Source organism: Niabella aurantiaca DSM 17617, assembly GCF_000374125.1.
GTDB lineage: Bacteria > Bacteroidota > Bacteroidia > Chitinophagales > Chitinophagaceae > Niabella > Niabella aurantiaca.
Genome location: NZ_KB893626.1, coordinates 57,672 through 288,357, shown reverse-complemented (window position 1 = coordinate 288,357; position 230,686 = coordinate 57,672). Strand labels below are relative to the sequence as shown.

Here is a 230,686-nt window from a genome sequence, read left to right as displayed (position 1 = left end):
ATTGAGACCGGCGGACACGTATTCCAGCTCCATTTTTCCAATGCCACGGGAATGAATGAAAAAGCCTTTATCACCGGTACTACAGACAGCTGGGGTAGCGGGGAGATCCGCTTTGGCTTTAACCTTTCAAGAGTTTTTACCGTTGGCAAAAGAAAAAGCAAAACAATGCCCGGTTCCTGATCCGATAAATCCCTATTCTTCTTTTTAATTAACGCTTAAACCAAAAAATTATGAATCCGTATTTTTTCGCAGGTGTAGTGAAACTGCAAAAATTTTTACCGCAATGTATGATCCTGTTTGCCGCGATACTTGCCGCCGAAGGCTGCTCCAGCGACGACAGTTATACGCCCCCTGCCCCGGCAATACAGGTAAAATTGGCCACCAACGCTCAGCATGGCGATTACCTGGTGGATAAGGATGGCAGAACACTCTACTTTTTTGCCAACGACTCCGCTACCGTAAATACCTGTGTTTCTGCCGGTTGTAAAGCATTGTGGCCCACTTTTTTTGCTGGCATTACCCCCCAGACCATCGATAAGGGGCTTGATATCAACGATTTTGACACCATTGGCAGCGGCGGAGCCATGCAACTGGCTTATAAGGGGCGGCCACTGTATTATTATGCGCCAAGTGTTGGTGGTACCAATACGCCGGAAGCCGCGGGCCAGATCCAGGGCGACGGCATCGGCAACAACTGGTTCGTAGCCAAACCCGATTATACGATTATGCTGACCAACGCACAACTGGTGGGCGCCGATGGTAAAAAATATGACTCTACCCTCCAGGTGATCACCGGCAACAGCAGAACCCGCTATCTGACAGATGCGCGGGGCGTTACTTTATACGCTTTTACCAACGATAAACTGAACACCAGCAATTGTACCGGAGGGTGCGCAGGCATATGGCCGGTTTACGAAATGGAGAAAATAGTCGTTCCGTCTTATTTAGAAAAAACAAAATTTACGGTTATTACCCATCCTTCGGGCAAAAAACAGCTGGCTTATAACGGCTGGCCGCTCTACTATTATGTTCAGGATAATATGGTGATGGGCCTCAACAAAGGTGTATCCGTTGCCTACCCCAAGTGGCCGGCAGTGGTAAAAAGCAGGGCTGCAGCCACACCCTGATCCAAACATGGAGGTTCGATAGGTTTATATGAAAGCCGTCTTCTAAAAAAATTGAGGGCGGCTTTATTCATGAACAGCCCCCGGGATCGTCAGTGAATGGCGGTGGTGACCGGCAAAAAATATCCCGAAGAAGGGTCCCGTTGCCTGTTTTACGGGAACCAGACCTGTCGAGGAAACCCCTCTCCTCCCAGCAAGAGGCAGATTTACACCGGCTTAGGAAAAAATCCTGCCCGCGCCCATATGGAGCGCTTCCGGGTAATATTCGGTATGGTACGGATCGGGAAAATACCGATAAATACCAGGTCTTATATATGGTAAGAGACCTGACAGTTTATTCGCAGGGCCCAACCCGGCAACAGGGGTGCCAACCAGAACATCGTCGATACCCGTCCAAACGGTATCAGGGCCCTTTCCTCTATATCACCCCCCTCATCGCCGATAAAAAGGCCCTAAACCGCCCCAAAGACCAGACCGGCTTTATCAAACAGGAACGGATCAAAAAAATCCCCCGAAGAGCCCGGTTACCGCTGAAAAACTTTAAATACCGCCTGTAAATTCCCTTTTTTATCTGTTTCAGCCTTATCTTTGCGGCAAATTTCAGAGCAGTATGGGTTTTAAATGGTTCAAATCCTTTATGGTAGCGGCTTTAAGCCTGTTTTTGGTGTTTACGGCACAATCTGTTTTTGCGCAGCATGAAGAGCATGCAGAAGGAGCGGCCACAGAGGAGAAGTTCAACCCGGGTGAAGCCATCCTGCACCATATTGCCGATGCGCACGAGTGGCACTTTTTCTCCCTGAAAAAGAGCGACGGCTCTGAATTTCACGCCACCATTCCCCTGCCAGTGATCCTTTATTCGCCCCAGCGCGGATTGAGTACGTTCATGTCCTCCCGTTTCCACCACGGCCAGGAAGCATACAATGGCTACAAAGTGGAGCATGGCAAAATTGTAGCAGTTGACGCCGCCGGGGCTCCCGACGAATCGGTTAAGGTGTACGACTTTTCCATGACCAAGAATGTTGTTCAGCTTTTCATTGCCCTGATCGTTCTGGTATGGCTGCTCACTTCTATGGCCAAAAAATACAAAACCGGGCAGGGTGTTACATCTGCTCCCAAAGGCCTGCAAAATGCCATCGAACCGGTGATCACTTTTGTACGGGATGATGTGGCCAAACCCAACCTGGGGCCTAAATACCAAAAATTCCTTCCTTATTTATTAACCATATTCTTCTTTATACTCATCAATGCGATATTCGGAATGCTGCCGGGCGCGGCAAATGTTACCGGCAATATTGCATTTACTGCGGTTTTGGGCGTTATTGCTTTTATCGTGATCATCTTCAATACCAACGGGCACTACTGGCAGCATATTTTCTGGTTTCCGGGCGTTCCGCTTCCGGTGAAGATACTGATGATCCCGGTAGAGCTGATGGGCGTTTTTACAAAGCCATTTGCGTTAATTGTCCGTCTCTTTGCAAATATGACCGCGGGCCATATCGTAATCCTGAGCTTCATAAGCCTCATCTTTATTTTCACCGAAATGTCACAGGTTGCCGGGGTTGCCTTTACACCTGTTTCCATAGCATTCGCGGTATTCATTTATTTAATTGAAATACTGGTAGCGTTTATCCAGGCCTATATTTTTGCAAATCTGACGGCCATATTTATTGGTGAAGCCATTGGCGATCATCATTATGAAGAGGATATTGTTGCCCATCATTAATACGTTTTTTTTAAATCAACTATAAAATCAGAGTCATGAGTTTAATGAACACTTTGTTGGAAGTAAGCGGAAGCTGGTCTCACTTTGGTGGTGCCGTAGGCGCTGGCCTTGCAGCCATTGGTGCCGGTATCGGTATCGGTCAAATTGGTAAAGGCGCTACTGAAGGTATCGCTCGTCAGCCGGAAGCTGCCAACGACATTCGTGGCGCTATGATCTTATCTGCAGCCTTGATCGAGGGTGTTGCCCTGTTTGCGGTAATCGCAGGCCTGCTGGCTGTGCTGAAGTAATAGCTTCACCAACTTTTACTGCATCTAAAGCAAAGGGCGGCGGATGCAGTATTTTTAAAGCTCTTTTGTTTTGATACCGGCTGTAGTGCATGGGGCGGCAGTGTTGCGTCGCAATCACTTCATCTGCAGGATCAATAGCATCAATTTTAGTTCATGATCTGTGATCCATGAACGTATAAAATATTTTAAATTTCAATTATGGATTTGTTAACTCCCAATCTCGGATACTTTGTCTGGATATTTGTGGCCTTTGTCATCGTATTCCTGGTACTTAAAAAATTTGCCTGGAAGCCCATCATTAAAATGTTGAATGAGCGGGAACAGAACATAGCCGGCGCCATTGCTTCTGCAGAAAAAGTAAAAGCGGAAATGGCCCAGCTGCAAAGCGAAAATGAGGCGCTCCTGGCAAAAGCCCGCGAGGAAAGAGCACAACTGCTCAAGGAAGCCCGCGAAACAAAAGACAAGATCGTGAACGAAGCCAAAGAGCAGGCAAAAACAGAAGCCAGCCGGATCATTGCCGATGCACAGCAAGCCATCAATGCACAAAAGATGGCCGCACTTACTGATGTAAAGAACGAAGTGGGTAAAATGGTGATCGAAGTAAGCGAGAAAGTGCTGAAGCAGCAACTGGCCGGCCAGGACAAACAAGAAGAATATATCAATAGCCTGGTAAATTCCATCAAACTGAACTAATCGGTTTCGGAATCACTTTACATTTCACATTTTATATTCGTTATTCTACTTTTAAGATATGCCCAATCCTCGTTTAGCCTCCAGATATGCAAAAGCCCTGTTAGACCTGGCAAAAGAAAAGAACCAGGTGGCAGCAGTATTTGCCGACATTCAATGGCTGCAGGCGGTGTGCAAAGAAAGCAGGGAATTCGTAAGCCTGTTGCGCAGCCCCATTATCAAGGCCGATAAAAAAAAGAGCATTGTGGATGCCATCACCGGCAATCACATCGGGCCCCTTACCAAAGGCTTTGCCAACCTGCTGATCTCAAAAAACCGGGAAGCCATACTTCCGGAGATCCTGCCGGCTTTTATTGAGCAATACAAAGTATTGAACAACATCCATACCGTAAAGCTGACCACAGCCGTTCCGGTGAGCGATGCTGTAAAAAACAACATTGTTGACCAGGTAAAAAAAGTATCCGGCCAGCAGAACATAGAGCTGGAAGCAACGGTTAACCCCGATATCATTGGCGGTTTTGTGTTGGAAATGGGCGATAAAATGGTAGATGCCAGCGTTAGCTACGACCTGAAGGCGATCGCTAAGCAATTCAAGAATAATGACTTTATCTATAAGGTGCGGTAAAGAACCCCCTTTAAAAATAATAACGCCCCGTTCTTTTGGAATGGGGCGTTTCTTTTACAATTCAGTATGACCAATAAAAAACGTGAAAATGAAGATCCACTGCCGTTCCATATGGTCCTCCCTCCGGCCAACATCTTGATCTATGTTGCAGGAACGGGAAGTGAAGCAGCATATTTCAAGCGTTAAAAGGAACCCAACCCCGAACTTTAAACTTCAAACCGTTTCCTTACGGGAATGTAAAACCAGCCTGCCTGCTGATTATTGCAACTGCTCCAGGAACTCGATCCGCTCCTCCGGCAGCAGCAAATGCGTTTGTATGCCCAGCCCCTGTGCCGTGGGCAGGTTGGTAATGCTGTCGTCAATAAACAGCGTTTCTCCCGCCTCGATTCCCGCATCCTCCAATACAAAAGCATAGGTATCCGCATCCGGTTTGCGACGGTTGATCTCGTGCGAGTAATACGCCTTTTTAAAAAAAGACTCCAGCGACGGATAGGCTGTTTGCTCCTTTAACGTTTTTGAAAAGTGCTCATAATGGATCCGGTTGGTATTGCTCAGTAAAAACAGGTTGTAGCGGTTCGCCAGCGGTATCAGAAAATCAAGACTGGGCTTCCGGTAATCCAGCAGCATAGCGTTCCAGGCCTGCTCCAGCTGTACATCCGGAACCGGTTGCTGCAGCAGGCTGCGGAGCCCTTCATAAAATGCCGGTGCGGCAATCAACCCCTTTTCCAGGTCTTGAAAGATGGGGGCTGCCACATATTGCGAAAACCGGTCCTCAAAATCAGCAAAACCCAATGCTTCAAAAGCCGCAAAGGATCGCTTAAAATCCAGGTTCAGCAATACGCCTCCAAAATCAAAAATTACATTTTTAATCATGGCTCAAAGATAGGCTGCACCAGGCATGAATGCAGAAAATGAAGAATAATTCATAATGAATGGGAACGCCTCCCGCATCCATTATGAATTATATCCTTTAAACACTCTAAATCACCATTCATGCCTGCTTTCATTTTCAAATTATCAAATTCTCAAATCGGCACATTATCCCATTTCCATTACTTTTGCCGCTAATAAAAAACTATGGCAACAACAAAAATTACGGTGAATAATAACGGTTCGCTGCGGATCGAAGGAGATTTTGAGATCGTGGACAAAGAAGGCAATTCCTATGACCTGGGTGGAAGAGCCGTAATATCGCTGTGCCGCTGCGGCAAGTCGGCCAACAAGCCGTTTTGTGATGGCAGCCACAAAGGCCATTTCGAACATGAGGCCGTTGCCTTTGCCCTGCCGCCAAAAAAAACCGTTTAAGCCGGCAGTGCTTAATTTTACAGCATGTACACTTTAAAAAAATCATTAGGGCAGCACTTTTTAAAGGACGACGGCATCTGCAAAAAGATCGTGGCAGCAGTGGCCGCCGAAAGCCCGGAGCAACTGCTGGAAGTAGGGCCCGGCGGCGGGGCCATTACCCGTTATCTTATTGAACTGCCTGCAACCGCCTTTAAGGCCATAGAACTGGATGAAGAAAAGATACAGTATCTTGTTACCGCCTATCCCGCGCTAAAGGATAAGATCATCCACGAAAGCATCCTGGATGCGGCGGCCCCCTTTGAAGGCCCGTTTCATGTAGTGGGCAATTTTCCGTATAATATTTCCACGCAGATCCTTTTTAAATTATTAGACTGGAAAGAGCAGGTACCGGTCATTACCGGCATGTTCCAAAAGGAAGTAGCATTGCGGGTAGCGGCCCCTTCGGGGTCCAAGACCTATGGGGTCATCAGCGTGCTGATCCAGGCCTTTTACAGTGTGGAATACCTGTTTGACGTAAGCGAACAGGCATTCAATCCGCCGCCTAAAGTAAAAAGCGGGGTGATCCGGCTCCGGAGAAAAGAAGCAGTGGAACCCATGAAATCGCCCCGGGCGTTCACCGTGCTTGTCAAAACGGCCTTTAATCAAAGAAGGAAAATGCTCCGGAATGCGGTAAAACCCCTGTTCGACGAAACCGTATTAAAGGACGACATCTTTAACAAGCGCGCCGAACAGCTATCCGTCGGTGATTTTGCAGCGCTCAGCTTTAAAATGAAATAATGTTCCGCCGTTTTTATCTACACCATATCTAAAAAAAAACTGATGAAAGAAAAAGTGATCATTACAGGAAATGCACACCCCATACTACAGGAAACCCTTGCAGAAAAAGGATTTGAGGTCTCCTACCAGCCAAAGATCACCTACGAGGAGCTGATGGCGCAGGCGCAGGACATTACGGGTCTGGTACTAACCACGCGTATTACCGTTGACAAGCCGCTGATCGATGCGGCCCCTGCTCTCCGATGGATCGGACGCCTGGGCAGCGGCATGGAACTGATCGACGTACCCTATGCCCAAAGCAAAAACATACTTTGTGTCAGCAGCCCAGAGGGCAACCGCAATGCCGTTGCCGAACAAAGCCTGGGCATGCTGCTGATGCTGCTGAATAAAATGAATATCGCCGTTCCCGAAGTACAGCAGCTGATCTGGAAACGGGAAGAGAACCGGGGAACCGAGCTTACCGGAAAAACGGTGGGCATCATAGGCTACGGCAATACCGGCTGGGCCTTTGCCCGGTTGCTGCAGCCGTTTAATGTAACGGTGCTTGCCTACGACAAATTCAAAAATGATTTTGCCCATGACCATGTAAAAGAAGCTTCATTGGAACAGGTATGCCGTTACTCCGATGCCATCAGCTTCAATGTACCGCTCACCACCGATACAAAGGGAATGCTGACGCTGGAGCTGATGAAGACCATGCAGCAAAAACCCATCATCCTCAACGCCAGCAGGGGTAAGGTCATCCACCCTCCCACATTAGCAGAAGGGTTAAAGCAGGGGCTGATCTCCGGTGCCTGTCTGGATGTGCTGGAAAATGAAAAGCTGGATACTTATACTACGGAGGAAAGAGAAACACTACAATGGATTCTGAATCAATCAAATGTGATCATTACTCCCCATATTGCCGGTTACAGTCATGAGGCCTTTTTGAAAATGGCTACAGTTCTGTTAAAAAAGCTGGGGATAAAGGAATTGTAATCCTTTTTAATTATATTTGTTTATATAGGTAGTGCAACGCTTCAGTTCTGATCTGAGGCGTTGTTATTTTTTTCTGTTTATTCTAAAGGAAACACATATGAGTATACAATATGTAACAAAGGAAACATTAGAGCAAATGAAGGAAGAGTTGCAGCACATGAAAGGTGTGGAGCGTCCGGCTGCCAGCCGGGCCATTGCAGAAGCTCGTGAAAAAGGAGACCTCAAGGAAAATGCAGAGTACGATGCCGCCAAAGAAGCCCAGGGGATCCTGGAAGCAAAAATTGCAGCGCTGGAAGGCGCGCTGGCCAATGCCCGCGTGGTAGACGAATCTACGATTGATACCAGCAAAGTTTCGATCCTGACCAAAGTGAAGCTCACCAATCTCAAAACAAAAAAACAGGTGATCTATCAGCTCGTAAGCGAGCAGGAGGCCGATCTGAAAGCCGGAAAAATATCCATCACCTCTCCCATCGGAAAAGGTATCCTGGGTAAAGAGCCCGGCGATGTGGCCGATGTACAGGCGCCCGCAGGCGTGATCCAGTTTAAAATAGAAGAGATTTCGATCTGATTTTTTGCAGCCGGCCGCAGTGCATCGCCCGTCATTTCTTGCGTCGCACTCTTGTGCAGCGGTACTGCTCTCAGCTTTTTAAGCCGCTCCGGTCAACCCGGGGCGGTTTTTTTGTAGCTTTGACCAATGGCTTAAAAGCCTGTTATAAAAGCTCCCAAACAATAAATCATAGACATGACCATCTTTTCAAAAATAATCACCGGGGATATTCCCTCTTATAAAATTGCAGAGAGCGACAAATTCATTGCTTTTTTAGACATCATGCCCCTGCGCAGGGGCCATACCCTTGTTGTGCCCAAAATTGAAGTAGACAACCTGTTTGATGTGCCGGACGATTATCTGTCGGAATTGCTGGTATTTGCAAGGCCCGTTGCAAAAGCGATCGAAAAAAGCTTCGACTGCAATCGTTGCGGTGTAAGTGTCGTTGGCATTGAAGTGCCCCATGCCCACGTGCACCTCATCCCGCTTAATGATGCCAATGACGTAAATTTTCTGCAACCCAAGCTGCAATTATCTCCCGAAGAGATGAAGGCCGTACAGGAACTGATCGTAAGCAACCTGTAAGGTTTTGACAACGGCACGGGTTTAGCCAACCGGCTTCATTTTTGCCGTAAAATGCCGCAGCAGGGGCGCTTCATAAACAATTTCATACCCTCCGAGCTCCTTTCTTTTTTTAAATACGTCGATGATGATCTCTGTTACATAATCGATATGGCTTTGTGTGTACACCCGGCGGGGAATGGCCAGCCGCACCAGCTCCATTTGTGCGGGGATCAATGAACCGTCCGCTGCATATTTTCCAAACATCAGGGAACCGATCTCCACACTGCGGATGCCGCCCTCTATATACAACGCATTGCTCAGTGCCAGGCCCGGGTACTGTTGCAACGGAATCTGCGGCAGAAATGCCCTTGCATCTAAATATACCGCATGACCACCCATTGGCTTTACAAACGGGATCCCTTCTGCCGCTAATTTTTCGCCGATATACTCCATGCTGCGGATGCGGTATTTCAGATAATGCTCATCTATAATTTCTTCCAGTCCCACGGCTATCGCTTCAAGATCACGCCCGGCAAGCCCGCCATACGTAGGAAACCCTTCCGTGATCACCAGCAGGTTCCGGCATGCCTGCGTCAGTTCATCATCATTCAATGCCAGAAATCCGCCGATATTGGCAAACGCATCTTTTTTAGCACTCATGGTACAGCCATCGACATAGGAAAAAAGCTCCCCCGCTATTTCCTGTATTGATTTCGAAGCATACCCTTCTTCACGTTGCTTTATAAAGTAACAGTTTTCCGCAAACCGGCAGGCATCAATAAAAAACAGGATCCCGTATTTTTTGCAGATCCTGCCTGCGGCCCGGATATTTTCCATACTCACCGGCTGACCGCCCCCGGAATTATTCGTGATGGTGATGATGCACATCGCAATCTGCCCCGCGCCTCTTTCCCGGATTGTTGCTTCCATGGCAGCCAGGTCGATATTGCCCTTGAAAGGCGCAACGGTAGCCGGCTGCCGCCCTTCTTCCGTCAGCAGGTCGATTCCCTCTGCACCGGAAAATTCAATATTGGCGCGGGTGGTATCAAACAAGGTATTGCTTAAAAAACATTTTCCTTTTCCGCCCGTGATGGTAAACAATATTTTTTCCGACGCCCTGCCCTGGTGTGTGGGAATGATGTTTTTCATGCCGGTGATCTTCTTTACTGCTGCTTCAAAGCGATAAAAACTCCTGCTGCCGGCATAGGACTCGTCTCCCTCCATCATCGCCGCCCATTGCCGGCTGCTCATGGCCGATGTGCCGCTGTCGGTAAGCAGATCGATCAGCACATCGTCTGCACGTATTAAAAAAGGATTATAAAAGGCCTGCGCTAAGATACGGAGGCGTTGTTCTCCGGTGGTGAACCGCAGGGGTTCTACCGATTTTATACGAAAGGGTTCAATAATGGTGGTCGCCATACACTGTTTTTTGGATTTGCCAATAAAAGATAACGGTTATTATGCAGGAAAGCTCACCCAAAAGACAGGTAGCGCTTCCGCAGGGATGCGGAAGATTAAGTGGGACTTTTAATAACTTTTTGCCAAAGCGGAAGCATATACAATATTAGGAAAATCCCGGCAAAAAAAGACCTGTTAGGTTTTAAAAACCTAACAGGTCTGATCCCGTCTATCTGCTTAAAACGATTCGTCGGCACTGGGACCATAGCTACCGGGAATGGGAATATCCAGCAGGCGCAGGAACACGCCCAGTTGCGCGCGGTGGTGCACGGTCTGGTTAATGCTCATCCGTACTACATCCAGCTTGGGGTTTACACCATAGATCTTATCCCCTTCCCGGAGCGTCCAGGTATCGTCCAGTTTTTTTTCATTCCCGGGATCACTCAGGTATTTCCCTGTTTTTTCAACTTCCCTCTCAAAAATATCCAGCAGCTCCTTACGGTCTTTTACTATCGTGGGTTGATAAGGGAACGCGGCAAAATCCAGTTCCGATGTATCAAAGGCCATGGCAGGCCAGCCGGGCAGCTCGGCAATATGCGTGGTAAGCTGCATCAGGCTCATACTTTTCGGATGCGGCTTCCAATCCCATTTATCTTCGGGAACAATGCTCAGAAATTTCCGTGTGGTTGCTACTTCGTTTTCAAAATCTTTTTTCAAAATTTCCAGTCTTGTCATGATTTTATATTTGTTAAGTTAAAAAATGAATGCCAGGGTGGCTATCGCAACGGTTCTGCCTCATAGCCGTGGCGCAATATGCAGTCCCTGACCAATGCCACATCGATCATTCGCGGGGCTTCCACGCGCAGTATATGATCACAATCCTCCAGGTCAAAATTCACTTTTGCATGCAGCAAAAGCGCTTCCAGGCACATTACCAGTTTTGCCGCTACGGGCCTGTTCACTACATTGGTCTTAAAAACTTCTACGGATGTTCGCATCTTCGTAATAAAGGGCTTTCCGGCCTTTGACACAAAGTAAAACAGGGCTGGTGACAGCTGTATGTCAGGAGTTTTTTGATTGCGTGTGATAAAAAAAATTGTGCCATACCGGCAATTGCAGATTGCTGCTTTGTTGCTTTCGGGTGACGGGGAGACCGAGGAGACTGATAGTGCTGACCCGAAGGGCAATTTTGGCTTTATCCTCCCAGCGCCCGTTTTACAGTATCCTTTTTCGCCCTGGATATCGGTATCTTTTCTCCATTGGTTAGCAGCAAACAGCCGCCATCTTCCTTCAGCAGGCTTTTTATAAATGCAGGGTTTACGAGGTGCGTCTGATGGCAGCGGATAAAACCGCCCGGAGCCAGTAATTCGTCATACTCTTTAAGCGGCCGTGAAACCAGTATCTTTTCTCCATTATTTAAGTAAAAATAAACATAGGTATTCTGCGCTTCACAGCGGATGATACTGTTTACTGCCACATAGCGCGTTTCCTGGAATAAAGGAAGCGCGATCCTGGCGGGAGCCTTCCCCGTTCCTTTAAGATGATTCATTAAAAAATCGAGCTGATGGTAATTTTGCTTCCGCTTCCATTTTCCCATTGCCCGTTCAACAGCTGCCTTTAGCTCGGCTTCATCGATCGGCTTCATAATATAATCCAATGCGGCAAATTTGATCGCCTGTATCCCGTACTGGTCATAAGCCGTTACAAAGATCACTTCAAACGCTCTTCCGGGAAGTCTTTTTAAGAGATCAAAACCCGTTTCCTTTCCCATTTGAATATCGAGAAATACCAGGTCCGGGGTTTGAGAAGTGATCAGCGCAGCTGCTGCTTCGATGGTTGACGCCATACCCGATACCGTTATTTCCGGGAAACACCGGCTCAGTATCCCTCGCAGATTTTCAATATTGTGTGCCTCGTCGTCAACAATGATCGCATTCATGCCAGCCAGTCGTTTAATGTCAGTAATATAGTGGTACCATTTTCCCCGGACTGAACATCCAGGATCACAGGTGTACTGCTGTACACCTCATTCAATAAAGATATCCGGTTTTTGGATAATGCAGAACCTGTACCTAAGGAAGTAGCGGCATTGAACCCCTTTCCGTTATCCCGGATCTTAACCAGGATGTTTTTGCTTCTTCTTTCAAATGCTATCCCGATGCTCCCGTTGGCAACGACCGGCATGGCATGTTTTACCGCATTTTCTACAAAAGGCTGTAAAAGCATTGCAGGGATCTCGGTATTTGTCTGATCAATCGTTTCATCCACAAGGATGGAGTATTCAAACCCAAAACGCATTTGCTCCATCTGTAAATAATCGTTCAGCAATTTAACCTCATCTTCAATAGTGACCAGGTCTTTTTCCGCATCCTCCAATACCCGGCGGGATATCCGGGAAAACCGGGTAAGGTAATCATTAGCCCGTCTGTTATCATTTTTGTTCAAAAGGTTCTGGATACCGGCCAGTGCATTGTATACAAAATGTGGATTGAGCTGGTTCCGGACCGATTGCAGGCGTAGCTTACTGATCTGTTTTTCCATTTCTATCCCAGCAATTTTTCTTTTGTTTTTCCTGTAATACAGGTAAAACACAAAAGCAGCTACCAGGATAGCTGCTGCTGCATAGGGAACAATCTGCTTTAGTGTAAACGTTGTTTCCTTCGGAGGTGGAGGAAATACCTTTACCGGGATCCGGATCCGTTGCTTTTTTGTTCCGCTTTCATCTTCTTCCCCATGAACATTATAGATCTCAATTTCATAATTGCCCGGAGCAGCAAACACATCTTCCTGTATTGATAGATGCGGGTTGGCACTCCTGTAGGTGGCATAGCGGTACTCGCTGATGCTGTCATTGACGACCTCTTTTATAGTGGCAGAATAAAATGTTCCCGGTAAAAGGTCGAGGTAAATTCCAATCTCTCCAAAATCATTTTGCCGGAAATGGAGCTCCTCCGGGTAGTTGTATTCCGTATTAAATTTTGAAAAAAACGGGCTGTTGAGTGAATCTTTTCTAAAATTATATACGCTCTGCATCTGCACGCCTTTCTCCACGTATCTTCTAAAAGCCCACATTGCAACACGGGGAAGCTCTTTTGTGGTTAAGTTCCAGTTTAGCAGCACCCCCTCTCTTTTGTCAAAATCCCTGGAATCATAGGCCTCAACATAGATCTGTTCCGAAAGTGCTTTCCCCTTCCACAACACGGCATAGGGGCGCTCGGCCTCAAACTGCTGCTCAAAATTTTCGGGCGTTGTCCATGGGGTCAGCTCTTTTTTATCGTTCTCGATAACATGATATTTAAAAAAAATTTTATCCTTTGGTGTAATACCATAGGCAATCACCTGTATATCCGAGCTATCGGAAATGGTTACCACCCTGTATTTCTTTGATAACGATTGTATATACCCTGGTCCAAACGTTATATCGCCGCCTTTTGGCGTTACAACACCCAATAAAATCCCTTCATAATGCCTGACACTATCTTTCTGTGTCGCAACACTTCTTCGAAATATAAAATCGGCATGACTTAAATACGGTGTGCCAATAGTCGAACTGCCTGTTTTGCTGCTTACGTCAAAGTTGATTTCATATTTATAAACAGGCAACGCCTTCCCGGTAACGGGTTTTTGTGCAAAAAGCGACAATGTTATAAAGGGCAGGAGCAGTATTGTGTAGATTGCTTTCATTTCTGTTGATTTTGTTACACAAATATTGCGTATCAAAAAGGTCAAAGTCAAGGATCCATTGGTATTCGGGCAGGATCAGTTAGTAAACATTCCATCAGGGAAAGAATTACTTCCGGATCTTATCCGGGTTCTTCTTTATAAAGTCTTCCCAACCCTTAAACCCGGCGGCGGCTTTTATGGGGCTGCTGATCTGGTAATGATGGCAGAGTGCTACAGCCAACGCATCCGTGGCATCAAAATATTCCGGCGCTTCTTTTAGCAAAAGGATCTGCTGCAGCATTTTCCAAACCTGTTCTTTGGCGGCGTTTCCATTGCCGGTTACGGCCTGCTTTATTTTACGGGGGGAGTATTCTGTAATGGGAATCCCGAAATGCATGGCCGCAGCAATGGCTACCCCCTGGGCCCGGCCCAGCTTGAGCATACTCTGCACATTTTTCCCGAAAAATGGCGCTTCTATGGCAAATTCATGCGGTTTGTATGTATGGATCAGCTCCGTTACTTTTTCATGGATCTGGCTGAGCCGTTCGTAGCCGTTTAAGCGGGCGGCAAATTTTATGGCATGCATTTCGCGCATTTGTATTTTCTGACGGGTACACTCAATAACACTGTAACCCATGATGAGGGTACCAGGATCAATACCGAGTATTATTTTAGCGGCTGTTTGCAAAGGGGATGCTATTTTTACCAAGGATTCATGAAGATCAACAAAAATATCAAAATATTCTTCAATTATTTCCTGGGGCCGTTGCTGTTTCTCTGGTTGTGCTGGTCCATTTACAACCAGGTGCGCCAGCAGGAAGGACTTACCGAATCCTGGGCGCAGATCAAGGCCTCGCTTACCAGCGCAAAGATCATTTACCTGGCAGCAGTTATCGTCTTAATGGTCCTAAACTGGATGGTGGAGGCCTGTAAATGGCGCCTGGCGATCCGGAGGGTACAGCAGGTATCTTTTATTCGTGCACTTAAGGCCACTTTGTCCGGGGTATCCTTTTCTGTATCCACGCCCAATAGCATCGGGGACTATGTAGGGCGGGTCCTTTATGTAGATGAAGGCAAACGCATCAAAGCAGCAACGCTTACCGTCGTAAGCAATACCAGTCAGTTACTTGTCACCATCTGGATGGGGCTTTTTTCACTTTATTTTCTGAAAGCGCCCATTGTTGCCGCCCGGATCATTTCCCTTTTATGGCTGGATGCGCTTTTTTACATTGTGGCACTGGGTGCGGTGCTTTTGCTGATCTTCTATTTCCGGGTCTCCTGGATGGCAAAATGGATCAACCGGCTGCCTTCGGGAAAAAAAATCGCCTGGTCTATAGAAGCACTGGAGCAGTTTAATGCAACGGTACTCCTCCGTTTACTGTCTTTATCAGTAACAAGGTTTTTTATCTTTATATTGCAGTATTTTTTACTGTTTCAGTTATTTGAAGTGGATATTTCTTTTTGGCAGGCCTGGACGGGGGTGAGCGTATTGTTCCTGATCCTCGCCATCATTCCTACCATAGCGCTCTTTACAGACCTGAGCATACGGGGGAGCCTGAGCCTGACAATATTAGGATTATTTAACGCAAATCAATTGGGTATTAGCTTAACTTCGGTAAGCATTTGGTTAATCAACCTGATCATACCGGCATTGGTTGGCAGTGTTTTGGTATTGGGTATTAAAAGAATATTTAAAAGCAAAAATGAGAACGCTTAGTCTATTTCTGATTCCGTATTTTCTGTTGTTTGCCCCGGGCAACCGGGCAACGGATGCATCCGTGCCTTCGCCTCCGGCGGTTACTGCCGTAGCGGGTGGGTGCTCCATTCCGAACACGGCCTTCCAGGCTGGAGAAAAAGTGGGATTTACGGTTGGATATAGTGTGGCCGGGGCTTTTGTGCCGGCAGGAACCGGATCCTTTTTTACCACACAGGAAAAACTAAACGGCCGCTCCGTGTATCATATTACCGGAACCGGGCGTACGCTTTCTTCCTATGAGTGGGCTTATAAGGCCAATGACACTTATGAAACCTATGTAGACGTAGAGACCTTTCAGCCCCTCCGGTTCATCCGCAACATCAATGAAGGCGGTTATAAAAAGTATCAGAACGTGAGCTTTATCAAATCGGCGAACACTGCAGTCAGCAAAGAAGGTACTTTTAAAGTGCCGCCCTGTGTGCATGATGTGGTAAGCTCTGTATTCTATGCCCGCAATGTGGATTATAACAGCCTGAAGCCCGGCGATAAAGTTCCTTTTAGTGTGTTCCTGGATAACGAGATCTTTTCCATGTACATCCGCTATATGGGCAAGGAAACCATAACCACCAAATACGGAAAGTTTAAGGCCATAAAGATCAAACCGCTGACCATTAAAGGAACCATTTTTGAAGGCGGAGAAAAGATGACCGTATGGGTTACGGATGATGCCAACCGGGTACCCATCCGCGTGGAAAGCCCCATCATTGTAGGCAAGGTGAAGATCGAAATGACCAGCTTTGAAGGGTTAAAGAACCCTATGAAGGCGTTGATTAAAAAGAATTGATTTAACGGATAAAGAGCAGGTTTAAAATTCCAGGTTTTAGGTTTCACGTTGGTTCCGGTTTCCTATTCGTATGTCTATTGACTGTTGCGGGTCTCAGCCGCTGACCTGATAAGCTGATGGCTGTGGATAAGTTTGATGCCTGATGTGGTTATCAACCAGAGAACAGATCACGGAGTTGTAACGAACCTTTATTTTCACATTCCAACATCTTCAAATTTTCAAAGTGCATTCTAAAGCTCACTCAGTTTAAAGAACCGGTCCGGCCGGATGCCTTTTTCCGTTTGCCGCAGGGTACAGCACTCCTGTTGCGGGTCATGCTCAAAAAACAGGATATAATCGTTTTCCAGTGCTTCTTTTAAAAACATTTCCTTTTCGGTCATGGTCACCAGGGGGCGGGTGTCGTAGGCCATTACATAAGGCAGGGGAATATGGCCCGGAGAAGGCAACAGGTCGGCCATAAACACAATGGTCCTTCCTTTATACCGAACCTGGGGTAACATCATGGCCTCGGTATGCCCGCTGGCAAAGCGAATGGAGAATCCCTCCGGGAAGGGCGCGGTTGCAAGCCTGCCATCTCCCTCCTGTTTACCCGTAACAAATTTCAGCTGCCCGCTTTGTTGTATCGGAAGGATATTCTCTTTCAGAAAAGATGCCTTTTCCCGGGGATTGGGGTGGATGGCCCATTCCCAATGCGCCTCATTGCTCCAGTAAACGGCGTTCTGAAAGGCCGGCACCAGCTGATCGCCTTCTTGTTTTATTGCACCACCGCAATGATCAAAATGCAGGTGGGTCAAAAATACATCGGTAATATCACCCCGGTGAAACCCATGTTGCGCCAATGACCGGTCAAGATTGTCTGTCCCATGCAGGTAATAATAGCCAAAGAATTTTTCACTCTGTTTATCACCCATGCCGCAATCCACCAACACCAGCCGGTTGCCGGTTTCAATCAGCAAACTGCGGGTAGCCCAGCTGCACATATTGTTCTCATCCGCCGGGTTTAACCCGTTCCAGATGCTTTTGGGTACTACGCCAAACATAGCGCCGCCGTCTAATTTAAAATGACCGCAATTGATCGTGTAGAGGTTCATGTTTTGTATAAGTGAGAAGTGAAATATTTTTTGGTTTTCAGTCGTTCGCACCCGGATCTGAACTGAAAACGGGTGACGCATGCGAGCCCGGCTAAAAACTGACGGCTGATGGTTATCCCTTCCGTTGCTTTATCAGCGCGGAGTACAACCAGAAAAAGCCAATGGCAAAGAACAGGATCAACGATAAGACAGAATTCTTCATGCTGCCCGTTTGCTCTTCAATAAAGCCAAAAGCAAAGATACCAATTACAATGGCGAGTTTCTCTGTAAAATCATAATAGCTGAAAAACGAGGCAGTATCCTTTGTATCCGGCATTAATTTGGCGTAGGTAGACCTGCTGAGCGACTGGATGCCTCCCATTACCAGGCCCACGGCAACCGCCAGCCCATAAAACAGGTATTCGCCGTTCCCGCCATTCTCAGCCACCAAAGCGGTGAAATAGGCGGCGATGCAGATCAGTATCCAGAAAACAATTACCCCCATCAGCACTTTGATGTTCCCATACCGGGCTGATAACCGCGATATATACCAGGCCCCGGCAATGGCCACCAGCTGTATCACCACCACCGATACGATCAGCCGCTCGTCCGGAAGGCCCAGGAGCTTGCTTCCGAATAAGGTAGCGGCCAACATAACGGTTTGCACTCCCATACTGTAAAAAAAGAAGCCCCGCAGGTACCGCTTCAACACCGGCATCTGTTTTACCTGGAGGTACACTTTTTTTATTTCAAGGAACCCGTCCCGGAAAACCCGGCTCCGTACCTTATCTGCCCGCACCGATTGGGGCAGCCGGGCAAAAGTGATCTGTGCAAACCCAAACCACCAGATGCCTACCAGCAAAAAGGTGAGCCGTGTGGCCAGCCCTTTATCCGTCATCAAAATAATCAATAAAAAACCTACTACCTGCATGATCACGCTTCCTATATACCCAAAAGAAAAGCCCCGGGCACTGATCCGGTCCTGGTCTGCAGGGGCTGCGATCTCCGGCAGGTAGGCATTATAAAACACCAGACTGCCCGCATAACCCATTGCAGCCAGCATAAAGGCTGCTACGCCCAGGCCCAGCGTATCCCCCGTAAAAAAGAACAGGACCGCGGCCCCCAATGCTCCCATATAACAAAAAAAGCGCATAAAATTTTTCTTGTTTCCCCGGGTATCCGCTATGGATGTAAGAATGGGATAAAGAATGGCTACCAGCAAATACGCAACCGCTAATACATAGTCATACAGCGAGGAATTGACAAACCGCCTGCCGAGGAATTCTACTTTATGATCGTTGGAATTGCTTCCGGTGACTGCTAAAAAATAGATCGGGAAAAAAGTAGTGGTAATGACAAGATTGTACACAGAGTTGGCCCAGTCGTACATAGCCCACCCGTTGATCACTTTCTTAGAAGCCGTTTGCATGGAGTTTTGTTTGTATAAAAATAAGGGTTTTGCTGTGAGCTTTCAGAATTGAGAGTCGAGATTTCAGAATTCAGAAGGAAGACACTCGCATATTTGCCGGAGGCTGATACCGGATATTGGGTACTCAATTCTGAAAACTGACGGCCTATTGGCCCCGGAATTCCTTAAAAGCATTTTCCAGCAACCGGAGCAATTCTTCAGCGCCGGTATTTAAAAACTGCGCCGAAACGGCCACGGGTGTTTTGTAAAGCTGATACGTCAATTCCATTGCCCGTTTCTTTACGGGGTTTTGCTGCCGTTGTAAATAGGACAGGGGATCTTTTACATCCAGCATGATGATTGGCTGATCCGCTACCTGCTCCAGGCGGATACTTTTTACATCCCGCCATAAGACCCTTCCGGCGGAGATACCGCTGGAGTTATCGGTAATACCGTCCGCATCAATAAACAGGCCGTCCTTTTTATTTCGCAGCTTTTGAACAAAAACAACAATCCCGATCCCGAAGAAAGCGGTGCAGATATACCCGATGATCTTAATGACGGTGGGATCCTCACTCCTGATAAACAAAAAAGGCTTCAGCACAAACAGTGCCCCAAGTACTACAAACAATATTGCACCGATCAGGTAGCGTACAATCTTTGTTTTGTTTACCGGTATGGTTATCGCTTGCATCATATCAGGATTGTAATAACCGAACGGCGTCTTTGGCAAAATAAGTGGCGATCAGGTCTGCACCGGCCCTTTTGATCGAGGTAAGGCTTTCCAGGATGGCTTTGTCTTCATCCAGCCAGCCCCGCTCCGCAGCTGCTTTGATCATGGCATACTCGCCGCTTACATGATACGCGCTTACCGGCACCGTAACCGCATTTTTCACTTCGCGGATGATATCCAGGTAAGCCATCGCCGGTTTCACCATTACAATATCTGCTCCTTCTGCCACATCCTGCAGGGTTTCATTGATCGCCTCCGCACGGTTGGTATAGTTCATCTGGTAGGTCTTTTTATCACCAAAGCCCGGGGCACTATCCAGGGCATCGCGGAAAGGACCATAAAAACAGCTGGCATATTTTGCAGAATAGCTCATAATGCCCACTCCTGAAAACCCGGCCTCCTCCAGTGCTTTGCGGAAGGCGCCGATACGGCCATCCATCATATCACTGGGCGCAATAAAATCCGCGCCGGCAGCGGCATGGGAAAGACTCATTTTCGTAAGCGCATCCACTGTTTCGTCATTCAGGATATAGCCACTCTTTACATCCACAATACCGTCATGCCCGTATTCTGAATAAGGGTCCAGGGCCACATCGGTCATTACCACCATTTCCGGAACGGCATCCTTAATGGCTTTTACAGCGGTCTGCATCAATCCATCCGGGTTCCAGCTCTCTTTCCCCGTATTGTCTTTCAGCGCATCGTCGCATTTTACAAACAATAACACACTTTTAATACCCAGGCTCCACAGCTCTTTTACTTCTTCCACGGTTTTATCCAGAGAGCGGCGGAAGTAGCCCGGCATGGAGCTGATGGCTTCCACTACATCGGTACCCTCCGTAACAAAAACGGGCAGGATAAAATCGCTGGAACGCAATTGTGTTTCCGCAACCATGTCACGGATGGCCGCATTTCTTCTTAAGATCCGGTTTCTATGTTGTAATATCATAATTTTTCTAATGTCTGATCTATGATGTCAGATTTATGATCTTTTACGTGCTCTGTTTGGTATTTTATTTATACGACAGGGTCGTTATCATGAATCGACATAAAAATCATTTTTTAATTTTTGCCTTGTTTGTTTTATCTGTAGCCGCAAAAATTGCGGTTAATTCGTTTGCTTCTTTAACCAGTTGATCCAGTTCATTGCCGCCTTGCAGGTTTGCATCTTTAACAACTTCTATCTTATATAAGAAATCGTTTGGAGATTTTGCCCTCGCAGAAGCTCTATAATTTGCGCCTACGGATCCGGCGGCCCGTATGAGTTGTTTGGCCGTTTCAAAACCAGCCGCGTTCCTTGGAAAGTTTTCACAAAGTTTGATCACCTCCACATGAAATCTTTTGTTCTGTCTTGTAATTCTTTTCTATCCATGAGTTAACTTTTATACATCAGATATCAAAAAATCAGCCATCATACATCTCCCGCCCATTCCCTCGGATTTTTACAGGCCTGTAATAATTTATCTTCCAGGCTGCCGGGCTCCGGCTCGTAATTATAAACAAACCGCACCGTTGGGGGCAGGCTCATTAAAATACTTTCGGTGCGTCCGTTCGTTTTCAATCCGAAGATCGTTCCGCGGTCGTGGATCAGGTTAAACTCTACATAGCGGCCCCGGCGGATCTCCTGCCATTTTTTGTTTTCAACATTGTAAGACGTGTTCTTCCGCTTTTGAACCAGGGGAAGATAGGCATCCAGGAAGGCATCTCCGTTGGCCTTTTGAAAGGTCAGCAAATGTGCCGCCTCTTCTTCGTTGTTCAGATACAGATGGTCATAAAACACACCGCCCACCCCGCGCATTTCATTGTTCCGGTGCTTATTGGAAAAATATTCGTCACATTGCTTTTTATATTTCGGGTACAGGTCTTCTCCAAACGGATCCAGCGCTTGCTTCAGGCTCGTATGAAAATGTACCACATCTTCCTCAAACAGGTAATAAGGCGTTAGATCTGCACCACCCCCAAACCAACGATGCGTTACCGTGCCGTCTGCATCATGCGCTTCAAAATAGCGCCAGTTGGCATGTGTGGTCGGCACAAAGGGATTTTCCGGGTGCAGCACCAGGCTGATGCCACAGGCGAACCAGGTGCCTTCAGCCTCACCTTCAACCCCTTCCCCGATAGAAGGAGCAATGGAAAGTATTTTCTGCATTTTCTCCGTGATATGCCCGTAGACCACGGAAACATTCACGCCGGCCTTTTCAAAAACGGCGCCATTCTCCATGATCCGGGAATGACCGCCACCACCCTTTCCGTTTTCGCCCCGCTGCCAGTTGTCTTCCCTGAAAACAGCCCGGCCATCTTCCTGCTCCAGGACCTTACAGATCCGGTCCTGCAAACCATAAACGTATTCGATCCACTGCTGGCGGAAGGTGTTCGTTTCTTCTTTTTTCATCCGTATATTTTTTGTTTGGGGCTGATCAAAAGGCTGCGAACAAAAAATTAGCCGGGAAGACGGAAAGGCGGCGTCTGTCAATTGCTTAAGACTTGCTATCTCAAAACCTTACCGGCCAAAAAGTACTTTTTAATCAGCGCCATGAACGTTTCATAACAAATAGGAATTATCTTCCGGAGTGGCATCCATGAAAATACCTCCGTCAATGGTCACATGTTCTATTTTGCCGCTGCTGGGTACCGTAAAAGTAACCGTTCGCTCCTTTCTTTTCCAGATCGCCGGTGTATAATGATATTTTTTCTTCTTTCCGTTCTCCGGTTTTATGATCACATCGAAGGGAACCGCAAAGCCGCCTGCATTTTCCAGCGTGATGGTGGTATTGTTCGTGCCCGACCGCGCTTCTTTTACTTTCAGATCGATATAATGATTGCTAAAGAACCAGTTCTCCCAAAACCAGGTAAGATCCTGCTTTGCAGCGGCGTTGATCGAATTGAAATAATCCCAGGGTACCGGGTGCTTCCCGTTCCAGGTATCTATATAACGGATCAGCGCCTTTTTGAACAGCCCGTCGCCCAGCAGGTCCTTTAAAGCCAGATACGAAAGGGACGCTTTTCCATAGGAATTGCGCCCATAGCCAGCTCCTGACAACTGTGACGACATCGTGATCAGGGGCTGATCCATTTCCGTTGCCGGATTGCTGATCCAGTTCCTTATCCGGAAACTTTTATACGCGCTGTCTGCCGCATGCTTTCCGTTTTCTGAAATGCCGATCAGATATTCAAAGGTAGTGGCCCACCCTTCGTCCATAAATGCATACCGGGTTTCATTGATGCCCATATAAAAGGGAAAATACGTGTGTGCTACTTCGTGATCCACGGTAAGCCGGGAATCCATCCAATCTCTTAACGAAGCGTCGTTCACCATCATGGGATATTCCATGTCTGCGTATCCCTGAATGGCCGTCATCGTGGGATAAGGATAGGCAACCCCCGGCAGGTTATCCGAGTACCACCGGATGGCATACTTGGTCCATTCCACGTAGTTTTTGAAATCCGCAGCCGTATCTTTGTATGCCGCCTGAACGCTTACCCTTTTTAATTTGCCGTCATCGGCAAGCGCCACGCTGCCGGCATCCCATACAAAATGATTGCTGGTGGCAAAAGTAAAATCGGTTACATTCCTTGCACTGAACTTCCATTCATTCCATTCGCTGAAATCGGTTATGGCTCCCTGCTCCATGTCTTTGGCAGTAGCCACATGGATCACTTTATTGCCGGACAGCGATTCGCGGAAGCGTTTAAATGCCGCCGGCTGCAACACTTCTTTTGCATTTTCGAGGGTGCCTGTGGCCCAAACTACATAGTTGGTGGGTACTTTTACAGAAACTGTATAGTCATTAAAATCATTATAGAACTCACCACCGTCCGTATGTGGCAGCAGGTCCCACCCGTTATAATCATCATATACCGAGATCCGCGGATAAAAATAGGCACAGAAGAAGGTGTTCGGGTCTATTTGGCCCTCCCGGCCACTGAGCGTTGAAAGCGGATAAGTCCATTCGATCTCAAACTCGGTCTTTGACCGTGGCAGCAGCGGTGTGCTGAGGGTTACTTTATTTGCAGTACCCCAGTCATTACTGTTGATCGTATAGCGCTGCCCGTTAGCCGCAAACCCCAGGATGTCCAACCCGGAGGTCAAAAAATCCTTTGATACCTGACCGGCCCTCGGGGCCTCCGGTTTGTGGATGTTGTTTACAAAGCGGATCACCACCGATGCAAGCGTGTCCGGGCTGTTATTGTAATAGAGGATCTTTTCTTTACCCGAAACCGTTTTTTCTGTTGTGTTTACGGTAACGCCGATGTCGTAAACACCCCGGTTCTGCCAGTACTTTTCTCCCGGCACACCGGTTGTGGTACGGGTTCCCCTTTTTACAGCGTTCCGGATATTACGGGGCATGTATAACTCCTGTGCAGCAACAGCCGTCCAGAGGCACATAAGCATCGCTGTTAAAAAAGGTATCCTGTTCAAGGCAGAAGATTTTATAGATCAGAGAATATGTATTCCTTCACCGTATTTACAAAAGCTTTTGCGTGGTCTACCGGCACATTGGGCAGGATGCCATGCCCCAGGTTGGCAATATGCCTTCCTTTCCCGAAAGCACGCAGCATTTCTTTTGTTTCTTTTTCGATCCGGGAAATAGGCGCCAGTAACTTTGCGGGATCAAAGTTACCCTGTAATGTAATATGATCCCCGGCCCTGCTACGGGCCGTCTGTGGTTCGATGCACCAATCTATGCCCAAGCCGGCTGCCCCGGTTGCGGCCATTTCTGCCAGCGATCCCCAGGCTCCTTTTGCAAAAACGATCACAGGAACGCTTTCTTTCAATGCCGCCACGATCTGGCGGATATAGCGCAGTGAGAATTCTTCAAAATCGCTTTTGCCCAGCAATCCGCCCCAGCTGTCAAACACCTGCAGCACATCGGCGCCGGCCGCCACCTGTCCTTTTAAATAAGCAATGGTGGTATCGGTGATCATTTGCAGCAGGGCATGCGCCGTCTCCGGCTGCTGGTAACAAAATGCTTTTGCTTCGTCGAAGGTCTTGCTGCCTTTTCCCTGGACCATATAGCATAAAAGCGTCCACGGCGCTCCCGCAAATCCGATCAGCGGCACCCGTCCGTCCAGCTCCTTTTTGATCAGCCGGATGGCATCAAAAACATAATGCAGGGAATCGTTCACATCCGGAATACGGATCCGTTGCAGGTCGGCCGGACCTTTCACCGGTTGAGGCAACAGGGGACCCAGCTTTTCTACCAGCTGCACTTCCATGCCCATAGCCTGCGGCACCACCAGTATATCAGAAAAAAGGATCGCAGCATCAACCCCCACGATATCTACCGGTTGTAAGGTGATTTCACAGGCCAGTTCCGGGGTCTGGCACCTTTCAAAAAAAGAGTACTTTTCCCTTAGCTGTATGTATTCCGGCAGGTATCTTCCCGCCTGCCGCATCATCCACACCGGCGTTCGCTCCGTAGCTTCTCCGCGAAGCGCCCTTAAAATCAAGTCGTTTTTTATTTCTTGTTGCGTCATATTCAAATAGTGGGTCGATCGCGCCGGAACTTATTGCGGCCCCTTGCAATCCGGTATTAACTGTAACATTTGTCCGATGTCGGGCTGCGGTGCTTCTGCAATATTTGCAGTATAACTTCTTAGCGCTGCAGTTGTAGACGGGCCTATGGAAATTGCCGTTGTTGCGGCCGCAATATCATTAACGGAAAAAAAGCTTTCCACGCCGCTCGGGCTGTAAAAAAGTATCCCGTCATACCGCCGGTCAATGGAAGCCGGGGTTTTAATGGTTTCATACACTACTTTTTCCCTGCAGGGGATGGCGTTCTTTTTCAACCCGTCCGGGATGGTATCCAGGCGCAGGTTTCCGCAAAAAAAAACCACCTGTTCCGGTGCCTGCTCAATGATCTGTGCTACCAGTTGTGCCCCGGTGGGAGCAGATGCCCTGACCGCTGACCGGGGAAATAACTGCTGTACTTTTTTTTTGGTAGCGGCTTCTATACAAAACACGTTCCATTGCGGATCGGCGGTAAGCGCCGCAGCTACGGCCCTTACCGCATTGGCGCTGGTAAAGATCACAGATTGATCAGTAGCGGGCACATCAGACAGCAATACCCGGACCTGGTCCGGTGGTACCAGCTGTATTTCCAGAAACGAAATACAGTCCAGCTGTACCCCGTCTCCGGCCTGCCGGATGAGCGCATCATCAAGTTGTTTTGTACTTAAAATATGAAGCGATCTATTGCTCATGATTCATTTTCGCGATTAACCGTCCCGCGCCATTTTCCAGGATCTTTTCGGCGGCAACTTTTCCGGGAGCAGCTGTTTCACCAATGACATAGGTTCCGTCCACCTCCAGCTTTTCCAGCCCTTCCGGGGTTACAATGCTGCCTTCGAAGCGAATACGATCCTGATGCATGGTTGCCAACGCGCTGATGGGCGTGGCACAGCCTCCCATGAGTGTGCTTAAAAAATCTCTTTCGGCTTTTACGCAGTAGGCCGTTGCAGTATGATTGATGCGACTGCATGCGCGCAGCACTGCGCCATCGTCTTTCCGTGCTGTTACCATAATGGCGCCCTGCGCAGGAGCCGGAAGCATCCAGCCGAGGTCAATACTGCCGGCGGGCTTCAGACCGATGCGCTCAAGGCCGGCTTCCGCAAAGATGGCCCCGAACCAGTTGCTTTCGGAAAGTTTGCGCAGCCTCGTATTTACATTTCCGCGGATGTTTTCGATCGTATGCCCCGGAAACCGGTGCAGCCACTGTGCTTTGCGGCGTACGCTGCTGGTGGCGATGATCAGGTTTGAAGTTTCAGGTTTCAGGTTTAAGGTTTCAGGTTCGGCGATGGTCTTTATAAGTTCCTCCACATTGATGCCTGAGCCCGGCGCCTTCCAGTTCGGATTCAACACAAGGATATCTTTGTACGAAGCCCGCTCCAGAACTGCGGCTTCCACAATTCCCTCCGGCAGCTGGACGGGCACGTCCTTCATACTGTGTACAGCTACATCAATTTTATTGTTGAGCAAGGCAGTGTCCAGCACCCTTGTAAAAACGCCCTGTACTCCCATGGCATAAAGCGGCGTTACAAGATCCAGGTCCCCTTCGCTCTTCACCAGCTCCAGCTGTGCGGGGGTACCTAAGCTTTCTAGGAGATCTTTTACCTGTGTGGCCTGCCAAACGGCCAGCTGACTGTCTCTGGTACCAATACGGATCATAAACGGTTCCGGGTTAGGGAATTTGCAGATAATCATTGATGCTGCTGATAAACTGGCAGCCTTTGTCGTTCCGCACCTTGAGGTTTACAGCCAGCTGCTTCACCGCTTTCTGCGCACGCATTACCCGCTCTGTTTCGCTGATCAATTCCTTATCCTTATAAAATTCGCAAACGGAGGTTTGCATTAAATCAATTTCGCGCAGTTTGTTCTTCCAGGTTTTCAGATGCAGTGCATAATGATGATCCCGTAACCAGCCCAGGAATTCTTTTTCAAAATGCCCGATGATGGCAAGTGCGCGGGGCACTTCCGCTTTGCGTTTTGCCAGCGTCCGGTCCAGTATGGTATTGGAGATCTCGTCCACATCAATTACCGTTACCTGGTCCATTTTCCGGATAGCCGGGTGTACATTGACCGGTATGGAGAGATCCAGGAACAGCTTGGGTGCCCCCGGAGTAACCTGCCCGGGCATTACGGTGGGCGCGTTTGCATTGGTGCAAACAATAACAATATCGGAGGCCTCAATAGCTGCTGCCCTATCCGCATAGGGAGCAAAATGCACCTGGTGGCCGGCTGCGATCTGTTGTGCAACCGCATCCGTCCGGTTCATGATCGTAACGGATGTATGCGGCAAATAGGTGTTCAGGTTTTTGCAAACGTTGACCCCGAATTTACCGGCACCGATGATCAGCACTTTTTTTTGTCCGATCCCTTTTATGCTCTGCAACAGTTCGATGGCCGCAAAGGAAACGGAAACCGTTCCGTCGCTCAGGTTGGTCTCGGTCTTGATCTTCTTGGATGCCTGAAAGGCGAAGTTCAGCAACCGGTCCATCACTGGTCCGATCAACTGCTGGTTGCGTGCCGTATCTACAGCCCTTTTCAGCTGCCCCAGGATCTCATAATCGCCCAGTATCTGCGAATCCAGGCCTGCGGCCACATGAAACAGATGCTGCAGTGCTTCCGCTCCGTTCTTAAAATAGCCGCATTCATAAAAAGCCGCCTTATCGCCATTTGTATGGGGCACCAGCAATTCTACCAGCTGCATCACAGACTCCGCAAATCCATAGATCTCTGTACGGTTGCAGGTAGATACCACGAAGACACTTTTCAGTCCCGCAGCCCTGGCGCTTTTCCCCAATGTGGTAAATGCTTCGTTGGTAATGGAAAACAGCCCTCTGGTTGCAGCGTCGGCCTTATGATAGTTGATGCCTGCGATACAAAAACGATCTAAAACCTGCTTTGAGATATGAAACTCTTCTAACGACATGATTCAGGCGCAAATGTATAAAGGATAAGTGGTAGTATCGTCACGTTTTTGTCACCGGGCCTCAAAAAAAGTATGATTTTTATCATGATATTTGAATCTCGCGGACAGGTCCTTTGTCTTTAAGTAACCTGTATCTTTGCCGATCGTGATCCTTTTTGCCGGGGGTGCGCCCGGATCCCGGGTGTTACCTGTTGCAGGCAGAAAAACTTAATTTTATACGGCAAAAAAATGCGTAAAACGGGAGTAATTTTAATGAACCTGGGATCTCCGGATTCTACCGAAGTAAAAGACGTAAGGCGATACCTGAATGCGTTTTTGATGGATAAACGGGTGATCGACAAGCCCTGGCTGCTGCGATTTTTACTCATCAGGGGGATCATTGTACCTTTCAGGGCTCCGAAGTCGGCTGAAGCCTATAAAACGATCTGGTGGAAGGAAGGCTCCCCGCTGATCGTATTGTCCGGACAATTGCAGGAGGCCCTGCAGCAGAAAACGGAGATGCCGGTGGAGTTGTCTATGCGTTATGGCAATCCAACGCCGGAAGCCGCCTACAGTGCATTGCTGAAGCGCATGCCGGATGTGGAGGAAGTGATCCTGGTGCCTTTATATCCGCACTATGCCATGAGCAGCTTTGAAACGGCGGTTGAACATATGAAGGACGCTCATAAAAAAAACAATTACTCCTTCCGGTTAAAAGTGGTTCCTCCATTTTACAAACACCCCTCCTATATCAACGCACTGGCGGAAAGCATGCGGCCTTATTTGCAGGAAGATTTTGACCAGCTGCTGTTCAGCTATCACGGCATACCGGAGCGCCATGTGCTGAAGGCCGATCCCACCGGGAAGCATTGCATGCAGGTGGAAAACTGCTGCTTTAAATCAAGCCCCTCCCATCCGACCTGCTACCGGCACCAGGTTACCATTACCAGTGAGCTGGTGGCTAAAAAACTGGGCCTAAAAAAAGAGCAGTGGCAACAAAGCTATCAAAGCCGCCTGGGGCGCGATCCCTGGCTGCTACCCAATACCCAGGTCCGCCTGCCCCAATTACCTCAGGAAAAGGTCAAAAAACTGGTGGTCGTTTGCCCCTCATTTGTGAGCGACTGCCTGGAAACACTGGAAGAAATCGAAGTACGCGGCAAAGAAGATTTTCTGCAAAACGGAGGGGAATCTTACACCTATATCCCTTGTATGAATACCAGCGGGCTCTGGGTGGATACGGTGCTGCAACTGATTGAGGAAACGATACAATAATTTTCCGATTCAGGTTATTTGAAGTTCCTGTTCAAAAAAGAGAACTGCCCTTCCTCTTTACCGTCACCGGACCCGATGTGCAGGTCGGCAATCACAAAATTATCCGGGAGCATACATGCGAAACTTTTTAAAATCGCAGCGTTTGATTGCTTTGCATGTTCAAGCTTTAAAAACCGTCATCCTTATTCCAGCTATCCCCAACCACTTTTTCGTGGATGATGTCAAGGTTCGATTCGCTCCCATTCTTCCCGAAGTCATTCACGTGTTCAATAAACTGGGCTAAATTGTCCGAGTGCTTTACCACCACAGCAGGGTCGTGACATACATAAAACATATTTCCCCAATTTCCATTTCTCTCAACATCTAAAATCCAAAAATTTCCAAAACCATCTCCTGCAAGTTGAACTGAATTTGGAAAAAATTGCTCAAATCCAAATTTTCCCACGCCGTCAAAAGTTACTTCATCAAGCCCGCTAAACTCAAATCCACCTGAAAATTTCAACAGCTCCCTGATCACTTCCGGAATCTGTTTCATAGGAAGATCTTTTGCAAGCTTGTCAATTTGCCGGTCTGTAAGGCCCTGTTTAAGCTCAGCGCTGTACTCATCCCCGTCTTCAGTAATATATTGTTCGGTCAAAATAGCTTTAAGCTGCTCAATGGGTGTCATATCTTTTTTTTGTTGCCCTGTGTTATCCGCTACAACCCCTCCAGCTGCGGCAATACCGTCCAGTAACTGAGCACGATCCGCCGCCGTTCATCGGTGGGCTTATAATCCGTGATATGCGCCGAAGGGTATTCTTCCCCTTTGCCATAGGCCACATATCCTACTTTGAGTGTATTGTAATTTTTAAACTTCCCGGTATTGGCGTCCAGGACCGATTTCATATTGCGCACCATTTCTTTTGCCCGCAGATCCGATAATAACTGGTTCATTTCCTTTTGGGGAGGATTGTCGTTATTAAGGATCCGGGTAAGCTCTTTATAAAGTTGGCCGTTCCTCACAACGGGCGTGGAATCGGAATAGCCTACAAATACGATCCGCGCTTCGCGCGGAATGCCGGCATACTTGTTTGCAAGATGCGACAGGGAATCAACAATGGGCGTAAAATGCCGGCGGATCGTGACCTTTGCGGACTCCGGGATCCGGTACACCCCGGGATCAAAGAATGCAGCATAATGGAACATCTGGTATTTTGCAGTGCTTACTGATTCTTTCAGCATGCTGTACACCTTCTCACGCCGTCTTTGGGATGTATTGAACGAGTCGAGAATGAGCAGCTTGGCGAGGAAGTCCGAAGAGGAAATGCCTTTTCTGAAGGTCGCGCTGTTTTTGGTAGCCAGATCAACGATCAGGGCCAGCTGCTGTGCACTGTTCAGGTTACCGTTGAGCTTGTCCAGGATCTGCTGCACATCGTTGTTCAGTACACTGTCGATGGCGCGATCTCCTGCTTTCACATCCAGTATCTTTTTTATGGAATCCAGCTCAACGGATTCATCACGTACGATTTTTTTGGTTCTTTCACTGGTGTTCCTGGCGCTTGCCAGTCGTTTCTGCATGCCGCAGGAAGTAAGAGTCAGAATGGCTAAAATAAACAAATATAATTTCATAGTCAATTATTGAGGGACAGGCTTAATGGTGAAACCGTCTTGTTTGGCAGGTGGGCGGGCCCTGATCTTTTGCTCCAGCATCTGATCATAAATCTTTTTCCGGTAATCAGCAATGACCTCTTCATCTGCTGTATCCTTACTGGCCTTCTTCTGGGAGACCTCCCTAAGTTGCAAATTGATAAGCGTCGTATTGTTGCCCAGCTTCAGTTCCCTGAATGACAAAAGCATCTCATCCAGCGAAGGGTGCCTGTGGGCATTGCGTCCATGCGCCGAATGTTGCTGGCGCTGCCAGTTAATTACCAGGCAAAGGATCAGTGTAAGCGATACCACCCATAAGGCAACCAGCATCAGCAGTATGGTCTTATGCAGCCGGCTTTGCTTTAGTGTATCCTTTATGAGTTGTTTGGGTGCCATGCAGCTCCGGTCCTTTTTTATGATATAAATACAACTTTTCCTGATTGATCGATCTGGCTGATGATGCGCTCGCATTCGTCCTTCATCTCCGCTGCATTGCTGCCTGTTGCCTCCGCATGCTCTTTTAACAATTGCAGGATCGGATGGTTGGGCCCTAAGGCAGAAAAAGTGGATTTTATACGGTGCAGTACGCGGGCCATGCCGGGTGCATCTCCCGCTGCCGCTGCGGTCCTCAACGCTTCCTTATCGGACACCCACTGTTTCCGGATCTCCGCCAGCAATTCATTCATTACGGCTTCATCGCCTCCTAACAGATCCCGGAAAAAATCCAGCTCACCGGCCGGATCCGCAATTCCGGAACGTTCCTGTTCACCCGTCCGGACGGGCATCCATTTCAAAATTTTACCAATGATGTCCGGCTCTTCGATGGGCTTCGAGATGTAATCGTTAAATCCTGCTGCAAAGCAGCGTTTGATCTCATTTTCCATAACATACGCCGTCATGGCAATGGCGGGTGTGCTGATGTGCAACTCTTCGCGGATGATGGAGATCGCTTTATAGCCATTCATATGCGGCATCTGGATGTCCATCAGGATCAGGTCATAATGTTTTTGCTGTATCCTTTCGAGCGCTTCCAGGCCGTTCTCTGCCAGCTCTATTTGGAGATGGTATTTCTTCAACAGGTGCCGGAGCAGCATCCGGTTGGCCGCATTGTCTTCCACCACCAGGGCCGTGTACCCCGAAAAATCGGCAGACAGCTTGCCGGTCTTCCTGGCAACGGGCAATTCTGCTGCTTTTTCAAAGACAGCCGTAAACGTGAATTTTGAGCCGAGACCGATCTCGCTGTTCACAGAAACCGATCCGCACATGCCTTCAACGAGGCTTTTCACAATGCTCAGTCCCAAACCGGTACCGCCATGCTGACGGGTGGTCATCTGCTCCAGCTGTTCGAACCGCTCAAAAATAAGATCGATCTTTTCTTTTGGGATGCCCTCCCCGGTATCTTTTACACTAAACACCAACTTATGTGTTTCTTCTTTTTCGACGGGCAATACACCTACATGGAGGTGCACACCGCCATATGAGGTGAACTTAATGGCATTATTGATCAGGTTCACCAGGATCTGTTTCAGGCGTTCCGGGTCTCCCTTTATTACCTGTGGGGTTTGAGGGTCAATATTCCAGTGATAGCTGAGCTTTTTCTCATTTACAATGGCGGAGAACATGCGCTTCAGGTCTTCAAACAATTCCGGAAGGTTAAACGGAATGCGTTTGATCCGGAGCTTGCCGGCCTCAATTGAAGAAAAGTCCAGGATATCATTCACTATATGCAGCAGGTTGTACCCGTTGGAAATAATGGTATTCGTATATTCTTTCTGCGTATTATCGAGCGCCGTATCCGACAACAGGTTGCCAAAACCAATAAGGGAATTCAACGGTGTGCGCAACTCGTGGCTCATATTGGCCAAAAATTCATCCTTAGCGTTCTTGCTTTTGACAGCGGCCTCACGCGCCACCCGCAGTTCCTTTATGAGCACCAGCTGCTGCCATTGGCGGATGACAATGATGGTGGTAAAGATCAGTACTGCAATGACGGCAGCAATCGACAGCACACGGTTGTAGGCTGATAGCTGGCTGGCATGCGCCGAGTTGGTGATAAGCGTTTGCCGGAGTTGGTTCTCCAGGAATTTTTCCACCAGAACACCGTAGTGGTACACGTTCTCCGCGGGCTTGGACCTTGTGAGCAGACCCGTAAGACTATCCAGCAGTTTCGAATCCTTCTGCTGCCGGGCATCCAGAATTGAATAGGAGATATTGAGCTGCGCATTTACGGCATTCATCAGGCTGCCCAAATTCGGAACATCTCCTTTGCGGGCTATAGCGTCATTCAGCACATTGGCATTATACCCATACAATGTAAGCGAGTCGCCCAGCACTTCCAACGGAAATACCTCGTTCATATTCTCCATCTGGCTAAACCGGGATTGCAGGGTAAAGGAGAGATTTACCAGGTGCTGCATTTCGTTGTTGGTCTTAAAGGTCTCTACCGCCTCTACGTTTCCTTTTTGAAGTGCCTGGGTAGCTTTATCCGTAAGCGTTTGCGTAAAAATGATACTTACAACGAGTAAAAAGGCAAAGAAAATAAGCAAAAAATAGTTATAGTTTCTTTTTTGCATGCGTGCTCATATATATTTTTAATGTCCGGCACGGATTTGAGAAAAGCTACCGGAAGCACCGGATGTTTGAAGACCGTACTTTGAATGCTCCTGCTTTCGATTTTCAGGAGTTCAAAATTATATATATTCTCATTCTAATACAAAAAAAGGGCTGAAAAAGGAATGAGCCGAAGCACTCTTCTCTAAAAAATATAATATTTTGATGTTTTTAAAGCGTTCTCGGATCAAAAATACCGGTCATTTAGAACATCCTTTCCCGGGATCCGGTTTGTTCAGCATCGGAAAAGTATACAGAACCATTGCCGCCGGTCTGTTTCAAGATCAGTGATCGATATCGGTTAAGACAGGCGCTCCGGCAATGGCCCCAACCCTTCTTTTTAAAAAAACTGATCCCGGGAACAAAGAAAGCGACTATCTTAGTTGTTCTGAAAACAGGTTCTTTATTTTAAATACAACTCTTTTGGCTTATTTATATTTAAAAGCGGTCCACATTATCTTTGTTGTTACCTGGTTTGCCGGCCTGTTTTATATGCCGCGTTTGTTTATCTATAACGTAGAGGCTAACGAACAGCCGCAGCCCGCCCGGGATCTGCTGCATCACCAGTTCACAAAAATGATGAAACCTCTTTGGTATGGTATCACCTGGCCCTCTGCGATCATCACGCTTGTGATGGGGCTTTCGGTATTGCTAAAGGGAAATTGGACCGCAGTGCTTTTTAAACCTGAAGGGTTCTGGCTGCTTTTGAAGCTCGTGCTCGTTCTGCTCCTATATGCTTATCACTATTCCCTCCACCGTATTTTTAAACAGCAAATGGCCGGCAACTATAAATATACATCGGACCAGCTGCGGATGTGGAACGAGGTGGCCACTATTTTCCTGGTTGCCATTGTGATGCTGGTCGTTGTAAAAAAGGAGATCAGTGTTCTCTGGGGCCTGGTGGGTATGATCCTGCTGATCTTTATCCTGATGCTGGCGATTCGCATTTATAAACGCATCCGGAACAAAGGAAAATAATTGTCTCCCCGCTGAAACACGGCTTCTTTCGTCTCATTTTACTTTATGTTCCCGGCCGCTCCATACAAACGGACACCCCAGTGCTCAAACGGGATGTTGCCTGCAACTATTCCGGGATCGCCCTGTAAATATAACAGCCCGCCTCGCTGGGATGATCCAGAACCAGGGCTCCTTTTTCTTCATTGCGCAGCAGGTGGACGATCATAAAATCGCCGGTAGCTCCCATGATGAAAAAAATACCCCATACCAACAAATAAAAGCACCCCGTAATGACTGCTGCTATCGAGGGCAATACGCCCAAAACAATGGCCGGCATCAGCGCCCCCAACACATAATGCCGTACTTCCAGCGGCTCTTTGCAATGACAATAGGGTGTTGCATACTTCCAGAGAATCCCGTATTTTATGGACCGGTGGCCTCTGCGGGTGAACAGCGACCAGGTAAGTCCGTGGATCAGCTCGTGAAAAACAATGCCAGCAATCACCATAACCAGCGGCATCAGGACCAGCAGGTATTTGTACCGGGTTGTAAGATGCCTGAACGTTTCTTTTATATGGTCCGGGGTAAACTGACCGCTCCATATACAGTAGTAGGGAATACCAAAAATAACGAGTGCTATCAAAACGGTGAGGAGCGCAAATCCGTTTGCCCTGCGCAGGTCTATGATCCGCAGCTCTTTTTCGTATTTATCTTCTGCATGCTCAATCATACTGTGCTCTTTATCCGCAGAAAGCGGGCTATGCCGGCACTCGTTCCGGTGCTCCAAAACGGGAAAACAATGCCAACTATAAAGGACCGCCATTCAGCGGTCCTTCTGTATCTAAAGTATGTTCTTTCTTACTGCCGTTGCCCCTTCTGATTATTGTATTTGTGTGCATCAGAAGGAATGACCGGATGACCGGAAGGCGTTGTGGACTCTTTAAAATAAGGATCATATTCGTTCCGCAGCATTTTATAGGAGTGCCCGTCTGCCAGGAAGGCAATAATGAACCAGATAAACAGCATCAACGGGATCACTATGGTCATAATAAAATTCCGTATCTCATCGCCCAGGTGCATGAATACCGAAACAATATAATAGGCTTTACCCAGGGTTAAGATACAAACCACCCCTTTTATAAAAAGCAGCAACGCATGGCTGGGCTCACCTTTATGCAGCGCATAAATGGTAAATCCTAATGCCAATTCCAATACCGTCAAAACACTTAAAATCACCGTTGTACGGATTACGCGTTTTTTAAACGTACCATCGTCTGCATGATGTGTAAAGCTTACTTCAGGATAGGCAGCAGAAGGCGATATATCTTTTGTTGGATCGTAATGATTGCTCATAGCTTATATTAATATTAATTCTTTTTGAAAAATAAGGGGAGCCCCTTTTGACCCCTGTCCTTTTAGATAAGGTAAAAACACAGAAATACGAATACCCAAACCAGGTCTACAAAGTGCCAGTACAAACCAATCTTTTCGATCATGAGGTAGTGGCCCTTGCGGTCAAACACACCCATTTTTGTCTGGATCAGCATGATGAGAAGCAGGATCACCCCAACCGATACGTGAAAGCCGTGAAAACCGGTGATGCCATAGAAGAAACCGCCAAAAGCAGTGGGTCCGGGTTTGCGTACCACCATTTCGCTATTTGAAAGCAACTGGATCAGCTGGTCTTTGGGTGTTTTTAACAGCTCTGCGTGGCCGGCATGCGAAAGGTGTTGTTCGTGCACCAGCGTGGCCAGTGTTTCCGGAGAAGTCTTTGCCAGAGCCGGGGCCACATCCTGTGGCAGCACAATTTCTCCCCAGGGGTTAAAACCGTTGCGCTGGGCCATTACTTCAATATGGTCTCCAACCAGAACAGGATTTTTAGCGGTCAGCAGGTGCGTCCATTCCCAGGCCTGGCAGCTCAGGAAGATCAGCCCGCCGATGATGGTTAAGATCAGATATTTCTCAACACCCTTCCTGTCGCGGTTATGGCCGGCATGCACCGCCAGCACCATGGTTACGGAACTGATGATCAGCACAAAGGTCATTACACTTACAAAGGCAAGCGGCAGGTTTGCGTGGCCCGCAAACGGGAAGGTATTAAACACAATACTGGGCTCCGGCCAGTAGTTTAATCCAAAACGTACGGTACCCAATGAGATGAGGAAGGCTCCAAATGTAAAGGAGTCGCTCAGCAGGAAATACCACATCATTATTTTCCCATACTCTATGTTAAACGGACTTTTGCCCCCGCTCCACCACTTGGTATTATGTGTTACTGTCTGTTCCATATTTGATTCGATCAATTTTGTAAAGTTGTTTATCCCAGAATTATGAAAAATAGCATTAAATATAACCAAAGCAGGTCTACGAAATGCCAGTACATGCTCATTACTTCCACAGGAACGGCATCGTAGGATTTGGTTTTACCTGCGATCGATTTTAAAAAGATCACGAGCAAGGCCACCACACCGCCAATAACGTGTACGGCGTGCAGCCCGGCAATGGCATAAAAGAACTGACCTGCCCCGGAAGCGCCCTTGAACTGCACATTGTTATTCCATAGCTGCTCAAAACCAAGCACCTGGCAAATAACAAAGGCTGCTCCCAGCGCAAATGTAATGCCCAGCAGGGTGCGGTATTGCTGCAGCCCCCGGCTTTTAAATGCTTTTACGGCCATCAGCATGGTAAGGCTGCTTGCCAGAATGAGCACCGTAGATATCCAGAAAATATTGGGCAGCACAAAAGTACGCCAGCCGGACTGGTTGCTTTTTACAATAAAAGCACTGGTAAGCCCGGCAAACATCATAAGGATGCTCGCGATTGCCACCCACAGTGCAAATTTGTGGGGGTGTAGTCTTCTATGTTGCTGTTCGCTCACAATACTTGTGTTCATATATCATTTCTTATCGATCCTCAATCAAACATCAGGCCTTCGCCAGTAGCAGGGCCAGCAGCACCACCGGCAAATGGATATAGCTGCCAAACATCACTTTTCTTGCAGATGGTACATCCATTTTATTATAAAGGGTGGCGGCCCTTCCGATCAAAAAAATATTTGCCGCAATGATCAGCACTCCGCCAATCACTCCCTTTACCGTTCCATAGTCGCAGATCCCCACAAAAAAGGGGGCGATGGTGATCGGAAGCATCAACAGCGAATATACTACGGTTTGCAATGCGGTAAATTTTGTGGGGCCCTTGTCACTGGGCAATAATTTAAACCCGACATTGCTGTAATCCTTGTGCGCTACCCAGGCAATGGCCCAAAAATGCGGGAATTGCCACAGGAACTGGATGCCAAACAAAACGATCCCCCCCAGCCAATGGATCTGCTGCCCCGGAACAAACCCGGCCACCCATCCGATCAGACAGGGAAATGCGCCGGGAAATGCGCCCACCAATACGGCAACGGAATTGACCTTTTTTAACGGTGTATACACAAAGGCATATAAAAACAGGCTAAAAGCAGCCAGTATCCCGGCTGTCCAGTTAAAATAATACCCCAAAATGAAAATGCCCGCGGCGCCGGTAAAAATGGCAAACCCCCAACCCTGCTCCGGTGTCAGCCGTCCTGAAGCGATCGGGCGTTTTGCGGTCCTTTTCATTTGCGCATCCGTGTCCTTTTCTACAACCTGGTTGATGGTGTTGGCACTACCTGTTACCAACAACCCACCTGCAAAGAGCAAAGCGATCCTCCACCAATCATACATCACATCCGGTACCAGCAGGTAACTGATCACACTGCTGAAAACGACCATTATACTTAATGAGGGCTTCATCAACTGGAGAAAATCCTTTACTCCGCCCCCTTCAGATCTATTCAATTCTTTTTATTTAGTTAACAGTGAATGGTCAATGGTTTGTACTGTTGCCCATTCACTCTTAATGTGCACTTTCATCTTCGCCCACCGGCTCGGTCTGCGGAATAAAATCTCTTCCGTCCTTGCTGTAATCATATGCCCAACGATGTACTTCAGGGATCTCACCTTCCCAGTTCCCGTGTCCGGGGTGGATCGGTGTGGTCCATTCGAGGGTGGTTGCGCCCCAGGGGTTCTGCGACCGCACTCTTCTTCCTTTATACATGGAATAAAAATAGTTGAACACAAACATCAGTTGCACGGAAAATGCGATGATCGTTGCAACAGTGATCATGGCATCCAGGCTGTGGAACTGGCTGAAGCTTACCCAGCTGCTCTTGTCCAGATAACGTCTTGGCATACCGGCCATACCCTGGTAGTGCATGGGCCAGAAGATCAGATATGCGCATGCCAGCGTTACCCAAAAGTGGATGTAGCCCAGTGTGTTGTTCATGAACCGACCAAACAATTTGGGGAACCAGTGATAAATACCCGCAAACATTCCGAAGAAAGCCGATACCCCCATTACAATATGGAAGTGGGCAATCACAAACATGGTATCGTGCAGGTGGATATCGATCGTGGAGTTACCCAGCCAGATCCCTGTTAGCCCACCTGAAATGAAGATGCTCACAAACCCGATGGCGAAAAGCATCGCCGGGGTGAAGCGGATATTTCCCCTCCAGATGGTGGTGATCCAGTTAAATACCTTGATCGCTGACGGAATGGCGATCAGCAAGGTAAGCAATACGAATACCGATCCCAGGAACGGGTTCAAACCGGTTACAAACATATGGTGCGCCCATACGAGGAAGGCCAGTACACAGATCGCCATCAGCGACGCGATCATGGCCATATAGCCAAAGACCGGTTTTCGTGAATTGATGGCAAGTATTTCCGACGCCAGACCCATGGTGGGCAGGATGATGATATATACCTCGGGGTGCCCCAGGAACCAGAACAGGTGCTGATAAAGAATGGCGCTTCCCCCCTCATTGGGCAGGGCCTGCCCCGCAACAAAGATATCGCTGAGGTAGAAGCTGGTGCCCAGGTGGCGGTCAAACATCAACAATACCAGACCGGAAAGCAGTACCGGGAAGGACAATACACCCAGGATGGCGGTGAACAGGATGGCCCAGATGGTGAGCGGCATCCGTGTCATAGACATACCTTTGGTACGCATATTTAAGATCGTGGAAATATAGTTCAGACCACCTAATAACTGGGATGCCACAAATAAGGTCATGGCAATGATCCAGAGGTCCATACCGCTCTTCGAGCCCTGCGAAGCAAGCCCCAGTGCGCTCAGCGGGGGATATACCGTCCAACCGCCGGCAGCAGGCCCGGTTTGTGTGAACAAAGAAGACAGCATGACAATACTGGCGGCAAAGAAGAACCAGAACGACAACATATTCATGAACGGGGAAGCCATATCTCTTGCACCCACCTGTAAAGGAATCAGGAGGTTGGCAAAAGTTCCGCTCAGTCCCGCTGTCAATACGAAAAATATCAATACGGTCCCGTGCATGGTGGTCAACGCATAGTAAAACTCAGGCTTTATCTTTCCTCCCTCTGCCCACCGGCCAAAAAAAGTTTCCAGGATGGGGAACGACTGATCAGGAAAACCCAGCTGCAAACGGAACAGTACCGAGAACAGTCCACCGATGATGGCCCAGATAATACCCGTTACCAGGAATTGTTTTGCAATCATCTTATGATCCATACTGAAGATATACTTCGATATGAATGTTTCCTTGTGATGGTGCATATGCGGCTCTCCTGAATGACCATGACTCGCAACCTCATGCTGAATATGTAAAGTATCGCTCATAATTATCGTTTAAAAACTGACCTATCTTTCTTTATCAAAATTACTACTTCGCTGTTGAATCCTTTTTTGCAGCGCCTGCGGCCGTTATTGAATCGGCGGTGGCAGGTGCCGGGGCGGCAACAGAATCTTTGGCTGCAGCTGCAGGAGCAGCCGGAGCAGCCGCGGCTTCTTTCATTTGTACATATTTGGGTTTCTGGGAAGCCATCCACTGATCAAATTCTTCCTGTGTTTCCACAATGATCTCGCCCCTCATCCCTGTATGCCCGGCACCACACATCTGGTCGCAGGCTATTTCATATACAAATTTACCATTTCCGGTTTCTTTTATCATGTCCTTCGTGGTTTTTATCGGGGTAAACCACAAAGTGGTGGGTGTGCCCGGAACCGCGTCCATTTTCAAGCGGAAATGCGGCAATCCTACACTGTGTATCACATCCTTAGCACCAATGATCAGCTTTACCGGTTTGCCAACCACCAGGTGTATCTGCCCACTTTCATAAATATCGTCATGATTGGCGGCGTCTTCCCATATCTGGCCCAAAGGGTTGTCGTTGGCCTCATCAATGTTCTTATAATATTTTTTTCCAAAAACGCCATCTTTGCCCGGATAGCGGAATTCCCATTTAAACTGGCTGCCCGTTACCTCGATCTGCATGGCATTTGCCGGAGCAGCGCCGGTGATCCGGTACCAGTAAACAATACCGAAACCGATGAGTATGGTCAGCACGATGGCCGGCACTACGGTCCACAACAGCTCCAGCTTATTATTATGCGGAAAATAATATACGGTACGTTTATCCGACTCCTGGTACTTAAAGGAGTACCAGAACAACAATGTTTGTGTTCCAACAAAAACGATACCGGTAGCAATAAGGGTATATTTGATCATCCGGTCTACCAGTATTCCGTGATCGGAGGCCGAAGTGCCTAATTTCAAAATTTTATCGCCCAGCGTATGTTGGGTCCAGTACACTCCAAACATTCCAACAATCAAAAATACCAGCAGCAGTGCGGCATTTATCTTATTGGTTTGCTTCCTGGTCTTTTCTTCACCCCGGATCACAGAAACAAATTCGCTTGCCCTTGCGATCTGAAAGGTGATGATAAAACCCAATATTAAAATGGCGAATATTAAAAAGTTTTGCATACGATGTTGTTCTATTTATTCAGTTCAAAAGTTTCGAGTTCAACGTTCGGGGTCCAAGGTTCAAGGTTTACCGTTCATTAACCTTAAACTTTAAACATTAAACATTTTATGTATGATGGATTACTGCTTCTTTTACAAACGGATGATTCCTGGCCGTTAATGGATATTTGCTCAATGTTTTACCGGTCACATACATGATGATGCCGATAAAGCCCAGCCCGATACCCATATCAAACAGGATCATGGGCACTTTATCCGGTGATACTGCAGGAAATACCATCTGGAAATAATCCAGCCAGTGCCCGAAGATCACCAGCACGGAAACCACCGTAACGATCGTATAGTTCCTTTTTGAGTCCTTGCTCATAAAGATCAGGAGCGGAGCCACAAAGTTGATGATCAGCATCATCCAGAAGATCGCGCTGTAGATTCCTTCAGCCCTTGGCTTAAAATAAATGGTTTCTTCAGGGATATTGGCATACCAGATCAACATGAACTGGGCAAACCACAGGTAGGTCCAGAAGATCGAAAAAGCGAAAATGAACTTACCGAGATCATGCAGGTGCTCTTTATTTACCGATGGCAGGTAGCCATTGTTCTTCAGGAACACCACATACAGGGCAATCAGCGACAACCCGGCCACAAAGGTGCTGGCGAAGTTGTACCAGCTGAACATGGTGCTGTACCAGTGTGCATCAATGCTCATGACCCATAACCAGGGGATGGAGGACATTACCGTTAATGCAAATACCACAATATAAAGCGCAGCCATCACGGTATTGTTCCAAACGAATTTCTTTTTTCTTTCCAGTGTGCTTACGATATCGCCTTCATCTGTTTTCAGGGAGAGCTGGCGCATCTTCCATCCCAGGAATGACCACAACACAACCGTAAGAACGGTTACGATGGCAAAAAAGCCTTTGCTTAAAAACCCACTTTTATGCTCCAGAACCGGATCATGTGCCACATGCTCTGCATCTGTCCAGTGGTAGATCGTATGATGGTCTCCAAAACACAACGCCAACAGGATCGCCAGGGCAATAACGCCGATCACGGGTACACAGGAGGCAATGGCTTCCGTAACACGGGTAAAGCCGATCTGCCATCCGCCCCAGGCCAGGGTAGTTGCGCACATAAAAAACATGGCTGCATTTACCACCAGCAGGAAGTACACACTGTTCTGGAGCAAACTGGCCCAAAAACGTGCACGGTTATCGTGATTCCCCTCACCACCGGTTGTCACAAACAGGGAAATAGCTGCGATGACACCGATCACCATTAACGCGACCGCTATTGTGTTATATCTTTTTGCAGGTATGAATTTTTCCGTAGTTGACGTTGACATTCGAATCTTATATTAATAGTTCTGTGAATTAGTTATTATTTTTTTGCTGTAGCATCTGCTGCCACACCGGCCGCGCCTTCTTTGGCAGTGCTGTCTGCTGCTGCTCCGGAAGCGGCTCCTACGCCCTGCTTGGATTTAATAAATGTGATGATCTCCCACCGTTGTTTGGGGCTCAGCTGAGAGGCGTAGCTGCCCATCTGGCCTTTGCCATAGGTAACGGAGTAAAACATGGTACCGACGGGCAGCGCTTTCATATCTGCCGCCATAAAATCTTTCGGAGCTGCCGTGTAAGGGCCTTCACCTCCGTTAAACAGGGGCCCGTTCCCGTCCAGCTTGGGGCCATGACAGATGCCACAATTAACCAGGTACAGGCGTTCGGCCTCTTTCATATCGATCTTGGCTGCGCCGGCAGAATCCAGCGGGTTCTTTAATTGTGCAGACTGCGCGTAGCCCACAGAATCGTGCGTCAGATTGAACGCAAAAGCCATATCCTCCCCCCGCGCTACCGTTCCGGGTACCGGTTTCCGGTTATAAAAGACGCCTTCTTTTTCCAGATCGCCGGTAGAAGCATAGGTTTCATACGCCCTGCTATAGAACATATCCGGCATATAGGCAAGGCCCGGTTTACTGTCTGCTCCGCAACCAGCCACTACCGCGCTAAAGGCTACCGTTGCTATAACTATGTACTTATTCATGTTTCCTTTTATCAAATTTTTTTGAAGTTTGAAATTTACCGCTCGAGGTCAGGAAAACATCAAACCATAAACATCAAACTATAAATGCTTATACCGCCGCTACTTTTTTACCAAACTGAACCGTTTCCCTGTCGTACCGGCCAAACCACCATCCGGTTTCCCGGCTCTGTGCCTGCACATCCTGTGCTCCGGCATTCTTCAGGAAAGCGATCGCTTCTTCCTCGTTTGTTTTATCGGTGCACTCGATGGCCATTACAAAGGTGTCATCGGTACTGCGCGGGTTAAAGTGATCCTTCTTTACAAAAGGCGCCAGCTGGCAGAGCCAGCAAAAGGTCAGCACCATGCCTACGGCAGAGAACAGAACCGTAAGCTCAAACATAATGGGTATCCATGCGGGCAGGGAAAAGAACGGCTTTCCTCCGAAATTGATCTGCCAGTCGAGCGCAAGTGCCCATCCAATAAAGCTGATGGCGGTGGTTGTACCGGTAATACCGTATATAAAACCGGCGATGTGCAGATCCGTATCCTTCATGCCCAGTTCTTTATCCAACCCGTGGATGGGGAAAGGCGTGTACACATCATGTACCTTATAGCCGGCGCGACGTACTTTTTTTACCGCAGGAAAAAGCACTGCTTCGTCGTAAAAATTGCCTGTAATAAATTTCTTGATGGCCATATTTATTTTTTGTTTCAGGTTTGAGGTTTAACGTTTTACGTTTAAATCCCGCACCTTATTATTTCTTTCTGTTTTACTCTGTCAGGTTATGGATCAACGTTGAACATCGAACCTGAAACCTGCAATGATTATTAGTGATGCGCATTTGCATGCTCAAACGATTCCAGCGTTTCATTCTCATCCTTCTCCATGTTCTCTTTAAAGCTGTCACCACTGCGTTTCAGGATGTGCTTGATCTCCGCCATGGCGATAACCGGGAAGAATTTGGAGAACAGGAAATAACAGGTAAAGAACAATCCGAACGTACCCATGTAAAATCCAATTTCCCAAATGGTGGGCGTATAATACGTGCTCCAGGAACTGGGCAGGTAATCGCGGTAAATAGAAGTAACGATGATCACAAAGCGCTCGAACCACATACCGATATTTACCAGGATGCTCATAAAGAAGGTCACCAGCAGATTTCTGCGCATTTTGCGGAACCAGAAGATCTGGGGCGACAACACGTTACATCCCATCATTAAATAATAAGCCCATCCATAGGGGCTGTTCAGGTTCACCCGGTTTTCACGGAAAGCGAACCACTCATACTCTACATGGCTGTACCATGCAATAAACAGCTCGGTGAGGTAGGCGATCCCCACAATGGAACCGGTCAATACAATTACCTTGTTCATTACATCAATATGCTCCATGGTAATATATTCTTCCAGGTTCAGCACTTTACGGGTTATCAATAATAACGTTTGTACCATGGCAAAACCAGAGAACACCGCACCCGCCACAAAGTAAGGCGGAAAGATCGTGGTGTGCCAGCCGGGGATCACCGAGGTTGCAAAGTCGAAGGATACGATGGTATGCACGGAAAGTACCAGGGGTGTGGCCAACCCGGCCAATACCAGGGATAATGCTTCATGACGCTGCCAGTGCTTGGTGCTGCCGGTCCATCCAAAAGACGCCACCCCGTAAAAGAATTTTCTCCATTTTAATTTTGCGCGGTCTCTTAAAGAGGCAAGGTCCGGCAGCAAACCGCAGTACCAGAAGAGCAGGGAAACTGTAAAATAAGTAGAGATGGCGAACACATCCCAAAGCAGCGGAGAGTTAAAGTTTACCCACAAAGGCCCGCGGGTATTGGGATAGGGTGCCACAAAGAAGGCATTCCATACACGACCCATGTGCCAGATCGGGAACTGTCCGGCGCACATCACCGCAAAGATCGTCATCGCTTCTGCGGCGCGGTTCACCCCTGTTCTCCAACCCTGGCGGAACAGCAGCAGGATCGCAGAGATCAGCGTTCCCGCGTGACCAATACCCACCCACCACACGAAGTTGGTGATATCCCAGCCCCATCCAACGGTCTTATTCAGGTTCCACTGGCCGATACCATAGGTAACATCCATATAAATGGATACCACACCAAATATCAGCAGCCCAACGGAAATGATAAACCCAACCCACCAGAGCTTACTGGGAGTTGCCTCTACCGGACGGCATATATCTTCAGTAATTTGGTGATAATCCTTGCTTCCTTCCACCAATGGCTCCCGTACTTGCGATTCGTATCTGTTTAGTGACATAACTATTTATGGTTTAAGGTTCAATGTTTGAGGTTCGCCTCCAACATCCTTCCTTGTTCTTCTACGTTTTCTTTTATATCAGCGTTTAATGTTAAACATCAAACTCCGGACTTAAAACAACTTTTAATGATGCGCCGCTTCTTCATGCTTTTCCGCTGCCGGCTCTTTTGCTCCATGCTCTTCATCATGACCGCCTGCCGCCTCATGTTCGTTGCCACCAATGATCTCATCCGTATTCCGGATCTTGGAGAAGTAGCTTACATTGGGCAGCACGTGCAATTGCTCCAGTGAGTAGAACAACCGCTGGGGATTGTTCAGCCGCACCTGGCTGATCGCGCTGTGCTCATCCCGTGCATCCCCAAACACGATCGCGTTGGTGGAGCAGGCCTGCTGGCAGGCTGTTTTTGCTTCTCCGTCCTTCAATGGACGATTTTCTTTTTTTGCATCCAGTTTTGCATGCTGCAGACGCTGGATACAGAAGGAGCATTTTTCCATTACCCCCCTGGAACGTACAGTAACGTCCGGATTCAGCACCATGCGGCTTACGGCATCATTCATCTGATGTACTACCGGGTCCAGCACGCCCACCAGTTTCTGATCCTGGTTGTTGGGGAAGGAATCCGCACCGGTATAATCTGCCCAGTTAAAGCGACGCACTTTGAACGGGCAGTTATTGGCACAATAACGGGTTCCGATACAACGGTTGTACGCCATCTGGTTGATGCCTTCTGTGCTGTGGTTGGTAGCCGCAACCGGGCAAACGTTCTCGCAGGGCGCATTGTCGCAATGCTGGCAAAGCATCGGCTGGAACACCACCCCCTTCAGGTTATCCGGATCTTTTTCATCACTCACAAAATAGCGGTCGATGCGCAGCCAGTGCATATCGTGGTAACGCAAAACCTCGCTCTTCCCTACTACGGGTACATTATTTTCTGCATGACAGGCCACCACACAAGCGCTACAGCCGGTGCAGGCATTCATGTCGATATTCATTCCCCATTTAATGCCCGGCTTCTCGTGGTCGCCGTATAGTGTGGCTTCTTTTCTGAAATTGCCGGTGCTCTTTGCATAGGTCTCTACCAGTTTATTACGAAAATCCAGGATCTCGTTGGGTTTCTGGCGATAAGTAGCAAGGGTGGTTTCCCTTACCACTTCCACACGACCTTCATAGGAGTTGTGGATCTGTGTTTGTGCCACCTTGTCTTTTCTGCCGGTGTTGGAAACCGTTACGTTGGAAACAAAATAACGGATGCCGCTTCCGTCCCCGGGCATAGAAGCAAACGGGAAGGTATTCACCCCTACGCCTGCTGCTGTGCGGCCCAGTTTTGCACCGCGGCCATAGCCTACGGCTACTGCAATGGTGTTGGCATTCATCCCCGGTGTAACGAGGATCGGCACTTCGATGGTTGTTTTGCCATCGCTTATTTTAATTACCGGTTTGTCCGGATAGTATTCATAATCCACATCGGTTACAATACCCAGTTCTTTTGCCTTGGGTATAGAGATGAGCGCATAACTGCCCCAGTTGGCCTTGGAAACCGCATCCGGTAATTCCTGTAACCAGGGGTTCACCGCACCATAACCCGGTCCGATGGAAACTTTTTCATACAGGACCAGTTCATCTTTTCCGCCTGCGGGATGTGCCGCAATGGCTGTAGCTGCTGCCGCAACCGCTGCGCCGCTGTAAGATCCGGATCCGCTGGCCGCTTCTTCGATCACACCGTTTTCAAGTGCCTTATGATAAGCAGCTTCGCCGCCGGCTTTCTGCAGCCAGTAGTTCTTTACATACGTATCGTAGTCCTCGGCGCTGCCGCTCCATTTTAATAAAGAGGTTTGGAAAGGACGGGTTTTAAACAGCGGGAAAATAGTAGGCTGTATGAAACTATACACACCGGTTTTGGGCTCTGCATCGCCCCAGCTTTCGAGGTAATGCGGCGAAGGCAGGATGTATTTACACAGTTCCGTGGTTTCATCCATACGGTAACCAAAGGAAACGGTTGTTCTGACTTTTGCAAGGGCGCTGGCAAAGCGTTTGCCGGCGAAATGGTCATAAACCGGGTTGGCCTCGTGGATCAGCAACACATCTACCTGCCCGCTTTCCATCTGGGTCAGCAGATCGGAAAATTCACGGTCGGTTCCTTTACGGGATTGGTCGGCCCGCGACCAGTCGATAGTAGTACCGTAAGCGCCGATCGCATTGTTGATGGCGTTTACAATGATCTGAACGTTCGCATCATTGCTGCCGCTAACCACTAGGGCCTTGCCTGCAGCGGTTTTCAGTTCATTGGCTACTTTGATAATGCCGGCATTCAGTTTGGAATCCGTAATTGCAGGGGCTGCAACACCGCCGCCCACGGCCGCCAGTAATGCCAGCGCCACGGCTCCGGTTTGCGATGGACGGTGTGTAAACCGCTCGTCCGCATTGGACCCCGTCATGCTCAGGAAGGACTCAAACTGGTAGTGTTTGCTCATTACCGGGTTCTTTTCATCGATCTTTCTTCCCCTGGCATAGCCGGCTGCATTTTCTTCGCTGTTCAGCCAGGTACCCAGGAAATCAGCCCCCAGGCTTACGATCACGGACGCCTGGTCAAATTTATAGGTAGGAACCTTTCTTCCAAAGCCGGATGCTTCGTTGGCCAGGAGGATCCCGTTATAGCTTACCGCATCGTACTGTACGAGGCGGATCTTCGGATTTTTTGCAATAATGTCCAGCGTTGAGGGCGAGTTGATGGTGCTGGTAAGCAGTACAACGGAACCGGCGCCGGCAAGTTCTGCCGCAATCGCCTTATCCAATATATCGTACATGCTCTCTTCAAATTTACTTCCGGCTTTGCGCTGGGGAAACCGGAGGCGGTGCATGTCATAAAGATCCAGCACAGAAGCCTGCACCCGGGCTGAAGTACCGCCATTGCTGGCAGAAAGATAATCGTTCCCTTCTATTTTTATGGGACGCCCATCCCGTACTTTGGCAATTACCGGAACCGCATCCCCACCCTGTGTATAGGTAGTTGCATAATATTTTGCCTCACCGGGAACCAGGTTGTCGGGCTTGTTGCCATAGGGGATGGCTTCCCGGACCTGTGTTTTACAGCTTGCAGCCAGTGTGGCCGCTGCAGTACTGAACCCCAGGTATTTTAAGAAATCTCTTCTCGGAGCTTTCGCATCCAGTAAACCTTTACTGTCAAAATCTTCAAAAGGGAGTTCATCGCGAAACTCATCATCGACCCTCTTTTGAAACTTTTCGGAATCATTTAATTCGCCGAAACCCTGCCAGTATTTATTGCTCATTTATCTCTGTTTGAAAATTTGAAAATTTGAAAACCTGAAAAAGGCGCCGCTTTCTTATTGACTGTTGGCACTTTTTTCAAATCAGTACATTAATAATGACACTTCTGACATTCTAAACCGCCAATATCTTTAACGGTTACGCTGTCCATTTTACCAGATTTGATGTCATTATGGAACTTCTCGTAAATGCTGTAAAACTGGTTACCGCTGGTAGAATCCACGTTAAAGTTCACTTTGGTCTGGCGGTGACAGTTTATACACCATCCCATGCTCAGCTCGGCAAACTGGTGTACCTCATCCATACCGGTGATCTCACCATGACAGGTCTGGCACTGTACATTGCCCACCCTTACGTGCTGGCTGTGGTTAAAGTACACATGGTCCGGAAGGTTGTGGATCTTTACCCAATCGATCGGTTTAGCCTTGTTGGCATCCCATGCATCGGGGTTCTGGGGGTCAAATCCCGCATATTGATACAACTTCGCAATCTCTGCGGTACCATCTATCGGGTTGCCGTTCTTATCCTTCAGTTCGGGGCCATTGTATTTCTGAATGGTTTTATGACAGTTCATACACACATTCACCGAAGGGATCGCCGCTGTTTTGCTTTCCCATGCGTTCCCGTGGCAATACAAACAGTTGATCTGGTTGATGCCGGCGTGTACTTTATGCGAATAGAAAATAGGCTGGCGGGGTTCATAATCCTTCTGACGGTTCAAATTGATCATGGCCTTCGTGGTAAAATACCCCCCAACAAGGAACAAAAGGATAGCTGCAGTGGCCAGGTAGATCTTGTTCTGGAAGAACGGAACCGCTTCCGGCGTTTTCTTGCCCTCAGTATCGTCTGAGATCTTTTTAAGATTCTTATTTATAAAGATCAGGATCAGGGCGGCCAGTGCAAGGATCAGCGTAATGATACCATATAATAAGGGGTGCTGGCTGGAATCTCCTGCAGTTGCGGCCGCTCCAGCAGCGCCGGCGCCACCGCCTTTGGCAGCATCCAATTTACCGCTTCCCTTTTCATCAATATATTTTAAGATCGCATCTATCTGAGGATCAGTAAGATCAGGGAAGGTCTGCATGGCTGTGGGCTTCAGTTTTGAAACCTCCACGGCCTGGGGATAGCCGGAAGCAATCAGTTTCTGGTTATTCCGGATCCACTCATGCAGCTTTGCTTTGTCTTCCCACTGGCCTTCAACGCCAAACAAGGGAGGACCTGTCATATCGGTCTTCATATCGCCGGAGTGACAGCTCTGACATTTACTGATAAACAATTGTTTACCATCAGCGTCCTGTGCAGCAATTGTATTAAACCAGGAAAGAGTGAAAAGCGTTAGTATAATTAAGAAGAATCGGTTAATTATATACTTAGAAATAGTCATAAACGCATTAAATCTAAAAATGTGGATAAATGTCTCTGATCAACTGCAAAAATAAGGGTCGGGCTTAACAAAACAGCAACATTTTATAAATTTTTTAAACCCGCTACCAGACTGTGTTTCAAGCGATTTTTAGATCAAAATTTTTCAATTTAAAAAATCTTTGTCATTAAAAAGTCATTCGTTTTGTATTCGTTAGAGTTGTTCACATCCACCCTTTTAGCATCATTCTTGATTTGCATCAACTTTTTTGCATCCACATACAAACAGTCGTGAATAAATCCCGGATTTAGAGCTGTTTAGGGCTGTTTCCATGTCTGCGCATACCCGGACGTTCCCGGGCCTCCTGTTTTACAATGCATTTCCTGCCGCAACGCATTGTTTATAAAAAAGCATTCCATTCCGGATTATCCCGCCGGGGGTTCAAAAAATATCCATACCCGCCTGAATTGATACAGACAGACCTGGTCCTATTTATTTATAAAAGGATTTTTGGTGAACTCGGTAAATTGTAAAATCTTTGATTATCAAAGTATATATGAAAAAGAGGATCGCCATTTTTGCCAGCGGGGCAGGCTCAAATGCCCAGAAACTGATCGACCACTTCCGGCACCACGCCTTTGCAAGCGTTTCGCTGATCGTATGTAACAATCCGGGAGCCGGTGTTACGGAAATTGCGGCCGCGGAGAAAATTGAACTGCTCCTGGTCGACCGGACCTCGCTTCGGTCAGACGAATTTGTTCAATTATTGCAACAAAAAGGGATTGATTTTATTATTCTTGCCGGTTTTTTATTAAAAATACCCGGTTCGCTGATCGCCGCCTTTCCCGGCCATATGGTGAATATACATCCGGCCCTTTTACCAAAATACGGCGGCAAGGGCATGTACGGACAATTTGTTCATGAGGCGGTCATTAGGGCAGGGGAAAAGGAAAGCGGCATCACCATTCACTTTGTAGATGAGCACTATGACCACGGCGCCATTATTTTTCAGACCACCTGCCCGGTTTCCGGATCTGATACGCCTGAATCCCTGGCCCAAAAGATCCATTTCCTGGAGCACCAGCACTTTGCCCCCGTCGTAGAACGTTTGATCCTGAAAGAGTTATAAAATTGATGAATTTGAAAATAGATGCCCTGAACCAAGTATAAAACGGGACAACAAACCCAAATGTTAAACATTAAACTTCTCCATTGACGATTGACAATTCCCTGTTCACTGACGATACTTTATCATAGTTTTTGCAAATTCTTTTATTGCTTTGCTGTTCTGCAGAACGGGCATAACATTTTTCGCAGCGGGCGCACTCCATTTAACCAGGGAGCAAGGAGGGCGCCGGGTCTTTTGGGGAAGCAATACCGCAACTGCGTAACTCCCGGCAGCAACCATAATGCCCCATGTAAGCATTGAATATTGAGTTTATTAAAATCCATATGTATTTCTGCAGTGCTCCTGTTTTGCCTGAACGCACAGGCACAGGTCCGTATTAAAGGAAATGTTTACGACAGCCTGGGCCGGACACCCGTTCCCCTGGTTTCGGTGCTCACCAGCTCCGGGGCGGGTACTATGACCGGTGCAGACGGAAGCTACAGCATCCTGGTGCAGCCCCGGGATTCCATTTGGTTCAGTTACCTGAATAAACCGACCCGCAAATTCCCGGTAGCCACCATTACAACCCCTTACGCTTTTGATATTTCACTACGCATCAGCATCCCGGATCTTCCGGAAGTAAAGATCCGGAACCGGGATTACCGCTTCGATTCGCTGGAGAACAGGGAAACCTACAGGAAATATTTCGACTTTCAAAAGCCAGGGCTATCCACCATGTCCGCAACAGATGGTTTTGGCGCAGCCTTTGACCTCGATGAGCTCATCAATGCTTTCCGTTTCAGAAGAACGCGGAAGCTGACCCGGTTCCGGGATAAGCTGATCTCCGACGAGCAGGATGGCTATGTCCGTTACCGGTTCAGTAAGGCGCTCATCCGCCGGATCACGGGTATGACGGAGGACAGTGTCATTAACGTGTTCATCACGCTGTATCAACCCAGCTATCTCTTTACCAAGCGGGTCAATGATTATACATTCCACGAATACATCAAGCGTTCTTATGAGCGGTTCCGGCTCGGATTGCTGCCACCGCCTATGTGGAAAGAGGGGTTAACGGGAAGCGAGACAATGGAATATTGACGCCCTGCTCCGCTTTGTACCGCTCTAGAAGGCATCCTCCTTTCCTGTATGATCAAACTGTTAATAATAAATTTAAAAGCGCTGCTGCCCTTTTACCGATTATTCCTGTAAGTTTGACTCATGCTTCTGATCGATTCCTGGTACACTGATTTCAAAGCAAAGCTGCAGGCCATTGCCTGTCATTTTGGATATACGATACAGGAAGCAGAAGATACCGTACAGCAGTTTTTTCTTGACCTGTTACAAAAGAACATTTCCCAGGACATTCAAAACCCCGAAGCCTACCTGGTAACCGCTTTTAAAAGAAGGCTCATTGACCTGCACCGGAGCCAGCAGCGTAAAGGCAGTTACCGGGAGATCGAAACGTTTAACCTGCCTTCCGCACAGGAGATCATTGAAAAGCTGGAGACCGATACCGCATTGATCAACCACATTGCCGCTGCCTATAAAAAACTGCCCGCGCGGTTCCGGCGGGTGATCTACATGAAATACTACCAGGGATATTCCACCGAAAAGATCGTTGCCCTCACGGGGCTTACCCACCAAACCGTTTACAACAACCTGTCCAAAGGGATCCAGCATCTACGGCAAAACCTCAAAAAAGATGCAGTGCTGGAAAAGCTGGTAAATTTTATCCTCATACTTCTTCCCTAAAAAAAAGTTAAAAAAAGCGGTTAGATTTTGTAAGCCCTGCCGTCTGTTATAGAAACCGGCCTTACAAATATGACCTATACAGTTGAAGAGCTTGTCATTGACGACTCCTTTATTGCATACTGCACGCAGCAGCATCCCAGGGATATCGCCTTTTGGGACGACTACCTGCTGAAACACCCAGAAGAGCTGATAACCCTAGAAGAAGCCCGCAAACTGGTGCTGGGGCTGAAATACATGCTGCAGCAAAAACAAAACGAATTATCTGCCACCAGGGATTCATCGGAACACGCACTGTATGTGGCTTCCGGTGAAAACAGCAGCGCCCCGACTTATAAAACAACGCCGGCACTCCACCCGGGTACCGGCTGGAAGAAGTGGGCAGTCGTTGCCGCAGCAACGCTTATTTTAGTCATTGGCGGCCTTTTCCTGCGCAGCCGGGAAGTGGCCAAACAGCCTTTACCGGTAGCAAAAACGGGGGCCGCATCGGGCGAAACGGTTTCATCCCGGACCGGTGAGCACAAGACCATTGTGCTTCCGGACAGCACAAAAGTGATACTGAATGCCGGATCCCGGCTGCTGGTTTCAAAAACTTTTGGTTCCCGCGACCGGAACGTATACCTGACGGGCGAAGCCCTGTTTACCGTAGCGCACAATAAAGAGCTGCCCTTCATTGTTCATGTGGCAAAATATAAGATAAGGGCAGTGGGTACCCGGTTTAATGTAAAAGCCTACACCAATGACCGGTACAGCGAAACCTCGTTGCTGGAGGGCAAAGTGCAGATCCTGCTTCCCAGGGGGAACAATGATATTGTTTACAAGACATTAGAGGTGAACCAAAAATTTGTAATGGACATTCCCGGTACCGACAGCCTGGAACATACCGTTCCCGCCAAGCCCGTGATCGTTCCGCTTGCTTATCATGATTCCAGCCAGAACGTAGAAACAGCATGGGTGGATGACCTCCTGATCTTTGAAGATCAGCCGCTTTATGAGATCAGGAACATACTGGAACGGAAATACGGTGTCACCATCAACATTGCCAGTAACGAGGTTGCACATTACCGTTATACGGCGGCATTCCAGCACGAGCAGATCGAAGAAGTATTGAAAGCCTTACAGCTTTCGTACGCTTTTTCTTATAAAAAAGACGGAAACCAAATCACTATATATAAATAAAAAAAGATGGACCACTAAGAGCAAAATCAAAAAAGGGAGAAACGGATTGCGGCCATTTCCCCCATGGAAAATGGAAGGAACAATGCCTTCCACTTGTTTAATAATAAACTAAATAAAAGTATGAAAAAATGTGCTTACTCGAATGGGTGGCCCCGGCGGCTGCTCAAAAAACTGTTGTTTATGAAATTATGTCTTGCCCTGATGCTGGCAACAGCATCACAGGTTGCGGCTCATACCGGTTATAGCCAGGAATCCGTTTCTCTTCAACTGGAGAACGCCCGGCTTTCCACCATTTTAAAAACCATCCAGAAAAGAACAGATTACCGGTTCGTATTCAGCAATAAACTTGTAGATGAAACCGGCATGGTGAATATCAAAGTCCAAAACACGCCGGTACTCTCGCTGCTGCCCAGGATCCTCAGCGGCACGGGGCTGGAGTACCAGCAGATGAGCGATAACCTGATCGTGATCCGGGAAAAAGCGAACATCCTGAAGAATATCCTGGTAAAAGGGGTGGTAACCAATCAGAAAGGCGAACCGGTTGCCGGCGCTACGGTATCCTCCAATAAAGGCAAAGCCACCATTACCAACGACAAGGGCCAGTACAGTATTGAAGTGGATGAATACGATGAGCTCACTTTTAGCTATGTGGGTTATGGCACCCAGGTAATAAAAGTAAACGGTCAGCAAACCATCAACGTAGTGTTTGAAGAGGCCAACCGTGCGCTGGAAGAAGTGGTGGTAACGGCATTGGGCATTACGCGTGAAGCAAAAGCGCTGGGTTATGCGGTACAAAAAGTAAGCGGCAATGAAATCCAAACCGTAAAAGGGGTGGATGCAGCAACTTCCCTCACCGGTAAGATATCCGGCCTGGTGATCAAGAACTCGACCGAATTCAATGCTACGCCCACCATTGAGCTGCGGGGAGAAAAACCGATGCTGGTTATCGACGGTGTGCCTTATGAAAATATGACCCTGCGCGATATCCCGTCGGATAATATTGCAGATATCAGCGTGCTGAAAGGACCTACTGCTGCAGCTTTATACGGCTATAAAGGTGCTAACGGCGCCATTATGATCACTACCAAAAAAGGAAAAGGCGGTGGCTTGTCTATCGATATCAACAGCAATACGATGATCGCCTCCGGCTTCCTGGCCATACCTAAAATACAAACCTCTTACGGCCATGGTCTTGACGGAAAGATCGCTACCGACTATGTGTGGGGTCCTAAATTAGATATCGGTGACAGTGCCAAACAATGGAACCCCATTACCAAACGGGAAGAGATGATGCCGCTGGTGTCAAGCGGTAAAAACAATCTGAAAAACTTTCTGGAGACCGGCCTCATCACCAATAACAATATTACCGTTACCCAAAATGGAGAAAACGGTTTTTTCAGGGCAGGTGTCAACCATATTTACAACAAAGGACAGTTTCCCAACGAAAAGCTGAACATCATCAACTATACGATGAGCGGCGCTTTAAAAATAGGCAAGAAATTCAGTGTGGAAAGCAGCATGGGTTATACCTGGGAACAATCGCCCCAGATCTGGGGCCAGGGCTATGGCGCCCAGGGATATATTTACCAGTTACAGATGTGGACAGGGCCGGACTATGACATCCGCCAGTACCGGGACTACTGGGTAAAACCTCATGAACAGCAAAACTGGCTATATACCGAATGGTATGACAATCCCTATATGATTGCTTATGAAAAATTAGACGGTATTCAAAAAAATAAGCTCAACGCCAGCCTTACCGCTAACTATAAGTTCACCAAAGATCTGAACCTGATGTTCCGTACCGGGTACGATTTTTATAAAAATGAAGAAACCGTACAAAGTCCTGCCGGTATTAATTCTACACGGGGTGGATCCAGTAAAGGCACATTCGGCCAGGACTACCTTACATTCAGCTGGAATTATGGTGGTAAGGGTATGTATGGTATGAACCAGATGTGGGGCTTCAGCACCAACAATGACCTGATATTAACCTACGATAAAAAAGTCGGCAATTTTGATATAAACCTGCTGGGTGGCGGAAGCATCACTTATTATATTAACAGGGAGCAGGGCGCCCAAACCGTTAACGGCCTTGCCATTCCGGGATGGTACTCCCTGGCCAATGCCGTTGCATCCACCGCTGTGGGTGTCGACAAAATAAAAACAAACTTCGGCACCTGGAGAAAGCAGGTGAACAGCTTGTACGGCAAGGCTTCTATTGGCTGGAATAGAATCGTCTATCTGGATATCACCGGACGTAACGACTGGAGCTCCACACAATCCGTTGCACAACGGTCCTATTTTTACCCCTCCTTTGCAGGCAGCATCATTTTATCTCAATTTATCAGAATGCCCCAGGCCGTAGATCTATGGAAGGTACGCGGATCCTGGACACAAAGTAAGACTCCCGCAGATGTATATGCTAATAACCGCACATATAGCTCTGCTACCTCATGGGGACTGCCCAGCACCAGCTACCCTGTTAATTTACAGGCATCAGACCTTCTGCCATCCGCAACAAGAACCTGGGAAGCAGGTACCGAAGCCTATTTTCTTAAAGGTCGCCTGCACGTTGACTTAGCTTACTTCAACAAGTACTATTATCAGCAACAGATTAAACCCAAGATCTCCCAGGCTTCGGGCTTCAACGAAGCGCTAATTAATACGGCAGAAACATATGTACGAAAAGGCATTGAAGTAACCGTAGACGGATCTGTTATCAAGCGGAATAATTTTGAATGGCGCTCCCTGATCAACTATTCTTTCAACCACAATTATTATGTTGATTTAGATCCGGACTATTCAGCCGATAAACTTTGGATAAAGAAAGGGGCAAGAAAAGACGTGTATGTTTCCCAGCCTTTGCTACGAGACCCGCAGGGCAACCTCATTCTTGTTGGCGGACTGGTGGCTTCGAGCCCTTATGAGGCAAATATGGGCTATACCGATCCCAAATTCTCGTTTGGCTTTGTGAATAATTTCACCATCAACAATTTCATAGTGGGCATCAGTATCGACGGGCGCATCGGCGGCATCATGTATGATTATATCTGGAACAAGATGTTTGACAGCGGCACCAACCCCGAAACGGATACCAAGTGGCGGTACGACCAGGTAGTGAACGGGCTTACCAATTATGTGGGCGAGGGTGTAAAACTGGTTTCCGGAGAGGCTACTTACGATAAATACGGGCGCATTCTTACCGATACCCGCAAATTTGCCCCCAATGATGTAGCGGTAGGATACCAGGCCTTTATGCAGGAGCTGAATAATACGGATAGCTATGAGCATGGGTTAAAGAGCCAGTCCTTTGTTAAACTAAGAGAAATCTCCCTGGGCTATAAGATCCCATCCAGCCTTTATAGTAAATCCGGAATTAAAAACGCTTCGGTGTCTTTAACGGCGCAAAACGTATTCCTCTGGACAAAATTCACATTCTCTGATCCCGATCTTGGTACAGAAAATTTAAATGCGCCTTCACAGCGGATGCTGGGTCTGAACATTAAACTGGGATTATAACGTGAATGCGATCGTATGACTTCTAAAAATACACAAATGAAAATTATGTTGAAATATATAATGGCCGTGCTCGTTACCTCCATAGTGTGGACATCGTGCACCCAAAAATTTGATGCCATCAACGCGAACCCCGATGCATCTACCACATCCACCGCCCCGTGGCTGGCTACCAATATGCTTACATCCATTACATCCGATGATATTGCCAGCACAAAAGGGTTTTGCGGGCCTTTTATGTTATCGAAGTATGTATTGTGGACGGAACGGCAGGAAGATCTTCAATACAATAAAATAGCCCGGACCAGTTTTGGACGGCTGAGCGTTTTGCGCAATATAGCCCCAATGCTTGGTTATGCGGCCAATGAACCTGAGGGTTTAAAAAATTCCTACACAGCGCTGGCGCATTTCATACGGGCCTGGCAATTTTACCAGCTCACCATGCAGGTAGGTGACATCCCTTACTCCGATGCGCTGAAAGGCGAAAGTAACGGCGTTATAAAACCCAAATATGACAGCCAGAAAGCGGTGTTCATCGGTATCCTGAATGAACTGGACAGCGCCAATACGTTGTTTGCCACAGGTACCGATTTTTCAGGCGATTTTATCTACAAAGGAAGCGTGGATCAATGGCGCCGGCTGACCAACAGCTTTGAGCTGCAGGTGCTGATGCAGTTGTATAAAAAAACCGGCGATGCGGACCTGAATGTGGTAAACCGGTTTAAGGATATTGTGGCCAACCGGCCGCTCATGCGCAATTATGATGATAATTTCGCGGTAACGTATGTCAATTCTGCCGGGTATGCGTATCCCTGGAGCAGCACGCCTATTCAGCTTAACTCCTTTTCTGGCCAGTCCATGGTAGGCGCTACACTGATTACTCCGTTAAAAGCCCTAAAAGACAGAAGGCTGTTTTATTATGCAGAACCGGCACCGGCAAAGATCCTCGCGGGCAGTTTAGCTTCCGACTGGGATGCCTATGTAAGTATAGAGGCTTCCGATCTTTTTGCCAACACCACATCCTCAAGAAATGAAGGAAATTTCTGTGAATTCAACAAACGGTATAAAGATCTGTTTAATGCAGAGCCCGTGGGGCTTTTAAACTACTGGGATATCCAGTTCATATTGGCAGAAGCCACGGTAAGAGGCTGGATCACCGGAACCAGTGCGCAATCGTACTATGCGGCAGGAATCCAGAGTTCAATGAACTTTCTGGCAAGTCATACCCCTGCGGCATACAATCACGGTATGGAAATGGATGCGCCCTACATCACAGCCTATCCTGCAACCGCCGCTGTAGTGCTTACCGGCACTCCGGAAAATCAGATCAAACAGATCATTACACAAAAATACCTTGCCGGTTTTTTACAGGGTGTTGATTATAATGCCTGGTATGAAAACAGGCGTACCGGTTATCCTGCGTTTGTCTTAAATCAGAATACCAACCGAAATATTCCGGCTACCAAGTTTCCCGTACGATGGCTTTACCCGCAGCTGGAACTGGATAATAATGGTACCAATGTAGCCGCTGCCATTCAATCGCAATATGGCGGCACTGATGATGCAAATCAGGTAATGTGGCTGCTGCAATAACCATCCATTTTTCTCATTAGTCAATAAAAGCTATTTTGCAGGTATGTGTCGTGTAACGGCTCATACCTGTTTTTTGTTCAATGTTTAAAGTTCGTTGAAACGTTGAACGTCAAACTTTAAACTGTTACAACCATGCCGATTGATTTTTCAAGAAGAGACTTTTTAAAAAAGACGAGCTTGCTGGCCGGTAGCGCCGGGGTATTCTCCGTACTTCCCGCCTCCATTCAAAAGGCCATGGCCATCAACCCGGCCAAGGGCTCTACTTTTGAAGATGCGGAGCACATTGTGCTGCTAATGCAGGAGAACCGCTCCTTCGACCATTGTTTTGGGACGCTTAAAGGGGTGCGCGGATTTAACGATCCCCGTGTGCTGAAGCTTGCCGACGGCGGCCCTGTTTGGCTGCAGACCGACAAAAAGAAGAATGCTTATCTGCCCTTTCGCCTGGATATGCAGCAAACAAAAATTACGTGGATGGGCGGGCTCCCTCACAGCTGGGGCGACCAGGTAGATGCACGTAACAACGGACAATATGATCAATGGCTGATCGCTAAAAGGACCGGCTATAAAGGGTTTGAAGGACAACCCATGACCCTGGGCTATTATACCCGCGAAGACATTCCGTTCAACTATGCCCTTGCCGATGCATTTACCGTTTGCGATCAGCATTTCTGCTCCTCCCTTACCGGCACAACGCCCAACCGCCTGTACTTCTGGTCGGGTACACTTCGCAAAGACGGACTGGCCTCCAGCCCGGCGCTGGTACGCAACAGCGAATCAGACTACAGCGCCGAAAGCGACTGGAAGACCCTGCCGGAATTGCTGCAGGAACATAACATCCCCTGGAAGATATACCAGAATGAACTGAGCCTGCCCGCTGGTCTGGAAGGCGAAGCGGAGGCCTGGCTGAGTAATTTTACCGATAACCCGCTGGAATGGTTTACCCGGTTCCGGGTGCGCCGCTCCCGCAAGTATGAACAGTACCTGGTACAGCGGCTGGCAGCTTTTGAAAAAGAACTGCCGCAGCTGGAGCAGAAGGCCATTGAGCAACCGGATGACCAGAAAGTAAAACGGGCACTGAACAGTTTGCGCGAACGCAGGAAGCGCTATGAAGCCGAACTGGAGCGTTGCCGCAAAGAGCTGGCCGAACCCCTGGGCAAAGACCAGCAGGCCCTGCACGACAATGCCTTTACTACAAACGATTTTGATCCGGACTATCACCGTACCGAAACCATTGAGTACAACGACCAGGGTACCAAACGGAACATGCAGGTGCCCAAATCCGATGTGCTGGCCAACTTCCGGAAAGATGTGAAAGCAGGAAAGCTCCCGGCCGTTTCCTGGCTGGTGGCGCCGCAATACTTTTCCGATCATCCCTCCGCTCCCTGGTTTGGTGCCTGGTATGTTTCGGAGGTACTGGACATCCTTACCCATAATGAAGAGCTGTGGAAAAAGACCATTTTTATTCTTACCTATGACGAAAATGACGGCTATTTTGATCATGTGCCGCCCTTTACCGCACCGGATTTCCGGAATCCGGCAACGGGCGCCGTATCCGCCGGCATTACCCATATCGATAAGGAATATGTTACCCTTGATGACGAGGTCCGCCTCAAAGGCGTAACTCCTGCAAATGCGCGGGAGGGCGCCATCGGGCTGGGCTACCGCGTACCCTTCGTGGTAGCCAGTCCCTGGTCGCGCGGGGGATATGTGAATTCCCAGGTCTTTGACCACACTTCTGTGGTGCAGTTCATTGAAAAGTTTGCCTCCCGTAAGACCGGGAAAAAACTGCAGCTCCCGCATCTTTCCGATTGGCGACGTGCCGTATGCGGCGACCTTTCTTCCGTGTTCCGCCCTTATAACGGCGAAACTGTAAAACAGCCGGAGTTCCTGAAACGGGATGCCTACCTCCAGCGTATTGATGAAGCCCGGTACCGTCCCCTACCGGAAGGCGCTACTCCTTTAAAAGAAGATGCCATCCGGGCCATCCGGGCCGACTTCAAAAAAACAAGAAATTATTTTGCGCAGGAAAAAGGGTCAAAGCCTTCCAGCCCGCTCCCTTACGAGCTGTATGCCGACGCCCATTTGGATGCAGACCGTCAAAACATACAGCTGGTGCTAAAGGCAGCAACTGCCGTTTTTAAAGACCGGTCCATGGGCAGTCCGTTCTCGGTATACGCATATCTTCCCTATACTGATACCCGGGGCCAAAAGATCCTCAACCGCAACTGGTCATTTGCTGTAGCCGCGGGAGAAGAGCTGCGGTATACGGTACCTCTGAACGGTTTTGCTGACAAGGATTATCACCTGGCACTATTTGGCCCCAATGGTTTTTACCGCGAAATAAAGGGGCACAGCGATGAAGCGCGCATCTCGGTTGAATGCCGGTATGATCTTGCCCGCGGTAAACGCTATGGACAGTTGCAGCTGATCTTTCGCAATCACTCGGCTCAGCAGCAGGATATCCTGGTCAGGGATAACAGCTACGGGCAGCGGGAGCTTTTGCGCAAGCTGCCACCCCAGGGCTCACAGCGCCTGGTGCTGGTACTGGAAAAGAGTCATGGGTGGTATGATCTGTCGGTATTACTGCGCAATGACAACCGTTTTGAGCGGAGGTTTGCCGGAAGAGTAGAAACCGGTGAGGAATCCTTCAGCGATCCGTTGCTTTTGTGATGCGGGGAATGCCACAGAAGCCCCGGCGGCAATGAAGCTTTTTTTGTAACTTACCAGCTATGTTTTATAAAATACCACTACTGGCGGTCTGCATCTTCGGTTCGTTGCAGGTATGGACACAACCTTCCTGCGATGTGCTGATCCGGAACGGGAAGATCATCAACGGGACCGGCAATGGCTGGTTTTACGGCGATATTGCTGTTGCACAGGGAAAGATCCTGGCCATTGGCAAAAATATTGCTTATAATAGCAAGACCATTATTGATGCCAATGGTCTTGTAGTAGCTCCCGGCTTCATTGATGTGCATACGCATATCGAGGGCGATGAAGACAAAGATCCCCTGGCACAGAGTTTTATCTATGACGGGGTCACTACCGTGGTTGCAGGCAACTGTGGTTCTTCAAACCTGGATATCGGCCGGTATTTCCGGTGGCTGGACTCTTTAAAACTCTCGATAAACGTAGCTACCCTCATTGGTCATAATGATGTACGCAAAGCAGTAATGGGACGCGCCAACCGGGGGCCTTCTGCAGAAGAGCAGAAAAAGATGGAAGTCCTGGTTGGTCAGGCCATGAAAGATGGCGCCGTGGGCTTTTCAACCGGCCTCATCTATATTCCCGGTACCTATGCCCAATCCGGCGAGCTGGTTGCACTGGCCAAAGTAGCGGCACAATACAATGGCGTTTATGCTACGCATATGCGCAGCGAAGGCAATAAAGTAACCGATGCCATCCGTGAAGCGCTGCAAATAGGGCGCGAAGCAAAGATCCCCGTGGAGATCTCCCATTTCAAGCTCAGCGGTCAGCAAAACTGGGGCCGGAGCAAAGAGACCGTAGCCATGATCGAAAGCGCTCGCAGGGAAGGCATTGATGTTACCATTGATCAATACCCTTATACGGCCAGCAGCACCTCCATCAGTACGTTGCTGCCCAGCGAGACCCTGGCGGATGGCCAGGACAGCATCCGTGCACGCCTGCAGCGGCCGGAAGTGCGGAAATACGTGATCAGCGATATGTTGAAAAGCCTGAAACAAAGGAAACTGAAGCACTTCAGCTATGCGGTAGTGGCATATTACAGACCCGATACCAGCTATAACGGCAAAAGCATTGAGCAGATCAACCGGATGAAAGGCCGTAAGCACAAGGCACGTGAAGAAGCAAAAACGGTAATGGATATCATGATGAATGGAGGCGCCAGCGCTGTTTTTCACGGTATGGGTGAGGGGGATGTCCGGTACATCATGAAGTACCCTTACGATATGTTTGCCAGCGATGCCTCCATCCGGATCATGAACCAGGGCATGCCCCATCCGCGTGGCTATGGCACCAATGCAAGGGTGCTGGCCAAATACGTGCGGCAGGAAAAAGTGCTTTCACTCGAGGAGGCCATCCGCCGGATGACATCGCTGCCGGCACAAAAGTTCAACCTGTCCGACCGCGGCCTGCTCAAAGAAGGCATGGCTGCCGACATCGTCGTTTTTGATCCGGCAACCGTACAGGACCGGGCGACCTTTGAAAAGCCACACGCTTATTCTGCAGGGTTTGAATATGTGCTGGTGAATGGAAAGATCACAGTGCAGCACGGGCAGCATACCGGCGAGAGGGCGGGCAGGGCATTGCGGCAATGAAGCCGTCAGCCTATTGGCAGCCGCCCAGCCAACATGCTTCCAACCGGCCTCCTGAAAATGGTAATCGCTTTTTAAACCGAAAGCGTGCCGGGATTAAAAACGGACAAGCGGCGCACGCACACGGACAAATAAAAAGGGTGGCTAAAAAATCCTGCTAAACACATCACAATATGCGTTACGAACAGACTTTTCAGACACCCTCTGATATCAGGCCTTGTGTTACTTTATAAACTCGATCTCATAATCCTGCAGCCACTTTGTTCCTTCAAACCCCCAGGCGTCTTTTGTCGGGAGCCGTAACCAATAAAATATTGTATTGGCAACACCGGAGTTGGCAAGCTGCATCGACCGTTTGTTGGGGTCGTTGATAGGGGCAAAACTACAAGGCAGCGGAGAAACATTTGCCCAGCTAAAAGCATTCTTCAGGATGAAGTCTTTATTCACAGCACCCGGAGCGTGGTTTAGAAAACGGTCGCCAAAACCATCGCTGCAAGGCCAGTATCCCGTAAGATTTGCATATTTAGGATGTTGTTTCATATCCGCCAGGCAAAGATTATCCGCAATTTCCTGCCCCGTAAGTGCAACATCAAAAATACGGACATCCGCCACATTTAAACCGGTGTACCAGGCTGCATCATCCGCTCTTGCAAATCCCAATACGAGCGGAGCGGAACTTGTTATAGCCCCATAGCCTGTTATATCCCGGCCATCCTGGTAGATACCATCATTATAGAATTTAAACCATTTCTTTCCCGCACTGTCCTGCCGGAAAACGATGGAAAGCGTATGCCAGTTATTGCCATCCAGGATGGCTGTTGAGCCGCCTTCTGATTTCGGATTGCCGCTGGTGGTAACAGACTTGACCACAAAATTGGCGTCATTAGAGCCGGAGGAATAGCATACAAATCCTGCATCGGAAGACCCCAGCAAACTGGAAGTACCTTCGAAAGGTCCTTTTTTTGAAATAAATGCCGGCCAGTTACCGCTTTTCCTGCTTCCCCTCACTTTCAGCTCAATGGTCATTGGCCCGGTGCCCGGGTTATATGCATCAGGGTCGCTCATCACTGCCTTTACAGCAGTATTGCCGTTACCACTTAAAAAAGCACCAATATAAGCTCCTTCTTTAGTAAGCTCCAGCGATTTAAAATTCTCATTATAATAAATGCTAAAAGCACTGCTCTCGTCTAAAGAGCTTCCGCCGTAGCTGTTCCCGATGCCTCCATGTGTACTGTTGACAATCACCAGCCACTCCTCTTTCTTGTTATATTCGGGACGAGCTTTCAGAGCGGTCATGATTTCATTGATGTATCCGTCAACCTTTGTAGCAGCATCTTTATAGCCCGCATCGCTTGCAGAAAAGGCCCCGGCCTTGCCAGCTTTTGCCGGCGAATCAAAATTCAGTACCATCAGCTCAGGATTACCGTTCCGGATCCGGCTTAATGCCGAATCCTTCACACCCTGGTCACCCGTAGCGATCACCTGGTCCAGCGCTTCCGGCACCAGCCGGTTCACCATCGTACCCCAGGATGAAATAAACGAGGTACGCATATTCCCATTAGGGGAAGAAAGAATGTATGAGAAAAAAGACGGATAATTGGGAGGTGCTCCGCCATGAGGATCACCACCGGGAGGCGCTTCGTATATAAAACTACTGTCTTTTATATGATGCTTTACATAGGAAATACCGGTCATCAATGTTTTCCACGACGCAGCATCCGTCGTAATCGCATCTGATATTCCTTCCCAGGTAAATTTGCTGTGCGCCAGCAGTCCGCTTAACGCAGGCAACGCCATCTCTTTGTATTCTGTAGCAACAGCCCCATCGATACCGATGAGCAGCACCCTGCGGCTGGCCACACTGCCTGAATCAATATCGTCTTCAAAATAAGGTGGGGGGTCAGCATATTTTTTACACGACGTCGCCATACACAATACAGAAACAATCAGGAAGGCGCTATATAAGACTCGTTTCATTTTAAATCATTTAAGGTTTTAAAACATCTATTTCAGCTAAACAGGCATTATTCCAGTCGGGATCACCTCCTGTATAGTAAATATCATCCTTTGAGGGAACCGTAATCCTGAAGAACCGGCAGGATATCTGCGTATCAAAGGTGATCGTTTGCATGGGAAAAATACTTGCCAGGGGAAACCTTCCATTTGATCCCGGCCCATTTATTTTGGTCCAGCTTGTACCGTTCAGGCTGTATTCGATATATACATTTTTAATATGCCGGCGGGGCTGGTTCTGCCGCTGCTGTAACTTCACACCCTTAATGGGTATAGTAAGCCCCATATCTATTGTAGCAATATGCGGAGGGGCCTGGTTATACTGCGTATGCCAATAGGTGGATGCATCTCCGTCGATCAATGCCAGTTCCGCCGATATGGCTTGTCCGTCATTGTTCTTGGACGACACGGTTACAGCCCATTGGTCACGCGAATCTACATGTCCGTCCCCACCTGTCCTGGAAATAGGATTATACTCCCATATTTTCTGCGTCATTAACGGATACTGCGCCATACGGGCCTGCGAAATCGCACTCAGGTTAATGCCCCAGGCTTCAAAAAACAACCGCCAGTCCTTCCGGGTATATTCACACAATGTTTCATACACAAAATCATGCTTCTGCAGGTCGTTGGTCGAGATCCGGGGTGCACGGCGGGATTTTTTGTACAATGCGGTCATAAATCCCCAGCCATCTTCCTGCCCCGGGTAGCCCCAGTTTGCGGGTATTTTATCAAAGATCTGCAGAAAAGGAGTCAGTCTTTTAAAAGGATCGGCAATAAGCGCATCGGAACCATCAAAATTTTTATCCCCGGTCTTTGCGGCAAATGAAAGTGCATCCTTGATCTTTGGCAACAGGTCATCTGTAGGAAATGTATGCTTGGCGGGGTACACTCCCAACCGGTGGGCATTTTTGAAGATGAACAAGTTATTGGTAGTTTCTCCCAATGTGCTCCAGCTCCAGTACTGCCCCTGCTGATGGTTATGGCCTAACTCATGAAAGGTACCCCAGCTGGCAGCGTTATTGATATAATCATGATCTGTCCATTCGTCAAACCACCCATAACCGTATTGTGCCCGGAAAGGGTAGCCGGATACACCACCCGCACCGGGAGGCAGGGTAATATCCAATACCGCCCTCCAGGGAAGCAATGGCGCCTGGTCTACGGTTTCGTCTCCGGAGGTTACGGCTTTAAGCCCTATCCACTGGTAGTAATCATAATTAATGGCATCATCCCACTGTTTCATGAGCGCGTCCACATCACTGATATTCCGCGATACACAAAACTCACGGGGCACCGTAAAAATGAGGTTGTTACTGCGCAGTTCCAGCCAGGGAACGCAGGAGCTCCTGATTGCCGCTTTCCATTCTGCTTCATTGGTTTCTCCCAATATAAAGTCAGGCATCTTTACTACATTGCTGAAGGTAATGGGCACCGGAGCATCGTACGAAGTATTGGCAATGATATAAATAGGTCCGCCATAGGGGTTCCGTAAATAGTTACGCCCGGGGGCCAGACTGTTGTTTGTAAAAATGATCGGATCGCGCTGCGCGTTCTCTACTGCAGATGCATCATAGGTCCAGGCGCCAACCTGGTATCCCAGCGAACCCGCACCAGCGGGAACATCGATGATCACCAGTTCTCCGGGAGCCGCATACAATCCGGTACTGAACTGCGGTTGCGGTATGGTACTCATCCGCAGCTGGTCTTTATCTGCCGGAAAATATTTCAGATCCATATTCACCGTATAGCCCATCAATCGCGGCTCATCCGAGCAAACCAGTCCGGGAAACACCCTCGCCTTTGCATAACGGCTGACATCAATCCTTTTAATACTCGTATCTACCGTTACCGAAGCACCGTCCTTGCCCTGATCGGGAAAGCCATCCTGGTAACCAAAGTCATAGTTTCGTTTACAACTGTAAAAAGCAGTTATAACAAAACCCGTCAGCAGCAGGCTAAATAATAATCTCCGGTTCATTTTATTTCTTTTAAATAAGTTGATTATAAATTGTCAAATGAGCTCAGCCAGATCCTGCCGTCCACCTGGGGGGCCGTTACGCTATTGATGCCCATCCATCTGAGTATCTGCAATGGAATATCCCTGGTGTTCGGCACCCGCGCAAAGTAGGCGTCGTCCGGAGCAGGACAAAGATTATTGCTTGTCTGGGAGAAGGATTTCCATTGAATGTTCCCTCCGTTATTGGCATTTACAAGGGCATTGCGTCCATTACCCGTTTCATCCAGGATCATATTATCCGATCCGGATCCGACAGTTCCATCCCAGAAGCCGGCCAGGGAGCTGAAAAAAGGATGGCTAACGGGTGGTCTGCCGGGAAGGCAGCTGTATTGATAGATCACATCTGCCGGCAATGTTGCCCTCCAGATCCTGACATCGGCGATGCTCATGTCCATGTAGTTGGTGCCGCCAAATATATTATCATTATAACCCAGTGTAAGCGGTGCAGCGGAAGTGATGCCATCCGCTTCCGAAGCAAGCGTCAACTGCTGTGATCCGCTTGCAAGGCCATCTACATAGGCTTTTATGGAAACACTTGTACCCGCTTTTGAGATCGTGAAGGCCAGGGAATGCCAGGCCCCATCATTGATTGCAGTAGCCGTAGTAAACTCCGTACCTATCCTTGTACCACTTACGGCCCCGTCGCTTCTAAACCAGAGCGTGGTATTGGTCCCGTTCCTGAAAATAGACCAGCCGGAGTTCACACCGCTATAGTCTCCATTGTACCGGTACCGCGCTTTGGACAAAAAGGGCATCCCACCTGAGTTCGAATAGTTATAGGATCCATCCGGCCGGGGATTGAGCTTGATCCTTGCTTCCATAGTGTAGGGGCCCTGGCCGGGGTCTAAAGCTAACTGGTTGGTTTCGCCCGCCTTATTTTGAACAATGACATTCGTTCCTCCGCCACCAGTTGCCGTATTGGGGTTTCCGTAAAGCCGCACGGCATTACCGGTATAAGCGCCACTCCCTCTTGTGTTTGCCGGTTTTTCTACCAACCGGGTCGAAAAACGGGGATTGTAAAAAAGCACATAGGCATTCCTGAGCGGATCTCCGTAAGCCGTAACATCTGCAGGAGCGGTTGTTGTAAGGCCGCCATCACTTGAGGCTATAATGATCAACCAGCTTTCATTCGAAAAACCGGGCCGGGAAACAACCGCATCCCTTAATGCCCCAATATAACTATCCATCTGCAGGATCGCTGCCTGGTATCCCTGTACATGATTGTCGTACCCAAACTGATCGCCTGCTTGCTGAATACCATTATATTGCGCGATCAAAATATCGGCAGCCGGGTTTCCCAACTCTGCCAGAACAGCATTCTGAACAGCAGCATCATTAGCCAGCGTTTGCGATACCGTAGCATCCGCCAGCAAATTGTCCTTTAAGGATGTGGATGAAACAAAAGCAGCGGTGCGCACATCAGGGCGTAATGTTTTCAAACGGCTCACAAACGTCGGGTATTTATCAAGTGCATTGCCTGCAAAAGAAGTCCCTTTGATCAGGTGCTTGCTTTGTGTAACCCCCGTAAGCATATTGGCCCATGCATTTTCATTTGTAAAACTACTGTCCTTTCGCTCATAATCGCCCAGGCCACTCGTTGTATAAACGCCGTTCTCTTCCATGCCCCGTAAAACCGGGCGTTCGGAAGCTCCGAATGCTTCGCCACGGGCGCCATCCATAATGACGTACAGTACTTTATAGCCGGTCTTTACGGTATCGGTTCCCGTTATATTATTACTCAGGTTATCCTCAAAAGGCTTATTGCAGGAAAAAGTAACCGCTGCAACGAGTATCAGGACGATACCGGCTAACTGACCTGAGGTTTTCAAAAATTTGTGCATAGTTAACTGCTATTATTTAATGATTCACACTAATTCTGGAACCGTAGTTTTACAATATTCCCTACTTGTTTTCCATCAAACCGGGTAAAGCTGCCTACCATCATTACAAAGCGGATGGTAGGGTCCGTAGCGCTCGAATATTCAACAAATCCGTTTATATACCCATTACAAAAGCCAAGATTGTTATACCCAACAGCCAACGTTCCATCCGGGTTCAGCACCATAAAACCGGGCCGTACAACGCCGGCATATTTGTTAAATGTGCCCGATACCAGGATCTTCCCGTCATCCAGCTGTCCCACGTAGTTCGGAATCCCTTCTTCCACTTTCCGGAAGGAAAAACTATTGTCTACCATTCCATTCTGATCGATCATTACAACACCATTGGCAGGCTGACCGTTATAGGTTGTAAAATTGCCGGTCAGCAATATCTTTCCTGTATTTTTATTATAGGTAATGCGGTTAATGGCGCCATTCGCCCCACCGGCTACAAAGGAAGGGTCTCTTCTTCCCGTTGCGGTATCGATACATACAATACGGCCGGCGCTCTGGTTTTCAAACGTGGTAAAACTACCCACCAGCAGCAGCTTTCCATTGGCTGCCTGGATGGCGTCAAAAATCAGACCGTTGGCGTTGGTATACCCCTGAACGGGACGCATCGATTTATCCAGGTTAAATGAAGAATCAATAACCCCGTCTTCCTGCATGCGGGTTACCTGGCTGATCTGCACCCGGTCGATATAAGGGTTCTCTTTGGTGGAACGCTCATAAAGGATACTTGACTGGCTGTTAAAATTGCCCACTGCAATAACTCCTGAAGCCGTACTAAACAATTTCAGCACGCCCCCTCCTACGCCTCCGTGAAACGTAGGCCCGTATTTTTGAGGCAGCGCACCCTCGCCGGCAATATCAAAAAGAGCCGTATCCAGCGAGCCGTTGCTATTGAGGCGGGCCACATTGTTCAGCGGCCCCTGTTCATTCATGGTATTGAACAAACCTCCTACAAAGAGCCTTCCGTTGCCATCTTCAAATGCTGTACTTACGGAAGCTCCTCCACCCAGCCCCATGGCACCCAGCGCCAGCCGGTTTGCTGCATTTGCTGGCGCAGCACCGTTTTCATCAACTACCGCCAGTCCGTTAACCGCCAGTGTACTGGTTGATGTAGCCTGATAATCTGCAAACGATCCGTAAATCAGGAAATTCCCACCGGAACGTCTCAGGATACCGGAAATTTCGCCGCGGTTGGTACCGCCGGTTGAAATGGAAGATCCCGTATTAAAGGAAGGATCAATATTTAGTTTCCCCCGGATGTTGATCACCGGTCCGAAATAAAATTCTCCGTCGATCTCCACTGCACAGGATCCGGTACTTGCGGTGATCGGAATTTTTACACTCACCTCTTCATCCGTAACGTTCATTACCTCGGCTTCCACCTGGTTAATATAAAACCGGAACTGGCCCTTCTTCCCTCCAAGCCCTGTTAATTTTACGGTTACAATTGCGCTCTCCGCAACCAATGCCGGTGTTGGAGGGGCATCGTCAAACTTCACCCGGGTGGCAGGAGCTTTCGGATAGAGCGCTTCCTCGCTTACCTTGTATTTATTACAGGAAGAAAAGGCACCGGAAAAGGCAGCAGCTAAAATAAACCCCCAAACCCATTCTTTTTTAAATATCATTTTATTTCCAATTATTGAAGGTGAATAGTTTTAATTATCGATCCCCTTTGACAGCGCGACCTCAAGAAAATTAAAGGGATCAAATCCGAAATAATGCGCCGTGTACTGGCTTCCCTCAATACTCTCGACAGTATATTGCAACACATGTATGTATCCGTTTTTCGGATGAATATTTGTAGTAGCCACCGCGGAGGAGATCCAGGTTGCCGGATCTCTTGCGGAGGACCGCGAAGGGATATAGGAGATGGCCAGCCACCGGTAGCCTGCATAGGGAACACCACCACCGGAACCGTACACTGCGCCTATATTGATCAGCTGATCATCATATGAGCTATAGATCTGTCCCGGAAATGCTGCGATATTGGCAAAGTCCAGCTGCGGATAATCCGTTAATGACTTTGCTCCCTTGAAAAGATAACGGCTCAGCATCTGTCTCCAAACCTCGGGCTTTATCTGTTCGATCCGGTCAACATGCGGTAAGCCCACCTGGTCCAGGTAAAAGTTTGCCATTTTAAATGTACTGCGGATCGTGGAATCCGGCGGTGCGAAGAATGTGATCTGATCATTCTCAAAGACATCGTTCATACCGGCAAAGTTGATCACCTTTACCAGCGAATCAAAGTACTCCGGCCGGGACTTAAGGTATGCCAGCACAGAGCCGTCGTAATCGCCTTTGTGCACACCGGTATCTTTAAAGTAGTCTTTTTTACAGGAGGTTCCAGCCATCAGCATCACCACCACCACCATGAACCATTTAAACTTTTTATACATATACTTATGCTTTATTATTGTTCCCAATACATATTTAAGGTCATTTGCGGATTCTGTACGAGCGCACCGCGGTCGATCGGCCAGGTCCATGCCCCGCGCCGGAACTGGTCTACAGAGCAATGATAGCTGTATTTGAACCGCGGATCGGTGATCCTTCTGGTGCGAACCAGGTCAAACCAGTAATGCCCTTCACCGATAAACTCACGGGCTCTTTCCAGGAACAGCTGCTCCTTAAAGTCCTCCCCTGTTTCGGCGATCGGATCTGCCCCCGCGCGCTTCCGTATAATATTATTCACAATATCCTTTGCACTGGCTTCATCTCCCAAACCGGAGTATGCTTCTGCCTGCATTAAAAAAATATCGGCATACCGGTAGATACATTGCGTGGCATCGTTCCGGCTGTTAAAGTCAATGGAATTGGGATCCGCCGTCACCAGGAACTTCTTCATCTGGAAGGTCCGGTTGGCCGCATACGCCGTGGCAGGATTGAACCACAGGCTTAATCGCTGATCATTTCCTCCTTCCGGATAAAGCGCCCTCATAAAATCGCCGGTATAGCTCATGTAGGGGATCGATGCCGAAGTAGGCCGGAGCGGGTCGTACTTTACCTGGTCAAAAAAGTCGCTCCATCCGAATGATTCTCCATAGTTCCTGTTCTGAGGCACTCCAAAAAGATTCTCTTTGCTGCGGCCTTTGAATATTTCGATGTACCGGCCGATGGGCAACAGCTCATAAGCCCCGCCGTTTTCATTACGGATCTCGTCGGCGAGGGCAACGACCTCATTATAATAATTGACTGCATTCCCCTGGTCAAAACCTGCCAGCCAGAGATTCATCTCCATCATCAGGGCAATGGCTCCTCCGCGCATACCCCGGATCCCCACATAAAAGGGGTCGGTATAGCTCCATGCCATTCCTTTATAGGCCGATTTCATATCGGTGATGCAGTTCTTCAACACTTCCACCATCGGCATCCGCTTCATGGGATCGGAGAAATAAGGTTCTGTATAATAGGCCACATCTCCAAACTGCCGCACCATAAAGAAATAGGCCAGGCAACGGATAAAAACGGCCTCTCCCTTGTACTGTGCCTTCAGCTGATCGGTCAGGTTCGGGTCGGGTACCCCATCGATACGGTCAACCGCAATATTGGCAGCCGCAATCACCCGGTAGTAACGATCCCATTGGGTGAACCGTTTATGATTGAAGATGGCGTTCCAGTTGTTCCCGCTGTATTGAAAATCTACAAAGCGGCGGATATTGTTATTGGCGAGGTCTGCAATATAACCCCGGCCCCAGCCCAGCTCCGTATTCTCTTTTACCATTCCTCCTCTTAATTCACCTGCAAAAGGAAGATAGGGATACTCGGCATCACCGGCCCCGGCCTGCATGTTCAACCGCGTTACCGCCTCACGGAACAGCTCATAATTCCCATTGGTGAACTTTTCCACATCCTCTACCGTTTGCCAGAAGTTGTTACCGGAGAGGTCGCTGGGCGGATCCACGTTCAAAAACTTTTTACAGCCGGTAACGCCGGTTACCGCAGCAACGAACAACAGGCTATATATAATTCTTTTCATAATCATCAAATTCTGTTTTTGAATTAAAACTGAACACTTAAACCGAGGGAATAGGTGCGGGCATTGGGATATCCTTTTGATTTATCACGTCCAAAGCTGGTTACCAGTTCCGGGTCGGGTCCGGTATACCTGGAAAAAGTATATACGTTTGCCGCTGTGAGGTTCAACCGCGCACTGGTCATCCGGAACCTTCTTAAAAACTCAGGAGCAAAGTTATACGACAATGTGATCTGGCTTATCTTCCAGTAAGAGCCATCTTCCAGGAAAAGCGACTGGTTGGTGCGGAAAGGATCCAGCGTGGCCGCTCTCCTGAAATCATAAGGATTGGGATAAACAGCACCTACGGTTCCGGTGGTCTTTTCTCCCGGATCGGCTTTCCAGTAATTGTAGTTCTCAATGGGCGGCACCGCACCTCCGGCAAAAATATTGGTCGTATAGCTGGACAGCTCCGTGGCGGCTGCTTCGTTCAGAATATCTCTTACCAATGTATAGTTGACCTGTGTTACCAGCATAAAGTCCTTATACTGAACCGTGGAATAGATACCACCGGTGGCTCTTGGAAAAGGATTTCCCAGCGGAAGCAGGTCACGGTCATCGATCACATAGTCGCCGTTCACATCCACCCAGCGGGGATCGCCCCCCTGCATATAAAAGCCCTGGTTGCCCAATTGCATGCGCTTGCCCGTGGCAGGGTTTACAGGTACATCAGCGGTGCTTGCATACACACCCGTGTTATAATAGATTAAAGGCGTCAGATCTTTTCCCAGCCGGTACACCACCGGAATGTTCGACCCGCCGTCATTAACAGGAAAAACAAACTCTCTCAATCCTCCGGGCAGTCTTGTTACAACTTTCCGGTTGAGCGCGCCATTGGCACTCACGGTCCATTGCACCGGCTTTTCCGGACTAAATACCCGCAAAGTAAGCGTGAGTTCATGCCCGAATTTGGCCATACTGGTTTCATTGGTCATCTTCTTGGCAAAGCCGCTGGTATTGGGCAGGGCTATTTCCCGACCTTCATTATCCACTGTTTCGTAATAGGTATCATAGTTCACCTCCAGCCGGTTGTTAAACAAGCCGAACTCCGTTCCGAAGTTGGTTTTCGTAGTGGTCAACGGCAGGAAGGCCACGTTTGGAACCCGGTTTAAATCAATAAACACCGTGGGGTTATTATTGTACTGCTGGCCGATGATGTATTTACCATATACATCGAAGATATCACCTGTGGGAGCAATGGTACGGCCCCAGCTTCCCCTGACAGCCCCGTATGAAAGCCATTCAAGATTGGACAGGAACTTTTCCTTTTGAAAATTCCAGCGGGCACTGATGGAAGGGTTCTTTAAATATCCCGCAGACGGGCCGTTGGAGGATGTAGCATCCAGGCGATAGTTCAGATCGATCACATAACGCTTGTCATAGTTAAAGGAAAGATAACCCAGGTTACCCACGATCCGTTTGTCATACAGGTTATCCAGGATTCCACCTCTTGAACGCATGGGATTGTAACCGATAGATCCTTCGATCTGATCGCTTGGAAATCCTACCAGTACATTCCTTGAGGCTCTGAATCCTTCTGTGCTGATCTCGTTCACCGCACCCCCGGAAAGCTGGAATGCCTCCCCGATCATCTTTACAAAATCGAGTGATACGCGATTGTTGATCACATACCTTCTGTCAGAATAAGTGATCCCCTCAGAAGAGTTATTATTCAGGTAAGAAGGCGTATATGTATCTTCCGTCCCGGAGTTAAAATTATAGCTGAAATTGTTCCGGAGGGTGAGGCCCTTAACAAATTCCCATTGCAGGTTCAATGTTCCCAGTATGTTGGCAGATTTATTATTGCTGCGGATGGCATCCAGGTTGAACACTTCGCCTGTTCCGGAGTAGATCGACGCCGGCATCAAGGTAGAGCTCCGGATCGCGTTATACACTTTATCCTGGTCCATCGTGTTTGAGCTGCCCGCCTGTTTCTGGCCCAACGATCCCTGCAGCGAAATATCTGCCAGGAAGTTCTCAACCGGCCAGTACCGCGCATTCATACTTAAAGAGTAGCGTTTGAACCCAGTATTGCGGATAATGCCCGCCTCCTGGTAATAGTTTAAATTGGTTTTGTAGTTAAAAGTTTTATCGCCCCCTCTAACCTGTATGGTATGATCCTGGTTGAGCGTGGTACGGAAGAAATACTTTTGCCAATCCGTAGCATTGTTATAATAGGGGTTCAGACTGTCCGAAAGCGCAGGGTAGCGGTTGATCAGCGCCAGCGCCGATGCTGCGGAGGAATCATAATCCAGTATCGCCTGTATCCGGCTGAGCCGTTCTTCTTTACCGCCAAGGATCGGGCGCAGCTTTGGTGGTGTTTTTGTAAAAAACTGGGCCGAGTAGGATACAATGGGCACTTTGGACAACCCGCGTTTTGTTGTAATAACGATCACACCATAGGCGGCACGGGAGCCATACTGTGCAGTAGCTGCCGCATCCCGCAATACATCCACCTTCTCAATATCCTGTGGCGGTATCAGGGCGATGGGGCTGATGCCCGGACCGGAACTCTGAAACCCGTATTCATAACCACTGTTTACATCAATAGGTGTACCATCTACCACAAATAAAGGAGAAGTGGGCCGTAAATAACCATCGGAGGTCATGCTGATGCTGGATGCTCCGCGGAGGTTGATCGTTCCCATACCACCGGGAGAACCGTTATTATTCTGTACATCCAGACCCGCTACCTTACCCTGCAGCAGCTCAACCACGTTGGATACCGGTACATCCTGCAATACCTTACCGCTGATGGTAGCACTGGAACCGGTTGCCGCATCGCGGTTCTTTGTACGGTACCCTTCCACCCTTACTTCCGAAAGTGAACTGGCGCCGGACTGCTCCAGCTCTATATATAATACATCACTGGTATCTGCCGCTGTTACTTTGTAATCACGTACATTATACCCGGCATGGCTGAACAACAGGTTGGTACCAAGGCTCACCGTTACGGTAAACCCGCCGTTCTCATCTGTTTGGGTAACAGGCACGGGCGGCTTGCCCGCAGATACGGTAACCCCCGGTTTCCCCGTTCCCAGATCTTTATCAGTAACCCGCCCCTTCAGGGTAACCTTCGTTTGCCCATTGGTAGCATTCCAAAACCCAGTTATGAACAACACTCCGATTACCGAAAAAAATAACCTCATTTCAATCGATTTTGATTTTAATAATTTCATGACCACTATCTGTTACAGGTCATCCGTTGTTTTAGGCACATCATTTTTAAATGCAAAAACAATCTCCCAGTCCCCGGGATCATATATAGCGAAATTCAGTCCGAAGGAAGCATTGATCCGTGCCCCGCCAAACCCGATACGCGACCAGGTAAAAGCCGCTCTTGCGGTTCTGCCATCGGAAGTGGTGTACCTCGTAGGTACGCTCACCAGGGGGATAGGATAAGCCACATCATACTGCACGTAGGTATCGGTTTTCTTCATATTGAAGCCGTGTACCAGGTTCGCCCAATCGGTGGTGTTAAAGATCGCCGGGTTCATCGGCTGGTACAGGGTATCCAGGAACCGGAACGTCAGTGTATTCCGGGTAGAGGGATTCGCCTTCCGGATATAAACGTCCACATCGCTAAACCCTAAATTGCGACTACTGTTTTTGATGCCCGTTACATTTTCGATAAAAGAAAGTCCGAAGTTCTCACCTACCGGCTGTCCGGTCATCGCATTCAGATTGGTAGGCAACGTGGGGATCTCCTTCATGGGCATCAGCTTCAGGTTCCTGAAAAAACGACGGCCGCCGGAGTTGGATAATTCCACATCAAACAGGTACCCCGAATCCGGCTGGGCAAATATAAAATCCGATTTACCAGCGCCCCAGAAGGTAATATCGCCTGTGTGCGGGCTCATTTCCAAAATAGAATGGTATTCTTCCCGGCGTTTTGCTTCAATTTCTGCGATTGATTTTTCTTCTCCTGTATAGGCCGCTTTCCATACTTTCACCGGAAATGCATCCGTAAGCTCCGGAGCAGGCTCTCCCGTTCTCCGGCGCACATTGATAATTTTAAAATCCGCGGGATAAGTGGTGCTTCCCTGGTAAAAGTTATCTGAAAAATAGGTGGTTCTTCCCAGTATGGGCTCATAGGTATCCAGGGTAAAACCGGAATCCCCCCCGATGGTAGTTCTTTCCTTTGGAACCAGCTTCTTACAAGCGGTCATTGCTACCATAAAAAACAGTAACATATAAGCGGTATTCCTGCTGACAATGCAATACATATCTTTTCCGTTATTGTTGCGCATTCGATAATATTTTAATCTCTGTTTAATGCCTGTATTAAATCCGTTCCGAATCCAAAATTGTGACCCGGATCTAATATGTGGATCGTTGCATTACTGGTTTTAATATCTACTGTATTGGTATATACGCTCACCCAGTTTATTGCAAATTCAGATCTTCTTCTGTCGCTGAGTAAAATGGCCAGCGGACCGCCTCCTAAAAACCCCGAAGCATTGGTGGCCCGGAGCTGCAACTGCATTTTATAGCGATATTTCATGGAGGAAAGCTCCAACCCGTCTGCACGGTCGTACAGCTCCTGTGTACGTATGTTGCCCGGAATGATGTACCGGCAAAAAAAGCTGTCCAAAACGGACTCATCCATAGTACTGAAGGAAACCGGGGGGAGTGCCGGAACCGAGTCCCGTCTTGCATCGTTGATATTTTTTAATGCAATCGCATAGGCGCGGTTGCTGGTAGCAAACACCGTATAGCTGCCGGTACGAAGCGAATCTGCAACACCGGGAAGCCGGTCAATGACCAGCAGCATGGAATCATACAGGCCCGGCTGCGATTGCAGATACTCAATTGCATTACCATTAAAAGCGCCGGCAGAATTTTCATATTTCACATACGTCTGATCCGCCTTTGAACAGCCGGCGGTGAAAAAGGAGGCAGCCAGCGCCAAAACAACAAGCGGGTGGGTGCATGTTCTGATAAACTGAGAATAGATGTTCATTGTAATATCGTTATTCAAATGATGAATCTTGGTTTCTTATTGCTTCCAGTACGGGTTCTGAACAATATTGGGATTTGCATTCAACACCGCCTGGGAAACAGGCCAGTAGATGCCCCCGCGATCGATCAGGTCATTGAACGCCGGATCATTCCGTTTGATCTTATTGTACCGCACCAGGTCATACCAACGCCAGCCTTCTCCCAGGAGCTCTCTTCTTCTTTCCGCAAAAACTTCGCTGAGCACATCCATACCGGGAGTATAGATCACCCCCTCTATATTCCGGTTTGCCCGGAGCGTATTTACCCGTTGCAATGCATCTTCTCCTCTTCCCAATATGACCAGCGCCTCTGCATTCAGTAATGCGATCTCTTCCAGCCGGGTAAAGACAATCGAAGAATTATATACCGCAAACTGACCGGATCCGCTACCACCGGCCACTACCCTTATCTTTTTGAATACAGGAATAGCCGAAGAGTAATTTTCGAAATACGCTTCTGTCGGCAAGCCGTTGTCCGGATTAAAACCAAACCGGGCGTCATTACCGTTAGCCCGGGGAAACAGCACCGAGATGCTGTCCTTTGGTACATAAATATCGGGCAACTGCTTCGACATCGGGAACTTGGTGGTATTGGCCAGTGTCAGCTGCTCAATATGCCCTGAAGTGCTGGACTCTCCGCGCTCATAGATAAAATTGAAGCCAATCATCTGGTTCCAGCTCACTTCAGAGGTACTAAAAAGAAACAGATCTTCTGTAAGCTCACTTGTACTTACCGTTGTCAACCTGGCCTTGCTCGCATTGTCCAGTACAAACTGTGAATAAACCGCTACATCCACATAATTGCCCTGCAGTGCTGCGATATGCGCCAGGATGGCATAAACGGATAGTTTTCCCAGTAATGTGTTCTTCCAGTCGGCAGAGGCATTGCCATAATAAAACGGAGGAAATACCAGATCCGGGTCTGTGATGGAGTACTGGTAGGGCAACCGTTGGGATGCCTCCAGCAATTCGTTCTTTGCAAAGCTCAATACCGTGTTTTTATCGGTGCGTGGCAATGCTTTAAAATCGCCTTCGCCGGTAGACGTGATCAGCGGAACATCGCCCCAGGTCCTTACCAGCATATAATAGGCAAATGCGCGGATAGCTCGTGCCTGTGCCACATCCAGCTTGTAATAAGATTCCGTATAACGCGTATCTGCCAGGCATCCCTTCGCGCGGTCTATAAAAATATTCGCTGCATTAATGATGGCATAAAACCGGCGCCAGTCGCTTACGTCATTGATCAGTGGAAAAGAAGCATTCAGGTTGCCGCTCACCACGGCTTTCAGGTCCGGACGGCTCACTGCCTGAAAATCGCCATTACGCAACTCGCCCAGGATCCAGTATCCGTTATTATCTGCCAATGCTGCCCGGAATAACCCATACATACCGATCAGACCTGCCCGGGCATCTTCATACCGCGTCCAGTGGTTTTCTTCAGAGGCCTGCCGGGTAGAAGGCACCTCTAATTGTTTGTTACAGGCGCTCATCAGCACAGTTCCGAAAACGGCTACAATAAAAGATACCTGTATATAAAAAATCCGTTTCATAAATTATCTTTTGATAATAAGATTTTGAACATTCATTATTAGAAATCAAGCTTCAATCCAACGATCAGCGACCGGGGAAGCGGCAGTCCGTATCCATTGTAAATGCCATTGTAATTTGCCAATTCAGGATCATCGCCCTTAAAGGGGGAAAGCGTTAAAAGGTTGGTTCCCGTCAGGTATATGAGGCATTTGTCAAATGTTGTTTTAGTACCACCTTTGCTCAGGTCATATCCTACTGAAACGGAACGCAGCTTCAGGTAGGAAGCATTATCCAAGAACAGGTTCTGGTCAATCCTGTAAGGCACCACGCTGCTCCACGGATTGTAAATGGGATAGCCGGTCAGATCCTGTTTTTCTTCCCAAAACGTAATTTCCTTAACCGAATTGATGTTGTTGTTGGCCTCTGTATTGATAAAATCCAGCCGTGAAGAAGCGTACTGATTCAGCACCTTTCTGCCCAGCGCAAAGTAGCATTGGAAATCCAGCGAAAAACTGTGGTAGGTAAAGCCGCTTCCAAAGCCCCCGCTGATCTTTGGCAGGTAGTTCCCCTGCAGGGTTTTATCGTCATCATTGATGATATAATCTCCGTTAACATCCAGCCAGCGCGGATCGCCGGCTTTCAGGGCAACGCCCTTATAGGTAATGGGTTTGCTTGTAGAAGGGTTCACCGGTACTTCGGCATCCGTATTATATACCCCATTGTTTGTCAGCAGCCAGAATGCATCTACGGGTTTCCCGATCTCGAGCTTGGTGGCTCCGATCGTAACCTCGCTCAATCCATCCGGCAGGCCTGCCAGTTTATTTTTATTGTAATTCAGGTTGCCTGTAAACAGCCAGCTGAACGCATTTTCCTTTGCCGGGAATATCACCGCCGATAACGAAAGATCCAGACCTGTATTGCTTACTTCCAAACCGCTTTTATAGGCACCGGTGTATCCCCATTCGGAAGCTACGGGAACCGGCAGCAACATATCCTTATCCGATTTTTTATATACATCCAGCCCCAGCATCAGGCGGTCAGCCAGCAATCCCAGCCGCACACCGGCATTCAGCTGATCGGTATAGGCCCAGGGTATGCCGTATCCTACCCATCCGGAAGTATAAGGTCGCGACAGGCCGCCTAAACCCGCATAGGATCCGAAGGTCGGCTCATTGGTAAATCCCATATCCACGCGGTAGGCGGGGCCGGCATTAAAGCGGTCATCGCTTAGCAATTTGCCGATATGTCCCCAGGATGCCGTTACCAGGAAGGAGCTTAGCTGCCCCGCGTCTGCCAGCAGCGATCTTTTCAGATCCCATTCTACGCCTGCAGAATAGTTGGTAAACCACCGTTGGTCTGGCTGCATATTGGAGGAGCCTTCGCGACTCACAACAGCATTCAGCTTCAACTTCTCGTTATAAGAATACACCGCATTCCCAAAAAATGATACCAGCCTTGAGCGCATCTTTCCGGGAAAATAATTTACAAGGATCCCCCTGGGGGTCAGATAATCTGCTTTGTTCGGATCGCCGGTCACCACGTTGATCTTGGTAAAATCATTGGGTGTATTGTTGGCGTAAGCATAATCGTATTTATATACATCCGATACGAAATTCTGCCCTCCTTTTAAAGTAAGGGTACCTGTAGCACCCACATAAAAATCGTACGCTACGCTGTTGGTGATCGCCAGCCGTTGATTGTATCCGAAATAGTTCGATACGAAGTTATTTCCTTCCAGCAGGGTCGTGGGCCAGAACACATCACGGATACCCTCATTATAATCAAACCCGAGCCTTCCGGAGTAGGTAAGTTGCTCGGTTGGTTTAGCGGCAATAGCAATGTACCCCTGCACCAGGTTGTTGGTATTCTTATCAAACGCATCATTGAATTGCGACAGGTAGGCGCCATACAATGCGCTGTTGGGTGTAAGCGGGTTGGTAAGATCCGGAATATAGCGCTGCTCTGCCAGACGGTCCCGGATATTCCTGTTGCGGTCGCGGTCCTGCCGGGTATACCCCAGCATGCTGGACATCATCAGCCATTTTACAGGTGCCACATTGATAAAGAAAGAGCCGTTATAGCGTGTAAAGGAAGTTTTATCAGCAGGGTTTGCATTCTTAGTAAGACCACCCAGAAAACGGAAATTCGCCCGGTCAGATCCTCCGCTGATGCTGGCATCCAGGTTATAAAGCGGCACATTGTCGTAATACAGATCGGCCCAATCTGCCGGACCATAATAATCCCGGTTTGTGGAATCGCGCAGGTACGGCGGGTAGTTTAACCGGTCTTCCAGGGTACCAAACCGGTTGTAAAACGGTTGCCGGAACTGGTTTTCCCGGGCAGCATTGGTAGCAAAAACATCAGGCTGCAGCGCATAGCCAAAATAACTGTTGACGTTGATCTTCCGTTCTCCGGACCGGGCGTTCTTTGTAGTGATCCAGATCGCACCATTGGCAGCCATAGAACCCAGCGAAGACAGGGTAACCGGGTCTTTGATCACCTCAATAGATTCAATATTGTCCTGGTTCAGACTGGCCAGCAGGTTGGTAGCAGGCCCTTCCCGGTTGAAATCATACTTTTGTATCTCGTAAATGAACGGGTTGTCCTGGATAATCGGAATCCCGTTTACGAATATGGCAGGCTGCTGATCAAACAGCTCTCTTTTACTCAGCAGGGGGGAGGAAATACCACGGATAAAGATGTTCTGCTCCGTTCCCGGCTCCCCGCTTGGTTCCTGTATATATACACCCGCTGCATTTCCCTTCAGCATCTGCTGTAGCGATACATACGGTTGCCGTTCCACATACTTTAGCGGGACTTCGTTAATGGAATGTCCTTTAAAAGAGGAAGCAACCTGTAACGGCGCAAGGCCGGTGGTTGGAACTACGGGTAATGTGTCCGTAATATCTGCAACCAGGGAGTCTTGTGCAGCAGCCGGAAGGCTCAGGACGATAAAAACCCCAAAGAAACTCCAGCTTCTTAAATACTTCAAACAATTGTTCACAGCCATTGAAAAAATTAGTTGGTTTCTAAATACTTTTTCCTTGAATCATACAAAAACCTTCCCCTATCAAAATGCACATACATTTTGAAAAAAACAATCTACGCTCCTTACTAAAAACCCGACGTGTCTCTGTTCATTGAATTGCTCTCAATTATCGCAGCGCAATACTTTCACTTTCGGAACAGCTAATCATTAGTAAAAATCAATCTCTCTATTTTATTTTGTTATTGTTTTATTAAAAAACCAATAACGAGGCTAAGATATAGGGACAAATTATATAATCAAAGAAAAATGATGCGCAAACGTTTGTCCAATTAAAAAATTTACAGGAATTATTTTTATGCAACCGTTTGCGCGATGCCTTTTGGAAGTTGCTGTGCCTCAAACTGTTTTCTACGGATACCGATACCTTCACCTGCATTTCTGCAAAACTGATTTTGCAATATTTTTCCGAGTATTTAATCGATAAAGCAACCAGACCTAGAGCAGGAGCGCAGGCCTTCATTTTTGAGAAAATATCCGCAACAGCGTCGTACTGCATCCAGGGAAAAAGTTTGTACCAATCATTCGCCTTCGCACTTCCATTTACTATTTTTTTATCGGTTCCTTCAGCATTTTGCTCAGGAATTCCGGAGTGATGCCAATGTAGGAAGCGACAAATTTTTGAGGAAGGCAGGTGATCAGCGAGGGATATTGACGGCAGAAGCTGGTATAGCGTTCTTTGGCAGTAAGGCTTAATGAATCGATCAGCCGGTGCTGGTGCGTGGCAATGGACCGCTCAGAAAGGATACGGAAGAAACGGTCGAGCGATGCGACCTCCCGGTAAAGCCGCTCCAGGTCGGGAATGCTGATCAAAATGATCTCGCTTTCATCAACGGCATCAATATTCAATGAAGCGGGCGTTTGTTCCAGCATGCTGCGCATGTCGCTGATCCACCAGCCGGGCGGTGCAAACTGAAGGATATGCTCAAAACCATTTTCATCCACCGAATAGCTTCTCAAACATCCGTTTACCACAAACACCAGATAGCGCTGCACATCGCCTTCCTGAAGAAAGAACTGTTTCTTCTTCATTTGTTTTACCAGGCAAACCTCCGTCAGCCTTTCTTCTTCCGCTGCCGTCAGTGTTACGTGTTTCTTAATACGTTCCAACAGGAATTGCGTTGCCGTGATCATATTTTTTTTATTTTATTAGCAAGTAGTGAAAAGTTTTGAAGTAAAAACACCGTCCCCTCTCAACATTCTAGTCTTAACATTTCACTCCAACTTTTCACCCCTAAAATCTCCCCCTCAATATCCCATCAGCTCCTCCACCGCCTGCTCCAGCCGTTGCTTTGCCAGAAAGTTCTTTTCCAGCTCCACATTGAACGGCACGGGTGTATCTAATGAAGCGCAGCGTAAAACCGGCGCATCCAGCATGTTAAAACAATGTTCCCCGATCCATGCGGCAACCTCTGCCCCCACGCCACCGGTAAGCGTATCTTCATGCAGCACCAGCACCTTTCCGGTTCTCTTTACAGAGGTCCGGATCGCCTCATAGTCCAATGGCAGCAAGCTCCGCAGGTCCAGTATCTCCAGGGAGATCTCCGGATGCGCCGCAGCGTAATCTTCCGCCCAGATCACCCCCATCCCATACGTAATGATCGCTACATCTTCACCGCCCCGGACCCACCGGGCTTTGCCGATCTCCACGGCATACGGTTCACCGGGCACAGGGCCGCTGATACTCCGGTACAATGCCTTGTGCTCAAAAAACAATACCGGATTCGGATCTTCGATCGCTGCCATCAGCAACCCCTTTGCATCTGCAGGTGTGGACGGATACACCACTTTCAGTCCGGGTGTATGTGCAAACCAGGCTTCATTGCTCTGGCTGTGAAAAGGACCGGCCCCTACCCCGGCGCCCGTGGGCATGCGAATGACCACATTGGCCGGTTGCCCCCAGCGGTAATGGGTCTTGGCCAGGTTGTTCACGATCTGGTTAAAGCCCATGGATACAAAATCGGCAAACTGCATTTCCACCACGGCGCGCTTCCCTTCCAGACAGAGGCCCAGTGCAGCTCCCACAACAGCACTTTCGCAAATGGGAGTGTTCCGGATCCGCTCTTTCCCAAAAACAGCCGCCAGTCCCTCTGTTACTTTAAAGGCCCCGCCATATTCTGCAATATCCTGACCCATTACCACAAGGCCCTCATTCCTTTCCAGACTTTGAAACAATCCCTCCCGTATAGCCTCCACAAACCGCTGCTCCGTAGCCGGCATTCCGTTGGTATCCGTTGTCAAACCGGCAGTACCGGCTATGGCGTAAACAGATCTCAGCTCCTCCGCCGTATCGATCGTCAGCAGGCTGCCCTCTTCCGCTTTTGCCAGTTCCTCTTCGATCTGTTGCTTCAGTGCCCTCCGGATGGCTATTGCTTTATCTTCCGTAAGCAGTTCTTCTTTTAGGAGCTGCTGTTCATATTGCGCAACCGGATCTTTTTGCGCCCATAGAGTAAAGAGCTCCGGGGGCACATATTTGGTTCCGCTGGCCTCTTCATGCCCGCGCATCCGGAAGGTCATACATTCCACTAAATAGGGCTTTTGATACCGGATGCAGTATTCGCGTACACCTTTGATGGTATCATAAACAGCGAGCAGGTCATTTCCGTCGATGGTGACACCTTCCATCCCATATCCCCGGGCCTTTTCTGCAATGGAAAGGCACCGGAACTGTTCCTGAACGGGCGTGCTCAATGCATACCCGTTATTCTCTACCAGAAAGATCACCGGCAGGTCCCATACAGCCGCTACATTCAACGCTTCATGAAAATCACCCTCACTGGTACCGCCTTCACCACTGAAGGCAAGTACCGCCCTGGATTCTTTTTTTAGCCGGTAAGCCAGCGCAGCACCAGCGGCAACCGCCAGCTGGGGCCCCAGGTGGGAGATCATGCCACAGATAGAATGTTCCCGGCTTCCAAAATGAAAACTCCGTTCCCGGCCTTTTGAATACCCCTCCTGCATGCCCTGCCATTGCATAAACAACCGGCTCAGGGGCATATTGCGTGCCGTAAATACTCCCAGGTTCCTGTGCAGGGGCATGATCCACTCATCCGGCTGCATGGCCAGTGTGGCCCCAACGGCAATCGCTTCCTGGCCAACGCCGCTGAACCATTTACTGATCTTTCCCTGCCGGAGCAGGATGAGCATCTTTTCCTCGATCAGCCGCGGGTAAAGCAATTGCCGGTACATTTCCTGCAACTGATCTGTACCCAGGCCTTTCCGATCCATTGTCATACTACAAACCTAACGAATCGTTTTCATTTTTTGACCAAAGGCCACAGCGTCAACGTTGTAAATAAACCTGCACTCGTGCACACAGCAATATGCTGTAAGAAATTTAATTTACAGCTTCCTTTCCATTCGTACGTGTATGTAATTGTAAAAATCGCCGGGTCACACTCTAAAAATAAAAATGCTTTCGATGACCGCGCTAAAAGATCATTATATTCAAGGCGGTCAAGGTCTAACACTTCTTTAAGGAGTAGCATTACGGTGGATCAATAATGGCTCAGCCCCAAACGCTTCAGCCAAGAATGAGGTGGTCTTTTCAATGATCACTCTCCATAATTACTCCTTTTCACACCCGGGGGGTGGAGCGGGTGCCCAAAAGCATCGGGCAAAAATACATTTGTATTCTTTCCGGTAAGGTTTTATATACCGTTCAGATACTGCAATGCTTCAGCGGATTGTTAAACGTGATATCGGAAAAAACCAGCCCCGGTTTTCTAAATCAGGAGGATTCATTTTTGTTGTTTCCTGATGCCCTCTCAGCCGGCGTTGGCTTCCGTACCCAATTATTACTATATGGTTTAAAAACATTTTTTCTAAAAAAATCTGCGATCGAAATTTTGCGATCCATATAATCGGCAAGAACCCTGAATGTCCTTTTGTTTTCTTTTTTCAAAACCAATAAAGCAGCATTAGATCCGGCTTTTACGGCAATGGGCACCCCTCCGCCTAATTCAGCCCAGTGCCCTCCAAGTAGTACATTCTTAATGGGCGTTCGATAATGTGCCACCTTATTTTTCATATTCGCCATTCCGGGTTTGGCGCCCATCATGCTTCCATTTTTATTTCCGGTATAGCGCCAATGGGTAATGGGTGTAGCCACTTCGTAAAATAAAATATGGGAGCGCAGCCCCGGCGCTATTATGCGCTCCACATGTTGTATGATCGCTTCTGCAATTTCAGTTTTTAGCTGCCGGTATGCTTCTGTGCGGACACGGCCACCTTTTTCATCTTTTACGGTATGCCAGTACTCATTATCATCCATGTATGCGGGTGCATAAATAGTAAGTGTTCCCTTCCCCTCCGGGGCCAGCGACTGATCTCTTACCGAAGGCGCAATAATGGATATTTCCGATAGAAAAGGCGCTGATTTAGTATGATCGGTATTTTTACCGACCCCTGAAGAAAGATGCAGCAATTCTTCGCTGAATCCCAAATGACCCGGACAGCAGTCCAACCCTATAGATATAGTAATAGAGCTGCTGTAAAGTTCTGCCTGTGTAAGTTTATTTCTAAATACCGAAGAAATCGTATTAGCAGGCAACATCTTATCATAGAGTGTTTCCACATCTATAGCGCCGATAATATATCTGGCATTTACAAGATATTCAATTCCCCTATGGGTGAATTTCACACCTTTTGCCAGTCCGCTTTCTAAGACTATGTTTTGCACCGTACAGTTAAAAAACATATCGTTTTTATAGTACAGAATGATATGTTTCAGCCATTCCGGTATTACCTGCCCCCCTCCTTCCGGCGGACTCTGGAAATCTTTGTAGTAAGCCCATCCTATTGGCGTAAGACAGCCTACAAGCTCCGTGTCTGCTGCAAAGACATCCTGCATTTTTTTTTGCTTAAAAAACTTACTCAACCCCTTTTGTAACCCCTTGGGTCCGGAAAATCGCAGATAGGGAATAAAAGCGAGTCCAAACTGCGCGAAAGCCATCGTTTTTTTAAGCCGCTCCCAATAACCCATGCTTTCTTCCGTTCTGAACACCCGATAGTATTTGTTAAATGCTGCCCCTATTTTTTTTGCTGTCTTAAAAAACCGCTCAACCCCTTCCCGGTCTTCAGGAAACTCACTGACCCATTGTTGTTTCAACTCATCAGGATTACAGGTTAATAAGTAATTATGATGCTCGCCGATATATCTTCTGATTTTTTTTTGGGTGACGGCTTTGGGATAATCGCTCCCAAGGATTGAAAATATCATGTCAACAACGCCACCGGCAGCACATTGATTGAGCCAGTGAATAGCCGTATCGAAACGGAACTCATTTCTGCGAAAACCCGCCAGGTAACCGCCGGCATGCGGCTCTTTTTCCAACACACAAACCGAGAGGCCAGCTTTGCTGAGCAATGATGCAGCCGTAAGGCCACCGATGCCGGCACCAATTACAACTACATCATAATCTGATTTAAGGGGGATAGGCATTTTTTATGCTAACATTACCTTGATTTCTTAAGTATCTCCGAGGAAAAAGCCGTAACTGGTTCAAATAGTATTACAGATATACTAAGTTAACGGATTTTCTATTTATCGCGTTCATAACTGGGAATTTTGGATGCATAACATTTTTATTCCTGGGGTGGCGCGTGAAGATCCCCGGGACCGCAGCCGCCCGCCCCTGATTCGTTTCCCCACGAATCAGAAGAATGTTATCTACCCGAAATGCTGGTAAAAGCCGGGGCTTTTACTCGTGACGTAAGGACCGCATTAAACAGACTTTTTTCTTCTATGGAGCACTTTTTAAAGTGCGCTAAACGGGTATTCTGCCAAGCGTAAAACGTTGTGCTGATTGTCACCCCGGGTCTGACACGAGGTGCTTTCTGTAAGGTTGATCATACGGTCTTCTACATCAACGTAAACTTTGTATCCCGGTCAACCGGCTGACTCAGCCCTATGCGCGCAACTTTAGCCCGATTGGAAGGAACCCATAAATCATAATCCGGCATAGCAGCCCGCCACACCAAAATTGGCTTACTGTTTGTCTTACTGGTATAAAAACCTATTTTTACTTTGACAATGGCAAACACTTTGATCACCGATTAAAACCTGCCGGACCCTGTACATGAAGAAGATCATAGCCACTCTGTTTTTGCTAAGCATACAATTTCCTGTTTTTGCGCAGGAAATATCTTCCGCAAGCCCCTATGATACGGCCTATTATGAGCGCTACAACCACCGGCTGACCCTGGGACCGCTCCTGGTGAAGAAGAACAGCGTCTACGCTACCCGCTCTAAAGACGGGGCATTCCCCTTAAAATATTCTACCAACAGCCCTACCCGGCTCGGTCTGTCCATCGGGTACGACTGGCTGTCGGTAAGCGGTTCTGTAGGATTGGGCACGCTGGATCCGGACTATAAGAAAGAAAAAGGGAAAACACGATCCGCTAATTTTCAGATGTCGGTAAACGGAAGATCCGTTTTGGGCGATCTTCATTTTCAGATCAACAAAGGATTTTACTTAAGGGGGCAGCAGGACCCTTCTTTTGCCAGTGGCCCTTATTATGTACGCCCCGATATGAAGACCCAGATCTTCGGCGCTACCATCCGTAAGATCCTGAACGGTGACCGGTTTTCGATAAAAGCGCCTTTTGTGTACGACAGCTGGCAGCAACGATCGGCCGGCTCCTTCCTGATCGGGGGAGAGTTTATTTACGGCAATGCGAAAGGCGATAGTGCTTTTGTGCCGGCAAACCTGTCACCCCTGTTCCCGAACGCATCCGTAAGATATATGCGCTACATCATGTTTGGCCCCACAGCCGGGTATGCGCATACGTTCGTTGTAAAACGGCATTTTTTTGTTACCGGTGTGGCTTCGGTTAACGGCGATGCGGCACAGACCTTCGAAAGAACGGTCAACAATGAACAGCGGACGCGGTGGTATTTCAGCCCCAACCTGAGCCTGAGAGGGGCGATCGGTTATAATACGGAGAAATGGGAACTCACCGGTTCTGTGATCTCCAACAGGTTCTTCATCGGCTCCAATGAAAAAGATGCCAACTATCAAAATTATTCTGACCAGTTCCGCCTGGTATACGTGCGGCGCATCTATGCGGGAAAAACCATTCCTGCCGTGATCAACTGGGGGCGCCGTGCCATCAATACCCTGGGATTTGGATGGCTGCTGGACTGACCTTCCGGGGCAATGTTGCGTTTCAAAAAAGATACGCGTTATTATTAAAAACTAATCATTATGCGAACAAGATTATTTTCCAGCGCGACCATTGCTTTATTGCTTTTAATAACAGCAGCTTCCTGTAAAAAAGAACAACAGCAAAAAGAGGAAAACGCTCCAATCACGATTCAGAAAAAGTTGGGAGTAATGCACTTATACAGAAGCAATATCAGCCAGGGCAGCCATAAAGTCATTCAGAACCAGGCAGAACTGAATACCCTGATTTCCGGGGAAGACCTGGACCGGTACCCGGATCTGAAAAATATTGATTTTACCCGGTATACCCTACTTCTCGGCAGCGACAGCTATTCGAATCGGGTAGCAGATATACAATACGATTTAATAAAAACTACAACGGTCCAATATGAATTCCGGGTCAATTTTGGCGGCCTGGCTACACAGCCAGAAGGAAAATTTGAATACGGTGCCCTTATAACAAAAGCACCCTCTTCTGTGAATATCTCCTTTGTGGCAACACCGTTATAGCAACGTTCACCGGACCGCCGGGCCGTCAATACCGGGATTCGCGTGGTTGCCGGACCGAAGGATAAGCCTTCAGCGGTCAGCTGTCAGGAATCAGCGTCATGTGTCAGCTTTCGATCAGAACCGAATGATCATGCTGATCATTATGCGGGAATAAACAAAGGCGCAGCGCGCCGGAAATTGTTGTAACCCGGGTGCGGCATAAATGGCCCCAATTAATTGGACAGTTATGCGATCGGCCGGGCCTCAAATCTGATCGTTGATTGCTAAAGGCTGATGCTGACAGCTGATCGCTAAACCACCGTCAGCTCGTAGAATGCCTCCGGGTGCAGGTATTTATTGGCCATTTCCTGAAGGTCCGCTGCCGTAACAGTTTTAATATTCTGTATGGATCGCTCAAAAAAGTCATCATTCAGGCCGTTCAGAATGATGTTCTTCCAGCGCCCGATAATATGGAATGGTCCATCCAGATCGCCCAGGATCGACCCCATCATAAAGTTCTTGACCAGCAGCAGCTCATCCGCATCAACCGGCTCCTCCCTCAGCAGGGTCATTTCCTTGTACACCTCTTCTATTGCTGCAGCGCTCACCTCCCTGCCGGCCTCGGTGGAGATCATCCACCCATTGTCATAACGGTTATTGAGCAAATAACTGTGAATGCCATAGGTATAGCCTTTTTCTTCCCGGATATTGGTCATCAACCGGCTTCCAAAATAGCCGCCAAATACAATATTCAATACCTGGCATTTTAAAAAATCAGGGTGATGCCGGTTAAAAAAAGGCCGGGCGATCCGTACCGAGCCCTGGTTGTTCTTTTCATCGTTGATGACCGTATGTTTTTTCCGGGTTGCCGGATGAATGCCGAATTCCTGGTTTTTTACCACGTTGTTGGGCAGATCTCCAAAATGCTGGTCCAATAACTGATCGATCTGTTCCGGCAGCCTTCCGGCAATAAATATCTTCAGGCTTCCGTTGCGGTAAAATGCTTCGTAAAAGGCCAGAAGGTCGGCTCTTGTCAGCAGGTCAAAATCTTCATGCCGGCTAAAGCGGCCATAGGGATGGTCTTCGCCAAAAAGATATACGTCTATCAGCCGCCCCGCCACAAAACTGCTTTTTTTCAGGTTCACATCCAGCTTCTGTTTCATATTCTGCACAGCAATTTCCATTTCCTTTTGCGGCAGGGTGCTTTCGGCAATGATCTCTTTTACAGCAGGTAATAACTCTTTAATATGTTTGGTAAGGCAATGCAGGCTGATCGTTGCTGTTTCCGCGTAACAGTTCCGGTTCAGATAGGCTCCATAATAGTCAAAGTATTCATTGATCTCATAAGCGCTTTTGGACCCGGTTCCGTTCTTTAGCAAATGATTGGTTACTGCCGCCTGAAGGTTTTTTTGTTCCTGCCAGTTTCCGGCATCAAATACCCATTCGATCTGTAACACATCTTCTGTTCCCGCATCGATGGCATATACCGTTACCCCGTTCCTCAGGGTGTATTTCTGGTACGGCTGCAACTGTAAATGAAAATTCACGGCATCCACAAAGGGAGGCACCACGGTTCTGTCCGGCATTGTATGACTTTTTAGACCGCAAATATACGGTTGAAGCCCTGACCGGCTCCTGAAATATCAAAAACAGGACGGATTACCGGGTGGCCTTCCGGTAAAGCCCGATCAAAAGATTGGTGATAAAAACCAGCTGAACTACGATCAGCGCTGCAATACTGCAAAGAAGCACCGCATTTACATCCTGAAAACCGGGCTCTGCTGTTTCGGCCGTATATCGGCGCGGCGGAGCAACCCTGCAAACAGATGCATACCATAAAAGAAAACAAAGGATCACCAAGGTGGCCAGGATGTGAAACCAGGTCAGTTTATTTGAAAAAAGGATCCGGTGGGTGGCAATATTCATCAGCCATAACAAAAAAAGGAAAAAAGCAGCGATCCCCAAAACATATCGTTGCGTGACCACAAACATGGTATCATACAGGTGAATATCTATCCAGTCTTTATTCCTGGTAAAAAGCCCGGCGACGAATAATAAAACGGCAGTCACCAGCAATAACACGAAGGGCATCCTCTTAAGCATGTCTTGATCGTTTTATGTTGCAAAGTTAATCACTTAAAAGATGCCGGCGTCCCACATTATCCTGCCATTTAAAATAAAGGGATATGATAGCGATCACCGGGACCTGGGCCTTTTATCAATAAAGTTGATCAGACCTTTTCAACAGATCCGCCCCGATGGCGGTTAAAAACCGGGATTTTACCGGCAGACGGTCCCTATAAGCCAGCGCTGTAAGGGCCTTATACCGGTAACATGGATCAGCAAAGCAGCATAAAGTAGCGGTCCTTCAAAATAAAGACTTTTGGAGACAGCCATGGCCTGTTTGCTACCATCCGGAAAATGGAAACAACTCCAATAAATAAAACGATGATTTCCGCAAATAATGCAGAAAAATTATATGCCCCGTCGAAGAGTCACCCTAAAAAGGGATCACGCATCTGTTCCGCCCTGCTTTTTTCCTTCCGGTTGCTTATGCCGGTTGGGCTTATGCCGGGAATGCTGCGGACGTCCGCCTTCGCTCTTTTTTTGTTGCGGCTGCGGCGGCTGTTTTGCAGGCTGCTGCTGTTTGGGATGTTGCTTCTGCCCGGTAGCCTGTGAGCGTTGTTGCTGCTGTTGATTTTTCTTTTGCTGGCGCTTTTTCCTGTCGGCCCGTTCCAGGCTCCGCAAACTGATCTGGCCTACCACATCCACAAACTCCGGCTCTACCTCTACCGGCTTGGAGCTGGTCACTTCCACCGGTTCCAGTTCCTCAGGCACAATGTTCTGGCGGTTCTGCGATTTGATCTTGCGGACCCTTTCAATGGTCAGCGGGTATTGCTTATTGCTATCTGGCAGCGAATACCACATCAGGTTTTTAAAGATATCTTTTTTTATCAGGAAGGCATTCCCCTTCGCAACCTGGAGATGGTCACAATCATTCGGAAATCCCTGAAGCGCATCCAGATAGGTGTCCAGTTCATAATTCAGACAACATTTGAGGCGGCCGCATTGTCCGCTTAGCTTGGTTTGATTAATGGAGAGGTTTTGATAGCGGGCAACCGTAGTATTTACGGATTTAAAATCGGTTAACCAGGTGGAGCAACAAAGCTCCCGGCCACAGCTCCCGATCCCTCCTACTTTACCGGCTTCCTGCCGGGCACCGATCTGGCGCATTTCCACCTTTACTTTAAATTCCTGGGCATATACTTTGATCAGTTCCCTGAAATCCACACGGCCATCGGCAATATAGAAGAAAGTAGCTTTGCGGCCATCTGCCTGCATCTCTACCTGGCTGATCTTCATATTCAGGTTCAGCTGTTTGGCTATTGCCCGGCTGCGGATCACAGCTTCCGGCTCCCGGTCTTTATTGATCCGGCGCTGGTCCAGATCCCGCTCTGTGGCTATGCGCAGCACTTTTTTCATGTCGGGGTTCTCTTCTTTTACCCCGTATTTCTTCATTTGCAACCGTACAATTTCTCCTGTAAGGGAAATCTCCCCTACATCAAAACCACTGACACCTTCCACGGTCACCAGGTCTCCTTTTTCAAATAACTGTAACGTTGTATTCCGGTAAAAGTCCTTCCGGGTGCCTTTGCTAAAGCTTATTTCGACAACATTGCACTGATCTTCTGTGTTTGCCATCGGAAGATTACGCAGCCAGTCGTAGGTATTCATCCTGTTACAACCACCCGTACTGCAACCGCCATTACTTTTACATCCATTTGGTTTTCCACCAGTGGCGGTACCGCAACTTGAACAACCCATTCTAAATTTTTTATAGGGAGGGTAACCGAGCTCTGTGCACTTTTGATGTACCATTATACCAGGCCAAACAAACGTATTGGTCTTAAAAAAGCAACAATAACCGTCAGAATCGACCGGTTATAATATATCTGGCTAATAAGCGGCAAAAATCCGATTCACGGAAACGCACAAAAACATCAACACCCCATTTGTTACAAAAAAAATCAATTCCTCCTCCTACCCAACACCTCATTCACTCAAAAATACGATTTTGTCTTTAATGATATGATAAATTTTAATGGTCAGTGCCATGAACAGCATTTTGCTGTTGGCGTTCCGCTCAATATAATAGGCGGCATTGTCCAACTCTGCAATAATGGCTTCCTGCTGCTCCATCCCGGTGATCTTGTTAAAACGTGCTGCAAAATCCCGGTCTTTTTCCGGATGTCCTTCACCGGCCTGCTCCATTACCTGCATTTTGAGCGCCAGTTGCAGGAGGTGGTTAAAATACTGAAGGAACTGCTTTTGTTTTTCCCGGCCCAGCTTACTGATCTCGTCTACCCACTTCGACTGAGCCACCGGCCCGGTTTTCATGATCGCATTCAGCCAGTCGCGCAGCAGCTCCTGCCAGTCTTCATCCGCATGCTGGATCATTTGCAAGGCCATATGATAATTTCCCTGGCTTACCGCTGCAATGCGGGCGGCTGCTTCCGGGGCAGCACGGTTGAGCCCGGTGAGGGCGGTCTCTATCTCTTTATCTTCAAGCAGCGGCACTTTTATGAGCTGAACCCGGCTGAGGATGGTGGCCAGTATCTGGCTTTCATTTTCTGCCACAAACAGGAATACGGTGTTTGGTGGCGGCTCCTCGATCAGTTTCAGCAACTTATTTCCCTCATTTCCCAAATACTCCGGCAGCCACATCACCAGTACCTTATACTCACTTTCAAAGCTCTTTAAATTCAGCTTTTTTATAATATCATTGCACTCCTGCGCCGTTATATTTCCCTGTTTATTTTCTGCGCCGATAAATTGCAGCCAGTCGTAAGCATTGCCATAGGGATAACTTTTTAAAAACTCCCGCCACTCCGTAATATAATCGGTGCTGATGGGGGGAGTACCGGTTTTTTTGGTTACAACCGGATAACTGAAATGAATATCCGGGTGCGCAAAGGCGGCGGCTTTGATGCACGACGGGCAGGTACCGCAGGAGTCGTAAGAGAGCGCATCCGGCTGAGGAGCAGGAATTTCGTCTCCAAAGAGCGAGGGGCCCGCAGCCACGGCAAGTGGTCTGCTGATACGTTCGCAAACAATATATTGTGCAAATGCCAGCGCCAGCGCCAGCGCCCCACTGCCTTCTTTTCCTAAAAACAAAATTGCATGCGCCAGCCGGTTCTCCTTCATTAACTCGGGAAGCTCTTTTTTCAACACCTGCTGGCCGATAACCTCCTTGAATTGCATAGGAAACAAACCTACGTAAAATTTCCCACTCGTTTTAATGTGAGCAACACGTGTACTCTCAATTGCCGCGGTCTTATGCGGGTGCCGTTGTTTGCTCACGGAGGCCACGGAACAGCACAGGCCCGCTGCAAAAATCTGTGACTTCTGTGAGCCCCCTGCGGAAAACCTTACTCCACTTTCAAATACATTGCTGCTAATTTCCGTAAACATACACCTCAGCGATGCTCGAGAACGGCACGCGGTAGCTTTCTGTAACCACCAGCTTCAAATAACGCCCGGTGATATTGGAAGTGGAATTAATGGTAAGCTTATCGCTTGCGGTAGATGGATATACGCCGGTACCGATGAGGGTCCAGCTGGGCGATGCGGCATTACTGTCGTTCCCCAGGTACACCAGGACCGTTTTGGCATCCGTATTGCCTGGTCTCCTGTATATTTCGAGATACGCTACTTTTTTAGGCGTGCTCATATCAATGACCGCCCAGTGGGGTAATGGTGTGTTAGACGGATCCCACTGAGAATGCCAGTAGCTTCCCAGATCTCCGTCTAACAAAGTGTTTTTACCGCCGCCGTCGCTTGCTGTTTCGTCAGACACGGCCAAAACACTCCATTCATCCCGGTTATACAGATAGGTGTCGGGGAAAGGAGTCGTATGGGTTATCCATTCGGTGTAAAAAGTATCTATGGACTCTGATTCCGGAATATAGAGCGACCGGTGCTCAAATGTGGTTGCCGCTTTTACGTCGATGTTAATATTAAAGTCTCCTGCCGGCATCCGGACGATATGCTGGCTGCCGTCTTTGCCGGTATATTTTATTTCTGTAAAGATCATTCCCTGCGGGGCCGCATACCATTCTATTGCCCCTTCCACATCGGTCAGTACCAGGTCCTTTACCCGCCGGTTGAGCAGGGAGCCTGCGTAGAGGTCCCCGTAAGAAGAACCAAACTGGGTATATAACAATGACTTATTACTAAAATTATCTACAGAATAGATATCGAATGAATATGTTTTTTCAGCCATGTTGCCGAGATCGGCTTCAATGGAATCCCGCCCTTTATTAAACTGCACCGGGATCACCAAAGAATCCATATGATTATTCCACAACACCACAAGTTCTTTTACATTCACTCCATTATACATCCACAACCGCATCTTTAACCGTCCTTTTCCGGGGATGAAGGCAACCGAATCGGGCTTGGGAGCATATACGATTTCCCCTTCCTTTATATATTCCTTATGAACATCTGTGTACTTATCACAGGAATAAGTGATTGCTGCAAGCACCAGCAGGATGCAAAAGCTATATAGATTTTTCATACACATATTTTATTTTGGCTCACCATAAAAATCCACATCCGCCGGATGGGTAAATGTTGTTCCTCCCCAGGTAGACCGGATAACGATCCGTATATACCGCATCGGGGGCTGATCCAGTCCAAAAACAAACTCATGCCCGTTTTCAGCAACCCGCAGATCCTCATCGGTTACCGTACCGCCAGAGGACCCCGAGGGCTTCACAATCTCGCCGCTCATGATCTTGGTCCACTCGCTCCAGTCGCCGCTTTGCGAGGGTTTGTCCACGCGGCCATACACATCAAATTCCCTGGGATTACCCCAGTTGTAGTAAGAGCTGGAGAAGTTTCTTTGAAAGATCACGATGCGGCTGATCTTCGCCAACCCCGCAAGGTCAACGGTAAAGGGCGCCGGCAGTGAGTTGGCGGGAGAGTGTCCGAAAGTATTGTGGTCATCATCAATAATATAACCATCCATTCCTTCCCAGTTGGTAAAGTTCTGATCGTTGGCCAGCTTCATTACCGTCATCCTCGATTTATTTAGTTTTGCTTCAAACAGTGGTGTTACCTGGCCTGATGGAGGCATGAGGGAATCCGACCGGTTACCGTAATTGTCCTTGATTACCACACTGAATTTCCGGGGCACCGGCGCATAGCCCCGGATGCTTTGAATAGCAGAATCGGAATTGGACGTGATCACACGTACCAACTGCATCCTGCCCAGGGAATCCGGGGTAAAAAATTCAAAAGTAAGGGGCGACCGGAACTCATTCTTCCAGCGGTACTGGGCCCCTCCGAAATCACTGATGATGCTCACTGTTTTAATGGTCTTGCTGATCGGCGATTCCTGCGGCTGCACCTGTACTTTTACGGGATCGGACAGTTCCTGTGCCCTGTTTACCGTATATAAGCTTACTTCATGCGGCTCAAGATCATTGAAGCCCATAACATTCAGCTTGTTTTCATAAAAGGAGGAAGAGGATTCAAACTGTTTCCCGTTGGAAACGGTGTACACCGCTTTCACACCTAGTATATCTTCCTGGTTCGGGATCTTGTAGCTGATCAACGCCCCCCCGGGTAAATTCTGAACACTTATCTCCGTTACCGGCTGCGGTTTTCCCAGGCTTTCGGAAATGGGTTCATTTCCTGTTTTGGTACACGCAGCAAAGAGGCTCACAATTAAAAGCAACAAAAAGAAATGACTTTTCATGATTACAAATATTAATAAATGATCACCACCCCGGATTTTGTACCAATTGCGGATTCCGGATTATATCGTCCAGCGGAATGGGCGCAAAATAGTCGCGTACAGTAAACTTCTGTGTATAGATGGTGGTTACCGCATAATACTCTTCTGCTACAGAAGCATATACATTCCATCCCTGAATGGGCCTGTTTTGTTCCCGGACAGCCGTTTTCCACCGGCGGCTGTCCCAATAGTACGACGATTCACAGGCCAGCTCGATCTTTCTTTCCTGCTGGATGATCTCCCGCATCCCTGCCTTTGTTGTTGGCTTTTGCGGCTGATTGGAGTAGTTGCTCCAGCTTTCCAAAACACCTTGCAGACCCGCACGGATACGTATCTGGTCCACCACCTGGTACACTTCCGCATCTGGTGCCGTTTTGGATTCATTAAGTGCTTCGGCATACAGCAGCAACAGGTCCGCGAACCGCATGTCCGGATAAGGATAGGTTTCTTCCGATACGCTGTTCGCGTCTCTCCAGGTGGTATTCATGGATACCAGTTTCTTTGGCCAATAGCCGGTAGCATTGTATTCTCCCGGGTTGAATACAGAGGAGTATTCCCCAAAACGGTTCCTGGGGTAACGGGCCTCGATATCGTTTTCCGGAAGATTGTCGTAATGGTTTCCATACCAGCGGCCGCGGTCAAAGCCCAGAGTGGCATAATACCGGAGTTCCCTGTCAAAATTCAGCAAAGCCGTGGTTTCTCCTTTGGCGATCAGAACATTATGTGCATCATCTCCGATCCTTGTATTGTAGCGGGTAGCATAGGGATAGGTCTTATCTTCATTAATGGGCACTCCTTTATCAGAGTAAAATGTTTCTACTGTTGAAAGGGGTATGCTTAAGGTACCGGTGTTGGACGAAGGTGTTGAGGTTCCCTGCTCAAACCGGGTAATGGCCGCGATCTGGTAGCCCCAGTTTGCCGGGTAAGAAGAATTGCCCCAAATGATCTCCGGATTCCACTTTTGTGTTACTGCGCTCCTCAGCGTGTTGATCAGAAGTGTGGTATCTGAAGTGGTTTTGGAACTAACCGCCAGAAAATCGGATTTCTGATATAGTCTTATCCCTGCTTCCGTACAAATATCAATGGCTTCCTTACATGCTGTAGCGGCCGCTTCCCACCGGGATGCATCATAGGTCTGGTTGAAAAATGGTTCGTTGTTTTGATTTACGAAACCGCTGTAATCTCCATTCCCGTTAAACAGGGGGCTGGCCCAATAGACGGACACCAGCGCTTTTAAGAAATGAGCCACCGGCAATGTAAACCGTCCGATCTCCGTAGCACGGTTCTCAATGACCTTTGGAAGCGCATTGCTTTTGATCGCTTCGTCCAGCAGTTCCAATACATATTTAAAGCAGTCATCAATTTTTTCGCGGTACACCCGGATACCCTCGGTAGATTCATTCACCGGCGTGTTGGTCTTTAACGGACAAATAGGCCCGTAATACTTGATGAGGTAAAAATGATAATAAGCCTTTACCACTTTGATCTCGGCTTTCATGCGCTCTTTTTCATATTTGTTCAGATCCTGAACACCGTCAATGCGCTCCAGAAACGTATTGCAATCCCGGATACCGGCATACAGCGACCGGATAAATTCTCCTTTGGAGCCCCAGTAGTCGATCAGATTTTGTGTGGAGCTGTTCTCCCCCAACGCTGCCTGCATGCCCCCCTGGCTTCTCCGGTCCTTGTTCAGCGTGATCTCAAAAGCACCCAGCATGCCAGGATTCTCATTCCATCCCGCCGATTTCGGGATCCCCCAGTAACAGGTAGCCAAAAATTTTGTGGCGTTGTACCGGTCAGAAAAAGCATTATCCAGTGTTGCTACGTTGTCCGGAACCACATCAAGAAACTTGCCACAGGAGCCGGTTGCGGACGCCAGCAATACAAAAACCAGCAGCTTCATAAAAAAGTTCTTCATGATTGATCGTATTTATTAAAACCCAAGATTTAAACCAAAATTGTATACTTTCTGTATCGGATATCCAAGCCCTTCGCCCGCCATTTCGGGGTCCCATAGCTTAAAGGAGCTCCAGGACAGCAGGTTGAGCCCGCTGAAATAAACCCTCAGGTTGGCGATGCGATACCGCTGCAGAAATGATTTCGGAACAGTGTACCCCACTTCTGCAGATTTCATTCTCAGGAACCCGGCATTTTGCATGAACCAGGTGCTTGTCTGGTAGTTGTTATTGAGGGCGTAATTTGACAACCGGGGCCAGATCGCATAAGGATCGCGGTTGGATTCGGACCAGTAGCTTTCCGCAAAAACCTTCAGTACGGAATTTTGCCCGATCCTTCCGTCATTTGCATCTCCGTCCAGGAAGGGAGCCACATTTTGCATATTGAACCAGAACGATTGCCGGGCCGATCCCTGGAAGAACACGGACAGGTCAAAGCCCTTATAACCTATGGAGGTGCCAAACCCATAAATGATCTCCGGTGTGGTCGGATGGCCAATGGGTACCATATCCAGTCCATTGATCTTGCCATCCCCATTTACATCATGGTATTTGATATCGCCGGCGCTGTAGGCTCCAAAGGTTTGCAACGGTGAATTCTTTACTTCCAGTGAGTCGATAAACAAACGGTCGGCCACATAGCCCCATACCTGGCCGATGGGATGGCCCACCCGAGAGTTCCAGGGCGTGTTGGAATAGTCCGGCTCTTCCCATTTCAACACCTTATTGGTGGCATAGGTAAATGTTCCCCTTCCGCTCACCCACAAGCCATTGCTGAAGGTTTTATCATAATTCAGTTCCACATCCACGCCCTTTCCTTCCGCTTCACCCAGGTTCGCCTTCACATCCGGTATAATGCCCATCGTAGAAGGAATGATACGGCCAAGCAGGATATTCTTCCGCCGCTCCTTATACACTTCGATAATGGACGAAAACCCGTTCACCATATTTATTTCAAGCCCCAGGTTGGCCTTATAGGCCGTTTCCCACCCGATCTGGTCATTGGCGTACCGGTTCACCCGGATGCCGCCAGGGTTCTCATTCATATTGATCCCCCAGTTTACCAAATAAGGTGCATAAAGATTTACATCGGATAAATAGTAAAACCGGTCCAGGTAACTGCCAATGGCATCGTTGCCTACCATCCCGTAAGACCCCCTCAGCTTCAGCTGCTTGAATACGGAAGTAAGCGGCTCAAAGAATTTTTCATTGGAAAGCATCCATCCCCCGCTGATGGAGGGGAAGAAACCCCAGCGGTTGTTGACCGCAAACCGCTCAGATGCATTGTAGCCAAAGTTCAGCTCTGCAAAATACCGGGTATCATAGTTGTAGGCAAAGCGGCCTGCAAGGCCCACATTCCTGCTGGGCAGCGACATCTGCAGGTTCTCTGCGATGCCCTTTTTTTCCTGGCGGATCGTGAACACCAGCAGGTCGTTGATGGAATGCTTTCCAAAGCTGCCATTGTATTCAACAGCGCTTTCGGAATAGAATACATTATTGATAAACCGCTGACCGGGCATGTAATTGATGGTTTCTGTACCCGATGTAGGATTCAGTCTTCTTAATGTATAGGTATCATTGACGAGATCAAAGGACTTCAGGTTATAATAAAAAGGGAAATAGGCCCGGGTAACATTGTATTCCGAGAACCGGTCAAAATTGATCAGGGTGCGTGCCGTCAGTCCTTTTAAAATAGCTTTCAGGTTCTGCTTGAACTCAAAGGTCACAAACATGGTATTCTTGCTGTAGTCCCGGTAACCTCTCAGGACCTCCGCATAGGGGTTCAGGTAGTTTGCATTATCAACATTGCCAAAAAGGATATGCTTGGCATAAGCAAATGCGGAATCGGGTGCGTAGTATGGCTTAAACCATACCGGGTTTGTTTGCATTACTTTCCGGTACATGGAAGCTCCCCCATCGATGGGACCGGTATAATCGTCAAAGGTCGATGCGAACCGGGTGATCATTTCTGTGGTCTTTGTCAGGTTCACGTTGATATTCGTCCGGAACTGGTACTTCATCAGCTTGATGTTGGAGTTAAAATTGTTCCGCTTGTCTACGATCAGATTCCCATTATCCTTGGTTACACTGGCGCCCACATAATACCGGGCCACACTTCCCCCGCCCCGTAAACTTAAATTCACCCGGTTGTTCATGATCTGATCCCGGAACATGGCTTTATTCCAGTCCGTGGCAGGGTAAATATCCGAATGCATGCCCCGTTCGGTCATGGTGATCTTTTCTTCGGAATAAATAGCAAGACCAAGCGGATCTCTTGTTTTAACCGCTTCATTTTGCATGCGCATAAACGTAACCGGGTCGGCAATTTCCACTTTTCTTGTTGGGGAGGACAATGAGCTTTCCAGCCTTGCGCTGAGCTGCACCTTTCCTTCCCGGCCTTCTTTGGTGGTTACCAGTATCACTCCATTGGCACCTCTTGCACCATAGAGCGATGTAGCGGTGGCATCTTTCATAATGCTGAAGCTGTTAATATCATCCGTATTGAGCCGTGCCAGGTCGTCCGGTCCCAGCTCAATACCGTCGATCAGGATGAGGGGATCTTTTTTTGCATCTGCGCCAAAAGTGGTGATCCCCCGTATAAAGAAGTTGGCATTGTCATTGCCCGGCTCTCCGCTCCGCTGGTACGATATCATTCCCGCCACACGGCCGGCAAGCGCGGCTGTAAGATTGCTGCTGGGGATCTTCAGCTCTTCGGGTTTGATGGTTGTTATCGATCCCAGTACGCTCGCTTTTTTCTGCCGGGAATAAGCCACTACCGAAACCTCATTCAAGCTTCCCACTTCCCCTTCCATAATGATGGTCATCGGTTTCGTATCGGCCACGAATACCGTTTTTGACTTGTACCCAACAAAAGAAAACTCCAGGCTGTCATACAGGCTGGCCCGGATATTAAATTCGCCTTTTGTATTGGTAATGACCGCGTTGGTGCTTCCCTTGATACTTACCGATACACTGGACATAACAGATCCCGTCTTGTCCTGCACTGTACCGCGTACCAGCAGTGTTTTACCCGAAGTTTCCGTAGCAACAGCTGTTTCAGGAGCATCCGTTGCCGGTTTGAAAATAAAAACACCATTGTCCTGTTTCAGATACTGCACCTTTTGTCCGGCAAGCACTTGCCTGAGCGCCTCCTCAATGGTTGCATCCTTTAAACTCAGTTGCACGGTTTTATCATAATCTAAAAACCCTTCACCGTAAATAAACCGTGCAGCAGACTGACTTTCGATGATCTTTAAAGCTTCTTTTACCGTTTTATTGCCGTCAACAGAGATGCCTTTGTTTTGCGCCAACAACGACGATGAAAGTAGCAGCAATAGAATCGCCGGCAACAGTAAACGCTTACTCAAATAAATTCCACCCAGGCAGCGGGTGCTCTTATTTTTAAACATGAGTCAGTTTTTATTTAAAAAAAATCTATCTAACCAATCGTTTGTGAAGGGAGGATCCGTTTAATTTCTTAAACAAATCAATAAGATACCATGATGGTCCCGACGATACCAGGATCACCCGATCATAAAATACATTTCCCTGTAAGCCGGGTCACTATTTGCCAGTGACCGGCTAAATAACCTTTTATGCCCAAAAGCTATTGTCAGCAAAAAGTTGGATCAACTTTAAAATTGAAAATAGAATCCGGCAATGCAATCTGTAAATATGGCCTTAACAGATAAAGCGATACAATCGTCCTTTGGTTTAGTAATAAAAATACAATAACCAAATATAAATTACTTTTTGAAAAAACGAAAAAAATTTCGCGGATGGATAAAAAAAATTATACCCGCTATATTTTAGTGCGCCTCATATAAAAACAAAGATGCCTCTCGGGGGCAGATGGGCAAAAACAGGGATTCATGATAAATGACGATCTTTGCATCCTAAAACAGTGTGTATGAAAATAGAACAGATCTATACCGGATGCCTGGCGCAGGGAGCTTATTATATTTCATCAAAAGGAGAGGCAGCTATCATTGATCCCCTGCGGGAAGTACAGCCCTATATTGACCGGGCGGCAAAGGACGGGGTTATCATCCGGTATATATTTGAAACCCATTTTCATGCGGATTTTGTGAGTGGCCACGTGGACCTGGCGGCAAAAACCGGCGCGCAGATCGTTCTTGGCCCTACCAACGCCCACCTGGGATATGATGCATATATTGCCGAAGACGGAGCACGCTTTCACATTGGCGATGTTACCATAAAAGTGCTGCATACACCGGGCCACACCCTGGAAAGCGCCGTTTATTTATTGATGGATGAAGCGGGAAAGGAAACTGCTATCTTCACCGGAGACACCTTATTTATCGGCGATGTAGGCCGGCCCGACCTGGCACAAAAAATAGCCGGAGATCTTACAAAAGAAAAGCTGGCAGGTCTGCTGTTCGATTCCCTGCGGAATAAGATCATGCCGCTGCCGGATGACCTGATCGTTTACCCCGCTCATGGCGCAGGCAGTGCCTGTGGTAAAAATATGAGCCGTGAAACATCGGACACCCTGGGGCATCAGAAAAAAGTGAACTATGCCCTGAATCCCCAGCTGACCCGTGAAGCGTTTATTGCTACCGTTACCGACGGTCTCACAGAGCCTCCTCAATATTTTCCGGAAAATGTAAAAATGAATATTGAGGGATACGACAGTGTTGATGAAGTGCTGGAACGGGGCAATCATGCGCTGGACCCGGATGCTTTTGAAGAAGCAGCCAACCACACCGGGGCCATTATGCTGGACACCCGTGCACCGCAGGACTTTGCAAAGGCCTTTATTCCCAACTCGATCAATATTGGCATCGATGGCAGCTTTGCCGTTTGGGTAGGTACCCTGATCCCTGATCTGAGGCAGGAGATCCTGATCATTGCCGATGAAGGCCGCGAAGAAGAAGTCGTTACACGACTGGCCCGCGTTGGTTACGATCACAGCATCGGCTACCTGAAGGGCGGCATGGAAGCATGGAAGAAGGCCGGAAAAGAAACCGACCATATTGAAAGCATTCCGGCAGACGCTTTAGCAGCTGTTGAAAATCCGCATATCATAGACGTACGCAAAGAGAGCGAGTACGATGCGGAGCACGTTGCGGGCGCAGAGAATCTGCCACTGGACTATATCAACCATCACATCGCTGCCATCGACCGGAACCAGCCGGTCTATGTGCATTGCGCCGGGGGATATCGCTCCATGGTTTTCTCCTCTATTTTAAAAGCACGTGGTTTTGACAATGTGGTTGATGTGCAGGGCGGCTTTAAAGCCATTAAAGATTCGGGGAAATTTAAGATAACAGATTTTGCCTGTCCCACTTCAAAAAAATAGACTTCCCCTGTAATGCAGTACCCTTAGAAGAGGTGGAGCTGTTCAAACCATTTTTGCACCGCCCTTGCTGTTGGTTATAACGCATCAAACAACTCCGGTCCTTCCTAAGGATGCATCATTTTTAATTGAAATATTTTGCTGTGTTGAAAAACCGCTTACTCCTTAGCTCGCCCGTTTATGCTGCAACAGCATATCCATTGCATGTTCGAGGGTACCCGCCGGGATCACTTCGCCGGCATTAACGAAGAAGATCTCGTCAGCGTTTTCGATCGTATTCAGCCGGTGGGCAATGATGATCTTTGTGGTGGTCTCCGGCAGCTTCTCCAGGATCTCCTCCAGGATCTTTTCGGTTACCGTGTCAATATTAGCGGTCGCTTCATCCAGGATCACGATCGGAGGTTTGCGTAGTACGGCCCGTATAAAGGCGATCAGTTGCTTTTGCCCCAGACTGACGGCATCTGCCGTACTTACCAGCCGGGTTTGCAATCCTTCATCAAACCGGGAGAGCAGGTCATTTAATCCTGCATCACCGATCGCCTGCAGCAGCTGTGCATCATCCAGCCCATACAATGCGGTGTTTCCATAAAGGATGTTTTCCCGGAGCGTTCCTGTAAATAAGAACGGTTCCTGTAAAATAAATCCGATCTCGCGGGTACGTTCTTCTGCGGTATAGGAACGGATATCCTGCCCGTTCAAAAGCACCATTCCTTCGGAAGGGTCATATAAACGTGCGATCAGCGCAGCCGTTGTGCTCTTTCCTCCCCCTGTAGGCCCCACCAGCGCGTAGGTTTTGCCGCGCTGCATATTAAAGTTAATGCCATGCAGCACGTTCTTACCACCGGGATACCTGAAGGAAACATCCTTAAAGGTCATAACGGTATCTGATGCCGGGGCCATGGCAGCCTTTTTATCCGTTACCGGCAGATTCGATCGCCGGGAAAGGATCACAGAGATCCGATCCCAGGCCGCCAGCGCTGTTTGAAAGCTGGCCCACAATGCAGCCAGCTCGCGCAGCGGCCGGTAAAAAAGCTGCACATAGGTCATAAAGCTGATCAGCAGACCCAGTGTAAACTGCCCGTTAAGGATCAGGTAAATACCCAGTCCCAGCACCAGTAGCTGGGCCAGGTTGGAAAAAAAGCCGAACACGGGCGTAAACAGGCTGTTGGCAACACCGGAACTTACCGCTGTTTTATAACTGATTTCGTTGGCTTTTTGAAAACGTTCCCGGAAATAATCGCGCCGGTTAAAAGCAATAATGGTTTTAAAATTATGCAACCCCTCCTGTACATTGGCGCTCAGTCCGCCGTTGGCCTTTAAACTGGCCGCGTTCTTTTTCTTTACCCAGGGAGAAACCAGCAGTACAAAAAGCAGGATCAGCACAGCAGGCAACAATGCCGCCGCACCCAGCTTCCAGTGAATAGATAATACAAACACCGCTACCCCGATCATGGAAAAGATACTGTCCATAAACCGCATCAGCGACTGGGAAAAAAACTGGTTCACCGTATCTGTATCGTTATTGATCCGTGAGATCAGGTCACCGGAGCGGTTGCTGTTAAAAAAAGCAACCGGCAATTGCTGTAGCTTATTAAACACCTCGTTCCGCAGCAGATACAGCATGCGCTGCCCCACACTCCCCATCAGCTTGGCCTGCAGGTACTCGGTACCGGCCCACACAACATAGATACCCAGCAGCAATGCGCTGTATTGCATTAAAGGTCCATATTGCTTTTTAAGGATAAAATGATCCACAATATACCCGATCAGGTAGGGTGTCAGCATGGTAATACCTGCATTCAGCATCATTACAAAAAAAGCGGCCAGGAGGCTCTTTTTTTCTCCCCTCATAAACCGGAACATCTTGCGCAATGCCGCGCCTGCAGAACTCTTTTGTTCTGTGTCCAGGTTATAATCCGTTTGCTCATCCCCGTGTTGCTCCTGCATTTTATTTACGCTTCTGTTGTTTGATAATTGTTCAGGCTTTGCTGGCTCTGCAGGATCTGGTTGTATTCGGGATTGGTCTGCAGCAATTGTGCATGGGTGCCCATCGCCACCAGCTCCCCTTCCATCAGCAGGATGATTTGCTCATAGTCTTCCACCGGTTCCAGGTTCTGGGTAATGGAAACAACGGTAATGCCGGGATAATGCTCCGCTACGTTCTTCCATATCCGTTGCTCGGTGTTCCGGTCTACCCGGGCAGTAAATTCGTCCAGCAATAAAATTTTCGGATTGCCGGCCAGCGCCCGCGCCAGCATGATCCGCTGCTTCTGCCCGCCCGACAGGCTGAGACCCCGCTCAGCTACCTCGGTATCCAGCCCCCGGGGAAGGGTAGCTACAAAATCAGAGAGTTCTGCCGTGCGTACCGCTTTTTGCAAGGCTTCTTCCGAAACGCCGGCGTTGAAGGCGATGTTTTCCCGTAGGCTCATATTAAAAATAATAGCATCCTGGAATACCAGGCCAATCTGCCGGAGCAGCACTTCCTGGTTATAAGTTTCCAAAGGGATGTCGTCGTAATAGATCGCCCCCTCCTGTGCCCTGATCAATGTGGTTAATGCATAGAACAATTGTGTTTTGCCTGCAGCCGTTGGCCCGATGACGGCCGTACGGGAACCCGCCTTCACACGGAACGAAATATTGTCCAGTGCTTTTTTTTCACCAAAGAGCACGGTCAGCCCTTTTACCTCAATGTTCCCTTCCAGCTGCCGCTCAACACTACCCCCCGTTTCCGTATCGGGAGCATGAAGTACCTGATAGATGCGGCCATAGGAAGCCGACGAGCGTGCAATCAGGTTGCTCATAAATCCGATCAGCAAAATGGGGAAGATCAGGATGGCAATGTAGCTGTTAAAGGCCGCAAATTCCCCCATGGTCATAGAGCCTTCGATGGCATAATATCCGCCAACCGCTACTACCGAAAGTATCGCCAGGTTGGCCGTAAATACAATGATCGGGATCAGCGTGGCAAACAGCTTCAGGATGGAAAGTCCGAGATTTTTTGCCTCGCCGCTGGCTTCCATGAACTTGTTGTATTCCTGGAACTGCGCGTTCAGCACCCGGATCAGCGCCGCACCCAGGATGGATTCATTGATGGTTTTATTCAGCTTATCGATCACCTCCTGCGACCGCCTGAAAAGCGTTCTTATTTTCCTGAAAACAAAGATAAAGGCAAGCCCTATGATGGGGATCACGCAGAGCACGATCAACCCCAGCCGCCAGTTGATGCTGAGCAGCAGGACTGCCGTGCCCACGATCAGCACCACAGACGATATGATGTTGACAATGGCCTGCGACACGAACATCTTTACCGCATTCACATCCGAGGTAATATTGGTGAGCAGTTTATTTGGACCGGTATCCTGAATAAATGCATGTGTTTGCCTTGAGATCTTGTCAGCCAGCTGTGTTCGCAGGTCCCGGGCTACTTTTTCTGAAACATATGCCTGTACCAGGCTCTGGCAATACGTAAGCGCCAGGATCAGCACCGATGCACCTGAAAAGTAAAGCACCAGCCGCCGCATCTCAAAGCGCTGATGCGAAAAATCATCAATAGCCGATTGTATCAATTTGGGGATCACAAGATTTAACCCATTGCTGAACAATGCCAGGATCAGTAATACAAAAACAAGCCTCCTGTAGGGCTTTAGCATGGCAAACATGCTGGGCTTTACTGTTTTATGGACGTCTGCTGTTTTCTGTGTCATATACTTTTACACGCGGGGGATGATACACCGGACCCGAACTGCCTTTATTGAAAACGAACGATGCACCGTTTTACTTTAAATTTTTAAAAACAATGCAACACCCGTCTTGTTCAAAGGTACAGGCCCCGGATTGCGAAATTAGAAATAAAGCCACAGAAACAGGAATGCGCTGCCTGTAAAACCGCTGCTTGGTATGAACTCCTGCACTTTTGCGTGCAATAAAGGCACTGCAATCAGTTGCGGATTTCTCTTCGCATAAAGCGATGGTAGGCCAGCGCAAAACAAAGCAGGGTTGCTGCCAGCAGGCCGCATAGCTGAGGCCATACAATTAAAAGGCTTTCCCTGAGCGAAAGCGGAGCGGGAATGGCACCGGACATCTGTTCCATCGACAACGGCCCCAGGCTCCTTACCGAAGGCATGAGGAGGGTGGTGGTACCGTCTTCATACAGCTGACTGGGAACCAACCTCATAAAGGTCATGATGGTATGATTATAACCGGCCACCTCCTCCGGCAAAAGCAATGCCGGGTCAGGTAAAAGGGCCTTGATCACAAGACTCATGATCATCTGGTAAAAAACGGTAAAGAACAGCCAGATACCAATGGCCGTTAGTGCGGAAGTTGCGGCCTGTTTAAAAATTACAGAGAGCAGGATGGAAAGGTTCAGCCAAAATCCAATATATACAATGGTGAGTACAATGAAACAAAGAATGCGCAGGAACTCCTGTGGTTCCATACGAACGCCGGTAATAATGAGCCCGCCGCCGATCATCAGCAAACCCAGCGATAAAAAAAGCGCGCTGATGACCACGAGTGCGCCGGTGAATTTTGCCAGCAGCAGGTTATCCCGGTACACCGGCTGCGCCAGCAGGCGGATCAGTGTTCCGTTATTCTGTTCTGCATTGACCGCATCAAATCCGAGGCCAATGCCCAGCAAAGGCCCCAGGAAACCCACAAAAATGTGAAAAGGCGGCAGGGTGTTATCTGTGATCGTCAGCAGCTTCAGATACAGGAACAACCGGTCAGGATCCTCCACATTTGTGGTAGCCTTGTAAATATTGGACAGCGAAACATACATGGATCCTAAAAATGTAAGCAACACAATAGCCAGCAGTATGATAAACCGCCAGCTTCGTATATGATCTGCAATCTCTTTACGCACAATTACGGAAAACGGCCGGTCGCCGGTCTGTGCGCTCCGGCTACTTGCGTTTTCTGAAAAAAGACCTTTGAAATAAACCGCTGGATTTTTCACTGGAACTGTTTTCGTTTAAATTGGTTTCAAAATAACGTTCATAAATCTCATCCAGGCCATAAGAGCGGCGCCGGACATCCATAATGTCTACACCCTTATGAACAAGAAAGCGCACAATATCCGGTGTGATGTCTGCGCTGCCGGAGATCTGCAGAACCCGGTCATTTACCAGGACCTTTTTGATGGTTTCTATTTGTAGCAATGCCGTTTCAAGGTCTGCAGGAACCAGGTCTTTAACCGTTACTTCCACCGCAAAAGGTTCGCTGGCAAAGAGGTTCCCGGCCAGTGTATCAATATTGCCTTCGGCCAGCAACTTCCCGCCTACAAAAATGCCTACACGGTCGCAAACCTGTTGTACCTGGTGCAGATGATGTGAAGACAATAACACCGTTAGTCCCTGCTGCCGGCTCAGCTGCTTTATGAGCGCCAGAAAATCTTTTACCCCGCTCGGGTCGATCCCTAATGTTGGCTCATCCAGCACAATCACTTCCGGTTGCCGGATAAGTACATCGGCCAGGCCCAGCCGCTGTTTCATCCCCCGGGAAAAAGTAGCTGTTTTTTTATTCATAGCACCCGCCAGGCCCACATCCTCCAACATATCCCGGGCACGCTCTTTTACTTCGCCTTCCGGGATACCGTTCAGCCGGCCAATATATACCAGGTTTTCCAATGCGGTCATGTTGTTATAAAAACCAACATTATCCGGCATATATCCCACTTTCTTTTTTACGGGGATCGGGCTCTTGGTGGCATTAAACCCGCACACAACCGCCATCCCGGCACTGGGTTCGGTCAGTCCCAGCATCATCAATATCGTGGTAGATTTTCCTGCTCCATTTGGTCCCAGCAACCCAAAGATCTCTCCTTTGTAAATGGTCAGGTCCAGGTTGTCGACAGCCTTGAGCGAACGGTAACGCTTTGTTAACCCCTTCAGTTCAATGATCGGAGATTCCATGATTACCTTCTTCCATATTTACGGATCAGATAATAAATGATGCCTACTGCCAGCAATATCACCAGCAACCCGATCCAGCCGGACAAAAGAGAAGTTTCCACAGTCAGGCGAAAAGAAGCACTGGCATTCGCGTTCGGGTTCTTGACACTAAAATTGGTCACATAATCTCCCGCAATGGTCTTATTGGGAACTTTTACGGTTGCCGTCACATCAAGGGTTTTCCCCGGTTCCAGCCGGCCAATCTTTGAAGGTTCAAATGAAGCATCCCATTGTGATGGCGCCTGTGCAGAAAGCTCCAGGTTATCAAGTGCAATGGTACCACTGTTCCGTACAACGAGGTGCAGCTGCGTACTGCTGCCTTCCGTTACCTCGTCACTCAGTCTTCCCGAGGGCGTGGTCAGCTCCACGGCATATGCTCCCTTCACCACGGCTTCAATGGTCAGTGCCGCTGTGTCCATACCGGATACCGCTTTTAACGGAATGCTGTATTTACCGGGCCGGGCTGAAGGCGAAGGTACCACCTCTACGGAGATATCCTGCGTTTTGCCCGAGTCCAGCCGGAAGGATGCCACCTGGCTGCCCTCTACCTTAAATGCTACACTCCAGCCGGCAGGGGCGCCCGCCTTCAATTCATAGATCCGGGCCTGCCTGGCCCCGTTGTGCAACGTCGTGTTGTACCGGAAGGTTTCATTGACAGCGGCTTCCAGGTTCATCAGCCGCGCCGTAAATGTAGTGCCCGTCGACTGGGAAAAAGAAGATCCGGTCGAAAAAAAGATTGCTGATAAAAGCAGCAGGCAGCGGGATAGTTTTCTCTTCCCGCTTTGCGATGAAAGTAGATTCTGTTTTGCTAACATAACATTAATAAATATTAGAATTCATTAATAAAATAATAGCGCCTCAAATATGGGAATACCTTTTTGAGTGCAAACGTCTATTGATCTTGATAAAAGGTTGGCTAAAATTATAAAAAGATCGTTCTCTTAAAAAAAAAATGGATGAACGGTAGCTCAGCCCTTATGACTGGTTTTATTCCTGCTGAACTGGCTCAGGGCCAGGCCGGCCAACACCATCAATACACCGATGATGGTATAGATACCGATAGGATCATGCACCCAGAGCGCAGCAATGATGATGCCGAACACCGGACAGATGAACAGCCACATCCCCGCCTTTACCGCATCCTGCTTCAGCAGGTCCAGCCAAAGCACCACCGCACCGATGGAAACGGGTATGGCCAGCCACACCGTGCCTCCCCAAAACGCCCAGGTATAATGGTTTTGGGCCTCATTATAAGTACAAAGGGCTACCGGCAGCATGAGCAAGCCTCCAAAAAAAGTTTGCCATCCATTGATTACAAACAGGTGCATTTGATGCCAGCTCCTCGAAGAAAAATAAATGGTGCCCGCCGAATAAGAAAGCATACTGGCCAGCAGCAGCAGCAGGCCAAGGGGTGTTACCGAAGCGCCCCCCAACAGGGGCCAGGCTACCACCAGCACGCCCAGGAGGCAAATGCAGATCGCAAGAACAATACGGGGAGACAAAGGCTTCTTTAAAAAGAACACGGATATAAAGCTGATAAAAACCGGGCTTACAGCCACCGTTAAAGCCCCGATACTGGCTGTTACCTGTTGCATGGCGATCACGTACAGCCCCAGGTAAACGGTGATGTTCAACATTCCGTAAATGATCAGTGGCTTCCATTCGCCTCGTTGCGGCAGTGGCTTTCGAAGAATGAGATGCGCCATTACCAGCAGGATCAGAGATGCCACACCAAAACGCATTACCGCAATGACCAGCGGCTGGGAAACCGTTAATGCAACTTTGGTCGCCGTGGAGGCGGACGACCACAATATTGCGAACGCCAGCCCTGCCAGCACCCACTTTAATCTGGTATGTTTTTTTTGCATATGCACGAAAGAACCGGCAAAAATACGGGGTTGTCCGGAAATAATAACGGCATCTTATTTTGAGAGTCCTTATAGGTAACGGCGGCCCGATAACAAAAGGACCGTCACTAAACAAATAGCGACAGTCCTTTTTTAGTTATTTCGAAAATCTTATTTTCCCTTCTTTAAGGAGACCCCGGATCTTTTTTACAAAATCAAGAGATACTTCAGCAGCATTCATGACCTGCGCATCTGTAAAATCAAACTTGTTGATCAGGTTGACAACAACCGCCGCCTTACCTTCAGCTATTCCCTTTTCTTCTGCAGTCTTTAAGATAGCATAGGTCCATCAGTCTAATACAGGACCGTTATTTTCCTGCTGATTATACACCAGGTCGTGTACTACCTTCCAGCCTTTGAACAACTCATTAGGGAACGCGATCAACAACTCTTTTTGAGGTGCTGAACCAAATATTCTTTTAAAGCCAAAATCAGTTAGCGGGTTGATGTACCGACCTATCGGAGGCATCTCCGTGTCTTTCATAGTAACCATACCTAAAGATACAAATCTTTAAACACGATACCCTGTTCTTTTGCAGACCGGGTATGAATACTGCTCCTCCCGGTTTTGCTATATTTACGGTACACTAAAATCATCACCCAATGAGCACAGAAAAAGAAAAAATGCTTGCCGGCGTGCTTTATACGCCCGCGGATCCGGAGCTGCACGCCCTGCGCAGCCGGGCACACCGCCTTTGCCAGGAATACAGCCGGTGCGATGTGCCGGAACAGGAAGCGCGATCTTCCATCCTGAAGCAACTGATCCCCCATCAGGGAAAAGACCTATACATTGAAGCTCCTTTCTTTTGCGATTACGGGGTGAACATTACGATCGGTGATCATGTATTCTTTAACTTCAATTGCACGATCCTGGACACCATGCCGGTAGCCATCGGCCATTATTGTATGTTTGGTCCCGGCGTGCAGATCTATACGCCCCTGCACCCGATGAAGGCTGCCGACCGGAACACTGGTCAGGAGTATGCAAAAGCGGTTATCATAGGAGACAGCGTTTGGGTAGGAGGCAATGTTACCATACTGCCGGGCGTGCATATTGGTGACCATTGCGTGATCGGGGCGGGAAGCGTGGTAACACAGGATGTACCACCCAACAGCTTTGCCGCAGGCAACCCGGCGCGGGTTATCAAAACCATAACACAATGACGGTCTCCAGGAAACTTATGGCTCCGCTGCAAATACATAAGGAAAACCCTACATTTGCCGGCAAAAAATAAAGCATGGCAAACGAACAAGCAGAAAGAAGCAAGAATGGATGCGAACTTTGTGGGAGCGCCGCAGCGATAAGCGCATATGAGGTGGCGCCCAAAGCACAGAACAGTGCTTCCAATACGATCTTTATCTGTGACAAGTGCGAAGCACAGATCGAAAAAAAAGAAGCGCTGGATGCCACACACTGGCACTGCCTTTCCGAATCTATGTGGAGCGAAGTGCCTGCCGTACAGGTAACGGCCTGGAGAATGCTGAACCGGCTGCGGAACGAAAGCTGGGCAGCAGATAACCTGGACATGTTGTATCTCGATGAAGAAACACTGGCTTGGGCAAAAGCCACCGGCGATCACGAGGACGACGGCACCGTTGACCTGCATAAAGACAGCAACGGGAACGTATTGCAGAACGGGGACACCGTAGTGCTGATCAAAAGCCTGGATGTAAAAGGTTCTACACTGAATGCAAAAATGGGCACCGTTGTAAAAAACATACGGCTGGTAACAGACAACACAGAACAAATTGAAGGAAAGATCGAAGGTCAGACCATCGTGATCCTTACCAGATACCTCCGCAAACAGGGAGGATAGAAATTTGAAATATCCAATATAAGATTTTAAATGAAAAAGTAAAAAGGTACCATCGTCGTTCCATGAACTTCACGCCTAAACGAATCACCTTTTCTGCATTTCTTATTTAATATTCTACCTGCTGCATTTCCCCCGGCCGGGGCAGTTAACGGACACTTCCCGTGATGCGCACATCATCGATGCTGAAAGTACCTCCCGGAGATTCGCTGTTAAATCCATAAAAACGGATGACCACCGGATCTTTCAGGTCTAAAAATTCCGCACCCATGATCACCGCACATCCGGTATTATCCGCCGTTGAAGCATCACTCACCTGGAGCACATTGTCCGCAACGACCTGCAGGTTTTTATGCCCGGGCGCAACAGATACCGGAAGGTTCTCTCTGAACTGGTCCGCACCTGCACGTACCGCTACCTGCCGCACTCCGGTTCCGGAACGCCGCAGGGTAAAAGTGATCTTAAAAAGGCTCATTATAGTCCCTGCGGCAGGCCCGATCATTACCTCATAGTATTTACCCGCATCAACCGCGCCGTTAAATGCATCCGATCCGTTTACCGCGCCGGTAGGCCAGCTGCTGAACGAAAAACGCCCGGCGGCACCCGAATGATCGCTTACTCCAACTGCCTTAAAGGGTGAAAAAATCAAATTGCTGACCACCGGCAATGGAGAAGGATCTTCGGAACCTGTTTTGTCAGATACACCCGGAAAACGGAACAGGGCGGTAAAGAATGCCGCAGGTACAAATCCTGTAACATCACCGGTATTCCTTATATAAAACCGCTTCGCCGCATCGAACCGCCCGGCATACCCCGTCCACGACTGTGCTCCGGAGGGGATCATAGCGGAAGAGAAGAGGGCATTCTCCTGCGTGTACAACTCAATGGAACCTCCGTCATCCGCAAGCGTGTGACCGCCTGAAAAAAGACCGGGGACAGCGGTCGCCCTGGAAATGGTGATCAGTACCGACTCAAAATTCCCCGCATCGCCCGGCGGCAGCTCCAATGCTGCATTTATCTCCTGCAGGCTTTTTTCCAGGGGCTGAACAATACGTCCGGTGGCAACCGGCAGGGGCTTTTCAAAATCCACATGGGTCTTCAGCTTCAGCGACCCGTGGTCATTGATCAGAGAGTCGGCATCACCGAGATGGAGCACAACGGAATCCCCGGTATGATACGAAGCCACATCCCCCATATATACCGTCAGCCCCCTGTTGCCGCTCTGAAGCACGATCGATCCATCCGGCCCGTTACCGGACCCGGGATCGGAAATCACCGTTCCCCCCACAATATAACGGCCCAACGCCCGGTCGCCCCCCTTGTACTGTTGCCGCAGTGCGGCAATGGTTATGGGCACCCGCTCCTCCTGGCCACAGCGGGGTCGCCCAAACCGCACATCGCCCGTGTCCCGTATAAAAAGCTGCTGCGTTGCATTGAAAATGCTGTAAATGCCTGTGAGGGTACCACTTCCGGCAGGTACTTTTAACGAAGCAAAACTGGCATAACTGCTATTACGCAAAACGATGGATTGCCGCTCACAATTGCGGATGGTAAAATTCACAGCGCTCACCCCCTTCTCAGGGTCCGCATATGTTTTGGAAGTGTCCCGGTCTGCAAACTGGCAGTCTTCCAATTGCACCAGCATACTCTGTAAGGGATCTTTTATATGAGTTGAAAGTTCTGCGGGCGTTACGACCCGGGGCACAACTGTATTGCCGAATGATCCTTTAACAATAAACTGGTCGAATTGCGCAACAGGAATTCTCCCAAGGTTCAGGTATCCGCCATCACGCACAGAGTCCAGCCCCAGTTGAATGGTGCCTCCATAATCGCCCAGCATCATTCCCCTGAGCCTGACAAAAACCCGGCGGCCGACGGGATATGAAGTATACACACTGTTTCCATCCAATAAAACAGGAATGCCACCCGTTTCATCCTGTATCACGATCTGCTTATAAAAATTACCTGACCGGTCATTGGCCGTTACCACACCTGCGATAGTGATGTCATCATAGATCTTTTGAAAGATACCATATCCCTGGTAGCGTTCTTTCAATGCCGCAATGGTCATGTTCACAGGCAGATCGGGATCCGCATTTACAGGAGGTACATCAAAGGGCTTATTGCAGGCTATGATCAGCACAAATGCCCAAAGCAATAGCGTGTTTTTTTTACCAGGGGCAGCGAAATAGGTTTTCATGAAGTTGTTTTTTCTGTTAACAATACATGCATCCGATCCGGGTCACTGAAACCGCAGCATCATGCTGGCATAATAGTTCAGGCCGTACGCATAATAATATTTTGGGGGGAACCGGTCAACGTCTTTGTCTTCCGCATCAAACCGGAGTTGTTCAAAACCTCCCGACCGGGTTTTCTTCTGATCCAGCAGGTTGTTCACCCCCAGACTGAACACCAGGTACACCGGTCGCTTATGGATATTGTATTGCCGGGGAAGCCGCTTTGACCATCCGGCAAAAAGATCCAGCGTGAAGGATGCCGGAAACTTTTCCTGGGCGGTCATCCGGCTAATGAGCTCCTGGACACCGGCCGACGCAGGGTCCGCATCGCCGATCGCAGCGATCGTTCTCCGGATCGGGTTGATGCTCAGCCAGGAATGATCAACATAATTGCCGGTAAGGCTGAGAAACCAGTACCGGGGCGACCGGTAAAAAAAACCGCCACTGTACGCCTGCTGCGGGGTCGAAGGCACCCGGAAGTTTTTTAGATAAACTACCTGTTCCGTCAGTACAGAAGCATCATTATCTATGGTGATAACCGCATAGGGACGGCTATCATAATAATAGCTTCCCGCTGAGGCAGCTCCGTTAAAACTCAATCCGGCATTTAGTTTGACCTCCGCCCCGATCTCCACGCCAAAATGAACGGTATGTATGCCGCTTAAAGCGTAGTTCACAAAATTCCGGTACTGATCGTGATAAAAGCTCATGACATCATAGGCATCTTTTATTTGCGTATAATAACCGGTAAGTCCAATTTTCAGGCGCGGGCTTTTGATTTTGTAACCACCTTCCGCAGACCAGGCCGTTTCGTTTTTAAGCTTGTTGTGCTGTAAAGTGTTCCGAGTCCGCGGCGAGATGAATACATTATCAAACAGTGGCGGGTTCTGGAAAAAACCTCCGCTGATAAAAAAATAATTCCTGCCATTGCGTTTGTAGGTGCCTCCTGCTTTCAGACCGGGGCTTATAAATTGCTGGCGGGGAGATGCTCCATACGAGTTGTCCGGAAAAAGACCGTTCCGGCTAAGCCCTTCCCGGTAGAACCGCGTGTATGTAAGACCTCCGCCAAAGAACAGATCCCAATGATCCAGGGTTGCAGCCAGCTGCATCCAGGCTTTCATCCGGTTCTGGATCATCTCATAGTCGTACCCATATTGCTCGCCTTTCTTTTTTAGCTGATCCGGATGATCCAGGTCGTATTGCGCAGAACCCGGATCCCGGGGGAAATCCCTTTCTGCAAACTGATTTATATTCACCCAGAAATCGCCCCCCAGCAGATCGCTTACTTCCTGGTAATGCCGGTTGACCTGATGCTGGTAACTGATGCCGGCGGCAAGCCCCAGCCGTTCGGAGACTTTTGTACGATACACGGAACCGGCAATATACCGCCGGAGATCATTCACCCGGTTGGACAAAATATAAAGTGCCCGTTTGCCACTGACATCGTTTCGCGGTATCCCCGCTGCATCGTGGATGGTCACCACATTTCCCCTGTTCACTTCATACAGGCGGTTCCAGTTCACCTGCAGCAAATCTGGGTTTCCGGACAGAAGGTCCCGCAATGCGTCCGCCGTAGCAGGCTGCGTTTTTGCATAATACCCTGGCAGATAACGGTAATAATCGGGGCGCGGGTCCGGCGCGTTATACCAGTCGAACCCGGAGAGTTTCCGTTTACCGGAGGCGTGAGCCAGGGTGGTCATCCAGCTCGTTTTGGCATTGGGACGGTACTCGTGCACTGCCATAAAAACCGGCTGAAGCGTCGTCATTGCTGCGGCATTCCGCTTTTCCCCATTCTGGTAACCCCATGAAGGATTGTAAAAATCGGTACCGGCCAGATCCTTTGCCTCCTGCACACTTGCAGTTTGCCGGCCGCTTTCCGTAGGCGCTCCAAAAGCAATAAAGGAAAAGAGGTTCTTTTGACCTACTCTCTTATCAACGCCGGCGTAATAGCTGAGGCTACGGTAGTAGGTGCCGGGTACATACCCTTCCCGGGCATAACGGACGCTGAGCATAAAGCTGTAGGCCCAGCCCTTTTGATTAAAACCGGACCCATGCGTCAGCAAAAAGCGGTGCCGGTAGCTCCGGTTGGAAGCTGCATAGCCCACCTGTGTTTGCGCCCGTTGCGCTCCTGCCCTGATATCGACATTCGTGTTCAGGCCGATGCCGCCGAGGGCAAAGCCGGCCGCCTCCAGTCCGTATGCGTTTTGCCGGGAACGCATTATATGCGTAAGCCCCGACCACAAACCGTAGGGAACAAAGCCATTGTCCAGCCCTGTAAAATCCGCTCCATTGAGATAAACGGCATCTCCGGCATTGTAACCACGCAGGCGGAAGCGCATGGACGAAAAGCTAAAAGCAGCGGCGGAAAGAAATGGATTCCTTCCTGCAGAAAGAACAGACGAGACCGTAGCCGTACCACTTCCGTCCATATCCACTTCATCAAGCGTAATAACGGGCAATTCATCCTCCGTTTCCTTTTTGAGTTCTCCGGCCGGGGAGTCGGTTTCCGGAATGGTATCCCGGGCGGTCATAAACGGGTGTGATTGCGCTTTCCCGGACAAACAGATAAATGCAAGCATCAGGGTGATGGTGGTTTTCATTTACGATTGTTTTTGATAGGTTACTGTAAATATAAAAAAAACATAGAATATTAAATTTTTTTTATTTGAACTTTTTTCAAATTTCGTATGAATAAAAGCGGGGGCGCACGCAGATTACGCAGACCTTCATAGAAAAAGGCTTTGCGAGTCTGTACCAATCGACAAAATCTACGGATTATTCATTAAAGAGTTCTCCGCAATTAGCAAAAAAATGGCACAGGCCTTCACAGAAAAGGACGTTCCATGTCTGCGCAAATCTGTGTATTCTGTGAAAAAACCAACCTGGATCCTACGAGAAAAACAAATAATCTTTGGTATATTTACTTCTGAAAAACACGGACCTCCAAAAGGTCTCATCGTTAAACATCTAACCTGGAACTGTATGAAAAAAAATCCACTGCTGCTGATGCTGACTGTTATTAGCGGCTGCTGTATCAGTGCATCCGCACAACCCCGGTCCTACCGGTCCGCCATCATCGCGTTTTACAATCTTGAAAACTTTTACGATACCATTTTTCATGAAAAGCACGACGATGAAACGTTTACGCCGCGCGGCACAAAAGCTTATACCGGCGCGGTCTTCAATGAAAAAACAACCCGCCTGGCAACGGTCATCTCCCGGATCGGGACCAATGTCAATCCAGACGGGCCGGCACTGCTGGGCGTATCGGAAGTCGAGAACAGCACGGTGCTGAACGCCCTGGTACGGCACCCCCTGCTTGCCGGCCGCAATTATCGGTATGTGCACTACGATTCAAAGGATGCCCGTGGCGCCGATGTGGCGCTGCTCTATAATCCCCGGTATTTTCGCGTGCTCAAAAGCAGGGCGCTGTATGTGCTGCTTCCGAGGGGTGCAAAAACCTCCGTTTATACACGCGATATCCTGTGGGTAACCGGCCTGCTCGACGGCGAGCGGGTACACGTTTTCGTAAATCACTGGCCCAGCCGCTATGGGGGTGAAAAGAAATCGGAACCTGGCCGGATGGCAGCTGCGTTGACTATCCGGAGGTTTATCGACACCCTGATCAGCCGCAACCCCATGACCCGTATCATCGTGATGGGCGATCTGAATGACGACCCCGTCAACCACAGCGTAACAAAAGGATTACAGACCACGGAAAACGCTAACCTAATAAAAATGGGGGAACTCTACAATCCGTGGACAGCGCTTTATAAAAACGGAGCGGGTACGCTGGCTTACCAGGATGCCTGGAGTCTCTTTGACCAGATCCTGATCTCAGAAGCTTTTTTGGACAGGGCCCAGTCCGGCTTTTTCTTTTACAAAAATGCGATCTTCAAAAAAGACGACCTGATCGAAAACATAGGCCCCTATAAAGGCTATCCCCTGCGCAGTTATGCCGGCGATGTGTACCGGGGCGGCTACAGCGACCACTTCCCGGTTTTTGTGATCCTGCTGAAGAAGATACCCTGAACCCGAACGATTCCACACAACGCCGCGCTTCTTAAAAAAGTATCATCAAAACACCCCGTTAATTGTAAATTTTGCAATTATACCGGATATCAGCGGCAAGGAATTGGATTTAACCCGTCAGCGGGTTAAATTTGGGGCATTTATAATATTTAATCACTTTAGTTTATACATTAATCTCGCGTAATTATGAATGCAGTATCTGACATAGGCGTCATCGGCCTGGCAGTGATGGGCGAAAACCTGATCCTCAATATGGAAAGCAAGGGTTTTCATGTAACCGCATACAACCGCTCCGTTGATAAGGTAGAAAATTTCGTAAACGGAAGGGCAAAAGGAAAGAATATTTACGGCGCAAAATCGATCGAAGATCTGGTAAGCTCTTTAAAAGCGCCAAGAAAAGTAATGCTGATGGTAAAAGCGGGCAAACCGGTAGACGACTTCATCGAGCTGCTGATTCCGCATTTGGATAAGGGAGATATTATCATCGATGGAGGGAACTCTCATTTTCCGGACACCGAGCGCCGGGTAAAATACGTAGAAAGCAAGGGCCTGTACTTTATCGGAACCGGTGTATCTGGCGGAGAAGAAGGCGCGTTACTGGGCCCCTCCATTATGCCCGGCGGTTCAAAAGAGGCGTGGCCCGCAGTGAAGCCCATTTTCCAGGGCATAGCGGCTAAGGTGGCCGACGGTACTCCCTGCTGCGATTGGGTAGGTACCGGTGGCGCCGGTCATTTTGTAAAAATGGTGCACAATGGGATCGAGTACGGCGATATGCAGCTGATCAATGAGATCTACCACATCATGAAAAATGTGCTGGGTTTGTCCGCAGACGAGATGCACGAAGTATTTAAAGAATGGAACGAGGGCGAACTGGACAGCTACCTGATCGAGATCACCCGCGACATCCTGGCCTATAAAGAAGCGGATGGCACGCCCATCATCGACCGGATCCTGGACACCGCCGGACAAAAAGGTACCGGTAAGTGGACCGGAACCGTGGCGCTGGAGCTGGGTGTTCCGCTTACCCTGATCACCGAGTCCGTATTTGCCCGTTGTCTTTCTGCCTTGAAAGACGAGCGTGTAGCAGCGTCCAGGGTATTGACCGCAGGTCCCACGCCGGCTTTTGACGGCGACAAAAAAGCATTCATCGATCATTTAAGAGACGCGCTGTACGCCGCCAAAGTAATTTCCTATGCCCAGGGCTACCAGATGATGAAAGCGGCAGCAAAAGAATACAACTGGGAACTGAATTATGGCAATATCGCGCTGATGTGGAGAGGCGGATGCATCATCCGTTCCCGTTTCCTGAGCAATATTAAAGAAGCGTTTGATAAAAATCCTGATCTCGCCAACCTGCTGCTGGATCCGTACTTTGCAGAAAAGATCCAGGCCTGCCAGGGTGGATTAAGACAGGTGACGGCCACAGCCATACAAAACGGGATACCGGTACCCTGCCTGAATGCAGCGATCAGCTTCTATGATGGCTACCGCACGGAACGCCTGCCGGCAAATCTGTTACAGGCCCAGCGCGACTACTTTGGAGCCCACACTTACGAAAGAACGGACAAGCCCCGCGGACAGTTCTTTCATACCAACTGGACCGGAAGAGGTGGTGATACCGCTTCCACAACGTACGACGTATAGCAATAAGAGATAAGACCTGTTAGGTTTTTTAAACCTAACAGGTCTTATCTCTTTTCAAATACCTTCTCCCCACCGGAATAGGTTTCCCACACTGCTGTTTTTAATAGTTCTGTTTCCGGGGTTTGCATCAGGTCGCGATCCAGCACCACAAAATCAGCAAGCTTCCCGGGTTCCAGACTGCCTTTTTCCTGTTCTTCAAACGCGGCCTTCGCTGCCCAGATGGTCATGCCCCGCAATGTCTGCTCCCGTGTCAGCGCATTTTCGATCTGGAAACCCGGTGCCGGAAACCCTTTCGCGTCTTTACGTACAACAGCCGCATAAAAAGTTTTCAGCGGCGAAATATCTTCCACAGGAAAATCCGTTCCCAGCGGGATCCAGCCGTTCTCCTTCAACAGCTGCAAATAAGCATAGCCGCCCTTCAGCCGGTCTGCACCCAACCGGTCGCCGGCCCAGTACATATCCGATGTGGCATGGGTGGGCTGAACGGAGGGTATGATATTGTAATCACCAAAAAAATGAAAATCGTTTGGATCGATCACCTGGGCATGCTCGATCCGCCAGCGCAGATCATTCTTCCCCTTCAGGTGCTTTGCGTAGATCTTCAGCAGGGTACGATTAGCGCTGTCGCCAATTGCATGGGTACACATCTGCCATTTATTTTTTGCGATCAGCACTGCCATCGAATTGAAATGCTGCGGGCTGCTGAGCAAAAAGCCCTTCCAGCCCTGTTTGTCGGCATAGTCCTGCAACAGGCAGGCCCCTCTTGACCCCAGCGCCCCATCGGCATATAATTTGAATCCCCGTACCGTCAAATGATCCGTTTTAACGATCCCCCGTTTTTGCAGGTAATCGTAATTTTCAGGGGCATCGCTCAGCATTACATATAACCGCATTTTTAACGCACCGTTTTTTTGCAATGCCTCTATTTGCTCTACTACATCATGGTTCAGTCCGCAGTCATGGATCGAGGTAAGCCCCTGCGCAAAACAATTGGCCTGCGCCTGCTGCAATGCCGTTTTCCGTTCCTCCAGGGATGGCCCGGGGATCCGGGAAGCAACCTTATCCATGGCATTATCGATCAGGATGCCGGTAAGCACTCCATTCTTTGTCTGGTATTCGCCTCCGGCGATTGTATCGCCCACTTTTACTCCTGCCAGCTCCAGCGCCCTGTTATTGACAATCGCAGCATGCCCGTCTATACGGGCCAGGTACACCGGCCGGTTGGGGTACATTTTATTAAGCGCCTCATTGGAAGGAAATTCCTTAACGGGCCAATCGTTCTGATCCCAGCCCCGCCCGATGATCCAGCTGGTAGTATCGTCCGTCTTATAATTGCTGAACCGGTGCAATACCTCCTCCCAGCTCGATGTATTGACCAGGTCCATCTCGGAAAGCCCGTTTGCATACGCGATAAAATGCGCATGCGCATCAATGAAACCCGGGTAAATAAATCTTCCCTTCGCATCGAACTGCTCTTTACTTGTATATTGTTGTTCCAGCTCGCTTTGGGTGCCCAGTGCTATAATCCTGCCGTCCTTCACCACCATCGCTTCCGCCTTGCTGAAGGAGGCATCCACCGTATAAATGGTGCCATTAAATACCAACAGGTCGGCTTCCTTTTTTGAGCTGCAAGCGATCATAAATGCACTTATAAATACAGCGATGGCCAGCGTACGCATAAACTATTTTACAGCGAATATAAAAAAATAGCCCCTTTTTATAGGGGCCATTAATTGCTTGTTGCCGGAAAAATATATAGACGACTTAGTTCAGGTATCTTAAAAGCTCCTCACTCATGGGTTCTACCTTCGATGGGAACACGGTAATCAATGCGCCCTTTTCATCAATCAAAAACTTCGTAAAATTCCATTTGATCGGGTCTTTTATTCCTTTTTTCTCCGCTTCAGCAATTAAGTACTTATAGATTGGTGCCATATCCTTTCCCTGAACCGAAATCTTACCGGCCATCGGGAAACTAACACCGTAATTCTTTTGACAAAACGCAGCAATCTCTTCATTGCTGCCTGGCTCCTGGGATTTAAAGTTATTGGCCGGGAAGCCCACAATCACCAGCTTGTCCTTATACTTTTTATACAGCGCTTCCAGCCCTTCGTACTGATGGGTGTAGCCACACTTACTGGCCGTATTCACCACCAATATCTTCTTTCCCTTAAAATCATTGAAATTAATGGAGCCGCCCGTCAGACCATCTACCTTAAAATCATAAATAGAACTCGCCGCAATCCCTGCAGCCAGCATGAATGCCATTAAAAAAATTTTCATATACTCAATTTATCCGTTAAAGGTAACCGGTTTTTTTTTATTCTTCCCCGTTAAAACAATGGAGCCTGCATCCTCAGTCACTGGCAAAGCAAAGGGCCGCTATACTCAATTTCACATCGGGGATCTCTAATAGGACGCTGCCACAGGCCTCCAGCGTTGCACCCGTTGTCACCACATCATCCACCAGCAGCAGGTGGCGGCCCCTTCCTGGTGTGCCGTCCGCAATGCGAAACTTCCCCTGCATATTGTTCCAGCGGTCGATCCGGTTCTTTTTTGTTTGGGAGGCAGTCCGTTCGCTTCTGTAAACCAGCTGCTTACAAACCGGCCGGTCCATCACGGCCGCAATACCGGCACACAGGATCTCCGCCTGGTTATAGCCTCTTTCCCGCTGCCGGCTGCTGAATAACGGCATCGGCACGATCAGGTCAATGGTATTAAAGCGTTCCGATCGCTTTAACGCAGTTCCCAGGAGCACTCCCAACTGGTGTCCCAGCGCCCTGTTGCCGCTGTATTTTAGCTGATGCAGCACCTCTTGTATGGACGACTGCTTTAAAAAATAATACTGCGCACAGGCTTCCTCTATCCGAAGCCGTCCCGCAAAGATCTTTTCAACAGGATTGTCCGGATGATTTTCAAAACCGGTAACCGGAAGCCCGTGCAGGCAGGAGAGACAGAGTTCACTGCTGGCGGGCAGTGCATCGCTGCCGCAGCCGGCACAAACATGCGGATAAAAGAGATGGAAAAAAGCGCCAAAAACGCGTTGTACGGTGTTCATGAAGTTTAGCTTATTCCCAAATATAAGAAGGAACCGGAAGCAAACCGCTTTGGTTGCGGTAAATCTAAAACAGATACTGGTACACCTCCTCCACCCGGCCCATCCGGATGACCTCAATATGAAACCGGCTCGTATTTTTTAACGACTGATTGTATTTGGAAACAATGATCTTTTCGAAGCCCAGCTTCTCTGCTTCAGCAATCCGCTGATCAATTTTGTTAACCGCCCGTATTTCCCCGCTCAGGCCCACTTCCCCTGCAAAACAAATGGTCTGGGCCAGGGGTATATCCTCGTAAGACGACAACAGGGAACAAAGTACCGCCAGATCAATGGAAGGATCTTCGACCTTGATGCCCCCGGCAATATTCAGGAACACATCTTTAACGCCAAAATGAAACCCGCCCCGCTTTTCCAGTACTGCCAGCAATAACTGCAGACGCCGCAGATCAAAACCGGTAGCCGTCCGCTGAGGCGTTCCGTACACCGACTGCGTTACAAGTGATTGGATTTCGATCAGCAGCGGGCGCACCCCTTCAATGGTTGCTGCAATCGCAATACCGCTCAACTGGTCCTCTTTCTGGGTGATCAATATTTCCGAAGGATTCAGTACACCGCGCATACCTGTATCCGTCATTTCATAAATACCCAGCTCGGACGTGCTGCCAAACCGGTTTTTTAAGGTACGCAGGATCCGGTAGGCATAATGCCGGTCGCCTTCAAACTGCAATACCACATCTACCATATGTTCCAGCACCTTTGGACCAGCGATGCTTCCCTCCTTGGTAATATGCCCGATCAAAAAAACTGGCGTATGTGTCTCCTTCGCATACCGTTGAAATTCTGAAGTGCATTCCCGGATCTGCGATATGCTTCCGGGTGAGGCATCTATTACCGGCGATTGCAAGGTTTGCACAGAGTCTACAATAACAAGCTGTGGTTTCAGCTTCTTAATCTCCTGAAAAATGGTTTGGGTGGAAGTTTCGGTTAACAGAAAAAACTGTTCATTCACCTTCTTCAGTCCGCCGGCAGCCAGCCGGTCTGCGCGCATTTTGATCTGCTGCTCACTTTCCTCTCCGCTTATATATAAAACTTTTGTATTTGTAAACTGCAGGCCGCATTGCAAAAACAAGGTACTTTTTCCGATGCCCGGCTCGCCTGCAACCAAAATAATACTGCCATTAACAATGCCTCCCCCCAATACACGGTTCAGCTCTGCATCAATGGTTACCATGCGCTCTTCTTCCCTGCTGATCACATCATGAATGGATATGGTTTTATTGCTGCGTTTTGTTTCCCCGGTGTAATGATTCCAATCTGTCTTGTCTGATCCTTTATCGATCACTTCTTCAACAAATGTGTTCCATTGCGCACAGGAAGGACACTGTCCCAGCCACTTAACACTTTCATACCCGCAATGCTGACAGAAGAACGATTTTTTAACCTTAGCCATGCCGTAAAGATAACAGAATTGAGATTTGAGATTTCAGAATCGGGCCTCAGGAAAGAGACCGGCAAAATCCAAAAATAGCTTTGTGCTCAATTCCCGGATCTCGATTCTCAAAAAGTAAAAAGGCCAATCTTTCGACTGACCTTAATACTTACTAACCCATTAAATTCTGCTACTAAGGTACAAATCTGGCTTAGAAATAAAAAATCAAATTCCGGGACCGGAGGGTTAAGAAATTAAAAACTGATGAAATTTCAGGCCGTAAAAAACAAATAATATGTTGATTATTAATAATTTATTCAAAAAACATCTTTTAAAATATCCTTAAAAAAACTTATCTACATGACAAAAAGTCGGTTGCCTTCTTTATCTTGCCGGTTGGACAGAGATTTGCGGTATATAAAAAAAATCAAAAAATATGACGCCAGGAATTATGATGGTATCGCTGCTATTCATGGGTATCAGCATGGTAGTATCGATGATTTTAAAAAGCAAATTTACCCGGTACAGTAAGGTTCCGCTGTCTTCCGGCCTGAGCGGAAAGGAAGTTGCCGAAAAAATGCTCCGTGAAAACGGTATTTACGACGTACAGGTAACTTCTGTACAGGGTTTTTTGAGCGATCACTATGATCCGGCCAAAAAAACGGTCAACCTGAGCCCCGAGGTTTATGAGGGGCATACCGTAGCCGCAGCAGCCGTGGCTGCCCACGAATGTGGCCATGCCGTACAACATGCCACGCAATATGCCCCGCTCCAGATGCGCAGCAAACTGGTACCGACCGTACAGTTCAGCTCTACGATCGTAAACTGGGTGCTTTTGGCAGGTCTGGTGCTGGCAGCCTCCGGCAGCTATACGCTTTTACTGGCCGGTATAGTTTTGATGGCCATTACCGTTTTGTTCTCGCTCATTACACTGCCTGTTGAATTTGATGCCAGCAAGCGCGCCCTGGCCTGGCTCAATCACACCAATATTACTGACAACAGGGAATATCCGATGGCTAAAGATGCGTTAAAATGGGCTGCAACCACTTATGTGGTGGCCGCACTGGCTGCTGTGGTAATGTTGTTGCAGTATATTTCGATATTTATGGGCAGAAGGGACTAAACCGGCAGACGGCCGGCCAACCTTGTTCAAAGCGGCCCGGGGCTCCCGGAGCCGTTTTTTCGTTTTGATCAGTTCGTTCCCTCCTGCAGGAGCCGGTACGCGACCACTTTTTTTGCATTAAAAGTGGGAACATAAAGCATCTTTTTTATGGGATCATAACCAATATCGGCCGTATTCATCTTTTCAAGATGCGTATCCAGCAGCAGGGTCACATTACCGGAAGCCGTCACATAAAAGATATACCCGCTCCAGGCTGTAACAATAAGATTTCCATTGCCCACGGGCTCAATACCATCAATGCCCTGCGGCAGCTCTGCGACCAGCGATACTTTTTTTTGCGGATCTATTTTTTTCAGCTTTTTGCCCTCTGCAAAATAAAGATCCGGGCCAATCACTTTCAGCCCGTTCGCCCCTTTAACACTGTCGAGGTACAGGACCGGCCGTCCCTTATCCAGCTTCCATATCCTGGCCTTCCGGGAGTCAGCAACAAAAACAGCACCATGGCCATCCGTAGTGATATCATTTAAACCGGCGGCTCCTTCAATGGGGATCTTTTTCTCAATAATTCCTTTCCGGATATCGATGACCGCCACCGTAGAGATATCAGCCGCAAACAGTTTATTGCCCACCCTTCCCAGGCCTTTGGGCGCATCCAATCCTTCGATCCAGGTAGCGTCAAACTGTTTCCCGTCCGGGCTCAACCTGCCCACACCACCTTTTCCGTCCTCATCCCATCCCCCGCCATTGATCAGCGATACATAAAGCGTGTTAGCCTTTGCATCGGGCAGAACGGATTCGGGGACAGGGATGATCGTATCTGTTTCCCATACTTTTTCAAGCCGCGGTACCTGCGCCGTTGCAATACCGGAAATAAAGACCGTAAGAAGCAACCAATTTTTTTTCATGGCAATGATTTTTATCCATGAAGTTGTTTTTAACTTTTAATATTTCGTCCCCGTGGAGCTCAAAAATCGTATGACCGGTTTTTACCGGCAGAGGGCTCCTGTGGCCAGCCCTGTAAGGGCGCTATGCTGGTAACATGGATCAACGAAACTGCACAAAGCCCCATCGGAGCAGCCCGTTTGCTAGAATCCGAAAAGTTGAAACAACTCCCATCTTAAAAAAACAATACAAAGAAACCAAACTCCGGCCTAATACTGTTCCGTTTGCTTGGCAAGATGTTCCCTTATTTTAGCCGTTTTCCCCTAACCGGTTTTTTTTGAATCCATCTAAAGAAATTGCCTTAACCCGGTAAAAAACAAAAAAACAGTGCCTGAAACGGGCTTCCTGATAAAAAACTGCGATAACGATTGCGTAGTTTTTTTTCTGGTAACGTACCGAAACTTCTAATTTCATTACCTGTTTGCTTGTTGCAGTAACAATTGTTTGACGAATCCTTATAGCTATGAGACCGCAGTTACTTAAAGTAGCCAACGAACCGCAACGTTCGTTCAGTGTCCGCAGAGACCTGGTACCCCATGTGAACAATAAGTGGCACATGCATTCCGAACTGGAGCTGATTCATATCAAAAGCGGGGAAGGTACTCAGTTTATCGGAGACAATATCCGGCGTTTCCGTTCCGGGGATGTAGTCCTTGTCGGACCGAATCTTCCCCATTACTGGAAATTTGATGACTCCTTTTTTGAAGAGCATTCCATCCGCACCACGGATGTCCGCGTAGCGCATTTTGGTGAACTGTTTCTGGGCGGTCAGTTCCTGCAACTGCCCGAGAACGGCAGCATCCGGGGATTGCTGGAAAAGTCGAGAAGGGGCCTGCAGGTGATGGGTAGTGCCCGCCGTGAAATAGCAGCCATTTTAGAAAAATTACTGACGGTTGAAGGCAGTCAGCGGATCATACTCATGCTGGAAGCCCTGGCCATCCTCTCTGAAGAAAAAAAATGCGCTACACTTTCCTCCATTGGCTTTAAGCCGGATGGTGTGACAACCGATAACGAACGGATACAAGCTGTTTTTGACTATTCCATCAAAAACTTCAAGCGTAAGATAAAACTGGAGGAGATCGCAGACGTGGCCAACATCAGCCCGAATTCGTTTTGCCGCTTCTTTAAATCGCGCACACGGAAAACCTACTCCCAGTTCCTGATCGAATTAAGAGTGGGGCATGCCTGCAAACTTTTGATTGAAACCAATCAATGTCTGAAGCGGCTTTGCTTTGAAAGCGGGTTCAATAACTTCACCAGTTTTCATAAATACTTTAAGATCATTACAGGCAAAAGCCCGATGATGTATCAGAAGGAATTTACCGCCTGATCCGGGCGCATGGTGCTGCAGTTCTTCTACAGCTTCCCGGGTCAAACACATTCGACTCTGATCCGGATATTCTGACCAGCTATTCTTTAATTACCAAGCACATGAACCCAAATCCCATTTCCCGGAGAAACTGGCTCGGCCGCATGACCGCCGCTTCGCTGGGTTCCGGCCTTCTGGCGGGAATACAACCTGTTGCTGCCGGGCTGCCTGCGAACAACAACGGGCAAACCGGCGCCTCCGGTATCTATAATATAAAAGACTTTGGTGCTGCGGGCAACGGCAAAACTCCAGATACAAAAGCCCTGCAATCCGCCATTGACCCCTGTAATAAAAACGGAGGCGGCGTGGTATTTGTGCCGCCGGGTATGTACCCCCATTACCAACTGCACCATTTATGAAACCTTTGGCTGTCCTGTAAAAATGAACTGCAGTCCCGGCTCCCGGTTTGAAGACATCACGTTCTCCAATCTTATCATGAAAAATGTTACGGGCCCTATCTATATGGGTATCAGCGAGCGAAGGTCATCCGGCATTAAAGACAAGGACCTGCCTCCCGGCTCATTAAAACGTATTTCCTTCAGCAATATCCGCATTACGGTTGCCACTCCGCAACCCTTGCCCGACGCAGCTTTTCAAAGCGCCTACCGTCCCGGGGAGCTTCGCTCCTGCATTGTACTAAATGGTTTTGGAGCCAACTATATAGAAGCGATCTCATTTAGCGATGTTCAGGTTTCCTATCCGGGAGGTGGTACGGCTGTGGAAGCGGCAGCAGAGGTGCCGCGTTCCTCAGGAGAATATTTTGAGATCGGTACACCTCCTTCCTATGGCCTGTTTGCCCGGAATGTAAAGGGACTTTCCCTGCACAATATACGGCTGGAAACAACCGCCACCGATCACCGGCCGGCCGTGGTGATGGACAATACAGAAGACGTGGAGATCCTCGGATTCTCTGCCCGGGGATATCAGGAGGGCCGATCGGTTGTACGTGCCCGCAATTGCAGGGACGTTCTGATCAGCGCTGCAAGGGTATTGAAGGAAGCTGCCGTTTTTCTGGAGATCGAAGGAGAAAAGACCGGCAATATCCGGCTGGAAGGCGGCGATCTGTCCAAAGCACTCAAAACCACCAGGCTGCATACCGGCGTACTGCAGCGCTCGGTGGTCGTCCGGAATTAACCGGCAATAGCGGCAGCGCATCTTTTCAATAAATGGATCCCCGCTCATAAAAAAGCCAAAATAATTTACAGGATAGCCAAATAACCGGCACTTTTTTTATAGAGTATTTTGTCATTTGCAGCATGTTCTTTGTACCAGAAAGCTGGACTTTAATTACACTTTTACTTCTCTATATGCAACAGAATCTTAATAAACTATTTTCCCTGCTGCTGGCAGCTGTCTGTGGATTGCTCTGCATGTCCTTTATGCCTTCCGGGAAAATAAAACCCCGGCCCGGCCGGCACACGGCCCCCGCTCCGCTTAAGCTCCCGCAAGGCTTTACAGTGCATACCATTATCGACAGTTCGGCAAAAGCAAGGGATATCGTTGTAACGCCGCAAGGCCTCATCTATGTAAAATTATCCCGGCCCAAAAACGGAAAAGCCATTCTTGTTTTAAAGGAAGGCCCCGATGGGAAGGCAACCATCACCGGAGGGTTCGGAAATTACAACGGCACCGGTCTTTACTTGAAGAACGGATATTTGTATGCCTCTTCCAATGAGGCCGTCTTCCGGTATCAGTTGAATGATAAGAACGAGGTTATTCATCCGGAAAAACCGGAGACCGTGATCTCCGGATTAAAAATGGGCCGGCAACACGAAACCAAATCCATCGTTCTGGATAACGATGGCAATATTTATGTCAATATCGGTTCACCGCTAAATTCCTGCCAGGAGAAAGACCGCCAGCCCGGTTCACTGGGCATTCCGGGATGTCCCCTGCTGGATTCTGCAGGCGGTATCTGGCAATTCAGCGCCGATAAGCTGAACCAGTCCTATCCCGAAGGCACCCGGTATGCCACAGGCCTCCGGAATGTAGTGGGTATGGATTGGAACCGGCAAAACAATACCCTCTTTGTCATGCAGCACGGAAGAGACCAATTGCACGATATTTTCCCGGACCTGTACACACAAAAACAATCGGCTGAGTTGCCGGCAGAATGCATGTATATGATCAAAAAAGGCGATAATGCCGGGTTTCCGTTCACTTACTACGATCCTTTCCTGAAGAAAAATATACAGGCACCTGAATATGGGGGTGACGGTAAAAAAGAAGGCAGCCCGGAGTACATCAGCCCCGTTGTTGCATTTCCTGCGCACCTGGCGCCCAACGGGCTTTTGTTTTACACCGGTAATCAATTCCCGGAAAAATACAGGAATGGTGCATTTGTAGCATTCCATGGGTCCTGGAACCGGACACCCGAAAAACAGGAAGGTTTTATGGTGGCGTTTGTTCCGTTCAAAGATGGCAAGCCCTCCGGAGACTGGGAGGTCTTTGCCAATGGCTTTGCCGGCGTTCCGGAAGTGCTTTCTCCAAGACAGGCAAAACACCGCCCCTGCGGTCTGGCACAGGGAAGCGATGGAGCCCTGTATGTGACCGACGACGTAAAAGGAACCATTTACAAAATTGAATATAAAAAATAATCGGCTTCCCGTTTATCCACCGGAATGCATTTTACCGGTTCGGTGGGCAGGGCTACTGACAATGCTATCATTCATCCGATGAAAAAAATTCTTGTTTTTTCCTGCCTGCTTTGCTGCATCGCTCCGGTGCATGCCCAAACCAAAAAAGCTTATACAGCAAAAAAAGTGGTCCCGGCCACATCACCGGTTGAAACGCTGAAACGCGGAAAGGTCCTTTATCAGAAGTTCTGCATCTCCTGCCACCAGGTGGACGGAGGAGGCGTGCCGAATTTAAACCCGCCTATCGTCGGCACCAGCCGTATTGCGGGCAAGAAGGCTCCGCTGATCAAGGTCATCCTCAACGGAATGCAGGAGCGGGTAGAGATCGACGGGGAGTTCTATTCAAATAATATGCCCCCGTTTAAAACGCTTACCGACCAGCAGGTTGCGGATGTACTTACCTATATAAGAAAGAGTTTCGGTAATACCGGTACCGGAATTACCAAAACAGAGGTAACGATGGTGCGGTCCGGAAAAATAAAATAAGCCGGTTGGCCGGCCGGTGCAACATAGCCCCGAATTACAATTTACGCAGCACTTCCCGTGTTTTCTCCAGCATCCTTGCCCGGTCGCCATCCATTCCCCCGGCAGAATAAATATTCATTTCGATTTCTGTAAGGGTGTTGAACACCTCGTTCTGGAGCGGTTCCGGAACCTTCCGGAAGGTCATGTTTTCCTTTAGCGCTGCCTTATTGAACAATGCCGCCGCCACCTGGTACCGCTGTTCAAAAAACTGTATCATGCCCTGCTTTAACAGGCTATAGAAGGCGCTGCCCGCCTTGGAAACAGCGTCTTCGGCGGGCTGCAGCAGCTCCTGAATACTTACAGGTGCATGCTGTGCCGGCAAAACAATAGAAGACTGCGGTGTTGCCGGCTGCCGCGGGCCGGGTTGGCGGGATGCCCGCTTCTTCTTAGATCGCCTGATCAGCAACAGCACCAGCAGCAGGAGGGCCACAACGCCCGATCCAAGCAGCAATGCCCCAAAATTATCGTTCCGCTCGGCTTCCGTATTTACCCGGCCGGGAGCCTGGCGGGCAGCACCCGGTTCTCTCGAATAAAAGGTAATAGGGGGATTATTGATCGTGTTGTAGCGGTTTTGTTTTGCATCAAAATAAGAAAACCGGATGGGCATAAGGGTATAAGTACCTACTTTTCCCATGGTAAAGGGTATGGTAAATATTTTGGAGCCCGGGGCGGTCCGGCTGTTCCGGTTGTACTGTTCCTGTACATTGACCGGGTAAATCACAATTCCCCGGGGCCATTCCACATCAGGTTGTGTTATTTGACTAAAATCCCCCGCTCCTGAAATGGTGATCTGCAAGGTTCCGCGCTCCCCGGGTGTAAAATTGATCTTGGAAAGATGAACACTCATCTTAAAATCGCCCACTGCCCCGTTGTATACCAACGAAGGCGTATTGGCCGGCGGGTTATTTACGGTGATGGTAATAGGCACGGAGGAAATCGTCATCCGGTATTCACCGTTCTTTAACGGAATGTTTTCATCGATCCCGTCTAATATGGAAGAACGGTTGCCTGCCCCGTCGGTCAGCTTGATCCGGTTACTGATCACCATCGGGTCCAGTTGCAGCTTTCCCGCCTCCATCGGCGTAAGCTGTACCTTACGGATGGTATGCACATCAAAGCTTTCCCCGTTAACGGTTTCCCGGCTTACCATTCCGTCTCCGGAGCTGATCAGGTCCCTGAACTCAAATCCGTCAAAAGCCGGATCTTTTACTACTTCCGAAACCGATTCGAGCGAGGAATACAGCTTATACGTTACAATGATGGGCTCTCCTACATAACAATTCGTTTTATTTGCATATACATTCAAATAAATATTACTTCTTAACCTTGCCTCCAGTACATTCCGCTGGGCAAATACTGCTAATGAGGTCACCAGCAAAAGCGTCAGTAAACCAAACCGTTTCATGTATGCTTGTATGCGTTCCCGCTTTGCAGGACTCTTTTTTATGTTCACACCGCAGAAACAGGAAATTTATCCGGGTGCCTGTCCGGGCCCGTTCATAAATCGCCTAATTGCGGCCTTAAGATAATACTTTCTACGCAAGCGGCATCCGAAAGCCGGGTAGCTGTTTCGATCAGAGTCGCAATATCGGTTGCTTCCATAATCCGCTGCTTGCTGTTATCAAAGCCATCCCAGGAAGCCGTCATTACTGCACCGGGAAACAATGCCGCCACTTTGATCCCGTATGGTTTCAGCTCTTCCCGGAGGTTCTGACTGAAACCATTGAGGGCAAATTTACTGATACTGTAAGAACCGCCGCCCGGGTAGGCCTGCAGTCCGGCAATCGAACAGATATTAAAAATAAACCCATGTTTTTTTTCCTTCATAGCCGGTAACACCGTTCTTGTGAGATGATACGCGCTGTAAAGATTGGTCGCCATCTGACTTTCCAAAGCCCCGTCTGCTTCTTCGCTTACGTTTCCCGGCTCAAAAAGACCGGCGTTGTTCACCAGGATGTCCGGAACCCCTTGCTGCAGCGCCCATTGCCCCAACGCAACCGCCTCCGCTTTAACAGAAAGATCAAACGCTTTTGCCCGAAGATCCGTACCGGGGTATTTTGTCTGCAGGCTTTCCAGCGCATGGTAAAGCCGTACTTCATTCCTCGATGTGATCAGCACCCTGTTTTCTTCTTTTGCAAAAATCTCAGCAACAGCAAACCCGATCCCCTGTGAGGCACCGGTAACTAAAATATTCATATCCCCTGTTTTGTTTAACCCTACGAAGTACGGATAATTTTTTTTATGGTTTCGTTAAATAAGAAACCAGTTATCAGTTCAGATTCAGGGACCAGATCGTTGTATTCAGAGTTTTAGTATCCGGAGCCGTTGCAGAAACTGCATCTGTTTCAAACTAAAAACCTGTTCGTGATCAGTGAGAAGTGACGCACAGACCCAATCAAAAACTCAAACAACAAACCAGAAACAAACATAAGAGCGTCACTGAAGACAATGATTGCTGAAGACTGACCGCTAATAGCGAATGACTGATAACCAAGTTTACCTATCTTAGCGCCAAAAAAATTACATCCGTGTACATTCATCAGCAATTTTGCATCTCCCCTCAATATACGGTTGACCCGGTAAACCTGGAGGAGGTGATCGCTTCTGTGGATGGAAAGCTGATCGCGCTGGAACCCATGCTGGAAGGAGTGCCCCCGGCCATGTTGCGGAGAATGAGCAAAGCTGTGCGCATGGGCGTCGGGGCCGGACTGCCCCTGCTAAAAGATACCGTACCGGACGGCATCATTATTGGAACGGCAAACGGAGGCATGGAAGACTGTATCAAGTTCCTGAATCAGATCATCGACTATGAGGAAGGCATGCTGACACCGGGCAATTTTGTTCAAAGTACTCCCAATGCTATCGCCGGACAACTGAGCCTCATCACTAAAAACCGGAATTACAATGCCACCCATGTACACCTCGGGCTGGCTTTTGAAAATGCCCTTACGGACGCAAAAATGTTCCTGAACGACCATCCTGAGCGGGTGTACCTCGTGGGGGCCGTGGACGAAATATCAACCTACAATTATAATATCGACCGGCTTGCAGGATGGTATGATCCCACGCTGACCAACGCGCGTTTATTTGACACCGACCACCCGGCCACCATTGCCGGCGAGGGCGCCGCTCTTTTTTTATTTAGCGGAAAGACTGAAGGCGCCCTTGCAAAAATAGCAGCGATCGAAACATTGCATACTACCGACCTGCAGCAGCTAAAAGAACGGTTCCAGGCCCTACTTACGGAATACCCTGCTACTCCCAACACACTTTTCCTGTCGGGAGAAAACGGAGATAACCGGTACCGGTTCTTTTATGAAGGCCTGGAGGCTCTGCTGCCATCAACGCCTGTGCTCCGGTTTAAGCACGCAACCGGTGAATACCCGACCGCTACATCCTTTGCTACCTGGCTGGCAACCTATATCCTGCAAAACCAGGAAATACCTGCTTCCTTTCTAAAGAAGGGAACCATACAAACTGCGATCGACCAGGTGATCATTTACAACCACTACCACGGGAAACAACACAGTTTTCTTGTTGTTTCAAAAAGATAACTTCTTCTATTTTTAACTCTTAAATAAAACTCTATGAGATTCTCCTTTTTATTAGCGCTGTTAACCATTACGACCACCGCTTATTCCCAAAAGATCAAAACAACGGAAGGCGACCCTTCGGTACTGAAAGATCAGACCAGTGTGAACATCGAATTCAATTATGAAGGCTTAAGCGTCGGGAAATTTAAAAAAGAAGCCGATTATATTGCAAAGAAAACAGAGGAGTACAATAAGAAAGAAGCCGGCAAAGGCGATAAATGGGCCGAGGCCTGGCAACAGGATAGATCCCGTGCCTATGAGCCCCAGTTCCTGGAGCAGTTCCTTGAAAAATCAAAACTCAAAAACGAAAAGACGGCGAAATATACACTGATCTTCCATACCAGGTTTATTGAACCGGGGCTCAACGTCGGCGCCTGGAGGAAGAACGCGTATATAGATGCAACGGTAACCATTGTGGAAACCACCAACCGCGGCCATGTTGTTGCCGTGCTTACGGTCGACAAAGCTCCCGGCCGGGATGTAATGGGCGTTGATTTTGATACGAGCTGGAGGATCTCGGAAGCCTATGCCAAAGCGGGAAAATCGCTGTCAAAATATATCTGGTAAATACATAAATGCCCTACATTGAGTCTTCTCTTCCCGATAGTTATTGTGTCTGCGCCAGGTTAAATGCTACGACCTGCTAGCCCTGAATCTACATCCGGAGGCTGCAGCACACCCGTAACACAGCGATCTACCCGCAGACTTCCGGCAAAGATCACCGCCGCGCTGCGGCTAAGACAATGGCACCTCGCTCCCGGTTACAAAGGTGAACGGCTAGCCGCTCCTGAACAATTCAAGACTTCGGGTTTCAAATATTTGGGATTGCTTCGCTTCAGAATACGAAATGACGGATGCAGGCTTTTGATACCGACTCATCCCATCACAGCATGCGCAGCAGCTTCACCTGTATTGATCGCTCCTTCCATAAATCCCTGCCAGTCAGCCAGGTGCTCTCCTGCAAAATACGTATGCAGGAATTTCTTCTTTAGTTCCGGCATTACCCGAAACCATTGGTCGATGCCATAAAGCGCATAGGCCCCATATGAATAGGGATCATTTCCCCAGTAATAATTTGCCTGTCCTTTCAGCAAGGACCTGATACCGCTGAAATGTGGCTCCAGGCAACGAAAAACATCATTTGCCAGGAACTCGTCCGTCTGATTGGCATTGGATGCCGCCTTATCACCAACGCTATAGGCTATGAGCACTCCCTCCTTAGAGCGCTGGTTTTTGGTAGCATGATAGAAATAATGCGGCGATTGGTCCGACACCAGATCAAACGCCTCTTCCTTCCAGAAGCGTTCGGAAAAATGCAGGGCGTGTTTATTGATCCGGGCATATTGCAGTTCATTCAGTGCGGCAGAAAGCGGGGACGGCAGGCCGGGACTCCAGTTGATCCGCTGAATCGAAAATGTAGGAATGGCACAGATCAGCTTATCTGCAGTAAACTTTTTTCCATTGGTGCAGGTCACTTCCACCCGGTTCTTTTGAGAAATATGCGCAACATGATGACCACAGTGAATATGCTCCATTCCGATCTCCCCGCGCAGCTTATGTGCCAGCAAGGCATTCCCCCCCTTTATTTTAAGATCCATCTCATTTTTTTCACTGCTTTCCGCATACTCCGCCAGCGCCGCAAAGGCTGAAACATGACGGATGCTTTCTCCAAAGTCGGTACTGTCCAGCAGTTCCCGGATATCAAGGTCACGGCCGCTACAACCGTTGTTCACGAGGAAACGCCACCAGTCGTACCGGTCCAGCGTCCGCTTATCTGCTTCTTTCAAATTCGGGTAGGCTTCCAGAATGCTTTTAAACTTTGCACGCCATTCGCTGCTATAATCCCAGCTGCCGGCAGGATGGTATTGCCCTTTGTACACAAGATGGGTATTCATTTGGTTGTTCTCCAGCGGCAGACCAAACTCCTCACAAAGCTCCCGGATTCGTGTATGTGAGTTCCCCACCCATTCGCCTCCCAGCTCAATGACGAGGTCATCGCCCACAGTGTGAGAAAAAACGCGGCCACCGATGCGGTTCCTGCTTTCAATAACCGTAACCGTAATTCCTTTTCTTTTTAACCGTAATGCCGCTGCAAGACCGGCAAAACCGGCGCCTATGATGATGACCTGCGGTTTTTTTACGGAATAGCCGCTCAACGGCAACGACCCGGCAAGCAGCAGCCCACCGGCCGACAAAGTGCCTTCACGAATAAAACGGCGACGGTTCATATCCATAAATTTAGAGCTGAAGATAAGGCTCTGAAAAACGGCAGCGCATACCTGAATCTGGTGAGTATTTATTTCCGGATGCGGTCCATGATCTCCACAAGCGGCATTTCTTCCAGCACCGTCCTCCCGGGGCTTTGCCCCTTGCTTTCCCATTTTACCAGCCGGATAAAGCCATCCCTGATCTCAATACCGGTAATGTCGCCATCGGAAAAACAGCAGCAACCCGTATTAAAATAAGTGGGCAGCATTTCTTTGTAATCAAAGACCAGGTTATTGAACCGGTCCTGGTAGAGATGGGTTTCTTCCTGTATCTTTTTTATTGTTCCTGCGTCCTGAAGGCCTTTTGCAATATCCATCTGGCGATACAGGCGCTCAATATGTGTCAGCGATTCAAAAACGGGCTGGTGCGTATGCCCCGTTATCAAAAGGATCCGCTCCTGTTCCGCAGACCATTCATACATGATCTCGTTGTGCACCGTTTTCTTATAGGCATTGGTAGAGGGCTCGTTGGTATTGATCTGCAGGTACGATTGAAGCGGCCCCCAGATCCTGGATATAAAAAATTTTGTAAACCAGTTCCCGTCACTGTTAGCATCTCCCTGGTGGCCATGTGTACAAAAAATACGCAGGAGTTCCCCGTTGATCCGGGTACGCAGGACAACCCCCTCCCAGGCCTTTATCTTCTGTCCGTACACGGCTTCCAGCTCCATCCCTGCCAACGGATCGTTGTCCCAATACAGATCATGATTGCCGATCACCTTTATAAAGGCTTCCCGCTGCACAAAAGCCCGCTCTGCCGCAAAGGATGTTTCGTTATACTTTTTAACCTTTGAAAGCGTATTCTCCCAAAGCTCTTCGCAATCTCCCAGGTTTATAAAATAAAACTGCTGCTCGTTATAATACTTCAGCGCTTCCAGATAGGCCGGCGCCGCTATTGCAAAATCATCGGCCCCGTTACGGGCTCCTTTGTGCTGATCGGAAAAGATGATGAGCCTGCCCGATTGTCCGTCAAAATCGACTATGGGTCCAAGCTTCCCGGGGTTGTTTAAAATATGATTGAATAGCTTTGTAAGCGCATCGTAGATCCTGACCTTATCAGGGTTCGAATCAAACTTTCTGGCCGCCCATAAAACGGGCCTTAATAAAAGGAACCGGAGAAACCGACGCATGGTTTCAAAATTACGTTTTTGGTATGTCCGATTGGTAACATTTTCCCAGAGGGATCATTACATTCCGGGATATATAGGGCCATAACGAAGTTTCTTCGAACGGCGGCGCGGCGTACCCTTTCCGGGATAGATTATATCGTGAGCGGTTTCATAGCCTTCATTTGCGGTATCCAGCAATCGTTTCATCGCATTTCTTCTACGCGCTTCACATACCGCACCCGTAACTGCAGATGCAGCGATTCCCAAAATCACAAATCCTATTAAACGATACGTATTCTTCATCACTCTACTATTTATTCATTCATACCTGTAAGATATGAAATAAATGGTAAAAGTTGCGCCCTTTTTCTCATTTTAAAACGAATGAGTGTTAGCAACTATTCTCCATTTATCATCGTGCAAAACTATCCATGAATCATGCAAACAGGCATTAATCAATTGCTAATTCATAATAAATTAACATCGGCGGGAATCAATTGTTGGAGGTTTTGCTAAAATTATTCTTTCTTTTATGAGCAAAAAGCCACCCGAGCAATCCGGGCTCTGCAAAAGCTGCATCCCAGCTGTTATGGCCGGCCCCGGGATAAACAGTGAATTGTACCGGCACTCCATTCGCTTTCATGGCGCGTACCATTTTCCGGGAATACTCCGGCGATACCACTTCATCCTTACCACCATGAAACACCCACCACGCCGTGTTTTTCAGGTTACCGGCAATACCGGGATCCGCGCCGCCGCAGATGGGAATGGCCGCAGCAAAAGTATGGGGCATGCGGTTGACAATTTCAAAAGTACCCATTCCGCCCATGCTCAGTCCCATTACATAGACCTGATCTTTTTTTATTTTATACTGCCGGTCCAGGTTACGCATAAGCGCCATCACCAGCTGCATGCTGGGAGACGGCTCTCCACCCGCTATAAAGTAAAAACTCCGTTTACCACTGGAGTCTGCAACGGTCTGAACATTACTCCAGTAATATTTTGCTGCATTTTGCGGAAAGACAACAATTGCGGGAAATTGTTTCCGGTTCTCTTCTTTAAGGAAGATCGCAGCCCCGTGCAATAATTGTGCTTCGTTGTCGCTGCCGCTTTCGCCACGGCCATGAAGGAACAATACGAGAGGGTATTTTTTCTGCGGATCATAATGTTCCGGCAGCAGCAGCCGGTAAGGCAGTGTATCTCCGTTCTGTATGAACCTGAATTTCTGAAACAATGCATGATCCTGGGCATCTGCTGTTGTCCATAATAAAGTTGCTGCCAGTACAAACAGTATTTTTTTCATTTGTGCGTTTAAGATTGTTAACCCTTTTCCGGTCATAGCGACTCATGAGCAGCCACCCGGTTTAAAACGGAGTATTGGGTGTGTCATTTTTGAAACACCCGCACATAATCCACTTCCATTACGGCCCTGTCCAGTTTTTCATCCACCCCCATTTTGCCGCCCCAATTGCCACCCATAGCCATATTCAGCAGTAAATGAAATTTCTGATCAAAGGGCCATTCTTCAAATCCCTTTCCGGTATTCTTAAATGAAAAGAATAACCGGTCGTCTACAAAAAAATCGATCTGGTCCTTATTCCATTCAACAGCATACAGATGAAAAGCTGTTCCTGCATCCTTTAAAAAGAAACCCTTTGTTTTTTGCGTCCCGATTACATGGTTAAATGATTTGGTATGCACACTGCTGAACACCGTATCGGGATTATAGCCCACATTCTCCATAATATCCATTTCACCGCTTGCGGGCCAGCCGCCATATTTCCAATCGGTGGGCAACATCCATATTGCCGGCCATACGCCCCTGCCTGCCGGTAATTTAGCGCTTACCTCCACCCTGCCGTATAACCAGTCGCCCTTTCCTTTTGTAATCAGCCGGGCGGAAGTGTAGGTGTTTTGCTCCCGTTTTTCCTTATGTGCAATGATCCGGAGCGTTCCGTCTTTAACCAGTGCATTATTGCTATCGGCCTTTGTATAATACTGCAGCTCACGATTCCCCCAGCCGCTACCCCCCACGTCGTATCCCCATTTGTGGTCATCCGGCAACCCGTTGTTGTTAAATTCGTCGCTCCATACCAGCTTCCATCCTTTTGCAGCCGATGTTTTTTTGATGCGCTCTGTCAGCAGTTCCGGTTCATTGGTCGTAATGAACTCAAAGCCGTTTGCCAGCAGCCAGTCCATTTCTGCTGCCGTATTCACAGTCCAGGCATTCAGTGCAATATGTTGCTGCTTCGCCTGAGCGATCCATTCCGGGTGCTTTTGAAAAACGGAGTAATGATAATCCACGCCGTCCAGTCCTCCTGCTTTGACCACTTCCGGCGATTTATCGCCATTCAGGTACTGTACATGCGTTTTGGGGTCCAGCTCCTTCACTTTTTTGCAAATATCATAATCGAAACTGATGTACACTGTCATCCGAGCCGCGCCCAGCTCATGTACGAGGGCCACCGCCCGTTGTGCGATCAGCTGCCCCCTTTCCTTACTGATCACCGAAGGTTTTATTTCCAGTACCAGCCGGGTTGACCGGTTGTTCTTCATTCCTTCCAGGAGATAGGTTCTCAGCGTGGGTAATTGCTCACCGTTCGACAAAGGTGTTTTGATCAGCTCGGCATAAGGGGTCTTCTCAATCGGTAGTTTATTATAATGCGGATCATGGTTGATGACCAGTGAATCGTCTGCGGTCATTTGTACATCAAACTCAGACCCCGTACAGTTCAACGCGATCGCATGCTTCAGCGAGGCGATGGAATTTTCGGGAAGCCGGTTTTTCTTAAACGCTCCCCTGTGCGCTACGATGGGATTCGACGCAAAGGTTATCCCCTCTTTTGCACGTTGTGTCTTCGCCGGGGCGCTGCATCCGCCCAGCAGGAATGCCAGCAACGCAGCAGGAAATAAAAATTGTTTCATGTTTTGTAAAAGATATGGTATTTGATTTTACTTTAATGCCTGATACACCAGGGCTTTAAACTTATCGCCCAATTCACCATGTGAAAATGGCCACTGCTGCACAAACAGCAACGCTACCACTTCCTCTCGGGGATCGCCCCAGTAAGTGGTACCAAAGAAACCGCCCCAGGCAAAACTGCCGGCGGACTGGCCCAGCTTTAAGAAGCCTTTATCTGTGGTGATCTCAAAGCCCAAACCAAACTTATTGTTACCCAGGGAAAGGTCACCGATCTGGTTTTGGGTCATCATTTCAACAGAATGCCGGGACAGGAAGCGTTTTCCCTTAAAGACTCCCTTGTTTACGATCATCTGTAAAAAGGCCGCGTAATCTGCCGTGGTAGAAACGAGGCCGGCGCCCCCCGAGTAATACCCGTTGTTGTTTACCGGATAGTCAACCGTTATTCCGGGGAACGTGGTGTCAGACCAGGGGATGAGGGCTTTTGTTCCTTTATCCTCCGTATCGACGCTTACCAGGCGCGGTCTTTTTGCATCCGGCAAATGAAAATAGGTATCCTTCATATTCAGCGGTTCAAAAATGCGTCTGCGGAAAAATTCATCCAGGCTCATGCCCGAAACGATCTCCACCAGGCGGCCCAGCACATCGGTGTTCAGGCCGTAAGTGAACCGCTCTCCCGGCTGATGTACCAGGGGCAGCGTTCCCAGCTTGTTAATGGCATCGGCCAGCTTTTGGGGATGGGTCACAAACCCCGCGGGGATGCCGGCTTTTGCATAGATTGCTTTCATTGCCGGCGATCCGATCTGTGCATAATCCAATCCCGAAGTATGCGTCAGCAGATCCCGGATGGTGATGCCTCTTTTTGCAGGAACCGTAGTATAAGAAGAATCTGCCGCATTGAACCTGTCCAGCACTTTCGGGTCTGCAAAAGAAGGAATGAACCTGGAAATGGGATCATCCAGTAAAAATTTCCCCTCCTCAAAAAGCATCATGACTGCCACACTGGTAATGGCCTTTGTCTGAGATGCGATCCGGAAAATAGCATCGGTTCTTAAAGGCACCCGGGTTTGGGCATTGCTGTATCCAAAGGCTTTATTATAAACGATTACGCCTTTGTGTACAATCAGGGCTGTTGCGCCTTTGATCCATTTGCGGTGCACATAATCCTGAATAACATGGTCGATATACTGCAGCCGTTCGTTCGAAAAACCGTCAGGGGATCCCTTCGCGGGAACCGCTGTGATCAACTGTGCCTGGGCAGCCAACTGCAGGGCTATGCCCAGCACCAACAAGCGAATCCTTCTCTTTATCAGCATTTGGCTTCTAAGCTACAAAAATTATGACGATTTACAGTTTTCCTTGTATCTCATTTTTATTTTTAATCGAATGATTATTCGATTATATTTGCAGGATGAGGCCCCGCGATGACGCAAAAGAAGCCCGGATCCGGCAAAAAGCCATTGAGCTGATCGTGAAGCTGGGCTTTGACGGATTCAGCATGCAAAAACTGGCCCGGGCAGCCGGCCTGTCGCCTTCAACCCTCTACGTCTATTTTAAAAACCGGGAAGACCTGCTGCTGAAATTATATGCCGGTGTACAGGAAAAGTTCGAGCGGGACGCATTAACGGGATTTTCGGAGACCCTGCCTTTTGAAGAAGGGTTATGGCTTCAATGGAAAAACCGCTTTAAGAATATTTGTAAAAACCCCCTGGAATACCGCTTTTTCGAGCAGTTTCGAAATTCGCCGCTTGTCCGGCATCACGTTCCTGAGCCGGTGGCCTTCCGGACAGCGATGAACCTGTTTGTGAGAAATGCCGTTCGCAGTGGAAGCATCAGGCAGCTACCCCTGGAAATTTTCTGGTCACTGGCACATGGCCCCTTTTACATGCTGATCAAATTTCACCTGGATCAAAGCAGTATGGCAGGCCTTCCGTTTTCGCTGACAGAACAAAAGCTGAAACAGGCTTTCCTGCCGGTATTGGAGGCCCTGAAACCCTGATTTTTTTACCCAATAAACGAACAGTTATTCGATTATAAAATCTATTTAATTCATGACAATAAATCACCTTAATCTTGTTCTTTCCGATGTCGAAAATGGAGTTTCTTTTTTTGAGACCTATTTCGGTTTTTCCTGCGTGGACATCAAAGGCGACCACCAGATCGCAGTTTTAAAGAATGCAGCCGGGTGCACACTGGTATTGATGGCGCAGAAGGACGCCCCGGTCGTATATCCCAAAAGCTTTCACGTCGGCTGGATGCTTGATAGTGTAGCGGCTGTTGACCAATTGCATCTGCAATTAACTGCCGGCGGAGTGCCCGGGGTGCAATCGCCCCGAAAAATAAGAGACAGCTATGGTTTTTATTTTTACTTCGATGCCCTTTTTATTGAAATCGGATATTACCTGGATGCCGCATAGCAACTATAGTCTATTTCTTCTGCTGATCTGCTGTTACCAATGTAGTATCCGTTACAAGGGTAGGAACGTTATAGCCGCCTGAATCCAGTATCGTTTTGGGAAAGGCCCGTTTTAGCTGTACCCAGGCGTTCCTGTTTATATTGGTTTTGTAAAGATAAATGGCCCGCAGCGCCGGCATTGTTTTTAACTCCGCAACGCCTTTATCCGTAACCTTCGTTCCTACCAGGTTCAGTACCTGCAGTTGTTTCAGCGGCTTCAGGTGTTGCAGACCGGCATCGGTTATCGCGGTGTTGCTTAGGTAGAGTCTTGTAAGGCCTTCCAGCTTTGCAATCGCTGCCAGAGCGGCGTCGTCTATATCGCTGCCATCGAGCCTGAGCCACACCAATTGTTTTTTTAAGGGCTCCAGCAATTTTACCAGCTGCCGTGCCTGATTGCCGGCGGTAACAAAGTTTACCGACAGGTAATTTTTTTCATGCGCAACGGGAACCACCATAACACCGGCATCTTTCAGCTTGTTTACGGCGTCTTCGCTTGCGGCGCTTACTGCAGCATCCGGCACATCTGCGCTTTTTGCCACATTGCCGCCGCTGCCCGACTGCAGCGCAGCCAGTACGGGTTTGATCTTATCGGTTTGCGGTAATTCTTTTACTTTTTTTGTAAAGCTGTTGCCGGTACTTACCCACCAGTTCAGGACCGCCACTTCGTTGGGGGTGAGCTGGGGTTTTTCCTTGGGAGGCATATGATCATCGTCATTCAGTGGCAGCAATAACCGTTTGATCATTGCACTTTCATCTGGCTTGCCACTCTCGATCGCCTTTCCATCCTTCCCGCCCTTCAGGATATAATTTTCTTCATCCAGACGCAGCTTTCCTTTTTGTTTGCTGCTTCCATGGCAACTATAACATTTTCGCTGCAGGATCGGTTGCACCACCGCCGTGTACAGCACCGCCTCCTGGATGTTGGGGATCGGTTTCATGGTCTGGTCTGCACCGGCATCATCCATCCCTGCTGTTAAATAATCGGTACCATGTGTCAGCGAGCCGCCCAGGTGCCCGGTAACCATGATTAACGCAATCACCCCAGCCGCCATTGGATTGGCATATCTGGAAGCTAACGAAAGCCGGTGCAGCATATAAAACAGGAAAGCCGCCGCCGCTGTAATGATCCCCAACCATTGATGCCGCCTGGTAAGCACGGCATCGTAGTCGCCGCTTAACGACAGCAGATACCCGGTAATACAGGATGCAACAGCCGCCAGCATTCCCCAAAAAAGGAGTACCGGAACCGAAGGCCGCAGTAGCGGGAACCGTTTTACAAACAGCTGGAACAAACAGGCAACCAGCAATATGCCGATAGGCAGGTGTACCAATACAGGGTGAAATCTTCCTAAAACTTCCACAATAGCGAGAATGGTCATATGTTGTTATTGATACCTTTGTCTGAGTGTTTTCATCATATGCACGTTTATGGCCCATTGATCGGCCAGGGGCTGCTGGGTATAAGGCAATACCGGCATATATGTAGGCGGGCCAAACTCTGTGAGCACGGTCATTACTTCCCCCTGGTTCCGTTTCCGTTCTGCAACCACATCCCACCAGTCGAAATGTTGTTTTACCACCGCGGCCCATTCCGGTGCGCGCGGATCGTTTACCTGGGGGCCTTCCGGATGACCGATACGCGCGTGGATATGTGACGTCCGCTCCAGGGCCCGGGCAACAGTTTCCTCCTGATCGTCCAGCATGCTCTCGTGCACGTTGCACCAGTGCGAAATATCCAGGGTCAGTTTTAAGGAAGGGTTCTTTTCAATGAACTGCCGAGCCACATGCGCGGCAAATAACATGCGGGAGCGATGGGTTTCGTGACAGATGGTGACCCCTGTTTGTGCAGCAAGTGAACCGGTAAAATCGATAAAGGCTTTATTTTCCTCATAGCTGAAATGGTCTCTTCCGGAATGGCAATTGATGTACACCGGTGGCTGGGCGCTGTTTGTTGCCGCAGCCTTTGCCGCACCCTTAAAATACTCCAGGTGCTCTTTAAAACCGGGCTGGTAGCCGCCACAAAGAAACCCTACCCGGAGCTCATGTTTCTTTAATGCCTCAAACAATTCTTTTTGCTGTGCAGTTTCTGCCGGCCACCAGACTTCGACGCCGTCATACCCTTCTTTTTTTGCGGCCGCGCAAAAGGCATCCGTTGATCCTTTAAACCCCCAGTTTGTGGCCATCACGATCAGCCGGAAGCCGGGCTTTGCAGGCATGCTGAGTGCGGCGGGTTTGGTGATGGAAGCCGCTGCCGGCAAAAACATTCCTGCCATCGCCGCTGCAGACGATGTTTTTAAAAAACTTCTCCTGTTCTGATTCATATGCGTTACAATCGTTCTTATCCTTATGCAATAATTTCGCGGATCACTTTCCCACCCACATCGGTAAGACGGAACGGCCGTCCCTGGTAGGGGTAGGTGAACTGCTCGTGATCAAATCCCAGCTGGTTCAAGATGGTTGCCTGTATGTCGAAAGCATCCACTTTACCGCTTACGGCAGTGTAGCCTATTTCGTCCGTTTCTCCATGCGTATGCCCTTTTTTGATGCCCCCTCCCGCCATCCAGATCGTAAACGCTTCGGTGTGATGATCCCTTCCTTTAAAAGGGTTTTGTGCTCCGTTGCGGTTTTCCATCATCGGCGTGCGCCCAAATTCCCCCGCCCATACAACCAGGGTCTCATCCAGCAATCCGCGCTGTTTCAGATCCAGCAACAGTGCGGTTACCGGTTTATCCACGCTCCGGTATTTATTGATGATGCCGATATTGAGCGCATTGCTGGCGTTATCGCCATGCGCGTCCCACCCCCAATCAAACAGCTGTACAAAGCGGACCCCTTTTTCTACCAGCTTTCTGGCCAGCAGCACATTGTTGGCAAAGCAGGCCTTGCCGGGCTTTGTTCCGTACATTTCATGAATGTATGGAGGCTCATCGTTGATGTTCATCACATCCGGCGCCGTAATCTGCATCCGGTACGCCATTTCATATTGGGAGATGCGGGAAAGGATCTCGGGATCATTGTAATCTTTATACTCCTGCATGTTGGCCTTGTTAACCGCTTCGATGGAGGCCTTACGAAGATCGCGGCTCATACCATCGGGATCTTTTATGAACAGCACGGGATCGCCTTCGCTCCGGCACTGCACACCCTGGTACACGGAGGGCAGGAAACCGCTGCCCCACACGCTTTTGCCGGCGTCCGGAAAACTGCCTCCGCTTGTGAGCACCACAAAACCGGGCAGATTCTGGTTTTCTGTACCCAGGCCGTACGTAACCCAGCTACCGATGCTTGGTCGCCCCAGCCGGGGACTTCCGGTATGCACCAGCAGCTGTGCCGGTGCGTGATTGAACTGGTCGGTGGTTACTGCCTTGAGAAAAGAAACTTCATCTACCACCTCCGAAAAATGCGGAAGGTGCTCGCTCACCCAGGCCCCGGACTGGCCATGCCGGGCAAAAGTTGCCTGCGGGCCCAGCATTTTGGGCACACCTGTAATAAAAGCAAAATGTTTCCCCTCCAGGAAAGAAGGCGGACAGTCCTGTCCATCCATCTTTGCCAGCTCCGGCTTATAATCAAACAACTCAAACTGCGAAGGTGCGCCCGCCATGTGCAAAAAGATAACACTCTTCGCTTTTCCTATAAAAGGAGGTGCTTTGGGCAGCAACGGATGAGCCGGATCAAATACAACGGAATGGGCCGCTTTTGTTTTGCCTCCGCAGCCGCCCAGCAACGATCCCATGGCCAATGCGCCCAGTCCCATGGCACTTTCTTTTAAAAAGTGGCGCCGGGTATGGGTGCGCATTACCATTTGTTCGGCCTCCCTGACCAATCGCTGATCAATAAGATCTTTCTTTGTCATTTTAATCCGTTTTTGTGCAGTGCTTAGTTTTTCGTCACTACCTCATCGAGGTTCAGCATGGCATTGGCAACGGCCACCAGGGCCGCTGTCGCAGGCGTTGCCTTTTCGCCCTGACCGCCCGCCATAGCCCTTGTTTTCCCCGGGTTCGGTTTAAATTCTTTTAATGCCTGCTGATACAGCTCCTCAAACACTTTCAGTTTATCTTCCTTTATCGGTTTGTACAGCATCAGCTGGTATCCTTTTTTGATCTGTGCTGCCAGATCACCGGCGCCCTCCTGCATGCGAAAGGCAAAATGCCGCGCCATATCGATATAGGCAGAATCATTCAGCGTGGTGAGCGCCTGCAGCGGTGTATTCGTATTGATCCGTCTTGCCGTGCACAATACCCGCTGCACCCCGTCAAATGCGATCATTGAAGGATAAGGTGCCGTACGTTTCCAGTAGGTATAAACGGCCCGCCGGTATTGGTCTTCACCCGTGCTGTTATGCCACCTGGCTGCGTTGTACGGTGAAAGCCAGATTCCGTCCGGCTGCCAGGGCATTACGCCCTTCCCATACATTTTATTACTCATCAGGCCACTAATGCAAAGGTTTTGATCTCTCAGCTGTTCAGCGCTCAGCCGCACCCGCGGGCCTCTTGCATAAAATTTATTGGCCGGATCTTTTTCTTTTACCGGTTCCGTTAGCCTGGAATCCTGCCGGTAGGTAGCACTCATTACCATCTCTTTCAACACTTTTTTAATGCTCCACTGATAATCATGCATGAATTTCCAGGACAGGTGGTCCAGCAGCTCCCGGTGTGTGGGAAGCATTCCCTGTGTGCCCATATCTTCCAGCGTTTCCACGATCCCCGTTCCGAACAACTGCTCCCAAAGCCGATTCACCATCGTTCTGGAAACCAGCGGGTTCCGTTTGTCAGTAAGCCAGCGTGCAAGCCCCATGCGGTTCTTTGGTGCATTGGCCGGCATGGCAAATTGCAACGACTGCGGAACGGCCGGTTCTACTTCCTTGCCCAGGGTAAGGCGATTGCCGCGTTCAAACACATGGGTCTCGCGTCGCAACCAGTCCGGATTTTCCATCATAACCGGCGTGGTGGTAACCGGCGCATTCAGCAGGTCCCAGTAGGTATGTTTCCGGGCGGCATACTCGGGACTGCCTTTTGCCGGCAGCTCGGGAATGAAGCCAAACCATTCAAATACGCCCAGAATATCTTCCGATGTTGCGGGCAAGGAAGGATTTTCATAGATTACATACACATCGTGCGTACCCGTATGCGGCTGCATTTCCGCCGATACCTTCCGCCATCCATCTTTTTGCTCAATCAACACCGATGCCAGCATAGGCCCGTCGGGAGCATCGCTCCTGAAGGTAAGCCGCCCTCCTGCCTTATTGGAATAAAAGTTCCAGATCACCTGCGCGGCATCATCCAGCTTCACATGTTTCAGCCGTACATGAGAATGGTTGCGCATTCCCAAAGCCACGTTCTTGTTGATGATGATCGCATTTTTCAGGCTGTCGGCGGTAGTAGCATACACCACCGGCTGCCAGGTTCTGAGAAACTGGTAGAGCTGCCGTGCCTGCTCCGCGCTGCCGTTGGTGCGGATCCATTCCATCAGCTGGGTCATCTGCAGTTTCATAGAGTCGTTGTATTCGCGGATGAGGGGATACTCCGCCGGGATATCATTGTCTCTTGTATTATTAAAATACGCCATGAATTTATAATATTCATCATGCCGGAACGGGTCATAAGGATGGCTATGGCACTGCACGCAGGAAAAGGTAGTGCCCAGCAGCGACTCCCAGGTCGTATTTACCCGGTCCATTACAGCGGCCACTCTGAATTCTTCGTTATCCGTTCCTCCTTCATCGTTGGTCATCGTATTCCGGCTGAATGCTGTGGCAATATATTGGGCGTCTGTGGCGTTGGGCAACAGGTCCCCGGCTATCTGCTCGGTTAAAAAAACATCGTACGGTTTATCGGCGTTGAATGCGTCGATCAGCCAGTCGCGGTACCGCCAGATGCTGCGCCCGCCATCGGATTCATAGCCTTTCGTATCGGCATACCGCGACAGATCCAGCCACATGGAGGTCCATTTTTCGCCAAAATGCGGGGAAGCAAGCAGTGAATCCACCAGCCGCTCATAGCCCTTATCATCGCTGTTTTTCAGGTATTGATCTGCAACCTTTGCAGACGGGTACATCCCGATCAGATCCAGGCTTACTCTTCGCAATAAGGTGTACGGGTCGGTCTGCGCAGCCGGCTGCATATCCAGCTCATCCAGCTTTTCATAGATAAAGTGGTCCACATCATTCCGGACCCAGGAATTATCTTCATCGGGCACCGGTGTTTGCTTTACCGGCAGGTAGGCCCAGTGATCGCCCCATTTAGCGCCCTGTTTGACCCATTTCCTCAAAATGCCGATCTCATCTTCGCTCAGTGGTTCGTGCTTGTAGGGCATCCGCTCTTCCGGGTCTTTCAGGGTCAGCCTCCTGATCATTTCGCTGTTGTCCGGATCACCAGGTATGATCGCCGGTTTACCAGATTCTGTTTTCGCCAGCGCATCTTCCCGGAACAGTACACTAAAGCCTCCTTTGGCCTTAACCCCTCCGTGACAGGTGATGCATTTTTTATTGAGGATGGGCTTTACTTCTGTGCTAAAATCCACTTTTTTTGAACCACTGGTAAAGCAGGCAACCATACCGCTCACCACCAGCAATGCAAAAACCAACACTATCTTTTTATTATGAAAAATATGAAGCATCGTATTCAGCAATCAACAATTCCTGTTATTGTAAATATAAACAGATATGAACCCGCATTCCACACAGCACTTTTCGCTCTCCCAAACTTACTAAAGTTTAGTGTTTCACTAATGAATTGTTTGTGCTTTTAAATAAATCACAACAGAAAAGGTACAATTTTAGCTAAAACTGATAATATTTTACCTTCCATGACTACACCGGAACCTGCGCCCGGTCTTTTTTTTCCGTACCGGCTGTTTGGAAATGCGCCGGTCTGCAATTTTTCTATCCCCTGTTTGCAGCCAACTTTACCGGGTAACAGACCGGTATCCCTTTCTATTTTACCCAGTTCACCTGTGCCTTTTTCACATCCCTGGAATTACCGCCGATCATGATCTCAAACGCACCGGGTTCCCAGCCATATTGCAGCTGGCTGTTATAAAACTTCAAATCTCCGGGGGTTATCTGAAAAGTAACGGTCTTTGAAGTTCCCGCTTTCAACCAGATCTTCTGAAACCCCTTCAGCTCCTTTACCGGGCGGCTTACGGAACCCACCAGGTCGCGGATATAAAGTTGTACGACCTCGGCACCGTCATATTTTCCACTATTGGTCAGTGTAACGGTTGCTTTCAGCGTTTGCGCCCCTTTCAGCGATTTGCTGCTCAGCGTTATATCGCTGTAGGTAAAGGCTGCATAACCAAGCCCATAGCCAAACGGATAGAGCGGCTCATTGGAAACATCGAGATAATTGGACCGGAACTTCTGAAACCATTTTCCTTCTTCCAGCGGGCGACCGGTATTCAGATGCGCATAATACAGGGGGATCTGTCCGACGTTCTGCGGAAAGGTCATCGTTAGTTTTCCGGAGGGATTGACATCTCCGAACAATACATCTGCAATAGCAGCACCTGCCTCCGAACCGCCAAACCATACATTCAAAATAGCAGGGATGTTCTTTTGTTCCCAGTTCAACGTCAGCGGTCTGCCGGTAAACAATACCAGCACTACCGGTTTGCCTGTTTTTAACAGCTCTCTTAAGAGACGCTGCTGTGCCCGGGGAATATCCAGACTGGTGCGGCTGCTGCTTTCCCCGCTGAACTCTGCGGACTCACCCATGGCAGCAATGATCACATCCGATCTTTTAGCGATTTCCAGCGCCTCTGCTTTCATGACCTCCGGGGTTCGCGTATCCCGTTCCCGGTTCAGTGTTTTTCCAAACATGGTGACCCGCTCTTCCAATGCAGCATCTTCTGTAAGATTGCATCCTTTGGCATAAGCGACCTCCGCTTTATTCCCCAGGGCTTCTTTCAACCCTTTCAGCACAGAAACGGAACGATTCTGCACAGTGGCCACACTCCAGGTTCCGGCCATATTATTGGCCGCATCGGCCAGCGGACCGATCAGTGCGATCTTACCTCCCTTTTTCAACGGCAGCATATTGCCTTTATTTTTCAATAATACAAAACTTTCTGCGGCGATCTCCCGCGCTATTTTTCGGTGCTCCGGCGTATAGATCTCTGTTTTAGCCCGCTGCCCGTTGCAGTACTTATACGGATCTGTAAACAGGCCCAGTTTGTATTTTGCCACGAGCACATTGCGGCAGGCCGCGTTGATCTCCGCCAGCGTGATCTTTTTTTCTTCCAGCGATTGCTTCAGCGTTTTTAAAAAGCCCTCGCCCACCATATCCATGTCCACTCCCGCTTTTAAAGCCAGGGCCGACACTGCCTGCAGGTCGCCCATCCCATGATCGGTCATTTCGTTAATGCCCGTATAATCCGTTACCACGAAGCCCCTGAACCCCCATTGCTTCCGCAACACATCTGTTAACAGCCACCGGTTGCCCGTAGCCGGGATGCCATCCACCACATTAAAAGAAGCCATCACACTGCCTACGCCTGCATCCACCGCTGCTTTATAAGGAGGAAAATATTCATTGTACATACGGAGATGGCTCATGTCCACCGTATTATAATCCCGTCCTGCTTCTGCTGCACCATACAGCGCATAGTGTTTTACGCAAGCCATAATGTTGGTGTTTTGAGAATAATCGCCCTGGTATCCCTTTATCATTGCTTTTGCGATCTGTGCACCCAGGTAGGGGTCTTCACCATTTCCTTCCGAAACCCTTCCCCAGCGTGGGTCACGGGCAATGTCCACCATCGGGCTAAAAGTCCAGGAGATGCCATCTGCGCTGGCTTCGATGGCCGCGATCCTTGCGGATCGTTCAATGGCGCTCATATTCCAGGTACAGGACAGGCCCAGGGGAATGGGAAACGTGGTTTCATACCCGTGGATCACATCCATCCCAAACAGCATGGGGATCTTCATGCGGCTTTCCTCGACGGCTACTTTCTGAATCGCTTTTATTTTTTCCACCCCTTTGATATTGAACAATCCCCCAACCCGGCCTTCCTTTACATTTTTACCGATATCCGAATTGGTAGCGGTACCGGTTGTAAACTCCCCTGCGCTGGGCAGGTTCAGCTGACCTATTTTTTCCTCCAGTGTCATCTTGCTCATCAAAGTGCTGATAAATGCATGCATCCGGCTACCGGATCCCGCACGCCCCGTCTGTGCATGGATGCCTGCAATCATGATCCCTGTAAGCAGGAACAGCATGCCTGCTCTTTTACAGATCCTGTGGATTTTGTTTTTCCTTATCATGGCCTCAGACTTTTTTTCATTAAAATATCCTGCTGCGCATCTGTTCCCAACATAAACATATGGGTACCGAACGGCTCAAACCCCTGTTTCTGGTAAAAACCAAGCGCGGCGTTATTCCGTTCCCAAACGCCCAGCCACAGGTATCGCTTTCCGTATGCTTTGCCTGCCTCTGCCGCCTTTTGCAGTAACGCCTTCCCAACTCCGCGCCCTTTTTGCTCTTTGGAAACATAGATCCGTTCCAGCTCCATACCTCCGGGCCCATCTTTGTCCGCATCTATATTCAGCTTCATGTAACCTGCGATCTTTTCATCTTCCCGGGCAATGTAATATTCAGATGCCGTTCCCAGCAGGTCGTTCTCAAAGCCGGTATCCGAGAACACCACTTCATGATAGTACCGCATATTTTCCGCTGTATTATACTGCTCATAGGTATCGGCAAATGTGTGCCGGGCAAATGCCTGAAGTGCTTTCAGGTCCTTTACTTCGGCTTTTACGATCGAATATTGCATAAGGGTCATACTGCATTATTTTTTCAGGTAGGGGCGCATGATCTTCTGCCAGATCTCGTAGCCGCCGGCGTTCATATGCAGACTGTCGCTCAAGAAGATGGAAGGCATTGGACGGCCGTTTTCACCCAGCATCGCCGGGAATACATCAATGTAGCGCGTATTTTTCTGCTTTGCGATATATGCTTTTATAGTGGCATTCGCTTCCTTCATCTTGGGCAGGTACTTTATACGAACCGGGCTTGGTTTTATTGAAATAAAAGCCACCGGCACTTTTTTATTGTACCCCCGTATGAGGCTGAGCAGGTGTTTAAAACGGCTTACCGCGCTGTCTGCAGGCGTTGCATTATTAGCCAGGTCGTTCTCGCCGCAATAGATCACGATCTGCCGTGGCCGATAAACCGGCACCAGGTCATTGAAATAATAGATCAGATCCTTCAGCGTTGATCCGCCAAAACCGCGATTGATGATCGTATAACCGGGAAAATATTCGCCAACATCTTTCCATTTGGTAAAGGAAGAGCTACCGATAAACAGTATGGCCTTCTTTGGAGGCGGTTGCTGCCGGTCCAGTTCTTTAAAGTGCTGGATGTCTTTGTAAAACCGTGGCGTCTGCGCCTGAACACCCATTACTGATAGTGATAACCATACAAAAAGCAAACAAATCCGTTTCATGTTTCTATTTTATTTTTTCAAAAAATACTTTTCATAGCTGAACATCAAAGGTAACACCGCAACTCCTTTATCCCATAGCCTGTCCTTCTTTTTTGCAACCAGCTAACCTGCACGCCTGCGGTGGTATTCAGCTTGCCGCTGATTCGCTGATTTGATTTTCTTTCTACGGCATAATCTGCGCATCTGCGGCTTATTATTCAGACAAAATAATCCATCGATACGTTCTTCATTTGCCGCTGATTCGCTGATTTAATTTTCTTTCCACGGCCTAATTTCTGCATTTGCGGCTTAGGACTCGGACGATATGATCCGTTTGTATTCCAGCGACTTTTCATGAAAATTGATCAGTAGCCCCAATCGCAGCTTTGATACAGCAAGATAATTGATCACTTGCGCGTAGTGATCTTCCACAATTCCTTTTCTTGATTTCAACTCCAATATAATCTTGTTTTCAATTACAAAATCAGCACAAAACCGATGAGGCAATATGATGTTCTTATATGAAATACTATACTCTTTTTCCCGTTCATAAAAGATCCCCCGATTATTTAATTCATATTCAAACGCATCCTTGTACACAATTTCCAGAAAGCCTTTACCCAATATCCGATGAATTTCCATTGCAATACCAATCAGTACATAGCTTTCAGACTGCCAGGGATACTCCTTTTCATCAAAATTCTTTTTCATAACGATTAGCTTTAATTTTCAAAAATTGTTTTTCATAGCCGAACATCAAAGGTAGCACTGCAACTCCTTTATCCCATCGCCGATTCTTCTTTTTTGTACCCAGCTAACCTGCACGTCTGCAGCGGGTATTCAGTTTGCCGCTGATTCGCTGATTTAATTTTCTTGCTACGGCTTAATCAGTGCCTGCCCGAATAAATCAGGCGGGCATCTGCGGCTTATTATTCAGACAAAATAATCCATCGATACGTTCTTCATTTGCCGCTGATTCGCTGATCAAATCCTTTTCTATCGTTTATTTTAAATGCGGGCTTTTAAAGCCCAGCTTTTTTAATCCACGCCGTACGTCTTTATCCTTCATGAACCATTTCCACAACAAGCCGCTCCGGTAGTTCTCGATCATCAGGATGATAGGGCCCTGGTTAATGGCCAGATGGGATGTAGCGTACCATTTGCGGGTTTCATTATAGCTTTCCGAAAACCCATACCGGCCCCAGATCCTGTTTCCCAGCACCTCATAAAAATACCGCAATGCATCCAGGGATGCTTCGGGAAAATAGGGCATACTGGCAAGAGCCGCTGCACAGCAGATGGTTCCGTTGTCTTTTACCGGCGAATGCTCACGGTATCTTCTTTTATAATCACAGGCTGACAGCCCCCAGGAATTTTTTCCATAGTTTTTATACCCCCTGGGATTGTCTGCACAATACCGGTAATTAATCGTTACCTGGGCCTTATTTTGTTTCCCGTAATCCGCAAACGCATCCCTCAACCCGTTTGGGTCCAGCCCCACAAAGCTGTAATGGGCAAAAAACAAAGGGCCGCCAAGATCCGGTCCCAGAGGCAACCGGGTCTTATAAAATGATCTTCCGTTCTTCATGGCACCGTTCCGGGCCCAACCGCATTCATACACGTTTTTAGTGATCGAATGTTTAGGCGCCGCTGCTGCCAGTATATAGGTGATCAGGGCCTCATTGTAGCCTTCTATCCGTAAATTCATTGCCCAGCGATGTTTGGGGCTCCAATGCCAGTACAGGGCATCCCGGCCCCTCGTGAACCAGCTCCACTCCACCTGATGCCAGAGCCTGGTAATGGTGGCCCTGATGATCTGCTCCTCTTTATTCCGCCGGTTAAAATATTGCCTTGCCGTCAGCAAGCCCTGAAAAAGGAAGGCAGTTTCAACAAGGTCGGCACCATCATCCTTTTTTGCGAACGGAATGGTCTTTCCTGTGCGCCCGTTGAGCCAGTGGGAAAAAGCCCCGCGATGGTTCTCCGCCTTATCTAAAAAAGCAACGATCTTCAAAAGACGCATTATCGCCTGCGCCCGGCTGATCCATTTCCGCTCCACCGCCACGATAATGGTCATCACGCCAAACCCGGACCCGCCCGTTGTGATCACATCCTTGTAATGCTCGTGATCCCTTTCCCGGGGCAGCCCGCTGCCGGAGTGGGCAAAATCCCAGAAATACGAAAAGGTCTGCCGCTGCACCAGCTCCAGCAATGCGTCGTCCTCTAAATAGGGAAGGGCCGTTTGCTTTGTCATGCTTATTTCTGATAAGTACTTGTAAAACCCAGTTTTTTCAGTCCATTCTGCACTTCGGGACAGCTCATAAAAAGGTTCCAGAGCAGGCCGGTACGGTAATTTTCGATCATCACCACAATGGGGCCCTGGTCAATGGCCAGGTGACTTTTTGCATACCAGTTCTTCGTTTCGTTAAAAGCATCGGTGAACCCGTATTCCGTCCATATCCTGTCGCCCAGTGTTCCGTAAAAATACCGCAGGGCCTTCATCGATTGTTCCGGTGTATAAGGAAAGGCAGACAATGCTGCCGTAGGCGTGATGGTCCCGTTATCATTCGAAGGTTGATGCGCATCGTAGCCCCCCGGATCATCGCTGGCCGTAAGTCCCCAGCAATTTTCCCCATATCCCTTAAATGCCTTCGGATTGTCGACACAATAGGCATAATTGATCAGCGTGTGATGTTGGTTTTGCACCCAGTAATCGGCATACTGGTCCTTTAGCCCTTTTGGGCTCAGACCCAGGAAAGAATAATGCGAAAAGAACAGCGGGCCGCCGTAATCAAAACCCAATGGAAGGGTGTAGTTGTAGAACTTCCTGCCATTCTTAAAAAAGTTGCTCTGTGCCCAGCCGCGGTCATACACTTTCCGGCTCACCGGGTACCGTTCTGCTGAGCCCGCCAGTACATAAGTGATCAGGCATTCATTAAACCCTCTTAAGGGAAAGTTCATGGCCCAGCCGTTGTTCGGGCTCCAATGCCAGTACAATACGTCCTGCCCGCCGCGGGTAAACCAGTCCCACTCCACATCATTCCACAGTCCGTTGATACGGTTGCGCAGATCTCTTTCTACGGGAAGGTCCCGGTTAAAATACTGGCGCACGCACAGCAATCCCTGCAATAAGAACGAGGACTCTACAAGATCAGCGCCGTCGTCCTTGCGGCTAAAGGGAATGGTTTTGCCCGTTGCTCCGTTGTACCAGTGCGGGAACACGCCGTGGTAGGAGTCTGCCTTCGACAACCATTTCACCATTTTTAACAGGAAGCGCGCTGCCGTATCCCGCCCGATCCATCCGCGGTTCACCCCCGCAACAATGGCCATCACTCCAAAACCGGTGCCGCCGGTGGTGACCACCTCCTGCCCGTAATTGAACGACTGGTTGCTTCGCTCTCTTGCCATACCACTTACCGGGTGGGCAAAATCCCAGAAATAGCGCAGGGTCTGTTTCTGAACAAGGTCCACCAGCGCAGAGTCGGAGATACCCTTATCGATCTTTAAGGTGTAAGGAATGTCGTATTTTGATACGGATGCCGGTTTCTGTGCCACCAGGGCACTGCTGATACCGATCATCGTTGCTAAAAACAGCAATCGAAAATTTGTTATATGCATGGTTTCAAATATTCTTATAAAAATTATATTACCACACTGCCGTTATTACCGATTTCCCCGCTATGGTAACCGGCGCCCGTTTATTTTTATACCGGACGTTAAAGGTATAAGATGTACCGGCTTCATTTAAAACGATCAATGCTTTTTTACCGTCCGGCCGTAAAAAAGCCACATGATGCAAGCCCTCCGCACCCTTGCTTCCGATCCTGAGGGACCCGGCGGGAATAAATTTTGACGCATGTGCAATAATGTAATAAGAAACATTCCGGGAAACAGCTGAACCATCGATCGTCAGTGCTCCTTTACACTGGGTACAGCCCCCGGGCGTATGCGGCCCATACGACGGATCATTGGCCAGGTTCCATTCCAATGCCGTTCTGCTCCAGTTGCGCATCGTGCCGATGATGACGTTTTTGACGTGCCATTGCAGATCTCCGTCAAAGCTGCCTTTTGAACCGGTCCACTGTTCTGTAAAATAGAGATTTTTCGCCGGAAAACTATGGTGCAGGGCCCCCATTGCGTTCACATCTCCGGCATAGAGATGAAAGGCGGCCCCATCTACATATTTGGCGGCACCGGCGTCATTGTATATAACAGCAGGATAGTCCGGCCGGTCCAGGTTGTGATCATACACAATAATCTTTGTGGACAGCCCGGCTGCTTTGAACGCAGGGCCCAGGTTGTTTTTTATGAAATCCCGCTGCTGTTCGGCGGTCATATACATGCTTGGGTTGTTACCGGGATGCAGGGGCTCATTCTGTGGCGTTATGGCATTAATGGTGATCCCTTCCGCTTTCATGGCCCGGATGTATTTTACAAAATACGTGGCATAAGAATTATAATACCCGGGCTGCAGGCTGCCGCCTATACTTTTACGATTGTCTTTCATCCATACCGGCGCGCTCCAGGGTGTTGCAAGGACCTTTACGGACGGGTTGATTGCAAGGATCCTCTTCAGCAGTGGTATCAGTGCTGCCTTATCCGGTGCCAGGCTGAACGTTGCCTGGCTGATATCCGTTTTCCTTTCCGGCAGATCATTATAACTGAAAACCGATGCGTCCAGGTCGGATGCACCCATGCTGATGCGGAGATAACTGATCCCTATGGCCCGGTCGTCTTTTGCAAATAATTCATGCAGCAGCGCTGCTTTGGAAGCCGCATCCATCCGGTTGATGAGCTGTGCGCTGCCCCCGGTTAACGTATATCCGAACCCTTCTACCTGCTGGTATTTTTTGTTATCATCGATATCCAGGTCCGGGTAATCGTTGTGTTCCGTTCCAAAACGGATCATCATTCCTGCTTGTTTTTCCAGCAAAGCGGTCCGATCCGCCCTGGTGAGCCAGATGCCCGTTCCGCTTTCCGGGTACGAACTTGCGGCATTCGGGTTTCCGTTTTTATGGCCTTGCGCACCTAAACCAGTAAGTGCCAGCAGGATACAACAATAACCGGTAATCCTTTTTTTCATTTCAGTTTTTAATAAAAAAAGTACACTTTTTTGTACAAATTATTGTACCCTGTTAGTAGCAACTATTTCTGAGTTCAGGAAAAATCTTAAATCCTGTATCGACAATGTATATGATAATAATGATACACTGATCGTGACCGGCAGTGGTAAAACCGTGGTAATGATATCGCCGGACGATTTTAATAGTTATGAAGAGACGGAATACCTGACCAGCACCAAAGCAAATAAAGATCGCCTCGATGGAGCCATAAAGAGCTTTAAAAATGACCGTGGTAAAGAGCAAAAGCTGATTGAACCGGCTTTTGGAGCAGAAGAATTGACCAGGAACACCGCCTTGTATACGCTGTCAAAGATAAGCGCTTACATATTCTTCAATGCCGCTTTCATTACAGGAAATAGATCTTTCAAAGAACTCAAAACCCCGCAAATCCCAGCTTCGTCAGCCCGCTTTTTACCTCCGGCGCGCTCATGAACAGGTTCCACAACAGCTTTGTACGATAATTTTCGATCATCACGATAATGGGTCCCTGATCAATGGCCAGGAAAGCGTCATCAAACCAGGCGCCATCATTCTTTAGCACATCCAGCGAAAAAGCATCTACAAATCCATACGCCTTCCAAAGTTTATCTCCCAGCACATAATAATAAAATTTAAGCGCGGCCATCGACTCCGCAGGAGTGTAGGGCATGGATGAAATAGCTGCGGTCGGAGCAATGAACCCCCTGTCATTGGTGGGTGAGCTGGCCACATACCCATTTTTTGTATTGCTGGCGGTCAGTCCCCACACAGAATCACTGTAACCAAAATAATTTTGGGGATTGGTGCTGCAATAATGATAATTGATCAAACTGTGATTCTTTGCTTGTTCTTCATAACTGGTATACGCATCGCTTAAGCCATTGGGGTTGATCCCCATAAATGAATAATGCTCAAAGAACAGCGGGCCGCCGTAATCTGGTCCCAGCGGTAAGCGGATATTATAAAAAGACTTACCGTTTTTCATGGCACCGCTCCCGGCCCAGCCCTCATCGTAAACAGACCTGGCAACCGCATGATCTTTTGAGCCCGCCGCAAGGACATAGGTGATCAGGCATTCGTTCCATCCCCGTATCTTTAAATTCATAGCCCAGCCTTTATCTGCGCTCCAATGCCAGTACAATACCTGCTGGTTGTTTTGCCGGAACCAGTTCCACTCCACGCTGTCAGCTATTGCGTTGATCGCTGTTCTCAGCAGCGCCTCCTCCCCTGCCCCGGAAAAATACTGCCGGGCACAGATGAGCCCCTGAACAAGGAATGCCGTTTCCACAAGGTCGGCCCCGTCATCATTCGTGCTAAACGGGATCACCTCGCCGGAGCTGCCATTGAGCCAATGCGGGTAGGCTCCGTGAAAAGTTTGCGCAGTGTTCTTTAAAAAGTCCACAATCCTGGTGATCCGCTGCAGGCCTTCTGCCTTTGTGATAAATCCCCGTTCTACGCCCACCAGCAATGCCATGACCCCAAAACCTGTTCCGCCCGTGGTTACGATATCCGGTGCATGTTTTGATCCTTCACGGATCATGCCGGAAACCGGGTGTGCAAAATCACGGAAGTAGTTGAAGGTTTGCCGTTGCACTTTGGTAAGCAACTCCGCTTCAGAGAGTTTAGGGAACTTCCGAGAGGAATCAATTGTTGTTGCAAAATACTTCACCCAATCCGCCGCCGATCCCACACCAGACCTTGTCCGAAGCTGTGTTCCAACTACAAGCGTATATTTTTCCAAAGGCAGCAAGGATATGCTGGGTTCTATCATAACAACCGAATCCCCTTTCTCCATCAGGTATCTGACGGGATGCCGGGTCTTTCCTTTCATCAGCGATATTGCAGAAACGGACGCGGGATCTATCGCCTGTGTAAAACTTAAGCGAATTGTCGGCGTAAGCCGGACATTTGTTAAGTCTGTTAAAAAATGCACTCCATCCACATCCCCGCTCAGGACCTCCACAGCATCCTCCTGCCCCGGCAATCTTTCCACCGGCCTTTTGCACGACAATACAATTTGCAATATCGAGAGCGTCAGATAAAAAAATATACGGGTTCTAAACAATACCTTCACATTTTAATGCAAAAAATATCATCGCTAACAGATACAACACGGTGTTCCCTCAACCGGGTAAGACGTTGAATGTCCCTTCTCAAAAACAAGCCGGATAGTTCCCGTGTTCATTTTATTTTTTTACTTTCCCTAAATTATACAAGGCTTTAATAAAAGCATCCGGCAAAACAGTATTATACACACGCAATTCATCGATACTTCCAGTCATCGGAGCATAATCCGCATTGGCATCTACAGCCATACCTGGTATTGTATTATAGTTACCGCCGATAATGACCTCGTTGGGCTCGTGGCAGGTAAAAAGGTTATTTCCTGTTCCCCTACTTGCATAGGCTCCGGCTTTGATCCCATTTGCCCAGATATCAAAATACCCCGTTGCCCCATTATATGTTAAGACGAGATGGACCCAAACGTCTGCACCAATCTGAGGCGTAACGTATGGGAAATAGCTGGCCATCCCCGGTGCATCTCTCAGCGTATTAATATTATCCTGCGTTCCCGTTCCGTTAACAGTAACAAAATAGGGATTGATCTTTAAGTCTGTAACATTGGAAGCCGGAAAAGAGTGCGTATTCAAGCGAAAATTAAGATCTCCATTAAAAATCCCTGGCCGGGCGATCTGAAAAATCATGGTCCGCTTGGTCCCATTATTCAGTATTTGTATCCATTCACTTATCGTGAAACTTTTTAAGCTACCCTTTTTAAATGCACCAAATTGCTTTGCATAATACAAGTAGCCGGCATTTAGTTTTAACGCTTTCCCCCGCACCCCGGCATCAAAAAAAGAGTTGCCCGCAGTCTGTGCAGGCGACGTACCACTTTTAAGTTCGGTAGCGGTTCCATCAAAAGACCAGTAGGCAACAAGGTTATCCGGATATATTTCTTCCGAGCTTGAAAACCCGTCTACAAGCCCTTCATAATCTTTTGGCGAAACGGAGGGCAATTTATTGGGATTGCCATCTTTTTTACAGGCGGTCAACGTAGTCAATAAAACTAAAATTCCACCAGTAATGAGTTGTTGCACATTATAGCTTGAGTTCATTTTATTCCTATTTATAATTGTTAATACCCCGGATTCTGTGTCAGCTTGCCATTCAGATCTCTTTGCGTCTGAGGTATGGGCAATAACACGTCCCTGGCGTCGGAAAAATTTGGCTTGCCGGAAGCGTTGAGCGCTTCGGCTGCAATTCCCCATCGTACAAGGTCAAAAAAGCGGTCGTGCTCCATAGCAAGCTCAATCCTTCTCTCATGCCGGATGGCCGTTCTCAGCTCCTCCTGTGTTGTGGCAGTAACATCTGGCAATACTCCGGCTGCAGCCCCTTGCCGGGCTCTGGCCCTGACTGAGTTCAGCGCAGTTCGGGCGGCAGCGATGTTCCCCTCTCCTCCCAATTCATTGGCAGCCTCGGCAAACATAAGAACCACATCCGCATAACGCAGTATCCGTACATTCATCCACCAACATCCCCGGGAAATCGAATTTCTTAAAGAAGGGTTGCCCAATACTTTTTGATTATAGCGCTCATTAGGGACCTGTGTCGGATAAATTGGTGTTGTTTCTCCAAAAATAGACGTGTTCGTTGCCGCAGCAGTGCTCGCAAAAAATATGGTCCTGTTCTTCCGGGGATCTCCCGGCTCGTATGCATTTACCAGAAACACGCTGGGGCTATTCCATCCCCATCCTAAATTCCAGTTATTCGGCCCCCGCACTCCCTGAATACTTGCATACTGCACACCATTGGCCTCTCTAACAGTGGGAGACGCTGTAGCCTGAACTTCAAATACCGACTCTTTGCTGTTTTCCCCTTCTTCACTAAATACGGTATTGTACGATACGGACAGATCATACTGCCCGGAATTCATCACACTTTGCGCTTCCGTCATGGCCTGGGCCCATTTTTTCTGAGTAAGGTACACTTTTGCCAGCATTCCTTCTGCCGCCCCTTTTGTTATCCGACCCGGGAACTTAGACCGGTCCCATTCCGCCGGAAGGTTGTTCTTTGCAAAATTCAGATCTTCTTCAATAAATGCATAAATCTCCGCCACCGGGCTCCGGTCCTGCAATGGTGTTGATGCCACGTCTTTATATACCGTGTCAATTTTGGGAACCCCGCCAAAAAGACGTACCAGCATAAAATAGGCATATCCTCTTAAAAAACGCACTTCCGCTTTGGATTGCAATTTGATCGCATCAGATGCTACAATAGTGGCATTTGTGTCAATATTGGCGATAGCACTGTTACATTTATTGATAAGTCCGTAGTAACCTGTCCACAGGGAATTACATCTGCCATTACTTGGCGTTACCGGAAAATTATCCATCGTAATCACGTCTGTTCCTCCATCAGAAGGCGTACTCCCTTTATCTGCATCATCACTTCGGATGCTGGTTGCTACAATAAAACCATCGGCATGCACATTATAACTCCGTAAATCATTGTATGCGCCAAAGATAAATTGATCATATGGCCCTGACCCTCCCGGATAAGGGTAATCATCTGCTGTATAAGATCCCTGCCTGTCCACATCCAAAAACTTTTTACACCCTGTTAAAACAGAAAGGAATAGCACCGTCAGCAGAAGCATCCACCGCAGGTAATTATGAATAATATACTTCTTCATGATAATATATTTAACTCTGTTTTTTACTATTAAACTTTAAAAAGTAACGTTGACACCAAAAGTATAGATCGCCGGTACAGGATAAGTGCCGTTATCCGCACCACCACCTGTTATACTGCCAATAGGCGCTTCCGGCGAATATCCGGTTACCTTTGACCATGTTTTTACGTTCTGCCCGCTCAGATAAATCCGCGCCGCTTTGATAAATGTCCGTTCCAGCAGCCGGGTATTAAATGTGTACCCCAATTGCAATAACCGGAGTCTGAAAAAATCACCCGGCTCCAGATAATAAGAACTGAATAAATAGTTATTACCCCTGGAGTTATCCAGAATGGGTTCAATATTTGTGGAACCGGCAGTGGTCCACGCATTTAGACGGTTACTTTCATAATTGAGCGGTGCAAATTGAGCCACTCTTCTTTGTGTATATATTTTATTTCCAGCAACACCTTGTCCGTCTATCTGAAAATCAAACCCCTTATACCCCAGGGTAATACTGGAACCGAAGTTGTATGGGGGAAAGGGGGTCCCAAGATAAGTCCGGTCATCAGGTGTAATGACCTTATCGTTGTCCACGTCGGCATATGCTATATCGCCCGGCAAAGAATTGGACAAGGCCGGCATTCGGGTCAGATCAGCTGTGGTCTGATAAATACCAACCTGCTTATATCCATAAAAATAGCCGATAGACTTCCCGGTTTCTGTTTTGTTCACGCCTCCATTCCCCAGGATCTGAAAATTAATGTTATCCCCGATCGAATTCACTTCGTTTTTATTATAACTGAAGTTTGCATTGATCGCATAAGTAAAATCCTCGGTTATGTGATCGTTCCAACCCATTGAAACTTCAATACCCCTGTTGGTGATCTTACCCAGGTTCGTAAAGTAAAAACGGCTATCGTTCGGAATGGGCAGCTGTGTCAAAATATCGGAAGTGGTCCGGTCATATAAATTCACCTCTGCACTCAATCTGCTTTCCAATGCCCGTATATCCAATCCCAGATCGATCCCGCGCACAACTTCCCAATGTAAGTCGGGGTCCGGAATATATGCCGCCTGTATCGCAGTATAAATGTTGTCGCCAAATACTGCTGTAGAAGCATTGGAGATGCCTGGTTGCCACAAATTATTTGCAAAGCCATTTGCATTTCCTATTTTACCCCAGGCACCCCGGAGTTTCAGAAAGTCAATTCCTGTTATACCCTCAAAGAACGGTTCCTCACTCGCAACCCATCCCACACCCACACTCCCAAAATTGCCCCAGCGGTTTTCTGGTGCAAACTTAGAGCTTCCATCCCGCCGTATAGTAGCATTCACCAGGTACTTGTTTTTATACGCATAACTAACACGCCCAAATGCCCCGAGTATATTGTTTTTTCCGCCTGTTCCATTAAATGTACCAGGATTTGAATTGCCGTTGATCACATTCAAGTACCAGTAATCAGGGTCATTGGGCACAACCACCGTAGTATCCCTTCTGTTTCCGTCAATAGCAGTGTTCGACTCTGAAACGGATGTAAGACCTGCCATTGCCGTAACCCTATGCACGCCACCAAAATTTTTATCGTAGGTCAATGTGTAATCCTGTTGAAACTTCCTGTATTCTGCCTGGCTCTGTGACACGCTTGTTCTTGCGGTGTTGTCAAACGTTGTGTCCGGAGCTCCTGTTTCATTTATATTAATATATCGGTAAGGTAACGGGGAGTAGCTTCGGGTGTTGTTAAAACCCAGATCGGTATAAAAGATGGATTTAAATGTAAAGTTTTGTAAGAACTTGATCTCTGCAAAAATACTTCCCAAAAACCGATACCCCCTGTTTATTGAAGTGCCGTCTCCCCGGTTGAGCGCGGCAACCGGATTCCCTACCTGCACGCGCTGAAAAGAAGGCATACTGTAGTAAGTATCGGCATCTGCCTGTACCGGAACAATAGGTACCGCCCATATTGCATTGTTCAAACTTACTGCTGTGGGCTCCAAGTTCCAATAAGTTCCGGTTATATCACCTCCGATCTTTATGTTCTTGTTAATTCTCAATTCCTGGTTTAATCTTAATACGACTCTTTCATAGGCACTGTTCTTTACAACACCTTCCTGATTATTGTATCCCAGGCTGAAAAGCGTTGTAGATTTTTCACCACTATTGGAAACACTGACGGTATGGTTTTGCATCAGGGCCTTCCGGAGAATAAGGTTTTGCCAATCCGTATTGGCCGTAAAATTTTTAAAATCAAAAGGCTGGGCATTTAAATTAGCCAACTGAGCTGTATATAGTTTTTTAAATCCTGCGGCATCTGTAACATCGATTTTGTTCGTTACCTTCTGAATACCAACAGAACTTTGTACCTGTATCCTTGTTTGTCCGCGGGCTGCTTTTTTAGAGGTGATTGCAATGACGCCATTCGCTCCCCGCAATCCATAAATAGCAATTGAGGAAGGGTCTCTTAACACATCAATCGTTTCTATATCAGCAGGATTAAGGAAATCAATATTATCCTGTAATATACCATCTACCACATAGAGGGGCGCTGCACTGTTGGTACTGTTCACCCCCCTTATCCTGACGGTTGGAGCAGCGCCAGGCGATCCACTGTTACTAATCGTAAGTCCTGCAACCTTTCCCTGCAGTGAACTCAGGGGATTTAAATTTGGAGCTTTTGCTACTTCTTCACCACTAATAGAAGCTACAGATCCGGTCAGGTCCCGTTTCCGGGCCGTACCATAACCGATCACCACCACCTGGTCCATCAATTTTTGCGAAGCCTGCATTTGGATCTGTACCGTCTTTTGCCCGTTCAAAGGATATTCCTGCTCATCATACCCCACGGCGGTAAACACCAGGATGCTGTTGGCTTCCGGAACCGAAAGGGTAAAACTGCCTTCCGTATTCGTAGCCGTGCCGATCGTGGTCCCTTTTACCTGTACCGACACCCCCGATAAAGGCGCACCGGAACTGTCCGTAACCGTACCGCTGACCGTGACATCCTTTCTGGCAAGCGGATCTGCCTTAATAACAATGAGATTGTTCGCCATCTGCCGGTACGTTATATCCGTATAAAAAAACAGCATGGGCAATATCTCCTCAATCGTTGCAGCCTTTGCATTCAGCGTTACTTTCGATCGCAGGGCCGGCAGATCATTGTTGTACAAAAACCGGTAGGATGTCTTCTCCTCAATCGAGCGAAGCACTGCTGCCAGCTCGGTTTTCTTTACCTTTAAATGGATGCGCTGCTGCCCAAAACCGCTGGCATGAATATGAAATGTAAAGAACAGCAGAAACAGCATCGTCAATTTCATAGCAAGTAAAACTTTTTTTGTTTGTGAGGACAACGTCCTCTTTGTTAAGCATCTCATGTGATAAATATGTATTTTAATAATATCACATAAAGCATTCGTCATATAGCTTCATGTAAAGTTAACGCATCTTTATATGGGGCCCGGGCCCTCAGGCGTTCCTTCCAAACAGGCACCGCCACTTACCGGAATGAACTGATCACTACTTCGTTATGCTCGATCTTATAAGCAAACGGATTGGCAAGCTTTAACGCCTCCAGGGCCTGAACGAGGGTCTCCTTCTCAAAGGAGCCATTAAAACTCAGTGCTTTTACCGCCTCATCTGTAAACCGGATGTTGATATTATACCACTGTTCCATTTTATGGGCCAGTGTTACAAAATCATCCCCCCGAAACTCAAGCCTGTTATAGATCCAGGCCGTTTCCACACGCTGCTCTATGGCTTTTGTGCTGTCAATGGCCTCCACCTTGATGGCTTCCCGCAGCCCGCCGGTAACCGGATGTTCGGGTTCGGCAACGAGGGTATTCGGGATTACCAGCTTCTGATTGGGATAAAGCAGCACCGGCTGAAAATTCTTCTCACCATCGTGCTTGGTAACGCTGATCAGACCCCGGTACAGTATGGCAGTAGTCACCTGCTCATTGGTATATGCTTTTATATTGAATGCCGTTCCCAGCACTTTTATATCAATGTTGCCTGCATGAACAATAAACGGGCACCTGGCTCCTTCTGCCGTTTGTGCATGGATCACATCAAAAAAAGCTTCGCCCTCCAGCTTTACTTCCCGGGTAGCGCCTTTAAAATCCGTTACGTAAAACAGGCGGGATCCCCCATTGAGCCAAACCTTGCTGCCATCCGGCAGCAGCAGCTGTTTCCGGGCTCCTTTCGGGGCGGCCGACGCCAGCTTATAAATACCCGGCGATCCCGGCCTGGTGGCGGGAGTATGCAGCTGTTTAACGCCCCAATATGCCAGCGCCAGCACCGCTGCAGCCGCCGCTCCATAATAAAGCAGCCGCTGGCGGGTCTTTTTCGCGGCCGGAGGCGGGGACAAAATAGGGGATTCCGTTTTTACCAGGAGTAGCCGCACGGCTTCCGTATAGTCATCCTGCATCGTATGACTGCTGCCCGGGGTTCGCTGCAGCAACTGCTGCAGCAACTCATATTGCTGTTGCAATTCCGGATTCCTTGCGAGGTACTTCTGCAATGCCTGTTTTTCGGACGCACTGGCTTCTCCGTAGATCGTGCGCGCCATCAGATTCCATATGAAATCATCATTTCTCATGTATAAACGGCAAACAATTGCCCATATACTTAAGGACAGCGCAGCGCTGATGATCTACTAAAGAAAAAGGGATTTTTTTTACTTTTTTTTCACAAAGGGCTTTTGCCGGATATTTTTAGAGATGCCAAGCGACTCGCTGATCCGCCGGACCGCAATGGCCATCTGTGCATCGATCGTATTTACCGATATATTCAAAATTTCAGCCACTTCCTTATAACGAAGTCCATCCTCCCGTACCAGCTTAAAGATCATTTTGCAGCGGGAGGGTAGCTGTTCGATAGCATGGTTCACCCGGCTAAGCATTTCGGCGGTCATCAGCTGCGAAAGCGGGTCACTGCCAACAGCCGCAACCGACGTGGTGGTTTCATCCAATCCGGAAAAGATCCATTCCCGCGCCTTAACCGACAGCCGGTTGAGCGACTGGTTCTTTACCGCTACATATAAATATACCGAGGGGTTTGCAATAGCCGTCAGCCGGGTACGGTTGATCCAGAGCTTTGTAAAAACATCTTCTACCACCTCCTGGGCAGTATCCGGGAGCCTTACCAGCGACAGCGAAAAATGATACAGCCGTTTGTAAAACACACCGTACAAACGGGTAAACGCCATTTCATCGCCTTCCGCGATCCGCTGCTGCAGGTACGGCCACTCTTCCTCAATATGGTCCGGACTGTTAATTGTTTTTAAAAATTGGAACTACAAAAGTAGCCATTTCCTAACAATCGTTAGAAAACCGGACGCCTGCTGCTTTTTAAACAGTTTCCAATAAACCTGCCTGGCCGCCCGGTTAATTTACAAATGCTTTGTTTTTTTATTAAAAACCTGAAGAATCTTTAGTACACCCCATTATAAATCAAATATTTAATCGTTAATTTTGGGTGAAATTAGAGGAACAGGTATATTTTATTGCTATTCAAAACGATATATTTGTAATTTACGGCTCGATTTTTGAGACGCACCCTGATTTTTTTTTGATATGGCTTTAGGACAATCACTACAACAAAAGCTTTTACAGAAGCTATCGCCCCAGCAGATTCAGTTAATGAAATTGTTGCAGGTGCCTACGGCCAACCTGGAGGAGCGCATTAAGGAAGAAATGGAAGAAAACCCGGCACTGGAGCTGGATGAGGGCAAGCACAGCGACGACGGGGAATTGAAGGATGAATTTACCGACGGGTCAGACTCCCTGGACGATTCGGATCGCGGACAGGACGACTACGATACCATTGACGTGAGTGATTACGTGCATGAAGGGGATGATGACATCGCCGATTACAAGACCCGTGAAGACCATTACGGCGACGATGAAAACCGGCAGCTACCCATTAAAACGGAGACCAGCTTTTATGATACGCTGGAAAATCAGCTGGGCCTGCTTTCCCTTTCTGATAAAGAGCACCAGATCGCACAGCATATCATCGGGAGTATTGATGAAGACGGATATCTGCGCAGGGATACACCGGCGCTGGTAGATGACCTTGCGTTCCGTCAGAATATAGAGACCGCGGTAGATGAAGTCGAAAGCATCATTCAAAAGATCCAGCAATTTGATCCCGCCGGCGTAGGCGCCCGGGATCTGACGGAGTGCCTGCTGCTGCAGCTAAAACGCCAGAAACAGGAAGGCAAAGAAGTAGACAAAGCCATCCTGGCCATTGAAAAATACTTTGACGAGTTTACCAAAAAACATTACGAAAAAATACAACGCGGACTGGGTCTGACAGAGGAAGAGCTGAAGGAGGTAATGCAGCAGATCGTAAAGCTGAATCCCAAACCGGGCGGTAATATTGGTGCGGTCAACAAGGCTGAGAGCTATGTGGTACCTGACTTTTTTATTATGAACAACAACGGCAAGCTGGAACTGACCCTCAACAGCCGCAATGCACCGGAATTGCGCATCAGCGAAGGCTACCGGGATATGATGAAGGAATATGACCGTGGCTCCAAAAAGGATAAGCAGCAGAAAGAAGCGGTACTCTTCATTAAACAAAAAATTGACGCTGCCAAATGGTTCATTGACGCGATCCGCCAGCGCCAGCATACCCTGCTGGATACCATGTCGGCCATTATGGACCACCAGGAGGAATTTTTCCTGACCGGCGATGAGACCACCTTGCGCCCCATGATCCTGAAAGACATTGCGGAAAAGACCAACCTGGACATCTCTACCGTAAGCCGTGTGGCTAACAGCAAATTTGTACAGACGGAATTTGGCACTTACCGATTAAAATTCTTTTTCAGCGAATCGCTGAGCACCGATAGCGGGGAGGAGGTTTCTACCCGTGAAGTGAAAAAGATACTGACCGACCTGATCGAGAACGAAAGTAAAAAGCATCCCTACAGCGACGAAAAACTGACAGAGCTGTTACAGGAAAAGGGATACAATATTGCCCGCCGCACCGTGGCCAAATACCGGGAACAGCTGAATATTCCCGTGGCGAGGTTGCGGAAAGAGCTGGTATAGGCACTCCAGCGGTGTCTCCCCAAACCGTCCGGATCTTCTCATGGCGCCTCCGAAGGAGGGGGACGCACGGGTTCAGAACGCTTTCCCGGTCCCTTGCAGGAGACCCTGAAAGGTAACAACTCCCTCCCCTATCTTTTCCCCATTTCGTAAATCAATTTTCTGATCGCGTAAACCATCCGCAGCAAGGCAGAGTACCTTTGCCAGCTCAAATTAAAAGATATCCAGTTATGAACAGGTATTGCTGCGCGTTACTATTTTCCCTACTATTTTTATCGGCTACTCCCGCTTTTTCGCAAACCACCGGAAACATCAAAGGAAAGATCACCACATCCGACGGAAAGCCGGCCGGGTCTGTTTCCGTGTCCCTGCAAGGCACTGCAAAGGGGGCCGTTGCCAATAACAGGGGGCAATATGAGATCCGGAACGTTACACCCGGAAGCTATGTTCTGTCTGTTTCCTTTACCGGCCTGGCTACCCGGGAAGAAACGGTGGAAATAACGGCGGGCGGAACGGCTGTGGTCGACTTTGTACTGAGCGAGAATGAAAAAGAGCTGCAAACCGTTGTCATCTCTGCCCGCAGGGATAAGCAGGCCAGCGAGTATGCTGCAAAAATGCCCCTGAAAAACCTGGAGAACCCTCAGGTGTACAATACCATCTCTGCCGAGCTGCTCCGCCAGCAGACCATTACCACGTATGACGACGCGCTGAAAAATGTGCCCGGTATCTTCCGGCTCTGGGAGTCGACGGGGCGCGGTGGCGATGGCGGTTCTTATTTTACGTTGCGGGGATTTGAATCGCAGGTTACAATGGTAAACGGCCTTCCGGGGCTTACCAACGGGAACCTGGATCCGGCCAACCTCGAAAAAATTGAGGTGTTGAAAGGACCATCCGGCACACTGTTCGGCAGCCCTGTGATCAGCTATGGCGGGCTGGTGAATAATATAACCAAAAAACCATATGATACCTTTGGCGCCTCCTTTAACTATATTGCAGGAAGCTTCGGACTGAACCGCATTACAGCAGACCTTAATCTTCCGTTTACAAAAGAAAAGGGATCGGCGGTAAGGATCAACACAGCCTACCAGCATGAAAACAGCTTCCAGGACCAGGGATTCCGGAAGTCCTTTTTCTTCGCGCCCACCCTTGCCTATAAGCTCAGCGAAAAGCTGTCCTTCCTGCTGGTTACCGAGTTGATGCAGGAAGAAAAAACAAACCCGACCATGCTCTTTTTGGGGAGAGATGCCCCCTTACAGTTCAAGGATCTGAAAGACCTCAATTACAATAATAAGCTGTCTTTTACAAGTAACGACCTCTCCATAAAAAATCCGCGGTTCAACTTCCAGGGACAGATGATCTATAAGTTATCACACAACTGGATCTCACAAACAATATTGTCCCGCGGGCAATCCGAGTCTAACGGATACTATACCTACCTGTACGATAATGAAAACGGAGAAAGAAACTTTGGGCTGTTCATCTCCAAGGAAAATGCCCGTACTGCTACCACCGATATCCAGCAGAACTTTACCGGTGATTTTTACATCGGCACTATGCGGAACCGTATCGTGGTTGGCGTTGACTACTTCGGGCGCGACATGACCAGCGCAGGAACCGGCTGGGACAAAATTTTTAATGTAACCGCCCAGGGCGATACGACCTATACCGATGTTGACGCCCAGACCGGCGAAGAGACACAGTTGCCGGCCGTATACCTGACCCGGCAGTCGGTAGACCAGCTGCTGGCCGGTACCGGCTCCGGCTACTTTTCCTCAAAAGACAATGCCTACAGTACCTATGTGTCTAACGTTTTGAACATTACGCCGTCTCTTATTGCAATGGTAAGCCTGCGCGCAGACTATTTTGATGCTAAGGGAGATCCCGCCAGTCAGGATGACGATTACAATCAATGGGCCTTGTCGCCAAAGTTCGGACTGGTGTATCAGCCCTTGCCGGATAAAGTTTCCGTTTTTGGTAATTATATGAACGGCTTCCGGAATATTGCTCCATCGGGTGTATCTGACGAGGATGGCAATCCCATACCCGGTGAGGTGCGGGTTTTTAAACCGGAACATGCCAACCAGCTGGAGTTTGGTCTCAAAACCAATTTTGGCGGCGACCGGTTCACGTCCACGGTCAGCTATTACGATATCCGTGTGGACGATCAGGTATTGCCCGATCCCATAAATAACTGGAACTCCATACAGGGAGGAAGCAGCCGCAGCCGGGGGTTGGAGCTGGATATCAACGCGACGCCCTTTACCGGGCTTTCCGTTACCGCCGGTTACAGCTATAACGATAGTAAGATATTAAAGGGACGCGAAGGCGATGTCTGGCTGGAAGAAGGACGCCGTCCGTTCTGGGCCGGGCCCGAGCATCTGGTCAATTTCTGGGCAGTGTATCAACTGGGCTCCGGAGCCGCGAAGGGACTGGGGCTGGGCCTCGGAGGAAACTATGCCAGTGAGAACCTTACACTCAACAACAACGCAGTGGGTATTTTCCGGATCCCTTCCTACACCATACTGAATGCCTCCCTGTTCTATGACGCTTCTAAATTCCGCGTTGGTTTTAACGTAAACAATTTTACCAATAAGGAATACTATGGCGGCGGCTGGAGCACTGTAAACCCACAAAAGCCCAGGAATGTAGCCCTCAACCTGATGTACAGGCTTTAAGACCACAAGGGCCGGAACCGCATCCCCAAAGAACACCGGGCGCTTCTGTTGCCGGAACATCCGTATGGGGTTTTCGCAAGCAAATACTGGGACGGGCAGGAATAGAAGAACCCTGCTGAAGAAATGGGATCCAATCAGATGGTCCACTGATCATGCACGATCGCGATCAGATAGTACCGGCCGTTTTCGAGTTTGTACACCAGTCGTACGGACTTCCAATCCATTCCCCCGTACTTTTTGGTTCCGCCCAGATAGTTCTCTGTAAACTCCGCTCCCGGATATACGGACCGGAGATTGTTGACTGAATTGCCTTTTCCCAAAACGGTATTCACACCGGCCCGCTTGGGGCTCAGGAAATTGCCGTCGTATACAAACTTCCCAAAATATTCCGCGGGGGAAAGAACGATGGCATTACCGCTTCCGTCATAAGTACCCCAGTTTATTTTTTTGTTCCTGTTTGTAGTCATCAGCTCCCGGAACGCTTCGCGTGAGAACTTTTTGTCTGAGCCTGGCTCAATGGTGGCATAGGGCGAAAAGCGGATGCCTTCCAGCGGGTGGATGAATGAATCGAGCTTTGCGTATTCTTTATTCTTAAACAAGGTAAGGATCGCTTTTGTAGTGGCCGAAAGAACGCTGTCCTTGTTCGCTTCCGTTATCTGAAATGCATTCAGCGTGTCGGTTCCTATCAGCTGCATGGAATCATGTCGTTCCGAAATATCGATGCCGGAAGTATCATCATCGGCACCGGGTTTCCCATTCTTGCCTTTGCACCCATTGCAGCCGGCAATAATGCCTCCCAGCAGCAAAGCGCAACCAGTCAACCATAGCCATTGTTTCTTCATATCTTCTGTTCGTTTTTGAATCTTCAGATGCGTTCCACTTCGCGGATCACGATCTGCGTGTTTTTAAAAAGGAAGATCATCAGCCCCGTCATTCAGATCGGTATAGGTATCTGACGGGTTGTTATCTGTGTATTGATTTCCACCGCTGTTGGCCCCACCCGCCGGTTCCAGCTTCCAGGCTTTTACATCCGTGTACCAGCGGCCGTTGTACTCGCGGCTTTCCACATCAAACGAGATCGTTAATGGCTTTCCAACCTGTAGCAGGCTTTCATTGATCTTGTCGCCCCAGATGGAGATACAAACCTTTTTGGGATATTGGGCCTGTGTTTCCACGATGATATCCTGTTTTCTCCATTCCCCATTCTTTCCCATTCCTTTTTGCAAGGGCAATACCTGAACCAAAGTGCCTGTCAACTGCATCATTTCACTGTTTATTTAAATAGTAAACAAAATTTATGCTACAAATATAGCTGGCTTCCAGCAAAGCCATTGGCAGGGTGTATAACATTTTTTCATTTCAGTGCGCTGTACTGGCGCGTATATGGTGTACGCGGTCGTCGAAAACAAGATACTTACCGGTATTGGTAAAGAATTCCCCGGTCAAATGCTGCCCATTTGCACGCTTTTGCCCCGGCAGCCTTCAACCCTTTATTGGTCCAGCTGTTGCAGGTATGAAACAGGCTGTACGCTCCTTTTGCCTCATAAAAGGCGTCATCCCGGTTATACTGCGCATTGGTGGCAATAAACACCGGCCGGCCGGATGCATCCCGGTCCAGTGAAGCCTCTATATACCGGATAAGTTTCTGGTACTGGTTACTGGAAAGCAACAATTTCCGGCAATGATCATTTTCCGGCACATGCCGGTAATAGGTAACATGCAAGGCGGTTTCGCCTAGCCCTGCGGCTGCCTGAAAGGCCGTTTTCAGGGTCAGGTCTTTCCATTCCGGCGTATTCAGGTAAAAGCCCTTATCGCCCCAGCCAATGGCGATCCACTGGCAGAGGCTATCCTTACTTATCGTATTTTGATAGAGAAAGGTCTGGTTCCAGCATTTGTAAATGGTGGTAACCGGCAATACGATATCGGTATGCACCCCATTTGACCATATAAATGCCATAACCGTTTTAGGCAGGCCATCCGGCTTTTCCGCCACGGCGCTGCGGGAGAGAATCCGTTCGGTTAGTAAATACCCGGCTATAAAAAGAAAAACGGCACCGCTCACCCGGAAGACCCCTTTAAGTATCCTTCTCATCATTTTCATATTACTATAAAGATGCAGAAAAGCAACGATTTTCGCCAGCAGAATGCTTTACTTTGCAACATGGATTCCAGAATAGTTTTAGACAGCGATAACGAACTGCGGGAAACAATCGGCCGGCAGCCAAAAGCGCAGCGGATTGTGGCAACCCTACTCTCTTATATCTTCCACCCCGTTTTTGTGCCGATATATGTCATTTATTTTTTATTGTACACGGAACCGTTCTTATTTTATGGTACTACCGTAGACGGAAGACTGATGGTGCTGTTACAGGGCATTGTCAATTACACTTTTTTCCCCCTCGTGTCCGTATTGTTGTTACGGGGCCTGAAATTTATTTCTTCCATAAAGCTCAAGGAACGCAAAGACCGGATCATTCCTTTCATTATCTGTAATATCTGGTATTTCTGGATCTGGTACGTATGGCGGGGACTTGAGGGAATGCCCCTGGAAATGGTCGTTTTTGCTTTGGGCGTTTTCATGGCCTCCTCCATCGGCCTGCTGCTGAATATCTATATGAAGGTAAGTATGCATGGGATCGCTTTGGGCACTGCAGTGTCCTTTTTATGCCTTCTGGGATTTGAGTACGGCCAGGGCATGGGGCTCTATATCATCGTTTCGCTGCTGATCACCGGGCTGGTTTGCACGGCTCGGCTGCTGCTTTCGGACCACACCGCCCGGGAGGTTTATTTCGGATTGCTGACCGGTACCCTGGGCATCATTATTGCCAATATCGTGGCGGGTTAACTTGAAAATGTGGGAATTAGAATTCGGCATCAGGCACAGGGATCCTGCCTGAAACCTTAACCTGATGACAATCGCACAGGCATCAGTTTAATTTTCAGAACTCAGAAAGCCCCTGATCTTTGCCGAAAAGTCAGGAAGTCCCAGTCGTCCTTTAGTTTCCCAAATCGTTGTGATTAAAATTGAACCCGAGGGCGCGCGGGGGATCCGCAAAGACCGCAATGGAAGAAGATTGCAGCCCAATGTTTTAGCAAACCTTGCAAACCCCTTGCCCGTTCCTTTCGTTTAAAACAGCCCCTCATTTTCATTGCGATCCGTTTCAACCTCAAATACTGACTTCCAGGAAATTTTCATGACGGTAAGTCTTTTTTATCCTGACGCGCATACGATGGCAATCGGGATGGAAAACACCGGAACCTGCTGCTCCAATCCTGTTACCGCTGCCCCATCCCTGCGTTTCTGCGCTTCAGTAGTTCATTCAAAAATAAGTCCAAAAATATTAGCTTTGTATTGCTAAATTTATTAGCTTTGTATTGTTGATAAATTCATTCGAACGGACAATGGTAAATTGTAATTTTGGTTATGGCAAAAACAGATAAAACAACGGAAATAGACATGAGCAGCGAAAAGCTGAAAGCACTGCGCCTTACAATGGACAAAATTGATAAGGACTACGGAAAAGGCAGTGTAATGCTGATGAATGAGAAAGCCGAAACGACCCAGGAAGTTGTCTCTACCGGCTCTATCGGCCTGGATACGGCGCTCGGGATCGGCGGTCTGCCCCGCGGTCGTGTTGTTGAAATTTACGGCCCGGAATCATCCGGTAAAACAACCATTGCCACCCATGTGATAGCGGAAGCGCAAAAAAAAGGCGGTATGTGTGCGATCATTGATGCGGAGCACGCTTTTGACAGCAGCTATGCAAAAAAGCTGGGGGTAAATGTAGATAATTTGCTGATCTCCCAACCGGATTACGGGGAACAGGCACTGGAAATTGCCGACCGGCTGATCCTGTCCGGGGCGCTGGATGTTGTGGTTATTGACTCGGTGGCGGCACTGGTTCCCAAAAGCGAACTGGAAGGGGAAATGGGCGACAGCAAAATGGGGCTGCATGCCCGCCTGATGAGCCAGGCATTGCGAAAGCTTACGGCCACCATTTCAAAAACAAACACGATCTGTATTTTCATCAACCAGCTGCGGGAAAAGATTGGGGTCATGTTTGGTAACCCTGAAACCACCACGGGTGGTAATGCGCTGAAATTCTATGCGTCTGTACGGCTCGATATTCGTCGTTCGGCCCAGATCAAAGACGGTGACAGCGCCATCGGGAACCGGGTGAAAGTAAAAGTGGTAAAAAACAAAGTAGCGCCGCCATTCCGTGCCTCGGAATTTGACATCATCTTCGGAGAGGGTATTTCCAAAACCGGGGAGATCATTGATATGGGCGTGGAACTGGGCATTTTGCAAAAAAGCGGCTCCTGGTACAGCTATAACAACGACAAGCTGGGACAGGGACGCGATGCAGTGAAAGCCCTGCTGCTGGATAACCCGGAACTGGCAGCGGAAGTAGAAGCCCTGATCCGTGAAAAGATCAAAGAAATGCAGGGATGATTTTTTGAATATAGACAGGTTAGTAAGTGCGCCCCCGCTGTAGTGGGGGCGTTTCTTTTCCCGGAGCGGCAACCATAGTAGTGCTGGTAAAAGTGACCGGCGCGGAAAGCGCATGACGGAACACAAACTATGTGGCCTGCGCCCCGGTCGGCGTCCTCACCGACCGGACAATAACTTTATAAGTTCATTTTGATGCCGGTCCATGATCATCCGGTAATAAGGACGCGGATGACCCTTAAAACATCCGGGGAATATCTGCTTTTCTTTTTCCCGATCGCGTAACTTCTTTTCCTTTTTTCGAAACCCCAACGGGAAACGGGCCGATATTTTTGAAAAAAAAGCCCATGTGCAACTTTAAAACACTCTACTACGCCCCCCACGGCTACCTTATTGTTTGTAATGAGTGCCGGCATTTTCAGCTGGCATTTCAAACCACCCTGCTGACAATGACCGCACAGGACCTTCATATATTTCATACCCTGGTAAAAGAGAACCGGGAATACAGCCCGTTTGATGCAAGCCCCGGCCGGAAGAATATCTACATACCCACACCACTGGAAGGTTACGGAATGATCCTGAACCGGGAAGAGCTGGAAGATCTTTTTCAATTACTGGAAACCGCAGAAGTAAATTTCAAGGCGGAGTCCTTGCTGGATCTGTTCAAAACGGCGTAGGCCGCCGGCATTGTTCCGGGCCTCATGTGCTCAAAAAAACTGCCGCAGACAAAACACTGCGGCAGAAAAATCTGTAAGGCCTGCGGTTTTACTTAATCTTTGCTAAACCTCAAATTGGCAAAATAATAGGTAATATCTGTAGCCGGGGCAAACGTGAGCGATGGCTCACCGCCAATATTGATCACAATTACCCGGTTGTGTTTATCTACGCTTTTTGATAGATCCACCTTCATATCGATCCACTTTTCAAGATCCGTATCGCTGATGGGGTACGCATCCTTGCCGTAATCCCAGTATTGCTGCCCGTAGCTGCTCTCCGATCCAAAAGCCCACAGATTATTCATAAACCGGAACCAGAGGCGCTGGTAGGGGGCATAAGTGCCCGACAATACAGCTTTGGGGGGCGCATACACTTTAAATTTCAGATATTTATACTGGGCTACATCAAACTCGTATTCCTTGGGGATCTGTATCACAAGCGTACCATTCTTTTTCTTCACGGTGGCTTTTATTACATTCTGTAAATCGGCCCCGGGCGGGTAGGTTGCCGCGGGAGCGTCAACAGCCAGCTCCCAGTTTCCATCCTGAATGACTCCATTCAGCAGGAACGGCTGCAGGGGAATCAACGCCTCATCGGGTTTGCTTACGATCTCCACCACCCCGCTGCTTACATACGGTGCCAGCAGGTCATCAATTCCCATAGAATTGGCAAGATACTTCACCTTGGTCAGCTTACCCACCTCCAGCAGATCCAGCAGGAATTGCGCGCTGGTAAGCGGCATATCGCCCATACGGCGCGCAAAAGGAACGATCGGGCCGCCACCGATAACGTCGGTAACCCCATTCCGGTTATAGCTGTTCTCGGTCATTTCAAAAAGCGTGCCTCCGGTCAGGTCAATTTCTTTTAGCCCCTGAAAATAGAAGATATCCTGCAGGCTTCCCGTGCGCACCGGAAAGGTCAGCTTCTCTACCGGGGCAACGGCATCTGCGGTGAACGTAGTGATCCCGTTGGCCGACAATATGGCCGGTTCGAAGGGAGCAAACGGAGTGGAACCTGTTGGAATGCTCACCTGCGCTTTCCGCGAAACCCACACTGTATCCAATATGGAGGTGCCGTTGATCTTGGGAATGATCTTATAGTTGAGGTCGATGGAAGCAATGGCACCCGAGGCCAGGTTGGCCATAAAGATGCGGGGATCCTGCCCGCGTTGTCCTTCCTTTATGTCCCCGTTCTTATCCTTATAGGAATATTCCAGACCATAATAGCTCAACACGGCTGAAGAGATCCCTGTTGGCCAGGTCAGGATGGCTGAAGAGGGTGAGGTCAGCGCCTGGGGAGTTGGCATTGCCAGGTTCGTCACATCCGTTTCGGTATAGGGGATCAGTCCGATCTGCTGGGGCACCGACCGGTTCCCGTTCTCATCAATGGTGTACACTCTGAACCGGTATAATTTTGATACCTTAAGATCCGTTATATTGAGCCATGACGCCAGGGAATCGATGGTAAGCTGCTTATCATCATATTCCACAACCGTTTTCATGGCCTTACCCAGTCTTATCTGGCTGGCCGGGATCCTTCCGGCCTTCATCAGATCGATCTCCACGCGCTCAAATCCCACATGGCCGACGATGGTATCAAACCGTCCCGGATACACCGTTTCGCCGGCGTATTTTTCCAGGTTATCATACATTTTACTGCATGATGATACCATCGCTAAACAGAAGAGCAGGTAGATATATATTTTGTTACTCATAATGCTGAAATTTATTGCGCTTTTTTGCCATAAAGAGTGATTTCTGAAAGACAGTTGGCATCATCCAGGGTATAATTTCCGGAAAACCCCTTTACTGCTTCAAACCGGAACTTTCGGGTTGGCTTGGTATATTGGGGATTATCCGGATACATATAGGCCATATCCCCGGCCTCACCCTTCTTTACAAACTCCAGTTCCGTAAGGCCGGCCGGTACCGGTATGGTATATTGCATTACGGTATCCCATTTGCTGGTGGCATCATCCCATATATAGGTCCGGTAAATACCCACATTTTCCGTGCGGTAGTACTGTCCCCTGCTTACATTGGCCAGGCCACCGGAGTGCCGCTGTGTGGTAATGATCCGGCTGATCTGATAATAGCCTCCCAGGTCAATGATAAAGTTCCAGGGCATATTGCCATCCGAGCTTTTGCCGGTACGCCCGCGGCTTTGGGTATGCAGGAAGTTCAGATTATCGCCCCGGTCGATGATGTCATCAATTACTTTGAGCGATCTTCCTTCCAAACCGTTCCCAAACATCATAGGCACTCCGCCGATAGAATCGTTGGGGTTGGGGATCGTCCAGCTCTGTTTGGGGATCTTCATATCTTCCAGGAGCGAAAGGGTTCCCTTATCCATGAATTCGGTCATGTTGCCATAGATGTCCTCCACCTTTACTTTTACGTTCACCTTTTCATTGGGACCTAAAAACAGATCATTCACAAACTTTCTGTCCGCCGGCAGGTTGGAAGAGAATACGGTCGTTAATTTACGGTTGGTGCCGCCCTGCGGGAATTCATATTCCACATACACATTCACATTCTGTTCCAGCTCATTCTGCCAGTCGAGAAAAAAAGAGCTGAATCCTGCTTTGGCCTGCACGGTTTTGGCCACCCTCGTATAGGCCGGCTCCAGAGGTGTTACTTTTACATCCAGTGGCTCCGATTTATTGCCCGACCGGTCTACCGCATACAACTGCACGGTATATTCGTCAATGCTCCCAAAGCCATATACATCCAGCGAATCGATAAAATAGGATGCCATGAATGTGAACGACTGGTTGCTTTTGTTGGTATACACTGCTTCAATACCCAACAGGTCCTCATCCTTGGGTATCGAATAAAAAAAGCGGGCACCGCCATACAGGGGAGTATATTCTTTCAGGACCACTTTGCCCGGCGGTGTACTGTCGCCGCTTTCCGTTTCAAACCGGTCCTGTTTTTTACATGCTGCAGCCAGCATCAGTAGTAATATTGGTATAATCAGTTTATTTTTCATACTCATTTTCATTAAATGCGTTTCATTGAAACGATGTCCTACCATCCCGGGTTCTGGATCAGTTTACCATTTGTATTCATCTCATTCAGGTCGATCGGCCATAAACAATCTGTGATCGTAAACCGCCGGGGTTGTTTGTCTTCCAGCACAAAGAAAGAAGCTGCATTGGTGCCGGTGTGGGTCCAGCCACGGATGGGGGCCGAGAACACGGTGGCCGCCCTTTTATACCGGATCATATCCCAGAAATATTGTCCCTCAAAAGCCAGCTCAATGGACCGCTCCTGCAAGATGATATCCCGCAAACCTTCTTTGGTCAGGTGTTTGCCCGGGTTCCGGCAAAGACTCGGATCGGACCACACCACCTGTATGTCGGGTATCCCTGCCCGACGGCGCACTTTATTGATCTCCTCGTACACGGCCGCACTGGGTCCTGAAAATTCATTCATGGCTTCCGCCTTCATCAGGTACAGGTCTGCCATGCGGATCAGCGGGTAAGGATATTTAATGGTCCGCTGCCAGGCACCCGATTGCGACTCGGGATGCACAAATTTCTGAACGCCGATGCCCGTCGCAAAATAATCGGTTTGGTTCACCGATGAGTTGAACCCGCCGGCGGTACCCGAATACATCATGGTGCTGATCAGTTGGGTATGTGCCCTCCAGTACCCGCCGGTAATGCCCAGGTTGGCATAAAAACGGGGCTCCCGGTTCATGTAAAGCCGTATGGTTTGAGCACCCGGCTGCATGATCCCCGCAAGCGGTGCATATTCAGGATCAGCAGCCCCCGGCGTATTCAATACTTCATGCATAGTACTCTTGTCAAAGGTCTGATCTTCGTCTATCGGCAGACCGTTCCTGGTATAATAGCGCTCGGCCATCTGGTAGGATGCGCCCATCCATTGCCAGGAAAATGCGGCCGTATTGACAACGCCTTCATAGCCGGAAGGCAGCCGTATATTCGACGAATGGGCAAGCTCTCCCTGGTTATAATAATCGATGTTGGAATAACCCCATACCAGCTCTTCATTCCACGGATCGCAGATCACCATCCGGAGGTTATAGAGCGTTTTCATATTATCGCTATTTGCGGCAAACGCTGCGCGGTCGTAGTTATAAGGCTCCCGGGTATAATTGTACAGCCGGTGGCCATTGGCTTCTGCGATGGTGATGGCTTCGTCGATGGCATCAAGCGCTTCCTTCCATTTTTCCTGTTTGTACTCAACCGGGAAAAACGGCTGGCCGTCATGATCAACGAAATCACCAAAATATTCGCGGTTCCCGTTAAAGAACGGGCTGGCCCTGAACAGCAGGATCCGTGCCCGGATGGCCTTGGCTACCATCTTATCGATCTGGCCGGCATTGTTCGCATCTGCCCGCTCGGTAAGATCCGGGTACGCTTCATCGATCAGCTTCAATATGTATTGAAAACAATCTTCCACTTTGGACCGCGGCAGGAAAAGATCTTCCGGCTTTGATTCGGGTGTGGCCATTTTATCGGGAATCACAATCGGACCGTAATGCTGTACCAGCAGGAACATATAATAGGCTTTCAGCATTTTTGCCTGGGCCTTCCAGTCGTTTTTTTCCGCATCCTGCATATCCCTGACCTTGTCGATATTGGCCAGGAATACGTCTGTTTGACGAATGCCCTGGTAGAGCGGCTTTCCGCCTTCGGTGCCGGACCAGAGCCCCAGCTGCGGCGACGTCATTGACTGCAGCCCCCGCATAATGCGCATAGCCCGCAACTGGGTCGTATTGCTATTCAGATCCAGCCGGCCCAGCCATTCATCGCCCAGGGTCCAGGAGGTTAAGTGGGTATTGTCATCCCGCGGAATATAATTATACGCCTTTGCGAGGGCGCTCCAGGCATCTGTTTTTGTATCAAAGATATCTTCCAGCTTCAGGGTATTATCTGGTACCACATCCAGATATTTTTTGCAGGAGACAACAGTGATCAGCAAAAGCGCAAATACAGTAATATTAAAAAATTTCATGTTCCTTTTTTTAAAAAGTCAATTGAATCCCGACATTAATTCTTTTGTTGTTTGGATATCCCAGCCCACGATCCCGCATTTCCGGATCCCAGAGCTTGAATGAAGAGAAGGTGAACAGGTTCTGTCCGCTGACATAGATGCGGCTATCGCCCTTGATCCCCCATCTTTTGAGCTGTCTGAGGCTGTATCCCAGCTCCACCGATTGCAGCTTCAGGAAAGAACCATCCCGTACCCACCAGGAGGATTGCTGTATATTGTTATCTACCGGGAACGTAGACAACCGGGGCCAGAAAGCATGTACATTGGGGTCGGTTTCGCTCCAGTAGTCATCGGCAATAATGGCCAGGGCGTTTCTCCGGAAAGCAAAAGGTGCGATCCCGGCCCGGTCCTCCGAGCTTGCAGCTGTTGCATCAATAAAGAAGGAAGTTCGGGCGCTGCCGTTAAAGAAAAAGCCCAGGTCAAACATTTTATACATCATGGAAGCTCCAAACCCATACTGTATTTCCGGAACCGTAGGATAGCCGATGGCTACCCGGTCGTTGCCGTTTATAATGCCATCGCCGTTCACGTCCTTGTATTTGATGTCGCCAGCCAGGTAGTCTCCAAAATCCTGCTTGGGTGAGTTCTGGATCTCATACTCGTCTACAAAAAGCCGCTCGGCGATCAGGCCCCATTGCTGGTTGATATTGCTTCCCAGCCTTTTCAGGTATTGGTCCGGATAGTTCCGTTCGTCCAGCCTTACCAGCTTGTTGGTAGCATAGGTAAGGTTGGCCCTTGCAGAGAACCAGAAATCCTTCGACATGGTTTTTTCATAGCTCAGCGAGCTTTCAAATCCCTTTGACAGCACCTCCCCCACATTTCCGCTGATGGCCGCCTCCAGGCCGGCTGAGGCAGGAAAGTTCTCACGCCGCATGTATATTTTGCTTCTGCGGTCCTGGTAAAAATCGGTCTGCAGCTTTAACGCTTCATTGAAAAGGTTCAGGTCGATCCCCAGGTTCCATTTTTCGGATTCTTCCCAGGTAATATCCGGGTTGGCATAGCGGTTCACGCGGAAGCCGCCATAAGAGTTCATGAATGAAGTTCCCCAGCGGTAACCATTGTCCACAACCGTTGCACCATTAAAGAGGGTAATATCGGACAGGAAGAAAAAGCGGTCCCGGCGCGCGGCAATATTATCATTCCCCACCAGGCCCCAGGAGCCTCTCAGCTTAAGCGTGCTGACCACATCTTTTAACGGCTCCCAGAATTTTTCGTTAGACACGGACCAGCCTGCACCTACGGAAGGAAAGAAACCCCAGCGCTTGCCGCCGGTAAACTTTTCGGATCCCATATACGAATAACCAAACTCCATCATATAACGCCGGTCGTAGGTATAGTTGGCACGCCCGGAGTTCCGCACATTCTTTTCGGGAAGCGCTTCAAAGATCGAAGTGCTGCTGCCGGAGGTCAGGAGGTTCTTTTCCATTGTACCCACCGTTGTAGCGGCCAGGCTGTGCGGGCCAAACGTACGCTCCCAGTTAAACAGCAGTTCATAATAATAGCGCCCGTTGGCATCCCTTACTGGAATGATATTCCCCAGGTAGGGCTGCCCGCTGGTAGAGTTCAGGGGAAACAGCTTGTACACCCCGGTGATCTGGTTGTACGATTCCAGGTCGTAATAGTAGGGGTTATACGCACGCAGACCGGTATTTTCGCTCCAGGTGGTGGCCGATGCCTTTAGCTGGGCCCGCAGGCCTTTTACAATCATACCGAGGTCCTGCATCAGGGTTGCCTGTGCGGTGATATCGGAGGTGTTCTTATCCTGGTAGCCCCTAACCATTTCCGCATAAGGGTTCACCTTTGTAGCACCATTCACAAAGCTGCTTCCAAACAATACGTGCTGTGTAAACTGGTTGGCCGAATCCGGTTCATATACCGCCGGGAAATCCACCGGGTTGCTGAACATCACCATCCGGAATAAGTTGGACGCCGAAACATAGGGACCATTTAATCCTTCAAAACGGCCCTGGATCCGGGTATCCAGTTTTGTAGTGGGCGTTAGCTTAAAGACCACATTGGAACGGATAAAATAACGCTGAATGTCGATATTGTTGCTGTATTTATTGGTTTGATCTGTTCTGAGCCGGCCCTCTTCCTTGTCCATCCCCATCGACACATAATACGTAGCTACCTGGCCACCGCCCGAAATATTTACATTCGCTTTCATATTGGTGGCCGAAGGCTTGAACATGGTCTTGTACCAGTCGATATTGGGAAAGATCATCGGATTTTCGTTGTCGATCGTAGACTGTATCTTTTGCTGGGAATAATAGGGTCCCAGGTTGGGGTCGCGGGTGATGCGTGCTTCATTATACAGCTTCATATAAGTAGGCCCGTCCAGCATTTTGGGCGTCCGCACCGGGCTGGCTACGTTTACATCAAAACGTACATTAAAGCCCACCGGACCTTCATGGCCCGCCTTGGTGGTAACCATAATGATCCCGTTGGCGCCGCGGGCACCATACATCCCGGTGGCCAGGGCGTCCTTCATGATGGAAAAGGTTTCAATATCGTCCGGCTGCATCCGGGCCAGGTTGTCCATGGTCGACTCAAACCCGTCGATCAATACCAGGGGTGCAGCCTGGTAACCAAAGGTCGTAACCCCCCGTACAAAGAACTGGGCATTGTCCGCCCCCGGCTCGCCGGACAACTGGTAGGAGATCACACCCGGTATCCGGCCGGCAAAAGCACTGGTAAGGTTAGAGGCCGGTATGCGCAGGTCCTTGGCACTTACGGTGGTGATGGCCCCTACAACCGTGGCTTTCTTCTGCTTACCAAAAGCCACCACCGTTACTTCTTCCATGTCATTTTTGTCGTTGTACATCTGTACCTGCAGAATGCTTTTTGTACCGACCACTTCCTTTTGCTCTTTTTTGCCAACAAAAGAAAAGACCAGCGTATCTCCAACGAGCGCGTCAATTTTAAACTCACCGTTTTGATCCGTGGTTGTCTGTAACGATTTATTTGCAATGCTTACGGTTACGCCACCAAGCACGACGCCGTCTTCTGCGTTCTTTACAACTCCAGAAATACTCTTGGTTTGGGCATATCCAACAGTAGAACTGAATACAAGTAAAAATACCCATATCAATCTCATACGATAATAGTTTGATTTAATCCAATAAATTACAAATCGACAGTATTTGGAAACAGCAAAACCTATATGGCCAAACACTTTTGGTTTATTACAATCTATTGCAAATAAAATAATCGCTTTGATTCTACAATCATTTCCTTTTTGAGGCCGTAATTTCAGAAAGATGGATTTTTTCAAATCAACGTCGTCACGCCTTCATTATTTAAATAACAGTGTATTGTTTTATAAACAGATTCATAAATACACGTTCTTTTGAAAAAAAATATTAAAAGATGTTCTATATAAGGCTATTTTCTTCTTTAATCAATTAAAGTTTGAAAACGTTAATAAATTGTTAAATTTAACATACTGAAACGTTTTTGCAAAATATATTTTCACTTTTTAACATATCGTTGGCAGCAACAAGATAAATATCTCCATATTGACGTTTTCCCGGAAAATAACCCGCCGGCACCCCTTGCCTATGGCCGCCATTACGGGTGAAAACCCAGACCCGGCCGGGGTTTGGAGCTGCGCCCGGAACAGTCCGGCTGGCGGGCACATCCCCTTGATCCTCAATTGTCCCGTTCTTAATACGGATGCGCCCGTCCGGAAAGAGGGATGTGCGCTCTTTAAACCCACCGCTCGCTGCGACCGGTTATTATTTGTACCTTCCGGTCTCGTCAAAATCAACAATGAATGAATACAGTTTCCCGGCGTTTTGAAGACTTCTGCTCCGCAGCCATCCACAATGTTTATGATGAAGGGAGCCTGCACAGTCACGCCATTCCCATTTATGCCAGTTCTACCTTTGTATTTGACAGCGCCGAGCAGGGCATGAACCGCTTTTCCGGAACAGAACCGGGCTATATCTACTCCCGTTTTGCCAATCCGACCACGGCAGCGGCGGAAAAACTGATCGCCTCCCTCGAAGCGTTCGGGCTGAACGGCGGAGATGGTAACCCACTGACTTTAAAGGCATTGCTGCATGCCAGCGGCCAGGGCGCACTCTCCACACTTTGCTTTTCTTTACTGAAGAACGGGGACATGGTCCTTACCAATACCGCCCTTTACGGAGGCACCCACGAATTTTTTGCCTATTTATTATCCCGGTCCGGCATTGAAACCCGTTTTACAGACCTGGCGGATCTGAACGCCGTGGATCAGGCCCTGGACCAATACCCGCAGATCCGGCTCATTCATATAGAATCACCCACCAACCCCCTGATGGGCTGCACCGATATCGAAGCCATTTGTAAACGGGCGGCGGCAAGGGGCATTAAAGTAAGCATCGACAATACATTTGCCACACCTTACCTGCAGCAGCCTTTTGCATTTGGTGTTGATTTCGTCTATCATTCTACTACCAAATTTTTAAATGGCCACGGCACGGCCATCGGGGGAGCGCTGGTAGGGAAGGACCTGGATTTTATGCAGACAACAGCCGTAAAGACCTATAAGCTTCTGGGGGCAAACAGCAATGCCTTCGATGCTTTTCTGCTCATTAACGGTATTAAAACATTGCCCCTCCGGATGCACCAGCACAGCGCCAATGCAGCACGTGTCGCAACATGGCTGGATGCGCATCCCGCAGTTGCCAAAGTGAACTACAACGGCCTGAAAACGCACCCCGATTATGCATTAAGCATCCGCCAGATGCGGCATCCGGGCGCTGTGCTGAGCTTTGAGCTCCGGGGAGGTATTGCCGCCGGCAAACAATTCATTAACCGCCTGCGCATGTGTACCCGTGCGGTTTCCCTGGGCACAGTAGATACCCTGATCTCCCATCCTGCATCCATGTCCCACGCCATTATGAAGCCGGAGGAGCGGCTGAAGGCCGGGATTACAGACGGGCTGATCCGGATGAGCGTGGGTATTGAGGCAGCAGAAGATATTCTTGCTGACCTGGAACAGGCCCTTTCCGGCCTGGCGGACCAGGCGGCTTGATTCTGCATGCATCCGGCATTGCGCACCAACAGCCTGGATGATCGGTCAATGCCACACCCGGGCTCACGGTCAATCTGCAAAATGATCCAGGAAGGCGACAGCAAATTTTGATGCCTTCAACGTCTTGTTCAGGTTGCGCCGGAACGGGTTAAAGAATCCAAGGCCCAACCCGGGAATGGGTCTTACAATATGGTAGAACGGCCGGCTAAGGTCCTGCGAATTGGCCAACAGGATAAACGTGAGGTCTTTTTCGGGGATCTTTACAAAAAGAGCGGAGTACCCGAACCACCAGCCGGTGTGCCACAATACTTTCATGCCCCGGTATTTTTTTACAAACCATCCCAGTCCGTACTGGATCGTTTTTCCTTTGGGTGTGGTATAGGGGGTCGTCATCCGCTGCCAGCTGCTGTCCGATAAAAAACGTTGTTCATCAATCGCCACGGAATAAAATGCCAGGTCCGCCACATTGCTCATGATGCCGGCACCGGGATTAAATCCATAACGGAACGTTACCGGGTGCAGCTTTCGGTGTTTCCAGTCGTAGGGCCGGGCCACCCTTTTCAAAAAAACAGCCTTGTCATACCCCGTTAGCGCAAAAGCAATACTGTCATCTGTACTGGGCACCGTATTTTTCATATGCAGTGGTATCGTGATCTTTTCCCGCAACAATGCTCCAAAACTTTGACCGGAAGCCTTTTCGATGGCCTTTCCCAGCTGTCCGTACCAGCTGCCGTTATACCGGAATACATAACCGGGTTTGAAACCGTTAAATGTATTTCCCATAGCGGTATGCGTCATCAGGTGCTTTAATTTGATGCGCGGGTCACTGCCCCACCGCGCACCCAGGTTAATGCCGTATTTGCTGATGGGGTCGTCCAGGCTGAGCGTGCCGGCCTCTGCCTGCTGCATCAGCAGGATCGCCCCGAAGGTCTTTGTCACCGAAGCGATCTGGTAGACCGTATATTCATCCGGCCGGATCCTGTGCTCCACATCCGCATAGCCAAATCCCTTTTTCCACACCAGCTGCTTTTCATTTACAATACCGGCCGAAATGCCGGGGATATGGTACTGCTTCCGCAACTGTTCCAGCCGCTTCTCAAAAGAGGCCAGCTGCCGGGCATCCCATAACGTGCTGCCGGTTCTTTTTACGGGTCTGCTTTCTGAAACGGAACGACTGCCGCTGCAGGAAAACAGGAAAAGCGTCCATAGAGCGATCGTATAACGGAGTATGTACATTGTCTTTTTCCTGCAAAGCTCTCTGGTCCGTATCAAACAAGCTGCTTAAAATCCTGCTCAAATCCGGATATGAGTAATATTATCCCCCGGATGCCGTATGATTTTTTCTGAATTCCGAAGGCGACATGCCGGTGAGCTGCCTGAATACCCGCTGAAAGGTTGCCGGTGAGCTGAATCCGCAATCATTTGCTATTCCCGCAAAAGTGAGCTGCCCTGCCTCATCGGCCAGCAGCCGCTCTTTGAACAGTGCAATACGGTACCCGTTCACAAACTCGTTAAAATTTTTACGCAGGTGCTGGTTCAATACTGCGGAGATGGTTTTAGGCGTCAGACCCGTGTGCTGCGCCAGCTTTTGCAGGGTAAGCTCCGCATTCAGATAAAGCCGTTCCTCCTCCATGGTCTTTTTCAGCAATCCTATGGTGGCATGCACCACCGGCTCCGGCAACGGCGCAGCATACTGTCTTTTTTCCGCAGCCTGCTGCTGCCAGGAAACAATATACCCCTTAATACCCAGCCAGTAAATCAGCAGGGTAACGGGCACATACAACGGATACCAGTCCAGGTTGTCCAGCATCCAGCCGGTGTACCGCGGAATAACGTAGGGGACCAGGTAAATAAACCAGATGCCTGCAAACACGCCAAAGGCTACTGCTACCTGCTGCAGCCACCGGAAACCGGCAGGAGCTTTTTGTTTTTGCGCCGCAAGATACCGGAAGGTAAAGGCCGTATAAATGGCCAGGGATATCCACCGGGGAATATCGGAATAGACATTATAGGTATCCATGGCCGTTGTCCAGGGCCGGGAATCATCTTTGAGAAGCCCCCATTGCACCCCCAGAACAAAGATCCAGGCGATCAGCGGACTGACCAGGTCCACAATAGCCGGCAAAAACTGCAACCATTCTTTCCGGCGCATCTTAAACCCAGGCTCCAGGAAGGATCGTACATAAAAATACAACAGGGGGCCGATGGGCATCACCACGATCATGGGAAACAGGACCGACAATAAATTCAGCCACTTTGACCCAAACCAGCCAATATATGATCCATATAGACAAAAACTGGCAAGGGTGAGCAAAAAAATCAACGCTGCCAGCAACCGGTTGGGCAAACGCAGCCGGGAAGAAAAAAATAAAAGGCAGCTCACAATAAATCCCTGCACTACACCGAGCAAAATAATTGTTTGAAAAAAATGCCTCATAACAACCGATTCACCGGTAAAATTATATTTTTTCATTAAAAATCTTTATCCCCGCAGAAACGCAGAGATCTCTTGTTCCTTTATCCCTCCAGTTTTACATGGCATGCTTATTGGTGTTTATAAACGAATGTATTTCAACAGACCACAAACCCTATGTACAGCAAGTGCAGGAAAATCAGCTGTTTTATCCTTCGCTTTCTACAAGATAAAAATTAACTTTATACGCACGATTTCAGGTCTGTAATCGTTATATCAGGAATTGCTATGAAAATTTCGAAGCCCGTAGATGATTTCGTCGTGCGCATGCGCGAGTTCTTTACAGGAGAGTCCCTGCCCGAATTTCAAAAAGAAGAACCGTTCCGTCTGGAGTTGTTCAGTCACGACCAGATGCAGCAACACAGTAAAAAAGTGGCCCGCTCGCATGTGGTGGCAGCCGGCCATCCCCCGGATAAAGTGCTTCCCCGTCTTGACGATAATGAAGACGTGATCGCAAAAGTATATGACCTGCTGAACGACTCTATCAATTCCAAACAACCCATTGCACCTGCCAGCGAATGGTTCCTGGACAACTATTACCTGATCAAAGAGCAGATCGCCCTGGGAAGGACCCACCTGCCAAAAGGCTACAGCGAAACCCTGCCGATACTGGCAAAGGGCCGGTCCGCCGGATTTCCGCGGGTGTACGACATCGCCCTCGAGCTGATCGCGCACAGCGACGGACATATCAGTATTGCCACCCTTACGGCATTTATCGAATCCTATCAGACCATAACCCGCCTGACCCTGGGCGAGCTTTGGGCCATTCCGATCATGCTGCGCCTGGCCATTATTGAAAACATCCGCCGCATCGCCTCCCGCGTGGCCATCGACCGGCTGGATAAGAACGTAGCACTTTACTGGTCGGAACAGCTATTGGAAACCGCACAGCAGAACCCGCGCGACATCATCATCATCATCGCAGAAATGGCCAAATCAAAACTGCGGATGGATAGCTCTTTTGTCGCCGAATTCATCCGGCGGCTGCAGGGCAAGGGGCAGGGACTGGCGCTGCCATTAACCTGGCTGGAGGAGCGGCTGGCCGAAACCGGAAACTCTTCTGCTGAACTCGTGAATGCCGAAAACCAGAAACAGGCAACCGAGCAGGTTTCCATCCGGAATTCCATTGAAAGCATCCGGTTGATCAAAAGCACCGACTGGCGTTCTTTTGTTGAAGAGGTAAGCGTTGTTGAAAAAATACTGAACACCGATATCGATGGTGTGTACGGGCAAATGGATTTTGTTACCCGCGACCGGTACCGCCATATTGTGGAATGGGTGGGAAAAAACAGCGCCCTGGAAGAATACCAGGTTGCACAGCTGGCCATTGACATGGCCAAAGACAGCGCGGCAAAAAATGAGCCGGCAAAAACGCACCATGTAGGCTATTATCTTGTGGACGAAAAAGGCCAGCAGCTGCTCATTCACAGATCCGGGATGCGCATCACCACCAGGCACCGGCTGAAGAACCTTCTGAGAAACAACCGCCTCGTTTCCTATGCAGGCTCCGCCCTGCTTCTTACATTTCTTTTAAGTTGCTGGGCCGCCTTCTATAGTTACCGGAACGATGCGGGCGCCTACCGGTCCGTGCTGTTCGGCCTTTGCTGTTTTATTGCGCTCAGCCAGGTGATCATCATTCTCATCAACTGGGCAGCAACACTGCTGATAAAGCCCCGCCCTCTTCCAAAAATGGATTACTCGGAGGGCATCCCGGAAACCCAATGTACATTGGTAGCCGTTCCCAGTATGCTTACAAGCGAAAAAGCGGTTGAAGAGCTGGTAGACGAACTTGAAGTACGCTATCTCGCGAACCTCGAAGAGTATCTTTATTTTGCGTTGCTGACAGACTTTACCGATGCCCCGCAGGAAAAGATGCCGGGAGACGAAGCTTTGCTGGCCTATGCCCAAAAGCGCATTGAGGCATTGAACCACCTTTATGTAAAAGAGGAGAGCACCGGAAGCAAATTTTTTCTTTTTCACCGGCCCAGGAAATGGAACGCCAAGGAAAGAACCTGGATGGGGCATGAACGGAAACGGGGAAAACTGGCAGAGCTGAACAGTTTTTTAAGAGATGCCGGACAATACGATTTTATTACGATCACCGGAGACACTTCTTCCCTGAAACAGATCCGCTACGTGATCACCCTTGACGCCGACACCCAGCTGCCACGCGAAGCAGCCTGGAAGCTGGTGGCTACCATGGCGCATCCGCTAAACAAGGCCGTATTGAATGGACAGCATTCCCGTGTAGTAGACGGATACGGGATCCTGCAGCCCCGTACCGCGATCAGCATACCCCGGAGCAGCAGCAGCTTTTATGCAAAAATGCACAGCAATGATTCAGGCCTCGACCCTTATACACGGCTGGTTTCGGATGTGTACCAGGACCTTTTTTCTGAGGGCTCCTTTATCGGAAAAGGCATCTATGATATCGATGTTTTTGAACAGGTACTTGGAGATACCTTCCCTCCCAACCGGATCTTAAGTCATGACCTGCTGGAAGGATCGTATGTCCGCTCGGGCCTCGTTACCGATGTGGAGCTGTTTGAGGAATACCCGGATACCTATTGGGCCGATGTAAGCCGCCGCCATCGCTGGATAAGAGGCGACTGGCAGATCGCCAGCTGGGGAACGCCCTTTGTGCCCGGAAAAGAAAACAAGCTCCGCCGGAACTTTATTTCCAGCCTCTCGCGGTGGAAAATATGGGACAATATCCGCAGAAGCCTGGTGGCCCCGGCCATGATCGCTTTTTTGATCATGGGCTGGGCTTTTATGCCCTACCCGCAATTGTGGACCCTGTTGTTCTTTATTACCTGGCTGGTACCGCTGATAGCCGCCACTGCATGGCAGTTGTTTCATAAACCGGAAAGCATGCACTGGCGGGCACATTTTTCTGAGCTTAGAGACAATGCCATAACCAGCCTCACGCACATCCTCTTCAATATTATCTGCCTGCCATTTGAGGCGGTCAAAAACCTCGATGCTATTTTCAGGGCCAACTGGCGCATGCTGGTCTCCCACCGGCGGCTGTTGCAATGGATGCCTTCCAAACAATCCGGCAGTCAGCAAAAAAGCATCTTCTATGCATATTTATTTATGTGGCCCTCCGTGCTCCTGCCCGCCGGCATTACCGTTTTGCTGACTTTCTTCAATGCAGATGCCTTTTGGATCGCCGGTCCTGTACTGGCGGCCTGGCTGCTGGGGCCGTTCGTAGCCTGGAGCGTAAGCCGGCCCTCCACCAAAAAAACAGTGGCCCTCTCCTCAAAGAACCTGGACGTTCTGCATTTCTATGCCCGTAAAACCTGGGCCTATTTTGAGGACTTCGTAACAGAAAACGACAATTGGCTGCCGCCGGACAATTACCAGGAACATCCCATTGAATCGCTGGCGCACCGGACTTCACCCACCAACATTGGACTGACCCTGCTTTCCAATCTTGCGGCTTATGATTTTGGCTACCTGTCTGTTAACAAGCTGGCAGAACGGACCTTCAAGACCTTTGAGACCCTGTCGGCGCTGGAACGCTATAAAGGACATTTTTATAACTGGTACGATACCATATCCCTGGTTCCGCTGCAACCCAAATATGTTTCCACCGTAGACAGCGGCAACTTTATTGCAGCGCTGATCCTGCTCCGGCAGGGACTTGAAGAGGTCCGGCAGGAAAAACTGTTCAAGGCGCAGCATATCGGCGGATTGCAGGACAGTTTATCCGTGATCAAAAGCCTGCTTCAAAAACAGAACCCGCCGGAACTAACCGTGCTCATCAAAACCACCGGCAGCCTGAAAGCAGCCTTTCCCCTCCCGTTGCATGAATTGCTGCAACAATTGAACACCCTGCTTGAAGCAGCATCGGCCCTGCAAAGCAGTAACGATATTGCCGGCAAAGCCGAAGTGCTGAACTGGATCGGGCGCCTGGAAAAACAGCTGACGGATAGCATCACCTGCATCCGTACCTTCTGTCCCTGGGCAACGCTGCTTCCGGTAGCTCCCCGGTTTGTGCGGCTGCACCTGCTCCATGAAACCCCTTCGCTTAACAATATACTGGACCTGCAGCGGGTATTGCCCGACCAGATCGCCGAATACCTGGAAACCGCTGCTGATCCCGGAGAAACCAGACAACTGGACCAGCTTTTGAAAAGCCTGCAGGAGGGTGCCACTCAAGCAGAAAATTTCCTGGCCGGCATCGAAAAAATGAAGCACAGTTGTGTTGACTTTTCCACGGTAGACTATGACTTCCTGTACAATAAATCTCAAAATCTTTTCCACATCGGATACAATATAAGCGAGGATATCGCAGATAAAAGCTACTACGATATGCTGGCATCCGAGGCGCGCCTGGGTATTTTTGCCGCCATTGCACAAGGCAAGATCCCGCAAACCGCCTGGTTTACCCTGGGCCGCCTGGTAACCAACCTGGGAAACCACCCCGTACTTTTATCCTGGAGCGGATCCATGTTTGAGTACCTGATGCCCCAGCTGCTGATGCCCTCTTATGAAAATACGCTGCTGGACCGCAGCAATAAAGGCGCCGTCAGAAACCAGATCGAATACGGCGGCAAAAGCAATGCCCCCTGGGGCATCTCGGAATCCGGTTACAACCTGGTAGATACCAGCCTGCATTACCAGTACCAATCCTTCGGCATACCCGGTCTGGGTTTAAAAAGAGGACTGGCCAATGACCTGGTCATTGCACCTTATGCCACGATGATGGCATTGATGATCGACCCCCCGGAAGCGGTGGATAACCTCAGGGCATTGGCACAAAAAGGATTCGAGGGCCGCTATGGTTTTTACGAAGCCATTGATTACACTCCTTCGCGCATGCCGCGTGGCCAGACGCATGCCATCATCAAATCATTTATGGTGCACCACCTGGGGATGAGCTTTCTTTCTATGGCCCACCTGCTGCTGGGCAAAAAGATGCAGGATCGTTTTATTAAAGATCCCCAGTTCCAGTCGGCCTTGCTGCTGCTGCAGGAAAAAGCGCCACGCTCCACCAATTTTTACGAGCACACGGAAGATACCGTTAACCGGCAGACCATCTCGCACGAATCCCATATGCGGGTGCTTACCACACCAAATACCCCCATACCGGAAACGCAGTTGCTCTCCAACGGAAGGTATTCACTGATGATCAGCAACAGCGGGGGTGGCTACAGCCGGTGGAAGGGGATCGCTTTAAACCGCTGGCGGGAGGATACCACGCGCGACAACTGGGGAATCTTCTGCTACATCAAGGATCTGGGGACGGGTCATTTCTGGTCCAATACACACCAGCCGGCCTTAAGAAAAAGCAAATCCTATGAAACCGTTTTTTCACAGGGGCACGTTGTGTTCCGCCGGGTAGATGACGGTTTTGAAACAAAGACGGACGTGGTCATTTCACCTGAAGACGATGTGGAGATCCGGCGTATCCGCATCACCAACCGGTCGGCTTCCTCAAAAACCATCGAGGTAACCAGCTTTGGCGAGGCGGTGCTGGCAGACCAGGCAGCCGATGAAGCGCATCCCGCTTTTAGCAACCTGTTTGTGCAAACAGAGATCAACGAGCCCCTCAGCGCCATTCTTTGTTCCCGAAGACCCCGGGCCAAGGACGACACGCCGCCCTGGATGTTCCATACGCTCATGCTGTACGGTACAAAAAGTGAATCGGTATCTTACGAAACAGACCGGATGCGGTTTATCGGCCGCGGGCAATCCATAACAGCCCCCGCAGCCCTGCAGCAGGACGGGCCGCTATCAGGCACAAAAGGCCCCGTGCTGGATCCCATCGTTTCCATCCGGCACCGGATCATCTTAAAAGCCCGCCAGACCATAACCGTTGATCTTGTAATGGGCATTGGTGAGTCAAAAGAGATCTGTACAGGACTGCTGGCCAAATACCAGGACCGCTACATCCGGAACCGGGTATTTGAACTGGCCTGGACCCATAGCCAGGTATTGCTGCGCCAGATCAACGCCACGGAAGTGGAAGCCCAGCTTTTTAATGCTATCGCGGGTTCTATTATTTATGCCAACAACAGCTTCCGGGCCACGCCTTCCGTTATCGAAAGCAATCTCAAAGGACAACCCGGCCTTTGGAGCTATGCCATATCCGGCGACCTGCCCATTGTACTGGTGCGTGTAAAGGACAGCGCCAATATCGACCTTGTAAAGCAATTGATCAAGGCACATTCCTACTGGTCCTTAAAAGGATTACGGGTAGACCTTGTGATCTGGAACGACGACTTCGGATCTTACCGGCAGGTATTCCAGGACCAGGTGATCGGGTTCATTACGGCTACCAGCGGCGGGGTACTGGATCAGCCCGGCGGCATCTTTGTGCGGGCCGGCGATCAGATCTCAAACGAGGACCGCATCCTTTTTCAGACCGTTGCCCGCCTCATCTTTGATGACGATAAAGGAACCCTGGCCGAACAGGTGTTAAAGAAGAAACCGGCCAAAGGGCTTCCGGAGCCCTTACAGGTAACCGCAAAACCCGGCCGGGTTGCCCCGGATCAGGCCATTGCGTTGCCCGACTACCTGCAATTCAATAACGGCACCGGTGGTTTTACCCACGATGGAAAAGAATACATTCTGATCTCCGATCAACAGAAAAAATCACCCGCGCCCTGGTGCAATATCATCGCCAATAAAGAAATCGGTTCGATGCTCTCCGAAAGCGGATCGGCCTATACCTGGGTAGACAATGCCCAGGCGTTCCGGCTCACCCCCTGGCAAAACGACCCCGTTTCCGACCGGTGTGGCGAAGCCTATTATATCCGCGATGAGGCCTCCGGTATTTACTGGTCGCCCACACCACTGCCGGCGCCGGGTAAACTGCCCTACCGGACCCGTCACGGGTTTGGCTACTCTGTATATGAATCGGTGTATAATGGCATCTCCTCAGAAATGTGGATCTATGCAGACCGGGACCTCTCGGTAAAATATGTGGTACTCAGGCTCCGCAGCCTTACCGAATATGAACGGAGCCTTTCGGTAACCGGCTATACAGAGTGGGTATTGGGCGATCTTGTACACAAAAACAAAATGTTTGTAGTCGCCGATAAGGACCCGCAGACAAAAGTCCTGTTTGCCCGTAACCGGTATAATTCGGCATTTGCGGAAAAAGTTGCTTTTTTTGATACCGACGGCCATGAACAAACCTTTACCTGCGACCGGGCCGAGTTCATCGGAAGGAATGGCACGCTGCGTAATCCCGAGGCCCTGTCGAGGAAGCACCTGTCCGGAAGATCCGGTGCCGGTTTGGATCCCTGTGCCGCGCTCCAGGTGCTCGTGCAGCTTGCCCCCGGAGAAGAAAAGGAAATCATTTTCCGGTTGGGTGCCGGCAAAACCGAACAGGAAACAAGGGAACTGGTGGAACACATAAAAGGCAGCGCCTTTGCCCATGAAGCGCTATCGAAAGTGCACGACCAATGGAACCACATCCTGGGCGCTGTTGTTGTAAAAACACCGGATGAGGCTATGAACGTAATGACCAATGGCTGGTGGCTGTACCAGGCACTGGCCTGCCGGGTTTGGGGCAGAAGCGGCTTTTACCAGTCGGGCGGTGCCTTTGGGTTCCGTGATCAGCTGCAGGATGTGCTGGCCCTCATGCATACTACCCCCGAGATCACCCGGGAACAATTGCTCCTGGCAGCCTCACGTCAGTTCAGGGAAGGTGATGTACAGCATTGGTGGCATCCGCCTACCGGGCGTGGGGTGCGTACAACCTGCTCCGATGACTATCTCTGGCTCCCTTATGTGGCCACAAGGTATATCACCGCTACCGGCGACAAGGAAATACTGGACGAATATATCTCGTTCATTGACGGCCGGCCGCTGCGGCCCGATGAAGAGTCCTACTATGACCTGCCGGTATTCCTGAATCACTGGGAAACCTTGTACAACCATTGCAAGTATGCCATCCGTTACGGATTAAAATTCGGAGCCCATGGTTTGCCGCTGATCGGATCGGGCGACTGGAACGATGGCATGGACAAAGTAGGCGCGGAAGGAAAAGGCGAAAGCGTATGGCTGGCATTTTTTCTTTACGACGTGCTTACACATTTTGACGTCATCGCAGAAGACTATGGCGATGCGGATTTTGCCACCATTTGTAAAAACGAAGCACAAAAATTAAAAGAGTACATCCATCAGAATGCCTGGGATGGCGGATGGTACCGCCGTGCCTATTTTGACGATGGCACTCCGCTGGGATCGGCAACCAACGAAGAATGCAAGATCGACTCCATTTCACAGAGCTGGTCACTCCTGTCCGGCGGTGGTGAACCAGACAGAAGCTTATTGGGAATGAATGCCCTGAACGAGCACCTGGTTGACCGCAGGAATAAAATCATAAAGCTGCTGACCCCTCCGTTCGACCAGTCGGACCTCTACCCCGGTTACATTAAGGGATACGTGCCCGGCGTACGGGAAAATGGCGGGCAATACACCCATGCGGCTATCTGGAGCATCATGGCTTTTGCTGCACTGAAAGATAAAGACCGGGTATGGGAGCTGTTTTCTATGGTCAACCCCGTTAACCATGCGCGTACCGCTGCAGATGTAGAAAAATACAAGGTGGAGCCTTATGTGATGGCCGCGGACGTTTACGGGGCGCCGCCCCATGAAGGCAGGGGCGGATGGACCTGGTACACGGGTTCTGCGGGTTGGACCTATCAGCTGTCCGTTGGTTCCATTCTCGGCCTGCGCCGGGAAGGAGACCGGCTTTACCTGGACCCCTGTGTCCCCGATACATGGGAAGAATACGAGATCCGGTACCGGTTCGGGAAGACCTTTTACTTCCTTTACATAAAAAACAGGAATAAGGATGGGAAGGTCCGTTTTATTGAAAAAGGTCAGGCCTTAACCGACGCCTTCATCACGCTTCAGGATGATGGAATGGAACATCATATAGAAGTGGAATTATAACAGCCGTCAGGTTATGGTCCTGGTTCGCCACCGCGACTCCGGGACACTGAATTTTTTTGACCTGCTTGAGATAGTGGCAGAAGCACGGTCGTAATATAAAACGACCGTGTTGCGGAGCTTCAGTAGCAAACATAGGAAACACAGAAGTTTTAATGTTGCTTTTCGCTTAAGTTAACGGCCATAGTGTCCGCACTGACCGGGCAATAAATTTATAAAAATCATGTTGATACCGGTTCATTATTACCAATCATAAACGGGCGGCAGTTATTTCTTTCAATTGCCCGTTCACTTTCACTTTTACTTTCCGGGGCACCGGTGATGTAATCGTATAAGAAGTTACTTTCCCGTTCTTCCATTTGAAGCTTACAGTAAAATTGCCGCGCGCTTTGAGTCCGCTTATACTGCCGCCCGTCTTCCACAGCTCCGGTACTGCCGGCAACAGTTCAATGTAGCCGTCATGACTTTGCAGCAGCATTTCAGCAATGCCTGCGGTGGCGCCAAAATTTCCGTCGATCTGGAAAGGGGGTCCGGCGGAAAGCAGGTTCGGGTACACACCGCCTCCGGCCCCGTAGTTGATATCCGTACGCAGCCTTGGCTTCAAAAGCTCTCTGAGCAGTTTAAACGAGCGCTGGCCGTCCTGCAGTCTTGCCCAGAAAAGTAATTTATAGGCGATCGTCCAGCTGGGACCATCATCGCCTCTTACTTCCAGCGTTTTCTTTGCCGGCACCAACAGATCCGGTGTCTTTGTTTTGGTGATCAGTGTACCGGGGTACAAACCCCACAAATGGGAAATATGCCGGTGCTGCGGGTCCGTTTCCCTGTAATCCTCCATCCACTCCATAATGCGGCCATCCCTGCCGATGCGGCCGGGCGGCGGCAGCAGGGCCAGTTTTTCCTTCAACGTTTTTCTCAGGTCCGCATCCACCCCCAGCACCCGTGCAGCTTCGATCACGTTGGTGAACAGCTCCCGTACGATCTGATTATCGATGGTGGGCCCCATACAAACATTGGCCGTTTTTCCGTTGGGCAGGTAAAAAGCGTTCTCCGGAGAAACCGAAGGGGCCGTTACCATCCACCGGGTACCGGGATATTTTACCAGCGCGTCATTATAAAAAATAGCAGACCCTTTTAAAACAGGATAGATCTTTTTCAGGTAGTCCCTGTCCAGCGTGTAAGCATAATGCGTCCACAGGTTATCGCATAACCACCCGGAGCCGGAGTTCGCAGATCCCCAGGAGGCACTTTCGCCCGGTTCTGTATAACCCCATACATTGGTGATCACATGAGCGATCCATCCATCGGCATCGTAATAGGCTTTGGCCGTTTTCTCACCATTGGGAACCAGCCCCTGCACCAGGTCGGCCAGCGGCAGGTTCAGCTCGGAAAGATTTACCGCTTCCATCGGCCAGTGGTTCATCTCCACATTTACATCCAGGTGATAATCTCCATTCCAGGGGGTACGGATCTGGTGCGCCCACAGTCCCTGCAGGTTCGGAGGCAACAGCCCCACCCGTGTGCTGCTGATGGCCAGGTACCGGCCAAACTGGAAGAAGAGCACCGCAAGGCCTTTATCCTGCTCCGGATGCTGATAAAAATGATCCAGCCGCCCATTAGTGGGCAACACACTGTTGGCGCCATCTCCCAGGTCGAACCGCACCCGGCCAAATAATTTCCGGAACTGCCGCTGGTGGATCTTTTTTTCGGTATCAAAAGGGATCGCTGCTGCTTTCTCCAGGAGTGCGGACACGGTCTTCTTGTACGCCCTGTCCTTAAAATCGGTACCCGCACTGATGTACAGGGTAACAGCGGTAGCATTCTTTATTTCCAGGTAGTCATCTCCGGCGGTGAGGGCACCGCCTTCCGGTACGGCTTTTACTTCCGCACGGTACTGCATTCCTTTTCCATCAGTGCCATTATCCAGCTGCCCGTATAAAGCCAGGATATTTCGCTGAACGGCACTTGTTCCCCGTTCTTCACGCGAGAGCGAGATCCGGCAATTGAGCATTCCCGGTTTGCTTGCAGACAACCTCACAAGGGCCACATCCGTTCCAAAGCTGGTAAAATATTCGCGCCGGTAGGTAACGCCGCCAGCTTCAAAGGATGTAGTGGCAAGGGCTTCATTCAACGCCAGGGTCCTTTTATAACGGGCAGGGCTTTCCGCAACCGCTGCACCCGGATAATCATAATCGATCTGCAGCTTACCCAGGGATTGAAAACAACCCCACTGTGCGCCGCCGGAGCCCGGGCCCCTGCAAATAAAGTGTTTGTTCACCAGCGCCTGCGCTTCATCATTCTTCCCTTCATTCAGCAGCTTCAGGATCGCCGGCAGGTATTTATGGGCTTCATAATTATTGGCATCCTGCGGAGACCCGGACCAAAGCGTAATATCATTGAGTACGATGGTTTCCTTTTTTATGCCTCCGTCCGGTGTCATTCCCAACCGGCCATTGCCCAGGGGCAGGGTCTCTTCCCACATGCTGGCGGGCTGGTTGTACCACAGTTCGAGGGGGCCTGTTTTTTGAGAAAACAAACACACCGGCAAACAAAAAGATGCCATTAAGATCCAGGCCCGCTTTTTCCGGGCGCCTGCACCAGGTCGTTTAAAAAAAATCACTGCTTGTTGAACGTTTTTTATTCTTTAATCTTTTTATACCTGGTCAGTAAGGGCACTGACCGTGGCGCAGGTCATTATGGTTTATGTCTTCACAAACCATTAAAGAGAACACCCCATTTTAATAAAATGGATGCCGGTCTGTTATTATTCCCTGTTCCAGAAGGTAACCTGTGTAATATTACTGAACTTTGGATCGCCGCTGGCAACTTTCTTTATCAGGATGCGGATATAACGCACCGGCGGCGGATTTTCAGCCAGGCTTACTTTAAACGGTGCCGTCCCGTTGTCCGCCCGGTTCACGGATTTGAGCAATGTCCATCCACTGGCCTGCATCTGGGTACCCCAGCTGGCGTCATTTCCTTCCACGTTGGGAACGTTAAGCGTAGCAGACCCCCATATTTCATATTCAATGGGGTTATGACAGCAGTCCCTCCCGATCATTTCCATATAGGCAAGGCTGTTGTAGGTGACTCCCATGTCAAAGCTCAGGGGATACGGAAGCGTTTTCGCATCGTTGCTGTGAAAACAATCCTGCCAGCCCTGGGGTGCTGTGGCTCCATCCCAAAGTTGCCAAAGCGATGTCCAGTAACTGTCGTCCCATGACCGTCCATCCCCGTACAGGGACAACGGGCTGAACCGGCTTTTGTCGCATATAACAAACCGGTAGATCGCAGGAAAATCGTCGGCGGCCGCCGCTTTGAATGTGTCTATAGCCGTGCCTTCGGGTTTATAGGACGACCGGTAGGTAACCGGGGTACCGGATTTATAATTGCTGATGACGAGCTGGTCTTCCCCGGGCAACAATATTTTCTCCTCGGTGGTGTTGGACGTATTCGTGTAGCTGATAACCGTGGCAACATTACTGGTGTCCGCCTTTGCAAAATTCAGGGTCAGGGTGCCATCGTCCGCATACACATACGGATTGGCGGTATTCACATTCCGGTTTACAAGGGTGGAAGTATAGGCGTTACCGTACACCCGCACATTATTGAGCTCCTGGCCTATGGACCGGTTTCCTTTATCATCGTAGGAGCGGAGCACAAAGGTGTAAACGTATTCGCTCAGATCGGGGATCGTAACGGACACCGTATCTCCCGGGTCATGGGAGTTTGCCGGAACCACCACCGAGTCCTGCCCGTTGTTCCAGCTGATCACATACCGGATAATACTGGGATCGGGGCTGGGGTTCCAGGTGATGGCGGTCCTCAGATCGCCGGCCCTGTAAGAAAGCTTTTTCACAAGCCCGGGATATACCGACTCCCTGCCATCGAAATATTTTAAATAGTCATTGTCATATCTTTTACAACCAGGGCCAATGCTCAGGAACAATGTGTATAAAACGATCGTATGGATATATTTCATCTCAATAGTATTTAATACTTAATTACTGCGGACTCCCGTACAGGGTCATTTCCATTAAATTGGTATAACTCACGCCCCCCCAGGTCTGGTTTACTACAAACCGGATAAACCGTGTGGGGATCGCGTCGATCGGAACATTAAAATCCACCCCGTCTGCCATAAACTGCATATCCTGACTGTTGGCCTGGTTAGGCGGCAACCCGGAAGGAGGATTGGGGTAGGTAAACGTACCCATACTGGTCCAGTCGCCATGTGTTTCACCCAGCACGGCGGCATTGGGCAACGCGATATCGGCAGGGTCCGTTTTATTGGATCCCCAGATCGTAAATACCCGTGGATTCTGGTAGCCATAGCCGGCGCTGAGCCGTTCATAAAGCCGGAACCGGCTTAGCTTTGCGCTCATGCCCAGGCCCCAGGTGCCCTGTGTTACAGGGGCAATATTCGTGTGCCATCCCGGTTCTGTTGTTTTTCCGTCAAAAAGATAACGCAGCTCCCAGCCATAACCGATGGAGGCATCACTCGGCAATTTGTACTCATAGTATTTGGTATAATCCAGCGCCGTTTCAAACAAAGGGGTCAGGGTTTTAAACAGCGTGTCAGACCGGTTGCCGAACTGATCGGTCGTGTACACGCCAAATTTTGTGGGCGCCGACTCAAATCCGCGCACCGAAAAGCTGATGGCTTGTGTGGAAACAGCAACCGGATCTTTCTCTTCATACCGGTTTGCCGCTGCATCAAAATATACAATATGCATCGAAAGAGGCGCCTTAAAGCTATTGGGCCCGCTGACATTGACCCCTCCAAAATCCGGGCTTAGTTGCAGCTGGCTGTTCACCAATTCGAACTTAGGTGTCAGCGGGTTCACTTTTATCTTCACCGGATCCGATTTTACCTCCGCCCGGCTTACCACATAAAGCGTTACCTCGTATTCTTTACTCTCCGCAAAACCGTCTACTCTTAAGGTGTCGGTATAATAGCTGGCCTTTGTCTGCCGGGGTTTGTTCTCCCCGATACTGTATTCCGCCAAAACATACAACAGGTTGGGTATATTCGGCAAACTGTATATGATATTGGCACCGCCATTAAAATTCTCTACCCGCACATTTGTAATGGGATCCGGTTTGGAGGCATCCGTTGAAACAGGATCGTTATTCGATGCCGATTTCCGGCAGGCGGATATACCCAAAACCAGCAGCGCCATTGCCCAGATAAAAAGGTTCTGCATGACTATTTTCTTTTTCATATATCGGAGTATTGTAGCTGTTATTACCAATAGGGATTCTGTGTCAGATTGTTATTAACGATCGTTGCATCCGTTTTAATCGGCCATAAATAATTCTTCTGTCCGAATACCGGGATCAGCACGGTGCGCGGCTGATAATAATTCGCCGGGCTCTCGCCGTACACATTCCATCCCTGCAGCGGCCGGCTCAGCACATCCTGCAGCTCTTTCCACCGTCTCAGATCCCATCCGCTCTGTGCCTCAAAACACAGCTCAATGCGCCGCTCCTGGTGAATGATCTGCCGCAGCCCTTCTTTTGTAAGCGGCCGGGAAGGATTCTTCGAATGATCCTGCCAGGAGCTTACAACACCCTGCAGTCCGGCCCTGGTACGCACTTTATCAATATACTCGTACACCGTGGCAGACGGGCCGCTCGCTTCGTTCAGCGCTTCCGCATATAGCAGGTAAAGGGAAGCCAGCCGGATCACCGGCATCCGGTAGCTTTCGGTCTGAAAGGTTTCATCATACACGGTAAGATAGTTTGCGAGTTTCTTGGGCCAGTAGCCGGTGATGTTGGTGGAACCAACGCTTTTTGGTCCGGCCAGGGCGGTCGGTCCGCGGCCCTGTACATATTTGGGGGAATTGCCATCCGTTGTTCCGTTGCCAAACCAGATGCCGCCGTCAAAGCCAAGATTTGCGTAAAACCGGGGCTCCCGGTCAAAATTCATTTTAGCCGTTTCATACCCCAGCTTGATGTAGTTCTTATCCTGGTCATCAGCCGCCTGGGTGGCATAGCGGTTGGCATAGTCAAAATCCTTGTCTTCATTGATGGGCACGCCATTGCGCGTGTAAAACAGATCCGTAGTTGCAAACGGCACCGAGAAACTGGCAGGATTGGAGTTGGAGCTGGACACGGACTTATCCGTCATACGGGGCACTACATAATTCTGATAGTTGAACCCATAGTTCAGCGCCCAGATCACTTCAAAGTTATTCTCCCATTTTTCTGTAACCGCCGTTTGCAGGGTAAGCACCTCTTTCAATTCATCGTTCAGGTTGGTTAAGTTTCCTACCGGGATGAAGGTGTGCAGTTTGATGCCCACATCTTCTGCCTCCCCGATAGCAGCATTGCAGGCATCGGCAGCCTTTTGCCATTTTGTGGCATCGTATGCGGCAGGGAAAAGGTTTCTGCCATCCTTATCTTTAAAGTTCATATAGTCCGGGTTCCCGTTAAAGAGCGGACTTGCTGCAGTTGCAAGGACTTCGGCTTTGAACGATAGTGCAATTACCCGGGTAATACGCCCCAGCTCCTGCGCGCGGTTCTGAATGGTTGGCGGCAGATCCGGGATTGCTTCATCCAGCAGCGAAATGATATAGTCAAATGACTCGTCCAGGGTAGCTCGTTTTATCTTGGCCTCCTCTGCGGAAGTATTGATCGGCAGGTTCTGTTTGATCAAGGGGATCGGTCCGTACATCCGCAACAGGAAATAGTGATAATAGGCTTTCAGGAACCTGATCTCCCCCAGCCACCTGCTTTTTGTCTGCGCATCCAGATCGATGGGTTTATCAATATTCTCCAGCATGATGTTGCACCTCCTGATCGCCTGGAACATCGGTTCTGCGCCCCCTTCCCCATCCCAGTAATTGATCAGTGGGTTGGACGGCGTTTGTATGCCCTTGATCAGGCTGAAGCAGGCTTCATTCAATGCTCCGAACCCATTGGGATCTGTCGGGTACAATACTTCCGCCGCCAGCGTAAACCCGGGGTTGACCACAACATTGTATTGCCGCTGCATGGTGGAGTAACAGGCAAAAAGATAGTTCTCCGCTTCATTTTTATTCCGGAAAGCATAATCCAGTGTGCCCACGTTGTCCGGAACAATATCCAGGTATTTTTTGCAGGAAAAAAGCGAAAGGCAACATGCACCCAATAATATGAGCGGCAACTGTTTTCTTATATAGATTACAAAGCGCATAATTATAAATTTATATTGATCCCTACATTATATACTTTTTGAATCGGGTACGCAAAGCCGTTGCCTCCCTGTTCGGGATCCCATGTTTTAAAGGGGCTCCATACAAACAGGTTCAGCCCGTTCACATAAATACGGGCATTGGACAGCCAGGCTCTCTTCGAAATGCTTTCGGGTAATGTATAGCCGATCTCAACGGATTTTAATCTTAAAAAGCTTCCGTCGCGCAGCCACCAGGTGCTGTTCTGAACGTTGTTCTCTATAACATTCCTGCTGATCCCCAATCTTGGGTAGGTGGCATAGGTATTCTGGTTTGCCTCCGACCAGTGGTCGTTGGCAAACTCCGTCAATACCTGCGTATTGCCGTAAATATATTGATCGGGGCTTTGAATAAACGGGCTTACCCTCGACGGGTCTACAAAAAAAGATACCCTCGCCTGGCCCTGGAAAAATGCGGAAAGGTCCACGCCTTTATATCCTCCGGATAAACCAAAGCCATATACGATCTCCGGTACGGTCGGGTAGCCGATAAAGGTCTGATCCAGGTAATCGATGCGCCCGTCGCCATTCAGATCCTTGTACTTGATATCACCCCCCTGAGGAAGCCGGCCATTGGTACTGAAGCTTTGTATCGGGGCGTTGGCCGCTTCTATATCATCCACAAATAACCGTTCCGCCAGGTATCCCCAATAACGGTTAACGGGCTGCCCCACCTGGTACCTCCAGGGTTCGTTATAGCTGGGCTCCTCTTTCTTGATATACTTATTGGAAGAATAGGTAAAATTAGCGCGGGATTGCAGCCAGGCGCCGCCGGCAAAGGATTGCTTATAATCCAGCGAAAGATCCACTCCGTGGGACCGCACTTCGCCGAGGTTGGCGCTTATACCGGATTCAAGCCCCATGGTGGTGGGCACGTTGGCTCTTTGCTGCAAAATATTATACCGGTAATTAGTGTAGTATTCTGCAACCAGATTTAATTTTTTAAAAAGGGTAAGCTCTGCCGCATAATTGGTTTGCCGGGATGTTTCCCAGGTCACATCCAGGTTTTCATAGTTCCGGATAACCAGCCCTTTCCGTTCATATTGGTTATTGGTACCAAACTGTGCATAATAATTCCCCTGGTTAAATCCAACATCCGAAACATAAAAGAACCGTTGGGACCCAATGGCGTCATTCCCCACCAAACCATGACTGGCCCTTAATTTCAGCCGGGTAACAATGTCTGCAAAACCACCCTTCCAGAATGTTTCATTCGATACTACCCAGGAGGCTCCGATCGTAGGAAAGAACCCATACCGGTGATTGGCCGAAAAACGTTCAGACCCGTTGTAGCCAAAATTACCCTCTACAAAATACCTCCTCAAAAAGGAATAGGTGAGCCGCCCGGCGAGGCCGAGGTTCCGGTAAGGAAGCGCTTCCTGCAAGGTTTGTTTATTGGAATACAGGGTTTGCTGCCGTGTCGCAATGACTGTGCTGCTAACAGTATGCTCACCAAAGGTCCGGTTGTACTCCAAGGCTCCCTGCAGGTAAACAAATGTGCTGATATTGGTGCCACCAGGAGTATATGTCAGGTATTCCGTAGCTACATTATTCCCCGTTGGCTGGGGGTTTAACCAAACCAATGCGTATTGATCGGTTTCCTTGTCATAGGAGGCTATATTGTAGTAAAAGGGTGAGTACGCATTCTGGGAGGTGAAATAGGAATACCGGTTCGTATTAAAAAGCCCCCGGAACCGCAAGCCTTTTGTGATGAAATCAAAATTCTGGTTCAATTCAAACTGGGCAGAGATCCGCGACTCAGAAGCGTTTTTATGTCCCCGGAGCAAGGCCGCATAAGGATTATTATACTGAATACTGTTATTGGACAGGCCCGCATCCCCGATGCCTACATTTCCAAACAGGATATGCTGTGTATTGGCATTGGCCGCATCCGGCTCATAATAAGCAGGGAACAGCACCGGGCTGGTATGCATAGCAATATTATACAGGTCAGAAGCGAAAGACCCGTCTGTAGTTACCGGGCCATTGTACTCGCTAAAGGTACCGGAAAGACGAACGATCATTTCAGTGGTCCTGGTCAGGTTAAGATTGATATTGGACCTTAATTGATAATTTTCGAATTTTACATTGTTGTCGTTATTATTCCGGATATCCCGCTTCAATACACCATTATCAATATTATAAGATCCGGCCACATAATACTTCGCCACTTTACCGCCGCCGTTTACACTCAGATTGTTGCGTTGGGTAGTTGCCCTCTTCTTAAAAAGCAGGTCCAGCCAGTCCACCGCCGGGTACACGTAGGGATTGCTTCCGGTCACACCATTCATAACGTCCATTGTTCCCTGGATCTTATTGGGTGTAAACGGTACGGCGGCGGCAGGACCCCTTGTCAACGTGGCTTCATTGTACAGGTGCATATACTCGATGGGATCGACTAACTGCAGGGTCTTTGTAGATTGCGATGCCGAATATTCAGACCGGAAATTGATCTTTGCTTTCCCCTCTTTCCCTTCTTTTGTGCTCACGAGGATCACACCGTTTGCACCCCGGGCGCCATACAGGGCGGTGGCGCTGGCATCTTTTAAAATAGAAAAACTGGCGATGTCATCCACCTGCAAACGGGCAAGATCGTTGGCGGATAATTCCACATTGTCGATCAGGATCAGCGGGTCCTGCTTATATCCAAAGGTGGTTACCCCGCGTATAAAGAACTGGGCATTGTCCTGCCCCGGCTGGCCGCTGCGCTGATAGGAGATCATTCCTGCGATCTGGCCGGCCATCGCAGTGGTCAGATTGCTCGCGGGTATTTTAAGTTCTGTCGGCTGCACACTGGTAACCGACCCAACGACGGCCTCTTTCCGTTCTTTGCGGCCAAACGCCGTAACGATCACCTCATCGCCCGCAAGGGCAATAACCGGCTCCATCACGATATCAAACACCTGCGCATTTTCTGTAACCTTCGTTCTTTTTTCAGAAAACCCCACATAGGAAAAAAGCAACGAATCATTTACCGTCACATCCAGTACAAACTTACCGTTCTGATCCGTTGCAGTACTGGTCCGGCTCCGGCTCAGGTCCGAAACCGTAACGCCAAACATTACTTTTCCCGACGTATCGCGTACAGTACCGGTTATGGTAGTGGTTTGTGCCTCAATTTCTGAAGAAAGGAAAAGGGCAAACAGCAGCAGCAAAAACTTAAAAGGAGGACAAGTCACAAGCTCTATCAAAAAGCAAACAAATCGTCTGGTCATATTATAGCAATTAATAAAATGATTGATACAAGCACCGCATAATTGGCAATAGCTATCTATACTATCCTATACTATCCCACATCAAATATATAAAAAAATACGATCCAGGAAAAAATTTTTTTAAGTCGCCGGGATTAAAAAGCGCAAATGAAATTCCTGATGATCGGTATGGACGTTTGATTTCTTTTACAAAATTGAATCCTGCCGCTCCCAAAGTCAATGGCTATTCTTATGAAAAAACGGTACATTCTTCTGATCCGGGAAGGGAAAAATGAAGCACTGTTGTATGCAGCGCGGGCCGGTTCCCGGCTATTTCGCCAGTCCTGCCGGTGAAAAAAGAAAGAACATGCCGACCATCAAGATCAATAACACGGCATAATACCAATGTCTTCCGTTCCATGGCTGGGTATTGACCGCGGGCGAGCGTGGGATGCGAAACGGCTCACTCCTGGGATGCAAGCGGCCAATGATCAGCATCAGCAGGCTTGTAAGCAGGAAGAGGATCGCAAGTACATGCAGGTAGTGCAGGTTAAGGTCCATCAAAAACTGGGTGATCACATAGAGCGTCACAAAGAACACCAGCCCCACCTTTGCTGCAACCGGCGGAACCCTTTTTGTAAGCAGCCCGATGATCATAATGGTAAATACCGGTACACTGAAGAAGCTGGCTACCTTTTGCAGGTAATTGTAAAAACCGCCGCTGAAAAACATGATGTACGGTGAGAAAATAATGGCCGCAAGGATAACGCCCACCTGGAACAACTTACCCCTCCGCAACAGCTGCTGTTCGGTAAACTTTACATTCCTTTTTTCCAGCCAGGGTTTATAAAGGTTCATGGTAAACAAGGTGCCGGTACTGTTCAGACCGGCATTGAATGTACTGAGCGCACCGCCAAAAACAACGGCCGCCACAAAGCCTACCAGCAGCGGAGGCAGTATACCGCTGACCATTTTTGGAAATACCCCGGCGGTATTCTCCAGGCCGGGATACAACTGCAGGGCCACCAGGCCGGGCACATTCAGCAGCAGGGGCGCGATCAGCTTTCCAACACAGGCCAGGGAAATACCCTTTTGGCTTTCTGCCAGGTTTTTGGAGGCAAAGGCCTCCTGCACAATATACTGCTCCATGCCCCAGTAGTACACATTGATCAGCAGCATACCGGTAAACAGGGTACCAAAAGGCAATACGCTGCCCGGAGGTCCGATGGCATTCAGGTGCTCCCTGTTCCGGTTCAGCAGGCGATCCATCCCCGTAAGCACGTCACCGCTTCCAAGGTAACGGAGCCCGAACCAGGTGATCAGTACACCTGCGATCAACATCCCGATGCCCTGTACCACATCGGTGATCGTGATGGCTTTTAACCCTCCAAGCACCGTGTACAAGCATCCCACAACGCCAAAAAAGATCACGAGGAGGCGGATGGCCGCAAAATAGCTGATCCCCAGCTGCTCGTCGATATGGAACAACCCGTTCATGGCCACCGCACATCCATACAATACAGTAGGGATCAGGTTAACGATGTAGCTCAGCAGGAAGATAACCGATACCATCCGCTGGGTTTGCCGGTCGAACCGGAGGGCCAGGAAGTCCGGTGTGGTCACGGCTCCTATCTTCAGGTACACCGGCATTAAAAACTCCGCCACCAGGATCATGGCCAGGACCGAGCTCATGCCCCAGGCGATCACCGACATATTGGTGGTATATACAAATTCATTCTCACCAATGAACTGGTTGGCACTCATATTGGTGAGGAAAATGGAACAACCGATCATCCAGAAATTAAAGCTGCGGTTGCCCAGGTAATAGCCTACAGAGGTATTGTTCCGCTGCTTCCGGGTCTTATAAATGGAAACCGCCGCCGCCAGCAGCAGCAAGGAAAAAAAACCAATAAACGGATGGTTGCTCATAGCCGTTATTTGACCTGTTTATTTTATCATTCAATGGTGGTATGGCGTTCACAGATCATCCTTGCCCGGATATACCCGTTACCAGGGCGGGCTTATAAAGATCCCCGCCGCAACAGGACCGTCGGCAGGGTTTCCTGTATCCTGCGTCGTTTCAGCACAAACTGGGCCGACTTCTCTGCCATTGCTTCAAAGCTGGTGGAATAGGTCGTGATTCCGTCAAAAATGATCTCCTTTACGATCTCATCATTATGAGACAGGATGCCAATATCTTTTCCCAGTTTCAGCTTTTGAGACTTGGCATCCTTCAGCATCATCCACAGCTCCGCATTGTTGATCGTAAAATACACATAGCCCGGTTCAACAGAACCCGGTATATACTCCGGGCGGATCACACTTTTGATGCGGAAATCCTTTGTGAATTTTTTAAACGAAAGGAGGATCTCTTCCGGCGTATCGGCATTGGGGCGATGATAATAGATCATCTTTTTATACTTCCGGATCGCCGGCGCCAGCACTGCGAATGCTGAATAGGACGCATCAAAGAACTCTTGCGTGATGTGTGAAAATTCGCCTTTCATGGGCAGGTAGCGGTCGATCATCAGGAACTTGTCCGGTGGCAGCGTCTGCAGGATCTCCGCTGCCTTTTTATCCGGTATCGGCGCCACTACATACATACCGTATTTACCACGGATCCGGTCGATAATGCTTTCAAAGATCTCAATATTATTATGATGGAAAAAAAGATCCACATGCACATTCTTCCCCAGTTTGTTCCGGAAGGTTTTGTAAAAAACTTCCTGGAAACTGTCGAAAGCAAAGATCACCAGTGCCACACGCAGCTGGCTCCGCGTATTTTCGCGCGCCAGGAAAAAGCCGATCCGGTTTTTCGATTCCACCAGCCCCCGGCTGATCAGCTCTTTATATGCTTTGGCAATCGTTTCCCGCGCGTACCCCAACTCCTGGATCAAACTGTTCACAGAAGGCAGCATATCGCCTTTTACAATCACTTTTTCATTAACGGCATTGATAAAACCCTGTACCAGCCGTTCGTGCTTTGAAAGGCCCTGTACATGTTCCAATTCCCGGATCTGATCATAGATGCTTCGCATGGCAAAATTTATTGACGACAAATAAACAACAATATTTCCGGTTTCGCTGCGAAAATTTATACTATTCTATACCAATAGTACAGTTTTAGAAAATTTCCATAGATTTGCACAAAAGGATCCATAGAAATCTCGAAAACGGCCATTGCCGGATTGTTGCAAAGGCTGGTTTTGATGATCGATTGAATGCTTGATTAAAGGTTTGCTATTTTTCTATTATCCATTTAAAAATTCACCTATTTATGACGAAGAAAGCTCTTTTCTTTTTCCTTACGGCCGTTGCCCTGTGCCTGACGCTGCCGTCTTATGCGCAGCAAACCATCAGGGGAACAATAACAGATGCGCAAACAAAAAGTCCGGTTGCAGGAGCTACCGTCCGTGTAAAAGGCACTACTGTTGCAACTGCTGCTGACGAGCACGGTGCCTTTACGATTTCCGCACCCGCCAATGCAACGCTTCTTTTTCAATCGGTTGGGTATGCATTACAGGAATTACCTGCTGCCAATGACATGCAGGTGGCTCTTGTATTGCAGCCGGAGGACCTGGGAGAAGTGGTAGTGGTAGGCGCACGCATGCGCAAATCCGACCTCACGGGAGCCGTTACCGATGTAAATACGAAAGCGCTGATGGAGCGCCCGGTAACCAATATCAACCAGGCCCTGCAGGGAAATGCGCCGGGCGTATTCATCAGTCCCGGAACCCGTCCGGGCGATGACGCCACCATACGCATAAGAGGTACCAACACCATCAACGCCGGCTCCACTCCCATTTTTGTGGTGGACGGGGTGGTCATGGAAAATAACCAGGGTGGCTTTAATGCGATGAATCTTAACGATGTGGCTTCTGTGCAAGTACTAAAAGATGCATCGGCCACTGCCCTTTACGGTTCCCGCGGCGCCAATGGGGTGGTTGTGATAACCACTAAAAAAGGCGCACGCAGCGGCGGCGACGGACGCATCACCTATGATGCCTGGGCGGGCATTTCGAAGATCACCCAGTTGCCGGAACGGTTGAATGCCCAACAGCTTTTCGAGCTGCGCCTGGACGCTTACGCCAATGGATATTTAAAAGACAATCCCGGAGCCAACCGCCAGGATTATATCGACAACGTGCTGCTGAAAAACGAAGACAACAAATATTTTTCTGCCCAGGAAATGGCCGCTTACAACAGCGGTAAAAGTTACAATTGGCTGGATGAAGTGACCCGCAACGGTCTGCAGCAAAATCACGTACTTGGTTTTTCGGGTGGCTCTGAGCGCGGAGCCTTTTACCTGAGCGCCGGTTATGCAGGCATCAAGGGGGTGATCGAAAATACCAGGCAGGATAAATATACCGGCCGTTTTAATGCCGACTACAATATAAAAAAATGGCTGAAAGTGGGTACCAACACCGGGTTTACCCGCACCAGGGACGCCATTCCTTCAGATGATGTCTATAACAAAGCATTGAACGCGAATCCCCTGCTGGACTTTGCACCCTATCGCGACCCGGCTACAAGATACACGAGCGATTATCTTACGCTTTATTACAAAGCGCACGGTGAACAAAACAATAACGATTTCAACCCCTTCAACTCACTGCAAATCCAGCGCGACCGCTCCCGGAACCGGCTCACTTCTTCCAGTTTTATTGCCATCACCCCGGCTAAGGGATGGGAATTCCGCTCCACTTACGCATTGGATTATGGCGCACAGAACTGGTTCGAGTTTACGCCGCACAATATCCAGGAAGCGGTTCGCCACTACAACGGCGATGCCCGTGCCAAACACGAACGCTGGAGCGATACTTATTGGCAGTGGGACAATACGCTTACTTACAATACTACTTTTTCCGGCGATCACCGATTAATGGCGTTGGTGGGCACCAGTGCCAGCAAAAGAAGCGCTAATTATACCAAGGCGCAGGGCGACCGCTTTGCCAGCGATGACCTTTCTTACCACGATCTGGGAGGCGCTGCGGCCATTGAAAAATCGGTATTGGGTTCCGATTTCTACAACTACAGCCTGATGTCTTACCTGGTACGCGCCACTTATGACTATAAAAACCGGTACATGCTGACCGGTACCGCACGTTATGATGGCTCCTCCCGGTTCGCCCGCGGAAATCAATGGGGAGTGTTCCCTTCTGTCTCCGCAGCCTGGGTCATTACCAATGAAAGCTTTATGCAGCAGCAAAATATTTTTGACCAGTTAAAGTTACGGGTAGGTTACGGCGTGGTAGGCAATCAGGATATTGGCAACTATGCCTTCCAGACCCTCTATGGTTCGCTTGTCAATAATGGCAATGCACTGATCGCGAATGACGGTCGCCGGGGCAACCCTGATATTACCTGGGAAAAGCAAAAGCAAAGTAATATAGGGCTGGATATGAGCCTGCTGAAATCGCGGCTGAATATTACAGCAGACTTTTACTACATCAATAATGACAACCTGCTGTTAGACCGCTCGCTGGCCGGCACGGTGGGTTATAACCGCGAGTGGCAAAACGTGGGCCGGGTCAATAATAAAGGGATGGAGTTTTCCGCAACCGGCAAGATCGTTCAAACAAGCGACTGGAACTGGACCCTGTCCGGCAATATTTCTTTTGACCGGAATAAGGTAACCAGGCTGTATGCGGATGCTACTGAAATCTTTAATATCAATGAAAACGAAATACAGCGGGAAAGCAATATTTTCCTCGGGAAACCGGTGCGTACGATCTATACCCTGAGCGCTGCCGGTATTGCTACGGAAGCAAACCGGTCCGAATGGGAGCATTTGAACTTTAATGGAAAAACGATCAACCCGGGCGACCTGTTTGCAAGGGATATCTCAGGACCGGAGGGGAAACCCGATGGTATCGTGAGCAAGGAATACGACCGTATAGTAGTTGCCGGCACCGATCCTGAATTCTATGGAGGTTTTGGCACCAATCTCTCTTACAAAACCTTTGAATTGAACGCTAATTTTACGTACGCGCAAGGGGCAAGGAAGATCAGCAGCTATTATGAAGGCCTGATCAGCAGCATCGGCGAAAGCATGGCATCCGCCGACCTGCTGAACCGCTGGACACCGGAGCATACGGACGCAACGATCCCCCGGGTGATCGGCAATACCAGCTACAGCCGTTATTCCCCTTCGGAAACAGATTATTTCATTCAGAACGCCTCCTTCCTCCGCTTATCGGCATTAACCCTGTCTTATACACTGCCATCAACAATAACAGATGCATGGAAGTTCAACAACCTGCGCTTTTATGTAACAGGCTCCAACCTGTTTTGCATAACGCCCTACAAAGGATTTGATCCTGAAACCGGCGATTACGGCTATCCGCCGGTAAAAATGTTTGTATTTGGACTGAATGTCAGCCTTTAACCTCAAATAGTAAAATATGCAACGCAAAATAGTAGTAGCAGGACTGATCGCTTTAAGTGTATACACGTTGTCCTGTAATAAATTCCTCGATGAAAAAAGTTTAACGAAGCTGGACATCGGCCAGGTATATTCGGATCCCGACCTGGTGGAGACCAGTCTCCAGGGTATTTATGCCAACTGGAAAAATATCCGCACAGATGAACAAAGCCTGATCATGATGATGGGTACCGACGAGACCCAACAGGGTGCATTCCAGATGAAGAGCGATCCCGGGAAAGGTGGCCTGGACCGCTATGATGCAAATCTCAACTCCAGCCTGAACCACATCGCCAATCAATGGAATCTTCGCTGGCCTGCGGTGAACGAAGCGGCCCGGATCATACAGGGTTTGAGCAAAGAAAATCCGGAAGCAGGTTCCCGGGAAGCAAAACTGCTGGGAGAAGCCTCCTTTATCCGTGGTTTTCTTGATTTTCAACTGGCAATGTATTGGGGTGAAATTCCGATCCGCGATATGGACCGGGAAGCAGAACTGGGAACGCGCAGGCAACCCCTCAAAGATGTATGGGCATTTATTATTGCCGATTTTCAGCGTGCGGCCGACAGGATACCAAAGGAAAGCAATCCGACCCCTGCTCCCGGAAGGGCCAGCTATGGCGCCGCCTGGGCTATGTTGGGTAAGGCCTACATGTCTGCTCCGGTTGCCACCGGCCTGCGTGATTTTGCCAAAGCAGCGGAATGTTTTGAAAAAATGAAAGACCTTTACCAGCTGGTACCCGATTACAAAAACCTATGGGATTACAATACGCCCAATACCGCGGAATCCATTTTTGAGTTTCAGTTCAGCCCCATATACCCTAATAATAACAAGATCCAGTTCCAGATAGGTTCAAGAGCCGTTCAGGGTTATTTTGGCGATGGATGCTATTACTCCGGTTACGACAAACTGGTACCCACCAAATATGCTTATTCCATGGTGAACGATGGTGGTGTATGGGAGACCGGCGATCAGCGCAGGGAAGAAGCGATCCGTTACGACTTTACCTATTATGGTGTGACCCCGGATCTCAAATATGTACTATGGGAGGATTTAGGGACAGACTATGATGAGTTGGCGCCACATATAAAAAAGTATGAAGATTTCAGGACAGACAAACATGCGCCCGATCAAATTAACAATATGTGGAATTCGGGGAAAAACATTCCCGTGCTCCGCCTGGCCGATGTACTGCTTTCCTATGCTGAATGCCTGAACGAAACAGGAAGGACGAGCGATGCGATGGAGGAGGTGAATAAAGTACGCGCAAGGGCCTGGGGAGGCACACTTCCGGCAGACAGGAAATGGACCGGTTTATCACAGGAGGCGTTCCGAACCGCCATTATGGATGAACGCATGCGGGAATTATTTGCAGAAGATTGGCGCCGTATTGATTTGATCCGTACCGGTAAATTTGTAACATTGGTAAAAACCCGTAATAAATGGGCGGCCCAAACAGGTCTGGTAAAAGAGTCCAATATGCTGTATCCGATACCCGATGTAGAGATCAAGCTGAATCCTGATATCAGCCCGGCCGATCAAAACCCTGGTTATCAATAAGAAAAAATCATGCGCATACCATTAAAAAAAATAAAAAGCCGGCTGCTCTGCTGTTGCCTGCTCCTTTCAGGCAGCTACCCGGTCATTATTGCCCAGGATGTTCAGCAATACAGGGACAGCGCAGTGATGCATACAACCACCTGCCGGATAACCTTAAACAAGGCCAGTGGCACCATCAGCTATCGCTTTGCCAATGGTACGGCACTTCTTAATACCACGGCCCTCTTTAAAGACAAAAAAAAGGGAACGGTCTCAAGCAGCGGATTCGCTCGGCATTCGGTGTCCCTGAATGCATTCGGGGATAAAACCGGAAAAGGCCTCCGGGTTATCTTTAAACATGAAGGAGGCATAACAGGCTTAACACTGACACAGGAGCTCCGGATCTACAAAGACCGGCCGGGACTGTTGCTTACCGCTGCACTGCAATCCCTCAACGGGGCAGTGCTCGAATCCAATTACAGCAGTCCGCTTGCCGTGCTGCCGGAAACAAGCGGCTCCGTACATATCCCCGGGAATATGCCACGGGTGCTGGATGTGCCGTTCGACAATGACAACTGGGTAAAAATACTGGCGGCCGGCTGGGAACCATCACACCCGCCATCCGGAACGAGTTATGAATTCATATCCCTTTATGACCAGGAGCAGCTTTCCGGGTTTGTTATGGGGGCGGTGGATCATGACTTCTGGAAAACCGGCATTCGCTACGGCGCATCTGTATCCAAAGGATGGTTGGATTCCCTGGTAATTTTCGGTGGGGCATCCACACCGGACAATTCCACGCTTCCGGCCGAGTACGGCGGCTACGATGGCACCCACGATGTGGTGGCACACGGAGCCATGAAGGGTATGCACATTGTTGCACCGCTTGTTTTTATGGATGCCTCCCTCAGCAGAACAATGGCCTTCGAGCACTATGCCCACGCCAATGTACAGCTCAATGGCGCCCTGCAATGGAAACATCCGGCCCCCTTTTACTGGAACAGCTTTGGAGTGGAAGGCGTTCTGGGATACGAAAAAAGGATGATGCCCGCAGACGTTCCCAAAATCGTGGACTACCTGGCAGCGCTCCCCAATTTTTCCAGGCAGCGCAGCACCGTGCTGAGCATCGATTCTTACGACCAGGGCATTTATACAAAAGACGTGCTGCATTCCATCGGCAGCTATGCGGCGCAACACCGGCAACGACTGGGCTTCTATTTTATTCCTTTTGCTGTGTGGACCTGGAAAAGCTCCGTGGAAACAGGTAAGCTCCAATATACCGAAACGCCCATACGGGAAGTAACACTAAAGGACAATAGTGGGAGAACCATTGTTTATAAGAACGGGGATTTTGGCGCGTTCCCGCTGGATCCCACGCATCCCGCCACCCGCCTGCGGATCATTGGTGAACTGCAAAAAGCCAAAGCGATCAACGCTAAATTCTTAAAGATCGATTTCCTATCCGCAGGCGCGCTGGAATCCACCACCCGCTTTGATCCGAAAGTACACACCGGTATGCAGGCCTACAACAGGGGTATGAAAATGCTGAAATCGCTGATCGATTCCATCCTGGGGCCGGACATCTTTATCACCCAGGCCATCTCCCCTTTATTCCCCTATCAGTATGCACATACCCGGTTTCTTTCCACAGATATTTATTCCCACTTCAGGGATGACCTTCCGGGATTTCCGCATTACGGAAGCACGGCGTCTTCCATGATCAGCGCTTCCCACCTGGGATGGGCACAGGGTGTTTTTTGGCCCTATACCAATATGGATGTGGTGGTAATGAAAAATTTTCAGAAGAATGCAGACATTCCCGAGCAGGATGTACGCACCCGTCTTATCAGTATGATCACCATGGGAAGCATCCTGGGGGATGGTACCGATTTCAGGGACAGCATCGCCGCGGCAAGAGGCCGTACCTACCTGAACAATGCTTCCCTGTGCCGCTTCTTTTCACATCCACGGGCTTTTCATCCGTTAAAATTACCGGATGGGCTTTCGCAGGATCAGCAGCTCAGCTTTTATCTACCCGGCGACACCCTGTTGTTATCCACCCTGAACTTTAGCTTAAGCCAGGATTTTAATACCGTATTTTCGCGAAAACAGATGCGCTTGCAAAACAGGAATTATAACGTGACCGATTTTTTCACAGGCCGGACCATTGCCACCTGGAAAAAAGAGCAGGAAACCTTCCCGGTGAATACCAGCGCAAGGGACGCACAATTGTTTCAACTCATTCCAATTCACTAAACCTTTAGCATGAACGTTACAAAAAAAATATCCGGACTGATCGCAGCTGTTTTTATTCTTTTCGGATCGGCATATGCTCAAACGATCACCATCCCCGTCGAAACCAGGAATGTAGCCGTGGTGCTGCAAACAGACAAAAACAATCATTTAAAGATCATCCATACCGGAAAAAGATTACAGGCGCCGGAAGAATATCCAGCAGCAGACCGGATGTACCATCTTACCGGCGACGGCGGCAGCTCTAACAACAGTGCCTTTACAGTGGCAGGTATCGACAACAATTTCTCGGAGCCGGCCATTGCTGTGGTACACGCAGATGGGAACAACTCACTTGACCTTCGTTATGAAAACAAAACAGTCATCAATGAAGATGACGCTACACTTACAAAGATCACTTTAAAAGATGCGGTCTATCCGTTTTATGTAGATCTTTTTTTCAAGGCATGGAAGCAGGAAGACGTCATTGAGCAATGGAGCGTGATCCGGCATACGGAAAAAGGAAAAGTAACACTGAACAAATACGCCTCTGCCAATCTTTACTTTTACAATAAGGACTATTATCTCACCAGCTATAACGGCAGCTGGGCAAAAGAGATGCAGCCGGAGCACACACAGCTGAAACAGGGCATGCATACCATCCAATCTCGACTGGGCACCCGCGAAAACCTGATCGGCTCCCCCAATTTTATGCTGGCGCTGGATGCACCTGCTACAGAAACCAGTGGAACGGTAATGCTGGGTCAGATCGCCTGGAACGGCAACTACTCCATCCAGTTTGAAACCGACATCAACAAAAAAATGCACCTGGTGGCGGGCATTAACCCCTACCAGTCGGCCTACGATCTGCAGCCCGATACATCTTTTGAAACACCACGGTTCACCTATACTCTTTCATTTACCGGAACCGGCACCGGAAGCCGCAACCTGCAGGCCTGGCTGCGCAATCACCAGTTGCTGGATGGAAAAGGCCAGCGCCTTACCCTGCTGAATAACTGGGAAGCTACTTATTTTGACTTTGACCAGGAAAAACTGGTAGGGCTCTTCAAAGGAGCAAAAGACCTGGGGGTGGATCTTTTCTTACTGGATGACGGCTGGTTTGCCAATAAGTATCCCCGGAACGGAGATAAGGCCGGGCTGGGCGACTGGCAGGAAAACAAAAAGAAACTGCCGGATGGTATCCCCTACCTGGTAAATGAAGCAAGGAAGCAAGGCATCAAATTCGGCATCTGGATCGAGCCGGAAATGGTCAATCCAAAAAGTGAATTGTATGAAAAACACCTGGACTGGGTACTGCGGGAAGAAAAGCGCCCGGAGATCTATTACCGCAACCAGCTGGTACTGGATCTTACCAACCCGCGGGTACAGGATTTTGTGTTTGGTGTAGTGGATGGTTTATTTAAAAAGAACCCGGACCTGGCTTTTATCAAATGGGATTGCAACGCCCCCATTTTTAACGGGCACTCCAAATACCTGGAGCAAAGCAAGATCCCGCAATCGCATTTGTATGTAGAATACACCCGCGGACTTGAAAAGGTACTCCAACGCATCCGCGCCAAATATCCCACGGTGCCCATGATGCTGTGCTCCGGCGGCGGGGGACGTTCGGATTACGGATTATTAAAATACTTTACCGAGTTCTGGCTCAGCGATGATACCGATCCGCTGGAGCGGGTATTCATTCAATGGAACTACTCCTATTACTACCCGGCCATTACCATGTGCAACCACGTGACGGACTGGGGAAAACAACCTTTAAAATACAAGGTGGACGTAGCTTCTATGGGCAAGCTTGGGTTCGACATCCGCGCCAACGAGCTCAAGCCGGAAGACCGCTCTTTTTGCCAGCAGGCGGTTAAGAACTACAACGGATTTAAGGATATCGTCTGGCATGGTGATCTGTACCGGCTGGCCAATCCTTATGAAAAAGACCTTGCATCCCTGATGTTTGTCGACAAGGACAAAAACCGGGCGGTCATGTTCAATTATCTTACAAACGCGCGGTATATCAGCGAAGCCGCTGTAAACCCCATTCCATTACAGGGGCTCGATCCCGCAAAAAAATACCGGATAAAAGAGCTCAATCTCTACGACAAGCAAAAGACCACCCTCGATGAAAGCAAAATTTACAGCGGTGATTTTCTGATGACCATCGGATTCAATCCCAATGTAACATCCAGCCGCTCCAGCGTGGTGCTGAGCATCGAGGCGTTGTAGAAGCGAGCTGTCAGCTTTGAGTTTTGAGCCATCAGAAGTCTACCGCTAATGGCTGACAGCTTTATCGCGCTACCGTAAAAACCCTGTAAAAAACCCGTGCTTTTACGCTTTGATACGCCTGTTCATGAGGGGAACTTTATGTCTGAAACAAAACAGAAGCATATGTCCCTCAAACATGAACTCCCGTTAAAGCAAAAAAAAAGCGGATACCTGCAATTCTTAGGTGGCTTTTTTATCTGTGGCACGGTGGCAACAGTCGCGCTATTCATCTATGTGCTGCTGGATCTGCTGCGGTAGTACCTGGTGCACCGTATGCATGTAATTGATCACCGCTATTTTTATGTCACAAATACACGGCGCTGCGCCAATGGCGCAGCGTAAAAACACTTAGCACTTCCCCGCCACGGCGTGTATCCCCAGGTGGCATCTACCCCTTCAATCCACAATCCGGGTAGTGCGTCTAAATCAGTTTTTGTTCATTTGCATTCCGTGGCGATCTTTGTTCCGGCTGCCTTCCGATTGCGTATTTATTTACTCCTGCACCGCGCGAATCACTTTTGATACCCGCTGCGTGCCATCCTTATCCACCTGTACGATGCGTACAAACAGCTTACCGCTTTCGATGGTTTTGGCAATATCCCTTTTACTGCAGGAGAAGGCCAGTGCACAAAGCAGGACTGCTGCCATTATAAGCGTTTTCTTTTTTTTGCGACTGGAAACCACTAGTCCCAGCAATAAGAACCCGGCGCTTACACCCAATGCCGTTAACGGAATGGAACTGCTGTACTCCAGCGAGGTGTTGCTGTTACCATCTGCGGCCTTGCTTTGTACCGTTTGAACGGTTCGCCAGTTCGTGCCGTCTGCAGAAAGCTGTATTAAAAAATGATCATTATTGGTTTCTGTTTCCGTGCTCCAGTTTACCAGCAGCCGGCCATCTTTTATAACCGCGGTAAAGACGCCAAACGATACCGGCAGCACACTCTGACTTTCATAAGCGCCCATATCGATATTGCTGCCCGACAGGCGTATGTTGTCGGCCAGGTCGCGGTCGTTGCTGATGGTGCCGCCAGCGCTGGTATACAATGCATTGCTGCCGCTGTTTTGCGCCGGGCTGCCTGGCTGCAGTGTATACTGCCCGTTGGCCGCATTTGTAAAAAGCGGGTCAATACCGGTTAAGTTATTATCCGCACCATTACCGGTGTTAAAAATCTGTGTAATGCTGTTTTTTACAACGATGGAGGCATTGGGGGCGTTTTCAACATCGGCCCCGGCTGCGGCAGCATCCCCGTTCTTTTGGTTGCCCCATATAATACTGTTGTATACCGCGGGCGCCGCAAACACCCGGTTATTGAACCCGCCGCCGGTAGCAGCACTGTTGCCGGTAATCGTAGCATTGGCAAAAACAGGCGCGGCATTGGCATTGTACACACCACCACCCTCGTTTGCGCTATTGCCGCTGATGGCCAGGTTCCTGAAAACAGGGGAGCCGGTGTTCTGGTTGCCGATGCCGCCCCCCTTACCCGCTTTATTGCCGCTGATGCGGCTGTTGGTAAATACCGGCTGGGCACCATCGCAAATAAAGATACCACCGCCTCTAGCAGCAGCCGTATTGCTTTGAATGATAAGTTTGGTAAGCTGGGGCGATGCTTCGCCGCTGTACATGCCACCCCCATCGCCCCGCACAATGTTCTTTGCATTTACCGCTATTGTTGAAGCAGGGTTTGCACTGTTGGTATGACCGCCGCTGATGGTAAACCCATCCATACCGGCGCTGCCGGCATTACCGGAGGCCACCACCACGTGATAGGCATTTTCATTGTTACCGGTAATAATTAAAGAGGCGCCACTGCCGCTTACCACATCATTATTATTAAAATCGCCGCTTAAAATGCTGCCGCCTGCATCAAAAATACGGGCCTGCCACGGCTCCGTAATGCCGCCTTCCGGGTCAAAGCCGCCATAAAGCTTTACATTGGGTACCAGCAAAAAGGCCCTGTCCCGGCTGTCGGCCGGGTTGGCCGGGTCCGTATGGTTATCCTCCGGTGTGTACCCCGGCAGGTACCGGCCTTTGGCTACATAGATCTTTAACGGGGCGTTTGTTGTCCAGCTGCTTTTGTGCGCAGCGGCCCATTGCAGCGCATCTGCCAGATCGGGAACGGCATTTTCCCAGGAAGATCCGTTGCCGGTATACCCCGCGGCCATTTGGTCCACCGCCTGGTTTACATACAGGATATTGGCGGCATTGGGTGCATAGCTGCCGGCATTGAGCCATACCCAAAGATGCATGGCATTGATATCTGAATTTGTGGCCAGGTCCTGCTTGCCATCGCCGTTAAAATCGGCCATAGCAACCGAGTATAGATTGCTCATAAGCCCCGCAGAATACCCCGTGCGAAAGGTGCCGTTGCCGTTACCGGTTAAAATAGACAGGTTGCTTGAGGATACGTTTGCCACGGCAATATCGGCATTACCATCCCCATCCAGGTCGCCCACTGCTACCGCTGACGGGCTCTGCCCCGCCCTGTAAACGGCCTGCGGACCAAAGGCTCCGCTGCCGTCATTGCGTAATACAGATATGGAGCCATCGGCGCGATTGGATACCACCAGGTCCTTATACCCGTTGCCGTCCACATCCGCAATGGTAACGTAATGCGCATACCGCCCCACGGGGTAGCGGACAGGAGAGCCAAAGGTTCCATTGCCGGTATTGAATATTACCGAAACCGCGTTACCCGCTCCGCTGGCGGCTGCTATGTCCGGGCGGCCGTCATTATTAAGATCGGCCACCGCCAGCTGCCGGGTGCCACCGGCATCAACAGCTACCGGGGCGGCCAGGGTACCGTTGCCGGTATTCAGATAAACGGATACGATGTCCCCATCTTTTTCTACCACCACATCGGCCCTTCCATCACCGTTAAAATCGCCGGCGGCTACGGCTAAAATATTATTGTCGATCGGGTAATGCGCTGCTGCGGCAAAAACGCCACTGCCATTATTGCGCAACAGCACCAGTTGCCCGCCCGGAAAGGCGCCCTGGGCGTTTACGGTATCGATTACTGCAACGATATCCTGGTGGCCATCATTATCCAGGTCGCCAACAGCCAGGTCGTTTGTTTCACTGCCCGGCAGGTATACCACCGCTGCGTTAAAGGCTCCGTTGCCCTTATTGAGCAATACGTTTACGCCATTATCTGCCGCCGGGTTCCAGAAACCATTTGCAATGGCCAGGTCCGGCTTACCATCGCCGTTAAAATCGGCAGCAATTACCTTTTTGCCCACCAGGCCGGCCTGGTAACCGGCTTTTGAAAATACCACCTGCGCTGCCGAAGGCAGGCACAGGCACAGGACGATCATGCACACGAAGGGTTTCATAAGCTTTTTGGCCGGGGGCATCATGTTTATCATTGCATTGTTGTTTAACGGTATGCCTGGTTAAACCCAATTAATGGAGGCTGTGTGATTCCATAAATAGCGCGGTTTATAACGAGGCTTGGGTCGTAGTTTTTAAATAGATAGCCGTAAAAATAAAGAAAATAACCCAATAAGCCGGCAGGGCAGGGCTACCCTTGCAACATAGGGTGCCGGCTACGTTCACCGGATAAGTGGTTTTCTCAAAGGGAGTCCGCCTTTAAGATGCTCCGTGTACCGCCGGCAACAATGTTGATTACGATTATGGGCATTAACGATTCAGCAGCTTTATCGTTCTTTGATATATCAGATAGCGCCCCCGGATGAACCCATGTATTTTATGCGATGCCATTACGCCAGCTTATAAATAAACTCTTCTATCTCTTGCTGCCGTGCATTGGCAAAGCCTTTATCCTTGCCGGTTCTTACAAAACCACACTTTTCCAAAACCTTTTGAGAACCGATATTATCAAAAGCAACCCGTCCAAAAATGGGCCGGGCATTTTCAATGACCAGAAAGTTCTTAAGCGCCGCGGTGCCGATCCCTTTGCCCCAGAAATCCCGGCCGATCCAGTAGGTGATCTCTGCATTGCCCTCCATTTCAAATTTTGAGATACTGCCGGCAATAGCATTGCCTACCACGATGGTACGCATATGCACTGTAGGTTCGCTCAATAATTTTGTGTACTTATTTAAATACGCCGTTTTGTTTGCCGGATCTTTAGCAGTAAAAGCCGCCAGGTAATTGGCTTCTTTGTCCAGCTGAAAGATAAAGAATTGCTCCAGATCAGCAACCACTGTCGGCTGCAATAGTATTTTGTTTTCCATTATCATTTGTTAGGATAAAGGCTATCTACAAATATGCCGATAACACATTACGCTCTTAATATTTTTCGAAATCACGCAAATCTATACAGCAATCCTGCTTTTCTTCCAGTTGGTATCCGAATGATTACGACAACTGTTCTTTTACACGCCAGCATTCCCCGTCTTCACCGCCCCCGCCCGTTTGTAATTAGCAAAAATCACGCCGCCCGGGCTAATGGTGCTCTCCGTTAATGTAAATGCTGCAGGAATAGGACCGTCTTCAAACAGCTTTTTACCCGTACCAAGCGTCACCGGAAAAATCTTGAGCC

The 230,686-nt window shown here is 48.9% G+C and carries 168 protein-coding genes (2 of these 168 only partly in view); 53 read left to right on the top strand and 115 right to left on the bottom strand.

What is annotated here, in order from left to right; all coding sequences use genetic code 11:
- The 6 genes from B160_RS0106210 to atpH form a co-directional block, all read left to right on the top strand.
- On the top strand, positions 1 to 180 hold the 3' end of the coding sequence (locus tag B160_RS0106210) for a DUF5777 family beta-barrel protein (protein WP_018627027.1). Its footprint begins 729 nt before the window's first position; only the last 180 of its 909 coding nucleotides appear in the window; its start codon lies beyond the left edge, outside the window; the stop codon is at positions 178 to 180.
- Between the two features lie 50 nt (positions 181 to 230).
- Entirely contained in the window at positions 231 to 1,127 is an 897-nt protein-coding gene (locus B160_RS0106205; protein WP_018627026.1) for a COG4315 family predicted lipoprotein, read from the top strand.
- A 634-nt stretch (positions 1,128 to 1,761) separates the two neighbouring features.
- Positions 1,762 to 2,847 carry a F0F1 ATP synthase subunit A gene (atpB, locus tag B160_RS0106190; protein ID WP_157557931.1) on the top strand — a complete coding sequence of 362 codons (1,086 nt, stop codon included), beginning with the start codon at positions 1,762 to 1,764 and terminating at the stop codon, positions 2,845 to 2,847.
- A gap of 35 nt (positions 2,848 to 2,882) precedes the next feature.
- Positions 2,883 to 3,134 (top strand): ATP synthase F0 subunit C, encoded by a 252-nt coding sequence (gene atpE, locus B160_RS0106185; RefSeq protein WP_008586479.1) that lies wholly within the window; start codon positions 2,883 to 2,885, stop codon positions 3,132 to 3,134.
- A 198-nt stretch (positions 3,135 to 3,332) separates the two neighbouring features.
- The gene (gene atpF / locus B160_RS0106180) at positions 3,333 to 3,827 is read left to right on the top strand and encodes a F0F1 ATP synthase subunit B (protein WP_018627022.1); all 495 of its coding nucleotides are present in this window, start codon (positions 3,333 to 3,335) and stop codon (positions 3,825 to 3,827) included.
- A gap of 58 nt (positions 3,828 to 3,885) precedes the next feature.
- Complete coding sequence (gene atpH / locus B160_RS0106175) at positions 3,886 to 4,449, top strand: ATP synthase F1 subunit delta (RefSeq protein ID WP_018627021.1); 564 nt, start codon at positions 3,886 to 3,888, stop codon at positions 4,447 to 4,449.
- A 258-nt stretch (positions 4,450 to 4,707) separates the two neighbouring features.
- Here atpH and B160_RS0106165 read toward each other — a convergent pair whose 3' ends face one another.
- On the bottom strand, positions 4,708 to 5,322 hold the full coding sequence (locus B160_RS0106165) for an HAD family hydrolase (protein WP_018627019.1): 615 nt from the start codon (positions 5,320 to 5,322) through the stop codon (positions 4,708 to 4,710).
- 204 nt (positions 5,323 to 5,526) lie between these two features.
- Here B160_RS0106165 and B160_RS0106160 point away from each other — a divergent pair, with 204 nt between their 5' ends.
- From B160_RS0106160 to B160_RS0106140, 5 genes are all read left to right on the top strand, one after another.
- A complete protein-coding gene (locus B160_RS0106160; RefSeq protein WP_018627018.1) occupies positions 5,527 to 5,754 on the top strand; it encodes a CDGSH iron-sulfur domain-containing protein in 228 nt (75 codons plus the stop codon).
- 24 nt (positions 5,755 to 5,778) lie between these two features.
- Positions 5,779 to 6,531, top strand: coding sequence for a 16S rRNA (adenine(1518)-N(6)/adenine(1519)-N(6))-dimethyltransferase RsmA (gene rsmA, locus B160_RS0106155; protein ID WP_018627017.1), 753 nt, complete (start codon positions 5,779 to 5,781; stop codon positions 6,529 to 6,531).
- 42 nt (positions 6,532 to 6,573) lie between these two features.
- Positions 6,574 to 7,509, top strand: coding sequence for an NAD(P)-dependent oxidoreductase (locus B160_RS0106150; protein ID WP_018627016.1), 936 nt, complete (start codon positions 6,574 to 6,576; stop codon positions 7,507 to 7,509).
- A gap of 97 nt (positions 7,510 to 7,606) precedes the next feature.
- Positions 7,607 to 8,077: a transcription elongation factor GreA gene (gene greA / locus B160_RS0106145; RefSeq protein ID WP_026309580.1), complete on the top strand. Its 471-nt coding sequence runs from the start codon at positions 7,607 to 7,609 to the stop codon at positions 8,075 to 8,077.
- A gap of 174 nt (positions 8,078 to 8,251) precedes the next feature.
- Positions 8,252 to 8,641, top strand: a complete 390-nt coding sequence (locus B160_RS0106140) for an HIT family protein (RefSeq protein WP_018627014.1) — start codon at positions 8,252 to 8,254, stop codon at positions 8,639 to 8,641.
- A 21-nt stretch (positions 8,642 to 8,662) separates the two neighbouring features.
- On the opposite strand, the gene B160_RS0106135 is transcribed toward B160_RS0106140, so the two are convergent.
- The 6 genes from B160_RS0106135 to ruvC form a co-directional block, all read right to left on the bottom strand.
- On the bottom strand, positions 8,663 to 10,039 hold the full coding sequence (locus tag B160_RS0106135) for a tryptophanase (protein ID WP_018627013.1): 1,377 nt from the start codon (positions 10,037 to 10,039) through the stop codon (positions 8,663 to 8,665).
- A 216-nt stretch (positions 10,040 to 10,255) separates the two neighbouring features.
- The gene (locus tag B160_RS0106130) at positions 10,256 to 10,753 is read right to left on the bottom strand and encodes a DinB family protein (protein ID WP_018627012.1); all 498 of its coding nucleotides are present in this window, start codon (positions 10,751 to 10,753) and stop codon (positions 10,256 to 10,258) included.
- A 41-nt stretch (positions 10,754 to 10,794) separates the two neighbouring features.
- Positions 10,795 to 11,016: a hypothetical protein gene (locus B160_RS0106125; RefSeq protein WP_018627011.1), complete on the bottom strand. Its 222-nt coding sequence runs from the start codon at positions 11,014 to 11,016 to the stop codon at positions 10,795 to 10,797.
- 197 nt (positions 11,017 to 11,213) lie between these two features.
- Positions 11,214 to 11,957 (bottom strand): LytR/AlgR family response regulator transcription factor, encoded by a 744-nt coding sequence (locus tag B160_RS0106120; RefSeq protein WP_018627010.1) that lies wholly within the window; start codon positions 11,955 to 11,957, stop codon positions 11,214 to 11,216.
- A complete protein-coding gene (locus B160_RS30465; RefSeq protein ID WP_018627009.1) occupies positions 11,954 to 13,702 on the bottom strand; it encodes a sensor histidine kinase in 1,749 nt (582 codons plus the stop codon). Before B160_RS30465 ends, B160_RS0106120 begins: the two co-directional genes overlap by 4 nt.
- A 106-nt stretch (positions 13,703 to 13,808) precedes the next feature.
- The gene (ruvC, locus tag B160_RS0106110; protein WP_026309579.1) at positions 13,809 to 14,369 is read right to left on the bottom strand and encodes a crossover junction endodeoxyribonuclease RuvC; all 561 of its coding nucleotides are present in this window, start codon (positions 14,367 to 14,369) and stop codon (positions 13,809 to 13,811) included.
- Positions 14,370 to 14,396: 27 nt separating this feature from the next.
- Here ruvC and B160_RS0106105 point away from each other — a divergent pair, with 27 nt between their 5' ends.
- Both B160_RS0106105 and B160_RS0106100 read left to right on the top strand, forming a co-directional pair.
- Positions 14,397 to 15,398, top strand: coding sequence for a lysylphosphatidylglycerol synthase domain-containing protein (locus B160_RS0106105; protein WP_157557930.1), 1,002 nt, complete (start codon positions 14,397 to 14,399; stop codon positions 15,396 to 15,398).
- Positions 15,385 to 16,221, top strand: a complete 837-nt coding sequence (locus B160_RS0106100; protein WP_018627006.1) for a DUF3108 domain-containing protein — start codon at positions 15,385 to 15,387, stop codon at positions 16,219 to 16,221. The genes B160_RS0106105 and B160_RS0106100 overlap by 14 nt, the downstream gene beginning before the upstream one ends.
- 230 nt (positions 16,222 to 16,451) lie before the next feature.
- On the opposite strand, the gene B160_RS0106095 is transcribed toward B160_RS0106100, so the two are convergent.
- The 11 genes from B160_RS0106095 to hemA all read right to left on the bottom strand — a co-directional run bounded on the left by B160_RS0106095 (position 16,452) and on the right by hemA (position 27,864).
- A complete protein-coding gene (locus B160_RS0106095) occupies positions 16,452 to 17,312 on the bottom strand; it encodes an MBL fold metallo-hydrolase (protein WP_026309577.1) in 861 nt (286 codons plus the stop codon).
- A 112-nt stretch (positions 17,313 to 17,424) separates the two neighbouring features.
- Positions 17,425 to 18,720: an MFS transporter gene (locus B160_RS0106090; protein WP_018627004.1), complete on the bottom strand. Its 1,296-nt coding sequence runs from the start codon at positions 18,718 to 18,720 to the stop codon at positions 17,425 to 17,427.
- A 145-nt stretch (positions 18,721 to 18,865) separates the two neighbouring features.
- Positions 18,866 to 19,396 carry an STM3941 family protein gene (locus B160_RS0106085; protein WP_157557929.1) on the bottom strand — a complete coding sequence of 177 codons (531 nt, stop codon included), beginning with the start codon at positions 19,394 to 19,396 and terminating at the stop codon, positions 18,866 to 18,868.
- A 1-nt stretch (position 19,397) separates the two neighbouring features.
- A complete protein-coding gene (gene hemB / locus B160_RS0106080; RefSeq protein WP_018627002.1) occupies positions 19,398 to 20,381 on the bottom strand; it encodes a porphobilinogen synthase in 984 nt (327 codons plus the stop codon).
- A gap of 106 nt (positions 20,382 to 20,487) precedes the next feature.
- On the bottom strand, positions 20,488 to 20,763 hold the full coding sequence (locus tag B160_RS0106075; RefSeq protein WP_018627001.1) for a four helix bundle protein: 276 nt from the start codon (positions 20,761 to 20,763) through the stop codon (positions 20,488 to 20,490).
- Positions 20,764 to 20,843: 80 nt separating this feature from the next.
- Positions 20,844 to 21,824 carry an oxygen-dependent coproporphyrinogen oxidase gene (hemF, locus tag B160_RS0106070; protein ID WP_018627000.1) on the bottom strand — a complete coding sequence of 327 codons (981 nt, stop codon included), beginning with the start codon at positions 21,822 to 21,824 and terminating at the stop codon, positions 20,844 to 20,846.
- Between the two features lie 150 nt (positions 21,825 to 21,974).
- Positions 21,975 to 23,852: a M1 family metallopeptidase gene (locus B160_RS0106065; protein WP_026309575.1), complete on the bottom strand. Its 1,878-nt coding sequence runs from the start codon at positions 23,850 to 23,852 to the stop codon at positions 21,975 to 21,977.
- Positions 23,853 to 23,863: 11 nt separating this feature from the next.
- Complete coding sequence (hemE, locus tag B160_RS0106060; RefSeq protein WP_018626998.1) at positions 23,864 to 24,910, bottom strand: uroporphyrinogen decarboxylase; 1,047 nt, start codon at positions 24,908 to 24,910, stop codon at positions 23,864 to 23,866.
- A 30-nt stretch (positions 24,911 to 24,940) separates the two neighbouring features.
- Complete coding sequence (locus B160_RS0106055; RefSeq protein ID WP_018626997.1) at positions 24,941 to 25,636, bottom strand: uroporphyrinogen-III synthase; 696 nt, start codon at positions 25,634 to 25,636, stop codon at positions 24,941 to 24,943.
- Positions 25,626 to 26,600, bottom strand: coding sequence for a hydroxymethylbilane synthase (hemC, locus tag B160_RS0106050; protein WP_040679574.1), 975 nt, complete (start codon positions 26,598 to 26,600; stop codon positions 25,626 to 25,628). Before hemC ends, B160_RS0106055 begins: the two co-directional genes overlap by 11 nt.
- Before the next feature lie 13 nt (positions 26,601 to 26,613).
- On the bottom strand, positions 26,614 to 27,864 hold the full coding sequence (hemA, locus tag B160_RS0106045; protein WP_018626995.1) for a glutamyl-tRNA reductase: 1,251 nt from the start codon (positions 27,862 to 27,864) through the stop codon (positions 26,614 to 26,616).
- A gap of 228 nt (positions 27,865 to 28,092) precedes the next feature.
- Between hemA and hemH the strand changes: the two genes are divergently transcribed.
- Positions 28,093 to 29,115 carry a ferrochelatase gene (gene hemH / locus B160_RS0106040; protein ID WP_040679526.1) on the top strand — a complete coding sequence of 341 codons (1,023 nt, stop codon included), beginning with the start codon at positions 28,093 to 28,095 and terminating at the stop codon, positions 29,113 to 29,115.
- A 166-nt stretch (positions 29,116 to 29,281) separates the two neighbouring features.
- On the opposite strand, the gene B160_RS28525 is transcribed toward hemH, so the two are convergent.
- The 4 genes from B160_RS28525 to B160_RS30460 are packed head-to-tail and all read right to left on the bottom strand — an operon-like array spanning position 29,282 to position 33,314.
- On the bottom strand, positions 29,282 to 29,782 hold the full coding sequence (locus B160_RS28525) for an SMI1/KNR4 family protein (RefSeq protein WP_018626992.1): 501 nt from the start codon (positions 29,780 to 29,782) through the stop codon (positions 29,282 to 29,284).
- Between the two features lie 29 nt (positions 29,783 to 29,811).
- The gene (locus B160_RS0106025; RefSeq protein WP_018626991.1) at positions 29,812 to 30,723 is read right to left on the bottom strand and encodes a hypothetical protein; all 912 of its coding nucleotides are present in this window, start codon (positions 30,721 to 30,723) and stop codon (positions 29,812 to 29,814) included.
- Positions 30,724 to 30,729: 6 nt separating this feature from the next.
- The gene (locus B160_RS0106020; protein ID WP_018626990.1) at positions 30,730 to 31,137 is read right to left on the bottom strand and encodes a hypothetical protein; all 408 of its coding nucleotides are present in this window, start codon (positions 31,135 to 31,137) and stop codon (positions 30,730 to 30,732) included.
- 17 nt (positions 31,138 to 31,154) lie between these two features.
- Positions 31,155 to 33,314, bottom strand: a complete 2,160-nt coding sequence (locus B160_RS30460; RefSeq protein WP_018626989.1) for a response regulator — start codon at positions 33,312 to 33,314, stop codon at positions 31,155 to 31,157.
- Between the two features lie 460 nt (positions 33,315 to 33,774).
- On the opposite strand from B160_RS30460, the gene B160_RS0106000 reads away from it, so the two are divergent.
- Positions 33,775 to 34,329 carry a CopD family protein gene (locus B160_RS0106000; protein WP_018626986.1) on the top strand — a complete coding sequence of 185 codons (555 nt, stop codon included), beginning with the start codon at positions 33,775 to 33,777 and terminating at the stop codon, positions 34,327 to 34,329.
- 106 nt (positions 34,330 to 34,435) lie between these two features.
- On the opposite strand, the gene B160_RS0105995 is transcribed toward B160_RS0106000, so the two are convergent.
- From B160_RS0105995 to B160_RS0105935, 13 genes are all read right to left on the bottom strand, one after another.
- Positions 34,436 to 35,038 carry a DUF3267 domain-containing protein gene (locus B160_RS0105995; protein WP_018626985.1) on the bottom strand — a complete coding sequence of 201 codons (603 nt, stop codon included), beginning with the start codon at positions 35,036 to 35,038 and terminating at the stop codon, positions 34,436 to 34,438.
- 128 nt (positions 35,039 to 35,166) lie between these two features.
- The gene (locus tag B160_RS0105990; protein WP_018626984.1) at positions 35,167 to 35,661 is read right to left on the bottom strand and encodes a cytochrome C oxidase subunit IV family protein; all 495 of its coding nucleotides are present in this window, start codon (positions 35,659 to 35,661) and stop codon (positions 35,167 to 35,169) included.
- 62 nt (positions 35,662 to 35,723) lie between these two features.
- Positions 35,724 to 36,596 (bottom strand): cytochrome c oxidase subunit 3, encoded by an 873-nt coding sequence (locus B160_RS0105985; RefSeq protein ID WP_018626983.1) that lies wholly within the window; start codon positions 36,594 to 36,596, stop codon positions 35,724 to 35,726.
- Between the two features lie 29 nt (positions 36,597 to 36,625).
- A complete protein-coding gene (locus B160_RS0105980) occupies positions 36,626 to 37,201 on the bottom strand; it encodes a cytochrome c oxidase subunit 3 (RefSeq protein ID WP_026309571.1) in 576 nt (191 codons plus the stop codon).
- 31 nt (positions 37,202 to 37,232) lie between these two features.
- Complete coding sequence (cyoE, locus tag B160_RS0105975; protein ID WP_026309570.1) at positions 37,233 to 38,132, bottom strand: heme o synthase; 900 nt, start codon at positions 38,130 to 38,132, stop codon at positions 37,233 to 37,235.
- Positions 38,133 to 38,190: 58 nt separating this feature from the next.
- Positions 38,191 to 39,996, bottom strand: coding sequence for a cytochrome c oxidase subunit I (locus tag B160_RS0105970; RefSeq protein WP_018626980.1), 1,806 nt, complete (start codon positions 39,994 to 39,996; stop codon positions 38,191 to 38,193).
- 43 nt (positions 39,997 to 40,039) lie between these two features.
- Positions 40,040 to 41,143, bottom strand: a complete 1,104-nt coding sequence (locus tag B160_RS0105965) for a cytochrome c oxidase subunit II (RefSeq protein ID WP_018626979.1) — start codon at positions 41,141 to 41,143, stop codon at positions 40,040 to 40,042.
- 106 nt (positions 41,144 to 41,249) lie between these two features.
- Positions 41,250 to 42,488 (bottom strand): hypothetical protein, encoded by a 1,239-nt coding sequence (locus tag B160_RS0105960; RefSeq protein WP_040679525.1) that lies wholly within the window; start codon positions 42,486 to 42,488, stop codon positions 41,250 to 41,252.
- A 35-nt stretch (positions 42,489 to 42,523) separates the two neighbouring features.
- Positions 42,524 to 43,183 (bottom strand): c-type cytochrome, encoded by a 660-nt coding sequence (locus tag B160_RS0105955; RefSeq protein ID WP_157557928.1) that lies wholly within the window; start codon positions 43,181 to 43,183, stop codon positions 42,524 to 42,526.
- Between the two features lie 88 nt (positions 43,184 to 43,271).
- Entirely contained in the window at positions 43,272 to 43,859 is a 588-nt protein-coding gene (locus tag B160_RS0105950; RefSeq protein WP_018626976.1) for a DUF3341 domain-containing protein, read from the bottom strand.
- Between the two features lie 131 nt (positions 43,860 to 43,990).
- Positions 43,991 to 45,436: an NrfD/PsrC family molybdoenzyme membrane anchor subunit gene (gene nrfD, locus B160_RS0105945; protein ID WP_018626975.1), complete on the bottom strand. Its 1,446-nt coding sequence runs from the start codon at positions 45,434 to 45,436 to the stop codon at positions 43,991 to 43,993.
- 123 nt (positions 45,437 to 45,559) lie between these two features.
- Positions 45,560 to 48,724: a TAT-variant-translocated molybdopterin oxidoreductase gene (locus tag B160_RS0105940; protein ID WP_018626974.1), complete on the bottom strand. Its 3,165-nt coding sequence runs from the start codon at positions 48,722 to 48,724 to the stop codon at positions 45,560 to 45,562.
- An 89-nt stretch (positions 48,725 to 48,813) separates the two neighbouring features.
- The gene (locus B160_RS0105935; RefSeq protein ID WP_051107124.1) at positions 48,814 to 50,106 is read right to left on the bottom strand and encodes a c-type cytochrome; all 1,293 of its coding nucleotides are present in this window, start codon (positions 50,104 to 50,106) and stop codon (positions 48,814 to 48,816) included.
- Positions 50,107 to 50,641: 535 nt separating this feature from the next.
- Between B160_RS0105935 and purN the strand changes: the two genes are divergently transcribed.
- The 8 genes from purN to B160_RS0105880 all read left to right on the top strand — a co-directional run bounded on the left by purN (position 50,642) and on the right by B160_RS0105880 (position 63,531).
- Positions 50,642 to 51,214 (top strand): phosphoribosylglycinamide formyltransferase, encoded by a 573-nt coding sequence (gene purN / locus B160_RS0105920; RefSeq protein WP_040679570.1) that lies wholly within the window; start codon positions 50,642 to 50,644, stop codon positions 51,212 to 51,214.
- A gap of 303 nt (positions 51,215 to 51,517) precedes the next feature.
- A complete protein-coding gene (locus B160_RS0105910) occupies positions 51,518 to 52,291 on the top strand; it encodes a peptidase associated/transthyretin-like domain-containing protein (RefSeq protein ID WP_211218053.1) in 774 nt (257 codons plus the stop codon).
- A gap of 120 nt (positions 52,292 to 52,411) precedes the next feature.
- Complete coding sequence (locus tag B160_RS0105905) at positions 52,412 to 52,945, top strand: RNA polymerase sigma factor (protein WP_018626966.1); 534 nt, start codon at positions 52,412 to 52,414, stop codon at positions 52,943 to 52,945.
- Between the two features lie 69 nt (positions 52,946 to 53,014).
- Complete coding sequence (locus B160_RS0105900; RefSeq protein ID WP_018626965.1) at positions 53,015 to 54,121, top strand: FecR family protein; 1,107 nt, start codon at positions 53,015 to 53,017, stop codon at positions 54,119 to 54,121.
- A 180-nt stretch (positions 54,122 to 54,301) separates the two neighbouring features.
- Positions 54,302 to 57,643, top strand: coding sequence for a SusC/RagA family TonB-linked outer membrane protein (locus tag B160_RS0105895; protein WP_026309568.1), 3,342 nt, complete (start codon positions 54,302 to 54,304; stop codon positions 57,641 to 57,643).
- A gap of 45 nt (positions 57,644 to 57,688) precedes the next feature.
- On the top strand, positions 57,689 to 59,233 hold the full coding sequence (locus B160_RS0105890; RefSeq protein WP_245562153.1) for a SusD/RagB family nutrient-binding outer membrane lipoprotein: 1,545 nt from the start codon (positions 57,689 to 57,691) through the stop codon (positions 59,231 to 59,233).
- 132 nt (positions 59,234 to 59,365) lie between these two features.
- Complete coding sequence (locus B160_RS0105885) at positions 59,366 to 61,903, top strand: phosphocholine-specific phospholipase C (RefSeq protein WP_018626962.1); 2,538 nt, start codon at positions 59,366 to 59,368, stop codon at positions 61,901 to 61,903.
- A 59-nt stretch (positions 61,904 to 61,962) separates the two neighbouring features.
- Positions 61,963 to 63,531, top strand: coding sequence for an N-acyl-D-amino-acid deacylase family protein (locus B160_RS0105880; RefSeq protein ID WP_026309566.1), 1,569 nt, complete (start codon positions 61,963 to 61,965; stop codon positions 63,529 to 63,531).
- A gap of 219 nt (positions 63,532 to 63,750) precedes the next feature.
- On the opposite strand, the gene B160_RS0105875 is transcribed toward B160_RS0105880, so the two are convergent.
- The 14 genes from B160_RS0105875 to B160_RS0105805 form a co-directional block, all read right to left on the bottom strand.
- Positions 63,751 to 65,505, bottom strand: a complete 1,755-nt coding sequence (locus tag B160_RS0105875) for a LamG-like jellyroll fold domain-containing protein (RefSeq protein ID WP_018626959.1) — start codon at positions 65,503 to 65,505, stop codon at positions 63,751 to 63,753.
- Between the two features lie 10 nt (positions 65,506 to 65,515).
- Positions 65,516 to 67,522, bottom strand: a complete 2,007-nt coding sequence (locus B160_RS28515; RefSeq protein WP_018626957.1) for a M60 family metallopeptidase — start codon at positions 67,520 to 67,522, stop codon at positions 65,516 to 65,518.
- Between the two features lie 23 nt (positions 67,523 to 67,545).
- Entirely contained in the window at positions 67,546 to 69,402 is a 1,857-nt protein-coding gene (locus B160_RS0105865) for a LamG-like jellyroll fold domain-containing protein (protein ID WP_018626955.1), read from the bottom strand.
- A gap of 29 nt (positions 69,403 to 69,431) precedes the next feature.
- Positions 69,432 to 71,078: a DUF5008 domain-containing protein gene (locus tag B160_RS0105860; RefSeq protein WP_018626954.1), complete on the bottom strand. Its 1,647-nt coding sequence runs from the start codon at positions 71,076 to 71,078 to the stop codon at positions 69,432 to 69,434.
- A gap of 30 nt (positions 71,079 to 71,108) precedes the next feature.
- Positions 71,109 to 71,849: a hypothetical protein gene (locus tag B160_RS0105855; RefSeq protein ID WP_018626953.1), complete on the bottom strand. Its 741-nt coding sequence runs from the start codon at positions 71,847 to 71,849 to the stop codon at positions 71,109 to 71,111.
- A 14-nt stretch (positions 71,850 to 71,863) separates the two neighbouring features.
- Positions 71,864 to 73,429, bottom strand: a complete 1,566-nt coding sequence (locus tag B160_RS28510; protein WP_026309565.1) for a RagB/SusD family nutrient uptake outer membrane protein — start codon at positions 73,427 to 73,429, stop codon at positions 71,864 to 71,866.
- Between the two features lie 23 nt (positions 73,430 to 73,452).
- Positions 73,453 to 76,614: a SusC/RagA family TonB-linked outer membrane protein gene (locus tag B160_RS0105845; protein ID WP_026309564.1), complete on the bottom strand. Its 3,162-nt coding sequence runs from the start codon at positions 76,612 to 76,614 to the stop codon at positions 73,453 to 73,455.
- 42 nt (positions 76,615 to 76,656) lie between these two features.
- Positions 76,657 to 77,715 (bottom strand): DUF5007 domain-containing protein, encoded by a 1,059-nt coding sequence (locus tag B160_RS0105840; RefSeq protein WP_018626950.1) that lies wholly within the window; start codon positions 77,713 to 77,715, stop codon positions 76,657 to 76,659.
- Between the two features lie 11 nt (positions 77,716 to 77,726).
- Complete coding sequence (locus tag B160_RS28505) at positions 77,727 to 78,428, bottom strand: fasciclin domain-containing protein (protein ID WP_018626949.1); 702 nt, start codon at positions 78,426 to 78,428, stop codon at positions 77,727 to 77,729.
- A 36-nt stretch (positions 78,429 to 78,464) separates the two neighbouring features.
- A complete protein-coding gene (locus tag B160_RS0105830; protein ID WP_018626948.1) occupies positions 78,465 to 80,015 on the bottom strand; it encodes a RagB/SusD family nutrient uptake outer membrane protein in 1,551 nt (516 codons plus the stop codon).
- A 38-nt stretch (positions 80,016 to 80,053) separates the two neighbouring features.
- Positions 80,054 to 83,005, bottom strand: coding sequence for a SusC/RagA family TonB-linked outer membrane protein (locus tag B160_RS28500; RefSeq protein WP_018626947.1), 2,952 nt, complete (start codon positions 83,003 to 83,005; stop codon positions 80,054 to 80,056).
- A 582-nt stretch (positions 83,006 to 83,587) separates the two neighbouring features.
- Positions 83,588 to 84,175, bottom strand: coding sequence for a Crp/Fnr family transcriptional regulator (locus B160_RS0105815; protein ID WP_018626945.1), 588 nt, complete (start codon positions 84,173 to 84,175; stop codon positions 83,588 to 83,590).
- Between the two features lie 114 nt (positions 84,176 to 84,289).
- Entirely contained in the window at positions 84,290 to 86,269 is a 1,980-nt protein-coding gene (locus B160_RS0105810; RefSeq protein ID WP_018626944.1) for an alpha-ketoacid dehydrogenase subunit alpha/beta, read from the bottom strand.
- Between the two features lie 502 nt (positions 86,270 to 86,771).
- Entirely contained in the window at positions 86,772 to 88,484 is a 1,713-nt protein-coding gene (locus tag B160_RS0105805) for a phytoene desaturase family protein (RefSeq protein ID WP_018626943.1), read from the bottom strand.
- A gap of 637 nt (positions 88,485 to 89,121) precedes the next feature.
- Here B160_RS0105805 and B160_RS0105795 point away from each other — a divergent pair.
- Entirely contained in the window at positions 89,122 to 90,189 is a 1,068-nt protein-coding gene (locus B160_RS0105795; RefSeq protein WP_018626941.1) for a DUF4421 family protein, read from the top strand.
- Positions 90,190 to 90,249: 60 nt separating this feature from the next.
- Positions 90,250 to 90,717, top strand: coding sequence for a hypothetical protein (locus B160_RS0105790; RefSeq protein ID WP_018626940.1), 468 nt, complete (start codon positions 90,250 to 90,252; stop codon positions 90,715 to 90,717).
- A 290-nt stretch (positions 90,718 to 91,007) separates the two neighbouring features.
- Here B160_RS0105790 and B160_RS0105785 read toward each other — a convergent pair whose 3' ends face one another.
- From B160_RS0105785 to B160_RS0105745, 8 genes are all read right to left on the bottom strand, one after another.
- Entirely contained in the window at positions 91,008 to 92,282 is a 1,275-nt protein-coding gene (locus tag B160_RS0105785) for a M16 family metallopeptidase (RefSeq protein ID WP_018626939.1), read from the bottom strand.
- 73 nt (positions 92,283 to 92,355) lie between these two features.
- Positions 92,356 to 92,799 carry a hypothetical protein gene (locus B160_RS0105780; protein WP_018626938.1) on the bottom strand — a complete coding sequence of 148 codons (444 nt, stop codon included), beginning with the start codon at positions 92,797 to 92,799 and terminating at the stop codon, positions 92,356 to 92,358.
- Positions 92,800 to 93,207: 408 nt separating this feature from the next.
- Complete coding sequence (locus B160_RS0105770; protein WP_026309561.1) at positions 93,208 to 94,521, bottom strand: PSP1 domain-containing protein; 1,314 nt, start codon at positions 94,519 to 94,521, stop codon at positions 93,208 to 93,210.
- Between the two features lie 228 nt (positions 94,522 to 94,749).
- On the bottom strand, positions 94,750 to 95,958 hold the full coding sequence (locus tag B160_RS0105765) for a DNA polymerase III subunit (RefSeq protein ID WP_018626935.1): 1,209 nt from the start codon (positions 95,956 to 95,958) through the stop codon (positions 94,750 to 94,752).
- 193 nt (positions 95,959 to 96,151) lie between these two features.
- Positions 96,152 to 97,276: a DUF4998 domain-containing protein gene (locus tag B160_RS0105760; RefSeq protein WP_018626934.1), complete on the bottom strand. Its 1,125-nt coding sequence runs from the start codon at positions 97,274 to 97,276 to the stop codon at positions 96,152 to 96,154.
- Positions 97,277 to 97,285: 9 nt separating this feature from the next.
- Positions 97,286 to 98,461, bottom strand: a complete 1,176-nt coding sequence (locus B160_RS0105755) for a DUF4959 domain-containing protein (RefSeq protein WP_018626933.1) — start codon at positions 98,459 to 98,461, stop codon at positions 97,286 to 97,288.
- Between the two features lie 22 nt (positions 98,462 to 98,483).
- Complete coding sequence (locus B160_RS0105750; protein ID WP_018626932.1) at positions 98,484 to 100,418, bottom strand: RagB/SusD family nutrient uptake outer membrane protein; 1,935 nt, start codon at positions 100,416 to 100,418, stop codon at positions 98,484 to 98,486.
- Positions 100,419 to 100,433: 15 nt separating this feature from the next.
- A complete protein-coding gene (locus B160_RS0105745; protein ID WP_018626931.1) occupies positions 100,434 to 103,865 on the bottom strand; it encodes a TonB-dependent receptor in 3,432 nt (1,143 codons plus the stop codon).
- 500 nt (positions 103,866 to 104,365) lie between these two features.
- Between B160_RS0105745 and B160_RS0105740 the strand changes: the two genes are divergently transcribed.
- Entirely contained in the window at positions 104,366 to 105,778 is a 1,413-nt protein-coding gene (locus B160_RS0105740) for an MBL fold metallo-hydrolase (RefSeq protein WP_018626930.1), read from the top strand.
- A 162-nt stretch (positions 105,779 to 105,940) separates the two neighbouring features.
- On the opposite strand, the gene B160_RS0105735 is transcribed toward B160_RS0105740, so the two are convergent.
- The 7 genes from B160_RS0105735 to B160_RS0105705 form a co-directional block, all read right to left on the bottom strand.
- The gene (locus B160_RS0105735) at positions 105,941 to 107,722 is read right to left on the bottom strand and encodes an ABC transporter ATP-binding protein (protein ID WP_018626929.1); all 1,782 of its coding nucleotides are present in this window, start codon (positions 107,720 to 107,722) and stop codon (positions 105,941 to 105,943) included.
- 5 nt (positions 107,723 to 107,727) lie between these two features.
- Complete coding sequence (locus tag B160_RS0105730; protein ID WP_018626928.1) at positions 107,728 to 109,479, bottom strand: ABC transporter ATP-binding protein; 1,752 nt, start codon at positions 109,477 to 109,479, stop codon at positions 107,728 to 107,730.
- Between the two features lie 233 nt (positions 109,480 to 109,712).
- Positions 109,713 to 110,732, bottom strand: a complete 1,020-nt coding sequence (locus B160_RS0105725; protein WP_018626927.1) for an ABC transporter permease — start codon at positions 110,730 to 110,732, stop codon at positions 109,713 to 109,715.
- Positions 110,680 to 111,687: an ABC transporter ATP-binding protein gene (locus tag B160_RS0105720; protein WP_018626926.1), complete on the bottom strand. Its 1,008-nt coding sequence runs from the start codon at positions 111,685 to 111,687 to the stop codon at positions 110,680 to 110,682. Before B160_RS0105720 ends, B160_RS0105725 begins: the two co-directional genes overlap by 53 nt.
- A gap of 2 nt (positions 111,688 to 111,689) precedes the next feature.
- Complete coding sequence (locus B160_RS0105715; RefSeq protein ID WP_018626925.1) at positions 111,690 to 112,541, bottom strand: COG1470 family protein; 852 nt, start codon at positions 112,539 to 112,541, stop codon at positions 111,690 to 111,692.
- Positions 112,542 to 112,694: 153 nt separating this feature from the next.
- Positions 112,695 to 113,594 (bottom strand): DMT family transporter, encoded by a 900-nt coding sequence (locus B160_RS0105710; RefSeq protein ID WP_018626924.1) that lies wholly within the window; start codon positions 113,592 to 113,594, stop codon positions 112,695 to 112,697.
- Between the two features lie 328 nt (positions 113,595 to 113,922).
- Positions 113,923 to 114,102 carry a PD-(D/E)XK nuclease family transposase gene (locus B160_RS0105705; protein WP_169539998.1) on the bottom strand — a complete coding sequence of 60 codons (180 nt, stop codon included), beginning with the start codon at positions 114,100 to 114,102 and terminating at the stop codon, positions 113,923 to 113,925.
- A gap of 134 nt (positions 114,103 to 114,236) precedes the next feature.
- Here B160_RS0105705 and B160_RS0105700 point away from each other — a divergent pair, with 134 nt between their 5' ends.
- On the top strand, positions 114,237 to 114,797 hold the full coding sequence (locus B160_RS0105700; RefSeq protein ID WP_018626922.1) for a sugar O-acetyltransferase: 561 nt from the start codon (positions 114,237 to 114,239) through the stop codon (positions 114,795 to 114,797).
- 74 nt (positions 114,798 to 114,871) lie between these two features.
- Complete coding sequence (locus tag B160_RS0105695; protein WP_018626921.1) at positions 114,872 to 115,450, top strand: PhnA domain-containing protein; 579 nt, start codon at positions 114,872 to 114,874, stop codon at positions 115,448 to 115,450.
- Positions 115,451 to 115,595: 145 nt separating this feature from the next.
- On the opposite strand, the gene B160_RS0105690 is transcribed toward B160_RS0105695, so the two are convergent.
- Both B160_RS0105690 and B160_RS0105685 read right to left on the bottom strand, forming a co-directional pair.
- Complete coding sequence (locus tag B160_RS0105690) at positions 115,596 to 117,647, bottom strand: DUF5689 domain-containing protein (protein ID WP_018626920.1); 2,052 nt, start codon at positions 117,645 to 117,647, stop codon at positions 115,596 to 115,598.
- Between the two features lie 42 nt (positions 117,648 to 117,689).
- On the bottom strand, positions 117,690 to 120,284 hold the full coding sequence (locus B160_RS0105685) for a TonB-dependent receptor (RefSeq protein WP_018626919.1): 2,595 nt from the start codon (positions 120,282 to 120,284) through the stop codon (positions 117,690 to 117,692).
- Between the two features lie 382 nt (positions 120,285 to 120,666).
- Here B160_RS0105685 and B160_RS0105680 point away from each other — a divergent pair, with 382 nt between their 5' ends.
- Together B160_RS0105680 and gnd are read left to right on the top strand one after the other, a co-directional pair.
- A complete protein-coding gene (locus B160_RS0105680; RefSeq protein ID WP_026309560.1) occupies positions 120,667 to 121,716 on the top strand; it encodes an endonuclease/exonuclease/phosphatase family protein in 1,050 nt (349 codons plus the stop codon).
- 186 nt (positions 121,717 to 121,902) lie between these two features.
- Positions 121,903 to 123,360 (top strand): decarboxylating NADP(+)-dependent phosphogluconate dehydrogenase, encoded by a 1,458-nt coding sequence (gene gnd, locus B160_RS0105675; protein ID WP_018626917.1) that lies wholly within the window; start codon positions 121,903 to 121,905, stop codon positions 123,358 to 123,360.
- A gap of 44 nt (positions 123,361 to 123,404) precedes the next feature.
- Here the strand turns inward: gnd and B160_RS0105670 are convergent, their stop codons facing one another.
- The 4 genes from B160_RS0105670 to radA form a co-directional block, all read right to left on the bottom strand.
- Positions 123,405 to 125,039, bottom strand: coding sequence for an amidohydrolase (locus tag B160_RS0105670; protein ID WP_018626916.1), 1,635 nt, complete (start codon positions 125,037 to 125,039; stop codon positions 123,405 to 123,407).
- 85 nt (positions 125,040 to 125,124) lie between these two features.
- Positions 125,125 to 125,643: a glutathione peroxidase gene (locus tag B160_RS0105665; RefSeq protein ID WP_018626915.1), complete on the bottom strand. Its 519-nt coding sequence runs from the start codon at positions 125,641 to 125,643 to the stop codon at positions 125,125 to 125,127.
- A gap of 73 nt (positions 125,644 to 125,716) precedes the next feature.
- Positions 125,717 to 126,418, bottom strand: coding sequence for a ComF family protein (locus B160_RS0105660; RefSeq protein WP_018626914.1), 702 nt, complete (start codon positions 126,416 to 126,418; stop codon positions 125,717 to 125,719).
- Between the two features lie 64 nt (positions 126,419 to 126,482).
- Complete coding sequence (gene radA / locus B160_RS0105655) at positions 126,483 to 127,868, bottom strand: DNA repair protein RadA (protein WP_018626913.1); 1,386 nt, start codon at positions 127,866 to 127,868, stop codon at positions 126,483 to 126,485.
- A gap of 415 nt (positions 127,869 to 128,283) precedes the next feature.
- Between radA and B160_RS0105650 the strand changes: the two genes are divergently transcribed.
- On the top strand, positions 128,284 to 128,970 hold the full coding sequence (locus tag B160_RS0105650; protein ID WP_211218052.1) for a zinc metallopeptidase: 687 nt from the start codon (positions 128,284 to 128,286) through the stop codon (positions 128,968 to 128,970).
- 68 nt (positions 128,971 to 129,038) lie between these two features.
- On the opposite strand, the gene B160_RS0105645 is transcribed toward B160_RS0105650, so the two are convergent.
- Positions 129,039 to 129,875, bottom strand: a complete 837-nt coding sequence (locus B160_RS0105645) for an SMP-30/gluconolactonase/LRE family protein (protein ID WP_018626911.1) — start codon at positions 129,873 to 129,875, stop codon at positions 129,039 to 129,041.
- A 500-nt stretch (positions 129,876 to 130,375) separates the two neighbouring features.
- Between B160_RS0105645 and B160_RS0105635 the strand changes: the two genes are divergently transcribed.
- The 5 genes from B160_RS0105635 (at position 130,376) to B160_RS0105610 (ending at position 134,403) form a co-directional block, all read left to right on the top strand.
- Positions 130,376 to 131,242 carry an AraC family transcriptional regulator gene (locus B160_RS0105635; protein ID WP_026309558.1) on the top strand — a complete coding sequence of 289 codons (867 nt, stop codon included), beginning with the start codon at positions 130,376 to 130,378 and terminating at the stop codon, positions 131,240 to 131,242.
- Between the two features lie 101 nt (positions 131,243 to 131,343).
- A complete protein-coding gene (locus B160_RS0105630; RefSeq protein WP_018626908.1) occupies positions 131,344 to 131,640 on the top strand; it encodes a glycosyl hydrolase family 28-related protein in 297 nt (98 codons plus the stop codon).
- A gap of 22 nt (positions 131,641 to 131,662) precedes the next feature.
- On the top strand, positions 131,663 to 132,415 hold the full coding sequence (locus B160_RS0105625) for a glycoside hydrolase family protein (RefSeq protein ID WP_018626907.1): 753 nt from the start codon (positions 131,663 to 131,665) through the stop codon (positions 132,413 to 132,415).
- 173 nt (positions 132,416 to 132,588) lie between these two features.
- Positions 132,589 to 133,878 carry a PQQ-dependent sugar dehydrogenase gene (locus B160_RS0105615; protein WP_018626905.1) on the top strand — a complete coding sequence of 430 codons (1,290 nt, stop codon included), beginning with the start codon at positions 132,589 to 132,591 and terminating at the stop codon, positions 133,876 to 133,878.
- Between the two features lie 78 nt (positions 133,879 to 133,956).
- On the top strand, positions 133,957 to 134,403 hold the full coding sequence (locus B160_RS0105610; RefSeq protein ID WP_026309557.1) for a c-type cytochrome: 447 nt from the start codon (positions 133,957 to 133,959) through the stop codon (positions 134,401 to 134,403).
- 34 nt (positions 134,404 to 134,437) lie between these two features.
- Here the strand turns inward: B160_RS0105610 and B160_RS0105605 are convergent, their stop codons facing one another.
- Together B160_RS0105605 and B160_RS0105600 are read right to left on the bottom strand one after the other, a co-directional pair.
- Positions 134,438 to 135,847 (bottom strand): BatD family protein, encoded by a 1,410-nt coding sequence (locus B160_RS0105605; RefSeq protein WP_018626903.1) that lies wholly within the window; start codon positions 135,845 to 135,847, stop codon positions 134,438 to 134,440.
- Positions 135,848 to 135,939: 92 nt separating this feature from the next.
- Positions 135,940 to 136,638: an SDR family oxidoreductase gene (locus tag B160_RS0105600; protein ID WP_018626902.1), complete on the bottom strand. Its 699-nt coding sequence runs from the start codon at positions 136,636 to 136,638 to the stop codon at positions 135,940 to 135,942.
- Between the two features lie 332 nt (positions 136,639 to 136,970).
- On the opposite strand from B160_RS0105600, the gene B160_RS0105590 reads away from it, so the two are divergent.
- Together B160_RS0105590 and B160_RS0105585 are read left to right on the top strand one after the other, a co-directional pair.
- On the top strand, positions 136,971 to 137,996 hold the full coding sequence (locus tag B160_RS0105590; RefSeq protein WP_018626900.1) for a beta-ketoacyl synthase chain length factor: 1,026 nt from the start codon (positions 136,971 to 136,973) through the stop codon (positions 137,994 to 137,996).
- Between the two features lie 33 nt (positions 137,997 to 138,029).
- Positions 138,030 to 138,602: a hypothetical protein gene (locus B160_RS0105585; RefSeq protein WP_018626899.1), complete on the top strand. Its 573-nt coding sequence runs from the start codon at positions 138,030 to 138,032 to the stop codon at positions 138,600 to 138,602.
- A 308-nt stretch (positions 138,603 to 138,910) separates the two neighbouring features.
- On the opposite strand, the gene B160_RS0105580 is transcribed toward B160_RS0105585, so the two are convergent.
- The 6 genes from B160_RS0105580 to B160_RS0105555 form a co-directional block, all read right to left on the bottom strand.
- Positions 138,911 to 140,263, bottom strand: coding sequence for a flavin monoamine oxidase family protein (locus B160_RS0105580; protein ID WP_018626898.1), 1,353 nt, complete (start codon positions 140,261 to 140,263; stop codon positions 138,911 to 138,913).
- Positions 140,264 to 140,331: 68 nt separating this feature from the next.
- Complete coding sequence (locus tag B160_RS0105575; protein ID WP_018626897.1) at positions 140,332 to 141,432, bottom strand: metallophosphoesterase; 1,101 nt, start codon at positions 141,430 to 141,432, stop codon at positions 140,332 to 140,334.
- A gap of 57 nt (positions 141,433 to 141,489) precedes the next feature.
- Complete coding sequence (locus B160_RS31030; RefSeq protein WP_018626896.1) at positions 141,490 to 141,714, bottom strand: hypothetical protein; 225 nt, start codon at positions 141,712 to 141,714, stop codon at positions 141,490 to 141,492.
- A 190-nt stretch (positions 141,715 to 141,904) separates the two neighbouring features.
- A complete protein-coding gene (locus tag B160_RS0105565; protein ID WP_040679560.1) occupies positions 141,905 to 142,714 on the bottom strand; it encodes a carboxylesterase family protein in 810 nt (269 codons plus the stop codon).
- A gap of 83 nt (positions 142,715 to 142,797) precedes the next feature.
- Positions 142,798 to 144,336, bottom strand: a complete 1,539-nt coding sequence (locus B160_RS31025) for a glycerophosphodiester phosphodiesterase family protein (RefSeq protein ID WP_018626894.1) — start codon at positions 144,334 to 144,336, stop codon at positions 142,798 to 142,800.
- A 27-nt stretch (positions 144,337 to 144,363) separates the two neighbouring features.
- Positions 144,364 to 145,647 carry a serine hydrolase domain-containing protein gene (locus B160_RS0105555; protein ID WP_018626893.1) on the bottom strand — a complete coding sequence of 428 codons (1,284 nt, stop codon included), beginning with the start codon at positions 145,645 to 145,647 and terminating at the stop codon, positions 144,364 to 144,366.
- 95 nt (positions 145,648 to 145,742) lie between these two features.
- On the opposite strand from B160_RS0105555, the gene B160_RS0105550 reads away from it, so the two are divergent.
- Both B160_RS0105550 and B160_RS0105545 read left to right on the top strand, forming a co-directional pair.
- The gene (locus B160_RS0105550; protein ID WP_018626892.1) at positions 145,743 to 146,330 is read left to right on the top strand and encodes a TetR/AcrR family transcriptional regulator; all 588 of its coding nucleotides are present in this window, start codon (positions 145,743 to 145,745) and stop codon (positions 146,328 to 146,330) included.
- 52 nt (positions 146,331 to 146,382) lie between these two features.
- Positions 146,383 to 146,748 (top strand): VOC family protein, encoded by a 366-nt coding sequence (locus B160_RS0105545; protein ID WP_018626891.1) that lies wholly within the window; start codon positions 146,383 to 146,385, stop codon positions 146,746 to 146,748.
- 10 nt (positions 146,749 to 146,758) lie between these two features.
- Here B160_RS0105545 and B160_RS0105540 read toward each other — a convergent pair whose 3' ends face one another.
- The 11 genes from B160_RS0105540 to B160_RS0105490 form a co-directional block, all read right to left on the bottom strand.
- Positions 146,759 to 148,165 (bottom strand): c-type cytochrome domain-containing protein, encoded by a 1,407-nt coding sequence (locus B160_RS0105540; RefSeq protein ID WP_018626890.1) that lies wholly within the window; start codon positions 148,163 to 148,165, stop codon positions 146,759 to 146,761.
- 6 nt (positions 148,166 to 148,171) lie between these two features.
- Positions 148,172 to 149,107 carry a sugar phosphate isomerase/epimerase family protein gene (locus B160_RS0105535; protein WP_026309556.1) on the bottom strand — a complete coding sequence of 312 codons (936 nt, stop codon included), beginning with the start codon at positions 149,105 to 149,107 and terminating at the stop codon, positions 148,172 to 148,174.
- Between the two features lie 23 nt (positions 149,108 to 149,130).
- A complete protein-coding gene (locus tag B160_RS0105530) occupies positions 149,131 to 150,639 on the bottom strand; it encodes a DUF1501 domain-containing protein (RefSeq protein WP_018626888.1) in 1,509 nt (502 codons plus the stop codon).
- 23 nt (positions 150,640 to 150,662) lie between these two features.
- A complete protein-coding gene (locus B160_RS0105525; protein ID WP_245562152.1) occupies positions 150,663 to 153,371 on the bottom strand; it encodes a DUF1553 domain-containing protein in 2,709 nt (902 codons plus the stop codon).
- A 346-nt stretch (positions 153,372 to 153,717) separates the two neighbouring features.
- Positions 153,718 to 156,045, bottom strand: coding sequence for a beta-glucosidase BglX (bglX, locus tag B160_RS0105520; protein WP_018626886.1), 2,328 nt, complete (start codon positions 156,043 to 156,045; stop codon positions 153,718 to 153,720).
- A complete protein-coding gene (locus tag B160_RS0105515) occupies positions 156,042 to 156,563 on the bottom strand; it encodes a GNAT family N-acetyltransferase (protein WP_018626885.1) in 522 nt (173 codons plus the stop codon). The genes bglX and B160_RS0105515 overlap by 4 nt, the downstream gene beginning before the upstream one ends.
- Positions 156,564 to 156,569: 6 nt before the next feature.
- Positions 156,570 to 157,226, bottom strand: a complete 657-nt coding sequence (locus B160_RS0105510) for a GDSL-type esterase/lipase family protein (RefSeq protein ID WP_018626884.1) — start codon at positions 157,224 to 157,226, stop codon at positions 156,570 to 156,572.
- Between the two features lie 288 nt (positions 157,227 to 157,514).
- A complete protein-coding gene (locus tag B160_RS0105505; protein WP_018626883.1) occupies positions 157,515 to 157,916 on the bottom strand; it encodes a GxxExxY protein in 402 nt (133 codons plus the stop codon).
- 292 nt (positions 157,917 to 158,208) lie between these two features.
- A complete protein-coding gene (locus tag B160_RS0105500; protein WP_018626882.1) occupies positions 158,209 to 159,456 on the bottom strand; it encodes a glucoamylase family protein in 1,248 nt (415 codons plus the stop codon).
- Positions 159,457 to 159,458: 2 nt separating this feature from the next.
- On the bottom strand, positions 159,459 to 160,820 hold the full coding sequence (locus tag B160_RS0105495) for a glucoamylase family protein (RefSeq protein WP_026309552.1): 1,362 nt from the start codon (positions 160,818 to 160,820) through the stop codon (positions 159,459 to 159,461).
- A 28-nt stretch (positions 160,821 to 160,848) separates the two neighbouring features.
- Positions 160,849 to 162,285, bottom strand: coding sequence for a glycoside hydrolase family 30 protein (locus B160_RS0105490; protein WP_018626880.1), 1,437 nt, complete (start codon positions 162,283 to 162,285; stop codon positions 160,849 to 160,851).
- Between B160_RS0105490 and B160_RS32520 the strand changes: the two genes are divergently transcribed.
- Entirely contained in the window at positions 162,272 to 162,757 is a 486-nt protein-coding gene (locus B160_RS32520; RefSeq protein WP_425411194.1) for a type II toxin-antitoxin system Phd/YefM family antitoxin, read from the top strand. The genes B160_RS0105490 and B160_RS32520 overlap by 14 nt on opposite strands.
- Here the strand turns inward: B160_RS32520 and B160_RS0105485 are convergent.
- The 6 genes from B160_RS0105485 to B160_RS0105460 form a co-directional block, all read right to left on the bottom strand.
- The gene (locus tag B160_RS0105485) at positions 162,699 to 164,378 is read right to left on the bottom strand and encodes a glucoamylase family protein (RefSeq protein WP_245562151.1); all 1,680 of its coding nucleotides are present in this window, start codon (positions 164,376 to 164,378) and stop codon (positions 162,699 to 162,701) included. The two genes, B160_RS32520 and B160_RS0105485, sit on opposite strands and share 59 nt — an antisense overlap.
- Before the next feature lie 112 nt (positions 164,379 to 164,490).
- Complete coding sequence (locus tag B160_RS0105480; protein WP_018626878.1) at positions 164,491 to 165,420, bottom strand: LamG-like jellyroll fold domain-containing protein; 930 nt, start codon at positions 165,418 to 165,420, stop codon at positions 164,491 to 164,493.
- Positions 165,421 to 165,440: 20 nt separating this feature from the next.
- A complete protein-coding gene (locus B160_RS0105475) occupies positions 165,441 to 166,997 on the bottom strand; it encodes a RagB/SusD family nutrient uptake outer membrane protein (protein ID WP_018626877.1) in 1,557 nt (518 codons plus the stop codon).
- Positions 166,998 to 167,033: 36 nt separating this feature from the next.
- Positions 167,034 to 170,291: a TonB-dependent receptor gene (locus tag B160_RS0105470; protein ID WP_018626876.1), complete on the bottom strand. Its 3,258-nt coding sequence runs from the start codon at positions 170,289 to 170,291 to the stop codon at positions 167,034 to 167,036.
- 179 nt (positions 170,292 to 170,470) lie between these two features.
- Positions 170,471 to 171,571, bottom strand: coding sequence for a FecR family protein (locus B160_RS30455; protein ID WP_018626875.1), 1,101 nt, complete (start codon positions 171,569 to 171,571; stop codon positions 170,471 to 170,473).
- A 78-nt stretch (positions 171,572 to 171,649) separates the two neighbouring features.
- Positions 171,650 to 172,165: an RNA polymerase sigma-70 factor gene (locus tag B160_RS0105460; RefSeq protein ID WP_018626874.1), complete on the bottom strand. Its 516-nt coding sequence runs from the start codon at positions 172,163 to 172,165 to the stop codon at positions 171,650 to 171,652.
- Positions 172,166 to 172,613: 448 nt separating this feature from the next.
- On the opposite strand from B160_RS0105460, the gene rpoN reads away from it, so the two are divergent.
- Positions 172,614 to 174,032 (top strand): RNA polymerase factor sigma-54, encoded by a 1,419-nt coding sequence (gene rpoN / locus B160_RS0105450; protein ID WP_245562150.1) that lies wholly within the window; start codon positions 172,614 to 172,616, stop codon positions 174,030 to 174,032.
- A 227-nt stretch (positions 174,033 to 174,259) separates the two neighbouring features.
- Positions 174,260 to 176,704 carry a TonB-dependent receptor gene (locus B160_RS0105445; RefSeq protein WP_018626871.1) on the top strand — a complete coding sequence of 815 codons (2,445 nt, stop codon included), beginning with the start codon at positions 174,260 to 174,262 and terminating at the stop codon, positions 176,702 to 176,704.
- 134 nt (positions 176,705 to 176,838) lie between these two features.
- On the opposite strand, the gene B160_RS0105440 is transcribed toward B160_RS0105445, so the two are convergent.
- From B160_RS0105440 to B160_RS0105425, 3 genes are all read right to left on the bottom strand, one after another.
- A complete protein-coding gene (locus B160_RS0105440; protein ID WP_083927668.1) occupies positions 176,839 to 177,546 on the bottom strand; it encodes a hypothetical protein in 708 nt (235 codons plus the stop codon).
- Between the two features lie 63 nt (positions 177,547 to 177,609).
- Entirely contained in the window at positions 177,610 to 177,969 is a 360-nt protein-coding gene (locus tag B160_RS0105435; RefSeq protein ID WP_018626869.1) for a DUF3127 domain-containing protein, read from the bottom strand.
- 149 nt (positions 177,970 to 178,118) lie between these two features.
- Positions 178,119 to 178,796 (bottom strand): TIGR02117 family protein, encoded by a 678-nt coding sequence (locus B160_RS0105425; RefSeq protein WP_018626868.1) that lies wholly within the window; start codon positions 178,794 to 178,796, stop codon positions 178,119 to 178,121.
- Between the two features lie 69 nt (positions 178,797 to 178,865).
- Between B160_RS0105425 and B160_RS0105420 the strand changes: the two genes are divergently transcribed.
- The 3 genes from B160_RS0105420 to B160_RS0105405 all read left to right on the top strand — a co-directional run bounded on the left by B160_RS0105420 (position 178,866) and on the right by B160_RS0105405 (position 181,831).
- Positions 178,866 to 179,549 carry a hypothetical protein gene (locus tag B160_RS0105420; protein WP_157557925.1) on the top strand — a complete coding sequence of 228 codons (684 nt, stop codon included), beginning with the start codon at positions 178,866 to 178,868 and terminating at the stop codon, positions 179,547 to 179,549.
- A gap of 579 nt (positions 179,550 to 180,128) precedes the next feature.
- Positions 180,129 to 181,157, top strand: a complete 1,029-nt coding sequence (recA, locus tag B160_RS0105415) for a recombinase RecA (RefSeq protein WP_018626866.1) — start codon at positions 180,129 to 180,131, stop codon at positions 181,155 to 181,157.
- Positions 181,158 to 181,501: 344 nt separating this feature from the next.
- On the top strand, positions 181,502 to 181,831 hold the full coding sequence (locus tag B160_RS0105405; protein ID WP_018626864.1) for a DUF6686 family protein: 330 nt from the start codon (positions 181,502 to 181,504) through the stop codon (positions 181,829 to 181,831).
- A 92-nt stretch (positions 181,832 to 181,923) separates the two neighbouring features.
- On the opposite strand, the gene B160_RS0105400 is transcribed toward B160_RS0105405, so the two are convergent.
- From B160_RS0105400 to B160_RS0105385, 4 genes are read right to left on the bottom strand one after another with little or no spacing between them, the layout of a single operon-like run.
- Complete coding sequence (locus tag B160_RS0105400; protein WP_157557924.1) at positions 181,924 to 183,585, bottom strand: DUF4998 domain-containing protein; 1,662 nt, start codon at positions 183,583 to 183,585, stop codon at positions 181,924 to 181,926.
- Positions 183,586 to 183,596: 11 nt separating this feature from the next.
- Positions 183,597 to 184,862, bottom strand: coding sequence for a DUF4959 domain-containing protein (locus B160_RS0105395; RefSeq protein WP_157557923.1), 1,266 nt, complete (start codon positions 184,860 to 184,862; stop codon positions 183,597 to 183,599).
- Between the two features lie 38 nt (positions 184,863 to 184,900).
- Entirely contained in the window at positions 184,901 to 186,856 is a 1,956-nt protein-coding gene (locus tag B160_RS0105390) for a RagB/SusD family nutrient uptake outer membrane protein (protein WP_018626861.1), read from the bottom strand.
- Positions 186,857 to 186,866: 10 nt separating this feature from the next.
- On the bottom strand, positions 186,867 to 189,992 hold the full coding sequence (locus B160_RS0105385; RefSeq protein ID WP_018626860.1) for a SusC/RagA family TonB-linked outer membrane protein: 3,126 nt from the start codon (positions 189,990 to 189,992) through the stop codon (positions 186,867 to 186,869).
- A gap of 678 nt (positions 189,993 to 190,670) precedes the next feature.
- Between B160_RS0105385 and B160_RS0105375 the strand changes: the two genes are divergently transcribed.
- Positions 190,671 to 191,918, top strand: a complete 1,248-nt coding sequence (locus B160_RS0105375; RefSeq protein ID WP_018626858.1) for a trans-sulfuration enzyme family protein — start codon at positions 190,671 to 190,673, stop codon at positions 191,916 to 191,918.
- A 69-nt stretch (positions 191,919 to 191,987) separates the two neighbouring features.
- On the opposite strand, the gene B160_RS0105370 is transcribed toward B160_RS0105375, so the two are convergent.
- A complete protein-coding gene (locus tag B160_RS0105370) occupies positions 191,988 to 193,154 on the bottom strand; it encodes a serine hydrolase domain-containing protein (protein ID WP_018626857.1) in 1,167 nt (388 codons plus the stop codon).
- 79 nt (positions 193,155 to 193,233) lie between these two features.
- Positions 193,234 to 194,391, bottom strand: a complete 1,158-nt coding sequence (locus tag B160_RS0105365; RefSeq protein ID WP_018626856.1) for a helix-turn-helix domain-containing protein — start codon at positions 194,389 to 194,391, stop codon at positions 193,234 to 193,236.
- Positions 194,392 to 194,619: 228 nt separating this feature from the next.
- Here B160_RS0105365 and B160_RS0105360 point away from each other — a divergent pair, with 228 nt between their 5' ends.
- Positions 194,620 to 203,307: a glycoside hydrolase family 94 protein gene (locus tag B160_RS0105360; protein WP_026309544.1), complete on the top strand. Its 8,688-nt coding sequence runs from the start codon at positions 194,620 to 194,622 to the stop codon at positions 203,305 to 203,307.
- 247 nt (positions 203,308 to 203,554) lie between these two features.
- Here the strand turns inward: B160_RS0105360 and B160_RS0105355 are convergent, their stop codons facing one another.
- The 7 genes from B160_RS0105355 to B160_RS0105320 all read right to left on the bottom strand — a co-directional run bounded on the left by B160_RS0105355 (position 203,555) and on the right by B160_RS0105320 (position 216,749).
- Entirely contained in the window at positions 203,555 to 205,921 is a 2,367-nt protein-coding gene (locus B160_RS0105355) for a glycoside hydrolase family 95 protein (protein WP_018626854.1), read from the bottom strand.
- A 144-nt stretch (positions 205,922 to 206,065) separates the two neighbouring features.
- A complete protein-coding gene (locus tag B160_RS0105350) occupies positions 206,066 to 207,283 on the bottom strand; it encodes a DUF4998 domain-containing protein (protein WP_018626853.1) in 1,218 nt (405 codons plus the stop codon).
- Positions 207,284 to 207,305: 22 nt separating this feature from the next.
- Entirely contained in the window at positions 207,306 to 208,526 is a 1,221-nt protein-coding gene (locus B160_RS0105345; protein WP_211218051.1) for a DUF4959 domain-containing protein, read from the bottom strand.
- Between the two features lie 23 nt (positions 208,527 to 208,549).
- The gene (locus B160_RS0105340) at positions 208,550 to 210,481 is read right to left on the bottom strand and encodes a RagB/SusD family nutrient uptake outer membrane protein (protein WP_018626851.1); all 1,932 of its coding nucleotides are present in this window, start codon (positions 210,479 to 210,481) and stop codon (positions 208,550 to 208,552) included.
- A 2-nt stretch (positions 210,482 to 210,483) separates the two neighbouring features.
- Entirely contained in the window at positions 210,484 to 213,732 is a 3,249-nt protein-coding gene (locus tag B160_RS0105335) for a SusC/RagA family TonB-linked outer membrane protein (RefSeq protein ID WP_083927667.1), read from the bottom strand.
- 309 nt (positions 213,733 to 214,041) lie between these two features.
- Positions 214,042 to 215,640 (bottom strand): solute:sodium symporter family transporter, encoded by a 1,599-nt coding sequence (locus B160_RS0105325; protein WP_018626848.1) that lies wholly within the window; start codon positions 215,638 to 215,640, stop codon positions 214,042 to 214,044.
- Positions 215,641 to 215,732: 92 nt separating this feature from the next.
- A complete protein-coding gene (locus tag B160_RS0105320) occupies positions 215,733 to 216,749 on the bottom strand; it encodes a GntR family transcriptional regulator (protein WP_018626847.1) in 1,017 nt (338 codons plus the stop codon).
- A gap of 239 nt (positions 216,750 to 216,988) precedes the next feature.
- Between B160_RS0105320 and B160_RS0105315 the strand changes: the two genes are divergently transcribed.
- The 5 genes from B160_RS0105315 (at position 216,989) to B160_RS32365 (ending at position 226,439) form a co-directional block, all read left to right on the top strand.
- Positions 216,989 to 220,099 carry a SusC/RagA family TonB-linked outer membrane protein gene (locus B160_RS0105315; RefSeq protein ID WP_018626846.1) on the top strand — a complete coding sequence of 1,037 codons (3,111 nt, stop codon included), beginning with the start codon at positions 216,989 to 216,991 and terminating at the stop codon, positions 220,097 to 220,099.
- A gap of 16 nt (positions 220,100 to 220,115) precedes the next feature.
- A complete protein-coding gene (locus tag B160_RS0105310; RefSeq protein WP_018626845.1) occupies positions 220,116 to 221,693 on the top strand; it encodes a RagB/SusD family nutrient uptake outer membrane protein in 1,578 nt (525 codons plus the stop codon).
- Positions 221,694 to 221,702: 9 nt separating this feature from the next.
- The gene (locus tag B160_RS0105305; RefSeq protein ID WP_018626844.1) at positions 221,703 to 223,928 is read left to right on the top strand and encodes an alpha-amylase family protein; all 2,226 of its coding nucleotides are present in this window, start codon (positions 221,703 to 221,705) and stop codon (positions 223,926 to 223,928) included.
- Positions 223,929 to 223,937: 9 nt separating this feature from the next.
- On the top strand, positions 223,938 to 226,142 hold the full coding sequence (locus B160_RS0105300; protein ID WP_018626843.1) for an alpha-galactosidase: 2,205 nt from the start codon (positions 223,938 to 223,940) through the stop codon (positions 226,140 to 226,142).
- 162 nt (positions 226,143 to 226,304) lie between these two features.
- Positions 226,305 to 226,439, top strand: a complete 135-nt coding sequence (locus tag B160_RS32365; RefSeq protein ID WP_018626842.1) for a hypothetical protein — start codon at positions 226,305 to 226,307, stop codon at positions 226,437 to 226,439.
- Between the two features lie 234 nt (positions 226,440 to 226,673).
- On the opposite strand, the gene B160_RS30450 is transcribed toward B160_RS32365, so the two are convergent.
- The 3 genes from B160_RS30450 to B160_RS0105280 all read right to left on the bottom strand — a co-directional run.
- Positions 226,674 to 229,514 (bottom strand): FG-GAP repeat domain-containing protein, encoded by a 2,841-nt coding sequence (locus tag B160_RS30450; RefSeq protein ID WP_169539996.1) that lies wholly within the window; start codon positions 229,512 to 229,514, stop codon positions 226,674 to 226,676.
- A 387-nt stretch (positions 229,515 to 229,901) separates the two neighbouring features.
- Positions 229,902 to 230,378, bottom strand: coding sequence for a GNAT family N-acetyltransferase (locus tag B160_RS0105285; RefSeq protein WP_018626840.1), 477 nt, complete (start codon positions 230,376 to 230,378; stop codon positions 229,902 to 229,904).
- Positions 230,379 to 230,519: 141 nt separating this feature from the next.
- Positions 230,520 to 230,686 carry the final stretch of a dihydrofolate reductase family protein gene (locus tag B160_RS0105280; protein ID WP_026309541.1) on the bottom strand. 427 nt of this gene lie beyond the right edge of the window, so the window shows 167 of its 594 coding nt (coding positions 428-594); its start codon lies off the right edge, out of view; it ends in the stop codon at positions 230,520 to 230,522.

What these genes read in the sequence shown, in the direction of transcription:
- B160_RS0105690 (WP_018626920.1), bottom strand. Translation starts at nt 117,647, where the DNA reads ATGAAAACCTATTTCGCTGCCCCTGGTAAAAAAAACACGCTATTGCTT.
- B160_RS0105665 (WP_018626915.1), bottom strand. Translation starts at nt 125,643, where the DNA reads ATGAAAATTTTTTTAATGGCATTCATGCTGGCTGCAGGGATTGCGGCG.
- B160_RS0105335 (WP_083927667.1), bottom strand. Translation starts at nt 213,732, where the DNA reads ATGACCAGACGATTTGTTTGCTTTTTGATAGAGCTTGTGACTTGTCCT.
- B160_RS0105720 (WP_018626926.1), bottom strand. Translation starts at nt 111,687, where the DNA reads ATGGAATCTCCGATCATTGAACTGAAGGGGTTAACAAAGCGTTACCGT.
- B160_RS0105505 (WP_018626883.1), bottom strand. Translation starts at nt 157,916, where the DNA reads ATGAAAAAGAATTTTGATGAAAAGGAGTATCCCTGGCAGTCTGAAAGC.
- B160_RS0105680 (WP_026309560.1), top strand. Translation starts at nt 120,667, where the DNA reads ATGAAAAAAAATCCACTGCTGCTGATGCTGACTGTTATTAGCGGCTGC.
- B160_RS0105760 (WP_018626934.1), bottom strand. Translation starts at nt 97,276, where the DNA reads ATGAAAAATCTATATAGCTTTTGCATCCTGCTGGTGCTTGCAGCAATC.
- atpH (WP_018627021.1), top strand. Translation starts at nt 3,886, where the DNA reads ATGCCCAATCCTCGTTTAGCCTCCAGATATGCAAAAGCCCTGTTAGAC.
- B160_RS0105955 (WP_157557928.1), bottom strand. Translation starts at nt 43,183, where the DNA reads ATGAATAAGTACATAGTTATAGCAACGGTAGCCTTTAGCGCGGTAGTG.
- B160_RS0105615 (WP_018626905.1), top strand. Translation starts at nt 132,589, where the DNA reads ATGCAACAGAATCTTAATAAACTATTTTCCCTGCTGCTGGCAGCTGTC.
- B160_RS0106090 (WP_018627004.1), bottom strand. Translation starts at nt 18,720, where the DNA reads ATGCAAACGGCTTCTAAGAAAGTGATCAACGGGTGGGCTATGTACGAC.
- B160_RS0106095 (WP_026309577.1), bottom strand. Translation starts at nt 17,312, where the DNA reads ATGAACCTCTACACGATCAATTGCGGTCATTTTAAATTAGACGGCGGC.
- B160_RS0105470 (WP_018626876.1), bottom strand. Translation starts at nt 170,291, where the DNA reads ATGAAATTGACGATGCTGTTTCTGCTGTTCTTTACATTTCATATTCAT.
- purN (WP_040679570.1), top strand. Translation starts at nt 50,642, where the DNA reads ATGAAAAAGAGGATCGCCATTTTTGCCAGCGGGGCAGGCTCAAATGCC.
- hemF (WP_018627000.1), bottom strand. Translation starts at nt 21,824, where the DNA reads ATGAAAAAAGAAGAAACGAACACCTTCCGCCAGCAGTGGATCGAATAC.
- B160_RS0105580 (WP_018626898.1), bottom strand. Translation starts at nt 140,263, where the DNA reads ATGAACCGTCGCCGTTTTATTCGTGAAGGCACTTTGTCGGCCGGTGGG.
- B160_RS0105970 (WP_018626980.1), bottom strand. Translation starts at nt 39,996, where the DNA reads ATGAGCGATACTTTACATATTCAGCATGAGGTTGCGAGTCATGGTCAT.
- B160_RS0106130 (WP_018627012.1), bottom strand. Translation starts at nt 10,753, where the DNA reads ATGACAAGACTGGAAATTTTGAAAAAAGATTTTGAAAACGAAGTAGCA.
- rpoN (WP_245562150.1), top strand. Translation starts at nt 172,614, where the DNA reads ATGAAATTGTTGCAGGTGCCTACGGCCAACCTGGAGGAGCGCATTAAG.
- B160_RS0105435 (WP_018626869.1), bottom strand. Translation starts at nt 177,969, where the DNA reads ATGATGCAGTTGACAGGCACTTTGGTTCAGGTATTGCCCTTGCAAAAA.
- B160_RS0106125 (WP_018627011.1), bottom strand. Translation starts at nt 11,016, where the DNA reads ATGCGAACATCCGTAGAAGTTTTTAAGACCAATGTAGTGAACAGGCCC.
- B160_RS0105935 (WP_051107124.1), bottom strand. Translation starts at nt 50,106, where the DNA reads ATGACTATTTCTAAGTATATAATTAACCGATTCTTCTTAATTATACTA.
- B160_RS0105475 (WP_018626877.1), bottom strand. Translation starts at nt 166,997, where the DNA reads ATGAAGAAGTATATTATTCATAATTACCTGCGGTGGATGCTTCTGCTG.
- B160_RS0105885 (WP_018626962.1), top strand. Translation starts at nt 59,366, where the DNA reads ATGCCGATTGATTTTTCAAGAAGAGACTTTTTAAAAAAGACGAGCTTG.
- hemB (WP_018627002.1), bottom strand. Translation starts at nt 20,381, where the DNA reads ATGATATTACAACATAGAAACCGGATCTTAAGAAGAAATGCGGCCATC.
- B160_RS0105370 (WP_018626857.1), bottom strand. Translation starts at nt 193,154, where the DNA reads ATGTACATACTCCGTTATACGATCGCTCTATGGACGCTTTTCCTGTTT.
- B160_RS0105650 (WP_211218052.1), top strand. Translation starts at nt 128,284, where the DNA reads ATGACGCCAGGAATTATGATGGTATCGCTGCTATTCATGGGTATCAGC.
- B160_RS0105890 (WP_245562153.1), top strand. Translation starts at nt 57,689, where the DNA reads ATGTTGAAATATATAATGGCCGTGCTCGTTACCTCCATAGTGTGGACA.
- B160_RS31025 (WP_018626894.1), bottom strand. Translation starts at nt 144,336, where the DNA reads ATGAAACAATTTTTATTTCCTGCTGCGTTGCTGGCATTCCTGCTGGGC.
- greA (WP_026309580.1), top strand. Translation starts at nt 7,607, where the DNA reads ATGAGTATACAATATGTAACAAAGGAAACATTAGAGCAAATGAAGGAA.
- B160_RS0105905 (WP_018626966.1), top strand. Translation starts at nt 52,412, where the DNA reads ATGCTTCTGATCGATTCCTGGTACACTGATTTCAAAGCAAAGCTGCAG.
- atpF (WP_018627022.1), top strand. Translation starts at nt 3,333, where the DNA reads ATGGATTTGTTAACTCCCAATCTCGGATACTTTGTCTGGATATTTGTG.
- B160_RS0105995 (WP_018626985.1), bottom strand. Translation starts at nt 35,038, where the DNA reads ATGATTGAGCATGCAGAAGATAAATACGAAAAAGAGCTGCGGATCATA.
- B160_RS28500 (WP_018626947.1), bottom strand. Translation starts at nt 83,005, where the DNA reads ATGGCTGTGAACAATTGTTTGAAGTATTTAAGAAGCTGGAGTTTCTTT.
- B160_RS0106105 (WP_157557930.1), top strand. Translation starts at nt 14,397, where the DNA reads ATGAAGATCAACAAAAATATCAAAATATTCTTCAATTATTTCCTGGGG.
- B160_RS0105830 (WP_018626948.1), bottom strand. Translation starts at nt 80,015, where the DNA reads ATGAAACGGATTTTTTATATACAGGTATCTTTTATTGTAGCCGTTTTC.
- B160_RS0105660 (WP_018626914.1), bottom strand. Translation starts at nt 126,418, where the DNA reads ATGAACACCGTACAACGCGTTTTTGGCGCTTTTTTCCATCTCTTTTAT.
- rsmA (WP_018627017.1), top strand. Translation starts at nt 5,779, where the DNA reads ATGTACACTTTAAAAAAATCATTAGGGCAGCACTTTTTAAAGGACGAC.
- B160_RS0106160 (WP_018627018.1), top strand. Translation starts at nt 5,527, where the DNA reads ATGGCAACAACAAAAATTACGGTGAATAATAACGGTTCGCTGCGGATC.
- B160_RS0105715 (WP_018626925.1), bottom strand. Translation starts at nt 112,541, where the DNA reads ATGTTAGCAAAACAGAATCTACTTTCATCGCAAAGCGGGAAGAGAAAA.
- B160_RS0105300 (WP_018626843.1), top strand. Translation starts at nt 223,938, where the DNA reads ATGAACGTTACAAAAAAAATATCCGGACTGATCGCAGCTGTTTTTATT.
- B160_RS0105710 (WP_018626924.1), bottom strand. Translation starts at nt 113,594, where the DNA reads ATGCAAAAAAAACATACCAGATTAAAGTGGGTGCTGGCAGGGCTGGCG.
- B160_RS0105980 (WP_026309571.1), bottom strand. Translation starts at nt 37,201, where the DNA reads ATGAACACAAGTATTGTGAGCGAACAGCAACATAGAAGACTACACCCC.
- B160_RS0105795 (WP_018626941.1), top strand. Translation starts at nt 89,122, where the DNA reads ATGAAGAAGATCATAGCCACTCTGTTTTTGCTAAGCATACAATTTCCT.
- B160_RS0105810 (WP_018626944.1), bottom strand. Translation starts at nt 86,269, where the DNA reads ATGGATCGGAAAGGCCTGGGTACAGATCAGTTGCAGGAAATGTACCGG.
- B160_RS0105315 (WP_018626846.1), top strand. Translation starts at nt 216,989, where the DNA reads ATGACGAAGAAAGCTCTTTTCTTTTTCCTTACGGCCGTTGCCCTGTGC.
- B160_RS0106025 (WP_018626991.1), bottom strand. Translation starts at nt 30,723, where the DNA reads ATGAAATTATATTTGTTTATTTTAGCCATTCTGACTCTTACTTCCTGC.
- B160_RS0105555 (WP_018626893.1), bottom strand. Translation starts at nt 145,647, where the DNA reads ATGCTGATAAAGAGAAGGATTCGCTTGTTGGTGCTGGGCATAGCCCTG.
- B160_RS0105490 (WP_018626880.1), bottom strand. Translation starts at nt 162,285, where the DNA reads ATGAAAAAAAGGATTACCGGTTATTGTTGTATCCTGCTGGCACTTACT.
- B160_RS0106205 (WP_018627026.1), top strand. Translation starts at nt 231, where the DNA reads ATGAATCCGTATTTTTTCGCAGGTGTAGTGAAACTGCAAAAATTTTTA.
- B160_RS0105790 (WP_018626940.1), top strand. Translation starts at nt 90,250, where the DNA reads ATGCGAACAAGATTATTTTCCAGCGCGACCATTGCTTTATTGCTTTTA.
- B160_RS0105695 (WP_018626921.1), top strand. Translation starts at nt 114,872, where the DNA reads ATGGCAAACGAACAAGCAGAAAGAAGCAAGAATGGATGCGAACTTTGT.
- atpB (WP_157557931.1), top strand. Translation starts at nt 1,762, where the DNA reads ATGGTAGCGGCTTTAAGCCTGTTTTTGGTGTTTACGGCACAATCTGTT.
- B160_RS0105575 (WP_018626897.1), bottom strand. Translation starts at nt 141,432, where the DNA reads ATGCGTCGGTTTCTCCGGTTCCTTTTATTAAGGCCCGTTTTATGGGCG.
- B160_RS0105515 (WP_018626885.1), bottom strand. Translation starts at nt 156,563, where the DNA reads ATGACCCTTATGCAATATTCGATCGTAAAAGCCGAAGTAAAGGACCTG.
- B160_RS0105345 (WP_211218051.1), bottom strand. Translation starts at nt 208,526, where the DNA reads ATGAAAAAGAAAATAGTCATGCAGAACCTTTTTATCTGGGCAATGGCG.
- B160_RS0105705 (WP_169539998.1), bottom strand. Translation starts at nt 114,102, where the DNA reads ATGCCTCCGATAGGTCGGTACATCAACCCGCTAACTGATTTTGGCTTT.
- B160_RS0105780 (WP_018626938.1), bottom strand. Translation starts at nt 92,799, where the DNA reads ATGCTTAAGAGGATGCCCTTCGTGTTATTGCTGGTGACTGCCGTTTTA.
- B160_RS28505 (WP_018626949.1), bottom strand. Translation starts at nt 78,428, where the DNA reads ATGAACATCTATTCTCAGTTTATCAGAACATGCACCCACCCGCTTGTT.
- B160_RS0105670 (WP_018626916.1), bottom strand. Translation starts at nt 125,039, where the DNA reads ATGCGTACGCTGGCCATCGCTGTATTTATAAGTGCATTTATGATCGCT.
- B160_RS0105755 (WP_018626933.1), bottom strand. Translation starts at nt 98,461, where the DNA reads ATGAAAAGTCATTTCTTTTTGTTGCTTTTAATTGTGAGCCTCTTTGCT.
- B160_RS0105605 (WP_018626903.1), bottom strand. Translation starts at nt 135,847, where the DNA reads ATGAAACGGTTTGGTTTACTGACGCTTTTGCTGGTGACCTCATTAGCA.
- B160_RS0105740 (WP_018626930.1), top strand. Translation starts at nt 104,366, where the DNA reads ATGAAAATAGAACAGATCTATACCGGATGCCTGGCGCAGGGAGCTTAT.
- B160_RS30450 (WP_169539996.1), bottom strand. Translation starts at nt 229,514, where the DNA reads ATGAAACCCTTCGTGTGCATGATCGTCCTGTGCCTGTGCCTGCCTTCG.
- B160_RS0105855 (WP_018626953.1), bottom strand. Translation starts at nt 71,849, where the DNA reads ATGTATAAAAAGTTTAAATGGTTCATGGTGGTGGTGGTGATGCTGATG.
- B160_RS28525 (WP_018626992.1), bottom strand. Translation starts at nt 29,782, where the DNA reads ATGACACCCATTGAGCAGCTTAAAGCTATTTTGACCGAACAATATATT.
- B160_RS0105785 (WP_018626939.1), bottom strand. Translation starts at nt 92,282, where the DNA reads ATGCCGGACAGAACCGTGGTGCCTCCCTTTGTGGATGCCGTGAATTTT.
- B160_RS0105880 (WP_026309566.1), top strand. Translation starts at nt 61,963, where the DNA reads ATGTTTTATAAAATACCACTACTGGCGGTCTGCATCTTCGGTTCGTTG.
- B160_RS0105895 (WP_026309568.1), top strand. Translation starts at nt 54,302, where the DNA reads ATGAAATTATGTCTTGCCCTGATGCTGGCAACAGCATCACAGGTTGCG.
- B160_RS0105425 (WP_018626868.1), bottom strand. Translation starts at nt 178,796, where the DNA reads ATGAGAAGGATACTTAAAGGGGTCTTCCGGGTGAGCGGTGCCGTTTTT.
- B160_RS0105440 (WP_083927668.1), bottom strand. Translation starts at nt 177,546, where the DNA reads ATGAAGAAACAATGGCTATGGTTGACTGGTTGCGCTTTGCTGCTGGGA.
- B160_RS0105400 (WP_157557924.1), bottom strand. Translation starts at nt 183,585, where the DNA reads ATGAGTAACAAAATATATATCTACCTGCTCTTCTGTTTAGCGATGGTA.
- B160_RS0105390 (WP_018626861.1), bottom strand. Translation starts at nt 186,856, where the DNA reads ATGAAATTTTTTAATATTACTGTATTTGCGCTTTTGCTGATCACTGTT.
- B160_RS0105340 (WP_018626851.1), bottom strand. Translation starts at nt 210,481, where the DNA reads ATGCGCTTTGTAATCTATATAAGAAAACAGTTGCCGCTCATATTATTG.
- B160_RS0105735 (WP_018626929.1), bottom strand. Translation starts at nt 107,722, where the DNA reads ATGCAGGAGCAACACGGGGATGAGCAAACGGATTATAACCTGGACACA.
- B160_RS0105530 (WP_018626888.1), bottom strand. Translation starts at nt 150,639, where the DNA reads ATGACAAAGAAAGATCTTATTGATCAGCGATTGGTCAGGGAGGCCGAA.
- B160_RS0105950 (WP_018626976.1), bottom strand. Translation starts at nt 43,859, where the DNA reads ATGGCCATCAAGAAATTTATTACAGGCAATTTTTACGACGAAGCAGTG.
- B160_RS0105685 (WP_018626919.1), bottom strand. Translation starts at nt 120,284, where the DNA reads ATGAAAACCACCATCACCCTGATGCTTGCATTTATCTGTTTGTCCGGG.
- B160_RS0105625 (WP_018626907.1), top strand. Translation starts at nt 131,663, where the DNA reads ATGAACTGCAGTCCCGGCTCCCGGTTTGAAGACATCACGTTCTCCAAT.
- B160_RS0105565 (WP_040679560.1), bottom strand. Translation starts at nt 142,714, where the DNA reads ATGAAAAAAATACTGTTTGTACTGGCAGCAACTTTATTATGGACAACA.
- B160_RS0105360 (WP_026309544.1), top strand. Translation starts at nt 194,620, where the DNA reads ATGAAAATTTCGAAGCCCGTAGATGATTTCGTCGTGCGCATGCGCGAG.
- B160_RS0105500 (WP_018626882.1), bottom strand. Translation starts at nt 159,456, where the DNA reads ATGACAAAGCAAACGGCCCTTCCCTATTTAGAGGACGACGCATTGCTG.
- recA (WP_018626866.1), top strand. Translation starts at nt 180,129, where the DNA reads ATGGCAAAAACAGATAAAACAACGGAAATAGACATGAGCAGCGAAAAG.
- hemH (WP_040679526.1), top strand. Translation starts at nt 28,093, where the DNA reads ATGCGTAAAACGGGAGTAATTTTAATGAACCTGGGATCTCCGGATTCT.
- B160_RS0105700 (WP_018626922.1), top strand. Translation starts at nt 114,237, where the DNA reads ATGAGCACAGAAAAAGAAAAAATGCTTGCCGGCGTGCTTTATACGCCC.
- B160_RS0105405 (WP_018626864.1), top strand. Translation starts at nt 181,502, where the DNA reads ATGTGCAACTTTAAAACACTCTACTACGCCCCCCACGGCTACCTTATT.
- hemE (WP_018626998.1), bottom strand. Translation starts at nt 24,910, where the DNA reads ATGACGCAACAAGAAATAAAAAACGACTTGATTTTAAGGGCGCTTCGC.
- B160_RS0105985 (WP_018626983.1), bottom strand. Translation starts at nt 36,596, where the DNA reads ATGGAACAGACAGTAACACATAATACCAAGTGGTGGAGCGGGGGCAAA.
- B160_RS0105840 (WP_018626950.1), bottom strand. Translation starts at nt 77,715, where the DNA reads ATGCGCAACAATAACGGAAAAGATATGTATTGCATTGTCAGCAGGAAT.
- B160_RS0105730 (WP_018626928.1), bottom strand. Translation starts at nt 109,479, where the DNA reads ATGACACAGAAAACAGCAGACGTCCATAAAACAGTAAAGCCCAGCATG.
- B160_RS0105545 (WP_018626891.1), top strand. Translation starts at nt 146,383, where the DNA reads ATGACAATAAATCACCTTAATCTTGTTCTTTCCGATGTCGAAAATGGA.
- B160_RS0105635 (WP_026309558.1), top strand. Translation starts at nt 130,376, where the DNA reads ATGAGACCGCAGTTACTTAAAGTAGCCAACGAACCGCAACGTTCGTTC.
- B160_RS0105395 (WP_157557923.1), bottom strand. Translation starts at nt 184,862, where the DNA reads ATGAAAAATAAACTGATTATACCAATATTACTACTGATGCTGGCTGCA.
- B160_RS0105865 (WP_018626955.1), bottom strand. Translation starts at nt 69,402, where the DNA reads ATGCACAAATTTTTGAAAACCTCAGGTCAGTTAGCCGGTATCGTCCTG.
- B160_RS0105325 (WP_018626848.1), bottom strand. Translation starts at nt 215,640, where the DNA reads ATGAGCAACCATCCGTTTATTGGTTTTTTTTCCTTGCTGCTGCTGGCG.
- B160_RS0105610 (WP_026309557.1), top strand. Translation starts at nt 133,957, where the DNA reads ATGAAAAAAATTCTTGTTTTTTCCTGCCTGCTTTGCTGCATCGCTCCG.
- atpE (WP_008586479.1), top strand. Translation starts at nt 2,883, where the DNA reads ATGAGTTTAATGAACACTTTGTTGGAAGTAAGCGGAAGCTGGTCTCAC.
- B160_RS0106135 (WP_018627013.1), bottom strand. Translation starts at nt 10,039, where the DNA reads ATGGCGACCACCATTATTGAACCCTTTCGTATAAAATCGGTAGAACCC.
- B160_RS0105745 (WP_018626931.1), bottom strand. Translation starts at nt 103,865, where the DNA reads ATGTTTAAAAATAAGAGCACCCGCTGCCTGGGTGGAATTTATTTGAGT.
- B160_RS0105600 (WP_018626902.1), bottom strand. Translation starts at nt 136,638, where the DNA reads ATGAATATTTTAGTTACCGGTGCCTCACAGGGGATCGGGTTTGCTGTT.
- B160_RS0105900 (WP_018626965.1), top strand. Translation starts at nt 53,015, where the DNA reads ATGACCTATACAGTTGAAGAGCTTGTCATTGACGACTCCTTTATTGCA.
- B160_RS0105350 (WP_018626853.1), bottom strand. Translation starts at nt 207,283, where the DNA reads ATGAAATATATCCATACGATCGTTTTATACACATTGTTCCTGAGCATT.
- B160_RS30465 (WP_018627009.1), bottom strand. Translation starts at nt 13,702, where the DNA reads ATGAAAGCAATCTACACAATACTGCTCCTGCCCTTTATAACATTGTCG.
- B160_RS0105550 (WP_018626892.1), top strand. Translation starts at nt 145,743, where the DNA reads ATGAGGCCCCGCGATGACGCAAAAGAAGCCCGGATCCGGCAAAAAGCC.
- radA (WP_018626913.1), bottom strand. Translation starts at nt 127,868, where the DNA reads ATGGCTAAGGTTAAAAAATCGTTCTTCTGTCAGCATTGCGGGTATGAA.
- B160_RS0106165 (WP_018627019.1), bottom strand. Translation starts at nt 5,322, where the DNA reads ATGATTAAAAATGTAATTTTTGATTTTGGAGGCGTATTGCTGAACCTG.
- B160_RS0105365 (WP_018626856.1), bottom strand. Translation starts at nt 194,391, where the DNA reads ATGAAAAAATATAATTTTACCGGTGAATCGGTTGTTATGAGGCATTTT.
- B160_RS0105940 (WP_018626974.1), bottom strand. Translation starts at nt 48,724, where the DNA reads ATGAGCAATAAATACTGGCAGGGTTTCGGCGAATTAAATGATTCCGAA.
- B160_RS0105990 (WP_018626984.1), bottom strand. Translation starts at nt 35,661, where the DNA reads ATGAGCAATCATTACGATCCAACAAAAGATATATCGCCTTCTGCTGCC.
- B160_RS0106140 (WP_018627014.1), top strand. Translation starts at nt 8,252, where the DNA reads ATGACCATCTTTTCAAAAATAATCACCGGGGATATTCCCTCTTATAAA.
- B160_RS0105845 (WP_026309564.1), bottom strand. Translation starts at nt 76,614, where the DNA reads ATGAGGTTATTTTTTTCGGTAATCGGAGTGTTGTTCATAACTGGGTTT.
- B160_RS0106055 (WP_018626997.1), bottom strand. Translation starts at nt 25,636, where the DNA reads ATGAGCAATAGATCGCTTCATATTTTAAGTACAAAACAACTTGATGAT.
- B160_RS0105765 (WP_018626935.1), bottom strand. Translation starts at nt 95,958, where the DNA reads ATGCAATTCAAGGAGGTTATCGGCCAGCAGGTGTTGAAAAAAGAGCTT.
- B160_RS0105285 (WP_018626840.1), bottom strand. Translation starts at nt 230,378, where the DNA reads ATGGAAAACAAAATACTATTGCAGCCGACAGTGGTTGCTGATCTGGAG.
- B160_RS0105750 (WP_018626932.1), bottom strand. Translation starts at nt 100,418, where the DNA reads ATGAAGAACTTTTTTATGAAGCTGCTGGTTTTTGTATTGCTGGCGTCC.
- B160_RS0105875 (WP_018626959.1), bottom strand. Translation starts at nt 65,505, where the DNA reads ATGAAACGAGTCTTATATAGCGCCTTCCTGATTGTTTCTGTATTGTGT.
- B160_RS30460 (WP_018626989.1), bottom strand. Translation starts at nt 33,314, where the DNA reads ATGCAAAAAAGAAACTATAACTATTTTTTGCTTATTTTCTTTGCCTTT.
- bglX (WP_018626886.1), bottom strand. Translation starts at nt 156,045, where the DNA reads ATGATAAGGAAAAACAAAATCCACAGGATCTGTAAAAGAGCAGGCATG.
- B160_RS0105805 (WP_018626943.1), bottom strand. Translation starts at nt 88,484, where the DNA reads ATGCCTATCCCCCTTAAATCAGATTATGATGTAGTTGTAATTGGTGCC.
- B160_RS0106085 (WP_157557929.1), bottom strand. Translation starts at nt 19,396, where the DNA reads ATGATGCAAGCGATAACCATACCGGTAAACAAAACAAAGATTGTACGC.
- B160_RS0105540 (WP_018626890.1), bottom strand. Translation starts at nt 148,165, where the DNA reads ATGACCATTCTCGCTATTGTGGAAGTTTTAGGAAGATTTCACCCTGTA.
- B160_RS0105645 (WP_018626911.1), bottom strand. Translation starts at nt 129,875, where the DNA reads ATGAAAAAAAATTGGTTGCTTCTTACGGTCTTTATTTCCGGTATTGCA.
- B160_RS28515 (WP_018626957.1), bottom strand. Translation starts at nt 67,522, where the DNA reads ATGAACCGGAGATTATTATTTAGCCTGCTGCTGACGGGTTTTGTTATA.
- B160_RS0105495 (WP_026309552.1), bottom strand. Translation starts at nt 160,820, where the DNA reads ATGCATATAACAAATTTTCGATTGCTGTTTTTAGCAACGATGATCGGT.
- B160_RS0105585 (WP_018626899.1), top strand. Translation starts at nt 138,030, where the DNA reads ATGAGATTCTCCTTTTTATTAGCGCTGTTAACCATTACGACCACCGCT.
- B160_RS0105965 (WP_018626979.1), bottom strand. Translation starts at nt 41,143, where the DNA reads ATGCAAAACTTTTTAATATTCGCCATTTTAATATTGGGTTTTATCATC.
- gnd (WP_018626917.1), top strand. Translation starts at nt 121,903, where the DNA reads ATGAATGCAGTATCTGACATAGGCGTCATCGGCCTGGCAGTGATGGGC.
- B160_RS0105815 (WP_018626945.1), bottom strand. Translation starts at nt 84,175, where the DNA reads ATGATCACGGCAACGCAATTCCTGTTGGAACGTATTAAGAAACACGTA.
- B160_RS0105420 (WP_157557925.1), top strand. Translation starts at nt 178,866, where the DNA reads ATGGATTCCAGAATAGTTTTAGACAGCGATAACGAACTGCGGGAAACA.
- B160_RS0105310 (WP_018626845.1), top strand. Translation starts at nt 220,116, where the DNA reads ATGCAACGCAAAATAGTAGTAGCAGGACTGATCGCTTTAAGTGTATAC.
- B160_RS0106020 (WP_018626990.1), bottom strand. Translation starts at nt 31,137, where the DNA reads ATGGCACCCAAACAACTCATAAAGGATACACTAAAGCAAAGCCGGCTG.
- B160_RS0105535 (WP_026309556.1), bottom strand. Translation starts at nt 149,107, where the DNA reads ATGAATCAGAACAGGAGAAGTTTTTTAAAAACATCGTCTGCAGCGGCG.
- B160_RS0105375 (WP_018626858.1), top strand. Translation starts at nt 190,671, where the DNA reads ATGAATACAGTTTCCCGGCGTTTTGAAGACTTCTGCTCCGCAGCCATC.
- B160_RS0105320 (WP_018626847.1), bottom strand. Translation starts at nt 216,749, where the DNA reads ATGCGAAGCATCTATGATCAGATCCGGGAATTGGAACATGTACAGGGC.
- B160_RS0105860 (WP_018626954.1), bottom strand. Translation starts at nt 71,078, where the DNA reads ATGATATTTAAAAAAGAATGGGTTTGGGGGTTTATTTTAGCTGCTGCC.
- B160_RS32365 (WP_018626842.1), top strand. Translation starts at nt 226,305, where the DNA reads ATGTCCCTCAAACATGAACTCCCGTTAAAGCAAAAAAAAAGCGGATAC.
- B160_RS30455 (WP_018626875.1), bottom strand. Translation starts at nt 171,571, where the DNA reads ATGAGAAATGATGATTTCATATGGAATCTGATGGCGCGCACGATCTAC.
- B160_RS0105630 (WP_018626908.1), top strand. Translation starts at nt 131,344, where the DNA reads ATGAACCCAAATCCCATTTCCCGGAGAAACTGGCTCGGCCGCATGACC.
- B160_RS0105480 (WP_018626878.1), bottom strand. Translation starts at nt 165,420, where the DNA reads ATGAACTCAAGCTATAATGTGCAACAACTCATTACTGGTGGAATTTTA.
- B160_RS0105510 (WP_018626884.1), bottom strand. Translation starts at nt 157,226, where the DNA reads ATGAAACGGATTTGTTTGCTTTTTGTATGGTTATCACTATCAGTAATG.
- hemC (WP_040679574.1), bottom strand. Translation starts at nt 26,600, where the DNA reads ATGATCCGTATTGGTACCAGAGACAGTCAGCTGGCCGTTTGGCAGGCC.
- B160_RS0105305 (WP_018626844.1), top strand. Translation starts at nt 221,703, where the DNA reads ATGCGCATACCATTAAAAAAAATAAAAAGCCGGCTGCTCTGCTGTTGC.
- B160_RS0105445 (WP_018626871.1), top strand. Translation starts at nt 174,260, where the DNA reads ATGAACAGGTATTGCTGCGCGTTACTATTTTCCCTACTATTTTTATCG.
- B160_RS0106150 (WP_018627016.1), top strand. Translation starts at nt 6,574, where the DNA reads ATGAAAGAAAAAGTGATCATTACAGGAAATGCACACCCCATACTACAG.
- nrfD (WP_018626975.1), bottom strand. Translation starts at nt 45,436, where the DNA reads ATGTCACTAAACAGATACGAATCGCAAGTACGGGAGCCATTGGTGGAA.
- B160_RS0106100 (WP_018627006.1), top strand. Translation starts at nt 15,385, where the DNA reads ATGAGAACGCTTAGTCTATTTCTGATTCCGTATTTTCTGTTGTTTGCC.
- B160_RS0106120 (WP_018627010.1), bottom strand. Translation starts at nt 11,957, where the DNA reads ATGAATGCGATCATTGTTGACGACGAGGCACACAATATTGAAAATCTG.
- B160_RS0105385 (WP_018626860.1), bottom strand. Translation starts at nt 189,992, where the DNA reads ATGAGATTGATATGGGTATTTTTACTTGTATTCAGTTCTACTGTTGGA.
- B160_RS0105770 (WP_026309561.1), bottom strand. Translation starts at nt 94,521, where the DNA reads ATGGGTTGTTCAAGTTGCGGTACCGCCACTGGTGGAAAACCAAATGGA.
- B160_RS28510 (WP_026309565.1), bottom strand. Translation starts at nt 73,429, where the DNA reads ATGAAAAGAATTATATATAGCCTGTTGTTCGTTGCTGCGGTAACCGGC.
- B160_RS0105960 (WP_040679525.1), bottom strand. Translation starts at nt 42,488, where the DNA reads ATGTCAACGTCAACTACGGAAAAATTCATACCTGCAAAAAGATATAAC.
- B160_RS31030 (WP_018626896.1), bottom strand. Translation starts at nt 141,714, where the DNA reads ATGAAGAATACGTATCGTTTAATAGGATTTGTGATTTTGGGAATCGCT.
- hemA (WP_018626995.1), bottom strand. Translation starts at nt 27,864, where the DNA reads ATGTCGTTAGAAGAGTTTCATATCTCAAAGCAGGTTTTAGATCGTTTT.